General features: G+C 72.9%; 205 protein-coding genes and 2 pseudogenes (2 of these 207 only partly in view). 90 read left to right on the top strand and 117 right to left on the bottom strand.

Annotated features, from left to right (window positions below; all coding sequences use genetic code 11):
* Positions 1–163 carry the start of a Fur family transcriptional regulator gene (locus QP089_RS05540; protein WP_285910357.1) on the bottom strand. 257 nt of this gene lie to the left of the window's left edge, so only the first 163 of its 420 coding nucleotides appear in the window; its start codon is at positions 161–163; the stop codon falls past the left edge of the window.
* Positions 164–355: 192 nt separating this feature from the next.
* Here QP089_RS05540 and QP089_RS05535 point away from each other — a divergent pair, with 192 nt between their 5' ends.
* On the top strand, positions 356–904 hold the full coding sequence (locus tag QP089_RS05535) for a YciI family protein (protein ID WP_285910213.1): 549 nt from the start codon (positions 356–358) through the stop codon (positions 902–904).
* A 34-nt stretch (positions 905–938) separates the two neighbouring features.
* On the opposite strand, the gene QP089_RS05530 is transcribed toward QP089_RS05535, so the two are convergent.
* Positions 939–1,367, bottom strand: coding sequence for an ATP-binding protein (locus QP089_RS05530; RefSeq protein WP_285910212.1), 429 nt, complete (start codon positions 1,365–1,367; stop codon positions 939–941).
* 99 nt (positions 1,368–1,466) lie between these two features.
* Here QP089_RS05530 and QP089_RS05525 point away from each other — a divergent pair, with 99 nt between their 5' ends.
* The gene (locus tag QP089_RS05525) at positions 1,467–2,282 is read left to right on the top strand and encodes a helix-turn-helix domain-containing protein (protein WP_285910211.1); all 816 of its coding nucleotides are present in this window, start codon (positions 1,467–1,469) and stop codon (positions 2,280–2,282) included.
* A complete protein-coding gene (locus QP089_RS05520; RefSeq protein WP_285910210.1) occupies positions 2,279–2,473 on the top strand; it encodes a DUF397 domain-containing protein in 195 nt (64 codons plus the stop codon). Before QP089_RS05525 ends, QP089_RS05520 begins: the two co-directional genes overlap by 4 nt.
* A gap of 57 nt (positions 2,474–2,530) precedes the next feature.
* Here QP089_RS05520 and QP089_RS05515 read toward each other — a convergent pair whose 3' ends face one another.
* Positions 2,531–3,526, bottom strand: coding sequence for a helix-turn-helix domain-containing protein (locus QP089_RS05515; RefSeq protein WP_285910209.1), 996 nt, complete (start codon positions 3,524–3,526; stop codon positions 2,531–2,533).
* A 52-nt stretch (positions 3,527–3,578) separates the two neighbouring features.
* Here QP089_RS05515 and QP089_RS05510 point away from each other — a divergent pair, with 52 nt between their 5' ends.
* The 5 genes from QP089_RS05510 to QP089_RS05490 all read left to right on the top strand — a co-directional run bounded on the left by QP089_RS05510 (position 3,579) and on the right by QP089_RS05490 (position 9,563).
* Complete coding sequence (locus QP089_RS05510; RefSeq protein WP_285910207.1) at positions 3,579–3,968, top strand: cupin domain-containing protein; 390 nt, start codon at positions 3,579–3,581, stop codon at positions 3,966–3,968.
* Positions 3,969–3,999: 31 nt separating this feature from the next.
* A complete protein-coding gene (locus tag QP089_RS05505; protein WP_285910205.1) occupies positions 4,000–4,905 on the top strand; it encodes an alpha/beta fold hydrolase in 906 nt (301 codons plus the stop codon).
* Positions 4,906–5,217: 312 nt separating this feature from the next.
* Positions 5,218–5,757 carry a hypothetical protein gene (locus QP089_RS05500; RefSeq protein WP_285910204.1) on the top strand — a complete coding sequence of 180 codons (540 nt, stop codon included), beginning with the start codon at positions 5,218–5,220 and terminating at the stop codon, positions 5,755–5,757.
* A 166-nt stretch (positions 5,758–5,923) separates the two neighbouring features.
* Complete coding sequence (locus QP089_RS05495; RefSeq protein ID WP_285910202.1) at positions 5,924–8,275, top strand: AAA family ATPase; 2,352 nt, start codon at positions 5,924–5,926, stop codon at positions 8,273–8,275.
* Complete coding sequence (locus tag QP089_RS05490) at positions 8,268–9,563, top strand: protein kinase domain-containing protein (protein WP_285910201.1); 1,296 nt, start codon at positions 8,268–8,270, stop codon at positions 9,561–9,563. The genes QP089_RS05495 and QP089_RS05490 overlap by 8 nt, the downstream gene beginning before the upstream one ends.
* A 4-nt stretch (positions 9,564–9,567) precedes the next feature.
* Here the strand turns inward: QP089_RS05490 and QP089_RS05485 are convergent, their stop codons facing one another.
* Positions 9,568–12,957: a protein kinase domain-containing protein gene (locus QP089_RS05485; protein ID WP_285910200.1), complete on the bottom strand. Its 3,390-nt coding sequence runs from the start codon at positions 12,955–12,957 to the stop codon at positions 9,568–9,570.
* 137 nt (positions 12,958–13,094) lie between these two features.
* Here QP089_RS05485 and QP089_RS05480 point away from each other — a divergent pair, with 137 nt between their 5' ends.
* From QP089_RS05480 to QP089_RS05470, 3 genes are all read left to right on the top strand, one after another.
* Positions 13,095–13,547, top strand: a complete 453-nt coding sequence (locus tag QP089_RS05480; protein WP_285910199.1) for a VOC family protein — start codon at positions 13,095–13,097, stop codon at positions 13,545–13,547.
* A 239-nt stretch (positions 13,548–13,786) separates the two neighbouring features.
* On the top strand, positions 13,787–14,386 hold the full coding sequence (locus tag QP089_RS05475; RefSeq protein ID WP_285910198.1) for a DUF3887 domain-containing protein: 600 nt from the start codon (positions 13,787–13,789) through the stop codon (positions 14,384–14,386).
* Positions 14,383–15,714, top strand: a complete 1,332-nt coding sequence (locus tag QP089_RS05470) for a serine hydrolase (RefSeq protein WP_285910197.1) — start codon at positions 14,383–14,385, stop codon at positions 15,712–15,714. Before QP089_RS05475 ends, QP089_RS05470 begins: the two co-directional genes overlap by 4 nt.
* A gap of 15 nt (positions 15,715–15,729) precedes the next feature.
* Here the strand turns inward: QP089_RS05470 and QP089_RS05465 are convergent, their stop codons facing one another.
* Positions 15,730–18,078: a tetratricopeptide repeat protein gene (locus QP089_RS05465; RefSeq protein ID WP_285910196.1), complete on the bottom strand. Its 2,349-nt coding sequence runs from the start codon at positions 18,076–18,078 to the stop codon at positions 15,730–15,732.
* 62 nt (positions 18,079–18,140) lie between these two features.
* Positions 18,141–18,806 (bottom strand): CHAT domain-containing protein, encoded by a 666-nt coding sequence (locus tag QP089_RS05460; RefSeq protein ID WP_285910195.1) that lies wholly within the window; start codon positions 18,804–18,806, stop codon positions 18,141–18,143.
* A gap of 183 nt (positions 18,807–18,989) precedes the next feature.
* Here QP089_RS05460 and QP089_RS05455 point away from each other — a divergent pair, with 183 nt between their 5' ends.
* Entirely contained in the window at positions 18,990–20,645 is a 1,656-nt protein-coding gene (locus tag QP089_RS05455; RefSeq protein WP_285910194.1) for a hypothetical protein, read from the top strand.
* Here the strand turns inward: QP089_RS05455 and QP089_RS05450 are convergent.
* Positions 20,637–22,802: a tetratricopeptide repeat protein gene (locus QP089_RS05450; protein ID WP_285910193.1), complete on the bottom strand. Its 2,166-nt coding sequence runs from the start codon at positions 22,800–22,802 to the stop codon at positions 20,637–20,639. The genes QP089_RS05455 and QP089_RS05450 overlap by 9 nt on opposite strands.
* 155 nt (positions 22,803–22,957) lie before the next feature.
* Between QP089_RS05450 and QP089_RS05445 the strand changes: the two genes are divergently transcribed.
* Positions 22,958–23,317: a hypothetical protein gene (locus QP089_RS05445; protein ID WP_285910192.1), complete on the top strand. Its 360-nt coding sequence runs from the start codon at positions 22,958–22,960 to the stop codon at positions 23,315–23,317.
* A 17-nt stretch (positions 23,318–23,334) separates the two neighbouring features.
* Here QP089_RS05445 and QP089_RS05440 read toward each other — a convergent pair whose 3' ends face one another.
* From QP089_RS05440 to QP089_RS05415, 6 genes are read right to left on the bottom strand one after another with little or no spacing between them, the layout of a single operon-like run.
* The gene (locus tag QP089_RS05440) at positions 23,335–24,963 is read right to left on the bottom strand and encodes a CocE/NonD family hydrolase (RefSeq protein WP_285910191.1); all 1,629 of its coding nucleotides are present in this window, start codon (positions 24,961–24,963) and stop codon (positions 23,335–23,337) included.
* A 28-nt stretch (positions 24,964–24,991) separates the two neighbouring features.
* Positions 24,992–25,813, bottom strand: a complete 822-nt coding sequence (locus QP089_RS05435; RefSeq protein ID WP_285910190.1) for an ABC transporter ATP-binding protein — start codon at positions 25,811–25,813, stop codon at positions 24,992–24,994.
* Entirely contained in the window at positions 25,810–26,793 is a 984-nt protein-coding gene (locus QP089_RS05430) for an ABC transporter ATP-binding protein (protein WP_285910189.1), read from the bottom strand. The genes QP089_RS05435 and QP089_RS05430 overlap by 4 nt, the downstream gene beginning before the upstream one ends.
* Positions 26,790–27,659 (bottom strand): ABC transporter permease, encoded by an 870-nt coding sequence (locus tag QP089_RS05425; RefSeq protein ID WP_285910188.1) that lies wholly within the window; start codon positions 27,657–27,659, stop codon positions 26,790–26,792. The genes QP089_RS05430 and QP089_RS05425 overlap by 4 nt, the downstream gene beginning before the upstream one ends.
* On the bottom strand, positions 27,656–28,618 hold the full coding sequence (locus tag QP089_RS05420; RefSeq protein WP_285910187.1) for an ABC transporter permease: 963 nt from the start codon (positions 28,616–28,618) through the stop codon (positions 27,656–27,658). Before QP089_RS05420 ends, QP089_RS05425 begins: the two co-directional genes overlap by 4 nt.
* Entirely contained in the window at positions 28,618–30,234 is a 1,617-nt protein-coding gene (locus QP089_RS05415) for an ABC transporter substrate-binding protein (protein WP_285910186.1), read from the bottom strand. Before QP089_RS05415 ends, QP089_RS05420 begins: the two co-directional genes overlap by 1 nt.
* A gap of 304 nt (positions 30,235–30,538) precedes the next feature.
* Between QP089_RS05415 and QP089_RS05410 the strand changes: the two genes are divergently transcribed.
* Entirely contained in the window at positions 30,539–31,159 is a 621-nt protein-coding gene (locus QP089_RS05410) for a TetR/AcrR family transcriptional regulator (protein ID WP_285910185.1), read from the top strand.
* Positions 31,160–31,187: 28 nt separating this feature from the next.
* On the opposite strand, the gene QP089_RS05405 is transcribed toward QP089_RS05410, so the two are convergent.
* Complete coding sequence (locus QP089_RS05405; protein ID WP_285910183.1) at positions 31,188–31,763, bottom strand: TetR/AcrR family transcriptional regulator; 576 nt, start codon at positions 31,761–31,763, stop codon at positions 31,188–31,190.
* 185 nt (positions 31,764–31,948) lie between these two features.
* Between QP089_RS05405 and QP089_RS05400 the strand changes: the two genes are divergently transcribed.
* The 3 genes from QP089_RS05400 (at position 31,949) to QP089_RS05390 (ending at position 35,376) form a co-directional block, all read left to right on the top strand.
* Positions 31,949–33,370 (top strand): amidase, encoded by a 1,422-nt coding sequence (locus QP089_RS05400; protein WP_285910181.1) that lies wholly within the window; start codon positions 31,949–31,951, stop codon positions 33,368–33,370.
* A 45-nt stretch (positions 33,371–33,415) separates the two neighbouring features.
* Positions 33,416–33,886, top strand: a complete 471-nt coding sequence (locus QP089_RS05395; protein ID WP_285910180.1) for an Lrp/AsnC family transcriptional regulator — start codon at positions 33,416–33,418, stop codon at positions 33,884–33,886.
* Positions 33,887–33,963: 77 nt separating this feature from the next.
* Positions 33,964–35,376, top strand: a complete 1,413-nt coding sequence (locus QP089_RS05390) for an NAD(P)/FAD-dependent oxidoreductase (protein ID WP_285910179.1) — start codon at positions 33,964–33,966, stop codon at positions 35,374–35,376.
* A gap of 168 nt (positions 35,377–35,544) precedes the next feature.
* On the opposite strand, the gene QP089_RS05385 is transcribed toward QP089_RS05390, so the two are convergent.
* From QP089_RS05385 to QP089_RS05350, 8 genes are all read right to left on the bottom strand, one after another.
* Entirely contained in the window at positions 35,545–35,814 is a 270-nt protein-coding gene (locus QP089_RS05385; RefSeq protein ID WP_285910178.1) for a hypothetical protein, read from the bottom strand.
* Between the two features lie 954 nt (positions 35,815–36,768).
* Entirely contained in the window at positions 36,769–38,043 is a 1,275-nt protein-coding gene (locus QP089_RS05380; protein ID WP_285910177.1) for an HNH endonuclease signature motif containing protein, read from the bottom strand.
* Positions 38,044–38,510: 467 nt separating this feature from the next.
* A complete protein-coding gene (locus QP089_RS05375) occupies positions 38,511–38,633 on the bottom strand; it encodes a hypothetical protein (RefSeq protein ID WP_285910176.1) in 123 nt (40 codons plus the stop codon).
* Positions 38,634–38,725: 92 nt separating this feature from the next.
* On the bottom strand, positions 38,726–38,926 hold the full coding sequence (locus QP089_RS05370) for a hypothetical protein (RefSeq protein ID WP_285910175.1): 201 nt from the start codon (positions 38,924–38,926) through the stop codon (positions 38,726–38,728).
* A gap of 155 nt (positions 38,927–39,081) precedes the next feature.
* Positions 39,082–40,563 (bottom strand): CoA-acylating methylmalonate-semialdehyde dehydrogenase, encoded by a 1,482-nt coding sequence (locus tag QP089_RS05365; RefSeq protein ID WP_285910174.1) that lies wholly within the window; start codon positions 40,561–40,563, stop codon positions 39,082–39,084.
* 9 nt (positions 40,564–40,572) lie between these two features.
* The gene (gene iolD / locus QP089_RS05360; RefSeq protein ID WP_285910173.1) at positions 40,573–42,423 is read right to left on the bottom strand and encodes a 3D-(3,5/4)-trihydroxycyclohexane-1,2-dione acylhydrolase (decyclizing); all 1,851 of its coding nucleotides are present in this window, start codon (positions 42,421–42,423) and stop codon (positions 40,573–40,575) included.
* 52 nt (positions 42,424–42,475) lie between these two features.
* Complete coding sequence (locus tag QP089_RS05355) at positions 42,476–43,363, bottom strand: Cgl0159 family (beta/alpha)8-fold protein (RefSeq protein WP_285910172.1); 888 nt, start codon at positions 43,361–43,363, stop codon at positions 42,476–42,478.
* Positions 43,360–44,340 carry a TIM barrel protein gene (locus tag QP089_RS05350; protein WP_285910171.1) on the bottom strand — a complete coding sequence of 327 codons (981 nt, stop codon included), beginning with the start codon at positions 44,338–44,340 and terminating at the stop codon, positions 43,360–43,362. The genes QP089_RS05355 and QP089_RS05350 overlap by 4 nt, the downstream gene beginning before the upstream one ends.
* A gap of 234 nt (positions 44,341–44,574) precedes the next feature.
* Here QP089_RS05350 and QP089_RS05345 point away from each other — a divergent pair, with 234 nt between their 5' ends.
* The 3 genes from QP089_RS05345 (at position 44,575) to QP089_RS05335 (ending at position 47,834) form a co-directional block, all read left to right on the top strand.
* On the top strand, positions 44,575–45,297 hold the full coding sequence (locus QP089_RS05345) for a GntR family transcriptional regulator (protein ID WP_285910170.1): 723 nt from the start codon (positions 44,575–44,577) through the stop codon (positions 45,295–45,297).
* A gap of 119 nt (positions 45,298–45,416) precedes the next feature.
* Positions 45,417–46,769, top strand: coding sequence for a phytase (locus QP089_RS05340; RefSeq protein WP_285910169.1), 1,353 nt, complete (start codon positions 45,417–45,419; stop codon positions 46,767–46,769).
* A gap of 126 nt (positions 46,770–46,895) precedes the next feature.
* Positions 46,896–47,834: a LacI family DNA-binding transcriptional regulator gene (locus tag QP089_RS05335; RefSeq protein ID WP_285910168.1), complete on the top strand. Its 939-nt coding sequence runs from the start codon at positions 46,896–46,898 to the stop codon at positions 47,832–47,834.
* Here the strand turns inward: QP089_RS05335 and QP089_RS05330 are convergent.
* The 10 genes from QP089_RS05330 to QP089_RS05285 form a co-directional block, all read right to left on the bottom strand.
* The gene (locus QP089_RS05330) at positions 47,824–48,555 is read right to left on the bottom strand and encodes an MBL fold metallo-hydrolase (RefSeq protein WP_285910167.1); all 732 of its coding nucleotides are present in this window, start codon (positions 48,553–48,555) and stop codon (positions 47,824–47,826) included. The genes QP089_RS05335 and QP089_RS05330 overlap by 11 nt on opposite strands.
* Complete coding sequence (locus tag QP089_RS05325; RefSeq protein WP_285910166.1) at positions 48,552–49,382, bottom strand: Cof-type HAD-IIB family hydrolase; 831 nt, start codon at positions 49,380–49,382, stop codon at positions 48,552–48,554. Before QP089_RS05325 ends, QP089_RS05330 begins: the two co-directional genes overlap by 4 nt.
* Positions 49,379–50,218 carry an inositol monophosphatase family protein gene (locus tag QP089_RS05320; RefSeq protein WP_285910165.1) on the bottom strand — a complete coding sequence of 280 codons (840 nt, stop codon included), beginning with the start codon at positions 50,216–50,218 and terminating at the stop codon, positions 49,379–49,381. Before QP089_RS05320 ends, QP089_RS05325 begins: the two co-directional genes overlap by 4 nt.
* Positions 50,215–50,988 carry an HAD family hydrolase gene (locus QP089_RS05315; RefSeq protein WP_285910164.1) on the bottom strand — a complete coding sequence of 258 codons (774 nt, stop codon included), beginning with the start codon at positions 50,986–50,988 and terminating at the stop codon, positions 50,215–50,217. Before QP089_RS05315 ends, QP089_RS05320 begins: the two co-directional genes overlap by 4 nt.
* Positions 50,989–51,017: 29 nt before the next feature.
* Positions 51,018–52,142, bottom strand: a complete 1,125-nt coding sequence (locus tag QP089_RS05310) for an ABC transporter ATP-binding protein (protein ID WP_285910163.1) — start codon at positions 52,140–52,142, stop codon at positions 51,018–51,020.
* A gap of 3 nt (positions 52,143–52,145) precedes the next feature.
* A complete protein-coding gene (locus tag QP089_RS05305) occupies positions 52,146–53,969 on the bottom strand; it encodes an ABC transporter permease (RefSeq protein WP_285910162.1) in 1,824 nt (607 codons plus the stop codon).
* 68 nt (positions 53,970–54,037) lie between these two features.
* On the bottom strand, positions 54,038–55,234 hold the full coding sequence (locus QP089_RS05300) for an ABC transporter substrate-binding protein (RefSeq protein ID WP_285910161.1): 1,197 nt from the start codon (positions 55,232–55,234) through the stop codon (positions 54,038–54,040).
* 120 nt (positions 55,235–55,354) lie between these two features.
* Positions 55,355–56,014: a DUF47 domain-containing protein gene (locus QP089_RS05295; protein WP_285910160.1), complete on the bottom strand. Its 660-nt coding sequence runs from the start codon at positions 56,012–56,014 to the stop codon at positions 55,355–55,357.
* The gene (locus tag QP089_RS05290) at positions 56,011–56,994 is read right to left on the bottom strand and encodes an inorganic phosphate transporter (RefSeq protein WP_285910159.1); all 984 of its coding nucleotides are present in this window, start codon (positions 56,992–56,994) and stop codon (positions 56,011–56,013) included. Before QP089_RS05290 ends, QP089_RS05295 begins: the two co-directional genes overlap by 4 nt.
* Positions 56,991–57,986, bottom strand: a complete 996-nt coding sequence (locus QP089_RS05285; protein WP_285910158.1) for a Gfo/Idh/MocA family protein — start codon at positions 57,984–57,986, stop codon at positions 56,991–56,993. The genes QP089_RS05290 and QP089_RS05285 overlap by 4 nt, the downstream gene beginning before the upstream one ends.
* Before the next feature lie 314 nt (positions 57,987–58,300).
* Here QP089_RS05285 and QP089_RS05280 point away from each other — a divergent pair, with 314 nt between their 5' ends.
* The 3 genes from QP089_RS05280 to QP089_RS05270 all read left to right on the top strand — a co-directional run bounded on the left by QP089_RS05280 (position 58,301) and on the right by QP089_RS05270 (position 65,872).
* Positions 58,301–61,228 (top strand): AAA family ATPase, encoded by a 2,928-nt coding sequence (locus QP089_RS05280; RefSeq protein WP_285910157.1) that lies wholly within the window; start codon positions 58,301–58,303, stop codon positions 61,226–61,228.
* A 238-nt stretch (positions 61,229–61,466) separates the two neighbouring features.
* Entirely contained in the window at positions 61,467–63,917 is a 2,451-nt protein-coding gene (locus QP089_RS05275; RefSeq protein ID WP_285910156.1) for a M4 family metallopeptidase, read from the top strand.
* 77 nt (positions 63,918–63,994) lie between these two features.
* Positions 63,995–65,872 carry a M1 family aminopeptidase gene (locus tag QP089_RS05270; RefSeq protein WP_285910155.1) on the top strand — a complete coding sequence of 626 codons (1,878 nt, stop codon included), beginning with the start codon at positions 63,995–63,997 and terminating at the stop codon, positions 65,870–65,872.
* Positions 65,873–65,928: 56 nt separating this feature from the next.
* Here QP089_RS05270 and QP089_RS05265 read toward each other — a convergent pair whose 3' ends face one another.
* Positions 65,929–66,510, bottom strand: a complete 582-nt coding sequence (locus QP089_RS05265) for a TetR/AcrR family transcriptional regulator (protein ID WP_285910154.1) — start codon at positions 66,508–66,510, stop codon at positions 65,929–65,931.
* A 182-nt stretch (positions 66,511–66,692) separates the two neighbouring features.
* Here QP089_RS05265 and QP089_RS05260 point away from each other — a divergent pair, with 182 nt between their 5' ends.
* The 4 genes from QP089_RS05260 to QP089_RS05245 are packed head-to-tail and all read left to right on the top strand — an operon-like array spanning position 66,693 to position 69,098.
* Entirely contained in the window at positions 66,693–67,433 is a 741-nt protein-coding gene (locus QP089_RS05260; protein ID WP_285910153.1) for a hypothetical protein, read from the top strand.
* Positions 67,430–68,209: a hypothetical protein gene (locus QP089_RS05255; protein WP_285910152.1), complete on the top strand. Its 780-nt coding sequence runs from the start codon at positions 67,430–67,432 to the stop codon at positions 68,207–68,209. The genes QP089_RS05260 and QP089_RS05255 overlap by 4 nt, the downstream gene beginning before the upstream one ends.
* Positions 68,206–68,796, top strand: a complete 591-nt coding sequence (locus QP089_RS05250) for a cytochrome c oxidase subunit 3 (protein WP_285910151.1) — start codon at positions 68,206–68,208, stop codon at positions 68,794–68,796. The genes QP089_RS05255 and QP089_RS05250 overlap by 4 nt, the downstream gene beginning before the upstream one ends.
* Positions 68,797–68,801: 5 nt before the next feature.
* The gene (locus QP089_RS05245) at positions 68,802–69,098 is read left to right on the top strand and encodes a cytochrome C oxidase subunit IV family protein (RefSeq protein ID WP_285910150.1); all 297 of its coding nucleotides are present in this window, start codon (positions 68,802–68,804) and stop codon (positions 69,096–69,098) included.
* A 5-nt stretch (positions 69,099–69,103) separates the two neighbouring features.
* Here the strand turns inward: QP089_RS05245 and QP089_RS05240 are convergent, their stop codons facing one another.
* From QP089_RS05240 to QP089_RS05225, 4 genes are all read right to left on the bottom strand, one after another.
* The gene (locus tag QP089_RS05240) at positions 69,104–69,907 is read right to left on the bottom strand and encodes an ABC transporter ATP-binding protein (protein WP_446474004.1); all 804 of its coding nucleotides are present in this window, start codon (positions 69,905–69,907) and stop codon (positions 69,104–69,106) included.
* Between the two features lie 90 nt (positions 69,908–69,997).
* Entirely contained in the window at positions 69,998–71,200 is a 1,203-nt protein-coding gene (locus QP089_RS05235) for an MFS transporter (protein WP_285910149.1), read from the bottom strand.
* Positions 71,201–71,277: 77 nt separating this feature from the next.
* Positions 71,278–71,844: a carboxymuconolactone decarboxylase family protein gene (locus QP089_RS05230; RefSeq protein ID WP_285910148.1), complete on the bottom strand. Its 567-nt coding sequence runs from the start codon at positions 71,842–71,844 to the stop codon at positions 71,278–71,280.
* The gene (locus QP089_RS05225; RefSeq protein ID WP_285910147.1) at positions 71,841–72,647 is read right to left on the bottom strand and encodes an IclR family transcriptional regulator; all 807 of its coding nucleotides are present in this window, start codon (positions 72,645–72,647) and stop codon (positions 71,841–71,843) included. Before QP089_RS05225 ends, QP089_RS05230 begins: the two co-directional genes overlap by 4 nt.
* 114 nt (positions 72,648–72,761) lie before the next feature.
* Here QP089_RS05225 and QP089_RS05220 point away from each other — a divergent pair, with 114 nt between their 5' ends.
* The 10 genes from QP089_RS05220 to QP089_RS05175 all read left to right on the top strand — a co-directional run bounded on the left by QP089_RS05220 (position 72,762) and on the right by QP089_RS05175 (position 81,666).
* Complete coding sequence (locus QP089_RS05220; protein WP_285910146.1) at positions 72,762–73,550, top strand: SDR family NAD(P)-dependent oxidoreductase; 789 nt, start codon at positions 72,762–72,764, stop codon at positions 73,548–73,550.
* Between the two features lie 98 nt (positions 73,551–73,648).
* On the top strand, positions 73,649–74,431 hold the full coding sequence (locus QP089_RS05215; protein ID WP_285910145.1) for an SDR family NAD(P)-dependent oxidoreductase: 783 nt from the start codon (positions 73,649–73,651) through the stop codon (positions 74,429–74,431).
* A gap of 85 nt (positions 74,432–74,516) precedes the next feature.
* Positions 74,517–75,272: an ABC transporter ATP-binding protein gene (locus QP089_RS05210; protein WP_285910144.1), complete on the top strand. Its 756-nt coding sequence runs from the start codon at positions 74,517–74,519 to the stop codon at positions 75,270–75,272.
* Positions 75,269–76,027: an ABC transporter permease gene (locus QP089_RS05205; RefSeq protein ID WP_285910142.1), complete on the top strand. Its 759-nt coding sequence runs from the start codon at positions 75,269–75,271 to the stop codon at positions 76,025–76,027. The genes QP089_RS05210 and QP089_RS05205 overlap by 4 nt, the downstream gene beginning before the upstream one ends.
* On the top strand, positions 76,024–77,004 hold the full coding sequence (locus QP089_RS05200; RefSeq protein ID WP_285910140.1) for an ABC transporter substrate-binding protein: 981 nt from the start codon (positions 76,024–76,026) through the stop codon (positions 77,002–77,004). The genes QP089_RS05205 and QP089_RS05200 overlap by 4 nt, the downstream gene beginning before the upstream one ends.
* A gap of 1 nt (position 77,005) precedes the next feature.
* Positions 77,006–77,824 (top strand): ABC transporter permease, encoded by an 819-nt coding sequence (locus QP089_RS05195; RefSeq protein WP_285910138.1) that lies wholly within the window; start codon positions 77,006–77,008, stop codon positions 77,822–77,824.
* Positions 77,825–77,862: 38 nt separating this feature from the next.
* Positions 77,863–78,732, top strand: coding sequence for a fumarylacetoacetate hydrolase family protein (locus tag QP089_RS05190; protein WP_285910137.1), 870 nt, complete (start codon positions 77,863–77,865; stop codon positions 78,730–78,732).
* The gene (locus tag QP089_RS05185; protein WP_285910136.1) at positions 78,729–79,580 is read left to right on the top strand and encodes a fumarylacetoacetate hydrolase family protein; all 852 of its coding nucleotides are present in this window, start codon (positions 78,729–78,731) and stop codon (positions 79,578–79,580) included. Before QP089_RS05190 ends, QP089_RS05185 begins: the two co-directional genes overlap by 4 nt.
* Positions 79,577–80,347, top strand: coding sequence for an alpha/beta hydrolase (locus QP089_RS05180; RefSeq protein ID WP_285910134.1), 771 nt, complete (start codon positions 79,577–79,579; stop codon positions 80,345–80,347). Before QP089_RS05185 ends, QP089_RS05180 begins: the two co-directional genes overlap by 4 nt.
* Positions 80,348–80,418: 71 nt before the next feature.
* Complete coding sequence (locus QP089_RS05175; RefSeq protein ID WP_285910133.1) at positions 80,419–81,666, top strand: amidohydrolase family protein; 1,248 nt, start codon at positions 80,419–80,421, stop codon at positions 81,664–81,666.
* 45 nt (positions 81,667–81,711) lie between these two features.
* Here QP089_RS05175 and QP089_RS05170 read toward each other — a convergent pair whose 3' ends face one another.
* The 3 genes from QP089_RS05170 to QP089_RS05160 form a co-directional block, all read right to left on the bottom strand.
* On the bottom strand, positions 81,712–82,530 hold the full coding sequence (locus QP089_RS05170; RefSeq protein ID WP_285910131.1) for an IclR family transcriptional regulator: 819 nt from the start codon (positions 82,528–82,530) through the stop codon (positions 81,712–81,714).
* 96 nt (positions 82,531–82,626) lie between these two features.
* Positions 82,627–84,069: a multicopper oxidase family protein gene (locus QP089_RS05165; RefSeq protein WP_285910130.1), complete on the bottom strand. Its 1,443-nt coding sequence runs from the start codon at positions 84,067–84,069 to the stop codon at positions 82,627–82,629.
* 128 nt (positions 84,070–84,197) lie between these two features.
* A complete protein-coding gene (locus QP089_RS05160; protein ID WP_285910129.1) occupies positions 84,198–85,382 on the bottom strand; it encodes an FxsB family cyclophane-forming radical SAM/SPASM peptide maturase in 1,185 nt (394 codons plus the stop codon).
* Between the two features lie 139 nt (positions 85,383–85,521).
* Between QP089_RS05160 and QP089_RS05155 the strand changes: the two genes are divergently transcribed.
* From QP089_RS05155 to QP089_RS05140, 4 genes are all read left to right on the top strand, one after another.
* Entirely contained in the window at positions 85,522–85,746 is a 225-nt protein-coding gene (locus tag QP089_RS05155; RefSeq protein ID WP_285910128.1) for an FxSxx-COOH-like cyclophane-containing RiPP peptide, read from the top strand.
* Positions 85,743–89,618 (top strand): FxSxx-COOH system tetratricopeptide repeat protein, encoded by a 3,876-nt coding sequence (gene fxsT / locus QP089_RS05150; protein ID WP_285910127.1) that lies wholly within the window; start codon positions 85,743–85,745, stop codon positions 89,616–89,618. Before QP089_RS05155 ends, fxsT begins: the two co-directional genes overlap by 4 nt.
* 34 nt (positions 89,619–89,652) lie before the next feature.
* A complete protein-coding gene (locus QP089_RS05145; RefSeq protein ID WP_285910126.1) occupies positions 89,653–90,708 on the top strand; it encodes a hypothetical protein in 1,056 nt (351 codons plus the stop codon).
* An 85-nt stretch (positions 90,709–90,793) separates the two neighbouring features.
* Positions 90,794–91,927 (top strand): cation:proton antiporter, encoded by a 1,134-nt coding sequence (locus tag QP089_RS05140; RefSeq protein WP_285910125.1) that lies wholly within the window; start codon positions 90,794–90,796, stop codon positions 91,925–91,927.
* A 9-nt stretch (positions 91,928–91,936) separates the two neighbouring features.
* Here QP089_RS05140 and QP089_RS05135 read toward each other — a convergent pair whose 3' ends face one another.
* From QP089_RS05135 to QP089_RS05095, 9 genes are all read right to left on the bottom strand, one after another.
* Positions 91,937–94,141, bottom strand: a complete 2,205-nt coding sequence (locus tag QP089_RS05135; RefSeq protein ID WP_285910123.1) for a hypothetical protein — start codon at positions 94,139–94,141, stop codon at positions 91,937–91,939.
* A 5-nt stretch (positions 94,142–94,146) separates the two neighbouring features.
* Positions 94,147–95,193 (bottom strand): hypothetical protein, encoded by a 1,047-nt coding sequence (locus QP089_RS05130; RefSeq protein WP_285910121.1) that lies wholly within the window; start codon positions 95,191–95,193, stop codon positions 94,147–94,149.
* Positions 95,190–96,059: a hypothetical protein gene (locus QP089_RS05125; protein ID WP_285910120.1), complete on the bottom strand. Its 870-nt coding sequence runs from the start codon at positions 96,057–96,059 to the stop codon at positions 95,190–95,192. Before QP089_RS05125 ends, QP089_RS05130 begins: the two co-directional genes overlap by 4 nt.
* 375 nt (positions 96,060–96,434) lie before the next feature.
* A complete protein-coding gene (locus QP089_RS05120; protein WP_285910119.1) occupies positions 96,435–97,082 on the bottom strand; it encodes a DUF4232 domain-containing protein in 648 nt (215 codons plus the stop codon).
* A gap of 86 nt (positions 97,083–97,168) precedes the next feature.
* Positions 97,169–99,700 carry an ATP-dependent Clp protease ATP-binding subunit gene (locus QP089_RS05115; RefSeq protein WP_285910117.1) on the bottom strand — a complete coding sequence of 844 codons (2,532 nt, stop codon included), beginning with the start codon at positions 99,698–99,700 and terminating at the stop codon, positions 97,169–97,171.
* 104 nt (positions 99,701–99,804) lie between these two features.
* Positions 99,805–100,605, bottom strand: a complete 801-nt coding sequence (locus QP089_RS05110; protein WP_285910116.1) for an energy-coupling factor ABC transporter ATP-binding protein — start codon at positions 100,603–100,605, stop codon at positions 99,805–99,807.
* Positions 100,595–101,536, bottom strand: coding sequence for a cobalt ECF transporter T component CbiQ (gene cbiQ, locus QP089_RS05105; protein ID WP_285910115.1), 942 nt, complete (start codon positions 101,534–101,536; stop codon positions 100,595–100,597). The genes QP089_RS05110 and cbiQ overlap by 11 nt, the downstream gene beginning before the upstream one ends.
* A gap of 26 nt (positions 101,537–101,562) precedes the next feature.
* Entirely contained in the window at positions 101,563–102,639 is a 1,077-nt protein-coding gene (cbiM, locus tag QP089_RS05100) for a cobalt transporter CbiM (RefSeq protein WP_285910355.1), read from the bottom strand.
* A gap of 143 nt (positions 102,640–102,782) precedes the next feature.
* On the bottom strand, positions 102,783–103,559 hold the full coding sequence (locus QP089_RS05095; RefSeq protein ID WP_285910114.1) for an Fpg/Nei family DNA glycosylase: 777 nt from the start codon (positions 103,557–103,559) through the stop codon (positions 102,783–102,785).
* Positions 103,560–103,719: 160 nt separating this feature from the next.
* On the opposite strand from QP089_RS05095, the gene QP089_RS05090 reads away from it, so the two are divergent.
* Positions 103,720–104,838 carry a serine hydrolase domain-containing protein gene (locus tag QP089_RS05090; protein ID WP_285910113.1) on the top strand — a complete coding sequence of 373 codons (1,119 nt, stop codon included), beginning with the start codon at positions 103,720–103,722 and terminating at the stop codon, positions 104,836–104,838.
* 33 nt (positions 104,839–104,871) lie between these two features.
* On the opposite strand, the gene QP089_RS05085 is transcribed toward QP089_RS05090, so the two are convergent.
* A complete protein-coding gene (locus QP089_RS05085) occupies positions 104,872–105,759 on the bottom strand; it encodes a VOC family protein (protein ID WP_285910112.1) in 888 nt (295 codons plus the stop codon).
* A gap of 115 nt (positions 105,760–105,874) precedes the next feature.
* On the opposite strand from QP089_RS05085, the gene QP089_RS05080 reads away from it, so the two are divergent.
* Positions 105,875–106,033 carry a hypothetical protein gene (locus QP089_RS05080; RefSeq protein WP_285910111.1) on the top strand — a complete coding sequence of 53 codons (159 nt, stop codon included), beginning with the start codon at positions 105,875–105,877 and terminating at the stop codon, positions 106,031–106,033.
* A 758-nt stretch (positions 106,034–106,791) separates the two neighbouring features.
* Here the strand turns inward: QP089_RS05080 and QP089_RS05075 are convergent.
* From QP089_RS05075 to QP089_RS05065, 3 genes are all read right to left on the bottom strand, one after another.
* Entirely contained in the window at positions 106,792–108,063 is a 1,272-nt protein-coding gene (locus tag QP089_RS05075; RefSeq protein WP_285910110.1) for an HNH endonuclease signature motif containing protein, read from the bottom strand.
* Positions 108,064–108,907: 844 nt separating this feature from the next.
* Positions 108,908–109,366 carry a hypothetical protein gene (locus QP089_RS05070; RefSeq protein ID WP_285910109.1) on the bottom strand — a complete coding sequence of 153 codons (459 nt, stop codon included), beginning with the start codon at positions 109,364–109,366 and terminating at the stop codon, positions 108,908–108,910.
* An 82-nt stretch (positions 109,367–109,448) separates the two neighbouring features.
* Entirely contained in the window at positions 109,449–110,027 is a 579-nt protein-coding gene (locus tag QP089_RS05065; protein WP_285910108.1) for a YbhB/YbcL family Raf kinase inhibitor-like protein, read from the bottom strand.
* Positions 110,028–110,129: 102 nt separating this feature from the next.
* On the opposite strand from QP089_RS05065, the gene QP089_RS05060 reads away from it, so the two are divergent.
* Both QP089_RS05060 and QP089_RS05055 read left to right on the top strand, forming a co-directional pair.
* Positions 110,130–110,972 carry a helix-turn-helix transcriptional regulator gene (locus tag QP089_RS05060; RefSeq protein ID WP_285910107.1) on the top strand — a complete coding sequence of 281 codons (843 nt, stop codon included), beginning with the start codon at positions 110,130–110,132 and terminating at the stop codon, positions 110,970–110,972.
* Between the two features lie 122 nt (positions 110,973–111,094).
* Positions 111,095–111,538 carry a hypothetical protein gene (locus tag QP089_RS05055; protein ID WP_285910106.1) on the top strand — a complete coding sequence of 148 codons (444 nt, stop codon included), beginning with the start codon at positions 111,095–111,097 and terminating at the stop codon, positions 111,536–111,538.
* Between the two features lie 61 nt (positions 111,539–111,599).
* On the opposite strand, the gene QP089_RS05050 is transcribed toward QP089_RS05055, so the two are convergent.
* The 12 genes from QP089_RS05050 to QP089_RS04995 all read right to left on the bottom strand — a co-directional run bounded on the left by QP089_RS05050 (position 111,600) and on the right by QP089_RS04995 (position 122,354).
* Positions 111,600–112,994, bottom strand: a complete 1,395-nt coding sequence (locus QP089_RS05050) for a glycosyltransferase family 2 protein (RefSeq protein ID WP_446474003.1) — start codon at positions 112,992–112,994, stop codon at positions 111,600–111,602.
* Entirely contained in the window at positions 112,975–113,133 is a 159-nt protein-coding gene (locus QP089_RS05045; RefSeq protein ID WP_285910103.1) for a hypothetical protein, read from the bottom strand. Before QP089_RS05045 ends, QP089_RS05050 begins: the two co-directional genes overlap by 20 nt.
* Positions 113,134–113,173: 40 nt before the next feature.
* Positions 113,174–113,632 carry a hypothetical protein gene (locus QP089_RS05040; protein ID WP_285910102.1) on the bottom strand — a complete coding sequence of 153 codons (459 nt, stop codon included), beginning with the start codon at positions 113,630–113,632 and terminating at the stop codon, positions 113,174–113,176.
* A gap of 76 nt (positions 113,633–113,708) precedes the next feature.
* Positions 113,709–114,065, bottom strand: coding sequence for a DUF488 domain-containing protein (locus QP089_RS05035; protein WP_285910101.1), 357 nt, complete (start codon positions 114,063–114,065; stop codon positions 113,709–113,711).
* A 28-nt stretch (positions 114,066–114,093) separates the two neighbouring features.
* Positions 114,094–115,428: an SAV_2336 N-terminal domain-related protein gene (locus QP089_RS05030; RefSeq protein ID WP_285910100.1), complete on the bottom strand. Its 1,335-nt coding sequence runs from the start codon at positions 115,426–115,428 to the stop codon at positions 114,094–114,096.
* The gene (locus QP089_RS05025) at positions 115,425–116,459 is read right to left on the bottom strand and encodes an AAA family ATPase (protein WP_285910098.1); all 1,035 of its coding nucleotides are present in this window, start codon (positions 116,457–116,459) and stop codon (positions 115,425–115,427) included. The genes QP089_RS05030 and QP089_RS05025 overlap by 4 nt, the downstream gene beginning before the upstream one ends.
* A 46-nt stretch (positions 116,460–116,505) precedes the next feature.
* Positions 116,506–117,657, bottom strand: coding sequence for a VMAP-C domain-containing protein (locus QP089_RS05020; protein WP_285910097.1), 1,152 nt, complete (start codon positions 117,655–117,657; stop codon positions 116,506–116,508).
* A gap of 1 nt (position 117,658) precedes the next feature.
* The gene (locus tag QP089_RS05015) at positions 117,659–118,906 is read right to left on the bottom strand and encodes a CHAT domain-containing protein (RefSeq protein ID WP_285910096.1); all 1,248 of its coding nucleotides are present in this window, start codon (positions 118,904–118,906) and stop codon (positions 117,659–117,661) included.
* Positions 118,900–120,618 carry a hypothetical protein gene (locus QP089_RS05010; RefSeq protein ID WP_285910094.1) on the bottom strand — a complete coding sequence of 573 codons (1,719 nt, stop codon included), beginning with the start codon at positions 120,616–120,618 and terminating at the stop codon, positions 118,900–118,902. The genes QP089_RS05015 and QP089_RS05010 overlap by 7 nt, the downstream gene beginning before the upstream one ends.
* 2 nt (positions 120,619–120,620) lie before the next feature.
* Positions 120,621–121,568, bottom strand: a complete 948-nt coding sequence (locus tag QP089_RS05005; RefSeq protein ID WP_285910093.1) for an AAA family ATPase — start codon at positions 121,566–121,568, stop codon at positions 120,621–120,623.
* 13 nt (positions 121,569–121,581) lie between these two features.
* A complete protein-coding gene (locus QP089_RS05000) occupies positions 121,582–121,971 on the bottom strand; it encodes a CU044_2847 family protein (protein ID WP_285910092.1) in 390 nt (129 codons plus the stop codon).
* Between the two features lie 164 nt (positions 121,972–122,135).
* Positions 122,136–122,354: a hypothetical protein gene (locus QP089_RS04995; RefSeq protein WP_285910091.1), complete on the bottom strand. Its 219-nt coding sequence runs from the start codon at positions 122,352–122,354 to the stop codon at positions 122,136–122,138.
* 72 nt (positions 122,355–122,426) lie between these two features.
* On the opposite strand from QP089_RS04995, the gene QP089_RS04990 reads away from it, so the two are divergent.
* Positions 122,427–122,615, top strand: coding sequence for a hypothetical protein (locus tag QP089_RS04990; protein WP_285910090.1), 189 nt, complete (start codon positions 122,427–122,429; stop codon positions 122,613–122,615).
* Positions 122,616–122,672: 57 nt separating this feature from the next.
* Here the strand turns inward: QP089_RS04990 and QP089_RS04985 are convergent, their stop codons facing one another.
* The 3 genes from QP089_RS04985 to QP089_RS04975 form a co-directional block, all read right to left on the bottom strand.
* Positions 122,673–123,485 carry a hypothetical protein gene (locus tag QP089_RS04985; RefSeq protein ID WP_285910089.1) on the bottom strand — a complete coding sequence of 271 codons (813 nt, stop codon included), beginning with the start codon at positions 123,483–123,485 and terminating at the stop codon, positions 122,673–122,675.
* A gap of 11 nt (positions 123,486–123,496) precedes the next feature.
* Entirely contained in the window at positions 123,497–123,742 is a 246-nt protein-coding gene (locus QP089_RS04980) for a hypothetical protein (RefSeq protein ID WP_285910087.1), read from the bottom strand.
* Positions 123,743–123,994: 252 nt separating this feature from the next.
* Entirely contained in the window at positions 123,995–125,800 is a 1,806-nt protein-coding gene (locus QP089_RS04975; RefSeq protein WP_285910086.1) for an ABC transporter ATP-binding protein, read from the bottom strand.
* Between the two features lie 87 nt (positions 125,801–125,887).
* Between QP089_RS04975 and QP089_RS04970 the strand changes: the two genes are divergently transcribed.
* A complete protein-coding gene (locus tag QP089_RS04970) occupies positions 125,888–126,340 on the top strand; it encodes a MarR family winged helix-turn-helix transcriptional regulator (RefSeq protein ID WP_285910085.1) in 453 nt (150 codons plus the stop codon).
* A gap of 108 nt (positions 126,341–126,448) precedes the next feature.
* The gene (locus tag QP089_RS04965) at positions 126,449–127,729 is read left to right on the top strand and encodes a PucR family transcriptional regulator (protein ID WP_285910084.1); all 1,281 of its coding nucleotides are present in this window, start codon (positions 126,449–126,451) and stop codon (positions 127,727–127,729) included.
* 55 nt (positions 127,730–127,784) lie between these two features.
* On the opposite strand, the gene QP089_RS04960 is transcribed toward QP089_RS04965, so the two are convergent.
* Positions 127,785–128,696, bottom strand: a complete 912-nt coding sequence (locus tag QP089_RS04960; RefSeq protein WP_285910083.1) for an alpha/beta hydrolase family protein — start codon at positions 128,694–128,696, stop codon at positions 127,785–127,787.
* A 612-nt stretch (positions 128,697–129,308) separates the two neighbouring features.
* Complete coding sequence (locus QP089_RS04955) at positions 129,309–132,512, bottom strand: AfsR/SARP family transcriptional regulator (protein ID WP_285910081.1); 3,204 nt, start codon at positions 132,510–132,512, stop codon at positions 129,309–129,311.
* 205 nt (positions 132,513–132,717) lie between these two features.
* Here QP089_RS04955 and def point away from each other — a divergent pair, with 205 nt between their 5' ends.
* Entirely contained in the window at positions 132,718–133,248 is a 531-nt protein-coding gene (def, locus tag QP089_RS04950) for a peptide deformylase (RefSeq protein ID WP_285910080.1), read from the top strand.
* 1 nt (position 133,249) lies between these two features.
* On the opposite strand, the gene QP089_RS04945 is transcribed toward def, so the two are convergent.
* The 4 genes from QP089_RS04945 to QP089_RS04930 all read right to left on the bottom strand — a co-directional run bounded on the left by QP089_RS04945 (position 133,250) and on the right by QP089_RS04930 (position 138,011).
* Entirely contained in the window at positions 133,250–134,851 is a 1,602-nt protein-coding gene (locus QP089_RS04945) for a CocE/NonD family hydrolase (RefSeq protein ID WP_285910079.1), read from the bottom strand.
* Between the two features lie 48 nt (positions 134,852–134,899).
* On the bottom strand, positions 134,900–136,369 hold the full coding sequence (locus QP089_RS04940) for a hypothetical protein (protein ID WP_285910077.1): 1,470 nt from the start codon (positions 136,367–136,369) through the stop codon (positions 134,900–134,902).
* Between the two features lie 92 nt (positions 136,370–136,461).
* A complete protein-coding gene (locus QP089_RS04935; RefSeq protein ID WP_285910076.1) occupies positions 136,462–137,064 on the bottom strand; it encodes a DJ-1/PfpI family protein in 603 nt (200 codons plus the stop codon).
* Entirely contained in the window at positions 137,061–138,011 is a 951-nt protein-coding gene (locus tag QP089_RS04930; RefSeq protein ID WP_285910075.1) for a GlxA family transcriptional regulator, read from the bottom strand. Before QP089_RS04930 ends, QP089_RS04935 begins: the two co-directional genes overlap by 4 nt.
* Before the next feature lie 321 nt (positions 138,012–138,332).
* On the opposite strand from QP089_RS04930, the gene QP089_RS04925 reads away from it, so the two are divergent.
* Positions 138,333–138,479 (top strand): hypothetical protein, encoded by a 147-nt coding sequence (locus QP089_RS04925; protein ID WP_285910074.1) that lies wholly within the window; start codon positions 138,333–138,335, stop codon positions 138,477–138,479.
* On the opposite strand, the gene QP089_RS04920 is transcribed toward QP089_RS04925, so the two are convergent.
* The 3 genes from QP089_RS04920 to QP089_RS04910 form a co-directional block, all read right to left on the bottom strand.
* Positions 138,463–138,930 (bottom strand): ATP-binding protein, encoded by a 468-nt coding sequence (locus QP089_RS04920; protein ID WP_285910072.1) that lies wholly within the window; start codon positions 138,928–138,930, stop codon positions 138,463–138,465. The genes QP089_RS04925 and QP089_RS04920 overlap by 17 nt on opposite strands.
* A gap of 133 nt (positions 138,931–139,063) precedes the next feature.
* Positions 139,064–139,897, bottom strand: a complete 834-nt coding sequence (locus tag QP089_RS04915) for a phosphoribosylaminoimidazolesuccinocarboxamide synthase (protein WP_285910071.1) — start codon at positions 139,895–139,897, stop codon at positions 139,064–139,066.
* 21 nt (positions 139,898–139,918) lie between these two features.
* Positions 139,919–140,437: an Lrp/AsnC family transcriptional regulator gene (locus tag QP089_RS04910; protein WP_285910070.1), complete on the bottom strand. Its 519-nt coding sequence runs from the start codon at positions 140,435–140,437 to the stop codon at positions 139,919–139,921.
* A gap of 105 nt (positions 140,438–140,542) precedes the next feature.
* Between QP089_RS04910 and QP089_RS04905 the strand changes: the two genes are divergently transcribed.
* Positions 140,543–141,607 carry a Glu/Leu/Phe/Val dehydrogenase family protein gene (locus tag QP089_RS04905; RefSeq protein WP_285910069.1) on the top strand — a complete coding sequence of 355 codons (1,065 nt, stop codon included), beginning with the start codon at positions 140,543–140,545 and terminating at the stop codon, positions 141,605–141,607.
* Between the two features lie 18 nt (positions 141,608–141,625).
* Here QP089_RS04905 and QP089_RS04900 read toward each other — a convergent pair whose 3' ends face one another.
* A complete protein-coding gene (locus QP089_RS04900) occupies positions 141,626–142,006 on the bottom strand; it encodes a tautomerase family protein (RefSeq protein ID WP_285910068.1) in 381 nt (126 codons plus the stop codon).
* A 63-nt stretch (positions 142,007–142,069) separates the two neighbouring features.
* Between QP089_RS04900 and QP089_RS04895 the strand changes: the two genes are divergently transcribed.
* The 3 genes from QP089_RS04895 to QP089_RS04885 all read left to right on the top strand — a co-directional run bounded on the left by QP089_RS04895 (position 142,070) and on the right by QP089_RS04885 (position 144,209).
* Positions 142,070–142,549: a MarR family winged helix-turn-helix transcriptional regulator gene (locus QP089_RS04895; RefSeq protein ID WP_285910067.1), complete on the top strand. Its 480-nt coding sequence runs from the start codon at positions 142,070–142,072 to the stop codon at positions 142,547–142,549.
* Positions 142,550–142,702: 153 nt separating this feature from the next.
* A complete protein-coding gene (locus QP089_RS04890) occupies positions 142,703–143,278 on the top strand; it encodes an RNA polymerase sigma factor (RefSeq protein ID WP_285910066.1) in 576 nt (191 codons plus the stop codon).
* Positions 143,271–144,209, top strand: a complete 939-nt coding sequence (locus tag QP089_RS04885) for a CU044_5270 family protein (protein ID WP_285910065.1) — start codon at positions 143,271–143,273, stop codon at positions 144,207–144,209. The genes QP089_RS04890 and QP089_RS04885 overlap by 8 nt, the downstream gene beginning before the upstream one ends.
* A 51-nt stretch (positions 144,210–144,260) precedes the next feature.
* Here the strand turns inward: QP089_RS04885 and QP089_RS04880 are convergent, their stop codons facing one another.
* Positions 144,261–145,067, bottom strand: a complete 807-nt coding sequence (locus QP089_RS04880) for an alpha/beta fold hydrolase (protein WP_285910064.1) — start codon at positions 145,065–145,067, stop codon at positions 144,261–144,263.
* Positions 145,068–145,140: 73 nt separating this feature from the next.
* Here QP089_RS04880 and QP089_RS04875 point away from each other — a divergent pair, with 73 nt between their 5' ends.
* Positions 145,141–145,974, top strand: a complete 834-nt coding sequence (locus QP089_RS04875) for a helix-turn-helix domain-containing protein (RefSeq protein ID WP_285910063.1) — start codon at positions 145,141–145,143, stop codon at positions 145,972–145,974.
* Positions 145,975–145,982: 8 nt separating this feature from the next.
* Here QP089_RS04875 and QP089_RS04870 read toward each other — a convergent pair whose 3' ends face one another.
* From QP089_RS04870 to QP089_RS04860, 3 genes are all read right to left on the bottom strand, one after another.
* On the bottom strand, positions 145,983–146,780 hold the full coding sequence (locus QP089_RS04870; RefSeq protein ID WP_285910062.1) for a DUF1963 domain-containing protein: 798 nt from the start codon (positions 146,778–146,780) through the stop codon (positions 145,983–145,985).
* 71 nt (positions 146,781–146,851) lie between these two features.
* Positions 146,852–147,346, bottom strand: a complete 495-nt coding sequence (locus QP089_RS04865) for a cupin domain-containing protein (protein WP_285910061.1) — start codon at positions 147,344–147,346, stop codon at positions 146,852–146,854.
* Between the two features lie 32 nt (positions 147,347–147,378).
* Positions 147,379–147,750 (bottom strand): DUF4267 domain-containing protein, encoded by a 372-nt coding sequence (locus QP089_RS04860; RefSeq protein WP_285910060.1) that lies wholly within the window; start codon positions 147,748–147,750, stop codon positions 147,379–147,381.
* Between the two features lie 187 nt (positions 147,751–147,937).
* Between QP089_RS04860 and QP089_RS04855 the strand changes: the two genes are divergently transcribed.
* A complete protein-coding gene (locus QP089_RS04855; protein ID WP_285910059.1) occupies positions 147,938–149,353 on the top strand; it encodes a sensor histidine kinase in 1,416 nt (471 codons plus the stop codon).
* Here QP089_RS04855 and QP089_RS04850 read toward each other — a convergent pair.
* Complete coding sequence (locus QP089_RS04850) at positions 149,310–150,200, bottom strand: NAD(P)-dependent oxidoreductase (RefSeq protein ID WP_285910058.1); 891 nt, start codon at positions 150,198–150,200, stop codon at positions 149,310–149,312. The genes QP089_RS04855 and QP089_RS04850 overlap by 44 nt on opposite strands.
* A 97-nt stretch (positions 150,201–150,297) precedes the next feature.
* Between QP089_RS04850 and QP089_RS04845 the strand changes: the two genes are divergently transcribed.
* The 5 genes from QP089_RS04845 to QP089_RS04825 all read left to right on the top strand — a co-directional run bounded on the left by QP089_RS04845 (position 150,298) and on the right by QP089_RS04825 (position 156,676).
* Positions 150,298–153,450: an AfsR/SARP family transcriptional regulator gene (locus QP089_RS04845; protein ID WP_285910056.1), complete on the top strand. Its 3,153-nt coding sequence runs from the start codon at positions 150,298–150,300 to the stop codon at positions 153,448–153,450.
* Positions 153,447–154,331 carry an arylamine N-acetyltransferase family protein gene (locus QP089_RS04840; protein ID WP_285910055.1) on the top strand — a complete coding sequence of 295 codons (885 nt, stop codon included), beginning with the start codon at positions 153,447–153,449 and terminating at the stop codon, positions 154,329–154,331. Before QP089_RS04845 ends, QP089_RS04840 begins: the two co-directional genes overlap by 4 nt.
* A gap of 10 nt (positions 154,332–154,341) precedes the next feature.
* Positions 154,342–154,824, top strand: a complete 483-nt coding sequence (locus QP089_RS04835) for an RrF2 family transcriptional regulator (RefSeq protein WP_285910054.1) — start codon at positions 154,342–154,344, stop codon at positions 154,822–154,824.
* 75 nt (positions 154,825–154,899) lie between these two features.
* A complete protein-coding gene (locus QP089_RS04830; protein WP_285910053.1) occupies positions 154,900–155,358 on the top strand; it encodes a carboxymuconolactone decarboxylase family protein in 459 nt (152 codons plus the stop codon).
* Positions 155,359–155,470: 112 nt separating this feature from the next.
* Positions 155,471–156,676, top strand: a complete 1,206-nt coding sequence (locus QP089_RS04825; protein WP_285910052.1) for an erythromycin esterase family protein — start codon at positions 155,471–155,473, stop codon at positions 156,674–156,676.
* Here QP089_RS04825 and QP089_RS04820 read toward each other — a convergent pair.
* Positions 156,669–159,383 carry an AAA family ATPase gene (locus tag QP089_RS04820; protein WP_285910051.1) on the bottom strand — a complete coding sequence of 905 codons (2,715 nt, stop codon included), beginning with the start codon at positions 159,381–159,383 and terminating at the stop codon, positions 156,669–156,671. The genes QP089_RS04825 and QP089_RS04820 overlap by 8 nt on opposite strands.
* Before the next feature lie 49 nt (positions 159,384–159,432).
* On the opposite strand from QP089_RS04820, the gene QP089_RS04815 reads away from it, so the two are divergent.
* Positions 159,433–159,618, top strand: coding sequence for a hypothetical protein (locus QP089_RS04815; RefSeq protein WP_285910050.1), 186 nt, complete (start codon positions 159,433–159,435; stop codon positions 159,616–159,618).
* Positions 159,619–159,637: 19 nt separating this feature from the next.
* Here the strand turns inward: QP089_RS04815 and QP089_RS04810 are convergent, their stop codons facing one another.
* The 3 genes from QP089_RS04810 to QP089_RS04800 all read right to left on the bottom strand — a co-directional run bounded on the left by QP089_RS04810 (position 159,638) and on the right by QP089_RS04800 (position 161,081).
* Positions 159,638–160,414: an MgtC/SapB family protein gene (locus tag QP089_RS04810; RefSeq protein WP_285910049.1), complete on the bottom strand. Its 777-nt coding sequence runs from the start codon at positions 160,412–160,414 to the stop codon at positions 159,638–159,640.
* A gap of 105 nt (positions 160,415–160,519) precedes the next feature.
* Positions 160,520–160,711 carry a hypothetical protein gene (locus QP089_RS04805; RefSeq protein WP_285910047.1) on the bottom strand — a complete coding sequence of 64 codons (192 nt, stop codon included), beginning with the start codon at positions 160,709–160,711 and terminating at the stop codon, positions 160,520–160,522.
* 13 nt (positions 160,712–160,724) lie between these two features.
* On the bottom strand, positions 160,725–161,081 hold the full coding sequence (locus QP089_RS04800) for a DUF3140 domain-containing protein (protein ID WP_285910046.1): 357 nt from the start codon (positions 161,079–161,081) through the stop codon (positions 160,725–160,727).
* A gap of 86 nt (positions 161,082–161,167) precedes the next feature.
* On the opposite strand from QP089_RS04800, the gene QP089_RS04795 reads away from it, so the two are divergent.
* On the top strand, positions 161,168–162,631 hold the full coding sequence (locus tag QP089_RS04795; protein ID WP_285910045.1) for an aminotransferase class I/II-fold pyridoxal phosphate-dependent enzyme: 1,464 nt from the start codon (positions 161,168–161,170) through the stop codon (positions 162,629–162,631).
* Here the strand turns inward: QP089_RS04795 and QP089_RS04790 are convergent.
* Entirely contained in the window at positions 162,618–163,463 is an 846-nt protein-coding gene (locus QP089_RS04790; RefSeq protein ID WP_285910044.1) for a polysaccharide deacetylase family protein, read from the bottom strand. The genes QP089_RS04795 and QP089_RS04790 overlap by 14 nt on opposite strands.
* 124 nt (positions 163,464–163,587) lie before the next feature.
* On the opposite strand from QP089_RS04790, the gene QP089_RS04785 reads away from it, so the two are divergent.
* Complete coding sequence (locus QP089_RS04785) at positions 163,588–164,376, top strand: DUF4352 domain-containing protein (RefSeq protein ID WP_285910043.1); 789 nt, start codon at positions 163,588–163,590, stop codon at positions 164,374–164,376.
* A 10-nt stretch (positions 164,377–164,386) separates the two neighbouring features.
* On the opposite strand, the gene QP089_RS04780 is transcribed toward QP089_RS04785, so the two are convergent.
* Genes QP089_RS04780 through QP089_RS04760 form a run of 5 tightly spaced genes read right to left on the bottom strand, consistent with a single transcriptional unit; the run spans position 164,387 to position 169,678 of the window.
* Positions 164,387–165,145 (bottom strand): YqjF family protein, encoded by a 759-nt coding sequence (locus QP089_RS04780; RefSeq protein WP_285910041.1) that lies wholly within the window; start codon positions 165,143–165,145, stop codon positions 164,387–164,389.
* 57 nt (positions 165,146–165,202) lie between these two features.
* Entirely contained in the window at positions 165,203–166,498 is a 1,296-nt protein-coding gene (locus tag QP089_RS04775) for an ABC transporter ATP-binding protein (RefSeq protein WP_285910039.1), read from the bottom strand.
* Positions 166,499–166,518: 20 nt separating this feature from the next.
* The gene (locus QP089_RS04770) at positions 166,519–167,349 is read right to left on the bottom strand and encodes a carbohydrate ABC transporter permease (protein WP_285910038.1); all 831 of its coding nucleotides are present in this window, start codon (positions 167,347–167,349) and stop codon (positions 166,519–166,521) included.
* Positions 167,349–168,302 (bottom strand): carbohydrate ABC transporter permease, encoded by a 954-nt coding sequence (locus QP089_RS04765; protein ID WP_285910037.1) that lies wholly within the window; start codon positions 168,300–168,302, stop codon positions 167,349–167,351. The genes QP089_RS04770 and QP089_RS04765 overlap by 1 nt, the downstream gene beginning before the upstream one ends.
* Before the next feature lie 11 nt (positions 168,303–168,313).
* Positions 168,314–169,678, bottom strand: coding sequence for an extracellular solute-binding protein (locus tag QP089_RS04760; RefSeq protein WP_285910036.1), 1,365 nt, complete (start codon positions 169,676–169,678; stop codon positions 168,314–168,316).
* Positions 169,679–169,913: 235 nt separating this feature from the next.
* On the opposite strand from QP089_RS04760, the gene QP089_RS04755 reads away from it, so the two are divergent.
* The 3 genes from QP089_RS04755 to QP089_RS04745 all read left to right on the top strand — a co-directional run bounded on the left by QP089_RS04755 (position 169,914) and on the right by QP089_RS04745 (position 172,736).
* Positions 169,914–171,230 carry an ammonium transporter gene (locus tag QP089_RS04755; RefSeq protein WP_285910035.1) on the top strand — a complete coding sequence of 439 codons (1,317 nt, stop codon included), beginning with the start codon at positions 169,914–169,916 and terminating at the stop codon, positions 171,228–171,230.
* Positions 171,231–171,398: 168 nt separating this feature from the next.
* The gene (locus tag QP089_RS04750; protein WP_285910034.1) at positions 171,399–172,268 is read left to right on the top strand and encodes a helix-turn-helix domain-containing protein; all 870 of its coding nucleotides are present in this window, start codon (positions 171,399–171,401) and stop codon (positions 172,266–172,268) included.
* Between the two features lie 276 nt (positions 172,269–172,544).
* Complete coding sequence (locus QP089_RS04745) at positions 172,545–172,736, top strand: DUF397 domain-containing protein (RefSeq protein WP_285910033.1); 192 nt, start codon at positions 172,545–172,547, stop codon at positions 172,734–172,736.
* A gap of 54 nt (positions 172,737–172,790) precedes the next feature.
* On the opposite strand, the gene QP089_RS04740 is transcribed toward QP089_RS04745, so the two are convergent.
* Positions 172,791–173,375, bottom strand: a complete 585-nt coding sequence (locus tag QP089_RS04740) for a nucleotidyl cyclase domain-containing protein (RefSeq protein WP_285910032.1) — start codon at positions 173,373–173,375, stop codon at positions 172,791–172,793.
* 510 nt (positions 173,376–173,885) lie between these two features.
* Positions 173,886–174,884: a hypothetical protein gene (locus QP089_RS04735; protein WP_285910030.1), complete on the bottom strand. Its 999-nt coding sequence runs from the start codon at positions 174,882–174,884 to the stop codon at positions 173,886–173,888.
* 114 nt (positions 174,885–174,998) lie between these two features.
* Between QP089_RS04735 and QP089_RS04730 the strand changes: the two genes are divergently transcribed.
* From QP089_RS04730 to QP089_RS04720, 3 genes are all read left to right on the top strand, one after another.
* The gene (locus tag QP089_RS04730; protein WP_285910029.1) at positions 174,999–175,988 is read left to right on the top strand and encodes a hypothetical protein; all 990 of its coding nucleotides are present in this window, start codon (positions 174,999–175,001) and stop codon (positions 175,986–175,988) included.
* Between the two features lie 77 nt (positions 175,989–176,065).
* Entirely contained in the window at positions 176,066–177,136 is a 1,071-nt protein-coding gene (locus QP089_RS04725) for a quinone-dependent dihydroorotate dehydrogenase (protein WP_285910027.1), read from the top strand.
* 66 nt (positions 177,137–177,202) lie between these two features.
* Positions 177,203–178,453 carry a sodium:calcium antiporter gene (locus QP089_RS04720; protein WP_285910025.1) on the top strand — a complete coding sequence of 417 codons (1,251 nt, stop codon included), beginning with the start codon at positions 177,203–177,205 and terminating at the stop codon, positions 178,451–178,453.
* On the opposite strand, the gene QP089_RS04715 is transcribed toward QP089_RS04720, so the two are convergent.
* Positions 178,450–179,907: a DUF7059 domain-containing protein gene (locus QP089_RS04715; RefSeq protein ID WP_285910024.1), complete on the bottom strand. Its 1,458-nt coding sequence runs from the start codon at positions 179,905–179,907 to the stop codon at positions 178,450–178,452. The genes QP089_RS04720 and QP089_RS04715 overlap by 4 nt on opposite strands.
* A 65-nt stretch (positions 179,908–179,972) precedes the next feature.
* Complete coding sequence (locus tag QP089_RS04710; protein WP_285910023.1) at positions 179,973–180,383, bottom strand: ArsR/SmtB family transcription factor; 411 nt, start codon at positions 180,381–180,383, stop codon at positions 179,973–179,975.
* Positions 180,384–180,474: 91 nt separating this feature from the next.
* Between QP089_RS04710 and QP089_RS04705 the strand changes: the two genes are divergently transcribed.
* The gene (locus QP089_RS04705) at positions 180,475–181,701 is read left to right on the top strand and encodes an MFS transporter (RefSeq protein ID WP_285910022.1); all 1,227 of its coding nucleotides are present in this window, start codon (positions 180,475–180,477) and stop codon (positions 181,699–181,701) included.
* A 28-nt stretch (positions 181,702–181,729) separates the two neighbouring features.
* Here the strand turns inward: QP089_RS04705 and QP089_RS04700 are convergent, their stop codons facing one another.
* The 3 genes from QP089_RS04700 to QP089_RS04690 all read right to left on the bottom strand — a co-directional run bounded on the left by QP089_RS04700 (position 181,730) and on the right by QP089_RS04690 (position 184,254).
* A complete protein-coding gene (locus QP089_RS04700; protein ID WP_353070522.1) occupies positions 181,730–182,572 on the bottom strand; it encodes an N-acetylmuramoyl-L-alanine amidase in 843 nt (280 codons plus the stop codon).
* Between the two features lie 212 nt (positions 182,573–182,784).
* Positions 182,785–183,021, bottom strand: coding sequence for a hypothetical protein (locus tag QP089_RS04695; RefSeq protein WP_285910021.1), 237 nt, complete (start codon positions 183,019–183,021; stop codon positions 182,785–182,787).
* Between the two features lie 231 nt (positions 183,022–183,252).
* On the bottom strand, positions 183,253–184,254 hold the full coding sequence (locus QP089_RS04690; RefSeq protein ID WP_285910020.1) for a LacI family DNA-binding transcriptional regulator: 1,002 nt from the start codon (positions 184,252–184,254) through the stop codon (positions 183,253–183,255).
* A 403-nt stretch (positions 184,255–184,657) separates the two neighbouring features.
* Between QP089_RS04690 and QP089_RS04685 the strand changes: the two genes are divergently transcribed.
* The gene (locus QP089_RS04685; protein ID WP_285910019.1) at positions 184,658–185,347 is read left to right on the top strand and encodes a TetR/AcrR family transcriptional regulator; all 690 of its coding nucleotides are present in this window, start codon (positions 184,658–184,660) and stop codon (positions 185,345–185,347) included.
* 393 nt (positions 185,348–185,740) lie between these two features.
* Here QP089_RS04685 and bldC read toward each other — a convergent pair whose 3' ends face one another.
* Both bldC and QP089_RS04675 read right to left on the bottom strand, forming a co-directional pair.
* Positions 185,741–185,944, bottom strand: a complete 204-nt coding sequence (bldC, locus tag QP089_RS04680) for a developmental transcriptional regulator BldC (RefSeq protein WP_012850682.1) — start codon at positions 185,942–185,944, stop codon at positions 185,741–185,743.
* 273 nt (positions 185,945–186,217) lie between these two features.
* Positions 186,218–187,147 (bottom strand): DUF8083 family protein, encoded by a 930-nt coding sequence (locus tag QP089_RS04675; RefSeq protein WP_285910014.1) that lies wholly within the window; start codon positions 187,145–187,147, stop codon positions 186,218–186,220.
* Positions 187,148–187,244: 97 nt separating this feature from the next.
* Between QP089_RS04675 and QP089_RS04670 the strand changes: the two genes are divergently transcribed.
* Positions 187,245–188,327, top strand: a complete 1,083-nt coding sequence (locus QP089_RS04670) for a Leu/Phe/Val dehydrogenase (protein ID WP_285910013.1) — start codon at positions 187,245–187,247, stop codon at positions 188,325–188,327.
* Positions 188,328–188,645: 318 nt separating this feature from the next.
* Complete coding sequence (locus tag QP089_RS04665; protein WP_285910012.1) at positions 188,646–188,849, top strand: DUF3073 domain-containing protein; 204 nt, start codon at positions 188,646–188,648, stop codon at positions 188,847–188,849.
* 277 nt (positions 188,850–189,126) lie between these two features.
* Here the strand turns inward: QP089_RS04665 and purM are convergent, their stop codons facing one another.
* Both purM and purF read right to left on the bottom strand, forming a co-directional pair.
* Positions 189,127–190,152: a phosphoribosylformylglycinamidine cyclo-ligase gene (purM, locus tag QP089_RS04660; protein ID WP_285910011.1), complete on the bottom strand. Its 1,026-nt coding sequence runs from the start codon at positions 190,150–190,152 to the stop codon at positions 189,127–189,129.
* Complete coding sequence (gene purF, locus QP089_RS04655) at positions 190,149–191,600, bottom strand: amidophosphoribosyltransferase (protein WP_285910010.1); 1,452 nt, start codon at positions 191,598–191,600, stop codon at positions 190,149–190,151. The genes purM and purF overlap by 4 nt, the downstream gene beginning before the upstream one ends.
* Before the next feature lie 127 nt (positions 191,601–191,727).
* Between purF and QP089_RS04650 the strand changes: the two genes are divergently transcribed.
* Positions 191,728–192,099, top strand: a complete 372-nt coding sequence (locus QP089_RS04650) for a hypothetical protein (RefSeq protein WP_285910009.1) — start codon at positions 191,728–191,730, stop codon at positions 192,097–192,099.
* 7 nt (positions 192,100–192,106) lie between these two features.
* Here the strand turns inward: QP089_RS04650 and QP089_RS04645 are convergent, their stop codons facing one another.
* Together QP089_RS04645 and QP089_RS04640 are read right to left on the bottom strand one after the other, a co-directional pair.
* Complete coding sequence (locus QP089_RS04645) at positions 192,107–192,748, bottom strand: LamG domain-containing protein (RefSeq protein ID WP_285910008.1); 642 nt, start codon at positions 192,746–192,748, stop codon at positions 192,107–192,109.
* 158 nt (positions 192,749–192,906) lie between these two features.
* On the bottom strand, positions 192,907–193,353 hold the full coding sequence (locus QP089_RS04640; protein WP_285910007.1) for a sterol carrier family protein: 447 nt from the start codon (positions 193,351–193,353) through the stop codon (positions 192,907–192,909).
* 195 nt (positions 193,354–193,548) lie between these two features.
* Here QP089_RS04640 and QP089_RS04635 point away from each other — a divergent pair, with 195 nt between their 5' ends.
* The 3 genes from QP089_RS04635 to QP089_RS04625 all read left to right on the top strand — a co-directional run bounded on the left by QP089_RS04635 (position 193,549) and on the right by QP089_RS04625 (position 198,080).
* Positions 193,549–195,588, top strand: coding sequence for a serine/threonine-protein kinase (locus QP089_RS04635; protein ID WP_285910006.1), 2,040 nt, complete (start codon positions 193,549–193,551; stop codon positions 195,586–195,588).
* Positions 195,589–195,791: 203 nt separating this feature from the next.
* On the top strand, positions 195,792–196,955 hold the full coding sequence (locus tag QP089_RS04630; protein ID WP_285910004.1) for a S8 family peptidase: 1,164 nt from the start codon (positions 195,792–195,794) through the stop codon (positions 196,953–196,955).
* A 168-nt stretch (positions 196,956–197,123) separates the two neighbouring features.
* Positions 197,124–198,080, top strand: a complete 957-nt coding sequence (locus tag QP089_RS04625) for a coiled-coil domain-containing protein (protein ID WP_285910003.1) — start codon at positions 197,124–197,126, stop codon at positions 198,078–198,080.
* A 129-nt stretch (positions 198,081–198,209) separates the two neighbouring features.
* Here the strand turns inward: QP089_RS04625 and QP089_RS04620 are convergent.
* The 4 genes and pseudogenes from QP089_RS04620 to QP089_RS04605 all read right to left on the bottom strand — a co-directional run.
* Positions 198,210–198,857, bottom strand: a pseudogene (locus QP089_RS04620) (tyrosine-type recombinase/integrase); the annotation flags it as partial.
* Between the two features lie 390 nt (positions 198,858–199,247).
* Positions 199,248–199,637: a DUF5958 family protein gene (locus QP089_RS04615; protein WP_285910002.1), complete on the bottom strand. Its 390-nt coding sequence runs from the start codon at positions 199,635–199,637 to the stop codon at positions 199,248–199,250.
* Positions 199,638–200,135: 498 nt separating this feature from the next.
* Positions 200,136–200,408, bottom strand: a complete 273-nt coding sequence (locus tag QP089_RS04610) for a hypothetical protein (protein WP_285910001.1) — start codon at positions 200,406–200,408, stop codon at positions 200,136–200,138.
* 65 nt (positions 200,409–200,473) lie between these two features.
* Complete coding sequence (locus QP089_RS04605) at positions 200,474–200,968, bottom strand: GNAT family N-acetyltransferase (RefSeq protein ID WP_285910000.1); 495 nt, start codon at positions 200,966–200,968, stop codon at positions 200,474–200,476.
* A 260-nt stretch (positions 200,969–201,228) separates the two neighbouring features.
* Between QP089_RS04605 and QP089_RS04600 the strand changes: the two genes are divergently transcribed.
* Positions 201,229–201,753, top strand: coding sequence for a hypothetical protein (locus QP089_RS04600; RefSeq protein WP_285909999.1), 525 nt, complete (start codon positions 201,229–201,231; stop codon positions 201,751–201,753).
* 45 nt (positions 201,754–201,798) lie between these two features.
* On the opposite strand, the gene QP089_RS04595 is transcribed toward QP089_RS04600, so the two are convergent.
* From QP089_RS04595 to purS, 5 genes and pseudogenes are all read right to left on the bottom strand, one after another.
* Positions 201,799–202,305, bottom strand: a complete 507-nt coding sequence (locus QP089_RS04595; RefSeq protein WP_285909998.1) for a GNAT family N-acetyltransferase — start codon at positions 202,303–202,305, stop codon at positions 201,799–201,801.
* Positions 202,306–202,358: 53 nt separating this feature from the next.
* Positions 202,359–204,653, bottom strand: a complete 2,295-nt coding sequence (gene purL, locus QP089_RS04590; protein WP_512699673.1) for a phosphoribosylformylglycinamidine synthase subunit PurL — start codon at positions 204,651–204,653, stop codon at positions 202,359–202,361.
* Between the two features lie 1,046 nt (positions 204,654–205,699).
* On the bottom strand, positions 205,700–206,380 hold the full coding sequence (gene purQ, locus QP089_RS04585) for a phosphoribosylformylglycinamidine synthase subunit PurQ (RefSeq protein WP_285909997.1): 681 nt from the start codon (positions 206,378–206,380) through the stop codon (positions 205,700–205,702).
* A 100-nt stretch (positions 206,381–206,480) separates the two neighbouring features.
* A complete protein-coding gene (locus tag QP089_RS04580; RefSeq protein WP_285910352.1) occupies positions 206,481–206,921 on the bottom strand; it encodes an ATP-binding protein in 441 nt (146 codons plus the stop codon).
* Between the two features lie 317 nt (positions 206,922–207,238).
* A pseudogene (gene purS / locus QP089_RS04575) lies at positions 207,239–207,475 on the bottom strand (phosphoribosylformylglycinamidine synthase subunit PurS); the annotation flags it as partial.
* A 118-nt stretch (positions 207,476–207,593) separates the two neighbouring features.
* Between purS and QP089_RS04570 the strand changes: the two are divergent.
* From QP089_RS04570 to QP089_RS04550, 5 genes are all read left to right on the top strand, one after another.
* Positions 207,594–209,213 (top strand): hypothetical protein, encoded by a 1,620-nt coding sequence (locus QP089_RS04570; protein ID WP_285909996.1) that lies wholly within the window; start codon positions 207,594–207,596, stop codon positions 209,211–209,213.
* 202 nt (positions 209,214–209,415) lie between these two features.
* On the top strand, positions 209,416–210,549 hold the full coding sequence (pdhA, locus tag QP089_RS04565; protein WP_285909995.1) for a pyruvate dehydrogenase (acetyl-transferring) E1 component subunit alpha: 1,134 nt from the start codon (positions 209,416–209,418) through the stop codon (positions 210,547–210,549).
* Positions 210,546–211,529, top strand: a complete 984-nt coding sequence (locus QP089_RS04560; RefSeq protein WP_285909994.1) for an alpha-ketoacid dehydrogenase subunit beta — start codon at positions 210,546–210,548, stop codon at positions 211,527–211,529. Before pdhA ends, QP089_RS04560 begins: the two co-directional genes overlap by 4 nt.
* The gene (locus QP089_RS04555; RefSeq protein WP_446474002.1) at positions 211,526–212,905 is read left to right on the top strand and encodes a dihydrolipoamide acetyltransferase family protein; all 1,380 of its coding nucleotides are present in this window, start codon (positions 211,526–211,528) and stop codon (positions 212,903–212,905) included. The genes QP089_RS04560 and QP089_RS04555 overlap by 4 nt, the downstream gene beginning before the upstream one ends.
* 156 nt (positions 212,906–213,061) lie before the next feature.
* Entirely contained in the window at positions 213,062–214,408 is a 1,347-nt protein-coding gene (locus QP089_RS04550) for a lipase family protein (protein ID WP_285909992.1), read from the top strand.
* Between the two features lie 69 nt (positions 214,409–214,477).
* Here the strand turns inward: QP089_RS04550 and QP089_RS04545 are convergent, their stop codons facing one another.
* Both QP089_RS04545 and QP089_RS04540 read right to left on the bottom strand, forming a co-directional pair.
* Complete coding sequence (locus QP089_RS04545) at positions 214,478–215,953, bottom strand: OmpA family protein (RefSeq protein ID WP_285909991.1); 1,476 nt, start codon at positions 215,951–215,953, stop codon at positions 214,478–214,480.
* Between the two features lie 117 nt (positions 215,954–216,070).
* Complete coding sequence (locus tag QP089_RS04540) at positions 216,071–217,906, bottom strand: acyl-CoA dehydrogenase (protein ID WP_285909989.1); 1,836 nt, start codon at positions 217,904–217,906, stop codon at positions 216,071–216,073.
* Between the two features lie 506 nt (positions 217,907–218,412).
* On the opposite strand from QP089_RS04540, the gene QP089_RS04535 reads away from it, so the two are divergent.
* The 6 genes in view from QP089_RS04535 to QP089_RS04510 are tightly spaced (at most 57 nt apart) and all read left to right on the top strand, a layout consistent with a single transcriptional unit that may run on beyond the window.
* Positions 218,413–219,681 carry a glycosyltransferase family 2 protein gene (locus QP089_RS04535; RefSeq protein WP_285909988.1) on the top strand — a complete coding sequence of 423 codons (1,269 nt, stop codon included), beginning with the start codon at positions 218,413–218,415 and terminating at the stop codon, positions 219,679–219,681.
* Position 219,682: 1 nt separating this feature from the next.
* Positions 219,683–221,908, top strand: coding sequence for a right-handed parallel beta-helix repeat-containing protein (locus tag QP089_RS04530; protein ID WP_285909987.1), 2,226 nt, complete (start codon positions 219,683–219,685; stop codon positions 221,906–221,908).
* A 1-nt stretch (position 221,909) separates the two neighbouring features.
* Positions 221,910–223,922 (top strand): right-handed parallel beta-helix repeat-containing protein, encoded by a 2,013-nt coding sequence (locus QP089_RS04525; protein ID WP_285909986.1) that lies wholly within the window; start codon positions 221,910–221,912, stop codon positions 223,920–223,922.
* A 57-nt stretch (positions 223,923–223,979) separates the two neighbouring features.
* Positions 223,980–225,134 carry a right-handed parallel beta-helix repeat-containing protein gene (locus QP089_RS04520; protein ID WP_285909985.1) on the top strand — a complete coding sequence of 385 codons (1,155 nt, stop codon included), beginning with the start codon at positions 223,980–223,982 and terminating at the stop codon, positions 225,132–225,134.
* 36 nt (positions 225,135–225,170) lie between these two features.
* Positions 225,171–226,343: a NosD domain-containing protein gene (locus QP089_RS04515; protein ID WP_285909984.1), complete on the top strand. Its 1,173-nt coding sequence runs from the start codon at positions 225,171–225,173 to the stop codon at positions 226,341–226,343.
* Between the two features lie 48 nt (positions 226,344–226,391).
* On the top strand, positions 226,392–227,303 hold the 5' portion of the coding sequence (locus tag QP089_RS04510) for a UDP-glucose dehydrogenase family protein (protein WP_285909982.1). The gene runs 420 nt beyond the window's last position; 912 of the gene's 1,332 nt are visible here — the first part of the coding sequence; it begins with the start codon at positions 226,392–226,394; the stop codon falls past the right edge of the window.

Genomic DNA, 227,303 nt, shown 5'->3' with positions numbered 1-227,303 from the left:
TCAGCGCGCGCAGCGAGTCGTAGACGGCCTGGTGGGACACCTTCGGGACGTCCCTGCGCACGGCGTCGATGAGCGAGTCGGTGTCGGCGTGCGGATGCGCGTGCACCGCGCTCAGCACCGCGACCCGTGGCCGGGTCACGCGGAGGGCGGCACCGCGCAGCATCTGCTGGTATTCCACGGTCGTGGCCACGTCCGACAGGCTGCCCCCTTTTCTTGAACGAGTCAAGTGTTTGTAGTCCCCCACTTCTTGACCACCTCAGCCCGCCGGCCCCCACGCCCGCATCAGGATCTACAGGACGGCAGCCCCAAGATCCACAAGTGCCCCCAGCCGGTCACCGTGGTAGGGACTGCGAGCATGGAGTTCTTCTGCTATCACCGTGATCGTCCCGGCTCAGCGGCTCTGCGCGAGGAGCTGAACGAAGAGCACTGGTCCTACATGGACCCGTACGCGGCCAAGATGATCGCCCGCGGCCCGACCTTCGACCGCCACAGCGACACGCTCACCGGCAGCGTGCACATCCTCGACCTGCCCGATCCCGCCGCCGCCCGCGCGTTCGCCTTCGATGAGCCCAACTATCAGGCCGGCGCGTACCGGGACGTGCTGCTGCGCCGATTCCGCAACATGCTGGGGCGCACCATGTGGGATTTCCCCGGTGGCCGGACCGGCGGCAACCGGTACCTGGTGCTCGGCCTCGGCTCGGGGCAGGCCGCCGACCTCACCGTGCCGCCCGCCCAGGACGAGCTGATCGCCTACGGGCCGCTGTTGTCCGACGATGGCTCCGCCTGGCTGGGCACGGCGGTGCTGCTCCGTGCGCCGGACCCGGACACCGCACGCGCCGTTTTGCCCCTGGACCGGTACGCCGACATTGAGGTCCACGATTGGGAGTTCGGCGGACGGCGGTAGTCGCATCCATCAGGCTCCGGCTCCGCGACCCGTTTCACGGGACCATGCGGGCCCATATCCATTTGCCACCGCTCGGGTCCTGCGTGGCACCGCAGTGCGCCGAGAGGGCCTGGACGATGTGCAGGCCCCAGCCGCCGTTGTCGTCGAACGCCTCCTCGGACAGGTCGAGGTCTTCGAGGGTGAGCCGCCGGAGCGGCCGGGGACGCGGGGCGCCGAGGCCGGAGTCCCACACGGCGATGATGATCCCCTGCGCGTCCCGGCTGAGCTGGAAGCGGATCTCCTCCCGCGGGGTCGCGCGGGCGGCGTTCGTGACGAGCTCGGAGACGACCAGAAGTGCATCGTCGAGAATGCGGAAATAGCCCCATTTATGCAGCCACGCTTCTGCAAGGGTCCGCGCAAGCCCCACCGTGGCCGGCGTCCCGAGCAGGGGAATGATCAAATCCCCCGTCGCCGTCATCACCATCGTCCCCGCCCTTGTCGCAGTTTTGTATTTCCTGTGACGAGGGTCACTGACCTGTCTTAACTTTGGGTGTATCAACAGGAACTCAAAACAGGAGGGGCGATGCCCAAGGTCCGCGAACCTCTCGACCCGAAGATCTCAATGGGCCACTTCCTCGCGTACTACCTGCGGTTCGTCCGCGAGCAGGAGGGCCTGTCCCTCACCCAGTGGGGGAAGATCATCGGACTGGCCCGGTCGAGTGTTTCGAACATCGAGGCCGGGCGCGCCCGCCTCCAGGAGGACTACGCCCGGCGTCTGGACGTGAAGTTCGAGACCGGCGGGCTGTTCGAGCTGCTGCTCTGGTACTCCCGCATGGCCCACGACCCGAACTGGTTCAAGCAGTACAGCGAGCACGAGCGGCACGCGGCCGAGATCAAGGTCTTCCACGGGCAGGTGATCCCCCTGCTCCTCCAGACCGACGACTACACGCGGGCCTATGGCCGTCTCAGTACGGCAAAGGACCGCGAGGCCGTGCTTGCCGGGCGGATCGCTCGAAAGCGAGCCGTTCTGGAGCGAGAAGACCCGCCCTACATCTGGGCCCTTCTGGACGAGGCCGTTCTGGCGCGCCGGGTCGGCGGGCCAGAAGTCATGCGACCGCAGCTCGAGCACCTCCTCGAAATGGCCGACCGCTGGAACGTGATCCTCCGAGTCGTCCCCTTCTCAGCCGGCGAACACCTCGGATCCGACGGGTTCTTCCAGCTCATCGGCCTCCCGGACCGCAACATCGCATACGCAGGTGCGAAGGGCGGCGGGCGCTTGATCGAGATGCAAGACGAGGTCAAGGAGTTTGCTGATACGTTCGAACGTATCGGCGCAAAGGCCGACTCTCAGGACGCCTCACGCGAGCTGATCAAGCAGTACTTGGAGAGCTACCCATGATCATCCAGTGGCGCAAGAGTTCGTACAGTGGCTCGGCGAATGATGACGTGTGCGTTGAGCTGGGGCGACTTGCGCCGGGGGTGGGCATCGGCGTGCGGGACTCGAAGGACCCGGACGGTGGGCACCTCGCGCTCACGTCCGATCAGTTCGCCGCCTTGCTGGCCGGGCTCAAGCGCGACCCGTCCTCCTGACCCTCGCTCCGGTTTGCGGCTGGGCGGGGAGGTCGGCGGCCTCGGTGACGTGCGGTGTCATGGCCGTGTGGGGGTCGGGTCCGCTCTCAGGCGTTCGGCGTGGGCGAAGCGGGCGCGGTAGGCGGACGGGGTGAGGCCGGTCCGGCGGCGGACCTGGGTGCGCAGGTTGGCGGTCGTGCCGAGGCCGCTGGCGCGTGCGACGGCCTCCAGCCGCAGTTCGCCGTTCTCGATGAGCCGGCACGCCAGCGCGACCCGCTCGGCGGTCAGCCAGGCCAGCGGGGTGGTGCCGAGTTCGGCCTGGAAACGGCGATGCAGCGTCGCGGCGCTGTTCGCGGCGCGGGCGGCCAGATCGGCGACGGTCAACGGCTGATCGAGCCGCTCCTGGGCCCAGGCCAGGACGGGCGCCAGCGAGGTGTCCGGGATCGCCGGGACGGGACGTTCGACGAACTGCCGCTGGCCGCCGTCGCGGTGCAGTGCGAAGACCAGGCGGCGGCCGACGGCGTTGGCGATCTCCGCGCCGTGATCGCGGCGGACGATGTGCAGCCCCAGGTCGAGCGCGGCGGCGCTGCCCGCGGCCGTCAGCACGTCACCGTCGTCCACGAACAGCACATCGGGTTCGAGTTTCACCGCTGGGAAGCGGGACCGGAAGAGATCGACCCAGCGCCAGTGGGTGGTCGCCGGGCGGTCGTCGAGCACCCCGGCGGCCGCGAGGGTGAACGCGCCGGTGCAGAAGCTCACCAGCCGTGCGCCGCGGGCGGCGGCGTCCCGGATCGCGGCAAGGACCGTCCCGGCGGGCGCGTTCTCGGGGTCGGGACGGTTGGGGACGATCACGGTGTCGGCGCGTTCGACCGCCTCCAGCCCCGGGATCCCCGACATCGCGAACATGCCCGCGTGCATCACCACCGGGCCCGGCGCGCAGAGCGTGAAGTCGTACCACGGGATGCCCAGCTCAGGCCGGCGCAGGCCGAACAGCTCGGTCGCGATGCCCAGTTCGAACGGGTTCGAGCCCTCATCGACGATCATCACGACGCGGTGCGAGGATCCTTGCGGCATATGCGATTCCTAGCACTCGCGCCGCACCGGGGCCACCCGGGACAGTGGACGGGTGAACGAACCGATCGAACTGAACTCCGCGCTGGCCTCCTTCACCGACCTCTGGAGCCCGCGCATCGTCTCCCGGGTGAACGACTACGACGTCCGCGTCGCCAAGGTCGCCGGGGACCATGTCTGGCACGCCCACGACGACACCGACGAGTTCTTCCTGGTGCTCGACGGCGAGTTGACCATCGCGCTCCGCGACGACCAGGGTGAACGCGCCGTGACGCTGCCCAAGGGCGCGGTGTTCGTCGTCCCACGCGGCGTCGAGCACAAGCCGTCCGCCCCCGGCGGGGCGTCGATCCTCCTGTTCGAGCCGACCGGGACGTTGAGCGTCGGCGACCGGCACGAGGACGTGCCGAACCACGTCGACGCGACCGTCGGCCGACCGCTCAACTGAGTCTCCGCGCATCTGACGTACCGGGGCCGCCGTGAATGACGTACCCGCGGGCTACGTTGAGGCCATGTTCGAGGGGTTCGACGAGTTCGACGTCACGACGCCGCAGACGACGATCCACGGTGTGCGCGGCGGGTCCGGGCCGCCGGTCCTGCTGCTGCACGGCATTCCCGAGACGCACCTGATGTGGCACCGCGTCGCGCCGGCGCTGGCCGAGCGGTTCACCGTCGTCGCCACCGACCTGCGCGGCTACGGTGCCAGCGGGAAGCCGCCCAGCGGCCCTGACCACGAGCCCTACCGGATGCGGGCGATCGCCGCCGACCAGGTCCAGGTGATGGCGGCGCTGGGCTTCGACCGGTTCGCGGTGGTCGGCCACGACCGCGGCGCCCGCTGCGCCTACCGGATGGCGCTCGACCATCCGGCGGCGGTCAGCCGCCTGGCGGTGCTGGACGTGGTGCCCACCGCCGAGGCCTACGGCCGCGCCGACGCCGAGTTCAGCCTCGGCTTCTGGGTCTGGTCGTTCCTGGCGGCCCCGGAGCCGGTCCCGGAGAAGATGATCGCGGCGGCACCGCAGGTCCTGGTCGACCACATGCTCGACGCCTGGTCGCAGGTGCCCGGCGTCTTTCCCGACGAGGTGCGGGCCGCCTACGCCGCGGCCTTCACCGATCCGGACACGGTGCACGCCATCTGCGAGCAGTACCGCGCGGCCGCAACCCTGGACGTGGCCGACGACAATGCCGACCGGGGCCACCGGCGCATCGAATGCCCGACGCTGGTGCTGTGGAGCGCCACCGGCCCGCTCGGGCAGTGGTACGACCCGCTCGACATCTGGCGGACCTGGGCCGCCGACGTGCGCGGCGCGCCCGTGCGGGCCGGCCACTTCCTGCCGGAGGAGGCACCCGAGGAGACCCTCCGCCACCTGCTGGAACTGCTCGCATAGGTCCCGTTGGACGGCCCCGCCCCAGGGCGGGGCCTCCTCGTGTCCGGGGGCAATGAATTCATTCGGCCGGTCGAAGTGGAGCGGCAAGTTTTCACTGGAATTCGTCCAAGGACTCCCGTACCCCGCGATGCGTTTACACGGGATTGCACATTGACCCGAAGCGGTCATTCTCGGGGGGTCGCAAGGGCGCCTACCAGGCACGAATACCAATGATCACTCTACCTCTTCTCCTTAACGTGTACCAGGGTCCAGCACGGGTAAGGCAGGCACCCTCTTCGCAAGAGACGCAATTCGAAATGGAGGAACGCGTCCATGAAAAGAGCTGCCTTTCAGCTGTCCGCGATCGCGATCGCGCTGGTGACGGCCCTGGCCCTCGCCATCGCACCCGCCTCGGCGCGCCAGCGGCCCGCGGCGCCGGCCCCGCTCGCCAGCATCCCCGTCAGCGGGACCGCTGAGGACGGGTCGACGTTCACCGGCACGCTGGTCCCGTCGGCCTTCACGGCCGAGGGCCGCCAGATCAACCTCAACGGCACCGTCAGCGGGACGATGCGCAACGCGTCCGGCGTCACCACCGGCACGGTCAACAGCACGCCGGTGTCCGCGCCGCTCGCGCTGCCGGCCGCGACCTGCCCGATCCTGCACCTGACGCTCGGCCCGCTGGACCTCAACCTGCTCGGCCTGAAGGTGCACCTCGACCGGGTCGTCCTGGACATCACGGCCGTCTCCGGTCCGGGCAACCTGCTCGGCAACCTGCTGTGCGCCATCGCCGGCCTGCTCAACGGCGCCGGCAACATCACCGGGCTCCCCGCGCTGATCGCGCAACTGAACGCACTGCTCGGCCTGACCGGCTAGCTCCCGGCCGCCGGCCCGGGCGGGCACGGCCCCTGCGCGGGGTCGTGCCCGCCCGCCGCGTTCGGGCCGAGTTCGCCCAATGCAAATAGACATTATTGTTTGACTGCTATTAGATTTGTGCCATGCCCCGGAGTCCGCAGCTCGGCACGTCCTCCGCGAGGAAGCGGTGAGCCGGTTCGGCGGGGGCGTCCGCGTGGTGCTCCGCCTGGCGCGGTACGAGGCGCGGGCCGGGCGCGCACTCGCGGTGGAGCCCGGGCACCTGCTCATCGGGCTGAGCAGGCTGACGCGTCCCGACCAGGCAGAGGTCTTCGCCGGGGCCGAGTCGACTCCCGTCGACCTGGAGGCCCTGCGCGCGGACGGCCGGCTGCTGCGCCAACGCCTCGCCGCCGCCGGCGTCGACCCGGTGGAGCTGCGGAGCCGGCTGCGCACGCTGCTCGCCTCCACCGTCGCGGGACCGATGCCCGAACGGCCGCCGCACCGCAGCCGCGCGTCGTACCACGCGTTCGGCCGGGCCGCGCAGCTCGCCGAACCGTCCCAGGCGGGGCCGCTGCACCTGCTGCGGGCGATCGCCGAACGACCCGACCGGTGGTCGTCGAAGGCGTTCGCCGATCTGGACGTCGCCGACCCGCTCGCCGCCCTGTTCCCGGAGCTGGGGCGCGGTACCGTCCCGCCCGCAGACCTCGGACGGCCACCGCCGGACCGCGAGCTGGAACTCCTCGGCAAGTACGGCCGGGACCTGACCGCGCTGGCCCGCCGCGGCAAGCTCCCCGAACTGATCGGACGGCGGGACGAGCTGCGCCGCCTGGCCCGCGTGCTGGTGCGGCAGCGCAAGGCGAACGCGGTCCTGGTCGGGCACGCGGGCGTCGGGAAGACGTGCGTCGTGGAAGGGCTGGCGCAGCGGCTCGTCGCGGCGGACGCGCCCGCGGCGCTGGCCGGGTCCCGGCTGATCGAGCTGTCGATGTCGGCGCTGGTCGCGGGCACGAAGTACCGGGGCGAGTTCGAGGAGCGGATCCAGGGCGTCCTCGCGGAGGCGGCCGGCGCGCCCGAGGTGATCCTGTTCGTCGACGAGCTGCACACGGTGCTCGGCGCGGGCGGGCGCGGCGCGTCCGACGCGGCGAACATCCTGAAGCCGGCGCTGGCGCGCGGCGAGCTGCGCTGCGTCGGCGCGACGACGCCGCAGGAGTACCGGCGCCACATCGAGTCGGATCCGGCGCTGGAACGCCGGTTCGAGGCGGTGTGGATCGAGGAGCCGACGCGGTCGGAGGCGGTGACGATCCTGGGCGGGCTGCGGGCGCGGCTCGCCGCGCACCATGGAGTCGGCATCGACCCGGACGTGCCCGCGGCGGCGGTCGACCTGGCCGTCCGGCACCTGCCCGACCTGCGGCTGCCGGACAAGGCCATCGACCTGGTCGACCAGGCGTGCGCGGCCGCGCGGATCCGGACGCTGAGCCCGGAGGACGGGCCGCGCGGGCCCGCCCGGATCGGCCGCGCCGAGGTGGCGGCGGCCGTGGCCGAGCGCGCCCGCCTGCCGCTGGAGCGGGTCGAGGCCGACGAGGCGCACCGCCTGCTCGGCATGGAGGAGCGGCTGCGCCGCCGGGTGGCCGGGCAGGACGAGGCGGTCCGCGCGGTCGCCGAGACGATCCGCGCGTCCCGCGCGGGGCTGGGCGATCCGGACCGCCCCGCCGGGGTGTTCCTGTTCGCGGGCCCGACCGGCACGGGCAAGACGGAGCTGGCCAAGGCGCTCGCGGAGTTCCTGTTCGACGACGAGCGGCGGCTGGTCCGCATCGACATGTCGGAGTACAAGGAGCGGCACGCGGTCTCCCGGCTGCTCGGCGCGCCGCCCGGATACCTCGGCCACGACCGGGAGGGCCAGCTCAGCGGGCCACTGCGGGACCATCCGCACAGCGTCGTGCTGTTCGACGAGATCGAGAAGGCGCATCCGGAGGTCCTGGACCTGTTCCTGCAGATCCTCGACGAGGGGCGGCTGACCGACGCGCGCGGGCGGCGCGTCTCGTTCACCGACGCGGTGATCGTCATGACCTCGAACCTCGGCGCGTCCGGGACCGCGCCCGCGGCGGCGAAGCAGCCCCTGGGTTTCGCGCCCGCGCGCGCCGCAGTGCAGCAGCGGGAGTCCGGGACCGAACGCGTGATGGCCGCGCTCCGCGAGGCCCTGCGCCCGGAGCTGCTCGGCCGTATCGGCCGGATCGTGGTGTTCTCGCCGCTGGACGAGGCCGCGCGGCGGCAGGTCCTCGACAAGGTGCTCGCCCGCGTCCGGGACCGGCTCGCGGACCGTTCGATCACGCTGCGGCTGACCGAGGAGGCCCGCGACCTGCTGCTGCGGCACGGCGACGCCGCGCGGTCCGGCGCGCGGGCGCTGGAACAGGCCGTCGAACGCCTGCTGGTCCAGCCGCTGGGCCGCGAACTGGTGGCGGGCCGGATCGCGGACGGCACGCGGCTTCTCGTCGGCGCCGCCGGCGAGGACCTGGTCTTCGCATCGGACGAGGAGGACCGTGAGTAGCACGAGGCGGATGGCCCCCGCCGTCACGCTGACGCTGGTCAAGGGGCGGCTCGACCGCAAGGAGTTCGTCTTCGACGAGCGGACGACCTGCGTGCTCGGCCGCTCGTCCGACTGCTCGCCGCGCCTGCCGGACGACGAGCACCACCGCAAGGTGTCGCGGCACCACTGCCTCATCGACGTCAACCCGCCGGCCGCCCGCATCCGCGACTTCGGCAGCCTCAACGGCACCTACGTCAACGGCCGCAGGATCGGCAAGCGGGAACGGCACCAGACGCCGGAGGAGGCCGCGCTGCTCCGGTACCCGGAGCACGACCTCGCCGACGGCGACGAGATCCGCATCGGCGACACCGTGTTCCGCGTCGGCATCCACGCCCCCGACACCGGCGACGAACTGTCGGCGCCCTCCCTCGACCCGGCGGACGTCGCCGCGCTCCTCGAGGAGATCGCGCGCGGCGGGAACGCGACGCTGATCCCCGGCTACACCATCCTGCGGGAACTCGGGCGCGGCGGAATGGGCGCCGTCTACCTGGCCCGCGACGACTCCACCGGCGCCGAGGTCGCCCTGAAGCTGATGCTGCCGAGGGTCGCGGTGAACCCCACGGCGCGCGCCCGGTTCCTGCGGGAGGCCGAACTGACCAGGATGCTGCGCCATCCGAACATCGCCGCCCTGCACGACCTCGGCTCGTCCGGCGGCGTCTTCTACTTCACGATCGAGTACTGCACGCGCGGCAGCCTCGACCGGCTGGTGGCCCGGCGGGGCGGGCGGCTCCCGGCCGACGAGGCCGTCCCGCTCTTCCTCCAGGTGCTGGACGGCCTGGAACACGCGCACGACCAGGGCGTGGTGCACCGCGACCTCAGCCCGTCGAACATCCTGCTGCACGAGGACGACCCCGGAACCCTCGTGGCGAAGGTCGCCGACTTCGGGCTGGCGAAGGCGTTCGACCAGGCCGGGCTCAGCGGACTCACCAGGACCGGCGCGACCGCCGGGAAACCGGTGTTCATGGCGCGCCGGCAGGTCATCGACTTCAAGAACGCCGCACCGGCCGTGGACGTCTGGGCCGCGGCGGCCTGCCTCTACAACACGCTTTGCGGCGACGTCCCGCGCGACTTCCCGCCCGGCAAGGACCCGTGGCGGGTCGTCCTGCAAGCACCGCCGGTGCCGCTGCGCGAGCGCGCGCCCCGCGTTCCGAAAGCCCTGGCCGAGGCCGTCGACACCGCGCTGCGCGAGAAGCCGGCGTTCGGGTTCACGACGGCGGCGCAGTTCCGGGACGCCCTTCTCGCCTGCTGAGACGTCAGGTGCCGAGCTCCCAGTCGATCTCCCACACCCGCACCTCGCCGTCCCGGCCGCCGCTCACGACGTAGCGCCCGTCGGGGGTCAGCGCCATCGCCGCGGCCTTCATGCGGTGCCGCGCGAGCACCGCCGAGCGGCGTGCGCGCACGTCCAGGACGCGCAGCGCGGACTCCTCGTCCTCGATCACCGCGAACCGCCCGTCCGCGGTGAACCGCCCCACCGGCGCGGCCCCGCCTCCGCCGGGCAGCGGCTGCCCGCTCCGGACGTCCCAGATGCGCGAGGAAGGGCCGCGCCCGTCCCGGAACGTGGCCAGGGCCAGCCGGTCGTCGGGGCTCAGGCACACCGAACCGGGCGTTCCCCCGTAGTCCTTCAGCCGCCGCAGCAGCCGCCCGTCCGCCAGGTCCCACACGCGGACGGAGCCGTTGCGCCCGGCCGACACCGCCGTCCCGCCGCGGTCGCCGGCCCACAGCGCGACCGCCGCGTCCCCCCCGTGGCCCTCGCACGTCCACAGGCGCTCGCCGGTGTCCAGGTTCCACCAGCCGAGCCGGCAGTCGCCGGCGGCGCCCACCAGCAGGCGCCGCCCGTCCGGGGTGAAGTGCGCCGCGGTGAGGTTGCGCCCCGGCCCGCGGACGGGCACCACCGCCCACTCGGCCAGCGGGTCTTCGGCGCCGAGCGACCAGGAACGGAAATGCCCGTCCTCGCACGCGGTCAGGACGCGGCCGTCGCCGGTCAGCCGCACCGCGACCACGGCGCGGGTGAAGCCGGGCCGGCCCCGGTGCGCCGTGATGGTCCGGGTGCGGCGGCGGGCGGCCAGGTCCCAGATCACCACGGTGCCGTCCCTCATGCCGGACGCGGCGACGGCGCCGTCCGCGCTCACGTCCACCGACGCGACGCCCCCGCCGCCGCCGGCGAGCGCCGCCACGAGCCGCCCGCCGCGCACCCCGGTGTGCTCCAGGTGCCGGCTCAGCTCGTGCCAGGCGTCCATGACCTGCGGCGCCCGCTCGTAACCGGGGACCGTCCGCGCCTGTTCGAGCAGCGCCAGCGCGGCGGAACGGCGGCCCTCCGCCCGCTCCCGTTCCGCCCGCGTCACCAGGTCGCGCACCTGGACGGCGTGCCGGTTCATCTCGTCGGCCCGGCGCGGCGCCGCCACCTGGTAGGGGGCGGGACGCGGCGCCCGCAGGTCCCAGAACCGCAGGTCCTTGGACCGCCCCGCCGCCATCGCGGTCGCGCCGCCCGGCCCGAACTGCACATGGATCACCGGGTCCGCACCGGACTCGGCGGCGAGGAGGGTGCGGCGGCACCGTCCGGTGGCGAGGTCCCACAGCCGGACGGCGCCGTCCGAACCGCCCGACAGCAGCGACCGGGAGTCCGGGGAGAAGTCCAGCGCCCCGACCGGGCCCGCGTGCCCGGTCAGGGTCCGCACGCGGCGTCCCGTCTCCAGATCCCACACGCCGATGTCGCCGTCGCGGGCGGCGGCGACGGTGCGCCCGTCGCCCGCGAGCCGCAGCACCGACGGCGGCGCCCCGAACGCGATCCGCCTCACGGCGCCCGTCTCCAGATCGATGAGCAGGCCCTCGCCGCCGTCGCGGACGAAAGCTTGACGACCGTCCGCGGTGAGCTCGACCGGCCCCCTGGCCCAGGTGCCGGACAGCTCGTACGTCCCGCGGGGCCGCATCGTCCGCTCGTCCCAGACGTGCAGGCGTCCCGAACGCGCCAGAGTGAGGACGCCGGAGCGGGACGGCCCGGCGCCGAGACGGACCGCGACGAACGACGTCCGCTGCCGCCCCTCCGGGCCGTAGGAGTACATGGCCGCGCCGCTGGGCAGGTGCCACGCCCGCACGGCGCCGTCCTCACCCGCCGAGGCGACCAGCGTCCCGTCCGGGGCGACGTCGACCGAACGCACGCGCCCCTCATGCGCCCTGATGCTCATGGCGCTCTCGCCGCGGTGCACGTCCCAGAGCCGCAGGCGGCCCCGGCCCTCCCCGTACAGCAGGTGGCGCCCGCCGGTCAGGAACCGCACCGCGCCCGGCTCCGGGTAGTTGTGGCTCCTGTCCTCGCTCCAGGGCGCCGGTACGCGGGCGACCGGCGGCTCGCCCGGATCCGGCACCGCGTCGAGGACCGCCCTCGCCTCCGCCTCCCCGGGCTCTTCCCGGACGATCTCCCCCAGCAGCTCGCGGCCCCGCCGGACGTTCCCGCGCTCCAGCTCCACCAGCGCGAGCAGGTGACGGGCCTGCCGCGGGCCGCCGTCGAAGGGCCGGAACTCCATGAGCCGCTCGACCACCTCCAGGTCGGTCGCGGCGGCCCGCCGCCAGCGCGCCACCATCCGGTTGTAGGCGGCGGGCAGGTGGCGCGGGTCGGCCGCGAGCGCGGCGGCGAACGCCTCGTCGGCCTCGCCCGCGCGGCCGAGGTCCAGCAGCGACAGCGCCCGGTTGTTGAGCTCGTCGGCGCGCAGCTCGGCGGCGGCCGGCGCCGGACGCGAGTACGGGCGCCCGGTCACCGCCCGGTGCACGGCGACGAGCTCGTCCGCGACCTCGGCCATCGTGCCGGGCCGCCGCTCCGGCTCGTCGCGCAGGCATCGGGTCAGGAGGGCGGCGAGGCCCGCCGGGATCGCGGGGAGCCCGTCGCCGGGGCCCTCGGCCAGGTGCAGTTCGAGGGCTTCGCCGGCGGCGGGGCCGACCATCCAGGTCCGTCCGCCGGTGAACATCTCCAGCACGGACACGGCGAAGCTGTACACGTCGGTGCGGCGCCCCAGCCGCTCGCCCGCGAACTGCTCCGGCGAGGCGTACTGCGGTGTCTGCCCGCGCCGGGTCACGGCCGCGCTGCCGACATCGTCCCCGGCGACCGCCGCGGACCGGGCCCCGGCGAGCCCGAAGTCGGTGACCTTCACCGTCCCGTCCGCGTGGAGCAGGATGTTGGCGGGCTTGACGTCCTGGTGGACCAGGCCCCGGCCGTGCGCGTGCTCCAGCCCCCACGCCGTCTGGACGGCCACGTCCAGGATCCGTTCCAGCGCCCGCGCCGGGCCGCCCTCGTACAGCCGGCCGTCGTCGATCCACTCGTTCAGCGAGCCGCCCGGCACGTACTCGGCGAACACGCGCGGGACCCCGTCGAGCGTGCGGACGTAATGGCAGCCGCACACGTTCGGGTGTAGGCCCAGCGACACCCAGTTCTCCGCCTCGGCGACGAACCGCGCCCGGCCCGCGGCGTCGGCGATCGCCTCCGGCCGGGGGCTCTTCACCGCCAGATCGATGCCCCAGGTCAGGTGCCTGACCCGGTGCACCAGCCCCATGCCGCCGTGCTCGTGGACGCGCGTCACCCGGTACCGCCCGTCGACCACGTCGCCCACCCGCCAGATCCCGGAAGCCTCCGGGCGGTCGGTGCCGTCCAGCCCCATCGAGCAGCCCTCCGATGCCCCGCGCGCCGTTCCCCTGGCTTGGACGGCCGCGCGCCGCCGATCGTTCGGGGCGGGGCCGCCGCCTCTGTGATCATGGTGGCGGCCGGAACCACCACAGAGGGAGCGGCGGGTACGCGATGACCGGTTTCTACCACGTCTGTTTCACCGTTCCGGATCTCGAGGCGGCGATGCGCGACCTCGGCGCCGTCACCGGGACGGGTTGGCGCGAGCCCGTGGACGGGCGGATCGGGGAATGGGACTACCGCATCGTCTTCTCCGACGGGCCGCCGTTCATCGAGCTGATCCAGGCCCCGCCCGGCGGCCCCTGGGGCGACACCGAAAGGCCCGGCTTCCACCACCTCGGGTACTGGACGACCGACCTCGCCACCGGGACGGCGCGCCTCGCCGCCGACGGGCTCACCGAGACGTTCTCGGGCTGCCCCTACGGCCGCCCGTTCGCCTACCACCGCGTCGACTCGATCGGCGCCCACGTCGAGCTGGTCGATCGGAGCGTCCAGGCGTCGTTCCTGGAGACCTGGCATCCGGACGGGCCGTCGATGCCCGCGATCGATGAGGAGGCACGCTCTTAAATCGTGCTATTTTCGTGCCAGAGTGATGGCACGGAAAGGTGGACGGCGCGATGGGCGGCACGTGCGAGTTCTGCGGCAAGCCTCTGCCAAGGCGTGACGGGCCTGGGAGGACGCGGAGGTTCTGCAATGCCACCTGCCGGAGTGCGGCACGCCGGGCACGGGCGGAAAAGCGTGCTGAGGCAGGACAGGACGTAAATACTGACTTGACGCTGCTCGAGGGCGGTGGCAGCGTTGGCCACATGCCCGAGATGGCCGGAACCCTCGCGGAGGCGGCGCGGCGGCTCGCCGCCGCCGCGGCGTCCGGATCGGCGTCCGCGCCGATGGACGCCGTGGCCGCCGCCGTCGAGGTGACCCGCCGGGCCGACGACCTGCTCCGCCGCGCCGTCGACACGGCGCGCGCCGCCGGCCGCACCTGGCAGGAGATCGGCGACGTGCTCGGCACCACCCGGCAGGCCGCGTTCCAGCGTTTCGGGCGCCCGGCCGACCCGAGGACGGGAGTCCCCATGGCCGCCAACGCGCTGCCGGAGGCCGCCGACCTCGCCGTCTCCCTGCTGGCCGACCTGGCCGCGGGCGACTGGGAGGCGGCCCGCCGCGACTTCGACGCCACCATGCGCGACGCCATCGGCACCGACCGGCTCGCGTCGGTGTGGGCGCAGGTCGTCGGCACCGTCGGCGCGTACGAGCGGATGGGCCGGCCCGTCGTCCACCAGGCCGGCGACCACACCGTCGTCGACGTCGTCCTCTTCTTCGAGGCCGGCGAGATGAACGGGAAGGTCGCCTACTCCCGCGACGGCAAGGTCGCGGGCCTGTTCATCACACCCCCCGGAAAGGCCCCATGAACACCGCCACGCGCCTGCTCGCCCTGGCCACCGCGCTGGTCACCGGCGCCACGGCCTGCACCGCCGCCTCCGCCCCCGCCCGGCGCACCGCCGCCCACGAGACGGCGGCCGCCCCCACCGCGGGCGACCAGCTGGACTGGGTCGTCTCCGCGTCCCGGCACCTGCCGATCAGCGACGCCGACGCCAGGGCCCACGTCGCCGCGTCCTCCCTCGCCGCGATGGGCGGCGCCGCCGGGCTGACCAAAGCGCTCGCCCAGAACGGCCCGCTCACGGCGCAGGAGCCCGCCAAGTCGTCCAAGACCCAGGCGGTGGGCTGGTTCACCGGCGCGCGCCGCACCTCGCTCCTGGTCACCGTCGCGACCGACGCGTCCGGCATGATCATCGGCCTGTACCTCGCCAAGCAGCCCGGCACCTGGAAGGACCTGGACGCCGAGCTGCACCGGCTCGCACCCCGCGCGTCCTACGCCACGTTCGAGATCGGGGCCGGCGGGCGCTGCCGCGTCGTCCACGGCCTGCACGCGAGCACCCCGCGCCCGCTCGGCTCGGCGTTCAAGCTCTACGTGCTCGGCGCGCTGTCCGACGCCGTCGCGCGGGGCACGGTCTCGTGGAACACCACCATGCCCGTCAAGGACGCCTGGAAGAGCCTCCCGTCCGGGATCCTCCAGGACAAGCCGGCCGGCACGACGCTGACCCTCGGCCAGTACGCCGACTACATGATCTCGATCAGCGACAACACCGCCGCCGACCACCTCGTCCACCGCCTCGGACGCGCCGCCGTGGAGACCGAGCTGACCCGGCTCGGCAACCGGCACCAGCGCGGCGACCGCCCCTTCCTCACCACCCGCGAGATGTTCGCCCTCAAGGGCGCCGGCTACCCCGCCCGCGCCGACCGCTACCTGGCCCTGCCGCAGAGCCGGCGCGCCGCCGCGCTGCTGGGGCTCGACGCCGTCCCGCTCGCCCAGATCACCCCGTGGCAGCAGCCGCGCGACATCGACTCCATCGAATGGTTCGCCGCCCCGACCGACGTGTGCGCCGCGTTCGACGGCCTGGACGACCGGTCCGCCCGCCCCGGCCAGTCCGGCGTCGGCAAGGCACTGTCGATCAACGACGGCGGCATCGGCCTGGACCGCGCGGCCTACCCGAAGGTCTGGTTCAAGGGCGGCAGCGAACCCGGCGTCCTCACGCTGAACTACCTGGCCCGGACCTCGCGCGGCCGGACGATCGTCACCAGCGTGATGCTGTCCGACCCGAAGACGGCGTTCACCGGCACCGTCGCCCTGGACGCCCTCGCCGTGGCCCGCGCCGGCGTCCAGCTCGCCACCCGCTGACCCGGCCGCTGCGGCTCAGCCGCCGTCCCGCCGCGCGGCCCACTTGGCCCAGTAGGCGAGACGGCGGCGGGCCGTCAACGTGTGGGGGTGTTCGGCGCCCAGGACGCGTTCCCGGACGGGCACCAGCTCCACGTAGTGGTCACGGGCGGCCACGGCATCTCCGGCCCTGCCCGTCCATTGGGCGAGGTTGGCCCACGTGGTCAGCGTGTCGGGATGCTCGGGGCCCAGCACCCGCTCGCGGACGGGCAGCAGCGCGGCATAAAGATCCCTCGCGGCGCCCGCGTCCCCCGCCTCACCCGTCCAATAAGCGAGACCGGCCCGGGCGCTCAACGTGTCGGGATGCTCGGGCCCCAGCACCCGCTCACGGACGGGCAGCAGCCCGGCATAAAGATCCCTCGCGGCGCCCATGTCCCCCGCCCTGCCCGTCCAATGGGCGAGACCGGCTCGGGCCACCAGTGTCTCGGGGTGTTCGGCCCCCAGCACGCGCTCCCGCACCGGGACCAGAGCGGCGAACATGTCCCGCGCCGCCACGGCGTCCCCGGCATCACCGGTCCAACCCGCGAGATTCGCCCGGGCGGTCAGTGTCTCGGGATGCTCGGGTCCCAGCGTCCGCTCGCTGATGGGCAGCAGCGCGGCGAACATGTCCCGGGCGCCCGCGGTGTCACCGGTCGCGCCCGTCCAGAAGGCGAGGTTGGCGCGCGCGGTCACCGTCTGGTGATGCTCCGGCCCGCGCACGCGCTCGCTGACCGGCAGCAATGCCGCGAACATCTCCCGAGCCGCCACCGCGTCGCCGGCCCGGCCCGTCCAGCTGGCGAGGTAAGCGCGGGCGCTCAGCGTGTTGGGGTGCTCCGCGCCCAGCACCCGCTCGCTGATGGGCAGCAGCGCGGCGAACATGTCCCGGGCCGCCGCGGCGTCCCCGGCCTCGCCGGTCCAGCGGGCGAGATTCGCGCGCGTGGACAGCGCACTGGGGTGCTCGGCGCCCGCCATCCGCATTCGGACGGGCAGCAGTGCCGCGTACATGTCGCGGGCGCCCACGGCGTCGCCGGTCGCTCCCGTCCAGTAGCCGAGGTTGGCATGCGAGGCCAGCGTCAACGGGTGCTCGGGGCCGTGAAGGCGTTCCAGGGCGGTCGTGGCCAGCCGCTGGAGCTCGAGACCGGCGCGGTAGTTCCCGCTGGCGGACAGGTATTCCAGGACGGCGGCCATGGCGTCGGACGCGGGATCGAGCGCCGCGCGAACATGGGGCAGGAGTTCGGCCCACCTCGGCCAGGACTCGATCGCCTTGGGGGTGTCCGGGAGGGCCTTCCGGATCAGTTCGGCGGCCATGGTCCGGTCGTGCTCGTGGTCGGCGTCGGTAAGGGCGGCGCGGGTGACGGCCTGGACGAGGCGGTGCACGCTGACATACCGCTGGTCGGCCGACAGCTCGACCATGCTGTAGGACGCCAGCGCCGCCAGCGCCTCCCCCACCTCGACGGGGTCGGTGTCGGGCAGGCCGTAGAGGACGTCGCACGGGAGGCGGTCGGGCGCGAAGCACGCCAGCAGCCGCATCACCTGCCCCGCCAGCGGATGCTCGTCCCGGACCCGGTCCATGGTCACCGACCAGACGGCGGCCACCACCTGCTGGTCGCTGCGCCGCCGGCCGAACCCGTGCGGCGGCCGGGCGCTCACCGCCCAGTGCGCCGACTCCCGCAGCCTGCCGGCATACGTCCGGACGGTCATGCCGGGGACCGCCGCGATGTAGGCGCCCGCCTGCCGCAGCGCCAGCGGCAGCCCGCCCAGTTCCTCCGCCAGGTCGCCGGCGCCACCGGCCGGGCCGGTGAGGGTCTCCAGGAGGTCGACCGCGTCGTCGTGCCGCAGCACCGGCAGCCGCAGCACGGTGCCGATGGCGTCCCAGCCGACGGTGCGGCGGCTGGTCACCAGGACGTGCCCGCTCCGCAGCCGTCCGAGCAGCGGTTCCAGGTCGGCGACGTCCTCGGCGTTGTCGAACACCACGAGCCAGCGGTCGTGGGCGGCCAGCCACGCCAGCGCCCATGCCGCCGCCTCCGGTGCCGGCGCCTGCGCCGCGGCGGCCGACGCGACCGGCGCGCACAGCGCCCGGCACAGGTCCGCGAGCCCGGCCTGGACGGCGTCGGCGTTCTCGGCGAGCACCCACCACACCAGGTCGTAGTCGCCGCGACGGCGGTCGGCGTACTGCAGCGCCAGCTCGCTCTTGCCGATCCCGCCCAGGCCCACCACCGCCTGCGCGATCACGCCCGGCCCGTCCCGCACGGCGCCGCGCAGGCCGCCGAGGGCCTCGTCGCGGCCGACGAACACCGGTGACGGCAGCCGCGGCAGGTTCACCGCCCCGCCCGCCGGCACCCGCGCCACCGGAGGCAGCGCGGGCGGCGCGGGCGGCGCGGGCGGGTGGCCCGGGAGAGCGCCGGACCCGGTCAGGCCGTTACCGGATCCGGCGCCGAAGGGTCCGGGGGCGGCACCACCAGCACGGCCCCGCCCGGATCGACGCCGGGCGCGCACTCCAGCACCGGCAGGTCGGCGTCCGGTAACCCTTGACCGGCCAGCTGCACCTTCGCGAGCCCGAACGCCGCCCGCACCGACTGCCCGTCGGCGAGCGCCGCGTAGAACCGGGACGCGAACGCGATCGCGGCCGGGTCCCCCACGCTGCCGCGCATCCCCACCGCCATCGGCACCACCCGCACGAGCCCTTCCAGGTGCGCGTGGGTCTTGCAGGCGTTCAGCACGACGAGCTGCGGCTTCACGTCGACCGCGGCCAGCGCGTCGGTGATGACCTCGGCCGGGAGCCGGTGCGGGCGGCCACGGCGGTCCGCGCCGGTGTCGAACTCCAGGCCGCCCTCCTCGCCGTGGCCGGAGAAGCTCACCACGTGCGGGACCACGCGGGTCAGGCCGTCCAGGAACCGGCCGAGGGTCGCCGCGGGCTGGTGCTCGATCCGCACCCGGTCGCGGTGCACCGCCGCCCGCACCGCCTCCTGGACGCGGCCGACCTCCTCGTCCACCCGAAGGTCCCCGCGCGCCGACGCCGTCAGATACAGCACCCGCAGCCCTTCCGGACGCGGATCCTCCCGCTCGCCCGCCGCCATCCACCGACCTCCCGCCGAACCAGCCGCCCGCCGACGCACCGCCCAACACCCCACCACAGTCCGGCACCGGCCACCACCCGTCCGGCGGGGCCGCTCCCGCGCGGGGGTATTCGTCCTTGTTGTGGCGGTTTGCCTGGATAGAGTGGCCGGGCCATGGCGCGCGGACGGAGGGAACCACCGACGGTGACCGGACCTGACCCGGACGGGGCGACGGTACGCACGGACCGTTCGGTGCTGGCCGTCGTGCACTCGGTCACGTCGATGACCCGCCTCCTGGACGCGCTCGCCCCGCTGGAGGCCGACCGCCGCGTGCAGGTGCTCTTCACGGGCATCCCCGGCGCCACCGTCCCGGGCGGGGTCGCCGCGTTCTTCGCCGACCTCGAGGTGCGGACGCTGGACTGGGACGAGGCCGTGCGAAGGGAATTCGACCTCGCGATCGCCGCGGCGAGCAGCGGGCCTCTGCATGCCGTTCAGGCGCCTTTGCTGAACGTCCCGCACGGCGCGGGATACAATAAACATTTGACCCGGAACCCGGAACCCGGAACCCGGAACCCGGAACCCGGGAGCCCCGTTTACGGGCTCAGCCGCGAGCAGTTGACGCACGGCGGCGACGTCGTTCCCTCGGTCGTCGTCCTTTCGCACGAGGAGCAGCTGGAACGGCTCGCCGAGCAGTGCCCCGAGGCCGCGGAAAGGGCGCTGGTCGCCGGGGACCCCTGTTTCGACCGGCTGGTGGCGAGCGTCCCGTGGCGGGACCGGTACCGGGCCGCGCTCGGGCTGCGCGCCGGGCAGCGGCTCGTCGTGGCGTCCTCCACCTGGGGCCCGGACTCGCTGCTGGGCCGCCGCCCGGAGCTGCCGGCGCGGCTGCTCGCCGAGCTTCCCGCCGACGAGTACCAGGTCGCGGCGGTGATCCATCCGAACGTCTGGCACCATCACGGGCCGTGGCAGCTGCGGGCGTGGCTGGCCGACTGCCGCCGGGCCGGGCTGCTGGTGATCCCGCCACGCGAGGGATGGCGGGCCGCGCTGGTGGCCGCCGACGCGGTGGTGGGCGACCACGGGTCCGTCACGCTGTACGCGGCGGCGCTCGGCCGTCCGGTGCTCCTCGGCGCCTTTCCTGCGGAGCGCGTGGTTCCCGGTACGGCCATGGCCGCACTCGGCGCCGCGAGCGCACTCCTCGGCGACGAGCCGATTTCCGAGCAGATCGGCTCGGTCATCGGCGGCACAATTCCCGGCGGCGCGAAAAAGGTGGCGGACGCGGCTTTCGCCGTCCAGGGCCATTCCGCCGAAGTGCTCCGATCGGCCATGTACCGGTTGCTGGAACTCGCGCCGCCCGCGACGCCGGTGCGGGTGCCGCCCGTGCCGCCGCCCCGTCCGGAACCGCGGCGCTGGGAGGACGCCGAGCGGCCCGCCCTGCTCGCCGGGGTCGTGATCGAGCAGGAGCCGGGCCGCGCCGTCTTCACCGTCGAACGGACGCCCGCCGAAACCGCGGACCTGCGGACGGTCCCGCTGCGCGGCCACCGGCACCTCGTGGTGGACGGCACCGAGACCGACCACCGCCTCCGCGGGCTCGCCGGCCTCCTGGTCAACCGGCACGGCACCGCCTCCGGGGAGGCGGACACCGCTGTCGCGGAGACCGGCGCGGACGGCTCCTGCCTGCTCCGCCTGCCGGACGGGCGGGTCCTCGCACTGCGCACGGCGGCCGACGTGGACCCGGCCGTCCTCGCGTCGGCGGTGCTGGCCTGGCTGGCCGGCGGAAGCGAGCCGGACGCGCTGCCGCCCCGCCTCGCCCTCCGCATCGGGAGCGCCCTCGTCCCGTTCGCGTGCGAGACCGTGTCAGCGTGACCGGTCGCGCAGTTCCTCGCCCTTGAGGCTGCCGACCTCGTCATAAGCGGCGATGGCCGCCTCCCTCAACCGCGCCGCGCCCGCCGCGTCGCCGGTCGTCTCGGCGACCTTCGACAGCAACTCGGTGATCTCCGCGATCTGGAAGGTCCGGCCTTCCGCGCGCATCGTCTCCAGCGCCGCCTCCAGGGCCGCGGCCGCCTCCTCGACGCGGCCCGCCTCCAGGTGGAACGCGCCGAGCGTCATCCGCACCCGGGCCTCGTTGTAGGCGTCGGGAACGTCCGCGAAGAGGGCCCGCGCGCGTTCCAGGCAGCGCAGCGCCTCGCCTTCGTCGCCCAACGCGTGGTGGGCGCGGCCGATGTGGTGCAGTTTGATGGCCGCGCCCCGCGGCCGGTCATGCCGTTCTTCCAGGTCCCTGGACCGGACGAGGTAGCCGAGGGCGCGTTCGGCGTCGCCGGCGTCCTGGTGCGCCCGGCCGATGAACTCCAGGACGGTCGCGCGGTCGAGCGGGTCGGAGGTGATCGCGAGGGTCCGCTCCAGCACCGCGTGCGCCTCGCCGAACCGCCGCGTCTCGTACAGCGCCCGGCCGAGCTGGACGCCCACCCGGAAACGGGCCGCCGGATCACCGAGCTCCTCGGCGGCCCGCAAGCCGATCCGGTGCGTCTCGATCCACTGGTCGTAGTGCTTCAGCGAGAAGTAGAAGCCCCACAGCGCCTCGCACAACTGCCAGGCGAGATCGTGCCAGCCCCGGTCACCGGCGTAGTAGACGACGGCGCAGAGATTGCGGTGCTCGGCGTTCAACCAGGCCAGCGCCGCGTTCACCGCCGCGCGGTCCGTCCCGTAGGGGGACGGCGCGCCGCGCAGCTCCCGGTAGACGGGCCCGCTCGTCGGACGGTGCGCGTTGACCGCGAGGTCCGCCTGGACGGCCGCCCGCAGATACCAGTCCGCCACGCGCCGGACGGCCTCGTCCCGCGCCTGCTCCTCCTCCTGCTCCGCCAGCGCCCGCGCATGGGAGCGGATGAGGTCGGGGAACAGGTAGCGCCCGGCGTCCTCGTCGAGGACGTGCCGGTCGACGAGCGCGTCCAGGAGCAGGGCCGCCTCCGGTTCGGGACGGCCCAGCAGCGCCGCGGCCGCGCCCTGCCCGAACCGCAGCGCGGGCCCCCGCTCCCCGTGCGGGACGGGCGTCGGCCGGTCGCCGCCGCGCGGATGCAGGCTCAGCAGCCGGTACGCCCGGCGCAGCTCGTCCGGCATCTCGGCGTAGACCTCGTCGCCGAGCACGTGCACGGTCCATTCGCCGCGCGGGACGGGACGCGGCCCGGGCGGCGCAGCCGCGAGCCTGGCGGCGAGGTCGCCCAGGCGCGTGCCCCGGCGGACCTTCAGCCGCCCGGCCGCCAGCCGGATCGCCAGCGGCCAGCCGCCGCAGACCCGCAGCAGGGCCCGGGCGCCCTCGGCGTCCCCGTCGACGGTCTCGCCGCCGACCAGACCGCGCAGCAGTTCCAGGCCGTCCCGCTCGGACAGCTCGCGCAGCAGGATCACCTCGGCGTCGTGCCGCCCGGCGAGGTCGCCGACGTCCGACAGCGAGCCGTCGGTGGTCACGAACACGACGCTGTCCCGGGAGGGCGGCAGCAGCCGGTCCACCTCGCCGGGCAGCCGCGCGTTGTCCAGCAGCAGGAACACCTTCCGGCGGGCGAGGCGCGTCCGCAGCAGCGCCAGCCGCCCCTGGTCCGAGCGCGGCAGGTGCTCGCCGGACACCCCGAGCTGCTCCAGCAGGGTCGTGGCCGTCTCGCCCAGGCCGCCGCCGAGGCCGCGGCGCGACAGCCCGCCGCCGAGGTCGGCGTACAGCAGCCCGTCGGGGAACCGGTCGCGCTCCAGGGCGGCCCAGTGCACGGCCATCGCCGTCTTCCCGACCCCGCGCAGCCCCGCCACGATGATCAGGGCGGGCTCGCCTCCGGGACGCTCCGCGGCGGCCGCCTCGCTGGCCAGCCGCAGCAGCGGCGCCCGGTTCTGGAAGCGGGCCGGCGCGGGCGGCAGCGCGTACGGCGGCTCCTCCGGTTCCGAGCGCCCGCCGTAGACGTTCATCACCTCGACGCGCCCGGCCTGGACGACATTGCGGGCACGCCCCTCGAAGCGGTTGCCGTCTGCGTGCTCGTCGTCGGCCACTGCGGCACCGTCCGCGGGATCGAGGGCGTCGTCTTCTCTTGGGCACGGCGCCGTTCCGCCGCCGCAGGGCGAGTCTGCCAGCAGCGCGCCGCGATTTTCCAGCGGCCCTGTGCGGCGGCGGGACGGCGTGGTGCACTGGGGTGGTGAGCGATCCGATGACCGTTGCCATCGCCACGGCGATGGCGGGCAAAGCCGTCGAAGTCGCCGGGGAGCCGGTGCGCGCCGCGGTCGCCGAGCTGTCCCGGCGCGTCCGCGCGCGGTTCCGGGGGCGGGCGGCGGACGAGGACGCCCTGGCCAGGGCCACCGAGGACGCCGGCGAGATCCCCGCGCTCGAGGGCGCCGTCCGGCGCCTGCTGGACGAGGATCCCGCGCTGCGCGCCGAGCTGGAGGCGGTCTGGAACCACGCCCAGACCCGCGCCGAGGCGTCCGACGACGGCGTGGTCAACGTCTTCAACGGCCGCGCTGAGAAGGTCGTCCAGCTCCGCGACGTCAACGGCGACCTGAACATCAACTGACCCGCCCCGGGTCGCGCCTACCGGTCGCCGAGCGGGCCGGCGCCGATGCGCAGGCGGGACGGCCGGGAGCCGCCCAGCGTGATCCGCCGGGTCACCGGGGCGCCGGGGCGGGACGTCCACGGGTCGGCGCCCGCCGGGCATTCCGCGACGTACTCCGGGAAGTCGCTGCTCATGACGTCGAGGGCGAGCCGGTGGCCCGCGCGGAGCCGGTAGCCGACCTCCTGGAGGTCGAGGACGGCCGCGTCGTGCGGCGCGTCGAAACGCACCTGGCCTTTGGCGATGAGGAATGCGGCGCCGTCCGGCGCCACGTCGAGCAGGCGGGCGTGAATGTGCGCACCGGCCGGTGCCGACAGGTGCAGCAGCACGGTGACGGCGCCGATGAGGTCGGTGTCCTCGGTGGAGGCGGGGCCGGTGAAGCGCAGGACGTCGTCGCGCCGTCCGATGGCGCTCAGGTCCGACCGGTCGAAGAGGACGGCGAAAGGGTTCGTGGACGCCGACGGAACCAGATCGGACGGGTCGTGCGTCCATTGCGCGGCGCTCTCCCGCTCCAGCGGTTCGGTGGAAAGGCCGTCGGGAGTCAGGAAGTACTCGATTGCGTTGGCCTGGCGGGGCGGCCAGACGTCGTCCTCCCGCCATTCGCCGTGGCATATCTCGTAGCGAACGTGCGGCAGCCTTTCCACGGAACCGCCGAGGACGGCGTCGAAGAACTCGATCGCCGGGTCGAGGTAGCCGGGCAGCATGCGCTCAAGGGCCGCCGGGTCGGCGGCGTGGTCGTCGGACGGGCCGACCGGGGCGTCGCGCAGCCGGTAGTTCTCGTGGTCGATGGCCTCCATCCGCAGGTACAGGTGCTCTGACCAGCCAGGATCGCGGGACAGGGCGCGGACGTCGTGCCAGGACCAGATGGCGCAGTTGTCGAACCATCCGATCGTGTACAACGTCGGCACGGGACGGCTTTCGAGCAGCGCCTTCAGCGGCGGCGGCACGAACCGGGACTCGCCCGAGAACTCGGCGTCGAAGCAGGGGGACCTTTTCCCGAGCTGCCCGAAGAATTCGTCGAACGTCGCGCGGAGCGGGCGGCTCGCCCAGTCGGGCTCCCATTCGTAGCGGTCGGCGTCCACGTAGTGGGTGGCGAAGTACATTTTGCGGCTCGTCTGCTCGACGTCGCGCGTGCCGTTTCCGTATTCCAGCACGGTGGACAACTGCGAGCCGGTGACGCGCGGCGAGATCGCCTTGAGAGCGGGATGGCCGCTGATCGCGGCGGCGATGGTGGTGTACCCGTAGTAGGAGTCACCCCACATGACGACGTCGCCGTTGCACCACGGCTGTTCGGCGACCCATTGAACGGTGTCGTACCCGTCGTCGGCCTCGTGGACGCCGAACTCGGTGGCGCCCTCGGAGCGGTACTTGCCCCGGACGTCCTGGATGACGGCGGTGTAGCCGCGCGCCGCGAAGTAGCGGCCGATCTGCGGCATGAAGCAGTAGGCGCCGTCCTTGTCGTAGGGCAGCCGGACCAGGACGGCGGGCCCCGGGGACGAGCCGGCGCGGTAGAGGTCGGCGGCCAGCCGGACGCCATCCCGCATGGGGATCATGACCTGGTCGGCGTCGGCGGGCACGGCGGCGGGGCCGACCCGCTCGATGTTCAGCACGGGTTCTCCGGAGGGGTTGGGGGGTGCCTCAGTGGGACGGGTCGAGGGCGCGGCGGTCGCGCGCCACCCGCTCGAGGTCCCAGCCGGGCACGGGGATGGAGTCGAGCAGCAGCCGCGTGTAGGGGTGCTGCGGGTCGCGCAGGATCCGTTCGGTGTCGCCGCGCTCGACGATGCGGCCGTGCCGCATCACCACGGCGGTGTCGGTGATGTGGCGGACGACGGCGAGGTCGTGGGAGACGAAGACGTAGGCGATGCCGGTGTCGCGGCGCAGCTCGTCCAGCAGGGTGAGGATCTGGGCCTGGATGGACACGTCGAGCGCGGCGACCGCCTCGTCCAGGACGAGCACGCGCGGCCGGATGCCGAGCGCGCGGGCGATCGCGGCGCGCTGCCGCTGCCCGCCGGACAGCTCGCGGGGCGGCGACTCCCCCGCGCGCTCGCTGAGGCCGACCTGGTCCAGCAGGTCGGCGACGCGGGCGCGCCGCTCCTTGGCGGACAGGTCCGGCGCGTGCAGCCGCAGCGGTTCGGCGATGGACTCGGCGATCGTCTGCCGCGGGTCGAACGACCCGTACGGATCCTGGAAGATCATCTGCAGGAGGCGGGCGCGCCGGAGCCGGGCGCGGCGCGAGCGGTTCAGCACGGGTTCGCCGGCGAGCGTGACGGTCCCGGACGTCGGTTCCTCGAGGCCGGCGAGGATCCGGGCCGTCGTCGTCTTGCCGGAGCCGGACTCCCCGACGATCCCGAGCGACGCGCCGGGCATCAGATCGAAGGAGACGTCCTCCACGGCGGTGACGTCGCCGAACCGCTTGACCAGCGATGACACGCTCAGCACCGGCTCGTCGGCGGTGGTCATCGCGTCACCTCCTCGGGACGGAGGCACGCGACGGCCGACGCCGCGTGCGGGCGGACGGCGGGCACCGACTCGGCGCAGTCGTCGTCCGCGAGCGGGCAGCGGTCGCGGAACGCGCAGCCGGACGGGGCCTCGGCCAGCGAGCGGGGACGTCCCCTGATCGCCTTGATCTCGGCCCTCTCGCCGTGCACGGACGGGCTCGCCTCCAGCAGCGCCCGCGTGTACGGGTGCGCGGGCGAGGAGAACAGCGCGGCGCCGGCGGCCTCCTCGACGATCCGCCCGGCGTACATGACGTAGACGCGGTCGCAGATGGCGGCGGCCAGGTCGAGGTCGTGGGTGACGAACAGCATCCCGGTGCCGCGGGTGCGCTGCATGTCCTTCAGCAGCGCGATGACCTCGGCCTGCGTGGTGACGTCGAGCGCGGTCGTGGGCTCGTCGGCGAGCAGCAGCTCCGGTTCGGTGGCGAGGGCCCCGGCGATGACGACGCGCTGCAGCATGCCGCCGGAGAACTCGTGCGGGTAGCGGCGCAGCGCGCCGCGCGGGTCCCGGATGCCGACCTGGTCCAGCAGCCGCACGGCGGTGGCGGCGGCCTCGCGGGACGGCACGCCGCGCGCCCGCAGCCCCTCGGAGACGTAGTCGCCGACGCGCCGCACCGGGTTGATCGCGGCCCGCGGGTCCTGGAAGATCATCGACGCGCGGGTGCGGCGCAGGTCGCGCAGCGCGGCGCGCCCGGCGGCGAGCACGTCGACGCCGCCGACCGCGACCGACCCGGTGGCCGTCGCGCCGCGCGGGAACATCCCGAGCGCGGAGCGGGCCGTCAGCGACTTGCCCGACCCCGACTCGCCGACCAGCCCGACCGTCTCGCCGCGCCCGACCCGGACGGTGACCCCGTCGAGCAGCGGCAGCGCGCCGATCCGCAGGCCGAGTCCGGTGACGCCGAGGGCGTCCCGGCGCGCCGTCTCCTCTTTCGCGAGCACCGTCACGCCCCCTCACTCCTCTTCCTGGAGATGGATCCGCCGATGTGCTCGCCGAGCACGTTGACGCTGATGACGGTGAGCAGCACGGCGATGCCGGGGATGAGCCCGCTCCACGGCGAGCCCTGCAGGATCGCGCTCTGCGCCTGGCTGATCATCGAGCCCCAGTCGGCGGCGGGCGGGCGGACGCCGAGCCCGAGGTAGGACAGCGACGCCAGGTCGACCATCGCGTAGCCGAACGACAGGGCGCTCTGCGCGAGCAGCACCGGCAGCATGTTCGGCAGCAGGTGCCGGACGGTCGTCCACAGCTCGCCGAAGCCCATCGCCCGGTAGCTCTCCATGTACGGGCGGGCGCCCTCCTGGAGCGCGACGCTGCGCACGACCCGTCCGAGGAACGGCGTGTAGCTGACGGCGAGCGCGCAGATCGGGGCGGTGAGCCCGGGCCCGAACACCGCGACGACCAGCATCGCCAGCAGCAGGCTCGGGAACGAGAACACGATGTCCATCACGCGCGACAGCACGGCGTCGACCCAGCCGCCGGCGCGGGCGGCCAGCAGCCCGACCGCCGTCCCGAGCACGCCGGACAGCAGCACCACGCCGAGCGGCGCGAGCAGCGACAGCCGCGCCCCGTGCATCAGCCGGGACAGCACGTCGCGTCCGGTGGAGTCGGTGCCGAGCAGGTGCCCGGACGTGCCGGGCGGCGCCAGCGAGTCCAGCAGGCTCGTGGCGTTCGGCGGGTGCGGCGCGAGCAGCGGGGCGAGCGCGCCGGTGACGGCGGCGGCCACCAGGAACGCGATCGCGAGCGAGACGCCGAGCGGGCGGCGGCGGCGCTGTTTCGCGCCGCGCGCCCGCAGCGCGGGGATCGTCAGGGTCATCGGCGCGGCCCTCCCACCGTCACGCGCGGGTCGATGAACGGCAGCGCCAGGTCCACCAGCGTGTTCACCACGACGAACAGCAGCACCCCGAGCAGCGCGATGCCCTGCACGACCGGGAAGTCCCGCCGGGACACGGAGGTGACCAGCAGCGACCCGACGCCGTCGAGGCCGAACGCGGTCTCGATGACGGCGGTGCCGACGAACAGGCTCGCCACCAGCACCCCGATGACGGTGAGCATCGGCCCGAGCGCGTTGCGGACGACGTGCCGGCGGATCAGCGCGGCGCCGTCCACGCCCCGGCTGCGCGCGGCCTGCACGTGCTCGCGGCCCAGCTCGTCGGCGAACGCCGCGTTGCCGACCCGGGCCAGCACGCCGAACGCGGCGATCGCCATCGCGACGGCGGGCAGCGTCAGGTGCCACAGCCGGTCGGGCATGCCGGTGCCCGCCCCCGTCGAGGGGAACCAGCCGAGCCCGACCGCGAACGCCGACAGCAGCACGATGGCGACGACGAACGGCGGCGTCGCGGTGGTGAGGGACGCGGCGATCGTCGCGATCCGGTCGACCAGGCCGCCCTTCACCGCCGACACCAGCGCGACCGCCGACCCGAGGACGACGGCGAGGACCGCCGAGTACGCGATCAGCAGGCCGGACACGCCGAGCCGGCTCCCGATCAGCGACGACACGCTCGTCTGGTACGTCAGCGACCGGCCGAGGTCCAGGCGGAGCGCGTCGCCGATCCAGGCGGCGTAGCCCTGCGCGAACCCCCGGTCGAGCCCGTAGGCGTGCCGCAGCGCGTCGATCTGGCCGGGGGTGAGGCGCCGCCCGGACGTCACCGCCAGCACCGGATCGCCGGGGACGAGCCGCAGCGCCCCGTAGATCAGGACCGACGCGACCAGGACGGTCAGCACCGCGCCCAGCGCCCGTTTCCCGATCCAGGGCGCGAGTGCCCGGGCCGTCATCACTTGCCGCCGAGGGTGGTCGCCCACGGCGTGTACAGGTAGTTCTGCCGCGGGACGAGCCCGGTCAGGCCCGACTTGTAGAAGACGTTGACGTACTGCGTCGCGATCGGGACGTTGACCAGGTCGCGCGCCATGATGGTCTGCGCCTTGGTGACCTCGCGCGCGCGGGCGGACGGGTCGGCGGTGGCGATCGCGGCCTGGATGGCGGCGTCGTACTCCTTGTTGCTGTACGCCGGGAAGTTGTAGAAGTTCCCGGTCGTGAAGAACTGGTAGTAGGTGAGCGGCTCGGGGAAGTCGAGGTACCCGGTCGACAGGAACAGGTCGACGCCGGCGCGGGCCTGCGGCGAGGAGAACATCGCGCCGTACTGCTCGGCGGTGAGCGGCTTCAGCTGGATGTGCATGCCGGCCTGCGTGGCGGCGTCGGCGATCGCCGTCGCGATCCGCGACTCCTCCTCGATCGCCGTCGTGTACGCCAGCACGACCTTGCCCTTGGCCTTGGGCGCCTTCGCGATGAGCGACTTGGCCTTCTCCAGGTCCTGGGCCGGCACCGGCAGCTGGTCGTACGCCTGCTGGTAGACGTCCTTGCCGTAGCCCCACGCCGCCGGCGGGACCAGCGCCCGCAGCGGCTGCGCCGCGCCCTGGTAGACCGACTTGATGATGCCCTTGTAGTCGATGAGCGCCTGGAGCGCCTGCCGCGCCGCCGGGTCCGACAGCGTGCCGTTCTGGTTCAGCACCGAGATGAACGTCGGCGAGAGGCTCTGCCCGAACAGCAGGTGCCCCTTGTCCTTGAGGCGGACGTGCGCGGCGCGCGGGACGTTGAACTGGCCGTCCACGTCGCCGCTGTCCAGCGCCGCCGTCTGCGCGGACGGGTCGGTGATGAAGGTGAACCTGACGTTCTTCACCTTCGGCTTCACCTTGGTGTTCCACCAGGCGTCGTTGCGGGTGAGGACGAGGTTCTGGCCCTGCGTCCAGCTCGCGAGCTTGTAGGGGCCGGTGCACATCACGCCGCGCCCGGCCGCGCCGAAGCTCTTGCCGGCCGACTCCGCGAACGCCTTCTCCACGACGTCGAACGCGGGCGTGGAGAAGAAGTTCGGGACCAGGACGTCCGGCTTCTTCATCTTGATGGTGATCTCGTGGGCGCCGGTGGCCTCGATGCTCCGCATCCGCTCCGCCCAGCCGATCCAGGACGAGCCGAGCTTCGGATCGAGGAGGCGCTTGACGCTGTAGACGACGTCGTCCGGGGTGACGGGCTTGCCGTCCCAGAACTTCACGCCCTCGCGCAGGTGGATCACGTAGGTGAGGTCGTCGGGGTGGTCGAACGAGGTGGCGAGGGCCGGTTCGCGCTCGTAGTTCGGGCCGAAGCTGAACAGCCCCTCGCACATGTTCGCCAGCGGCGTGCTGACGGACTCGATCGCCGACTGCGCCGGGTCGAGCGTGGGCGGCTCGCCGGGCGGCAGGTTCCAGGTGACGGTGTCGACGTCGCCGGTCGGGGCCGGCATGGACGTGGTGACGGTGGGGGCGGCCGCCGCGGTGCCGCCGCCGCCGTCCGCGCACGCGGCGAGCGTGCAGGAGCCGGCGAGGATCGCGGTGATCGCGGCCAGACGTGAACGTGTCATGGGGTGGACCCTTCGGGTGGTGGACGGGCCGTGCGCGACGGGCGGGCGGCCCGGAGAGAACCGGAGAGGATCGGAGGTGACCGGGGGGGTGGCCCGAGGTGATCGGGGTTACCGGGTGACCGGTGCGATGCGAGGGGAATCGCAGCGTGGTTCGTTCGGAGTTGATTGTCAATACCGCTAAACAAAATGGCGGTGCGTCAGGCCGGGGGCATCCTCGTTCTCCTTCCGAAGGATCACGGCGCTATCCTGAAGCGCGCGTTGAACTTCCGTTCTGCAGAACTATCGGGGCGAAAAAGGGGGACCGTTGGGACGGCCGAGCCTCGCCGCGGAGCGGCGCGAGCAGATCCTGCGGGCCGCCGCCCGGTCAGTCGCCCGGCACGGCCTGGCGGGCAGCACGCAGGAGCGGATCGCCGCGGCGGCCGGGATGAGCCGCTCGCACGTCCGGCACTACGTCGGCAACCGCGACGCGCTCGTCGACGCGCTGTGGGACCACGTCATCACCCCGTACTTCGCCTCGATGCGGGAGGCGCTGAACGACCGGGAACCGGCCGCGCGGCTGCCCGCGCTGGTGGACTACCTGTTCGGCCCGCAGATGGCGCGCAACGAGGACGATCTCGTCATCGAGGCGCTCATCAGCGGCGCGATGCACGACGTGCGGCTGCGCGGTCGGATCTACGACAGCTACAGCCGGCTCGAACGCGAGATCGCCGAGACGATCCGCGCCGCCGTCCCCGGCTGCGGTTCGGCGGAGAGCCTGCAACTCGCCTACGCCCTGATCTGCATGGCGTTCGGGCATTCCACCCTCGCGCCGCTGCCCTTCCCCGCGACGCGGCAGGCCGGTATGAAGGCGCTCGCCGCGCAGATGCTCGCCGCGCTCGAGGCCGCGCACGCCGCCCCGCCGTCCGGGGCCGGGGTGTCGCGGTAGCCGGTTCGGGTCCATCCGTGCCTCCTTGCTACGGGCCGGTGGTCAGCAGCCGGACGAGCCGGTCGATGAGGGGGGTCATGCGCTCGCTGTTCCAGCGCTCCGGGTCTTCCAGGCCGGCGACGTAGAAGCCGCGGAACACCAGGTGCAGGACGTCGGCGGCGAACGCGGGGTCGGCGGCGCCCGCGTCGCGCGCGGCGGCGGCCAGCATCTCGTGGTTCTGCCGGCCGTCCTCGTTGAGGGCCTTGAGCGAGTCAGAGCCGGGGCCGCCGCGGCCGAGGATCTCCATGAACAGCCGGCGCAGCACCTCGTCGTTGCCGGTGGTGGAGCACGCCCAGCGGGCCATCGCGAGCAGCCGGTCCGGGGCGGCGGCGACCTCGACGGCCTGGTCCATCTCGGCGGCCCAGCCGTGCATCGCGTGCTCTATGGCGTTGCGCAGCAGGGCCTCCCGGGTGGGCAGGTAGTTGGTGACGAGGGTCGTCGAGCCGCCGATCCGCTTGGCGACGGCCCGGATGGACACGCCGTCGAGGCCGTCCGCCGCCACGATCTCCAGGGTGGCGTCGGCGATGGTCGCGAGGCGCTGGTCGATATCGATCTCCACCGGCATGACGGCAGCGTAACGCCGGGAAACGCGTCATACAACACCGTTGTACATCAGCGTTACATGACGTACGCTCCACGCCATCGCCGGTGCTCGGCGCACCGCACGCGCACCACCCCGCCCGCGCACCACCCGCCCGCGCACCACGAGCCGCGCACCGCGTGCGCCACGAGACGTCCCTAGGAGCAGGCATGGAACTCTGGCAGTTGCCCGTCACCGAGGTCGCCGCGCTGATCCGCGACCGGAAGGTCTCGGCGGTCGAGGCGGCCGAGTCCTGCCTGGGCCGGGTCGAGGCCGTGAACCCGGAGCTGAACGCGCTCGCCGACGTCCGCCCGGAGGAGACCCTGGCCGACGCGCACCGCGCGGACGCGGCGGCCGCCGCCGGCGCCGAGCTCGGCCCGCTGCACGGCGTCCCGACCACCACCAAGATCAACACCCCGCAGCGCGGCGCCCTGATGACGCACGGCGTCGCCGCCATGGCGGGGATGAGGGCCGCGCAGGACGACGCGTCCATCGCGGCGCTCCGCTCCGCGGGCGCGGTGTTCCTCGGCCGCAGCAACGTCCCCGCGTTCTCGGTGCGCTGGTTCTCCACGAACGAGCCGCACGGCCGGACCCTCAACCCGTGGAGCGCCGCGCACACCCCCGGCGGCTCCAGCGGCGGCGCCGCCAGCGCGCTCGCCGCCGGAATGGCGCCGCTGGCGCAGGGCAACGACATCGGCGGCTCGATCCGGTTCCCCGCCGGCTGCTGCGGCGTCGTCGGCGTCCGCCCGACGGTCGGGCTGATCTCCAACTGGACCGCTCCCGAGGACATGGGGCCCGAGCCGTCCCTCACCGTCCAGGCGTGGGCCGTGCAGGGGCCGATGGCCCGGACGGTCGCCGACGCGCGCCTGGGCCTGCACGCGATGGCGGGCGCCGACCTGCGCGACCCGTTCGGCGTGCCCGCGCTTCCGGCGGCGCCGGCGCGCGACGGGCGGCCGATCCGCGTCGGGGTCGTGCGGGACGTCGGCATCGTCAAGTCGCACCCCGCCGTCGACGCGGCCGTGGACGACGCCGCGCGGTGGCTCGCGGACGCGGGCTACGAGGTCGAGGAGATCGAGCTTCCGCTGCTGGCCGAGGCGGCGCGGCTGTGGTCGCTGCTGCTGTTCGAGGAGATGCGTCCGGGACTGCCCGCCATGCTGGACATGGCCGACGAGGGGCTGCGCGTCCACATGCGGTACGCCTACGAGTACGCCGCCGGGCTCTGGGGCGAGAAGCCCGACCTCGCGACGTACGTCCAGGGCTGGGCCCGCCGCGCGACGCTGATCACCCGGCTCCAGGAGCTGCTCGGCACCGGGATGATCCTGCTGACGCCCGTCTCGGCCGAGCCGCCCTTCGAGCAGGACGCCGACATCCTCGACCCCGAGCGCGGGCGGAACCTCGTCGCGGCGCAGTGGCCGATGACGTCGCTGCCCGTCCTCGGCTTCCCCGGCGTCTCGGTACCGGCGGCGCTGGCGGACGGCCTGCCGATCGGCGTCCAGCTCATCGGCGGCCGGTTCGCCGAGGACCTCGTCCTCGACGCCGCCCAGACCGTCGAGGACCGCGCCCCCGCCTTCACCGCGCCGCTGCTCGGCTGACCCGTCCGCCCGCCGCCCGCGCGGAGGCCCTGCGATGATCGGGCGATGAGCAGGAAGAGCACGGCCGGGCCGGACCTCGACGCCATCTCCTGGCAGATCATCGAGCAGCTGCAGGAGGACGGCCGGCGCTCCTACGGGGCGATCGCGAAGGCGGTCGGCCTGTCGGAGGCGGCCGTCCGGCAGCGGGTGCAGCGGATGACCGAGGCCGGCGTGATGCAGATCGTCGCGGTCACCGACCCGCTGGTGGTCGGCGGGCACCGGCAGGCGATGGTCGGGGTGAAGGTGGCGGGCGCCCTCGAACCCGTCGCGTCCGCGCTGTCGGACATGCCGGAGACGATCTACGTCGTGCTGTGCGCGGGCGGCTTCGACATCCTCTGCGAGATCGTCTGCGACGACGACGCGCACCTGGCGGAGGTGCTGGCGAGCCGCATCCGGTCGATCCCCGGGGTGCGGGGCACCGAGACGTTCGTCTACCTCCAGCTCCGCAAGGAGAGCTACCGATGGGGCACGCACTGACCACTGAATCAGTAGCTAGCCCACCTTGTTGCAACTGGATTAGTGAAATCGACCGCTTGAGCCGCTAAATTAGTGGCATGTCACCGCTCAACGCCGCTGATCCCGCACGCGCGCTCGTGCACGCCGAACCCGTCCCCTTCTGGCTGGACGACCCGGCGCGCCCGGCGGCCTCCCCCGCCCTCGCCGGCGAGGAGCGCTGCGACCTCGTGGTCGTCGGCGGCGGCTACTGCGGACTGTGGACGGCACTGCTCGCCAAGGAACGCGACCCCGGCCGCGACGTCGTCCTCGTCGAAGCGCGCGAGGTCGGCTGGGCGGCGTCCGGACGCAACGGCGGGTTCTGCTCGTCCAGCCTCACGCACGGCTTCGGCAACGGCCTCGCCCGCTGGCCCGGCGAGCTGGCCGAGCTGGAACGGCTCGGGACGCGGAACCTGGACGAGATCGAGGACGCGATCCGCCGGTACGGCATCGAGTGCGACTGGGAACGCACCGGCGAGCTGAACGTCGCCACCCGCCCCCACCAGGTGCGCGAGCTGCGCGAGGAGGCCGAGACCGCGCGCCGCCACGGCCTGTCCCCCGAGTTCCTCGACGCCGAGCAGGTCCGGGCCGAGGTCGCGTCGCCGACCTACCTCGCCGGGCTGCTCGACCGGGACGGCACCGCGCTGGTCAACCCGGCGCGGCTCGCCTGGGGACTGCGGGACGCGTGCGTCCGGCTCGGCGTCCGCATCTACGAACGCACCCCCGCCACGTCGTTGAAGACGCGCGGACCGTCGATGATCGTCACCACCGCCTACGGCCGCGTCGTGGCGCGCCGCGTCGCCCTCGCCACCAACGCGTTCCCGTCGCTCGTCCACCGGGTGCGCCCGTACGTCGTCCCGGTGTACGACTACGCGATGGTGACCGAGCCGCTCACGGACGCCCGGCTCGGCTCCATCGGCTGGCGGAACCGGTACGGCATGTCCGACAGCGGCAGCCAGTTCCACTACTACCGGCTGACCGCCGACAACCGGATCCTGTGGGGCGGCTACGACGCCGTCTACCACTACGGCTCGCGCCTCTCGGGCGACCTCGACCAGCGCCCGGCCACCTTCCGCCTGCTGGCCGCGAACTTCTTCCGCACGTTCCCGCAGCTCGAAGGCGTCCGGTTCACCCACACCTGGGGCGGCGTCATCGACACCTGCACCCGCTTCTCCGCCTTCTTCGGCACCGCCGCGCAGGGCCGGGCCGCCTACGCGCTCGGCTTCACCGGCCTCGGCGTCGGCGCCACCCGCTTCGCGGCCCAGGTCATGCTCGACCGGCTCGACGGCCTGGACACCCCGCGCACCCGGCTCACGATGGTGCGCACCAAGCCCGTCCCGTTCCCGCCCGAACCGCTGCGCTGGCTCGGCATCGAACTGACCCGCCGCTCCATGGCCGCCGCCGACCGCAACGGCGGCCGCCGCAACCTGTGGCTGCGAACCATGGACACCCTCGGCCTGGGCTTCGACAGCTAACCCTGGACGAACAAACCACTCGCAGCCACCCACGCCCACACCGTCCGGACCCGGCACGAGACCACCGCCGGTACCTCCAACCCCGAAACAACGCGGCACCCGCGTCCCGGACGGCAACCGCAGCGAGCTCGGCGCATTCCTGCTCCCGGAGCTCCGCACTAGAGGCGCTCACGGCCCGGCGGCAGCCCGATCGATCTGTTCGACAAGGAAAGCACCGACCCGGACGAGCGCCACCAGGACCACCGCCACCGGCGCCCACGACGAAAAGGCCTTCGCCAATTGCGCCACGCAACCGTTCCGAGCCCAACCGCAGTGCCCAAAGCCACAGCCGCGCACGCAGCGCGGCAAGCGGCCCGACGCAGAGCCCGGCGAACGGTCAGCACGGAGTTCGGCGAGCAGCCCGGCACGACGCATGACCAGCAGCCCGACGAGGAGCATGGCGAGCGGTCGGCGCGGAGCGTGAGAAGGGGTAGGTCGGGAGGACCGAAGGCGACCGGCGTGAAGCGTTGAGGAGAGTAGCGGCGGTGGGTGGTGTTCTGTCGCGGGGAGCGAGGTGGCCGGCGGAGAGGTCTTCGGGGCAGAGGCGGAGGGGTTGGCCGTGCGGTGGGGTGGCGCTGGCGTACGGGGCCGCCCCTCCAAAGTCAAGGGCGCCTTCGGCGTCGCTTCGCGATGGACTTCGTCCACCCTTGACTTTGGAGCCTCTGCGGCCCCTGAGGCAGCGCCAAGGGGCAGGCTCCGCCTGCCCCGCCCGGGTCGCGCCACCCCACCGCCCCCGAACCAGAGGACCAAGAGGCGAGTCGGCAGAGCACCCCTCCGTGCGGCGGGTACCAGTCTCACGCCGATGCTCCAGTGCGAGTTGGGGAGTACTCGCCTCACTCTCCACGATCAGGAGAGACCAAGGCACCTGAGGGGCACTCTGCTCCTACGGCCTGCGCCGTATGGGAGCGCATCAACGTGGCCCCGTGTCGGGTTGGGGCGTCCTCACAGCCGCCCGACCAGGTCTATGCCGACCATATCCGTGTCGGCACGGCCTACGGCTCCCGCCCCAACCGCGCTTACCTGTGTAGACGCTGGATCGGCTGCTCCATCGCAGTCAAGGCCGCCCAGGCACGTGACCGCGAGAAGCAGGGCAGCCGCGGTGAACGCCCGCCGGTGTAGTGCGCCGTCGGGTGCGGCATCAATGGGCTGATACGAGCCTGGGGGTGCAGCGGGGTGGGATGTGGTCGCCTCGCGCGCCGCGACGAGGGATCGGCGAGGGGCCGGGGTAAGAGGGCCCGGCTGGTCATAGTCGCTGTTGATGCAGCAGGGAAGGGTGGGGGTGATGTGGGCATGCCGGTTCGCCCGAGATCCCGGATGGATTCGGGCGAACCGGTGATGTGAGCGTGGGGTGGGTTATGCGGCCCAGGTGATGGCGGGATCGGGTGGGCCAAGTGTGTCTGGCGGGCCGTTCCCGAGTTTGGTTCTTGACCTGGCGTCGGGTGGCGGCAGGAGCCGATACACATACCGCCCGTCGGGATCTTTGCTGATGCCGATCTGGCGTGGGCTGGTGTGTTTGAAGCGGTTGTGCCATCCACAGGTGAGCGTGAGCTGATCGATGTCGGTCGGACTGTTTCCCAGGGCCCAGCCGTGGACGTGGTCGACTTCGCACAGCGTCCCGGGGATCTCGCACTCCCGCACCGCACACGTCGGGTAGAGGGTTTCCAGGACCCGGCGTTGGGCGGGGCTGGCGAACCGTTCCCGGTAGCCGAGGTAGAGGGGGGTGTGACCACGCCCGAGGATCAGGGGTGAGACTCCGGCCGCCAGGGCGATGCGGCGCACCTGTTCGGCCGGGATCGGGGTGCCGTCGGTGAGGCGACCTGGGGCGTTGCCGCCGGTGAGGGTTTCCAGGTCGCAGATGACGGTGACCTTGGTGGCCTTGTGTCCACCGGACAGCACGCTCGACAGCGCTGCGGCGGTGCGTTCGGCGACGTCGCGGTGGTCCTCGGGCCCGGCCGGCTTGGCCAGCGGAGCCAGGGTGCCGTCCCAGATCGCGGCGTCTTCGGCGTTCAGCCAGCCTTTGATGTAGCGGCCGCCGTCCAGCGAGCCGGTGCTGGTGATCCAGGACTTGGCGTAGCCGCGCTTGGCGTCCTCGGGTTCGTGCTCGGTGTCGTCGCGTTCGGCGATGACGTCGCGGATCCGATGGCCGAACACCGCGATCTTCCCCGGTGAGAAGCCCTGGCCGACCATTTCCAGCAGCTTGTTCTCTGCCTTGGCGCAGTCGGTGTCGTCCAGCCGCGCCACCGAGTCGGCGACCGTGGCGGCGTAGCCGTAGGACAGCTCTCCGGCCGCCAGTTGCTCGGTCACCTGCGGCAGGCGGTGCCGTTGCCGCGCCAGTGTGAGGCGTTCTTTGGCGCGGTTCTCGCGCATGCCCAGGCGGGATCGCAGCCACGCCCGGGTAGAGGGGTATCCCCACCTCTGCTGTTCTCCGGTGGCATCAACGCGGCCGATGAAACCGGCCAGGGCGCTTTCCTGTATATCGCAGGCGGCGGCCAGGTCTTCGGTGAGTTCCAGGCACGCGGCCGCCGATTCAGGGGCTTGTCGCTGGGCGAGTTCGGTGGCGATCGTTGAGAGTGCGTTCACCAATTCCATGGTGGACGCGCCCGCAAGGTCGACCGTCACTGACTGCATACCTAAAGTGTACCCCAAGTGACCGACAATTGCGCACTGAGAAGAGGGCTTCTTCTTTGCTGATCAGTGGAAAAATATTGCTCAGTGCGCCCCGGCTTCCTCTGCCTTTACCTGGTCGGCGAATTGTTCCTTTGGGGCGCTTTGTCGAGCACGCGTACGGATGGGGGCGGTGGGGTGGCGCGACCCGGGCGGGGCAGGCGGAGCCTGCCCCTTGGCGCTGCCTCAGGGGCCGCAGAGGCTCCAAAGTCAAGGGTGGACGAAGTCCATCGCGAAGCGACGCCGAAGGCGCCCTTGACTTTGGAGGGGCGGCCCCGTACGCCAGCGCCACCCCACCGCACGGCCAACCCAACACACCAATAGCGAACCCGCCCGGCCTCATACCGAACGCTCTTCTTCTCCGGCGACTAGGGAAAAGCAGAAGAGACCCATTGACACAAGGACAGTGAACATCCACGCCCACACAAAAACTATTCGTCGCCTTGGTCGGAAACGGTGGTCACCGACTTGATGTCGGGGAGTTCGCTCAGGACAGCGGTCAGGACAGCGGTCAGGTCGGGGACCGAGCCCGGGTCCTCCAGCGCCAGCGTCACCACCACGTTCCATGGACCGCGACGACCGTCCGGGAGGTGTTCGCGTTCGATGTTGGCTTCGAGGAAGGCGAAGCCGCGGTGGGTGCATTCCGCTAGGACGCGCCGCGGTCGTCGCCGTCGACCAGGCGGACGTGGGTGCTGTCGGGGGCGGGAGGGGGCGGGTGAGGGTGGTCAGGCCCGCGGATGGCGTCGTGGTGGACGAAGATCAGCCCGCCGTCGATGAAGCCGACGGCGGGACAGGTCGAATGCGACGGCGCCGGGGGCGCGTTGGAAGGCGTGCCTGCTGACTGCATGAACAGCGTCGGCGAAGGTGTGCGTGCTGGCCCCGTTCCAGGCCGATGCGTGCGGAGAGCGCCAGGGCCAGCGGGAGTTCGCCGAGTTGCGGGAGTCCCTGGCCTGCCACCGTGCCGGCCGCCCCCAGGGAAGCGCCAGGGGGCGGCCGCGAGGGTCAGTGGGCGGTGGGGAAGGCCATTTCGCCGGCGGTGGACGCCGTCTGCGGCTCCGGCCAGCGGGACGTGATCGCCTTGGCGCGGGTGTAGAAGCGGACGCCCTCGGGTCCGTGGACGTGGGTGTCGCCGAACAGGGACGCCTTCCAGCCGCCGAAGGAGTAGAACGCCATCGGCACCGGGATGGGAACGTTGACGCCGACCATGCCGACGTGGACGGCGCGCTGGTAGCGGCGGGCGGCCTCGCCGGACGAGGTGAAGATCGCGGTGCCGTTGCCGTGCGGGTTGGCGTTGACGAGGGCGATGGCGTCGTCGAGGGTGTCCGCGCGCAGGACGATCAGGACGGGCCCGAAGATCTCCTCCTGGTAGGCGGGCAGGTCGGTGGCGACGTGGTCGAGCAGGCAGGGGCCGACGAAGTGGCCGGGGCCGGGCAGGCCGCGGCCGTCGACGACGACCGTGGCGCCGGCGGCCTGCGCGGCGTCGACGTGGCCGGTGACGCGGGCGAGGGCGTCCGCGCTGATCACCGGGCCCATCTCGGTGCCGGGGTCGGTGCCGGGGCCGACCTTGATGGCGCGGGCGCGGTCGGCGAGCCTGGCGACGAGGGGGTCCGCGGCCTCGCCGACGGCGACCGCCACGGAGATCGCCATGCAGCGCTGGCCTGCGGAGCCGTAGGCGGCGGCGGTGATCTGGTCGGCGGCGAGGTCGAGGTCGGCGTCGGGCAGGACGACGGCGTGGTTCTTGGCGCCGCCGAGGGCCTGGACGCGCTTGCCTGCGGCGGTCGCGGTCTCGTGGACGTGCCGCGCGACGGGCGTGGAGCCGACGAACGACACCGCCGCGACGTCCGGGTGCCGGATCAGCGCGTCGGCGGTCTCGCGGTCGCCGTTCAGCACGTTGAACACGCCGTCCGGCAGGCCCGCCTCGGCGTACAGGTCGGCGATCAGGGCGGACGCCGACGGGACGCGTTCGCTCGGCTTCAACACGAACGTGTTCCCGCAGGCGATCGCGATCGGATGCATCCACAGCGGGACCATGACCGGGAAGTTGAACGGGACGATCCCCGCGCACACGCCGAGCGGCTGCCGGAACGAGTACGCGTCGACGCCGGACGACACCTGGTCGGAGTACTCGCCCTTGAGCGCCGACGGGATGCCGCACGCGAACTCGACGACCTCGCGGCCGCGGACGATCTCGCCGCGCGCGTCGTCCAGGACCTTGCCGTGCTCGGCGGTGACCAGCCGGGCCAGCTCGTCCTCGTGCCGTTCGAGCAGGTCGCGGAAGGCGAACATGATGCGGGCGCGGCGCGCCTGCGACACGTCCTGCCAGGTGTCGAAGGCGCGGGCGGCGGCGTTGACGGCCGCGTCGACCTCGGGTCCGCGGCCGAGGACGACCTCGGCGACCGGCATGCCGGCGGCCGGGTCGTGGACGGGCGCGGTGAGGCTCCCGCCGACCCGGACACCGCCGATCCGGTGCTGAATCAGGCTCATGGCTTCCTTTCAGAGGTGGCGGCGCTGGGCCTGCTTGGCCTCGGCGTAGCGGGCGCGGGCGTCGCGGGTCTCCGGGCGTCCGGAGACCTCGGCGACGGGGACGTCCCACCAGGCGTCGCTGCCGGGCGCGGGGGCGAGCGGGTCGGTCTCGACGTGGACGACGGTGGTGCGGGGCGAGGCGACCGCCTTGCGGAGCGCGGCGCGCAGCTCCTCGGCACCGGACGCGCGCAGCACGTCCGCGCCGAGGCTGGCGGCGTTGGCGGCGAGGTCGACGGGGATGGGGTCGCCGTCGAGGCCGGTGCCGGTGCGGACGCGGTGCCGGGTGCCGAACCGGGCGGCGCCGACCGACTCCGACAGGTTGCCGATCGAGGCGTAGCCGTGGTTCTGGACGAGGACGACGACGAGCTTGATCCCTTCGGCGACGGCCGTGGTCAGCTCCTGCGCCATCATCAGGTACGAGCCGTCGCCGACGAGGACGAACACCTCGCGGGACGGATCGGCCATCTTCACGCCGAGCCCGCCGGCGATCTCGTAGCCCATGCACGAGTAGCCGTACTCGACGTGGTAGCCCTTGCGGTCGCGGGTGCGCCAGAGGCGGTGCAGGTCGCCGGGCATCGACCCGGCGGCGCACACCACGACGTCCCGCGGCCCGGACTCCTCGTTGACGATGCCGATGACCTGCGACTGCGCGGGCACGGCGCCGTTGTCGAACCGGAACACGTCGTCGACGACGGCGTTCCAGCGCGCGGTCAGCGAGCGCGCGTTCTCGCGGTGGCCGGACGGGACCGTCCAGCCGGCGAGCGCCCCGTGCAGGGCCGCGAGCGCTTCGCGGGCGTCGGCGACGACGGTCGTCCCGCCGAGTTTGAACGCGTCGGACCGCGCGACGTTGATGTTGACGAACCGGACGCCAGGATTCTGGAAAAGGCTGTGGGACGCGGTGGTGAAGTCGCTGTAGCGGGTGCCGATCCCGACCACGACGTCGGCGTCACGGGCGAGCGCGTTGGCGGCGGTGGAGCCGGTGGCGCCGATCGCACCGACGGCGGACGGGTGGTCCCAGGGCAGCGAGCCCTTGCCGGCCTGCGTCTCCGCGACCGGGACGCCGGTGCTCTCGGCGAACGCGGCCAGTTCGTCGGTCGCGCCGGAGTAGATGACTCCCCCGCCCGCGACGATCAGCGGACGTTCCGCCGCCCGCAGCGCCGCGCACGCGTCCTCAAGGTCGCGCGCTTCCGGCAGCGGACGCGGGATCCGCCACACGCGGCGCGCGAACAGTTCCTCCGGCCAGTCGTACGCCTCGGCCTGCACGTCCTGCGGGAGCGACAGCGTGACCGCGCCCGTCTCCACCGGATCGGTGAGGACTCGCATCGCCGCCAGCAACGCGCTGGGAAGCTGCTCGGGACGGTTGATGCGATCCCAGTACTTCGACACGGGCTTGAAGCAGTCGTTGACCGAAATGTCCTGCGAGCGCGGGTCTTCGAGCTCTTGCAAGACGGGGTTGGCGACGCGCCCAGCGAAGATGTCACCCGGCAGCAGCAGAACCGGCAGCCGGTTGATGGTCGCCAGCGCCGCACCCGTGACCATGTTCGTCGCACCCGGTCCGATGGACGTCGTACACGCGAATGTCGACAACCGGTCGCTCATCCGCGCGAACCCCGACGCCGTGTGCACCATGGCCTGCTCGTTACGCGCCATGTAGTACGGCATCTCCTCGCCGTACTCCAGCAACGCCTGCCCAATGCCCGCGACGTTCCCGTGCCCGAAGATGCCGAAGCACCCCGGGAAGAAGCGCCGCTCCTCACCGTCCCGCTCCGACCACTGCGCCGCCAGGAAACGCACCAGCGCCTGCCCGACCGTCAACCTCATCGTCTTCTCCTTCACAGCGCCCCCTCACCGTTCACAGCGCCCCCTTCACCGTTCACAGGGCGTCCACCGCCGCGTCGACCGCGCCCGCGACGTCGCCGTCCTTCGGGTACAGCAGCGACCGGCCGACGACCAGCCCGCGCACGGTCGGCAGCCGCAGCGCCCGCCGCCACCCGTCCAGCGCGGCGCGCGGATCGTCGGCGACCTCGCCGCCGAGCAGCAGCGCGGGCAGCGACGAGGCCGCCATCACCCGCTCCATGTCCGGGACGACCGGGACCTTCAGCCAGGTCCGCGCCGACGTCGTGCCGAGCGCGGACGCGATCGAGATCGCGCGGATCATCGCCTCCGTCGTCAGCACGTTGCGGACGCGGCCGTCGACGCGGTGCGAGACGAACGGCTCGACCATCGCCATCAGCCCGCGCCCGGCGAGCGCGGACACCGCCCGCGCGCACCCCTCGAGGGTGTCGGCGGTGGCGGGGTCGGCGTCGTCGACGCGCAGCAGTACCTTGCCGCCGTCCAGCCGGGAGGCAGCGATCGCGTCCGCGTCGTAGGCGGTGAACCGGTCGTCGATCTCGAACGACGCGCCGGCCAGCCCGCCGCGGTTCATCGAGCCGATCACGACCTTGCCGTCCAGGGCGCCGAGGAGCAGCAGGTCCTCGACGACGTCGGGCGCGGCCAGCACGCCGTCCACGCCGGGGCGGTCCAGCGCGGTGCAGAGCCGGTCGAGCAGCTCGCCGCGGTCGGCCATGGCGAGCGGGTCGCCGCCGGCGCCCAGCGCGCCGCGCGCCGGATGGTCGGCGGCCACCAGCATCAGCCGCCCGGTCGCGCCGAGCAGCGCCGGACGCCGGACGCGGCGGGCCGCGGCCTCCGCGATGGCGCCCGGCCACTGCACCCGGGTCTCGGTCAGCGCCGCGATCCGGGAGCGCGTCGGTGCGGCGGTCATGCCGGGATCCCGGCGAGGAAGTCCAGGCACGCGCGCACGTCCGCGACCGGCCCGGCGCCGTCGTCCGGCTCGCGGTCGAGGATGGTGTCCTGTTCGAGGACGTACCAGCCGTCGTAGCCGGCGCCCTCCAGGGAGCCGACGATGCCGGCGATGTCGATGTCGCCGCCGCCGAGGGGCCGGTAGATGCCCTTGCGGACGGCGTCGGTGTAGGCGATCCGGCCGGCCTGGACGTCGCCGGCGAGCCCCGCGTCCACGTCCTTCAGATGGACGTGCGCGATCCGCTCCGGGACGCGCGCCGCCAGCTCGCCGGGGTCGACGCCGCCGATGAGCAGGTGCCCGGTGTCCAGGCAGAGCGGGACGCCGGAGCCGTCCAGCACCCGCTGGACTTCGTCGGACCGTTCCACCATCGTGCCCGCATGGGGATGCAGCACGGCCCGGACGCCCGCCCCGGCGGCGAGCGCGGCGATCCGGTCGAGGTTGGCCAGCAGCGCCGCCCACCCGGCCGCGCCGAGCGCGGGCCGCTCGTCGTACCCGTCGAGCCCGTGCACGGCGGCGAGCACCAGCGTCAACCCGTCACCCGGAACGCCGCCACCCCCCGAAGAGGCCGCGTCGGTCGAAGAGATCGCACCACCCGAAGGAACCGCGCCGCCCGAAGGAGCCGCGTCGGCATCCATGTTGGAACGTTCCACTCCGAAGGCGGCCAGCGTCCGGCGGATCTCGGGGAGCGGGTCGCGGTCCGGGTCGTGCAGGACGACCGGGGCGAAGCCGCCGAGCGGGCGCAGCCCGTGCGCGGCCAGCAGGTCCGCGCGCTCGGCCGCGCCCGCGGGCAGGAAGCCGTCCGGGCCGAACTCGGTGGCGGCCAGCCCGAGCGCGCCCATCTCCGCCAGCACCCGCGCGGGCGCCATCTGGTGCCCCCAGCCGGGGACCTCGCACACCCCCCAGGAGATCGGCGCTCCCGCGACGCGGTCTTCGATCATCGGCCCTCCATCCCGATCGGCACTCCATCCCCGGTGCGGCGCGCCGTCCGGCAGGGCGGCGCCGGCGCCGGCGCCGCGGCCGGCGTCGCCGAGTCTGCTGAAGCCGGCCGCGGCATGTCAAGAGTTTGTCCTGACATTATGAGGTAAGGAGGTACGGCCAAGCACGGAGTATCATCCGTTCCGGGAGCCCGCGAACGACCGGGACCGGAGGGAGCCGGGGTGTACCGACCGCACGTGACCGTGGACCGCAGCAGCCCCGTCCCGCTCTACTACCAGCTCGCGCGGCAGCTGGAGTCGGCGATCCAGTCCGGCGAGCTGGCGCCGGGCACCCGGCTGGAGAACGAGCTGGAGATCGCCGGGCGCTGCGGGCTCTCGCGGCCGACCGTCCGGCAGGCGATCCAGCACCTGGTCGACCGGGGCCTGCTGGTGCGCAAGCGGGGCGTCGGCACGCAGGTCGTGCTCTCGGAGATCCGCCGTCCCGTCGAGCTGACCAGCCTGCACGACGACCTTGCGGCGGCCGGGCAGGAGCCGCGCACCGAGGTGCTGGAGTTCGGCCCGGTGCCCGCCGACGACCGGGTGGCCAAGCAGCTGGGCGTGGCGGCCGGCGGCACGGTGCTGCGGATGCGCCGCATCCGGCACGCCGGCGGCGAGCCGCTCGCGCTGCTCACCAACTACCTGCCCGACGGCCTGCTCGCCGTCACCGCCGACGACCTCGCCCGGCACGGCCTGTACGAGCTGCTGCGCGCGAGCGGCGTCAACCTGCGGATCGCCAACCAGTCCATCGGGGCGCGGCGCGCGACGGCGGAGGAGGCGCGGCTGCTGGACGAGCGGCGCGGCGTCCCGATGCTCACCATGACCCGGACCGCCTACGACGACAAGGGCACCGCGATCGAGTACGGCCGCCACGTCTACCGGGCGAGCCGCTACTCCTACGCGCTGACGCTCGTCGAGCACTGACCGCCGCCGCCCGGGGCGCGCGGAAGTTCTTGATCCATTAGAGCGCTCTATTGAGTTGGAGCGCTCTAACCCCTACCGTGCAGGGCAGTCCCCCCACGAGCGCATCAGGAGGAGACCCGATGCCCTTCGCACCGTTCCGCCCCCGCAGGCCCCGCCTCGCCGCCGCCGCGGTGACCGCGGCGCTGGCCGCCGCCGCGCTGTCGGCCGCCCCGGCGTCCGCCGACGGCGACGAGCTCGCCCAGGTCAACGCCCGCCTGGAGACCCCGGCGGTCTTCGACGACGACGCCGGCGGCAACGCCAACGCCGACGACCCCGCGATCTGGAACCACCCGAGCGACCACGACGGCGACCTCGTCATCGCCACCCTCAAGCAGGCCGGCCTGGCGGTGTACGACGCGTCCGGGCACCAGATCCAGCGGATCGCCGCGCCCGCGCCGCCCCGCGACGGCGACGAGCCGGGCCGGTTCAACAACGTCGACCTGGTCTACGGCTTCCGGCTCGGCGACCGGAAGGTCGACCTCGCCGTCGTGTCCGACCGGGGACGCGACACCGTCCGCACCTACGCCATCGACCCGCGCGCCGCCCTCCGGCACGGCGCGCCGCTCACCGACGTCACCGACGCCGCCGCCCCGTTCGTGTTCTCCTCGTCCCTCGACCAGGTCAACGACCAGGCGACCGCGTACGGGATCGCGTCCTGGAAGGACGGCCACGGCACCACCTACGCCGCGCTGAGCCGCCGGCACACGCCGCGCGTCGGGATCGTCCGGCTGGAGGCGACGGGGGCCGGCAAGGTCACCTACCGGCACGTCCGGGACGTCGACCTGCCCGCCTCGTTCGCGCTGCCGGGCGGCGGCAGCTGGACGCCGTGCGAGGACCCGGGCGAGGGCCCGCAGGTCGAGGGCATGGTCGCCGACGAGGAGCACGGCGTGCTGTACGCCGCGCAGGAGGACGTCGGCATCTGGCGCATCCCGCTGGACGGCGGTGCGCCCCGGCTCGTCGACAAGGTGAAGAACTTCGGCGTCCCGGCCACCTACAACCCCGACACCGAGGAGTGCGAGGTCAGCGGCCCCGACCCGGGCGTGGGCGGCAAGCACATCACGGCCGACGCCGAGGGCCTCACCATCTACCGCAAGGACGACGGCGAGGGCTACCTGCTGGCCTCCAGCCAGGGCGACAACACCTTCGTCGTCTACGACCGCGAGGACAACGGCTACCTCGGCCACTTCCGCGTCGCTCCCGCCGGCGCGGTCGACGGCTCCGAGGAGTGCGACGGCGCGATGGTGACCAGCGCCCGCGTCGGCGGCTTCCGCAGCGGCCTGCTCGTCGTCCACGACGGCTTCAACGCGCCTGACGAGACGGGCCCGGACGGCGAGGTCCGCACCAACACCAACTTCAAGTTCGTCGACTGGAAGCTCGTCGCCGACCCCCTCGACCTGGACGTGACCCCGGGCGACTGGAACCCGCGCGACTGACCCGCTTCGTTGGGTCGCGGCGAGTCGTCGTTATGAGCCCCCTCATAACGACGACTCGCCGCAAGTGAACGTGAACGGCGGGGTGCTGGTTGGATCGGAGCAGCCCGACCGTCTGGAGAACCGCCGATGTCCCATCCGACCCTGGAAGACGTCGCCGCCCGTGCCGGGGTGTCCCGCGCGCTGGTGTCGCTGGTGATGCGCGGCTCGCCCAAGGTCGGCAAGGAGCGCCGCGAGGCCGTGCTGAAGGCGGCGGACGAGCTGGGCTACCGCCCCAACGCCATGGCGCGCGGCCTGGCCGCCGGACGCACCGGGATGGCCGGGGTGCTGGCCGCCGACCTGCACGATCCGCGGTTCGCGGCGGTGCACGACGGGCTGGCGGAGGAGGCCGCGCGGCGCGGCGTCCGGCTGCTGCTGGTGAGCGGCGGCGGGCGTCCGGCGCGCGAGCGGGCCGCGCTGGGCGAGCTGCTCGACCTGCGGCTGGACGGCCTGCTCCTCGCCGCCCCGAAGATCGCGGCGGCGGAGATCGAGCAGGCCGCGGCGGGGTGTCCGGTCGCAGTGGCGGGACGGTCGCTGCGCTCGGCCCGCGTCGACTGCGTGACCGGCGACGACGCGGCGGCGGTGAAGCTCGCCGTGGACCATCTCGCGGGGCTCGGGCACCGCCGCGTCACCTGCATGGACCTCGGTCGCTCACGCCTGGCGAAGGCGTTCGAGGCCGCCGTCGACGAGGCGGGCCTCACCTTCGTGCAGGACGTCCCGTGGCGGACGCCCGGAGCGCCGACGGCCGTGCTCGCGATCGGGGATGGGACCGGGACGGCCGCGCTCACCACGCTTTACCGCGCCGGGCTGGACGTGCCGGGTGACGTGTCGCTGGTCGTCCACGGCGACGCACCGGGCGCGGCGGAAGCGGGCGTGACCACGGTCGCGGCTCCGGCCACCGAACTCGGCCGGCTGACCATGAGCGCTCTGCTCGACCGGATCGGCGGCACCGGGACCAGTGACGGACGGCGCATCACCGTCCCTCCCGTCCTGACCGAACGCGCCACGACCAGGGCGTTCACACCATGACGCGCAGCCCCGGCACGGCGAGCGAGATCGGCCCGGCGTAGACCTTCCGGGCTTCGCGCAGGGCGGCGAGCGGGTCGGCCCACGGCCGCAGGTGCGTGAGGATCAGGTGCCCCGCGCCCGCCTCCCGCGCCAGCCCGGCCGCTTGGGCGGGCGTCAGATGCGACTCCGCGGCGCCGGGCGTGGACACCGACGCCGCAGCCTCGCACAGCAGCACGTCCGTACCCCGCGCGAGGTCGAGCAGCTCGCCGCATTCGCCGGAGTCGCCCGAATAGGTGAGGCTCGCGCCGTCCGCCGACACCCGCACCGCCACGCCCGGCACCGAATGGACGACCGGCGCCGTCATGACGGTGAGCGGCCCGAACGGGCGCGGCTCGGCGGGAGGGGTACGCCAGTCGAGCGCGTCCGCGTACGCGGGCGGCGCCGCCGGGTTCACCACGTGCGCGGACGTCCCGGCGGGCGCGGTGACGGGCAGCCGCTTCGACGCGCCGCGCCGGTCCCGCAGGTAGGCGAGCGGGATCAGGTCCGCGTAGTGGTCGCGGTGCGGATGGCTGATCACGACGGCGTCGATCGCGCACGGGTCGGCGTGGCGCTGCAGCGGCCCGAGCGCGCCGGTGCCGAGGTCGAGCAGCAGCCGGAACCCCGCGTGCTCCAGCAGGTAGCAGGAGCACGCGGCGTCCGGCCCCGGGACGGTGCCCGCGCAGCCGACGACGGTCAGGATCACGCCATGACCCGGGCGACCAGGTCGGCGACGGCGCCCGCCGCGCAGTCGGCGACCACGACGTCGGCGGCCGCGCGCACGCCCGGGTCCCCGTCGCCCACGGCCGCGCCGAGCCCGGCGGCCTGGATCATGTCCAGGTCGTTGGGGTTGTCGCCGATGGCCGCGATCCGGTCCATCGGCACGCCGCGCAGCGCTGCGAGCTCGCGCAGCGCGGTGCCCTTGGTCGCGCCCGCCGGCAGCACCTCCAGGTACGTCGCCTCGGAGCGGACGAGCGTGACGCCGGTCCCGGCGTCGGAGGCGAACCCGGCGAGGACCGTCCCGGCCGCGTCGACCAGGTCGGGGCGGTCGCAGATCAGCATCACCTTGATGATCTCGTCGAAGGGCAGCTCGCCCCACGACCCGGTCCGCGCCAGGCCGATGCGGTCGCGGCGCGCGTACTCGGCCAGCGCCGCGGATTCCGACCGGGTGTGCGCGCGGCCGCCGCTGAACGCGACCGGCCACACCCCGTCCGGCATCTCGTCGAACAGCAGCGTCAGCCGCGCCCACGCCGCCGCGCTCAGGCACCGCCGGTACAGCACCGCGCCCGTGCTCAGGTCCACGATGCGGGCGCCGTTGTAGAGGATCGCCGGGGTCGTGAGGCCGAGTTCGCGGTAGTACGGCAGCGCCGACTCCTCGCTGCGTCCCGTCGCGACGACCACGCTGCCGCCCGCGCCGGTGAAGCGGCGCAGCGCGGCCAGGTTCGCGTCCACGATCCGCAGGTCGCGGCCGACGAGCGTGCCGTCCAGGTCGGTGACGATCCACTCGGCCGTCCGGACGCCGGTGGCGCTCACCGGCCGCCCGCCGGGGCGAGCCCGGCGACCTCCGACAGCACCGACCCGGCCAGGTCGAACCCGCCGACGCACGCGACGTAGCCGGGCGCGTCCCAGTCGTCCCCGCCCGGCTCCCCGCCGAGCGGCAGGTAGGTGCCGCCCGCCTGCCTGACCAGCAGCAACCCGGCCGAGACGTCCCACGCGTTGACGGACGTGCCGTACGCCGCGTCCGACCAGCCCGCCGCGACGTGCGCCAGGCACAGCGCCGCGCTGCCCGGACGCCGCACCGTCGCGAACGACTCGACGAGCCTGGCGTAGTTGCGCAGCGCCGCGTCGCCCGACCGCTTCAGCTCCCGCGCGTTGGGGTAGCCGGTGACGATCACGCCGGTCCGGTCCTGCGTCGCGCCGGCCGAGCGGATCGGCTCGCCGTTGCAGGCCGCACCGTCGAGCGAGGCCGTGAACAGGTCGTCGCGGACCGGGTCGTACACCACGCCCGCCACCACCTCGCCGCCCGCGACGGCCGCGATCGACGTGCAGAAGAACGGCAGCCCGGCGGCGAAGTTCGCGGTCCCGTCGATCGGGTCGACGTACCAGCGGACGTCCCCCTCCCCGTCCTGGACGCCGCCCTCCTCGCCGACCACGGCGCTGCCGGGCGCGTGCTCGGCGAGCACCGCGCGGATCGTCTCCTCGGCGGCGCGGTCGTGCTCGGTCACCGGGTCGTGGAAGTCGCGCTTGACCGCGACCTCCGGACGCGACCGGAACGCTCCGCGCAGCCGGTCGCCGGTCGCGCGCGCCGCGATCTCGGCGATCCGCGCCAGCTCCCGCGACTCGGGCGCACCGATGCCCTTGCTGTTCATTCGTCTCCTTCGACGGCGTTGGTGAGCAGGTCCAGCAGCCCGTGCCCGTCGTCCACGACGGCGTCGGGCCGGTAGCGGACCTCGTACGGGACGTCGTAGGTGCCCTTGGCGACCATCAGCACGTTGCCGCCGACACCGGCGCGGTGCCCGCACACCACGTCCCGGTCGAAGTTGTCGCCGACGTACCAGGCGTCCTCGGGCTCGACGCCGAGCGCGCGGGTGGCGATCCAGATCATCTCCGGGTTGGGCTTCCGGACGCCGGCCTCGTCGCTGTAGACCTCGATCGCCAGCTTCCCGGCCAGGCCCGTCGCCTCGGTGTAGTCGCGGTGCACCGCCCCCGACAGCGCGTTGCTGACGATCCCGCAGGGGATGCCGAGCGCGGCGGCGCCGTCCAGCAGCTCGGGGATGCCGGGACGCGTGCGCCGGTCCTGCCGCAGCTCCCCCATCCGCTTGCACAGCGGGGTGGCGTGCGCGACGACGAGCTGCCGCGCGGGCGCGGGCCAGTCCGCGGCGACGTAGTCGCCCCAGAACCCGGTGTGCGTCATCTCCGGCGGCGCGTAGGGACGCGACATCGCGTCCTTCCAGCACTTGTCGGCGGCGGCGCCCGCCTTGATGTCGGTCTCGACGGCGGCGGCGTCGAGGCCGTGGCAGCCGGCGCGGGACAGCAGCGCGTGCACCTCCTTGGCGAGCGCCGCCGACCAGCCGGGCCTGCGGGACGTCTCGACCAGCACGCCGCCGAAGTCCAGCAGCAGCGCCCGCGGCCTGCGCATCGCCCGATCGGACAGGCGGTCCGTCCCGCTCACGAGGCGGCCCCGCGAACCGGCGCGGCGGCCTCGTCCCACGCCGCCATCCGGACGCCGTCCTCGCCGAACAGGTGCAGGTGCTCGGGACGCGCCCAGCAGCGCAGCGCGTCGCCCGGCCCCGCGCCCGGGTCCTCGTGCGTGATCGCGAACAGCCGGGTGTCGTGGGCGCGCAGCCCGACCGTCCAGCTCGGGCCGGTCGGCAGGACGGTCTCGACGACGGCGTCCTCCGACCAGGCGGCGTCCGGGACGGCCTCGCCCGGCGAGGCCAGCCGCAGCGCCTCGGGACGGACGCCGAAGCATCCGACCGCGCCGAAGTCGCCGCGCTTCTCGGTGAACCGCTGCAGCGACGAGGCGAGCCCCGCCTGCTCGCCCGGCACCATGTTCATCGGCGGGCTGCCGACGAACTCGGCGACGAACCGGTTCGCGGGCCGCTCGTACATCTCCATCGGCGACGCGACCTGCTGGAGCTCCCCGTCGCACATGACCGCGATGTGGGTGGCCATCGTCATGGCCTCCATCTGGTCGTGGGTGACGAACACGACGGTCGCGCCGGTCTCGTCGTGGATGCGCTTCAGCTCGGTGCGCATCTCCAGCCGCAGCCGCGCGTCCAGGTTCGACAGCGGCTCGTCCAGCAGCAGGACGTCGGGGTCGACGGCGAGCATGCGGGCGAGCGCGACGCGCTGCTGCTGCCCGCCGGACAGCTGCGACGGGTAGCGGTCCATGCAGTCGGCCACCCGGACCTTCTCCAGCGCCTCCTTCGCGCGGGCCTTGCGCTTCTCCGCCGGGACCTTGCGCATCCGCAGCCCGAACTCGGTGTTGCCGCGCACGGTCAGGTGCGGCCAGAGCGCGTAGTTCTGGAACACCAGCCCCATGTCGCGCTTCTCCGGCGGCACGTAGACGCCCCGCTCCACCGAGTCGAGCACCCGGTCCCCCACGGTGATCTCACCGCGCGTCGGCTGCTCCAGCCCGGCGATCATCCGCAGCGTCGTCGTCTTCCCGCAGCCGGACGGCCCGAGCAGGCAGGTGAACGACCCGTCGGGGATGGTGAGGTCGAGGTCCTTCACCGCCGCGTGCCCGCTGACGTAGTTCTTGACCACTCCGCTGAGCGTGATGGTCGGCATTGATCAACCTCCGATGCCCGAGCCCAGGCTGCTCCTGGTGAGCCGCTGGGCCAGGTAGGTCATGGTGAACGAGACCAGCGCGATGACGAGCACGACGCCGTTGGCGAGCTGGGTGTAGCCGTAGTCGACCAGCCCGATCGACAGCGTGGTCAGCAGCTGGGTGCCCGAGGTGGTCAGCATGATCACGATGCTGAGCTCCTTGAGGCCGGAGATGAACGGCAGCACCACGCCGGTGACGAGGGCGCCGCGCTGGATCGGGACGATGATCCGCAGCATCCGGGTCGGCCACCGCGCGCCGCTGATCTGCGCCGCCTCCTCCGGCTCCCGGCCGAGCTGCATCATCGCCGCGATCCCCGACCGGGACGAGTACGGCAGATGCGTGATCACCAGCACGAGGACGAGCAGCGTGATCGTCCCGTACAGCGCCGGGACGGGGCCGCGCCGCACCGCGAACAGCGACAGGCATGCCGCCGCGAACGCGATGCCGGGCACGAGGTACGGCAGGAACGACACCTGCCGCAGGAACGTGGAGACCCGGCTGCCGTCCGAGCGCACCACCACGTACCCGATCAGCAGGCCGAGCAGCCCGCAGACCAGGGACGCCAGGCCGACGATGCGCAGGCTGTTCCAGGCGGCCTCCCACAGCTCGGTGCCGCGCAGCACCCCGTGCGGGAACCCGACCGCGCCCGGGATGTCGCTGCCGAACCAGTACTTGAGCGTGAAGTTGCCGGCGCTGAACACGCCGGGCGTCTTGGTGATCGTGGAGAGCAGCAGCGTCAGCACCGGCACGACGACGCTCGCCGCGAACACCGCCATCCCGATCGCGAACGCCGGCCAGCGCCAGCCGCGCAGGTCGCCGCGCCGGTCCATCGCGCCCTTGCCGCCGACCGTGACGAACCGGCGCTGCTCGCGGACGAGCCGGGTGTCGATGAGCACCACCATCACGCCGACCAGCACGATCACCCCGGCGAGCGTCGAGGCGACGCCGGTGCTGCGGTCGCGGATCGCGTGGTAGAGGCTGGTCGACAAGACGTTGTAGTCGCTGGGCAGCCCGAGGATGTACGGGGTTCCGAACGTGCCGAGGACGCGCCCGAGCACCAGCAGCACCGCCGACGACAGCGCCGGCATCATCAGCGGCAGCGTGATGCGGCGCATGACCGTCTTACCGCCGGCGCCGAGGATCCGCGCCGAGTCCTCCAGCTGCGAGTCGATGCGGCGCAGCGCGTTGCCGAACAGCAGCAGCACGAACGGGTAGTAGTGCAGGCCCAGCGTCACGATGATCGGCAGCGGCCCGTACGCGAGCCAGTCGGGGGTGTGGATACCGGCGCCCTGCAGGTACCCGACCTGCCCGCCGGACCCGCCGTTCTTGAACAGCGTCAGCCACGCCAGCGCGAACGTCCACGACGGCAGCATGTACGGCACGACGAGCGCGGCGGCCAGGAACTTGCGGCCCGGCACGTTCGTGCGGGTCACCAGCCACGCCATGGAGCCGCCGACGACCAGCGCGAACACGATGACGCCGACCGCGACGAACAGCGTGTGCCACAGCGGCTCCCAGAACAGCAGCTTGCTCACGGGCGAGCGGAACACCCGCCACAGGTAGTAGCTCGTCCACGAGCCCGGGGCCTGGCCCGAGCGGGCCGCGTCCCCGTACTGGACGCGGCCCGCGTCCGAGATCACCGACACCAGCGGCGCGATGACCAGATACAGCAGGACGAGGCTCATCAGGATGCCGAGCATCACGGTGGGATCGCGCAGCAGCACGCGGGCCCGGTACAGCACGCGCCGGCCACGTGACGCCGGCCGTGCGGGGGCGGCGACCGCCATGGAGGTTCCTCCGGGGTGAGGGGACCCGGCGGGCCGCCGCTCGCGGCCCGCCGGACGAGGGGGGGGAATCAGTGGTGGTTGAGGCGCCAGAAGTCCTTGATGTCCTGGCGGGCCCGGAAGTCGGCGATCAGCCGGCTCGCCGAGAACTGGTAGAGCTGCGTGTTCCAGTCGCCCAGCCCGGGCGGGTTGTTCTTGCTGACGCCGACCGCGTCGTTACCGGACACCCCGCCGGCGTGGGCCTCCAGGTCGAAGCCCTCCTTCTCCATCGCGAAGTGCACGAAGAGCTTGGCGGCGTTCGGGTGCTTGGAGCCGGTGGCGATCGTCGCGAACTTGGGGTAGGAGAAGCCGACCCACGGGTTCAGGCCCTCGCAGACCTTCATCTGGTAGCCCTTGTCCTCCACGTCGCGGAACTTGGCGATGGAGAGCAGGCCGATGCGCTGCTGGGTCTGGTTGGGCGCGGCGACCCCGGCGGCGACGTCCTCGTCCTCGGTGGTCAGCACCGGCCCGTTCTGCGCGAACCGCTTCACCCACTCGTGCGCCGGGTCGTCCTCGGACAGCTTGAGCTTGCCCTTGCCGAGCTGCTCGTAGGCGGCGGTCAGCTTGTCGCCGCCCTGCTGGGACATCTGCGTGAACCACTGGGTGAAGACCTCCTTGCCCAGCGGGTCCTGGAGCATCACCTTGCCCTTCCATCTGGCGTCGGTGAGGTCCCAGATGTTCTTCACCGGGCAGCCCTGCGGGCTCAGCTTCGGGTTGTAGGCGAACACGTAAGCCTTGGAGATCATCATCAGCGGGTTGCGGTTGGCCTCGCTGATGTGCGGCGCGAGGTCCGGCGGGATCCACGTCTTGACGATCTGCTGCGGGAGGAGCTGCCCGACGAGCATCGGACCGTCCTCGAACAGGCTGACGTCGATCGTGACGTTCTTGGCCTGCGCCTCCCGGGTCATCTTCTCGGCGGTGTCGGCGGCCTTGGACTTCATGCCCTCGGCCTTGATGCCGTACTTCTCGGTGAACGCCTCCGCCATGTCCTTGACGTCGCCGCTGCCGTCGTAGGCGAGCACGCTGCCCTCCTTCTTGGCGGCGGCGACGAGGTCGTCCAGCTTGAACGACGCCGCGTCCTCCACGGTCGCCGACGGCAGCGGCGTCCCCTCCTCACCCGCCTGCCCGCTGGTGGACGGCGCGCAGGCGCTGAGCAGCGCGGCGGCCACGGCGGCGGCCGCCGCGGCACCGGCCCGGGCACGGCGCCCGGTGGGAATGGTGCGGATCATGTGAGTTCTCTCCTCGGTGTGCATCCGCGGGCCCCCGACCTGCGGCTCATGCGGTGACAGCGGGGTCAGTGCCGTTCGGGGGGGACGACCCCCCACGCCCCCCGATCGACTGCGTCGACATCAGTGACTTCTCTTGAGCATCGCGTCGGACAGGGCGTCGGCCGCCTCGCCGAGGCGCCGGCCGACCGCGTCCAGCCGGGCGAGCAGCTCCCGCCCGCGCAGGACGTCGATGCCGAGCGGGCCGGCGAACAGGCGGGCCAGCTCGGCCTGCCGGGTCTCCCGGACCCGGTTGCGGGCCTTGCGCGCGCCCAGCGCCGCGAGGGTGACGGCGGCGGGCTCGGCGAGGACCTTCCGGACGGCGCCGTCGAGGGCGGTCAGCCCGTCGAGCACCGCGTCCAGCGGAGCGAGGGTGAAGTCGAGTTCCGGCGGGCCGAACAGGTCGGCCTCCCGGACGAAGTCGCGCAGGTTGTCGAGGATGTCGTCGACGGACCGGGAGAGCCGGAACAGGTCCTCGCGGTCGATGGGGGTGGCCAGCACGTCGCGGAGCATCGCGGCGAGCGCGGCGCGCTCGGCGTCGCCGGCGTGCTCGATCCCGGCCATCCGGGCGCGGGCGTCGGCCGGGACGACGCGTCCGGCGGCCATCTCCCGGGCCAGCTCGGCGCCGTCGCGGACGGCCCCGATCTGCCGGCCGACCTGGTCGATCACCCGGTTCCCGGACCGGCCGCGCAGGTCGTCCCAGACGAGCCGGAGGCGGCGCGCGGGCCGCACCGCGGCGCTCACAGCGCCCTCGCCGCAAGGCCGCCGGCCGCGCCGGCGGCGAACGCCAGCGGCAGCGTGAACACCCAGGCCGCGCCGATCCCGAGGACGTTCTGCCAGCGCACCCGGGACGCGCCCTCGCTGGCGGCGACGCCGACCACGCCGGCGGTCACCGACTGGGTCATGCTGACCGGCGCGCCGGCGAGCGAGCTGGCCGTCACCGACGCCGCTGCCGCCGCCTCCGTGGACACCACGTGCAGCGGGCGGGCGAGGACCAGGCCGCGTCCGAGCCGCTCGCCGACGCGGTGCACCGCGCTGAGCGCGCCCGCGCAGAACACCACCGCGATCAGCAGCAGCATGAGCGGCGCCGGGTCGACGGGCCCGACGGCGCCGAGCCGCCGCGTCGTCACGACCTGCCGGGCGACGCTGACGACGGCGAGCATCTTCTGCCCGTCGTTGGCGGCGTAGGCGGCGCACTGGGCGCCGTAGGCGAGGACGTGGGCGGTGCGCACGGCGGCCGGCATCCCGGCGAACGAGGGGACGCGCCGCGAGGCGAGCCCGAGCCCGTAGCCGACGGCCGTCCCGACGAGCGGGGCCGCCGCGCCGATGAGCAGGACGGTGCCGAGGGCCCGCCACGACACGTGCAGGCCCATGCCGAGGCAGGCGCCGCCGATGCCGCCGAGGATCGCCAGCGTCAGGCTGGTCGGCAGCCCCTTGCGGGACAGCAGCCCGACCACGGCGAGCGCCACGGTGATGCCGAGCAGGAACGCGACCGCCCCGGCCGGGTCGCCGAGGTCGGCGAGCCGCTCGGTGAAGGTGCGCGCGACGGCCGTCCCGACGAGCTGCGGGACCAGGACGAGCGGCACCAGCACGAGCAGCGCCATGACCGGCGCGGACGAGCGGGGGTAGCGGCCGCTCAGCCCGAGCAGCGCGGCGCCGTCGTTGACCCCGGTGACCCAGACGAAGGCGAGCGCGACGGCGGCGAACGCGACGGCCCAGATCATCGCAGCTCCGCGGGCCGGACGCGGCGTTCCTCGTGCAGCGACAGCGTGGCGGCCTCGGCGATGAGCAGCGCCTCCAGGGCCTCGTCCACGGTGCACGGGCTGTCCGCGTGCCCGCGCGCCACGTCTAGGAACGTTCCAATCTCGGCCGCGTAGGCGGGCTCGAACCGGTCCCAGAAGTTGCCCCACGCGTCCCCGGACGGCCAGTCGACGCCCGGCTCGGCCGACCGCAGCGCGGCCCGCTCGTCCAGCCCGACCACCCACGTGCCGGCGGTGCCGGACAGCTCCATCCGTACGTCGTAGCCCGCGCCGTTGTAGCGCGAGCCCTGCATCGTCGCGACGGTGCCGTCGTCCATCACCATGACGGCCGCGCTGGTGTCGACGTCGTGCGCCGCCGCGAAGTAGCCGTCGCCCCGGTTGGCGCCGACCGCCGTGACCGACTCGACCTCGCGGCCGGTGACCCAGCGCAGGATGTCGAAGTCGTGGATGTGGCAGTCCCGGAAGATCCCGCCGGACGAGCGGACGTACTCGGCGGGCGGCGGCACCGGGTCGGCGGTGACCAGGTGCACCCGGTGCAGGTCGCCGAGCCGGCCCTCCAGCACCGCCCGGCGGGCGGCGGCGTACCCGGCGTCGAAGCGGCGCTGGAAGCCGATGTGCACCGGCACCCCGGTCTTGGCGACGCGGTCGCGGACCTCCAGCGTCGTGCGCAGGTCGGGCGCGACGGGCTTCTCGCAGAAGGCCGGCACGCCCGCCTCGCAGGCCCGGGCGAGCAGGTCGGCGTGGGTCGAGGTCGGCGTCGCGATGAGCACCGCGTCCAGGCCGGCGGCGAGCACCGCGTCCGGACCGGCGGCGCGGGCGCCGAGCGGGCCGGCGAGGGCCTCGGCCCGGCGCGCGTCGGCGTCCCCGACGACCAGCTCCGCCACCAGCGGATGGCCGCTCAGGAACCGGGCGTGCCAGGCCCCGATCCGTCCCGCGCCCAACAGTCCGACCCGCATGGTGAGCCTCCAATGGCCTGGTCGAGGGGACGACGGATTCACTCGGCGTTCAGCGGTCGTTCACCCGCCGTTCACCTGCTCGTCATCCGTGTGTGGCTTGGGGCACATTTGTATCCGCACCGCGGAGGCCCGTCAATACTTTGTTCTTACATATGGACGTACTGACTTGAGGTCATGGCCGCCGTCCGGGCGCCCGCCGGAGGGCGCCGGGGCGCCCCGGCGGGGCCGCCACCGGGATCTTGACTCCGGTTGCGGAGAGGGTTACCGTCCGCGACGGGTTCACACGCCGACCCAGGCGGTGCGGAGGCCACGCGATGGAGCATGCGATCCGGCCGACCGGCGGAAACGCGGCGGGCATCGTCCCGCCGGCGCCTCCTCCGGCAACAGACGGGGAAAGGCTCCGGCGCGTCCGCGGCACCGCGGCGCCGAGCCGGGCGGGCGTGCTGGACCAGGTGCGCGGCCATCTGGCCGGGGGCGGCGGCGCGCTGCTGGTCGGCCCGACCGGGATCGGCAAGTCCACGCTCGTGTCGGCGCTCGCCGACGAGTACGCCGCGGCCGGGCACCGGGTGTTCGCCTGCTGCCCCGCCGAGACCGAGCGGCACCTGCCGTTCCTCGGGCTCATCGACCTGGTCGCGCAGGGCGCCGACGAGGTCGTCGACCGGCTGCCCGAGCCCGAGCGCCGCGCCCTGCGCTCCGCGCTGCTGCTGCACGACGTCCCGATCGGCGAGCGCGACCTGCTGTGCCTGCGGCTCGGCGTGCTGCACACGCTGCGGCTGCTGTGCGCGGACCGGCCCGGCCTCGTCCTGGTCGACGACGCGCAGTGGCTGGACCAGCCGACCGGGGAGCTGCTCGCGTTCGTCGCCCGGCGGGCCGGGCGGCTCGTGCCGCCGCTGCGGATGGTCGCCTCCGTCCGGGCGTCGTTCGGCGACCCGCGCGGGACCGGCGGGCAGTGGCGGGACGCGGCCGGGCTGTGCCCGAAGCCGGTGCTGACGGTGAAGGTGCCGCCGATGTCGGCGGCCGAGCTCGCGGCCCTGCTCGCCGACCGGTTCGGCCGGTCCTGGCCACGCGCGCAGCTCGCCCGGATCCACCGGGTGTCGGGCGGCAACCCGTTCTTCGCCGTGGAGCTCGCGCGCAGCGTCGTGGAGAGCGGCGCGCTGGAGGGCGGTGGGGCGCCGGGCGGCGCGCTGCCGATCCCGCAGAGCCTGTCGGTGCTGATCCAGAAGCGGGTGAGCGCGCTGCCCCGCGGCACCCGCGAGGCGCTGCTGATGGCGAGCGCGGCGAGCCGGCCGTCGGTGGAGCTGCTGCGCCGGGCCGGCGGCGCCGACCTCGCCGAGGCCGAGCGGCAGGGCATCGTGGACGTGGCCGCGGACGGCCAGATCCGGTTCACCCATCCCCTGCTGTCGGCCGTCATCTACGCCGAGGCGGAGGCCGTCGAGCGGAAGGCGGCGCACGCGGCGCTGTCGCATGCAGTCCGCGACCCGGTGGAGCGGGCGCTGCACCTGGCGAAGCTGACGTCCGGGCGGGACCGGCGGATCGCCGGGACGCTGGAGGACGCCGCCGCCGTCGCGCGCCGCCGCGGCGGGATGTCCACCGCGGCGCACCTCGGCGAGCTGGCCGCCGAGCACACCCCGGAGTCGGAGCGGGACGCCGAGGTCGGCCGGCGGCTGCGCGCCGCCGAGGACGCCGTCGCGGCGGGCGACTACGCGCTGGCCCGGCGGCTGGCCCATCTCGTCCTGGAGACCACCGCTCGGCCGGCGGACCGGGTGCACGCGTGGATGGTCGTGATGGACTCCTCCGGCCAGGCGCTCGCCGAGGTGGAGGAGGTCTTCCCCCGGGCGATGGAGGACGCGCAAGGCGAGCCGGCGCTGCTCGCGCCGCTGCACTACCGGCTGAGCTGGCGGGCGTGGATGGTGCTGGGCTCGGCGGAGGCCGCGCTGGAGCACGCCCGCCGCTCCGCCGAGCTGGCCGCCGTCGCCGGCGACCGGGTGACCGAGCTGCTCGCGCTGACCAAGCAGGCGAACATCGAGTTCTTCCTCGGCCGCCCCGAGGCGGAGCGGACGCTGCGCCGCGCGCTGGCCGACCCGCAGGAGCCGCAGGTGATGTGGCACCACAACGGGCCCATCTACCTCAAGCACCGGCACCACCTGCTGCACGACCGGCTGGAGGAGGCGCGCGCCGAGCTGCGCACGCTGATCTACGGCGTCCGCCAGCGCGGCGTGGTGGAGAGCCTGTGCCTCAGCCAGTTCTGCATGAGCCAGGTGGAGATCCACCGGGGCCGCTGCCGGCAGGCGCTCAACCTGGCCCGGCAGAGCCTGGACCTCGCCGAGGACTGCGGGCTGAGCCAGGGCCCGTCCTGGTACGCGCTGGCGCTGGCCGAGGCCGCCGGCGGCGACCTCGACCGGGCGCTGGCCGCGGCGGAGCAGGCGCTCCAGCACAGCGAGGGCGACGGCGACCTGCTGTTCCTGCCGCGCGCGCTGCACGCCGAGGCGCAGGTGCGGCTGCGGTTCGGCGACGCCGCCGCGGCGGTGCGGATCCTGGAGCGGGTCCGGCGGATGGAGACCGGGCAGGGGCTGGGCGATCCGGCGGTGCGCCGCTGGCACGCCGACCTCGCCGACGCCCTCGCCCGCGTCGGCCGCACGCGGGAGGCGGCGGACGTGCTGGCCGAGGCGCGGGCGCAGGCGTCCCGGCTGGGCCGGCGCAGCGTGCTGGCGGTGCTGGAGCGCTCGTCCGCGCTGGTCCGCGCGGCCGAGGGCGACCACGGCGCGGCGCTGGACGGGCTCGTCCGCGCGGCCGGGCAGTTGCAGGCGCTGCCGTACCGGCTGGAGGAGGGCCGCGCCTGGCTGGAGCTCGGGGTGCTGCGCGCCCGCATGGGCGGGGCGGGCGAGGCGCGCGCCGACCTGCTGCGCGCCCGCACGATCTTCGCGCGGGCGGAGGCCCGGCCCTGGCTGAGCCGGGTCCAGGACGAGCTGCGCGCGCTCGACGAGCCGCGCCGCCACGACCCGGGCGGCCCCGGCCGCGGCGAGTCCGTGCGGCGGCCCGCCGGCGCCGACCCGCTGGCCGTCCTCACCGACATCGAGCGCAAGGTGGCCGTCCTGGTCGCCGAGGGCGCGACCAACCGGGAGATCGCGTCCCGGCTCTTCCTCAGCGTGAAGACCGTCGAGGCCGCCCTCACCCGGACGTTCCGCAAGCTGGGCGTCCGCTCCCGGGTGGACGTCGCGCGGGTCGCGGTGTCCGGCCGCTGACCTGCGGCCTCCCCGTCCGTTGCGGGTCCGCTCCGGCACCGTGCGCCGCGCATAGGGATATCCCTATGCATTCGCCGTGAGGCTTCTGCAAACCCTCACTTGTCCACAGACTCGCGCTTGTCCGCGATGCCCGGCTTAACGGAAATCGCACGAAAGGGAGCATGGGCCGGCGGCGTCCGGACGTCCACCCCCGTCACCACGGGATACCCGCTTCAGTGGTGAAAGGACGACCACCCCCATGTCCCAACGGACCATCGCGATCGCCTCATCGGCGGCCGCGCTGATCGCCCTCACCGGCGTCGCGATCGCACCGCAGGCCGCGGCGACCCCGCAGGCCGCGCCCAAGCCGAAGGCCCAGCCCGCCGGCCCCGACGCCTTCTCCAAGGCCGACTTCACGCTGAACCCCGCACCGCCCACCCGCGACAAGGCCGTCAAGAACGCCGAGAAGGCCCTGGACGCCCACGGCAAGCGCGCGCACCGCGCCAGCGGGCAGAAGTTCAAGGTCCGGACGGTCGCCGTCAGCCGCGACGGCGCGGCCGACGTCCGCTTCGACCGGACCTACAAGGGCCTCCCCGTCTACGGCGGGGACCTCATCGTCCACCTCAAGCCGAACGGCTCCTACGAGGCGCTGGAGACCGCGTCCCAGACCTCCGGCGCGATCCGCACCACGCCCGCCGTCGGCTCCCGTGACGCGGCCGCGCTCGCCCGCAAGCAGCTCAAGGGCACGGTGTCGGCCGTCTCGGCGCCCAAGCTCGCGATCAGGATGGAGGGCCGGTCGGCCACGCTGGTCTGGGAGACCGTCGTGTCCGGCGTGAAGGCCGACCAGACGCCCAGCAAGCTGCACGTCATGGTCGACGCCCGCAAGGGCCGGGTCGTCCAGAGCAGCGACGAGATCGACACCATCGCCCCCGCCGGCGCCCGGGCCGCCGCACCGGCCGCGCCGAAGGCCGCGCTCACGACCGGCACCGGCCACGGCATCTACGTCGGGACGGTCAACATCGACCTGACGCAGTCCGGCAGCACGTGGCAGATGAAGGACCCGTCGCACGGCAACGGGTACACCACCAACCTCAACCACGCCACGTCCGGCACCGGCACCATCTTCAGCAACTCCACCGGAACGTTCGGCAACGGCTCCAACAGCGACCCCGCCTCCGCCGGCGTCGACGCCCACTACGGCGCCGCGATGACCTACGACTACTACAAGAACGTCCAGGGCCGCAGCGGCATCTTCGGCGACGGGCGCGGCGTCCCGTCCCGCACCCACTACGGCAACGCCTACGTCAACGCGTTCTGGGACGGCACCCAGATGACCTACGGCGACGGCCAGAACAACGCCCGCCCGCTGGTCGAGCTCGACGTCGCCGGCCACGAGATGAGCCACGGCGTCAGCGGCGCCCTCGTCGGCTGGGAGGAGAACGGCGAGACCGGCGGCATGAACGAGGGCACCAGCGACATCTTCGGGACGCTGGTGGAGTTCTACGCCAACAACCCGAACGACAAGCCCGACTACACCATGGGCGAGCTGATCAACATCAACGGCGACAACCAGCCGCTGCGCTGGATGTACCACCCGTCGCTCGACGGCAACTCGCCCGACTGCTACAGCAGCAGCAACGGCAGCCTCGACCCGCACTACTCGCTCGGCCCGCTCGCGCACTGGTTCTTCCTCGCCGCCGTCGGCAGCGGCGACCACGGCTACGGCAACAGCCCGACCTGCAACAGCTCCACGGTGACGGGCATCGGCAACGACAAGGCCGGCAAGATCTGGTACAAGGCCCTGGCGTCCTACGCCAACAGCAACGAGAACTACGCGCAGGCGCGCACCGACTCGCTGAAGGCCGCGGCCGACCTGTACGGCACGCACTGCACCGAGTACAACACGATCAACGCCGCGTGGGCGGCGGTCAGCGTCACCGGCTCCGACCCCGTCCCGGGCACCTGCCCCGGCCAGGGCAACGGGCCCTCGGTCACCAGCCCCGGTGACCAGACCAGCACCGTCGGCCAGCCGGTGAGCCTGCAGATCAGGGCCACCGACCCCAACGGGCAGACGCTGTCCTACAGCGCGACCGGGCTGCCGGCCGGGCTGTCGATCAACGCGAGCAGCGGCCTGATCTCCGGCACCCCGACCACCGCGGGCACCAGCACCGTCACGGTCACCGCCAAGAACACCTCCGGCCAGACCGGCACGGCCACCTTCAACTGGACGGTCAACCCGCCCGGTGGCGGCGGCTGCTCCGCGCCCGGCGACAAGGTGGGCAACGGCGGGTTCGAGAACGGCACCACGCCCTGGACCACCACGTCCGGCGTCGTGTCCGCCAACGGCAACGGTGAAAGCGCCCACTCCGGGACGCACTTCGCCTGGCTCAACGGCTACGGGCAGTCGCACACCGACTCGGCCACCCAGTCGGTGACGATCCCGGCCAACTGCAAGGCGACGCTGACGTTCTACCTGCACATCGACACCGACGAGTCGCCCGGCACCGCCTACGACACGCTCACCGTCAAGGCGGGCAGCGCCACCGTCGCCACCTACTCCAACCTCAACGCCAACTCCGGTTACGCGCAGAAGAGCATCGACCTGTCCGCCTACGCGGGCAAGACCATCACGCTCTCCTTCTCCGGCACGGAGGACCAGTACCTCCAGACCAGCTTCGTCATCGACGACGTGGCCCTGAACGCCGGCTGACGCGCTAACCCCTACCCCCGCTCTGTCGCCGGTCCCCACCGCTGGGGGACCGGCGACAGCCATGAGCAAGGAGCACCATGACCAGCAGACTCCTGGCCGCCGCCACCGCCGTGGCGGCCGCGGCGGCCGGCCTCGCCGCGGCCGTCGCGCCCGCGCAGGCCACCACCGCGCCCGCGCAGGCCACCACCATGCCCGCGCAGGCCACCACCACGACCGACTGCCCTTCGGCCCAGGTCGTCTCGAACGGCGGGTTCGAGAGCGGCACGTCGCCCTGGACGACCACGTCCGGCGTCGTGTCCGCCAACGGCAACGGCGAGAGCGCCCACTCCGGCACGCATTTCGCCTGGCTGGACGGCTACGGCTCGTCCCACACCGACACCGCGTCCCAGTCGGTGACGCTGCCCGCCGGCTGCAAGGCGACCCTGTCGTTCTACCTGCACGTCGACACCGACGAGTCGCCCGGCACCGCCTACGACAAGCTCACCGTGAAGATGGGCGGCGACACCGTCGCCACCTACTCCAACCTCGACGCCGGCTCCGGCTACGTGAAGAAGAGCTTCGACGCGTCCGCGTACGCGGGCAAGACCGTCGCGCTCTCCTTCTCCGGGACGGAGGACTCCGGCGCCCAGACCAGCTTCGTCCTGGACGACGTCGCCCTCGACGTCTCCGGCGGCGGCACGCCGCCGCCCACCGGCGACGGCACCCGCACGCCCGACTCGCAGTCCTACACCGTCAACCTGACCAGCGACTCGTCCGGTGCCAACTGGCAGGGCCGCGAATCGGTCGCCTTCACCAACACCGACTCGGCTCCGCTGTCGGAGGTCTACCTGCGGCTGTGGGACAACGCCCACGGCAGCTGCCCGTCCACCCCGATCACCGTCAGCAACGTGACCGGCGGCTCCGCCTCGTCCCTCACGGTCGACTGCACCGCGATGAAGGTGACGCTGCCGAGCCCGCTGCCGCAGGGGCAGAGCGCGACCATCGCGTTCGACCTGGGCATCGCGGTGCCGTCCGGCGCCGACCGGTTCGGGCACGACGGGCCGTACAACTTCCTCGGCAACGCGCTGCCGGTCCTGGCCGTCCACGACGGCGACGGCTGGCACCTCGACCCGTACACCAACAACGGCGAGTCGTTCTACGGGCTGGCGGGCGACTACAAGGTGACGCTCGACCACCCCAGCTCGCTGTCGGTGCCGGCGACCGGCACCTCGGTCGACACCCCCGGCTCGTCCGGCCGGACGGTCACCACCGCGACCGCGACCCACGTCCGCGAGTTCGCCTGGGGCGCCGGCCCGTTCTCCAAGATCTCCGCCACCTCGCCGAAGGGCGTCAAGGTGAACATGTACTGGGTGAGCGGCATCAGCCAGTCCAGCGCCCAGCAGATGCTGTCGCTGGCCACCGACGCGATCGACGCCCACTCCGGCCGCTTCGGCGACTACCCGTACGGCGAGGTCGACGCGATCCTCGACAACAACTTCTGGTTCGGCGGCATGGAGTACCCCGGTTTCGTGCTCGACCTGGTCAGCGACGTGGCGCTGCCGCACGAGCTGGCGCACCAGTGGTGGTACGGGATCGTCGGCGACGACGAGTACAACCACCCCTGGCTGGACGAGGCGTTCGCCGACTACGCCACCGACCTGTACCGGGGCGTCAGCGGCGCGGGCTGCTGGAACAGCGTCTCCTGGGCCTCGTCCGAAGAGAAGATCACCAACTCGATGGCGTACTGGGACGCGCACTCGTCGCGCTACTCCACCGTCGTCTACAACTACGGCAAGTGCGCCCTGCACGACCTGCAACGCCTGATCGGTGACTCCGCCATGGCGAACCTCCTCAAGACGTACGCCAAGAGCCACTGGTACGGCATCTCCACCACCGCCGAGTTCAAGAAGGCCGCGCAGGCGGCCACGTCGACCGACCTCACCTCCTTCTGGTCCCAGCACCGCATCGAGGGCTGACCCCTGCCAGGCGATCCAGGCGCGGGGTATCGCGCCTGGATCGCCAGCGGGAGGAGTCAGCGGCCGTTGAGCAGGGTGCTGATCTCTCGGGCGAGCGGCCCGGCCAGGGGGTGGGCGGTGAAGCCGGCGGCGGCCCAGTCCCTGATGCCGTCGGCGACGAGCAGCTGGGCGATGCGCGCGGTCCGCGCGACGTCCGCGTCCGCCGGGAGCTTGCCGTCGCGGTGCGCCTGCCGGAAGGGCTCGAGGAAGAGGAAGGCGAGGTCGGCGTCGGTGGCGCCGCCGGCCAGGGCGCGCCGCTCGGTGCGGTAGGTCTCGATGACGGTCTCGAAGACCAGCTCAGGCGGGTAGCGGCGCATGTTGCGCTCCAGCACCTCGATGACGGCTTCGATCAGGTCGGCGAGCGTGTAGGGGCGGGACGCGACGGCCCGGGCGGCGAGGTGCGCGTCGCGCATGGTGAACACCTCGATCTCCGTGAGCACGTCTTCCTTGCGGGCGAAGTACACGTAGAACAGCGCCTTGGAGACGCCGGCGGCCTTGCAGATGTCGGTGACGGTCGTCCCGGCGAAGCCCTTGGTGCGCCACAGGGCCAGCGCCCCCTGGACGATCGCGTCCCGGCTGGCATGGGAACGCGCGCGCACCGGAACGGCCCTTCCCTGACCGTGGTCATCTTTCGGGTCGGGGGGAACGTGCGCCATGGCAGGGGACCTTACCGCATCGAGATTATTGACTACCGTCAGGAAGGGGGGCATGCTCCAGCTACGGCAGGCCGTCTTCCGCATGAGGAGAACCTGCTTTCCAGCTGAAGAGGGAGAGGAAGCGTATGCAGGTCCTCACCGCGAAAGAGGAGTCGGCCTTCTCGGCTCTGCGGGCCCAGCAGGTGATCCTGTGGTCCGCGCCCGTGCTCGCGCTCGTCCTGCTGGTGCTGTTCGCCGCCTTCCCGGGCTTCTTCCCGCCCATGTCGCCGGACATGAGCGCCGCCGAGGTCGGGGCGTTCTACCGGGACCACACCGCGCTGATCCAGCTCAGCATGGTCGGCTTCAACCTGTTCGGCATCCTGATCGTCCCGTTCTTCGTTCTGATCATGGTGCAGATGCAGCGGATGCGCAGCGAGAGCCACATCTACGCCTTCTCCTACCTCACCGCCGTCGTGGCCGGGGCGACCCTGTTCGCGCTGTCGGACGTCCTCTTCGCCGTGGCCGCCTTCCGGCCCGACCGGGGCGATGACCTGATCCAGGTGCTCAACGACCTGGCCTGGATCTTCTTCATCGCGCCGATCGGCATGCTGGTGGCCCAGTTCGTGCTGCTGGCCCTGGCCGTCTACGCCGACGACCGCCGGAGCCCGGTCTTCCCGCGCTGGGTGGGGCACTACGCGCTGCTGACCGCGCTGGCCATGGCGCCCTCGGCGGGGGCGGCGGTGTACCGCGACGGTCCCCTGGCCTGGGACGGGCTGGTGTCGTTCTGGCTGCGCAACGGCGCCTTCGCGCTCTTCGCCGTGGTGATGTTCTTCGTCCTGCGCGCCGCCCTGCGGCACCAGGCCGAGCAGGACGGGCTTCCGTCATGACGGACACCGACGCCGCCCCCACCGAAGAGGGGGCCGGTGAGTCCGCGAAGCCGAAGCGGGCGGGCAAGCGGGAGGTCTGGCTCGTCTACTGGGCGTTCACCGTCTTCTACACCGCCCTGTCGGTCGGGATATGCCTGCTGGGGCGGGCCACCCCGCCGCCCCGTCCCGACGTCACCGGCCTGCTGGCCGCGGCCTGGTTCGACAAGCACCACCTGGGCATCCAGATCGGCTTCGTGTTCCTCCTGGTGATCGCCGGAGGCGCCGCGATCTCCAACGGCATCATCGGCTACTTCATGAAGCGGATGTCGTCCGGCAGGATGCTCGCCTACGCCTACATCGCCACCATGGGGGTGGGCGCCGTCCCGGGATTCCAGGTGCTGCTGGTCTGTTGGCTCACCGCGACGTTCCGGCCCGACCGCTCTCCCGACACCCTGTACCTGCTCTACGACCTCGGCATGCTGTCGTACAACGGGTCTCTCGGCTGTTTCACGGCCGCCTACACCGTTCTGGCCATCGCCGTCTTCTACGACCGCAACCGCATCTTCCCCAAGTGGTTCGCCTACGTCACCGTCTGGCAGATCGTCACCGAGATCCTGGCCAGCCAGATGTGGCTCCACCATTCCGGCGCCTTCGCCTGGAACGGCGTGATCACCCTCTACATCGCCATCGTCATCTTCGGCCTGTGGATCGCCTGCTTGCTGGTCCTCCTCCGCAAGGCCGCCGGACGCGAGACCGTGCGCACCCCCGCCCTCTACGAGGCGGAGGGCACCCGATGACCGCTCCCGGCACCACGACGCGAACCCGCCCTCCGGCCCGTGGACGGCGCCTGCCCGGCGATGTCGACATGTGGGTGATGGTCCTGGGCGATCTGTTCTTCTTCGGCTGCTACTTCGTCACCTACATGGTCTTCCGCGCCATGTCGACCGACGAGTTCACCGCCTCCCAGCGGCACCTGAACGTCGACATCGGCGTCATCAACACCGTCGTCCTGCTCACCAGTTCCCTGTTCGCCGCCCTCGCCGTGCTCGCCGTCCGGGAAGGGGCGCTGCGGCACGCCCAGCGGCTGCTCCTGGCCACTGGCGCGTGCGGCGTGGTCTTCGCCCTGATCAAGGTCTACGAGTGGCACGTCGAGATCAGCCACGGCCGCACGATCCATGACGAGTTCTTCAGCTTCTACTTCGTCCTCACGGGCGTCCACCTCGTCCACCTGGCGCTCGGCCTGCTCGTCCTGGGCGTCGCGGTCCGCGAGCTGCGCGACCCCCGCAGGCGACGGCCGACGATCGTCGAGCAGAGCGTCCTGTTCTGGCACATGGTCGACCTGCTGTGGGTCGTCATCTTCGCCCTCCTCTACCTGATGAGGTGACCCGCGTGACCGCACCCGCCGACCGGCTCCTGAGGAAGGACAAGCGGACCGTCTTCGTCGCCTGGGCCGCCCTGACGGCCGCGACCGTCCTCGCCTGGCTTCTCACCCCCGGCGAATCCCAGACCGCGACGACGCTGGGCAACGAGCTCGTCGCCGCCATCGTCGTGCTCGGCCTCGTCAAATGCCGGCTGATCATCCGTTACTTCATGGAGGTCCGCAACGCGCCCCGTTGGCTCCGGGCCGCGACGGACGGGTGGCTCGCCGTCCTCTGGCTGACCCTGCTGGTCGTCTACCTGGTCTGAGCAGGTCAGTCGTGCTCGTCGCGGTAGGCGGCGATGACGTCCGGGGCGGGGCCGTCCATGCGGACGCGGCCGTGGTCGAGCCAGATCGCCCGGTCGCAGGTCTCCTCGACGGTGCCGAGGCTGTGGCTGACCAGGACGACCGTGGCGGCCTGGTCGCGCAGCTGCTTCAGCCGGTCCTCGCTGCGCCGCCGGAACCGGGCGTCGCCGGTGGCGAGCGCCTCGTCGATCATCAGGATCTCGCTGGTCTGCGCGGTGGCGATGGCGAACCGGAGCCGCTGCGCCATGCCGGTCGAGTACGTCTTCATCGGCATGTCGACGAACTTGCCGAGCCCGGAGAACTCCACGACGTCGTCGTACTTCTCGCGGACCTCGCGCAGCGGCATGCCCATCGCCAGGCAGCCGAGGACGATGTTGCGCTCGCCGGTGAGGTCGTTCATCAGCGCGGCGTTCACGCCGAGCAGGACGGGCTGCCCGCAGGTGAACACCTGGCCGCGGTCGCTCGGCAGCAGCCCGGCGATGCTGCGCAGCAGGGTCGTCTTGCCGGAGCCGTTGGAGCCGACCACGCCGACCGACTCGCCCCGGCGCAGGACGAACGAGACGCCGCGGAGGGCGTGCACCTCGCGCGGCCGCGGCCGGCTACGCCGCAGCAGCCGCGCGGCGCGGGAGGATCCGGCGCCGGCCTCGGCGCCGAGCACCCGGTAGGTGACGTGCAGCCGGTCGACGACGACCATGGGATCGGTGCCGGGCCCCGCCGGGTGCTCGCCCGTCCCGGGGTCGTCCCGGGGCGGCGGGTCGGGATCTGACGGCATGGCAGGTCCTTTCCGCTCGGCGCGACCGTCAGCGGCGGCCCCCGGCCGGGGCTCGCTCGCGCAGGTCCTTCCCGCAGGCGGGAGGGGTACTCATCGCCGCGCGGCCCGCCCGCGCAGGACGGCGAGCAGGACGAGCGCGGCCACCTGGATCGCGGCGACCACGGCGACCAGCGCGGTGACCGACCGGTCGTAGAGGGCGCCGGTGAGCGCGCCGCCCGCCAGCGCCGCGACCCCGAGGACGCCGGCGAAGATCCCGTAGGCGGTGGCCCGGCGCCGCGACGGGACCAGGTCGGCAACGACCGCGCGCAACGTGGACTCCTGGATCCCGACGGCCGCGCCCCAGACCAGGGCGCCCACGACGGCCGGCGCCACCGAGTCGGTGAACGCCAGGGCGGGGACGATCGCGGAGAGCACGGGCAGGGCGGCGAGCGCGCGCGGGCCGACGCGGTCGTAGAGCCAGCCGGTGGCGAGCGCGGAGACGGCGTCGGCGGCCATCGCCCCGGCGTACAGCACCGGCACGAGCTCGGCGGGCATGAGGTGCCGGTGGACGAGGTGGAACGACAGCACCCCGAACGTCGCGAACCCGGTCATGGTGACGGCCGTGAACGCCGCGTACACGAAGAAGGCGCGCGGCAGCGCAGGCCCGGCTTCCTCGCCGCGCGGCACGGCTTCCTCGTCCCGTGGCGCGGGCTCGTACTCCGCCGGATCCGGCACCCGCGCGCGGAGCCAGAACAGCAGGGCCAGGGCGGCGGCGCCGGGGACGGCCAGCACGCCCAGCGCGGGGCCGTAGCCGGCGGTGACCGCGAGCACACCCGCCACCGTCAGCGGGCCGACCAGCGCGCCGATCTGGTCCATCGCCTCGTGCACGGCGAACCCGCGGCCCCGTCCGGTGGTGGCGGTGGCGTGCGAGAGCAGGGTGTCCTTAGCCGGGGACCGGACGGCCTTGCCGACCCGCTCGGCGATCACCAGCGCGCACGCGACCCACAGCACGCCGGTCAGGCCGAGCACGGGCACGGACACGGCCGTCAGGGCGTACCCGGCGATGGTCAGCGTCCAGAACCGGCGGGTGCGGTCGGCGAGCGGGCCGGACACCAGCCGCAGGCCGAGCGCGGCGGCCTCGCCCGCCCCGGTGACGAGGCCGACCACCGTCGCCGACGCGCCGAGCGAGGCCAGCAGCGGCCCGGTGATCGACCGCGCCCCCTCGTACACGAAGTCCATGAGCAGGGAGACGACGCCGAACACGACGATGAACCGCCACGGCGACAGCGCGGCGCCGCGGTCCCGGGTGGTCATCGGCGCCCGCCGGCTGCTCGCATCGGTGTCCTTCCGTCGCGCCCGCGTGGAGGTCCAGTGTGCGCGACGGCCCGATCTCAGACGCGGAAGACGCGCATCTGGAGGGCGAGGGTCGCGTAGTAGCCGACGAGGGTGGTGAGCTCGAAGACGGTCTCCCGGTCCAGCGGCGGGACACAGGCGGCCCAGGTCTCGTCGTCCACGTCGCCGGCGACGAGGGCCCGGGAAAGGCGCAGGACGGCCGCCTCGACGGGGTCGCCGAGGTCCAGCGGGTTCCCGGCGGCGATCGCGGACAGCTCCGCCTCGGTGAGCCCGGCGGCCCGTCCGACGGCTTCGTGAGCGGTGCGCTCGAACGCGCTGTCCCAGTGGGCGGCGACGACGAGGATCGCCATCTCGCGGGACCGGCCGCTGAGCGCGCCCTGGTACCGGACGGCCGCGCCGACCCGTTGCAGGGCGTCGCCGAGCGCGGGGCGGAGCAGAAACTCGTTGAACGGCCCCTGCAAGACGCCCTCGTCCGAGACCAGGTCGAACAGGCGCGGGCCCTTGGCGCGCGGGCCCTCGGTGATGGAGCGGTACAGCGCGAGGCGCTCGCCGTCGAGTTCGCCGGGCGTGAAGGCGTACTGGCGGGTCGTCGGGTCGGTCGTCATCGGGTCCTCAATCTGGTGGTGATGTCGGCGGCCGTGGCGCGGAGCCGGTCGAGGATGTCCCCGCGCAGGTCGTCCAACGGACGGCGCAGCGCGGACACGGCGACGTTCACCGCGGCCACGGGGACGGCGCCGGAGCCGAACACCGGGACCGACACCGACCGCAGGCCCTGGGCGAGCTCCTGGTCCTGGACGGCGTACCCGTCGCGGCGGATCTCCTCCAGCTGCGCGCGGAGTCCGTCCATGCCGGTGACGGCGTTCGGTCCGGCGCCGGGCGCGAACGAGGCGCCGGTGATGCGGCGGTCCAGCTCGTCCGGCGGGAGGTGGGCGAGCAGGAGCTTGCCCATGGACGTGTAGGGCGCGGGCAGCGTCGAGCCGACGTGGACGTTCGCGGTGACCAGGTCGGCGTTGCGCAGCCGCGCGAGGTACAGGACGCGGTCCTCGACCAGGACGCCGAGGTTGACGGTCTCGCCGGTGGCGTCGGCGAGCAGCCGCAGCGGGCGGTCGCTGAGCTGCACCAGGCCGGAGCCGCGCATCGCCGCCGAGCCGAGGGTGAGCACCTTGACGCCGGGCTGGACCGTGCCGTCGTGCCGCCGCTCCAGGTAGCCGAGGTCTTCGAGGGTGCAGACGATCCGGAACGCGGTGGGCATCGGGATGCCGGTCAGCGCGGAGATCTCGCTGGTGCGCAGGGACAGCGTCGCGCCGTCGAACAGGCCCAGCACCTGCAGCCCCTTGGCGAGCGCGGCGATGTGGTAGCGCGAGCGGTCGGGCTCGGTACCCGCGGCCCCGGGGGCCTCGGGGGTCACGGCCCGCCGCCGGGGGCCCGCCTTGACGCCATGACCGGCGTCACACCATACTCGTGCTTAGTGAAAGTAGCTTTCATACAGTGAAAGCTAGCTGGGGAAGGCGAGGAACCGCAAGTGGCAGACGGGACGACTCAACCGGCGCCGGGCACCGGCACCGCGTGGCTGGGCCTGCACGGCGCCCGGGTGCTGGTGCTCGGCGCGGGCGGGATCGGCGCCGAGTGCGCCCGCGGCTACCTCGACGCCGGCGCGGTCGTCACCGCGGTCGACCGGGACGCCGGCCGGCTCGCCGCGCTGGAGCCGGGCCCCGACGGGACCAAGCCGCACACCATCGCCGCCGACCTCACCGAGAAGGGCGCGGGCGGCGCGGTCGTCGAGCAGGCCGTCCAGACGATGGGCGGCCTCGACGTCCTGCTGCACTGCGTCGGGATCAACGACCGGCGCCCGGTGCTGGAGTTCACCGAGGACGACTGGGACCGGATCCTGCGCACCAACCTGTCCTCCGCGTTCGGCGCCGCGCAGGCCGCCGGGCGGCACATGGTGGAGGCGGGCCACGGGCGGATCGTCTTCCTGTCCTCGGTGTCGGGGCACCTGGCGCACCAGAAGCACGGGCCGTACGCCGCGTCCAAGGGCGGGATGAACCAGATGATGCGGGTCATGGCCGCCGAGTGGGCCCGGCACGGCGTGACCGTGAACGCGGTCGCGCCCGGCTACGTCGAGACGCCGCTGACCGCCGCCTACCTGGAGCAGCCGGGCGTCCGCGAGGGCCTGGTGCGGCTCGTCCCGGCGGGCCGGCTCGGCACGCCCGCGGAGGTCGTGGGCCCCATCCTGTTCCTGTCCTCACCGCACGCGGCGTTCATGACGGGTCATGTCATGTACGTCGACGGCGGACGCACGCTCGTCTAAATGCATTTGCCGGGGGTGTGGGGGTCGTCCCCCACAAACGACAGTTGCCGGGGGTGTGGGGGTCGTCCCCCACAAATGACATGACAAGGGAGAACGACATGGCTCAGAAGATCTTCCCGCGGTTCGAGGGGAAGACGGTGCTGGTGACCGGGGCCGGCACCGGGTTCGGCGCCGAGATCGCCGTGCGCGCCGCTCAGGAGGGCGCCCGCGTCGGGGTGCACTACAACTCCTCCAAGCAGGGCGCCGAGCGCACCGCGGAGCGGGTCCGCGAGGCGGGCGCCGAGGCGTTCGTCGTGCAGGCCGACATCGGCTCGTGGGACGCGATCCGCGCCCTGGCCGACGAGGTGTTCCAGCTCGCCGGCGAGCTCGACGTGCTGGTCAACAACGTCGGCGACGTCGCGACCGAGCAGATGTCGTGGCGCGAGCTGACGCAGGAGTCCCTGGACCGCGTCATCGACGTGGACGTCAAGGGCACGCTGCTGATGACGCACGAGTTCGGCTCCCGGATGCTGGAGCAGGGCCACGGCTCGATCGTGAACATCGGCTCCACCGTGGTGGTGCGCGGCAGCGCCCGCGCCCCGCAGTACGCCGCCGCCAAGTACGGGCTGCTCGGCATCACCAAGTCGTACGCGGCGGCGTTCGCGCCGGCCGTCCGCGTCAACACGTTCGCGCCCGGCTTCATGGAGACCGGCGCGACGCTGGAGCGCGAGGACTGGAAGTCGGGCCGCCGCGAGAAGCTGATCGCGCAGACCCCGCTGGGCCAGATCCCGCCGCCCGAGGTCGTCGCGGGCACCGCGCTGTTCCTGGCGACGGAGGACGCCTCGCACATCACGGGCGCCTACATGCTCGCCGACGGCGGGTTCAACATGGTCGGGGCGTAGGGCCGTGGCGGGGCAGCGCGAGGAGAGCGCCGTGGCCGGGAACGTCCGGGAAGCTGCGGCGGTTCGGGAGACGGAGCGGCCGAGGGTGGCCGCCCGGGACCTCACCCTCGCCTACGGCGACACGACGGCGGCGACGGAGCTGACGTTCGACGTGCGGCCGGGCGAGTTCGTCAGCCTGATCGGGCCGTCCGGGTGCGGGAAGAGCTCGGCGCTGCGCGCGGTGGGCGGCCTGCTCGTGCCGGTGTCCGGGGAGCTGCTGGTGGACGGGACGCCGGTCGACGGCCCCCGCCCGCGCGACGTGGCGTTCGTCTTCCAGGACCTCGCGCTGTACCCGTGGCGCAGCGCCGTCCGCAACGTGGAGGTCGCGCTGCAGTTCGCCGGGGTCGGCCGCGCCGAGCGGCGGGCGCGGGCGATGGACGCGCTGCGCGCGGTCGGGCTCGGCGACGTCCCGCACCGGTTCCCGCACCAGCTGTCGGGCGGGATGCGGCAGCGGGTCGCGATCGCGCGGGCGCTGGTGTCGGACGCGTCGATCCTGCTGCTGGACGAGCCGTTCGCCGCACTGGACGAGCTGTCCCGGCTGAAGATCGGCGAGCAGCTCGTCACGCTGCTGGAGGAGCACGGCAAGACGGTGCTGTTCGTGACGCACAGCCTGTCGGAGGCGGCGTACCTGTCGGACCGGATCATCGTGATGACGCCGCGCCCGGCGACCATCAAGGAGGTCATCGAGGTCCCGCTGCCGCGGCCGCGCGAGCCGCAGGTGCTGCGCACGCCGGAGTTCCACGCGCTCACCGACCGGCTGTCGGCGCTGCTGCTGGAGGACGACCCCGGAGACGTGCGGTGATCGCGCCGCGCCGCGTGCTCGTCTACGCGGGGACGGTCGCGTTCGTCCTGGCGCTGTGGGCGCTGCTCGCCGGGACCGGGGCGGTCGAGCCGCTGCTGCTGCCGCCGATCGGCGACGTGTGGCGGGCGCTCTCCGACCTGGCCGCGGAGCCGTCGAAGCTGCTGGAGCCGGTCGGCACCACGCTGGAGGAGACGGCGATCGCGTTCGGGATCGCGGCCGTGGTCGCGCTGCCGGTCGGCGTGCTCGTCGGCTCGTCGCGGCTGCTGCGCCGCGCGTACGAGCCCGTCCTGACCGGCCTGAACGCGCTGCCGCTGGTGATCCTGTACCCGGTGCTGGCGGCGACGCTCGGGGTCGGCTCGCACTCCAAGATCGCGCTCGGCACGCTCTACGCGTTTTTCCCCATCGCGATCGCGGCGGCCCGCGCCACCGCGACCGTCGACGGGCGGCTCATCACCGCCGCGCAGACCATGGGCGCCACCCGCGCGCAGTGGCTGACCGGCGTCGTCCTGCCCGCCGTGCTCGGCCCGGTGCTCGCCGCGATGCGGGTGTCGCTGGGCCTGGCGCTCGTCACCGTGATCGCGTCGGAGTTCATCGCGGGCGCCGCCGGGATCGGCTACCAGCTCGGCACCGCCAGCCAGAGCCTCGACAGCCCGGGCCTGTTCGCCTGGATCGTCATCGCCTGCCTGGTCACGGTCGCCGTCAACCTCCTGTTCTCCCTCACCACCCACATGCTGCAGAAAGGCGTCACCCGATGATGGTCACCGCAAGGATCGCCGCGGTCGCGGCGCTGTGCGCCGCCGCGCTCACCGCGTGCGGCGGTGGCGGCTCGTCCGGTCCGTCCACCTCGATCAAGCTGGGGCTCGTCCAGGCGCAGGACTTCGTGCACGCGATGCCCGCGCGGGTCGCCGTCCAGCAGGGGTTCTTCAAGGACGCCGGGCTGGACGTCAAGGTCGTCGACTTCAGCGCCGGGTCCGACCTCACCAAGGCGATGACCGGCGGGTCGATCGACGTCGGCGCCGCGACCGGGCTGGACGCGGTGTCGGGCGCCGCGAAGAAGCTCGACACCCAGGCGTTCTACGGGGTGATGGGGCAGAGCCCGATGGCGCTGATCGTCCCGGAGAAGTCCGGCATCACCGGCTTCTCCGGGATCGCGGGCAAGAAGCTCGGCATCTCCAAGGCCGGCTCGCTCACCGACTACATCACCCGCGCGACCGCCGAGGCCTCCAAGGTGGACTTCGAGAAGGTCAAGGAGGTCCCGCTCGGCGACCCGGCGGCGACGATGTCGGCGATGAAGCGCGGCGACGTCGACGGGTTCGTCCTGCCGGTCAACTTCGGGTTCCTGCTCCAGGCCAAGCACGAGGGCAAGATCGCGCAGAAGGCGTCGGATGTGCTCGGCCCGAACTCGCAGTTCGCCGTGCTGATGGCCAAGAAGTCCACCATCTCGGGCAACAAGGCGAACCTGAAGAAGCTCGCCGGCGCCTACACCAAGGCGCTCACCTGGATGAAGGCCAACAAGCAGCCGACCGTCGACCTCGCCGTCGCCAAGCTCGGCATGCCGAAGCCGATCGCCGAGCAGACCTACGACGCGCTGGTCGGCGGCTTCACCCCGGACGGCGCCGTCAGCGCCGCGGGCATGGCCGGGTACGCCAAGGCGCTGCCGAAGCTCGGCATCGCGACGTCGTCGCCGGCGCAGGACGCCTACCTCAGCACCGAGATCGTCTCGGCGAAGTGACATGACGGCCATCACCGGATCCGCCCCCGCGGCCGCGCGGCGCACGGCGCGGCCGCGGGAGGCGGCGGCGGTCCAGCTCGTCCGCTGGGGCACGGTGGCCGCGCTGGTCGCGGTCTGGGAGGCGCTGACCCGCCTGTCGGACGCGGGCGGCGACTACCTCACCTCGCCCAGCCGGATCGTCGCCGACGGCCTGCCGAAGGTGCTGGAGGGCGACTCGCTGACCCTCGTCGGGTACACCACGTACCGGTTCCTGATCGCGTTCGCGATCACCGCGGTGGCGGGCCCCGCGATCGGGCTGCTGCTCGGACGCCTCAACAAGCACGTCTACCTCGGCGGACGCGACGTCGTGTCGGTGCTGTACGCGCTGCCGATGGCGCCGCTGTACCCGCTGTTCGTGCTCTGGCTCGGCCTCGGCGACGGCTCGGAGATCGCGTTCGGCGTCATCCACGGGATCATCCCGGTGATCCTCATGACGATGACGGCGGGCGCGGCGGTCGAGCCCGCCGTGCTGGACTCCGGCCGCGCCATGGGCGCCGGGCGGCTGCGCCGGCTGCTGTTCCTGGTGGTGCCCGCCTGCCTGCCCGACATCATCGGCGCGCTGAAGATCGGCGCGGCGCTGTCGCTGCTCGGCGTGCTGCTGGCGGAGCTGATGATCTCGGTGGACGGCGTCGGCACGTTCATCTCCACCCAGATCACCAACCACGGCGCCGCCGCGCTGGACGCCATGGTCCTGGTCGTCTGCGTCGGTGCCCTCGCCGTCAACGCGGCGCTCTCGGCGATCGAGAAGCGCGCCTCGCGCGGCCGCCCGGATCGCCCCTGACCTGCTGATTCCCCCATTCACCGAGGAAACTGGAACCCATGAAACTGATCACCTTTGACGAGGGCCGGGTCGGGCGGCTCGACGGCGACGACGTCATCGAGCTGGACGTCCCGTCGACCCGCGCGTACTTCGAGCGGGACGGGAAGGTCGGCGAGACCGGCGAGCGGCTGAAGCTGGCGGACGTGCGGCTGCGCGCGCCGATCCGGCCGAAGAAGTTCTTCCACACCGCCGGCAACTTCGCCGACCACCACGAGGAGCTCCAGGCCGTCAACTGGTCGCACCCGGTGCACAAGGGCATCGTGTTCTTCCAGAACGTCGACGCGATCATCGGCCCGGACGACCCGATCGTCTACCCCGAGCACCTCACCAAGGAGCTGGACTACGAGCTGGAGCTGGCCGTCATCATCGGCAAGCCCGGCAAGTTCTTCGGCCCGGACGAGGCGGTCGAGCACATCGCCGGGTTCACGGTCTTCAACGACATCACCGCGCGCGACATCCAGCGCCGCGAGATGGAGTCGGGCGTGTTCTCGTTCAGCAAGGCGATCGACACGTTCTGCCCGATCGGCCCGTACATCGTCACGGCCGACGAGATCGACGACATGCAGAACCTGGCGATGCAGCTGCGGGTGAACGGCGACGTGCGGCAGACCGGGCACACCAAGCAGATGCGCGTGTCGATCCCGCACCTGGTGGCGTACCACTCGCCGCAGATCTTCAGCGCCGGCGACATCATCACCACCGGCACCGTCTCGGGCGTCGCGGCCGTCCAGCCGAACCCGTTCGACTTCTACCTGCGCCCCGGCGACGTCGTCGAGGCCGAGATCGAGGGCGTCGGGACGCTGCGCAACCACGTCGTGTCCTGGCAGGACGCGCACGGCGAGCCCGCTCCGGAGAAGGTCGACTGGTGAGGATCGCCAACCTCAAGGGCCGCCTCGTCGTGGTGATCGGCGAGGTGGCCGTGGACGTCGCGGAGGCGAGCGGCGGGCGGTTCGCCGCCGACCCGCAGGCCGTCTTCGCCGAGTGGGACGCCTTCCGCGACTGGGCCGCGGGTCTCGACGCCGCGCAGGGGACGCCGTTCGCGGTCGAGGACCTCGGGGCGCCCGTCCCGCGCCCGGCGCAGGTGTTCGCGATCGGGATCAACTACGCCGAGCACGCCGCCGAAGCGGGATACCCGCCGGACTCGGCGCCGGTGACGTTCACGAAGTTCCCGAGCTGCCTCGCCGGGCCCGTCTGCGACGTCGAGCTGCCGTCCGACACCGTGGACTGGGAGGTCGAGGCCGTCGTCGCGATCTCCCGGGAGACCTACCGGATCGGCCGCGACGGCGCCTGGGACCACGTCGCCGGCATCACCCTCGGCCAGGACCTGTCCGAGCGGACCGCGCAGCTCGCGGGCGCGAAGCCGCAGTTCAGCCTGGCCAAGTCGCACGCGAACTTCGGGCCGACCGGCCCCTGGCTGGTCACCCCGGACGCGTTCGGCGACCCGTCCGACCTGGCGATCTCGTGCAGCCTCGCGGGCGAGACGGTGCAGAGCGCGCGCACCTCCTCGATGATCTACGACGTCCCGGAGCTGCTCGTCCGGCTGTCGCGGGTCTGCCGGCTGTTCCCCGGCGACCTGGTCTTCACCGGGACGCCGCCGGGCGTCGGCAACGCCCGCACCCCGAAGCGGTTCGTCCGGCCGGGCGAGGTCCTGGTCAGCGAGCTGGAGGGGGTCGGGCGCATCACGCAGCGGTTCGTCGCCGCCGGGAGCGCCCCGTGAGCGTCCGGGTCCTGGAGGGCGTCGAGTACGCGGCGGAGGTCGGGTACCGGCCGCTGCTCCTCGACCTCTACCTGCCTCCCGTGGACGGCGCGCCGGTCGTGCTGTTCCTGCACGGCGGCGGCTGGCAGCGCGGGACCCGCCGCGACTTCGGGCGCGAGTTCGCCGATTGGCGGCCGTCCCCGTTCGAGCGAATCGCCGAGGCGGGGCTCGCGGTCGCGTCCGTGGACTACCGGCTGTCGGGCGAGGCGCGGTATCCCGCGCAGCTCCAGGACGTGCGGGCGGCGGTCGGCTGGCTGCGCGAGCACGGCGGCGAGCACGGGTTCGACGGGACGCGGGTCGTGGCGTGGGGCGAGTCGGCCGGGGCGCACCTGGGCGCGCTCGCCGCGCTCACCGGCCCCGGGATCGCGGCCGTGGTCGGCTGGTACGGGGTCTACGACCTGTCCGCGATGCCCGAGCCCGGCGATCCGTCGTCGCGGGAGTCGCGGCTGCTCGGGTCGGCGGTCGGCGGCGTGCCCGCGCTCGCCGCCGAGGCCAGCCCGGTCGCGCACGTCCACGCGGGCGCGCCGCCGTTCCAGCTCTGGCACGGGACCGCCGACCGCGCGGTGCCGATGGCGCAGAGCGAGCGGATGGCGGAGGCGCTGCGCGCGGCGGGCGTCCCGGTCGAGTTCCGGCGGGTCGAGGGCGCGGGCCACATCTGGCGGGACGCGCCGGACGTCGGCGCCGTCTTCCGGGATTCGCTGGAGTTCGCCCGTGGCGTCCGGGCGTGACCTGGATTACGCTGGCGTTACCACACTAAGAAAGTCGCTTTCATTCACTAAAAGTCGAGGGGAGGCCCGCGATGGGCGAGATCGTGTTCACCGGCGGATCGGTGTTCGACGGGTCCGGCCGGGACCCGTTCCCCGGCGAGGTCGTCGTGCGCGGCGACCGGATCGCCGCCGTCCGTCCGGGCCACTCCCCCGCGCCCGAGGGCGCGACCGTGATCGACTGCGCGGGCGCGACCGTCATGCCGGGCCTGGTCGAGGGGCACGCGCACCTGACGTTCCCCTCGGCCGTCGGCCATCTGGAGCCCCGCTTCAACCCGCCGGTCGACGTGTCGTTCTTCGGCGCCCCGCCCACGGCCGAGGAGCACCTCGCGCTCGCCGAGCGCAACGCCCGGATCCTCCTCGACGCGGGCTTCACCAGCGCGTACTCGGCCGGCTCCCTCACCCCCGGCAACGTCGAGGTCCAGCTCCGCGACCGGATCGCGGCCGGCGAGGTGCCGGGGCCGCGGCTGCGCGCCGCCAGCTTCGAGCGCGACAACAACCCCGTCCGGCACGGCGCCGAGGCCACCACCCCGACCGGCCTGGCCCGCTTCATCGCCGAGCAGGCCGCGCTCGGGTTCGACTCGGTGAAGCTGCTGCTCAGCAACGACGACGTGTTCGTCGCCGGCGGCTCGATGCAGACCCAGTACACCGCCGAGGAGGCCGCGGCGGCGGGCGCCGCCGCGCGGGAGGCGGGCGTGTGGCTGAACTGCCACGCGCAGAACCCCGAGTCGATCAAGCTGGCGGTCCGCAACGGGTTCCGGTCGGTGTACCACTGCTCGTACGCCGACGAGGAGGCCCTCGACCTGCTCGAGGAGCACAAGGACGAGCTGTTCACCGCCCCCGCCGTCGGGATCATGTGGGCGAACGTCCACGAGGCCGAGGAGTTCGGCATCGACCGGGCCATGGCCGAGCGCATGGGATCGGTCGCGCAGCTGGAGGCGCAGACCGCGCTCTACCCGGAGATGCGGCGGCGCGGCATCCGCGTCCTGCCCGGCGGCGACTACGGCTTCCCGCAGACCCCCATCGGCCGCAACGCCCGCGACCTGCAGCTCTTCGTGGACCTGTTCGGCTACACCCCCGCCGAGGCGCTCGTCGCCGCGACGAAGTGGGGCGGCGAGGTCATGGACATGGCCGGCGAGCTGGGCCTGCTCGCGCCGGACTACCTGGCCGACCTGCTCGTCGTGCAGGGCGACCCGGCGCGCGACGTCTCCGTCCTCCAGGACCCGGCCAACCTCGACGTGATCATGCAGGGCGGCCGCTTCCACAAGGGCGGCCCCGCATGATCGCCCGTTTCGCCGCGCTCGTCGCGCTCGCCGAGGAGATCGGGCTCAGCGGCCGCCGAGCAGCATCGTGATCTCCGCGCACGTGCGCTGCACGAGCGGCCGGATCTCCTCCAGCAGCCGCTCCGTGGAGACCTCGGTCGCGGGCACCGCCACGTTCACCGCGGCGACCACCTTCCCGGACGCGTCCCGGACGGGCGCCGCCACCGACCGCAGCCCGTAGGCGAGCTCCTCGTCCTGCACCGCCCAGCCGCGCTCCCGGGCCTGCGCCAGCGCGGGACGCAGCTCGTCCGGCGACGCCACCGCGTTCGGGCCGGCGGGACCGGTGAACGACGCGCCGGTCAGCGCCCGCTCCAGCTCCTCGCCGTCCAGGTGGGCGAGGAGCAGCTTGCCCATCGACGTCCGGACGGCCGGCAGCCGCGACCCGACCTGGATGTTGGCCGTCACCAGGTCGTTGTTGCGCAGCCTGACCAGGTACAGCACCTGGTCGCCCGACAGCACTCCGAGGTTCACCGTCTGCCCGGTCGCCTCCACGAGCCGGCGCAGCGGACCGTCCGCGAGCTGCACCAGGTCGAGGCTGCGCAGCGCGGAGAACCCGAGCGTGAGCACCTTCGGCGCGGGCCGGTACGCGCCGTCCGGCAACTGCTCCAGGAACCCCTCGCCCGCCAGCGTGGACGCCATCCGGAACGCCGTCGGCATCGGCAGGCCGGTCTCGGCGACGATGTCGGTCAGCTTCATCGCCGGGCGCTGCTCGGAGAACAGCCCGAGGATGCGCAGCCCCTTCGCGAGCGCCTCCACGTGGTAGGCGCCCTTCGGACGGGCCGCGCCGCCCGCCTGGCCGGACGTCCTCTGGTTACGCGGCGGCACTCGGACTCGCTTCCTGCGCACTGACACTGGCCGCCTCATGGTAGTCAGCCCGGCGCAGACGGCGCGCCCCTCAACCCCGCCCCGGCGGCACGCGCCTCAACCCCGCCCGGCGATCCGGAACTGCCCCATCATTCCCATCGCCGAATGGTCGACGATGTGGCAGTGGTAGATGTAGTCGCCGGTGTACGCGGGGTGGAACGCCACCCGGACGCCGACCGACTCCCCCGGCCGCACCATCACGGTGTCCTTCAACCCGTCCTCGGTCGGCATCGGCGGCCCGCCATTGCGGTCCAGCACCCGGAAATCGGCCAGATGGACATGGAAATTGTGCTGGATCACCTGGTTCTCGTTGACGATCCGCCACGTCTCTACGGCGCCGCGCTCCACGGTGAAATCGATCCGGCCGGAATCGTAGGCCCTGCCATTGATGAACCCCATGCCGGTCTTCTTGTCCATGGAAAGCCGGAATTCGCGATCCGCCGTGGCCGGGCGCAGCGCGGGCAGGATCGCGAGGCGCTCCGGGACGCGGCTACAGTCCCGGACGCGTCCGCACACGTCGAAGCGGAGAATGCCGTCCGTGGACGGCCGCGTCGAGAACCCGTCACGCAGCACGACGCGCTGGCCAGGCGCATACCTGGAGAAGTCCACGACGATGTCGGCGCGCTCGCCCGGTGACAACGGAACCGAGGTCGTGGTCAGCGGCGCCCGCATAAGGCCGCGATCGGTAGCGATCTGCAGGAAGTGGTCGCCCGTCGACAACTCGACCTTGAAGAAACGCATGTTCGCGGCGTTCAACACCCGGAACCGGTACTTGCGCGCCGCCACGCGGAAATACGGCTGAGGCCGTCCGTTGACGAGAATCGTATTGCGTCCACGGAAATCCTCGGGAATGTAGACGAGGGAGCCGTCATCACCGAAACGGGCGTCCCTGAGCACGATCGGCACGTCGAAGCGCCCGCTCGGCAGCCCAAGCCCCACCTCGCATTCGTCATGCAGCAGATAAGCCCCGGCCAGCCCCCGGTACACGTGCTCGGATTCCAGATGGTGCGCGTGGTCGTGATACCAGAGCGTCGCCGCGCGCTGCCCGTTCGCATAGTGGTACCGCCTGCCCCTCCCGGGCTCCACGAGGTCCATCGGCCCGCCGTCGTCCTCCGGCGAGACCTCGCCGCCGTGCAGGTGCACCGTCGTCGGTTCGCCCAGGTGGTTCACATGCTCGACCACCACGCGCCGTCCGGCCCGCGCCCGGATGGTGGGGCCGGGGAACGCCCCGTTGTAGGCCAGCACCGGCGTCCGCACTCCGGGCAGGATCTCCGCCACCGCCGGTGCCGCGACGAGCCGGTAATGATCGGCGTCCCGCGTCGACCGCACCGGCCGCGCCTCGACCGGCACGGCCATCGGCACGGAGAACGGCGGCGGAACGCGAGCCCTCCCAGCGCCCGACGCGCCCGACGCCGCCCCGCCGACGACCCGCCCGGCAAGCCCGCCCGCGACCAACCCGAGCACCGCCCGCCGCCCCAGAATCCCCACAATCCCCGCCAAACCCCCACCGCACCCCCACCCCACCCCCTGCCTCCCCGAGCCGGCCCGGACAAAACAATGGGCGGCCGCACCGGCGGAATCGTGAATGGGACTATGCCGAACCCTTGATCGAAAAATCATTTCCGTCATCAGTGGACGGGGGCGCCGCCTAATTCGGACAGGCGCCCGACGAGCGCCGACCTAATGTGGCCGTACAACGCGTCGAGATCCGCGCAGTAGACCGAGCGGTGGTCGAAACCGCCGTCCGCGCCGTAACGGTGCGGGTAAAGGCCGCCGCCGCAGACCTGCGCCCATCGGCACGGCGCGCATTCGCCGGGAACGCCCGCCGCGCCGAGCTGCCGCACGAGCGTGGCGGGATGCCGCAGTGCCGCGTCGAATTCGTCGTGGAAGACGTCCAGGCCGAGGTCGGCCGCGGCCTCGTAGGCGACGCCGAGGGTGTCGGACTGCTCGATGTGCCCGTCGGTCTGCACCACGATGATCCCGGCGGGCGTCGTCCCCACCCCCTCCACCGCGGACGCGCCGCCGAGCAGCACGTTGATCATCTCCTCGAAGAGCCGTATCCGGACCGGCCGCACGTCCGCGCCGAACCACCGGTCGAAGACCGGGACGAGCCACCGCGCGTACGCGCCGGGCGGCCCGGCCGGCGCGTCGACCCAGGTGGCGTGCGGGAACAGCAGGTCGATGCCGGGCGGCGCGTGCGCCAGCAGCGCCTCGTAGGCGGCGACCGGGTCCTGCTCCAGGTCGATCACGCACAGCAGCCCGCCGAACAGGTGCCGGAAGGACGGCCCGGTCAGCGCCGCCAGCCCCCGCAGGACCCGGGCGTGGCTGCCGCCGTGCGCGGTGCGGCGGGCGCGGTCGTGCGCGGCGGCCCCGCCGTCGAGGCTGACGCCGATGCGCACGCCCAGGTCGTCGAACAGCTCGAGGAACTCGCGGGTCAGCAGCGTGCCGTTGGTCTGCAGCGAGAACCGCGTGCTCGTCGCACCGCCGGTGGCGTCCCGCACCGCCGCGCGCACCGACTCCACCGCGTACCGCAGCCGGGCCCGCCCCGCCAGCAGCGGCTCCCCGCCGTGCAGGATCACCGCGACATGGTCGAGCGCGTGCGCGCGGGCGTGCTCGGCGATCCGCGCGGCCGTCGCGTCCACCGCCTCGCGGGAGATCACCGGCGGGCGGTGCCGCCACCGCTGGTCGGCCATCGTGTACACGTAGCAGTACCGGCAGGACAGATTGCAGCGGCTGTGCACCTTCAGTATGAACTGCCGAAAGGGCGTCGCACCGAGTTCCGGCCGTTTCCGGTCAATATTCCGGTCGCTCATCCAATCCAGTCTCTTCGCGCCGCGCGCCCGCGTCCGTGTCACATGACGCGACTCCCCCGATATTTCCCCGTTAAGATCTTTCTGTAAAGTCCGCCCATGCCTACGATGGTGGGCCAGTCCGGACACAGGCGGTGAGGACATGACGGAAGCCGGGCGGCAGGCTCTGGTGGACCTCTCCGGAATCGACCCGGCGTCTTTGCGGTCGCCCGCGGGATCGGTGCTGGATCACGCGCTGGCGCGCGCATTGCGGGAACAACGTGAAGGGGGCTGCGGCTACGGCAGCTTCACCGACGAAGGCGTGTTCCCCGGTTTCACCGAGGAAGGCGCGTTCACCGACCCGCCGGAACGAGACGAGGACGCATGAACCCACCCCGCGCGGTGGCGGGAGGCCGCCGCGTCGACTGCACCGTCTTCACGGCCCCCGGCTCGCGGCTCGGCCGCACCGCCGCCGTGGCCAACACCGCGCTGATCCTGGCGGCCGGCGGATCCCGCGTCCTGATCGTCGACTGGAGCGGGGAGAGCCCCGCGGCATGGGACTACCTCAGCCGCTTCGAGTTCGGCCCGTCCGCCGAGACCGTCGGGCTCGGCCGGCTGCTGGACGGGCTGACCGAGGGCACCGGCGCGTGGCGGGCGCACCGCTGCCTGCCGCCCGGCACCGAGCCGATCGACCTGGTGCGGCCCGCGCCGCACGGCGACCTCCGGACGCCCTCCCTGCCCTGGGACGAGCCGCGCGGCCGCCTCATCCGGCGGCTGCGCGAGGCCATCGACGCCTCCGACTACGACCATGTGCTGGTGGACGCCCCGACCGGGCACGACCCCGACATCCTCGATGTGATCGCGCGCGGCGCCGACCGGACGGTGGTGCTGTACGAGCCGACGCGGCAGTCGGTGGACGGCGCCTTCGACATCGCCGACGACGTCGCCACCCTGGCGGTCACCCGCATGCACGTCCTGCCCGTCGAGGTGGAACCGCGCGGCGAGGACGCCTCGACGCGGCGGCTGCCGCCCGAGCGGGTCGCCGAGCGGCTCGCCGGCTTCACGGCCGGCGACGCCGCGTCCACCCCGGCCGGATCGCCGGTGCGGATCCCGTTCGTCCCCCGCTACGCCGACCGGAGGGTCCTCGCGGTCCTGGCGGAGGAGGCCGGTTCCGCGTTGGTGCGCGCGTACGCCGCGCTGGCCGAGGCGCTGACCGGCGGGCGGATCGCCGACCCGCCGGCGCTGTCCGCGCACCTGCGCGACAACTACCGCACCGCGCTCGGCCCGTCCGCGGTGCAGGAGCCGGACGAGCCGCGCCCGGCGCCGTTCACGATCGTGCACACCTGGCCGCACCGCGCGCTCGCCGACTGGGTGCGCGAGCAGTTGCGGAGCATCGGCGAGGACGCCGTCCTCGCCGGCCCCGGCGAGGAGACCGGCGGGCGCACCGTCTGGATCGCCGCGCCGGAGGAGGCCGCGTCGCCCGACCCGCCGTCCGGCCGCGCGCAGGACGAGGACCGGTTCCTCCTCCTGCTGCCGCCCGGCGCCGATCCCGCGCGGGTCCCGGACGGCGTCCGGCCGCTCGTCCTGCGCAGGGGCGGCGACGAGGGGGAGGTGCGGCTGCAGCTGTTCAGCAGGCTGGGCCTGGTGCAGGGGGTGCCCGCTCCCGCCCCGGAGGGCCGCGGCCCGGCCCCGGCGTTCCCGCTCGGCGGGCGGCGCGGGCAGATCACCAACTTCGCCGCGCCGGTGCGCGTGCCGTTCCGCGGCCGCGAGCGGGAGCTCGGCGAGCTGCGCGACCGGCTGCTGGCGCAGGCCGCCGACGGGTGCGAGCCGCAGGTGCTGGGCGGGCCGCCCGGCATCGGCAAGACCGGCATGGCGCTGGAGTACCTGCGGATGTTCGGCGGCGACTACGGCATCGTCTGGTGGATCTCGGCGCGCACCACCGACCTGGTCCGGCTCGGGCTCTCGGAGCTGGCCGACACGCTGGCCGGCGAGGAGCCGCCGCCCGGCGGGGGACGGTTCCAGCCGGTCGGCGACCGGGTCGCGGCCGTCGTGCGGCACCTGCGGGCCAAGCGGGGCGGCTGGCTGCTCGTCTACGACGACGCGCCCGATCTCGACGCGCTGGGCGACCTGGTCCCCGACGGCGGCCCCGGGCACGTGATCGTCACCTGCCGGTCGGCCCGGCCCGCGGACACCGGCTCCGCCGCCGCGCCCGCGCAGGTCGTCGCGGACACGACCAGCCTCGAGCCGATCGGCGCCGACGCGGGGGCCGAGGTGCTGCGCGTCCGGGTCGCCGGGCTGGCCGCCGAGGACGCGCGCGCCCTCGCCGCGACGCTGGACGGGCTGCCGCTGGCCGTCCAGCTCGCCGCCGCCTGGATCGGGGAGGAGGCCGCCCGCGACGCCGGCCGCTCGTCCACCACCGACGAGGCGGCGCAGCGGGCCGCGGAGCAGTACACCGGGCGGCTCGGGCCGCTGCTGGCGGAGCAGCGGACGGTACCGGAGGCGTGCCTGGAGGTGACGCTGCGCACCCTCGGGCGCGACGACGGCGGGCACGGCGGGCCGCTGGAGCGGATAGCGGTGCGGCTGCTGGAGATGTGCGCCTGGCTGGCCCCGGAGGGCGTCGGTCACGGACTGCTGTCGTCCCGCCCCTTCCTGGCGAAGCTCGCCGAGGCCGCCGGGGAGCACGACGGGGAGATCCTCCGCGACGACAGCATGATCCTCGACCAGGTGCTGCGGATCTGCGCCCGCTACGGGCTGGCGCAGATCGTCCGCAAGCGGCAGCCGATCCTGCGCATCCACCGGACCGTGCAGGAGCTCCTCCGAGCCCGCCTGAGCGCCGCCGGGCAGGACGAGGACCGCCGCGTACAGGTGCTGGAGGCGCTCGCCCAGACGGTGCCGCCCGCCGTCAGCGGATCGATCCGCCGGCACGTCGACCTGCTCACCGAGCTGCACCGGCACCTCGGACCGTCCGGCGCCACGGACCGCCCGGAGACGTGGGTCCGCCGCTGGGTCGTGGAGCAGGCGCGGTTCAACAAGACGGTCGACAGCCCGCCCGCGCTGCGCGGCCAGCTCGCCGAACTGGAGCCGCTGTTCGAGCGGTGGCCGGACGACCTGCTCAAGGGCAGGCTGCTGCGCGAGGCGGCGAGCATCCATTTCGCGCTGGGCCGGTACGGGAGCGCCCACGAGCTGGGCGGCCGGGCCCTGGCCGTCCTGCGCGACCAGGGGCCGGCCGGCGTGTACTGGACGCTGGTGCAGCGCCGCGGCCTGACCGGCGCCCTGTGCGGGCTGGGCCGCTTCGACCAGGCGCTGGCCGAGATCCAGGGCGTCTACACCGAGTCGCTCCGCCTGTTCGGCGACGCGCACCGCGAGACCGTCCTCAACCGCGTCAACCTCGCCGAGGTGTTCCACCTCATGGGCCAGTACCCGCAGGCCCTCCGGCATGCCCGGGCGGCGTGGGCGCAGCGCAAGGACGAGTTCGGGGAGAAGGACTGGCTCGCGCTGCGGATCAGCCGCCTCATCGGCGACTACCTCGGCGCCACCGGCGACTGGGAGCGGGCGTACTGGCACCTGGAGGAGCTCCGGCGCACCATGCGCGACCTGCCCGAGCCGGACCGGGCCGCGCTGATGGGGGCCCAGCGCAGCTACGCCATCGCCGTCCGGAACCACCACGAGGTCCTCGCACCGCCGGTGGAGGACGCGCGCCAGGGGCACGCCTACGCCGCGCTGCGCGAGCTGCGGGCGCTGCTGGGCGGCGGCCACCCCGCGACGCTCGCCGCCGCGCTCACCTACGCGGTCGAGAAGGGCCTCGCCGGCGACCTGGACGACGCCGTCCACCGCGCCGACCGGTGCCGGGACGGGTTCGCCACCGCCTACGCCGCCGACCACCCGTTCGTCCAGGCGTGCCGGGTGGACCGCGCCGCGCTGCTGTTGGCGGGCGCGGGTCCGGTCGGCGCGGGTCCGGCCGAGGAGGCGCTGGACGAGGCGCGGCAGGCGGGCGAGGCGCTCGCCGACCTTCTCGGAGAGCAGCACCCGTGGACGATGGTCGCCACCCTGCTGCGGTCGCGGGCGCTGACCGCGGCCGGCCGGTTCGAGGAGGCGCGGCGACCAGCGGAGCAGACCGCGGAGGCCGCGTTCGACCTGCTCGGCCGGAAGCACCCCTACACCCTGGCGGCCGTGGAGACGGCGCAGGCCGCGCGCAAGGAGCGGCCGGACGGCGCCGGACCGTGGCCCGCCGCGCTCTATCTGGACGTGCCGTTCATTTGACGGGGGATGACAGGAGATGACCGAAGGAGAGGGCATGGAGGAGACCCGCACGCTCCCCGAGAGCGTGCACATGTGGTCCGACCATCTCGCGGCCGAACCGCCCAGGGCCGACGAGATGCGCCGGTGGATGTGCCGCGCGGGGGCGCCGCACCACCTGGCCAAGTGCAACCGGGAGGTCTACGAGTTCGAGGTGGACGTGCTCGACCTTCCGGAGGTGGCCGAGGCGCTGCCGGGGGCCGCGCCGCGGCGCCGCCCGCGCTACCAGGCGGCCGAGCAGCAGTTCGCCTTCATGATGACCGACCTGGACGGCGAGCTGAGCCACGCCGAGACCGGACGGCTGATACGGATGGTGCTGCACGCCCAGCAGGGCGCGATGCTCGGCGTGGCGGTCACGCCGCACAACTACGTCGTGGGGATCGTCTTCGGCGCCGCGGCGGCGGCGGAGGAGGAACCGCCGCGGTCGCTGCCGTCCGTCCCGCTGGTCCGCGACGCCGACCGGTTCACCTGCGAGCTGGCGACGGCGCTGCGCGGCTGGCTGGGCCTGCCGTCGCAGAACCCGGGCGGCTGGCAGCCGGGCCAAGACCAGGTGCGGGGCGCACCGCCGATCGTGTCCGCGCAGCGGCTTGAGCAGGTGGAGGAGGCCGCACCGCGCCGCCGCGAGTGGTCCCTGCCGGGCGAGCCGCCCGCCACCTGGCTCGGCGACGCCCTGCATCCGGAGGAGCTGGCCTATCTCGCGCACGGCCGGGACGGGCAGGTCGTCGCCGAGGCCGACATGTTCGAGAGCCACTGGATCAGCGCGGGACGTCCGCCCGGCGAGCCCGCCGACGCCACCCGCGCGTACTACCGCGGCCTGGCGGAGAGGTTCGAGCTGCAGGCGCGGCAGCTCGGGCAGGTGGCGCGGCAGGCGGTGCGCGGACGGCTGCTGCGGATCGTGCTGGACGTCGAGCAGGGCGCCGTCTACTACTACCGGTTCAAGCGGAACGAGTACCTGGTCGGCGTCACCATGAACCAGAGCCGGGTCAGCCAGGCCGACGAGCGCCTGGGCGACCTGGTGGCCGAACTCCTGCGCGAGGATTCCCGTACCGAATAGCGATTGCCGTTGGCACGGTGCCCGGCCTACCGTCGAGTTGGGACGACGATGTCCGCGCCGTGCACTCCCACCGAGGGGCCCGACGATGGCCAAGCGCTTCGCTCTCATGCTCGCGATGGTGGCCGTCGGTGCCCTCGCCGGCCAGCTGTCCGGCCATGTGACGGCCGTGCTCGACGGCCCCGTCTACGCCCCGCTGGTGACCGCGCTGCTGGCCGTCGGCCTGTACGGCAGCACCCACGGCATCGACCTGTCGCAGCTGCGCACCGACCTGAAGACGGTGGTCCTGGCCGTCACCGTCGGCGTCCTGTGCAAGGCCGCCCTGATCACCGCGGTGATGGTCGCGGCGTTCCAGAACCCCGCCTACCTCGTGCTCGGCGTCGCCGTCGCGCAGATCGACCCGCTGTCGGTGAGCGCGCTGGGCGAGTCGTCCCGGCTGTCGCCCCGGGGCCGCAGCCTGCTGCTGGCGTGGGCGTCGTTCGACGACCCGGTCACCACGCTGATCACCATCTACGTCGCCGCGCTGGCGCTGCCGCTGCGGCACGGCGGGACGGGCGGGCACCTGGACCTCGGCGGCGCCGCGGCGTTCACCGCCGACCTGGCGGGCAACCTGGCGGTCGCGGCCGTCGCGGTCGGGCTGTTCCTCCTGGTCCGCAGGTTCGCGCCGCGCTGGGAGTTCGGGGCCGGGTGCGTGCTGCTCGCCGGCGTCCTCGCGGTCGGGGTGTGGCAGCTGTGGGTGCTGGCCGTGGCGCTCGCCGGGCTGGTCGTCCGGCCCGTGCTGCCGGGACGGCCGGACGCCGTGCAGCGGCTGCTGGACCGCTGCGTCAACGGGGCGTTCCTGGTGGCGTCCGCGCTGCTCGGCGCGGTGCTGTCGCTGGGGGTGTCGCCGCTGCCGGGGCTCGTGCTGGGCGTCACCGCGTTCGCCGCGCACGCGCTGGTGAGCCTGCCGCTGACCCGCGCGCAGTCCGGCGACCGGGGCGCGCTGGCCCTCGCGCAGCAGAACGGCATCACCGCGATCATCCTGGCGCTGCTGCTGGAACCGGCGTTCGGCGGGACGGTCGCGGTCGTCGCCCCCGCCATCCTCGTGATCAACCTGCTGTACCTGGGCGGCAACGCGATGCTCGGGCTGCGCTCCCGGTGGCCCGCCCCGGACCCGGCGCGCGCCGACAGGCCCCTGCTGACGGCGGCCGACGGGCGGCCCGCCGAGTCGCACGGCGGGTGAGGCGGCCGGCTACCCGGCCGGCAGCAGGGCCCGCCGCACCTGGAACCCCAGATCGGCGAGCAGGCGGTAGGTGTCGGTCCCGGTCCGTCCGGGCAGCCCCGCCTCCCGTCCGGACGGGCCTGCGGCGAGCTGCGTCAGCGCGCTGAGCTGCTGGATCGGCAGGTACTGCATGACGGTCTCGTAGTTGCGGCACAGGGCGGCCAGCCGGCGGGACCGCTCTCCGCCGGGCGGCTCCCCGGCCTCGCGGCCCCAGTCGCGCACCGCGTCCCGGAACGCCGTCACCACCGTCCGCGCGACCGCGGCGACACCGAGCGCCCGGACGACGTCGCCGCGCTGCAGCCGCAGCAGGTCCGCCTCCGCCGCCGGGGCGTGCTCGCCGAAGGCCGCGGCCAGCGTTCCCTCCAGCCCGCCCAGCCGCTCCAGGTCCTCCAGGACCTCGCCGAACAGCCGCTCGGCCGCGTCCGGCAGCGGCGACCGCGCCTCGGCGGGCTCGCCGCCGCGCAGTTCGCGGGCCAGCTCGGCGAGCTGCCGCTCGACCGACGTCTGCATCGCGGTCAGCTCGTAGCCGATCATCTTCACGTGGTCGCGGGTGCTGTCCTGCGCGGCGGCCAGCCGCCGCAGCGTGCCGCGCACCGCCCGCAGGTCGCCCTCGGCCGCCTCCACCTGGTCGAGCATGGTGCGCAGCAGGCGCGCGAACTCCGCCCGGAACGTCTCCGCCCGGTACGGCAGCACCGGCTCGGTGAAGTGGTCGCGGACGGCGTCGCGGGCCGCCCTGGACGCGAAGTCGTTGACGATCAGGGCGGTGCGGCATCCGGGCGCGGCGGCGCGCACCCGGTCGGCCCGCTCGACCAGGCCGGCGGCCTCTTCCGGACGCAGCAGCGACTCGGTCAGGAACAGCGCGCACCCGGTGCCGACCGACGGGATCCAGTAGTCCGCGCGCGGCCCGTCGGCGCGGCCCACCGGATGGGCCGTCTCGAAGCGCAGGTCCTGCTCGCCGAGCTCGGCGGCGATCGCCTCCCGCACCTCGGCCTGGCGGGGCCGGGCCTTGCCGCGCGCCGCCTCCACCACCATGGCCTGCGTGACCTGGCCGCTCTCCAGCGAATCCCGGTAGCACTCGTGGCAGATCTCCACCACGCGGCGGATGCTCCCCTCGGCGACCCGGGCGATGTAGTCGCAGATCTCCGGGGAGAAGGGCCGGTACCCGGTGCCGTAGCGGGTGGTCTCGACGCATCGCCGGACGTACTCGCGGACCTGCTCGGGCGTCAGCCCGCCGGTCTCGATCACCGAGGTGAGGTGGTGCTCCTTCCCCTGGGTGCCGAGGGCGGTCAGCAGCGGCGGCTGCCCCGACAGGACGAGGAACACCCCTTGGCGGACCATCAGGTCCATCAGCGCGTACAGCGCCGCCACCGTGTCGTCCTTCGGCCGGCTCGCGCTGGGCAGCACCTTCTCGATCTGGTCGAGGGCCAGCACGAACGGGCGGCGTTCCGCACCGCGGCACAGCAGCGTCAGCACGCCCATGGCCTCCAGCGCGCCGGCCTCGGAGTCGATGGGGGTGTCGATGCCGCGATCGGCCAGCAGCGGGCTCGGGTGCTCGCCGCGCAGCCAGTCCCACACCTCCGTCTCCATGTCGCTGCGCAGGAGGAGCATGAGCGCGGTGCCGTACTGCTCGTTGTCCGTCACCTCGGAAAGGCTCTCGTTCAACGCCGCCAGGAAGGTGCTCTGCTCGAGGTTGAACCGCGCGACGAACCGCTCCGGGTCGATCTTCCCGGTGCGCAGCCGGTCGCGGATGTCGGCGGGGAACCCGGTGCCGTCCAGCCAATCGGCCACGATCCGCGCGTAGTGCTCGCGAATCCACCGGAGAATGTCCGCGCGATCGAAACGGGGGAGGAAACTGTGTTTGTAGAGATCGAGGAATCCGCCGCCCTGGCCCTCGACATAGATCGGGTGCGCATCGGCGACCCGCTCATGCACCGTGCGCAGCAATTCGAACAGCAGATGGGTCTTGCCGGTGCCGTTCTGCCCGCACACGGCCACCGCCATTCCCTGGCCGCCGCCCGATGCGAGGTGGGCGTCCAGCAACCCGAGGGCCTTGGCGATCTGCGGCGTCCCGACCGTGACGACCGGTTCACCGAGATCCTGCTTCTCGGCCGCCGGGCGGAACGGAAAGGGATTGTCATCGATCGGCGGCACGGAGCCGCCCTGTGCAGCGGTCATTCCGATCACCCCTCGCCGCCCTCCGCGAGCCGGCGGACATAACTCAGGATGTCCGCCCCTGTGATGATGGTGTCAGCACCCCGACCCTTCTGCAAATAATAAGCGTAAACGCCATACAATAATTTCTGGATTGCACCTATCTGTACCATTGGCGTCTCTCCGTAGAGTGCGGTGAGTGTCTCCAGTGCGTCCTGGTGAAGTCTGGGATGGTTCCGTCCGTCCCCGGGAGGCGCGTCCCCCTGGACGAAGGCGCCCGCCCGGGCCACGACGAACTTCTCGATGTCGCCCCTGCGCAGCCCTCCCATGTCCAGGTAGCAGGAGCGGGCGCCTCCGGCCGGCGTCCACTTCTTCCGCCATCGGTCCTCCAGCTGCCGGTCCGTGCTCTCGACCAGCCAGATGGCCTTCCGGCAGGTGGCGTCCCAGTAGGGATCGAGGACCCGGACGTCGTCGGCGGGCGGGGCGAGAAGGATGAGGACGGTGCCCCTGGCCATCGTGTTGGTGAGGTGCACCATGAGATCGTCCAGGTCGGGCGGCTGGTCCCCGCCGAGCGGAGACGCCGGCCTGTACTCTGTGACGTCGCTGCGCAGCAACCCCGAAGCCTGCGCGTTCACCTCCAGGACGATGCGCGTGGCGACCTTGGCGGTGAGGTCCTCCGCCCCCTGGCGCCCCCCTGCGTGCGTGAGGTTGACGATCACCGCCCGGACCGGAGCGTCGTCGAAACACATGCCCCCCAGCTCCCGCTTCGCCCACGCCGCGCACCGGTTGACCAGCGAGGTCTTGCCGCATTTGCTCGGGCCGCCGACCGCGACGAGCAGGCCGCTTTCCTGCAGCGCGCCGAGGTCCCGCACGGCCTCCTGGAACGCCGTGAAACATTCGCGGAACCGACCGACCTCGACATGGCAGCCCAACGGGCAGGGCTCGGCATGCGCGCAGTTCAACGGCGGCGCCCCGTCGGAGAACTTGTGATCTGGGAGCAGGAACGGGTTTCGGGGGGCGGGCGCCTCGCCTTCGGGGGCGGGCCGCGCGTTTCCGGGGAGGGGCGGCGCGTTCATGCCTTGCGCATCCTCCACCAGCCGCGCAGCGGCCGTTCGAGCGCCGCCGCCACCCGCAGCGCCCGGTCATGCAGGACCTCGAGCCTGTCCTGGAACGCCCGCGCCCGCCGGCCGCGCTCGTTCGGCTCGGTCCAGTCCGCGCTCCCGATCTCGGCGCCCAATTCCTCGAGTGCGTCGGCGACGGCGCCCGGCTGCCTCCAGGTCCACTGGCGGCGCCCGGCCTGCCGCAGTTCGGCCGCGAGATTCCGCAGCGCCGCCTCCATCTTCCCCTGCGCCTCGCGTCCGGACCCCTCGCGCCAGGCGTCCAGGCACGCCCGTGCCGCGGGGGTGAAGGCGGTGACGGCCCCGTTCAAGGCCTCGGCGGCGCGGCGGCGGTCGTTCCGGCCGGACGTCATCATGCCGCCGACGATGGGGATCAGCGCGCCGATGACGACCGGCACCGAGCCGCCGAGAGGGGTGGACAGCCAGGACGGGATGCCGATGACCTCCCACCAGTGGCGGGACTTCCCGGCGGGGATCTTCGGCAGTTTCCGCTCGGCGATGAGGGCGCCGCACGCCCGGCTGAACGAGGCCCAGTCGGCGCCGCGCCAGGCGTCAATGGTGACGTCGCGGCCGTCCGCGCCGATCAGATGCCCCTTCCGTGATCCCTTCTTGAGGTGCGCCGGGTCGAGCTTGACGGCGGCGTCCACGAGCGCCTCGGCATTGGCGGGGTCCAGGCAGTAGAGCATCTGCGCGTCGACCGAGGGATTCGGTGTCGGGGCGGGCGCGGCGGACGGTCCGTCCGCGCGGGCGACGGCCGCGAAAGATCCCAGGACTGCCGGCCCCAACGCCAAGGCGAGCGCCAGACGGGCGGGCTGCCACCGCATGCAGGCTCCTCCTGCTTGACCCCGATACCCTCACGATAATCGCGCGAACCAGCAGGATAACCGTCTGGATATGCCTTTTTACGACCACTTCTGGTCTTCCTTGATGTTCACGACGGAAGATGCACGCCTCCGCCGCGACCCGTTATCGGTACCGCGTGGGGAAACCGCTGGCCATACGCGCGCACCCGGCCGCTCGCGGTCCCGCGCCCGGATTTCCGAATACGCCCGCGGCGTATTTCACCCAGGTGACCGGCCGGAGCCGGAACGTGATCATGTCCGGACGAAGGAGGCGCAGTTGCGTCTCGTGACACTGATGATCGCGCGGACGGCACCGGCATGCGGCTCGGAAATCCATTGCGTCCGGCGGTCTTCGGGTCAGCCGGGGGCCGGGCCGGGTTGCAGCGGGGTGGTGGAGATGTGGCCGTTGTTGCAGACCACGCCCTGGTTCCAGTTGACGGCGAGGTGCGAGCGCTCGTCCGGCGGGGTGATCCAGGCCAGGCCCGGGGTGGGGGCGCAGGCTCCGTGCGCCGGTTCGCGGGCGCCGGGCACGACGGTCCATTGCAGCCGCGCGTGGGCGCTCTCGCCGGGCTGGAGCCGGACGGTCTGCGGCGCGGGCGGGGAGAGGCGCTCGACGCGGGTGGGGATCGGATGGTCGGACGCGCTGAGCAGCAGCATCCCGACGTAGCCGTGGACGAAGCAGGTCGCGCCGGAGGTGTTCGTGAGGGTGAGGAAGGCGTAGCGCTGCCCCGCCGCGGGGCCTGCGGTGCTGATGCGGGCCTTCAGGTCGCCGGTGTGGCAGCGGCCGGAGGCCTGCGAGGGAGCGGAGGGGGCGGACGCCGTCGGAGTCGGGGCGAAGTCCTGCGTCATCGTCGGGGACGGCGTGCTGGGGGCGGCGGTCGTCCCGGTCGGGGTGGGCGAGGCGTCCGGACCACCGCCGTCGCCGTCGCCGTCGCCGCACGCGCACAGCAGCGCGGCCGCGGCGGCGAGCGCGATGGCGAACGGCGGCCTGGTGATCGATCCCACGCGCCCCTCCTCACGCCGGCACGAGCCGTATATGCCCGATGCCGGGCTGCTCATGGGGCCCGGCGGCGGCCATATGAGGACTGGGGCTACCGCGAGGTGACGGGCGCGTCCGCCGGGCTCGCCGTCGTGGTGACGTCGAACTGGAGGCCGCCCGGCGCCGCCGACACCTCCACGTGCCGGCCGTGCTCCAGGTCGCCGGACAGCAGCAGGTCCGACAGCTGGTCGTCCACCTCGCGCTGGATGGTGCGGCGCAGCGGGCGGGCGCCGAACTCCGGCTGGTGGCCGCGCTCGGCGATCCAGTCGACCGCCTCCGGCGTGAACGACACGGTGACGTCCTGGGCGCGCAGCCGGCGGCGCGTCTCGTCCAGCAGCAGGTCGGTGATCTGCCGCAGCTGGCCCGCCTCCAGCCGCCGGAACACGATGATCTCGTCGATCCGGTTGAGGAACTCGGGACGGAACGACTCGCGCAGCCGCCGCATGATCCGGTCGCGCAGCGCGGTGTCCTCGCCCTCCCGGCCGCCGAACCCGATCTCGGTCCGCCCGGTGATCAGGTCGGAGCCGAGGTTGCTCGTCATGATCACCACGGTGTTGCGGAAGTCGACGGTGCGGCCCTGCGCGTCGGTGAGCCGGCCGTCGTCCAGCAGCTGGAGCAGGACGTTGAACACGTCCTGGTGCGCCTTCTCGATCTCGTCCAGCAGGATCACCGAGTACGGCTGGCGGCGGACGGCGTCGGTGAGCTGCCCGGCCTCCTCGTAGCCGACGTACCCGGGCGGCGCGCCCATCAGCCGGCTGACGGTGTGCCGCTCCTGGAACTCGCTCATGTCGAACCGGATCATCCGGTCCCGGCTGCCGAACAGCGCCTCCGCGAGCGCCTTGGCCAGCTCGGTCTTGCCGACGCCGGTCGGGCCGAGGAACAGGAACCCGCCGATCGGGCGGTCCGGGTCGCCCATCCCCGCGCGGGACCGCCGGACGGCCCGCGCGACCGCCGCGACCGCGTCCTCCTGGCCGATGACGCGCTGGTGCAGGTGCTCCTCCAGCCGCGACAGCCGCTCCCGCTCGGCCTGCGTCAGCTGCGTCACCGGGACGCCGGAGATGCGCGACACGACCTCGGCGATGTCCTCGGCGGTCACCTCGGGGACGCCGACCGGCTCGTGGTCGTCGCGCATCCCGGCGAGGTCCTCCTGCAGCCGGTTGATCTCGTCGCGCAGCTCCTTGGCCTTCTCGTAGTCCTCGTCGGCAACGGCCTGGTCCTTCTCGCGGCGCCGCCGGTCGAGCCGGTCCTCCAGCTCGCGGCGCCCGCCGTCGCGCGTCCCGGACCGCAGCCGCACCCGCGCGCCCGCCTGGTCGATCAGGTCGATCGCCTTGTCCGGCAGGAACCGGTCGGTGAGGTAGCGGGTGGACAGGTCGACGGCCGCGACCAGCGACTCGTCGGTGTAGCGGACCTGGTGGTGCGCCTCGTACCGGTCGCGCAGCCCGCGCAGGATCTCGATGCTGTCGTCGGCGGACGGCTCCGGCACCATGATCGGCTGGAAGCGGCGCTCCAGCGCGGCGTCCTTCTCGATGTTGCGGCGGTACTCGTCGACGGTCGTCGCGCCGACCACGTGCAGCTCGCCGCGCGCCAGCGCCGGCTTCAGCATGTTCCCGGCGGTCATCGCGCCCTCGGCGCCGCCCGCCCCGACGAGGGTGTGGATCTCGTCGATGAACACCACCAGCTCGTCGGCGTGCGCGCGGATCTCGTCGACGACCTTCTTCAGCCGCTCCTCGAAGTCGCCCCGGTACCGGGTGCCCGCGACGACGCCGGACAGGTCCAGCTGGACGATCCGCTTGCCGCGCAGCGTCTCGGGGATGTCGTCGTCCACGATCCGCTGCGCGAGGCCCTCGGCGATCGCGGTCTTGCCGACGCCGGGGTCGCCGATCAGAACCGGGTTGTTCTTGGTGCGCCGCGACAGGACCTCGACGGTCTCCTCGATCTCCTCGTCCCGGCCGATCACCGGGTCGATCCGGCCCTCCCGGGCCAGCGCCGTCAGGTCGCGGCCGAACTCGTCCAGCGTCGGGGTCTCGGAGTGGCCGTTCCCGTTGCCCTTCGGCGGCTGCCCGCCGCCCGCCGCCGCCGCTGCCGACTGCAGCGTGTCGGGCGTGACGTGCGCGGCGTCCAGGATGCGCCCCGCGCTGGAACCGCGGTCCAGCGCCAGCGCGAACAGCAGGTGCTCGGGACCGATGTAGGACGACCCGAGCGCGCGCGACACCTGGTGCGAGTCCAGCAGCGCGCGCTTGGCGGCCGGGGTCAGCTCCGGCTGCACCTCGCGCGGGTCCCCCCGGTAGGCGTGGTTCTCGATCTCCTGCCGGATCGCGTCGGGGTCGGCGCCGGCGCGCTCCAGCCAGTGCCGGGTGCCCTGCTGCCGCGTCGCCGCCCACAGCAGGTGGTCGGCGTCCAGGTCGCGGCTGCCCCACTGCGCCGCCTGCGTCGCCGCGTCGCGGACGAGTTCGCGCGCGGGCTCGCTCATCAGCCGGGCGAGGTTGATCCGCTCGGTCGGCCGCCGGTGCGCCCGCGTCCCGAAGAACCGGGCGAGCATCTCCTCGAACGGGTCCATCCCGCCGGATCCGTACCACGCCGTCATTGCGAACCCCCCGTCCCGTGCTTCGGTCCCACGATGGCAACGGTGTGGACCGTGCCCACGCCGGTGCGCCGGAAACCCCAGGTGAGCGCCCGTGCGGGCGGTGATCAGCGGCGGCTGCCGGGATGGATCAGGTTGACCGACAGCAGCAGGTCGCGGTCGGCCAGGACCTCCTCCGGACCGCCCTCCGCGACGATCCGGTGCTCCTCGGAGAAGACCACGCAGCGGTCGGCGATGCGGGACAGCACGTCCAGGTCGTGCGTGGCGTGCACGATCGTCTTGCCGGCGGCGCCGAGCTGCTCGATCAGGTCGGTCAGCCAGTACTGCGAGCGCGGGTCGAGCGCCGCCGTCGGCTCGTCGAACAGCAGCACCTCGGGGTTGGTGACCAGCACGGACGCGATCGCGACCCGCTTCTTCTGGCCGCCCGACAGCTGGAACGGCGCCCGGTCGGCGAGCGCCTCGATGCCGAGCATCGCGATCACCTCGTCGACCCGGGCGGACGCCTCGTCCGCGCCCAGGCCGAGCTGCAGCGGCCCGAACGCGATCTCCTCGCGGACGTTCGGCGAGAAGACCTGCGCGTCGGAGTTCTGGAACACGAACCCGACCCGGGACCGGAACGCCTGCGAGAACTGCTCGTCCTCCAGGGTGTCCTCGGTGACGGGCTGGCCGAACGCGGTGAACGCGCCCGAGCTCGGGAAGACCAGCCCGTCCAGCAGCTTGAGCAGGGTCGACTTGCCGCAGCCGTTCGCGCCGAGCAGCGCGACCCGCTCCCCCGGGCGGACCGTCAGCGACACCCCGTCCAGCGCGGGATAGCGGTCGAGATAGGAGTAGCTGACCTCGCGGCACTCGAACGTGACGCCGGCGGTGCTCGCGGTGGCGGGCTCGGCCGTCTTCGGATCAGTTGCCAAGAAAGTGGTCCCCGATGAGTATCGCCGCGGCCAGCGCGGCGCAGCAGAGGGCGGCGGCGGTGTCGGCGCCGGTGAGCCGGAACGACTCCAGCGTCTTCGCGTCGCCGCGATAGCCGCGCGCCGTCATCGCCTGGTGCACCTCTTCCGACAGCTGGTTGGCCTTGCCGAACAGCGCGCCGCCGCTGGCGCCGAGGAAGGCGCGGGCGCCGCCGTCGTGCTTGGCCGCCCCGATCGTACGGGACGTGCGCGCCTGGTACATGTCGGTGACGGTGTTGAGCAGCAGGAAGATGTACCGGTACGCCATCCCGATGATCAGGATGAAGATCCGCGGGACGCCGACCGAGCGCAGCGCCGCCAGCAGCCGCACCCACGGCGTGGTCAGCGTCAGCAGCACCACCAGCGAGATCGACACCGCGACCCGGCTGACGACCAGGCCCGCGGACGTCAGGCCCTGGCTGGTGAACCCCTCGGCGCGGCCGTGCCAGTGCCACAGGGTCAGCACCACATCCCCGTGCGTGACCACGGACAGCGTCGCGGGCAGCACGACGATCCCCGTGAAGATCGGCACGAACAGCCACACCCGCTTGATGAAGAACCCGACCGGCAGCCTGGACGCGGCGGCCAGCGCCAGCGTCACCGCGTACACGGCGACGAGCGTCGGGATGTTGCGGGCCAGCCCGGCGGCGACCAGCAGCACGATCAGCGACAGGAACTTCACCCGCGGGTCGATCCGCTGCAGCAGGCCGCGCTGCCGCGCCGTGTCGTCGCTGAACATGACCTGGCGCAGCAGCCCCGCGCCGCCGTTCAGCGTCTTGCGCAGGTAGCTGCCCTTCTTCCGCTTGCCGATGCAGCCGCACGGGCACATCGCCAGCTCGTTCCGCAGCAACCACTGCGGCACCTGAACCCGCTCACCAACGGCCTGCTCGCTCACGACCGCACCCTCCGTGGACACCGCGCTCATGACTGCTGGGCCGTCTCGTGGCGGCGGGACGCGCCGCGCCGGGCCGCCCAGCGGACCACCGCGGTGATCAGGAAGATCGCGGCGCCCACGATCGCGATGCCGACGACCGCGGAGACGATGTAGCCGGCCGTCGGGTGCGCGTCGGAGGTGAAGTCGTAGCCGTCGAACAGCGCGTGGTGCCAGAAGCCGTTGTACTTGTTCAGCCCGCTCGGCACCGCCGACAGGCCGTACTTGTGCAGGTCGAGGTCCTCGGGGGCGTCCTCGCCGAACGCGCCGCCGGGCGCGAGCAGGCCGAGCGGCGTCAGCACGACCATCACCGCCACCGCGCCGAGCGCGATGTGCAGCGGCCGGACCCGGCGCGGCGCGTTCTCCTTCCCGCCGTCCGCCGCGGCGCCCGCGTGGTTGACGCGCAGCAGCGGCAGGTTGGCGCGCTGCAGGTAGGCCACGACGCCGCCGGTCAGGATGCCCTCGGCGAAGCCCGCGATGGTCAGGTGCGCCAGCATCATCGCCGGGATCGTCTGGCTCAGGTGGTACGGCGCGTACAGCGGCGCGCCCGCGGCGTTGTGGAACAGGTCGGGCTGGACGCCGAACTCGATCGCGGCCGCGAACGCCGCCGCGTTGATCCCCGCATACCCGCCGGCGGCCGCGGCGAGCGCCCGGCGCGGGGCGGTCAGCTCTGACCGTCCGGCGATCAGCTTGTACACCCCGTACCCGACGAACGGGGCGAGGACGGCCATGTTCGCGCAGTTGAAGCCGAACGCCAGCACGCCGCCGTCCCCGAACAGCAGGGCTTGGAAGCCCAGCGCCACGCTGACCGCGAGCACCGCCGCCCACGGCCCCAGCAGGATCGCGATGATCGTCGCGCCGATCGCGTGCGCGGTGGTGCCGTCCGGGATCGGGATGTTGAACATCATCACCAGGAAGCTGACGGCGGCCAGCACGGCCAGCGTCGGCACGTGCCGGTTGCGGACCACGCGCTGCACGCGGCGGACCGCGACCGCCCAGGCCGGCACGGTGATGGCGTACCCCACCGCGCAGGTCTGCGGGCTCAGGTACCCGTCGGGAATGTGCATGCCCACCCACTCACGCTCAACGACGCACAGTTGCCGCAGTTGCGACCTTCTTGCAATAAGTTAGTCGAACTCGGCACACCCGACCACAGCCGCCCCGCCAGGTAAGGCCACTGCACCCCTCCGGCCACGCACGGCCCCGGCCCTCACGCGGGCTGGCAGTGCCCGCACCACACCGTCATCCGCCCGGAGACCCGGCGGCGGGACAGCCGCGTGCCGCAGCGCGGGCAGGTGCCGTCCGGGTCGTCGCGCGCCCCGGTCAGCCAGGTGCGGCGCGGCGGCACCCGCTCGGCCTCGACCGACCGGCGGAGCACGTCCTGCATCGACCTGTGCAGGGCCTTCACCTCGCCGGTGTCCAGGTCCCGGGACTGGCGAAGCGGGTCGATGCGGGCCCGCCAGCAGATCTCGTCGGCCAGCAGGTTGCCGAGCCCGGCGATCACCGACTGGTCGGTCAGCGCGCTCTTGAGCCGGCCCCGGCGGCTTCCCAGCCGCTCGGCGAGGGCGTCCCGCGACAAGCCGAGCGCATCGGGTCCGAGGTCGGCGAGCCGCCGCTCCGCCTCGCCGCCGTCCTCGGCGAGCCGGACGCCCTGGAGCTTGCGCATGTCGCGAAAGCGCAGTTCGCCCTCACCGAGGCACCAGATGATCCTGTCGTGCGGGTGCACCTGGTCGCCGGCGGGATGCCACGACAGCGATCCGGTCATTCCGAAATGCAGCATCAGTACCGGCCCCTGCGCCGGTGCGAGCAGCCATTTGCCGTGCCTGCGCGGCTCCTCGAACCGGTGCCCGCGCAGCGCGCGGTCCAGCCGCCCGGCGCTCACCCCGCGCAGGACGCCGGCGTCGCGCACCTCGACCGACCGGATGCGGTCGCCGGTGTGCGCGGCGAGCACCCCGCGGAAACCCTCGACGTCGGGCAGCTCCGGCATGCCCTTCCCCTACCCGCTGTGCGCTTTCCGCGCCCCGGTTTGTCACCGTTGGCCATGGTGCGGGCGCGGCCCGTGGAGTTACCGTCCGGTAGACCGAATCGGAAACGCTCGCTATTCGATTCGGCGTCGCATGCCCGACCACCCCTCCCCGGGAGCCCCCATGCGCCGCAGACCCGCCGCGCTCGCCCTGGCCACCGCCCTCACCCTCGCCCTCACCGCCGCCCCCGCCTCCGCGTCCCCCGCCCCGCCGGGCCCGCCCGGCGGGCAGGTCGCGCCGGCCACCGCGTCGGCCCTCGCGGCGGCGCAGCTGCCGAACTTCGACCCGCTCACCCCGTCCGCCGACCCGGTGGCCCTCACCAGCGACCCGCACGACCTCGGCAAGGTCACCTACACCTACAACGGGCAGACGCACACTGTCCGGGACTACCTGAACCGCGCCGCGCAGGGCTTCGTCGTCCTGGACGGCAGCACGATCGTCGACGAGTGGTACGCGGCCGGCTACTCCAAGGACTCGCTGTTCCAGTCCTGGTCGATGGCCAAGTCCTACACCGCCGACGCGATCGGCGTCGCCCTCGCCGAGGGGAAGATCCGCTCCATCGACGACACGGCCGGCGCCTACGTCCCCGAACTGGCGAACACCGCCTACGGGGCCGTGACGATCCGGAACCTCCTCCGCATGGCGTCCGGAATCGGGTGGAACGAGACCGTCGACGACGTCCCGCTGCACGTCGGCGTCAGCCTCGGCCTCTACAGCACCCTGCAGTTCGCGGCCACGCGCACCAAGGCCGTCGAGCAGGGCACGCAGTTCAACTACACGAGCCTCAACACCGCCGTCCTCGCGCTCGTCCTGCAGAAGGCCACCGGCATGCCGTTCTACCGGTACCTCCAGGAGAAGATCTGGGGCCCCGGCGGCATGGCCGCCACCGCCTACGTCGGCAACGACTCCCACGGCGACGGCCTCGGCTACTGCTGCATCTACGCCACCGACCGCGACTTCGCCCGCATGGGCAAGCTCATGCTGGACGGCGGACGCGGCGTCGTCCCGGCCTCCTGGGTCGCCCAGGTCGGCACGCCGTCCGGCGTCAGCCCGTCCTACGGCCTCGGCTGGTGGATCGACGGCACCGACGGCTACTACGCCAGCGGACTCGGCGGGCAGCTCATCTACGTCTCGACGAAGTACCACGTCGTGATCGTCAAGAGCACGTTCCTCAACCCGGACGAGGGCGAGACGCTCCCGGCCTTCCGCGCCATCGCCGCGGAGGTCGCCCGCACCCGCTGACCTGCCGGAGTGACCCGCGCCTACGCGCGCGGGTCACTCCTCCATGTGCGGATTGACGAACACGTTCTTGATCTCCTCGGCCGTCAGATCGCCGCGTCCCGTCAGGTCGTTGCGGGGATCGGTGAACCGGAACCGGTAGCCGCCGGGCGGCAGATGTCCGATCTCCCACCAGTTCCCGTCGAGGTCCTTGAGGTAGAACGAGTACACGCCGTGCTGCCGCACCGGCTTGTTCAGCTCCTTGACGCCGTACTCGTCCCGGACCTCGTTGATGGCCCGGTACGCCTCGTCCACTTCCTCGTCGCTGCCCACGTCCAGGCCATTGTGATAGAGCAGCGGCATATCCGGCCGATCCGGTTTCGATTCCACGCAGACGTACGTGTGGTCGCCACCGAGACGAATGTAGAGCGCCGCCTTCATCGGCTGGACGACCTCCAGCCCGAGGACCTCCTCGTAGAACCGTCGGCTGGCCGCGACATCGGTGATCTTGAGCGTCCCGTGGGACAGGAACCGCGTCTTCACCACGGGTTCCTTGGTCGACCGCTGCGTGATCCCCGGCATGGCGCTTCCCTTCACCTCGACGGCGATCGCCACCATTCCATAGGCCCCTTTTGTCCACAATGCCGGAAGGGTGAGTATTCGTATGGGCGTCGCGCCAATACCCTCCGCATTGCCGGCCACGGACATCAGCCGCCGTCGTCGGCGTGCCGCACCATTCGCCCCGAACCCGCGCGACCTGCTTGAGCGCAGCCTTGACCTCGTCTCTCCGGCCGCCGGCGATGGCGCCACTCGATGCCGGCCAGGATCGCGCGCGCCTTGGCGATCCCGTCCCGCCTGGCCGGCGTCGCCCATGACAAGCTTGGCGCGCCGGTCACTGGGATCGGGCACGCGCTCTACATAGCTCAGCCCCTCCAGCTCGTCCACGATGCTGCTTGTTCTGCCCGGACAGCCACGACCGGCTCCGTCGCGCGCACCCCCCGACTCCCCGAGCACGGCCAGCACCGTCCCGTACCGCGCCCTCACCCGCGGATGCCCCTCCTTGGCCAGGCGCGCAAACAACTCGTCCTGCAACGCACGCCCGAGCCGCCCGGCCCAGTACGGCCGCTGGGCCAACGCCGAGGACGTCGCCCTGGACGTCCGCCCCGGCGGCTCCTGGAGCTCGTTCACGGTCACCTCCACCGGTGACCGCGTCCCCTGACCGGCGTCTACACCGAGGTCGTCGAGCGCGAACCGCTCGTGATGGGCATGCACGGTTTCCGGCCGCGGGGCCTTCAGAGCCTTGTATAAGGGTGATGACTGTTCGGGCTCGTAGGCGTAGACGGGACCCTGGAATGGCCGGAAGGGTGTTCGTGTCATAGGCGGAGGGGTTGGCCGTGCGGTGGGGTGGCGCTGGCGTACGGGGCCGGCTCCGCCTGCCCCGCCCGGGTCGCGCCACCCCACCGCCCCCGAACCAGAGGACCAAGAGGCAAGTCGGGGGCGTGCTCGCCTCACTCCCGCGATCGGGAGAGACGATCACCTGATGGGCGCGCCGCTTCAACGGCCCCTGCCGTCCTAGAGCGCATCAGCGTGTTCCCCTGTGTCGGGCTGGGGCGTCCTTGCAGCCGGTCAGAGCGCCCAGACCCCTAACCGCAAGAGGCAGGGCAGCCGCGGTGAACGCCGCCGGTGTAGTACGCCACCTGCCGCGGCCACCCTCTGTGAGGCCGTCAACCACCTCGCCGTCATCAACGCTGGCTGACCTGCCTTCGAGACACGCTCTAGTGGGACTGTTCCAGGGCCAGTGTCTGTGCCGCTGGTGAAGGGCGAGGGAATGGCGAGAGGCCGGGGCGAGGGGCCAGGTTCGGGTGGCCGCAGCCGCTACTGACGAAGCAGTGAAAGGCGGGGCGGCGTGGGCATGCCGGTTCGCCCGAGATCCCAAGGCGGATTCGGGCGAACCGGTCACGGAGGGGGTAGGGCTGGTTATGCGGCCCAGTTGATGGCGGGATCGGGTGGGCCGAGTGTGCCCGGCGGCCCGTTCCCGGTCCAGGTTCTTCGGGCGTCGGGTGGTGGCAGCAGCCGGTACACATACCGCCCGTCGGGATCTTTAGTGATTCCGATCTGGCGTGGGCTGGTGTGTTTGAAGCGGTTGTGCCATCCGCAGGTGAGCGTGAGCTGATCGATGTCGGTGGGGCTGTTTCCCAGGGCCCAGCCGTGGACGTGGTCGACCTCGCACAACGTCCCCGGAATCTCACACTCCCGCACCGCACACGTCGGGTAGAGGGTTTCCAGGACCCGGCGTTGGGCGGGGCTGGCGAACCGTTCCCGATATCCCAGGTACAGGGGGTTGTGGCCGCGTCCCAGGATCAGGGGTGAGACTCCGGCTGACAGGGCGATGCGGCGTACCTGTTCGGCCGGGATCGGGGTGCCGTCGGTGAGGTGGCCTGGTGCGTTGCCACCGGTGAGGGTTTCCAGGTCGCAGATGACGGTGATCTTGGTGGCCTTGTGTCCGCCCGACAGCACACTGGCCAGGGCTGCGGCGGTGCGTTCGGCGACGTCGCGGTGGTCCTCGGGCCCGGCCGGCTTCGCCAGCGGGGCGAGTGTGCCGTCCCAGATGGCGGCGTCTTCGGCGTTCAGCCAGCCCTTGATGTAGCGGCCGCCGTCCAGGGAGCCGGTGCTGGTGATCCAGGACTTGGCGTAGCCGCGCTTGGCTTCCTCGGGTTCGCGGTCGGTGCCGTTGTTCTCGGCGATGACGTCGCGGATGCGGTTGCCGAACACTCCGACCTTGCCCGGCGAGAAGCCCTGGTCGACGAAACCCAGCAGGGTTCGTTCGGCCTCGGCGCATTCATCGTCGTCCAGGCGGGCGACCGAGTCGCTGATCGTGGTGGCGTACCCGTAGGACAACTCCCCGGAGATGAGCCGCTCGGTCACCTGCGGCAGGCGATGCCGCTGCCGCGCCAACACGAGGCGTTCCTTGGCGCGGTTCTCGCGCATCCCCAGACGGGACCGCAGCCACGCCCGGGTGGAGGGAAATCCCCACCTCTGCTGCTCTCCGGTGGCGTCGACGCGGCCGATGAATCCAGCTAGGGCGCTTTCCTGCATGTCGCAGGCGGCGGCCAGGTCTTCGGTGAGTTCAAGGCACGCGGCCGCCGATTCGGGGGCTTCTCGCTGGGCGAGTTCAGTGGCGATCACCGAGAGCGCGTTCACCAATTCCATGGTGGACGCGCCCTCAAGGTCGACCGTCACTGACTGCATACCTAAAGTGTACCCTAGGTGACCGACAATTGCACATCGAAAGAGGCCCTATCTTGGTCGCTCTGCGGCTTTGTGAATCGGCTTGTTGGCCTCTTGGATGAACACGCGTACGGAAGACGGTGGTGGGGTGGCGCGACCCGGGCGGGGCAGGCGGAGCCTGCCCCTTTGGCGCTGCCTCAGGGGCCGCAGAGGCTCCAAAGTCAAGGGTGGACGAAGTCCATCGCGAAGCGACGCCGAAGGCGCCCTTGACTTTGGAGGGGCGGCCCCGTACGCCAGCGCCACCCCACCACCCGAACACCCTTCTTGCCTCTAATGCGAACACCCCTCACCCCGTCCCTATCCCCACTAAAATGCCACCTTCGACTCTCAGGAGACTTCACCAGTACCAAGGAAGCGCCGGATCCAATCCCTGGAAGCAATGTCCTCGTACCACGCGCCGTCGGAGCGGCCGATCCCCCCGATGCGGGACGGCATTACAGTCGCATAGTCATCAGCGTCCGACGCCCATTCAGATCGGCGAGGGCCATGCGACCGGACAAGCCTCAGCGGCCGATCGCAGTCGAGGCTTCACCGCTGCCCGCGCCGACGACTCCCGATTCCGAGTGATGCGGTCGAGGAGAACACGGCCGAACTTTATCCTCCGAGGAGTTCGGCGCATCGGTACTGTTGGCGAGGTAGTTCATGTAATGGCCACCGCGTTTCTCGGCAAGGCGACGGCCGGAAGGTCCTGGCCCCGGTTGGTGGAACGGGGTCGTCGAGCAGGTGCAGCGTCACACCATCGGAGAGCGAAGGGAACGGGTGCGGGCGGCACACCGGGCCTCGGCCTCGAGGGCCTCCAGCGCGTTCACCGGTTGGCGCGGGCTCGGATCGATGCGACGCTGACGCCGCCGTCCGGGTGGCGGGTCAGTTTGCCGCGGTTGACCAGGTCTTGGACGCCCTGGCGGGTGATGCCGAGCATGGCGCCGGCGACCGAGCGGCTGACCGACTCACGGGCGGGGTGTCCGATCAGCCGCAGGACGACGCGTCCGAACGGCGTTCCCCACCAGTCCGGCGGCGGGTCGAAGGGCCGCACCACCGCCAGGACCTGCGCGGCGGCGGACCTGGCCTGGGCCTCGTCCGGGCCGAGCATCCGGGTCGCCCACATCTGCGCGTCCGCGTCCAGCCGGCGGCGGAGGACGGCCAGCGGCTCGGTCCCGTCCAGCAGCGCGTCCAGCGGCGCGAGGAACCGCGCCTCGATTTCGGCGACGAGTTGCCGGTGCAGCGCCGCGTGAGTTTCGGTGGAGACCGCCGGTGTCCCGTCCAAGAGATCCTCCCCCTGCCAGTCCGCCCAGTCTCAGCTGCTTGCGGTCGGGCGTCAAGCAGCCGAGACCGGCGGACGGGGCGGATCAAGAGGCGGCGGTGGCGGTGATGCGGGCGGCGGCGATCACGTGCGAGCCCATGGCGAACGACGCCATGGCCGGGCTCGCGGCGGCGGGGACGCCCGCGTCCGGGACGTCCAAGGCCAGCACCGTGATCTCGTAGCGGTGCGGTCCGTCGCCGGCGGGCGGGCAGGGGCCCAGGTAGGAGGCCGTGCCGGCGTCGTTGACGCCCGCGGCCGCGTCCGCCGGGACGCTGCGGGCCGTGGCCGGCAGGTTCCGCACCGACCAGTGCCAGAACCCGCTGCCGGTGGGGGCGTCGCGGTCGAACATGGTGACCGCGAAGCTCCTGGTGGCGGCGGGAGCGCCGGACCAGGTCAGCCGCGGCGGGACGTTGCCGCCCGTGCAACCGAAGGAGTCGGAGTAGGACGCGGCGGGGAACCGGCCGCGGGCCAGGTCGGGGCTGGTCACGCTGAAGCGGGCGACGTGCTCCGGAACGCCCGCGCGTACCTTGTGGTAGCCGAACTCGGGTCCGGTCTGCGCAGCAGCGGTGGACACGGACGCGGCGGTGACGGCGATGGACAGTGCGATGACGGCTCGTTTCCTCATGGCTCCAACGATCACGCCGTCTCGCGGACTGGTACAGGCCGTCCGCATCCTGGTACGCGGAGTGCCACCCTCGCCGCCCCCAGGATGGGCGATGCTAGGACCATGACGCCACGACGCGACGAGCTGGCGGCCTTCCTGCGGGCCGCGCGGGAACGGGTCCGCCCGGAGGACGTGGGGCTCGCCGGCGTGGCCCGCCGCCGCACGCCCGGCCTGCGCCGGCAGGAGGTGGCCGAGCTCGCGGCCGTCAGCGTCGACTGGTACGTCCGGCTGGAGCAGGGACGGGTCGGCACGCCGGGGTCGGCGGTCCTGGACGGCATCGCCGCCGCGCTGCTGCTGTCGCCCGCCGAGCGCGTCCACCTGCATCTGATCGCGCGCGGTGAGGCACCGCCGCCGGAGCACGTCCCGGCGCCGCTGGGCGGGAGCCTGCGTGCGGTCCTCAACGGGATGCCGCTGCTGCCCGCCTACGTGGTGGACTTCCGGTTCGACGTCCTGGCCTGCAACGCGGCGGCGTCCGCGCTGTTCGGCCCGGACTTCGGCCACGGCCGCCTGAACAACACGGCCCGCATGCTGTTCCTGGAGCCGGAGATCCGCGAGACCAACCTCGACTGGGTGCAGTTCTCCGGCGAGATGGTCGGCAACCTGCGCGTCAACCAGGCCCGCCATCCCGACGACCCGCGGCTGGCCGAGCTGATCGCCGAGCTGCGGGCGGCCAGCCGCGATTTCGCCGCATGGTGGGACGACCAGCACGTCCACGAGCGGTCGCGGGGAACGAAGCGGATCAGGCACGCGACGGCCGGCACGATGACCGTCGCCTACGACATGCTCGCCGCGCTCGACGGCTCCGACCAGCGGCTCTTCGTTCTCACCCCGGCCGACGAGGCGAGCGAGCGCGCGTTGCGCACCCTGGTGACGGCGCACGCCACCGCCCTGGCCACCGCCGGCTAGCCCGGGACCCGGGGGTAGGACATTTGTCCTGGCCGAACCTGCGAGGAACGGCTCTGCCGCCGTCCCCGCTCCGGACGGCACGATCAAGGGGTCAGCAGGACACGGCACCCCAAGGAGCGGACATGAACGCCACCCTCACCCGCCAGCAGGCCACCGCCGCCCCGGCCCGGCCGGACGGGCTGGACGCGATCAAGCCGCTCCCGACCTGGTTCTTCGCCTTCGAGGGCGTGCTCGGCGCGGCGTACGACATCTGCCACGTCTGGCATTTCGCCTGGATCGTCCTCGTGGGGATCGGGGCGGTGAACGCGGTCGTCGGCCTGACCGTGCTGCGCCGCCGGATCAAGCTGGTCAAGGCGATGCTGAAGAACGGCCGCACCCGCAAGATCGCGTTCGGGCTGATCGCGCTGCGCGTCGGCCTGCACGTCGTGCTCGGCGCGATCGGCGCGGACGTGACCGGCACCGCCGCGCACCTCGCCCTCGCCGCCGGCATGGCCGCCGTGACCGTGGGGCTGCTCTGGTTCGACCAGCGCGTCACCTTCCGCGCCCTCGGCCTCCCCACCGCCTGACGCACCGCCCCGCCCCGCTCCGCCCCGCCCCGCCCCGCCCCGCCCCCAAAGAGACCCTCCCTCATCGGCTCTCCGCCAGCGAGACCTCGACGGCCTTGCGCGTCCCCCAGTCGCCGACCCGCCGGCACGTGCACATCGCGTACAGGTACAGCGGCCGCAGGACGAACAGCCGCCACAGCGCGATCAACGGCGTGCACGCGAACAGGACGGCGCGCGCCCACACCGGCTCGTCGCTGCGCCGGACGGTGAAGATGCGCAGGGCCGACAGGTAGCTCAGGACGATCCCCGCCTGCACTCCCGACGACGCCACCGCACCGAAATGCGCCCGGTAGGCAGGGTCCACCAGCAGCACCGACGGCAGTAGCAGCGCCAGCACCAGGTGCAGGTACTCGCTCACCGTCATCCAGAACACGGCACCGGTCACCGGCATGTACCGCAGCCACCACAGGTGCCGGACGGTGGTGCCGCGCATCCAGCGCAACTGCTGCTTCAGGTAGTGGTCCAGCCGTTCGGGGACCAGCGTGAACGCCATCGAACTCGGCTGGTGGACGGTGTCGCCCGCCAGCAGCGCGTAGAACGTGAGCATCGAGTCGTCGTTCATCTGCATCGGGCGGCCGGCGAACCGCTCGTGCTCGTACACGCCGGCGGCGCGCCGCACCACCTCGCCCCGGTAGAACGCCAGCGTGCCGGAGTTGATCGTCACGCGCCGCAGCACCGACTGGGCGCTGCGCACGCCGCGGGTGAACGGCAGGTACAGCACGCACGTCATGCGGGTGAGCAGGCTCGCCGTCCGGTTGAGGACGAGGACGTGCCCGCCCACCGACTGCACGCGCGGGTCCGCGAACGGCAGCAGCCCCTCGCGGACGGCGTGCCGGTCGAGGACGGAGTCGCTGTCGAGGGTGACGAAGACGTCGGCGTCGTCGCCGGCGAGGGCGTGCATCTGCGCGAACCGCTTCCCCCGGTTCGGGGTGCGCCGCCAGGTGGTCTCGATGCCGAGCGCGCGTGCGGCGTCCTCGAACCCGCGGCGCACCGCGTCGAAGGCGACCGGGTTCCCGTCGGCGTCCGCGGACCCGTCGTCGACCACGTGGACGCGGTCGACGCGGCGGCTCTGGTCCAGCACCGACCGCAGGCACGCCCGCAACGCCGCCGGGTCCTCGTTGTAGACGGGCACCTGGACGGCCACGGTCAGCGCGTCCAGGGCGGCGCGCCGCTCGCCGGACGCGCGGAACGGCCGTTCCAGCCAGGACACCGGGATCCACCACAGCGCCAGGAGCGACACCGTCCAGGCGACGCAGGTCGCTCCGAACGGGGTGCGGAAGGTGGTGACGACCGCGACGAGATGGGTCATGGCCCAGGCCGCGAACCCGGCCAGCGGCAGGGCCGCCAGCATGATGCGGGTCCGCGGCGGTGCGTACCGCGCGGTCGGCGCCCGGAACTCAGCGCTCAAGCGGCTCACGCCCGCGCCGGAACCCGAACCTGACGAGCACGGTGCCGAGCAGCACCAGGCCGAGGCCGGCGGCGGCGAGCCAGATGTGGCCCATCGCGAGTCCGGTGTAGGCGAGCGTTCCGCCGGTGGCGGCCGATCCGTAGGGCATGGCGTCTCCTCGAGGCAGGTCGGTCCGTACCTCCTGCCGCCTACCCGGCCGCCTTCAAATGATCTTCCGCGGGCGGCAAAGCGTTCGCCGGGCGGCCCGGGAAGTGGGGGGCGGCGAAGGGGGAGGCCATGGTGGCGATGACGAAAGTGGTGGTCAGGATGGAGACCAGGCCGAGGGTGGCGACGGCGGGAGACGGGTAGTTGACGAACGGGCCGGTCACCAGCAGGAGGAACACCTCATAGCCCGCGGTCCAGCCGCGGAGACCGGGACGGCGCTCGCGGAACGCGGCGGCGAGCGCGACGGCCGCGGCGGACAGCGCGAACGGGTAGACGGCCAGGACCATCATCGCCGTGCCGACGCGGGCCTCGGCGCCGGTCGCCGCCTCGCCGAAGGCGACCATCGCCGCCCCGGCGCAGACGAGCAGCGCCGCCTGCGCCCACAGGACGGCGCGCGCCGCGGGGACCAGGCGGCGGCCGAGGGCGGTGGTCCGATCGTTCATGCCGGACACGGTGCCGCACCGGGCCGTCCCGGCGCATGGGCGCGGATACTCAGTTACCGCCGAGTAGCAAGTCGCGTCAGGAGCTCAGGATGGCCGCGAGCACGGCGGCCTGGCTGTGGTCCACGTCCTTGGTGGCGGTGAGGAGCGTGAGCGGCCCCGGATCGGCGTCGTCGCGCAGGCGGTCCAGCGCCGCCGCGCGGTCGGGGTCCTTCAGCTCGGCGTCGTAGCGGCGCCGGAACTCCTCGAACCTGTCCACATCGTGCCCGTACCACTTGCGCAGCTCGGTGGACGGCGCGACGTCCTTCTCCCAGCGGTCCAGCCGGGCCTCGTCCTTGGACAGCCCGCGCGGCCACACCCGGTCGACCAGGATCCGCTCGCCGTCCCCGTCCGCGGCGTCGTCGTAGACGCGGCGCACCCTCACATCACGTCCCATGCGGCCCTTCCTACCCCCGCCGGGCCCGTCATGCGCGGTCGGTGCGGGCCCGCAGGTGCTCGGCCGCCCGGCGTTCGAGCCGCCGCGCCTCCTCGGCGCCCAGGTGGGAGCGCAGTTCGGCGCGGACCCCGGCGGCGAAGTCGTACGTCGCGCCCGGGGCGGGCACGCGGTGCAGGAGCCCGCCGAGCAGCACCTCCGCGAGCTGCTGCTCGCCGGCGCCGCCGGTGCCGGCCTGGACCATCCGCATGATGTCCAGGGTCAGCGGCACGGCGGACAGCCGGACGGCGAGCCGGAACGCCGGCGGTGACGCCGCCGCCCGGAACCGCCCGACCCGGTCGCGCGGCGAGCCCGGCCCCGGTTCCTGCGGCGAGCCCGGCCCCGGTTCCTGCGGCGAGCCCGGCCCCGGTTCCTGCGGCGAGCCCGGCACCGGCTCCTGCGGCGAGCCCGGCACCGGCTCCTGCGGCGGGACGCGGCGCAGCGGCGCCCCGGTGAACAGGGCGACGCCCTCGCGCGCGGCGCCCGTGCGTCCGGTCACCAGCCGGACCCACCAGGTGATCCAGTCGGGCTGGAGCCGGATGACGGGAACGGGGACGCCCGGCGGCACCGGCTCCCCCGACGAGGTCGCGACGCGGAGCCGGTCGTTGGCGGTCGCGATGTGGGACGCCCGCGCCGAGAACCGCACCCGGACCAGCTCCGGTCCGCAGCGGTGCCACAGGCGCTCGGTCAGCGGCTGCACGACCGCGACCGGGCCGCCGCTCCCCCAGCGCTCCAGCAGCTCCGCCATCGTCCCGTCGTGCCAGGCCCGGCCCACGCAGTCGCTCAATACGAGCACGACCCCGCGGCCGGGCGCGTCCAACGGGTTCCCGGTGCCGATCCGCATCCCGGTCCCGGTGCCGCGCAGCACCAGGTCGCCGTCGGTGTCGAGCAGCCGGACGCGCACGTCGCGGAAGCTGCCCGAGCGCCGCAGCAGCCCGGTGACGTCAGCGATCCACGTGTGCCAGACGACCATCGAAGCGCCATCGTCCACGACCAGGGCGGCGTCGAGCCCGTGGCCCGGCGCCGGGCGCAGCACGGGCGAGAACGCGTGCGCCTGGGCCAAGGCGCGTGCCGTCGCCTCCTCGTCCAGGACGAAGTCCCTGCGGGAGGTGCCCTCGCGGGCGAGCGGCCGCAGGGCCTTGACCAGGGCCGACGCGCTGACGTCCAGCCCCGGGGCGCGCGGTGGCGGGCCCTCGGACGGCCCCTTGGCGGCCTCCAGCGGACGCGCCGGCAGGTGCCCGGCGAGCCAGACGACGTCCGCGACCGCCTGCGCGTCGAGGGAGTCGCCCGTCTCCTCCAGCAGGGCGAGCAGCCGGTCCAGGGTCACGGGCGGCCGTCCCGCGCGTCCCGCAGGAGCAGGTCGACCAGCCGGGCGCGCTGCTGCGTCTCGCGGACCCCGTGTGAGGTCAGGTAGATGGCGTTGAGCAGCTGGTCGACGGCCACGTCGCCGTGCTCGCCGCGCTCCAGGAACCGCTGGACGACGTCCTCGGCGCCGGCCGCCGCGTCCGCCCCGAGATGGGCCGCGACGATCGAGGACAGCCGCGCCCGGTCCGGCTTGGCGATCTCCAGCCGCACGCAGCGCCGGACGAAGTCGGGCGGGAAGTCGCGGTCCCCGTTGCTGGTGATCACCACGATGGGGAACTCGCGGCAGCGGACGAGACCGCCGCGCAGCACCGCGAGGCCGCCCGGGTCGTCGGTCATGACCTGCACCGACGGCAGCGACGAGGCGACCCGCGCCAGCTCGGGGATCGCGAACGCGCCGTCCTCCATGAGCGGCAGCAGGTCGCCCGGCAGGTCGAGGTCGCCCTTGTCGAGCCCGTCGATCAGCAGCACCCGCGGCATCGGGCCGGGCAGCAGCGCGGTGCCGACCGGGCCGAGCCGGATGTAGCCGCCGATGTCGTTGGCCGGGGCGTCCGGCGCGCCCACCACCGCCGGGCCCTCGGGCGGCAGGTTGGCCTCCTGCGCGCGGCCCAGCGCGTCGTACTCGTACAGCGCCCGCGCGAGCGTCGAGCGGCTGTTGACGGGCCAGTACAGGACGCGGCCGAGCCGCAGCTCGTAGGCGATCGCGTACGCGAGCGTCGACTTGCCGGTGCCGGGCGCGCCCGTGACCAGCAGCGGCCGGCGCAGCAGCAGCGCCGCGTTGATGATCTCCACGGCCTCGGCGGGCGTCCGGTACGACTGCGGGTTCCCGAACCGCCGCGAGGCCTCGTGCACCTCGGACCCGCGCGGGGGCTGGGAGTAGTCGGGGCCGCGCCCGCCGAACGCGCGCCAGGGAGGCGGCGGCGGGAGGCGCCTGATGCCGCCGTGCGGCACGCCCGTCCCCTGGTAGATCAGCCAGCCGTCGTCCGGTTCCGTCATGGCCACCTCGTCTCCGGGGATGCGGCGTCGGCCGCAGCCGTGTCGCTCACAACGGTGCCCGAAGGGCCGGGAACCCGCCAGGGAACCGCCCGGGATCGTCCCACAGCAGCCCGTACCCGGGCGCCTGCCCGGCGGACGCCCGCCACCGGTGGAGGATCTGGGGCAGCAGGGGCACGTCGGTGATCTGGAGAAGAGGCGGATCCGCGTTCCCCGGCCGGAAGGGATCGGGCTCCCGGCGCCAAAGCACGGCGGCAACCCCCTCGGCCACCATGGGGTCGAACGACGGCGGCGTGAAGTCGAGCATCAGCAGGTCGGGGGCGTCGGCCATCAGTTCTCTCCACCCCTGCTGCGTCGCCGCGTTCGACACCGACGGACCGGAATGCAGGCCCTCCCAGTGGCGCCGCCACCGGTCGTGGAGCGCCGCGTCGGAGGAGTGGATCCGTTCGTAGCTGCGCACGACCACCGGCGCCACATGACCCAGCGGGGCCGAGCCGACCCTCCAGTCCTCCACGGGAAGGTCCAGGAGCCGGTTGGGCAGGATGAACTCGATCGTCATCTCGGCCGCGTCCACCCGGCCGAGGAACTCGTCGAACGGCTCCGCGAGGGAGTCGGGGATGTGGCGGAGCCGGGTGGCGTGGTCGTCCATGCGCAGCGGTACGGGGTGGTCGCCCTGCTCCTGCGCCCAGACCGTGACGAGGTATTCGTCGTCCTGGAGTCCGCTGGGCTGGAGCTGCACGGTCAGGAAATGCGCCGCGCCGTGCCGCGCCGGCGTCCGGTCCGGGACCCGGCGTGTCAGGTCGGGCAGGTCGGTGGTCTGCTCGGGCTCGTCGTCGGCGCCGGGCGGCGCCACGGTGACCTTCAGCTCGTCGGTGCGGGCGATGACGCCGCGCGGGGTGAGCAGGCTGAGCCACAGGGAGCCGGGGCCGGCGCGCTCGTCGGCGACGGCGGCGAAGCGGACCGGGCCGTAGGTCCCGCCGAACCGGTGCAGCACCAGGGTGGACTCTCCGATGCCGTCCACGGTGATCCGGGGCCCGCCGTCCAGCAGGAACGTGAACGCGAACTCCTCCTCCTCGTACGGCCAGCCGCCGTCGCCGGCGAGCCGCAGGTCGGCCTCGACGAGGTAGGTGGTGCCGGGCGTCATCCGCCGCGGCCAGCGGACGACCGGCTCCACCTCCAGTCCGAGGGCCGTCGCCGCCATGTCACCCGCCTCCGCCGTACAAGGCGATGGTCGTGTCCGGGCCGCCGAAGTACAAGTACATGAAGGCGCTCACGAACGGCAGCAGCTCCTTGCCGCGCGGGCGGTCGGCCACCGGCGGCAGGTCCGTCACGGCGACGGCCCGGCGGTAGTCGCGCAGCGCGGCCGCGACGCCGACGCCGGACGGCGCGCCCATGCCGGCGAGCAGGTGCGCGGCGACCCGGTGCGCCTCGTCCTCCAGGACGGCGCCCGCCGTGCCCAGGAACCCGGCCGCGCCGGACCGCAGGAACACCTCGGCGAACCCGCGCGTGGTGGCGTCGTTGTACTCGGGGTCGTCGATGAGCCGGCCCGAATGGCAGGCGTTGACGAACACCAGCCCGCCGCCGTCCGCGACGCGCGGGAAGGTCCGCCAGTCGACCTCCCCGACGGACAGGCCGTCGAGCGTGACGTCGAACCCGGTGCTCCCGTACTCGCCGTGGCAGGCGATGTAGACCAGGGCCGGTCCGGGTCCCGGCGTCTCCAGGTGGGAGATCAGCTCCCAGAGGCTCGGCGACAGGGGATGCGCGGCGAGCAGGTCGCGGTCGCGGCGCATCGCGTCGGCGACGTAGCCCGCGGCGCCGCCCCGGCGGTCGGCGGACGCGTACGGGAGCGGGCCGCCGGGCGCGTGCACGGTCGTCCAGCGGGTGACGACGGCCAGCGCCCCCAGCCAGCCGCCGGGCAGGCCGGACGCCGGCTCGGCGGGGACCCACAGCAGCTCCCACGGGATCTCGAACCCGCTGTCGTCCCAGATGATCAGCCGGAGGTCGTCGCCGTGCCGGGCGCGGATCCGGCCGATCCAGCCGAGCAGCTCGTACTTGGTCCGGGACCAGCTGCGCATCCGGTTGAGGCTGCGGGCCGGCGACTCGCCGCCGGGCCGTCCGGAGATGAGCGTGCCGAGCGCGATGCGCGGCGGGCGGCCGTGCCGCTCGTTGCGGGCCGGCGGCAGGTCCTCGCCGCAGCAGCAGAAGCCGGACAGCTCGAAGACCGGGTCGCCGGCGCCGTCGAGCCGGGCGCGCTGGACGGTCAGCTCGGCGGTCGCCTCCGGCAGGGACGCGTGCACGTCCACCGGGGCGGCGCCGAGGCCGCGCGGCTCCCCGCTCGGCAGGTCGGGTCCGGTGGACGCCGGTTCCGGGGACGGCGGGGCGATGCGGGGCGGCGGGGCGCCGGGCGGGCTCCCCAGGAGCTTCGGCAGCCACCGGGAGCGGTTCACCATTCCGGCTCCCCGGCCGGGTGCAGTTCGGCGCCGAGCGCCTCGGCGAGCCGGGCGGTCAGGAACCGCTGGGGCCGGGGGCCGGGGTCGACGACGACGCTGCGCGCGACCGCCAGCTTCCGGATGCGTTCGGCGACGGCCAGCGCGTCGTCCACGCCCTGCGTGGAGACGGGCGGGACGATCCGTCCGGCGTGGCTCGCGGACAGGGGGACGTTGCCGCGGCCGTCCGTCGCGACGAGCAGCACCGCGTCGGCGGCGGGCAGCTCCCTGCGCAGCAGCCGCTCGGCGAGGAGGAGGCCGTGCGCCAGCGGGGTCGCGCGCCCCGGCGGGCGCTCCAGCGCGGCGGCGACCCGCGGGTCGAGCAGGTTGCGGGTGGTGAGCAGGCGGGCGCGCAGCTCGTCGTCGCCCGTCCCGACCTCGATCAGGCCGACCGTCGCCCGCGCGGTGTACATCCAGTGCAGGTAGGGGGCGAGGACGCCGGGCCAGTCCGCGCCGGCGGTGTGGTCGAGCAGCAGCACGACCATGAGCGGCGGGCGGGCGGCGCGGCGGTGCGCGCGCAGGTCGGCCGGCGCGAGGTGCAACGGATGCGGCGGGCGCGCGTCGTGGTGGCCCGGGCAGCGGACGGCCTGGAAGCGGGCGGCGGTGAGCAGCGTCGGGACGACGGCGAGGTCGTGCAGGTCCGTCGCATGGACGGTGCCGACGGACGGGCCGCGGGTGTCGCGGCGGCCCCGGCCGGGCGCGAGCGGGGCGCGCAGCGGCAGCCGCTCGCCGTCGCCGAGCGGGTCGTCCGGGCGGGCCCGGGCGGCGCCGCCGGACGGCCCGGAGGGCGCGCCGCCGCCCGCGGGTTCGGCGACGGCCGGATCGAGCGCCTCGGCCGTCACCGGGACCACCGCGCCGACCGGCTCGGTGACCAGGCGCGGCGGGCCGTCGCCCGCGGCGTCCGGCGTCCCGGCCGAGTCGACGGGGTCCGCCGGGGCGGGGCGGCCGGACGCGGCGCCGGGGCCCGGTGCGGCGAGCAGCCCGAGCAGCCGCGCCGCCTCGTCGACGTCGGCCGTGGTGGCGGCGCCGGCGCCGTGGAGCGCGGCGATCGCGCGCGCGATACGGGCGAGGGCGAGGTCGGTGCGCGGGCCCGCGTCCGGCCCGGCGAGCTCGACGGCCCGCGCGGCCGCCTCCTCCGCCAGTTCCGGGACGGGGAGGCCGGCGGGCGGCCGGCGGATCGGCACGCCGCGCGCCCCGTCGGCGAGCCCCGCCGCGTCGATCCGGAGCGGGAACCGGTCGAGCAGGTGCGGCGGCAGCCGGGCCGCGTCCGCCCGCGCGCACGCGGCGAGCCAGCGGGCCCGCGGACGCCACGCCAGGCTCAGCCCGTGCCGTTCCACGTGCGCGACGTCGGCGCCGAGCGCGCTCACCGCCGCCCGCCGGCCCGCGAGGCTGAGGCGGGCGAGGTCCGGTACGGCCGCGACGGCGGGACGGTCTCCGGCGAGCCGGCCGGGGACGATCCGCAGCCCGTCGCGCGCGGCGTCCACGGCGGTCCACAGCCCGTCGTCGGCGGTGCCCGCGCCGAGCACGACGAGCGGGCCGAACCCGTCGGCGAACCGGCGGGCGAGCTCCACGAGCGTCCGGGGCGGCATGCCGAGGAACAGCACCCCCGACAGCCGGTCGTCGGCGGCCGCGCAGGACAGCGCCGTCCCGACCCGGTCCGCCGCCGACCCGGCCACGGTCAGGCCCGCGCGACGAGCGCGGCCAGCCGCCGCGCGTCCTCGCCGGTCCAGCCGATGCCGTCCCCGTGGGAGGCGTCGGGCCTGCGGTGCGGCAGCGCGTACGGCGCGGCCTCCGCCACGTCGGCGGCGGTGGCCTCGCGGCGGCCGTCGAGGGCGGCGAGGGCCATCGCGGCGCGGGCCGTCACCGCCTCGGCGCGGTGGCCGACCGCGCCGAAAGCCTCGGCGATCCGCGCGCACAGCGCGGCCATCGCGGGCGGGAGCTCGACGCCGGGCCAGGCGTCGTGCGCGGCTGCCAGCCGCTCCAGCAGCCGCCGGTCGCGGGCGCGGCCCTCCTCCAGCCACGGCGAGGCGGCGCCCGCCGCCGCCCGCGCGCACTCGCGCTCGAACCTGAGCACGGTCAGCAGGATCTCCTGCCGCTCCGCCGCGCCGCGCGCCGCCGTCACCGGGACGACCATCCCGAACCGGTCGAGCAGCTGCGGCCGCAGCCCGCCCTCCTCGGGGTTCATCGTGCCGACCAGGGTGAACGACACCGGGACGTCCGGCAGGTCCAGCCCCTCGCGCTGGACGACCAGGACGCCGGTCGACGCGACGTCCAGGATGAGGTCGACGACGTGGTCGTCCAGCAGGTTCACCTCGTCGACGTAGAGCAGCCCGCGGTGGGCCTGCTCGAGCAGGCCCGGCCGCCGCTCCGGCGCGCCGCGCATCAGCGCGTCGACGTCCCAGCCGCCGAGCACCCGGTCGTCGGTGGCGTTGATCGGCAGCGTCACCGGCAGCGCGCCGCCGTGCACCATCCGGGAGAACGCGCGGACCGTCGTGGACTTGGCGGTGCCGCGCTCCCCGGTGATGAGCAGTCCGCCGATCGACGGCGCGACGTAGCACAGCTCCAGCGCGCGCAGCAGCGGCCGCTGCCCGACGATGCGGCTGTAGGGGAGGATCTCGATGGTCATCGGGTGCCCGCGGTCATCCGGGGTCCGCATCGCCGGTGCGCAGGCCGGTCCAGCGCATGACGACCTGGAGCTGCGCGCCGCCCGCAAGTTCGACGATCTTCGCGCCGGCCTTGGTGTCGAGCTTCACCGCGAGCTGCATCTCCAGCTCGTCCGGCTTGGCGTCGGTCATCGCCTCCAGCCGCGCGTGCATCGCCTCGGCGCACGACTCGACGAGGTCGAGCGCCTCGCTGAACAGCGGCCGGCTCAGCCTGATCACCTTTTCGGCGAGCCCGCCGCGGGTGGCCTCCCCATAGATGTCCGCCAGGTCGGCCTCGGCCGCCTCGGCCGCCTCGCCGTCGGACTCGTCCACCTCGATGAGGATGCGCGCCCCGCCCGCGCCGTTGTCCACCGATACGACGGCCATCCGGCCCCCTCCCGCCGCGCGCCGACGCCCCCGGCGACGCGCGCGCGGGAGCGAATCGGCTCCATGGTCGCGAACGCGGACGCCGCGGCGCAACGCGAGCGGGCGAAGTGCCCGGCACCGGTCAGCCGGGGCCGGGGCCCGGTGACAGTCGAAGGGGCCTGGGGTCAGTCGAAATGGAAGGCGTGGTGCTCGGCGGCGGTGCGGCGGGCGAACTCCCCGGCGAGCGCGCGGCCGAGGACGTCGTCGTCGGGTCGGTGCCGCTCCAGGTACTGCAGGGCCTCGGCCAGCTCCCCGGTGGTGAGGCGGCGGAGCGGTTTGCCGGTCCAGCGCGGGTGCGGGACGTTCGGCGGGCCGGGGTGCGGGGCGGGCGGCCGGGTGCTCATGCAATTGCGTCCTTTCGGGTGCGACCGCGCGGCGGCCGGTGCGGAAATGGCCGGTTCGAATAGGATCGGCGCGTGCATTGGTGGAGCCAGCAAGCGTGCGACGCGGCGGCGGAGGCGCAGGCCGCGGACCCGTCGCCGGCGAATCTCATGGCGGCCGCCCAGGTGCAGGCGATGATCTCGATGGCGGAGGCGCTGCACCGCATCGCCGCGGTTCTGGAAGAGCGCGGCGAAACGGCGCCGATGGCCGTCCGGCCGAAATGACCCGGAGAATGAAATACCGGTGTGCCCCGGGCGGGGCACACCGGTTCTCACGGCGCGTCAGACATCGCTGAACGACTTGCGTTCGCTCCGCCCGTTCGCGTGCGGGGCGAGCCGGGAGGTCTTGCCGAGCGGCGGCCGCGGCGGCGGCACCGGCGCGGGCTCGGCCGGGTGGTCGGGCTCGGCCGCGACCGGGGCGAGCCGCTCGTCGTCGGCGGGCACGGCGCGGGCCTCCTCGTGCGGGCGGTCGCGCAGCCGGCGGGCCGCCTGCCGCAGCGCCCGCTCGCCGACCAGCCGGGTCAGCTCCAGCCCCCAGCAGTCCAGCTTGTCGGCGTCGGTGAGGTCGTCGCGGGCGCTCAGCTCCGCGGCGAGCCCGCCGAGCCGCTGCGCCTCGGCCAGGTCGAACTCGCGCATGAGGTGGCAGCACAGCTCGGCGAGCGCGGCGTGGTCGCGCTCGAACGACAGCTCGGCGAGGTCGTTGTGGGAGAGCCGGCTGAGGGCGCGCTTGCGCTCCAGCTCGCCGTCGGCGATCCGCAGGATCCCGTTGAGCAGCGCGACCGGCCCGGTGCCGGTCGCAGTCGTCTGCGCCGGGGCGAACGACATGCGCAGGACGGCGGCCGAGCCGAGCCCGGCGGCGATGACCCGCACGACCAGCAGCGCGGTCGGCGGCATGGTGTAGGGCAGCCCGAACCGCCAGCCGGCCGCGGTGACCGCGATCAGCGCGACCACGGACGCGCCGGTGTTGACCAGGGCGAACAGCAGCCCGCCCGGGGACAGCAGCGCCGCGACGGGCTTGTCGCGGTAGCGGGCGACGAGTTCGGCGACTCCGATCGCGCCGCCGATCAGGGCGGCGAGGAACATCTCGATGATCATGACCTTCGTCTCTATGCGCTGCGGGCGTTCATGCGGCCGAACGGGTACTCCTCGGGGCGGCCCCGGCGGGACAGCAGGGCGGGCCGCTGCCGGGCGGCCAGTTCCGTCCGCTCGACCTCGAGGAAGACCAGCAGCCATTCCGCGGGACCCGCCGCGAGGCCGCTGTGCGAGCGCATCGCCTGCTCGCGCGCGCCGAGAAAGGTGAGCAGCCAGCCGGTGGGGCCGGCGGCCGTGGAGGTTCGAATTCGGGAATCCATGCGGGGAACCATTCCGCAGCGTGCCGCGGAAGTCGACCTCCGACGCGTCAAGTTTTCCGATCCGCGCCTGGGAAAAGGGTCATCGCGACCAGTCCGCCGGAACCGTCACATCGGCCGCACCGATCTTCTCAGCATTGGAAGGCCGTCCGATTCCATTTGACCGATGATGTGGATTCCTTTGCCAAGGATTCCGGTTCGGAGGGCGCAGGGAGATCGCCCTTTCAGTACGCCGCCGCCCGGGCCTCCGCGAAATCAGGCGGCGGGGGTCAGGTCCTCGTCGCGGGAGACCAGGGCGGCGTAGCGGCCGCCGGCGGCGACCAGCTCGGCGTGGGTGCCGCGCTCGGCGACGCGGCCGTGGTCGAGGACGGCGATCTGGTCGGCGTCGCGGACGGTCGACAGCCGGTGCGCGATGGTGATGGTGGTGCGCCCCTCGGCGAGCGCGTCGACGGCCCGCTGGACGGCGTGCTCGGTCTGGGTGTCGAGCGCGCTGGTCGCCTCGTCCAGGACGAGGATCGGCGGGTTGCGCAGGATCGTCCGGGCGATGGCGAGGCGCTGCTTCTCGCCGCCGGAGAACCGGTAGCCGCGCTCGCCGACGACGGTGTCGTAGCCGTCCGGCAGCCCGGCGATGTGGTCGTGGATCTGCGCGGCGCGGGCGGCGGCGTGCAGCTCGGCGTCGGTCGCGTCGGGCTTGGCGAACCGCAGGTTGTCGGCGACGGACGCGTGGAACAGGTAGGTCTCCTGGGAGACGACGCCGACGGCGGCGGCCAGGTCGGCGAACGACAGGTCGCGCACGTCCACGCCGTCGATGGTGACGCGGCCGGACGTGGCGTCGTACAGGCGCGGCACCAGGTAGCTGAGGGTGGTCTTGCCGGATCCGGTCTCGCCGACGACGGCGAGCGACGACCCGGCGGGGACGTCCAGGTCGATGCCGGTGAGCGCCTTCGCGCCGGGCTCGTAGGAGAAGCCGACGCGCTCGAAGCGGACGTGGCCGCGGGGGCGGGGCAGCGGGCGGGGCTCGGCGGGCTCCTCCAGGCCGGGTTCGAGGTCGAGGTACTCGAAGATCCGCCCGAACAGCGACATCGAGCTCTGCACGTCCACCGAGGTCTGGAGCAGCTGGACGGTCGGCCGGAACAGGCTGGTCTGCAGGGTCGTGAACGCGACGAGCGTGCCGATCGACACCAGCGGGTGGCCCTGCGAGACGGTCAGGCCGGCGGCCCAGTAGGTCAGGGCGGGCATCGCCGACATGACGATCTGGATGGTGGACTGCCGCCACCGGCCCGCCATGCTCGCGCGGATCGCCAGGTCGGCGAGGTCGCGGGACTCGCCGGCGAACCGGTCGGTGAGCGCGGGCGAGCGGCCCATCGTGCGGCCGAGCAGGATGCCGCTGACCGACAGCGACTCCTCCACGATCGCCGACATCGCGGCCAGCTGCCGCTGCCGCCGCGAGGTGATCTTCCGGCGCTCGTCGCCGACGCGGCGGCTGATCCACACGAAGAACGGCAGCGTGACCATCGTGACGAGGGTGAGCCGCCAGTCGAGGGCGAGCATCGCGATGCCGGTCGCGGTGACGGAGGTGAAGTTGGAGACCAGCGAGGTCACCGTGGTGGTGACGGTGGACTGCATGCCGCCGATGTCGTTGGCGATCCGCGACTGGACCTCGCCGGTGCGGGTCCGGGTGAAGAACGCCAGCGGCATCCGCTGCAGGTGCGCGTACACGGCGGTGCGCAGGTCGTGCATGACGCGCTGGCCGACGCCGGTGGAGATGTAGGTCTGCAGGACCGAGAACACGCTGGTCGCGACGGAGATGGCGATCATGCCGAGGGCGAGCGCGGACAGCAGCCCGGTGCGGCCCTGCGGGAGCGCGACGTCCAGGATGTGCCGCAGCATGAACGGCGAGGCCAGCGAGACGAGCGCGGACAGGCCGACGAGCAGCGCCACGACGGCGAGCCGGGCGCGGTAGGGGGCGAACAGGCGCACGATGCGCCGGCGGTCGAAGTCCTTGGTGGTGGATTGGGCGGCGGGCTGGGCGGCGGGGTTCGCGGTGGGGTCCTGCGCCATGGGCGGCTCCTTCGTTCCGGGGTTCCTCAGGCTAACTGAGCTTAGCTCATAATTATTTCCGCACAACTATGAGCTAAGCTCGGCGGCATGGAGAACGATCTGGCCGACCTGTTCCTCCGGGCGGCCAAGCGGATCCGCCGGCACCAGGTCGAGCGGCTCGCCCCGCTCGGCCTCACCCCCGCCCAGTCGCGCGCCCTGCGCGTGATCGTCGGCGCCGACGGCCCGCTGCGGATGACCGACCTCGCCCGGCGCCTCGACATCGTCCCCCGCTCGGCGACGACGCTGGTGGACGCCCTGGAGGCCGACGGGCTCGTCACCCGCGAGCCCGATCCGGCCAACCGCCGCTCGCTGCTCGTCCGGCCGACGGGCAAGGGCCGCGACGTCCGCGCGACGATCACGGGCACCCGGCGGGAGGCGGCGCGGGAGGTGCTCTCCCCGCTGTCGGACGAGCAGCGCGAAACGCTCCGCGACCTGCTCACCGTCATCGACAACGCCGCCGGCGCCGAGCCCGGGAGGCCGCGGCGGCTGTCAGGGAGCTGACAATCGGGGCGGGCGGAAACATCCCGTCCCTGCCTAGCGCCGGGCCGCCGCGGGGCGGACCCTGGAAGGCCCCAGTGGCTTCGGGGTCGCGAGTTCCAGGAGGGTGCCTTGAGCCGGTCCGCCCGTTCCGCCGCCTCGCCCGGGTCCGCGTCGTCGTCCTCGCCCGCGTCCGGATCCTCGTCCCGGTCCGGCGCTTCGGAGTTCCCGCTGTCCGGCGTGCCCGCCGGGCTCGCCGATCCGCTGCGGCCGCACCTGGAGGCGGCGGCGGCCGAGATGGTCGGCGAGATCCAGGGCCTCGTCCCCGAGTACGCGCGGCCGCCGGACAGCCGCTACGGCCGCCGGATGCGGTGGGCCGTCGAGCAGAGCGTCCGGCAGTTCGTGGACGCCATCGGCCGGCCCGACATCGACTGGGGCACGGTCACCGGGATCTTCGAGGGGATCGGCGCGTACGAGGCGCGCAAGGGCCGCAGCCTGGACGGCCTGCAGACCGCGATCCGGGTCAGCGGGCAGGTCGCCTGCCGCCGGTTCATCAAGGACGCGCGGCGGCTCGGCTGGTCGCTGGACACCCTCGGCAAGATCACCGAGTCGCTGTTCGTGTTCCTGGAGCGGATCGCGGGCGCGGCCGCGCAGGGGTACGCGCGGGCGCAGGGCGAGCTGGCGGGCGAGCGCGAGCGGTTCCGCCGCCGGCTGCGCGACCTGCTGGTCATGGACCCGCCGGCCAGCGACGAGGCGATCGGGGAGCTGGCGCGGGCGGCGGGCTGGCAGGTGCCGCGGACGCTCGCGGTGGTCGCGTTCCGCCTCGATCCCGGGCAGGCCGTCCCGGTGCTACCGCCGGCGTTCCTGGCCGACTGGGACGCCGCCGACCCGTACGTCATCTGCCCCGATCCGGACGGCCCCGGCCAGGACCGGCTGCCGGCGGCGATCACGGGGACGCGCGCGGCGGCGATCGGGCCGACCGTCCCGCCGGCGCGGGCCGCGCTGTCGCTGCGCTGGGCGCGGCGGGCGCTCGCGCTGATCGAGCGCGGCGTGCTGCCCGGCAAGGAGCCGCTGCGCTGCCTGGACCATCTGCCGAGCCTGGTCGCGGCGCAGAGCGAGGAGCTGCTGGACGTGGCGCTGGCCGCCCGGCTCGGGCCGCTGATGGACCTCGCGCCGCACCGCCGGGACGCGCTGTCGCGGACGCTGCTGACCTACATGGAGTGCCGCGACAACGCGGTGGCGGCGGCGGAGCGGCTGCTGGTGCACGAGCAGACCGTCCGGTACCGGATACGGCGGCTGGAGGAGAGCCTCGGCGGCGTCATGCTGGACCCGGACCGCCGGATCGAGCTGCTGCTCCTGCTGCACCACCTGGTCCGCCTCGACTCCGGCGACCGGCGCCTGTCACCCGCCTGACCGCGCAGACGGGACGGCGGCGGCGCCGGGGCACCGCCGCCGTCCCGGGGCGGGGTCAGCCGTTCGGGCAGGTGTCGAGGTATTTCGCGATGCCGGCGTCCGGCTTCGGCGCCGGGCAGAGGAACTGGTCGTAGCGGGTGTCATTGTCGACGAACCGCTTCATCCACGCGATGGAGTACTTCGCGATGGTCGTGTTCGGCGAGACGAAGGTCATGTGCCCGGCGTTCTTCAGCAGCAGGTACGCCTTTTCCGGCGCCGTCTTGATGTTGTTGTAGTACGACTCGGCCATCGACGAGGCGGGCGCGATGAAGTCGTTGTCCGCGCCCATGATCAGGGTCGGGGTCGCGATGTTCGGGAAGGTGTAGTTCGTGTCCCACGGCGCGAGCGGGATGTCGGCCTTGAGCGACGGCCGCTTGTTGGCGGCCTCGAGCGTCCCGCCGCCGCCCATGGAATGGCCCATGACGGCGGTGCGGCTCGCGTCGATGCGGTTCTTGACGGTGCTCTTGCCGGTCAGCCAGTCGAGCGCGGCGAGCAGCTGTTCGCCGCGGGCGGCGGGGACGTCGACGAGGCTGTTGGTCTCCAGCGTCATGACGACGAAGCCCTGCGAGGCCAGGCGCGGCCCGTACCAGGAGATCCACGCCTCCGGGGAGACGAATCCGGGCGAGACGACGATCGCCCCGAAGGTGCCCTGGCTCGTGTCGGTCGGGGCGTAGATGGTGCCCTTGTTGAAGCCGGTCCCGCTGCCCGCCGGAACGGGAATCGTGTCGATGGCGAAGGGGCCCTTCTCCGCGGTGATGCTCGCCTCGGTCGGCGCGGGACCGCGCTGATACGGATTGTCGGCGAGCCTTATGGCGCTCGCCGGTTTCGCCGGCGCGGCGGCGCTCGCGGCCGGCGCCATGGCGGCGCCGGCGGCGAGGGCGGCGGCCACGGGGAGGAGCCGGAGCGAATTGGCGAGATTCCTGTTCATCGGGACGTGCCCTTCACTAGCGGGAGCCGCGAGCGGGTGGGTCTGCGCGGGTGCCAGAATTGTGGGCCGTCCGGCCGCCCGGCGCTGCTTATGCGGCGACGTCTTGGAGCCGGCGCTCTTATAGCGAAGTTACAAAGCGGCGAAAAACGCTAAGCGGGGGATAACTACGGAGAGGGGCCACTCCCCCCAGAGTGACCCCTCTCCCCCCGTTCCGCGGGCCGGCCCGGAACGCGCACTGGGGACGGCCGCTCCCCCCGAAGCGGCTTCGGCGCGGGGCGCCCGGCGGATGAGAAGAAGGTAGCGACCCCCTCACCGGCCGATCGAGGCTTCAACCGCACGCGTCGACGAACGGTGCACTGTGTGCGACGAACGGAACACGCTCCGCAGCGCCGCACCTCCTTCCGCGCGCACGGACGGCCGATGCGGGCGATCGGTTCGGATGCGGAGGCAGGTGTAAACGGAGGCAGGTGTAAGCGCGGCGGCAGGTGTAAGCGAGGTGTAATCCGGTCGGCCTAGCGTTGCCGCCGTGGAGATCGACCGCACCGCGGCGGCGCGTCCGCCCGGGGCCCGGGACGGACCGCACGGGGGTCGGTCCGTCGCCCGCCGCGGCGGTCACCACAGCAGGTGCGCGACCGAGCCGGCCTCGGTGGGGACGCCGAGCGCCTCGAAGATCTCCAGCGCCTCGCGGCGCGGGTCGGCGGGGGCGCCGCCGCCCTCGCCGGGGCCGCCTTCACCCGGGCCGCCCTCGCCGGGGCCGGCCACGTCGAGGAGGGCACCGAGCAGGAACAGGCACTTGGCCCGCCACAGCGGCACCGACACCTCGGTGGCCAGCTTCAGGGCGCGTTCCAGCAGCCGCCGCGCCGCCGGGAGGTCGCCGCGGTCCCAGTGCAGGTCCGCCAGGACGTACAGGATGCGCGCGCGCATCAGCGGGTCCGCGCGCTCCTCGGCGAGGCCCAGCGCCAGCCGCAGCGACCGCTCGGCCTCCTCGGTGCGGCCGAGCGCGAAGCTCGTGCAGCCGAGACCGTGCGCGGCGTACATCCCGACGAGCCGGCTGCCCGCCGCGGTGCCCTCCTCGCGGATGTGCTCGAACAGCGGCCGGGCCTCGCCGGGCCGGCCGAGGGCCAGCAGCGCCTGCCCGATCCAGTACACCGCCTGCAGCTCGACGCTGGTGTAGCGGGCGCGGCGGGCCAGGTCGCGGGCCGCGGTGAGGACGCCGACCGCGTCCTCGGCGGCGCCGCGCTCGTACTGGGCGCAGCCGATCACCAGCACGGCGTGGGACTCGCCCGCGACGTCGCCCGCCCGCCGGAACAGCTCGCGGGCACGCCGGCCGCCTGCCTCGGCGTCGCCGAACCGCCCGAGCATCCGGTGCACGGTGGCGAGCTGGCGGAGCGCGAGCGCGGTGCCGTGCGGGTCGCCGGTCTCCTCGAACAGCCGCAGCGCGTCCCGGACGGAGCGCAGCGCCCGGTCGTAGTCGCGGCGCGCGCACGCCAGCTCGGTGGTGCGCTCCAGCAGCGCCGCCTCGCCGCGCAGGTCGCGGGCCGCCCGGACGACCGGGAGCGCGTCGGCGATGACCTGCTGCCACTGGTCGGTGTGGTGCACCGGCTGCAGCAGGACGCCCGCGCGGACCGCGAGCTCCCAGGACGGCTCGGACTCGCCGAGCCGCGCGGCCTGCCGGACGGCGGCGGTGAGCGCGAGCCGCTCGGCCTCCATCCACGCCGCCGGGTGGCGCAGGGACCAGCCGATCGTCGCGTCGTCCAGCGGGTGGCGGGCCGCGCCGCCCGCGCCGGGGACGTCGCCGCCGCCGGTGACCATCTCCACCATCCGGTCGGCCAGGTACAGCCAGCCGCCGGCGACGCGGCGCAGCGCCGCGGCGCGCTCGTCCGGGCCGTCCTCGTCGTGGCACAGCTCGCGGGCGTGGTCGCGGACGAGGTCGTGGAACCGGTAGCGGACGACCCCGGGCACCTCGGCGTCGGCGGGCCCGGCCCCGGCGGCGGGCGGCCGCGCTCCGGGGACCGCGGGCGGGCCGGTCGCGTCCAGCAGCTGCGCGTCGACGAGCGTCTCCAGCAGCTCGCCGACCTCGGCGGGCGGGAGACCGAGCAGCGCCGCCGCGGTCCAGCAGGCGAAGTCGGGCGCGTCGAGCAGGCCGAGCAGCCGGTACAGCCGCCGCGTGCCGGGGTCGAGGCCCTGGTAGCTGAGGTGCAGGGTGGTGCGGACGCTGAGGCCGCGCTGCGTCAGCTCGTCCAGCCGGCCCTGCTCGCGCATCCGGCGGACGAACCCGGCGATGCTCCAGTGCGTCTTGGCGGCGAGCCGGGCGCCGGCGACCCGCAGCGCCAGCGGCAGGTGACCGCACATCCGGGCGAGCGTCGCGGCGGCCTCCGGCTCGGCGGCGACACGGTCCGGGCCGACGATGTGGACGAGCAGGTCGATCGCCTGCGCGGGGGTCAGCACGTCCAGCTCGATGAGCCGCGCGCCGGGCAGCGCGGTGAGCCGGGTCCGGCTGGTGATGAGCGCGCGGGACAGCCGGCCGCCGGGCAGCAGCGGCTCGACCTGCGTCTCGTCGGCGGCGTTGTCGAGCACGACGAGGATGCGCCGGTCGGCGAGGACGCTGCGGTACAGCGCGGCGCGCTCGCCGGGGCTCTCCGGGACGGCGGCGGCGTCCACGCCGAGGGCGCGCAGGAACCGGCCGAGCACCTCGGCCGGGTCGGCGGGGTCGCGTTCGGCTCCGCGCAGGTCCACGAAGAGCTGGCCGTCGGGGAAGGCGTCGCGAAGGCGGTGCGCGATGTGCACGGCGAGGGTCGTCTTGCCGATGCCGCCCATCCCGGCGACGGCCGACACCGAGACGGGCGCGTCGCCGTCGCCGGCCGACAGCAGCGCGAGCATGCCGTCGATCTGGTCGCCGCGTCCGGTGAAGTCGGGCACGGCGGGCGGGAGCTGGCTCGGCCGTTCAGGACGGACCCGCCCGGTGCCGGCACGCCGGTCGGCGCGCTGGTCGGCGCGCTGCGGGGGGCGGTCGCCGCCGCGCTCACCGGCGGGGCCGGTCTCCTGCCGCAGCACGCGCAGGTGGACGTCCCGCAGTTCGGGCCCGGGGTCGACGCCGAGCTGGTCGTGCAGCCGGGCCCGCGCCTCCGCGAAGGCTTCGAGGGCCTCGGCCTGCCGCCCGCACGACGCGAGCACCTCGATCCACACGGCGAGCAGCTGCTCGTCCAGCGGATCGGCGCGCACCAGCGGGGCCAGGTGGGGCAGGGCCCGCTCGGGGGCGCCCGCGGCGAGCACCGTGCGGGCGTGCTCCATCGCGGCCTCGACCCGCTCGCGCTCCAGCCGGTCGACGGCGGCCCGGTCGACCGCGTCGGGCGAGACGTCCTCCAGCGCCCGGCCGCGCCACAGCCCGAGCGCCCGCTCCAGCGCGCCGGCGCGCCGGTCGGCGGGCAGCATCGCCGCGTCGGCGACCGCGCGGCGGAACACCGCCGCGTCGATCTCGGCGCCGGGCAGTTCCAGCGCGTACCCGTTGGTGGTGCGGACGACCTCGACGCCCGTCCCGGCGGCCTCGGCCAGCCAGCGGCGCAGCCGGAACACCGCGACGGCGAGCGTCGAGTCGGAGACGACGGTCTCGCGGGTGCCCCACAGCAGCGACTTGAGCGTGTCGTCGCCGACGCCGGACAGCCCCGCGAGGCCGGCGAGGACGAGCGTGCCGAGCAGCGCGCGGGCGATCCCGGAGGCGGGCAGCGCGCGCCGGCCGGCGCGCTCCACGCCGACCCGCCCGAGCACGACGATCCGGACGTGCTCGCGCCGCTGTTCAGACCCGCGCTCGGCCGTCACCGCCGACGCCGCCTCCCGTGCGAAGTGGACCCCACCATTCGATCAAACCGCGGCCGGTCCGGAGAGTGCATTTTTGCACGGTCGTGCGAAAACGCGCCGCGCGCCGCCATGGCCCGCCCGGGGACGCCGTTCCTCTCCGCCGTCCCGGCGGCGCGGCGCCCCGCGGGGATGGGCCAGGATGGAGGGGAGCGCGAAAGGAGATCGGATGGCGGGACAGGTGCGGCCGATCACGCTGGTCGGGACGCCGGTCCTGCACCGGGCGTGCCGGCCGGTGCAGGAGTTCGACGCGGCGCTGGCGGAGCTCGCCGACGACATGTTCGCCAGCATGTACGCGGCGGAGGGCGTCGGCCTGGCCGCCAACCAGATCGGCGTCGACCTGCGGATCTTCGTCTACGACTGCCCCGACGAGGACGGCGAGCGGCACAGCGGGACGGTCGTCAACCCGGTGCTGGAGCTGCCCGCCCTCGCGGACCGGCGGCTCGACGACGGCGAGGAGGGGTGCCTGTCGGTGCCGGGCCCGCACGCCCGCGTCGCCCGCCCCGACCGCGCGGCCGTCCGCGGGTTCGACGTCAAGGGCGACCCGGTGACGGTCGAGGGGACGGGCCTGCTCGCGCGCTGCCTCCAGCACGAGACCGACCACCTCGAAGGCAAGGTCTACATCGACCGCCTCTCGGCCCGCGCGCGCAAGAAGGTCCTCAAGGAGTACGAGGAGCTGCGCGCCGCCAGGGCCGAATAGGTCAGGGCGCCCAGACGGGCAGGTGCAGCGCCGACGGGTGTCCGGCGCCGCGCAGCACCTCGATGCGGACGCGGCGCGACGCGACGGCCCGTCCGGCGGGTTCGCCGCGCCCGTGGTTGCGGGCGAAGCGCGGGAACGCGCCGCCCGCGAGCATGACGCGCAGCCGGTGCCCGCGCCGGAACCGGTAGCCGGTCGGGTGCATCTCGATCTCGGCCCGGACGGTCTCGCCCAGGGCGGCGCCGATGCGGAGCATGCCGTCGGTGACGTTGCGGGAGACGCCGTCCGGGCCGACGTCGCAGAGCCGGACGAACAGGTCGGCGTGCCCGGTGCCGGTCCGGACGTGGAGCGTCGCCGACACCGGGCCGATCAGGTCGAGGTCGCGTTCGAGGCGGGGACCGGTCAGGACGGCGACGTCGCCGCGCGCCTCGATCCGGCCGTTGTCGCGCTGCCCGCCCCGGCCGGGCGCGAGCAGCGGCCCGCCCACGGACGGCGTCGGGTCGAGCGGGTCGTAGGTGAACGCGGCGGGATCCAGGGACTGCGCCGGTTCGTCCCAGGTGAGGCCGTGGGAGAGGTACAGCGGGGTCGGGGTGGTCTCCGGCGGCGGCCACTGCTGGAAGTCGAGCCAGCGGTCGGCCTTCTGCAGGTAGAGCCGGACGGGCGCGCGCCGCAGCTCCGCCGCGTCCCTGTTGAGATGCGCGTTCAGCCACGACACCTGGTCGATGAGGACGGCGCGCAGTGCCTTGGCGTCGTGCCCCCACGGGCCGATGGTGATGCGGACCTGGCGTCCGGCGTCGTGCAGGGCCGTGAAGTCGCGGAGCTGGCCGCGCAGGAACAGGTCCCACCAGCCCGCCACCATGCTCGCGGGCGATGTTGTCGCGGCCACGCGCGCGCTGTGATCGGTCTCCCGCCAGAACTCGGGGCTTTCGACGTTGCCGGTGACCTCGCGTAGGAACGGCTCGGCTCGTCCTATCGCGGCCATGTCGGCCTCGCCGACCGGAAGGTGCCGCATAGCGGCCCTTACGCGGCGGTTGTGGAGCGGGTGTTTCCTTTCGTCGCGCGTTCCCATGAGGGACGACCACACCAGCGTGTTGTGCAGGGCGAGCGCACCGCCCGGATAGAACGAGCTGACGAATTCGGACGCGGTGACGCCGAGACCCATCGCCTCCAGGGGCGGGTCCGCGTACGGCGCGATCGCCCATTGCGTGTAGCCGAGATAGCTGGCGCCGACCATCGCGACACGTCCGTCGCACCAGGGCTGGGCGCGGACCCATTTCAGCGTCGCGAGCCCGTCTTCGCGCTCGTCATGGAAGGCGTGGAACTCGCCGCCCGACCCGTGTATGCCACGTACATTCTGTATGACGACCTGGAAGCCGCGCCTGGCGAGCACCCCGGCGAACAGCCGCAGGAGGCCCTGCCGCTTGCCGTACGGGGTGCGGACGAGCACGGCGGGCAGCGGGCCTGCGCCGCGCGGCCGGTACAGGTCCGCGACCAGCGTCGTGCCGTCCGGCATGGGGATCCGCAGGTCACGGGCCATGCCGGTGTCCGTGGTGGTGGCGTCGGGGAGCCCGAGGAGCCGGTCGATCAGCCGTCCCGCCATGGCCATGCGCAACCTCCGCGTAGGTGGAATACCACCGTCCCACGCCCTGACGGATCAGAGCGCGGCGAGCCGCTCGTACTCCTCCAGGACGCGTGCGAACTCGCCGGTCGGCATCTCGCAGGCGTGGCCGTCCAGCCAGAGATGCTCGAGCCGGACGGTCCGGATGTCCAGCTTCAGATGGCAGGCGTTCCCGGTGTGCTCCCACCCGGGACGCGCCGCGCGGACGACCTCGAGGTGGTGCCGGTGGCACTGCACGTCGTGCAGCAGGAACGCCGTCAGGACGTGCGGCGCACCGCTCACCGCACGGGCGGTCCCGGCCGCGCGCGAGGCGGCCGCCTCCAGGTCGGCGCCGGACTCGGCCAGCTCCGGGAAGAACACCCGGACGTGCTGCGCCACCCGCTCGACCTGCACCGGTTCGCACGGCAGCCGCCGCACCGCCTCAGGGTCGACGTAGCCGTGCACGGGGACGCCCGCGACGAACGACGCCCACGCGCCGGGGACGGACGGCAGCAGACGGGCGCGGACCAGGGCGTCCCGAAGGTCCGACGCCAGCCGGTCCGCGTCGATGCCGCGCGGCATGAACGTCTTGGTGCCGCCGCGCAGCCGCCCGCCCGCCTCGTCCAGCACGGCGAGATCGGCCCAGCACGCGCCGGACCCGGTGCCGAGGACGCCGTGCGGGAGGCACGCGTCGGGATGCGGGGTGAGGCCGGCGACGTCCTCCAGCGTCGCGCGGGGCGTGCGGATGAGCGTCCAGCCGCGCGTCCGGCGGGACGAGCCGCCGAGCGCGAGCGCCGCCGCCACCGGTTCGCGGCGCTCCTGCCGCGAGGGCTGCAGGCTGTCGGTGTGCGCCTGCCGGAACGCGGCCACGACCTGCCGGAACGTCTCGGCGTCCAGGCACAGGTAGGCGCCGCCCTCGCCCTCGATGGTCGCGACGCCGTCGGCGACGTCGACCCGGAACACCCGTCCCGGCCACGTCACGGCCGCGCCCGGGCGGCCCAGCTCGGCCAGCGTCCAGTCCAGGCCGAGGACGAACTCGGCGTCGCCGAGCAGCCCGGCCAGCGGCTCGTTCCCCGGCGCCGGAAGGCACGCGACGCGGCCCGGGCCGTCCACCCGGAACGCGACCGGGAGCTCCCGGTCGGGGACGAAGCGCGCCGCGCCCGCCTGGAGCACGCCCTCCAGCATCTGCCGGTGCCGCACCGCGCCGACCTGCTCCAGGTACTCCTCCAGGCAGCGCAGCAGCACGGCGGGGTCGAGGTCGCAGGACGACCAGCCGCCGACGTCGCGCAGGTGCACGACCGCCCCGTCGAAGTCGAGCCGGTGGAAGCGGTACAGCTCCTGCCAGGGCCGGTGCCCGTCGCGTTCGGCCAGCCCGGCGCTCAGCCGGCCCTTGGCGCGGATGATCGCGGCGACGTCCTCGCCCAGGTCGTTGAGCAGGAAGTCGCGCAGCGGGGCGTGCGCGGGGTCGGTCTCGACCGCCACGCGCACGCCGTCGCCGCGGATCCGCACCGGAAGCGCCATCGCCATTCGCGTGATTATGCCGATAAGCGAAGATCATCACCGGTATGGCGGAATGTTCGATCCCGATTCGGGACCATGCCGTGTCCGGAGCGGCCCGCCTAGAGGGGCTCGTCCGCCATGTACGGCGGGGACGGTTCGTACTGGATGTAGCGGCGCACCGCTCGCGCGTGGTCGCGCCCATGGAGGCGCCCCACCAGCCATAGCGCCATGTCGATTCCGGCCGACACCCCCTGGCTCGTGACGAGGTTCCCGTCGACGACGTACCGGGCGTCCCGCACGACGGTCACGTCACCGCGCGCTTCGAGGTCGTCCTCGGACGCCCAGTGCGTCGCCACACGGCGTCCCTTGGCCGGGCCCGCCGCGTGCAGCAGGATCGAGCCGGTGCACACGCTCGCCACCCAGTCGGCCCGTTCGGCGGTCTTCGCTATCCAGCCCGTCACGGCCGCATTGTGAATCTGCGTCACGCGTGCACCGCGCCCACCCGGCACTAGCAGGACGTCGAGGTCGGGATGGTCGTCCAAGGTGTGGTCGGGGACGACCCTCATGCCCTTGGCGCAGCGCACGGGTTCAGGACGCTCCGCTATCAGGACCGCCTTGTCGCCTTGCTCGCGCAGCATGGCTGAGGCTGTGAACACCTCCCACGGCCCCACGAAGTCCAGTTCCTCGGCCTCCTCGAACACCAGCAGCCCGTAGGTCGTCATGCGTACTCCCTCGTTCCTCTGAATCGGTCCCGGTAGTCCGACGGCGCGACGCCCACGTGCCGGTGGAACGCCCGCCGCAGCGTCTCCCCCGTCCCGAACCCGAGCCGTCGCGCCAGCGTCTCGACCGGTTCGTCCCCCTCGGCCAGCGCCCGCCGCGCCGCCTCGATCCGCACCCGCTCCACGTACGCCGACGGCGGCATCCCCATCTCGGCGGCGAACCGGCGCTGCAGGTGCCGCGGGCTCAGCCCCGAGCAGCCGGCCAGGTCGGCGATGCTGTGCCGGGCGCCCGGATCGGTCTGGACGGCCGTCACCGCCACCCGGATCGGGTCCGACGCCGGCTGCGCCGACCACAGCGGCACGCTGAACTGCGACTGGCTGCCCGGCCGCCGCAGGAACATCACCAGCTCCCGCGCCACCGCGTGCGCGACCTCGCGGCCGTGGTCGTCCTCGACCAGCGCGAGCGCGAGGTCCATGCCCGCGGTGACGCCCGCGGACGTCCAGACGCGCCCGTCCCGGATGAAGATCGGGTCGCAGTCGACGCGCAGCGCCGGATACTCGGCCCTGAGCTGCGCCTCGCGGCCCCAGTGGCTGGTGACGCGGCGGCCGTCGAGCAGCCCGGCCTCGGCGAGCAGGATCACCCCGCTGCACACCGCCGCCACCCGCCGCGCGTCCCGCGCCGCCGCCCCGATCCACCGGACCAGCGCCGGGTCCTCCCGCGCCCGGTCGACGCCGGTGCCCCCGACGACCAGCACCGTGTCGAACCCGTCCGGCGGAAGGGCGCCGATGCCGTGGGAGGCGACCACGGGCAGCCCGCTGCTGGACGCCACCGGGCCCGCCTCCGGCCCCACGACCAGGCATTCGTACCGCCCGGTCGTCTGGAGGACCTCGTACGGCCCGGTCAGGTCCAGCCCCTGGAACCCCTCGTAGATCACGAACGCGACGTGCATGTCTCCAGGCTGGCTCCCGCCGCGTCATGGCGTCAACGACACGTACCCCACAGAACGCGCCATCGGAATACGGGCGAAAAAAAGGGGGTTGACACGCGGACCGCGTCCGCCAATACTCCTGATCATGGAGCTTTGATACTTCGCGGTCGAGCCGCCCGCCTGATGCCGGGCCCGCTCCCCATCCCTCCACGCCGAAGGCGCCTTTCCGAGAACATTTCCACTGGTGCACGCCTACCCGCGTGACCAGCGTTTTCGCCATGCCTCCGGCCTCTTCTCACCCTTTCACGGCTGCACTGCACCCATGCCCGGAGGTGGTTTTCCTTGCGTACGAACGACCATGCTCGAAACCCGAAGCAGGACCCGAAGAAGGGCAAGAACAAACAGCCCGACTTCAGGTCGGCGGCGATCGCGAACAACCGCCGCAACGCCCGCCGGCTGCCCACCCGCCAGTTCAACCGGGGCCGCTGACGTCCCCCCGGCCCCGGACCCACGCGTCCGGGGCCGGGAACTCCGCCCACACCACCGTCCGCGTCCCGTCCGTCCGGTAGCCCCACCGCGCCGCGAGGCCCTGCACGATCCGCATGCCCCGCCCGCTCTCCGCGCCGGAGTCCTCCTTCACGTACGGGCGCGCCCCGGACGCCCCGTCGTCGGCGACCTCCAGCCGCACCGTCCCCGGCGCGGCCGCCACGGCCACCGCCACCCGGCCGCCCTCCAGCCCCGACGCCGTGTGCGTCACCGCGTTCGCGACCGTCTCGCTGACCGCCAGCACCACGTCGTCCAGGTTCGGCAGGCCCGCCAGCAGGCCGCGGACGAAGCCGCGCGCCAGGCCGACCGACCTGCTCGCCCCCGGCAGCGCGACCGCGCCGAGCACGGTCAGCCCCTCCCGGTCCACGCCACCGAGCACGTCCTCGACGCCCACGCAGACGGCCCCCTCCGCTCCGGAAAGTCGCCCGTCACCTCGCAGTACGTCCCGCGCCCCGGCCTGCGTTCACCGTCCGCGCCGCGACGTCACCGACCGTCAGCGGCCGGCGGGCTCCGACGGCGGCCGCCGGTCAGGACTCCCAGCGGCGGCCGGTGAGGCGCTCGTAGACCTCGATGTAGCGGGCGCGGGTGGCGTCCACGACGTCCTGCGGGATCGCCGGGCCGGGCGGGGTGCGGTCCCAGTCGAGGGTGCTGCTCCAGTCGCGGACGTACTGCTTGTCATAGGAGCGCTGCGGACGGCCGGGCTCCCACTCGTCGGCGGGCCAGAACCGGGACGAGTCGGACGTCAGCACCTCGTCGGCCAGCACCAGCGTGCCGTCGGCGGCGCGGCCGAACTCCAGCTTGGTGTCGGCGATGATGATGCCGCGCTCGGCCGCGATCGCGGCGCCGCGCCGATAGACCTCCAGCGTGACGTCCTTGAGGTGCGCCGCCGTGTCCGCGCCGATCTCGGCGACGACGTCGTCGTAGGTGATGAACTCGTCGTGCCCCTCGGTCGCCTTCGTCGTCGGCGTGAAGATCGGCTCGGGCAGCCTCGACGCCTCGACCAGGCCGTCCGGCAGCGCGATCCCGGAGACGGTGCCGCCCTTCTCGTACTCCTTGAGCCCGAGCCCGGCGAGGTAGCCGCGGGCGATCCACTCGACGGGCAGCATCGTCAGCCGCTTGCAGCGGACGGCCCGGCCGGCCCATTCGTCCGGCACGTCGGTCCCGGAGATCACGTGGTTCGGCACGACGTCGGCGAGCTGCTCGAACCACCACAGCGACAGCTGGGTGAGGATCTTGCCCTTGTCCGGGACCAGCGTCGGCAGGACGACGTCGTACACGCTCACCCGGTCGGACGCGACGAGGACCAGGTCGTCCCCGTCCGCGTAGACGTCCCGGACCTTCCCCGAGTGCAGCAGCTCCACGCCGTCCCCCTCAACTCCCGCTCACCTGCGACCAGTGCTCCCGTCAATGATCCCAGCCGCCGCGCGCCCGCCCGCCTCCCGGGGGGACGGCAGCCGGACGGGGGCGCGGTCGGCGACCTGCTCGAAGATCACCGACGAGCGGAAGCCGGTGATCTCGCGCCGGCCGGCGAGCCGGTCGACGAGGAAGGCGTGCAGGTGGTCGAGGTCCTGGACGGCGACGTGCAGCAGGAAGTCGTCGTCGCCGGACAGCACGAAGACCCGCAGCACCTCGGGCAGCCCGCCCGCGAACTCCTTGAACGCGTCGATCGCGGTGCGGCTCAGCGGGCGCACCTGGATCGACACCAGCGCCTGGACGCGGCGGTTCAGGGCGGCGGGGTCGATGTCGGCGTGGTAGCCGCGGATCACGCCCCGGCGGGTGAGCGCGCGGACCCGCTCCAGGCACGTCGAGGGCGCGATGCCGAGCCTGCGGGCGAGCTCCCGGTTGGACTGCCGCGCATCCGTCTGGAGAAGCCGCACGATCCCCGAATCAAGTTCGTCCATGGCCGGGAAGGTAACACCGATTTCAGCCAAACGTTCGGTCCACCTGGAAATCCGCGGTCATACGTCCGATTCTCGATACGAACTGCGTGCGAACGAGGGGGAACGATGTTCGAGCACGAACAGGTGGTCGTCCGGACCGGGCCGCGCTCGGGGCTGCCGATCGTCGTCGCCGTCCATTCGACGGCGCTCGGCCCGGCCGCCGGCGGCGTGCGGATGTGGCGGTACCCCGGCTGGCGGGACGGCCTCGCCGACGCCCTGCGGCTGTCGGCCGCCATGACCGCGAAGTTCGCGGCGGCCGGGCTGGCCAACGGCGGCGGGAAGACCGTGGTCGCGCTCCCCGAGGGGACGGTGCTCGACGGGCCCCGGCGGCGCGACGCGCTGCACGACGTCGGCGACGCGATCGCCGCGCTGGACGGGGCGTACTCGGCCGGACCCGACGTCGGGACCGCGCCCGCCGACATGGCGGTGATCGGCGAGATCACGCCGCACGTGTTCTGCCGGCCCGCCGGGGACGGCGGCAGCGGCGACCCGTCCCCGCACACCGCGCTGGGGACGCTCGCCGCACTGCGCGCCGCCGCCCGCCGCCTGGACGGCACCCGGAGCCTGGCCGGCCGCCGCTTCGCCCTGATCGGCCTCGGGCACGTGGGCGAGCACCTGGCGGGGCTGCTCGCGGCGGAGGGCGCGGACCTGACGGTCACCGACATCGACCCCGGCAAACGGCCGAAGGCCGAGGCGCTCGGCGCCGCCTGGACCGACCCCGACCGGATCCTGGACGCGGACGCCGACTTCCTCGTCCCCGCCGCCCTCGGCGGCGTCCTGACCGAGCCGGTCGTGCCGCGGCTGCGCTGCCGGGCCGTCGTCGGGCCCGCGAACAACCAGCTCGCCTCGCCCGGCGTGGCCGACCTGCTGCACCGGCGCGGGATCCTCTGGGTGCCCGACCACGTCGCCAGCGCGGGCGGGGTGATCCACGCGGTCACGACGGAGCTCCACCGGCTCGGCCCCGACGAGGCGCGGGCCCGCGTCGCCGCCATCGAGGACACGGTCACCGGCCTGTTCGACACCGCCGACCGGCTCGGTGAGACCCCCGCCCGGGCCGCCGACGACCTCGCCCGCCGCCGCGTCCGGGCGGCGAGGACCGGGGCGACGAGGACCGGGGCGGCCCGCCCCTAGCCGGCCCTCGCCGCGCGGTCAGGCGGCGGGGGCGCCGCCGACGAAGGTCCGTTCCTGCGGGGACGCGACGAGTTCCACCATGGTGCCGGCGCGGAACTCCTCGCCGAGGACGCCGGTGACCGCGTCGGTGAGGGCGGCGCCGAGGCGGGCGGTGATCTCGGCGGCGTCGGGGCGGTCGAAGGCGGCGGCGCGGACGCCCAGGGCCAGCGAGGCGCCGGTGTCCACGGCCTTGCCGCCCTGCGCGAAGCGGCCCGCGGGGACGCCCGCCAGCCGGACGCCCACCAGGTCGCGGGCCCATTCGCCGTATACGCCGACGATCGCCTCGGTCAGGGCCGCGATCAGCCCGGCCTCGTTGCCCGCCAGCCTGTCCTCTGGAATGTGGGCGGTCAGATGCGGCACAGTGGTCCCCGTTCTCTTTGACTGCAAAGGCTTTGATTTCAAAGGTACTTGAGGAGGGGCCCGATGTCCACGGGACCGGGCGGTCCGGCCGTCGACGAGGCCGTCCGCACCCTGCTGCTGCTCATGCCGCGGCTCGTCGGCCGCGCCAAGCGCCTGCCCGTCCCGCCGGCCCTCCAGGGCCTGGACCTGGCGCCGCGCCACCTCGCGCTGCTGGCCCACCTGGAGTACGACGGCCCGGCGAGCGTCAACGAGCTCGCCGCGCGGCTGGAGGTCGCCCCGACGACCGTCAGCCTGATGGTGAGCGAACTCGCGCGGCCCGGCGTCCTGGAGCGCACCGCCGACCCCGCCGACCGCCGCCGCCGCATCGTCGCCATCGCCCCCGCCTACACCGGGCCGATCACCGAATGGCTCTCCGGCAGCGCCTCCGCCTGGGAGCGCGTCATGCGCGACCTCGCCCCCGCCGAACGCGCCACGGTCATCACCGCGCTGCGCGCCTACGAGGCCGCCCTGGAACAGAGCGCCGACCGGCGTCGAACGCGCTGACGCCGAGCGCGGCACCCTCATGGCGCTCCGGCGCCGGGTCCGCGCCACGGACGGGCGGGCCGGATCGTCGCGAAGACGGAACCGGTGTTCGGCGAAGTATGGGGGAACGTTGGCCGAACACTCGAAAGGGTCCGCAATGACCAGGACAGGTACGTGACCGCCGAGGTGGGCGAGTCGCCGACCGACCTCGACATCGCCACCGGCTTCCGGCGGGATCCGGAACGGTTCACCGATGTCCACGACCGGTACTTCCGGGACGTCTACCGCTACGTCGCCGGCCGCCTGGACGGCCAGGTGGCGGAGGACATCGCCGCCGAGACGTTCTGCGTGGCGTTCGGCAAGCGCGACCGGTTCGATCCCGAGCGGGGCAGCCTGCGCGCCTGGCTGCTCGGGATCGCCACCAACCTCGTCGGGCAGCACCGGCGCAAGGAGGCGCGCCGCTACCGGGCCCTGGCGCGGGCCAAGGGCGACGCCCCCGCGGCCGGCAGCCACGAGGACCGCGTCGTCACCGAGGTGGCGGCCCGGCGCATGCGGCCCCAGCTGGCCAGGGCCCTCGCCGCGCTCTCCCCCGAGGAGCGCGACGTGGTGCTCCTCGTCGCCCTGGGCGATCTGTCGTACGACGAGGTCGCCGAAGCGCTCGGCATCCCGCCGGGCACGGTGGGCTCCCGCCTCTCCCGAGCCCGCAGGAAACTGCACGACGCGATCCGCCCGGAGGCCTTCCGTGGATGAACTGAAGATGCTCGGCACGGCGCTGGCCGGGCCGGACCCGTCCCCCGACACCGTCGACCGCAGCCGGCACCGGCTCCAGAACACGATGCGGGGCGGCCCCGCCAGGCCCAGGTCCGGGCGCAGGACGCGCTGGATCGCGGCCGGGGTCGGGCTCGCGGCCGCGGGGGCGGCGGCGGCCGTCGTCGTCTCCGACCTGTCCGCGCCGGACTCCCACAAGAAGGAGCCGGTCCTGTCCGGCCGCCAGGTCATGCTGGCGGCCGCGACCACCGCGGAGTCCAAGCCCGCGGCCTCGGGCACCTACTGGCACACGAAGACCGTCCAGCAGCTGGGCAAGGTCACCACCGTCAGCGAGACGTGGACGCGGCGCGACGGCAGCACGTGGCTCAGCGTCGCGCCGGGCCTGGTCAGCCGCGTCGGGCAGCGGCCGCTGATCAGGGGCAGCGACCTCGACTACACCCGCGTCCAGCGGCTGCCGACCGACCCCGGCCGGCTCAGGACCGCGCTGCTCAAGAGCACCACGGTTCCGGCCGCCCGGCAGCAGCCGCGGCTCTCCACCATCAACCTGCTCCAGGCGGTGCTCGTCGAGGTGCCCGCCCCGCCGAAGGTCCGCGCCGCGGCCTACCGCGCGTTGGCGGCGATGCCCCACATCGACAACCTCGGCCGGACGGCGGGCGGCTACCGGCTCAGGATCTCGTACATGGACGACGCCGGCACGCGCGTCGAGGGCACCGAGACGATCGTCGTGGACCCGAAGAGCACGCAGCTGCGCGTCGAGGGATGGGCGGGCTTCGGAGGCGGCGACAATCCCGTCGGACCCTCGCGGACGGCGTCCGGCTGGACGGACGGGCTGCCGGGCCGGATCGTCCCCTGGAAAGCCCAGGAGCCCTACATCGAGAAGCTGAACGAGCAGCTCAAGAAGCAGGGTCACTGACGCGGCGGCGGCACGCGGGAGCCGTCGCGTGCCGCCGGAGCCGCGGGTGCGTCAGGTGCGGGCGGGGGCCAGGGCGGCGGCGAAGCGGTCGATCTCGGTTGCGAGACGGGCCGGCGCCTCCAGCGGCGACAGGTGGCCCGTGCCCTCGATGACCGTCATGCGCGCGCCCGGGACGACGGGCAGGAGGTCGGCCTCCAGCGACGCGGGCGGGTCGACCCGGTCGTGCTCCCCGGCCAGGATGTGCACCGGGACGTCGATGGCGGCCGCGGCGGCGGCGATGTCCTCGGTGATGCCGTGCAGCGGCCAGGCGAGCCGGGCGTCGTCGTCCGCGGCGAGGCTGTCGGCCAGCACCTGTTCCCGCAGGTCGGCGGGCAGGGGACGGTGGGTCAGCACGTGCTGGAGCGCGTCGCCGACCGTCGCGCGGCTGTCGTAGGCGTGCGACAGCGCGTCCGCCGCCTGCGCGTCCACGGCCGGACGAGGCGGGGCCGGCGCGACGAGGACGAGCCCGGCCAGGCCGTCGGGCCGCCGCGACGCGACCAGCTGGGCGACCTTCCCGCCCATCGAGTGCCCGACGAGGACGTACCGGCCGAGGCCGAGCTCGCGGACGACGTCCAGCACGTCGTCCGCGAGCCGCCCGATCCCGTACGGACCTGGCAGTCCGCGGGCCGCTCCCCAGCCCCGGTGGTCGTAGGACACGACGGTGCGTCCGGCGTCGAGGCGGTCGATCACCGGGGCGAAGGTGCGGTGCGAGCCGCCCCAGTAGTGGAGGAACACCAGCGCGGTCGGCTCGCCGTCCCGCACCCACACCGGCAGCGGCCCGCCCGGAACGTTCACCTGACGCATGTCCATCTGGTTCATCGGAAGTCCCCTTTCATCTCCTTCGACGCTAGGGACCGGACACGGCGCCGACCAGGTAAGCTCCGGCCTGTCTATGGTGAAAAACGGACAGCGGACCGCCATCCGCACGCTGCACTACCAGGACGGCGGCGGGCCGGACGGCGGCGTGGAGGTGTCCACGTTCGCGCGGCTGCGGGCCATGCCCGCAGGCAGCGAGCGTCCTCCGGTGCAGCGGGCGGATTTCCACGTGCTCGCGATCGTCAACTCGGGGCACGGGGTCGTGACGGTGGATTTCGTCCGCCACCGCCTTGAGCCGGGCACGATCGTGTGGATCCGTCCGGGCCGCGTGCACCGCTGGGACGACATCGCCGGGGTGGACGGAACGCTCGTGCTGTTCCGCCCCGAGTCCGTGCCGAACGGCTCCCCCGGGGCCGATCCGCTGGGGCCGGTCGCCTGGCGGCCGACCGGACGTCCGGCGCTGGTCCGCCTCGCCGCCGACCACCTGCGCCGCGAGTACGACGCGGCCCCCGGCGGCACCGCGATACTGCGCGCGCTGCTGGAAGTCCTGCTGCTCCGCGCCAGTGACAGCGCGCCCCCGCCGCCCGCCGGACGGCAGGCATTCACCGCGTACGCCGCCGCCGTCGAGGCGCATTTCGCGACCTCCCGCGAGGTCGCCTGGTACGCCCGCCGGCTGGGCTACTCCCCGCGCACTCTCAGCCGCGCGACGCACGAAGCGACCGGCCGCAGCGCCAAGCAGTTCATCGACGACCGGGTGGTCCTCGAAGCCAAGAGGCTGCTCGCCCACACCCGCATCACGGTCGCCGAATGCGCCCACCGGACGGGATTCGACGACCCGGCGAACTTCTCGAAATTCTTCCGCGCCCGCACCGGCCTCACTCCGGGCGCATTCGCGGCCCGAGCGCGCTGACCCCCAGATCAGGCGCAGATTCCCTGGGCCTCCGCCTGACCGAAGTCACCTTCGGCGAACGCCTTCGCCGGGATCGTGAAGTACAGCGTTCCGGCGTCGCCCCAGCCCCATTCGAGTTCCGCGTCCTCCGCGAGTTGCAGCAGGTGGACGTCGGGACGCCCCGCGTCGTCACGCCCGGTCACCGGAACCGTGTACGAGGTGTCGGGCCACCCGAACGCGCAGTGCATGCCCATGGTGTTGGAGTCGAACTCTTCCATTCGTGCCATGAGAAAGGAGTTCGCCCCCCAGTGCTCGTCCTTGTCGTACTCGATGTCGCCGTCCTCGACGTCCCAGATGTCCGGGAGCATGACCACCTCGGCGGCGCGGACGGGCGTCGGCGGAAACGTCCTGGCCGGCGCGGGCGCCGCCATCTCGACCGCGCGTGCCGGATCGGCGGCGATCACGAGCCCCGTCCCATGCGCGAAATCCAGCTTCGAGTACTCCTCGTACGGCACGTCAGGATCGAAATAGAAGAAGTTGAGCAGGCCCGGCCGGACCGGCAATTCGGCGCCCAGCCAAGGGGCGAGGGCGTCGGTGTCGAGCACCGCGAACAACGAGTACGGATAGCCACCCGCCCGGGGCCACGAAGTACCCGGATCGAGCAGCGCAGCCCCGCCGAGCCGACACCCACCGGTGGCCTGAGAACCACCGGCCGCCCGCTCAAGGCAGAACCCGCGCCGCGCCATACCCGCGAACTGCCGCCCCGCCCTCTCCCCAAGCCGCTCAACACAGACCCGAACCATGGCCTCGAAGTCATCGAATCTCACGCTCGAAATCCTCCCACCACCCGCAAACACCTTGCAGATGAGCACACGCGGAAAGGGCCGTTGCGGAACGGTCAGGGGCGGGCGGTTTCCCAGGCGGGGCTTTTGCGGAAGTAGGTGTCGTAGAGCTCCTGGACGTCCAGCAGGGACTCCGGGGGCTGCTTGCCGTAGGCGATGCGCTCCAGGTGGCGGAAGTACTCGAACCGCTCGACGCCCGGAGTGATGACGATGAGGATGTCGGCGTCGTGGCCGGGCGCGGCGGCGAAGGCGTGCGCGAGCCCCGGCGGGACGATCACGAGGTCGCCGCGCTCGGCCGTCACGACCTGCTCCCCGGACAGCAGCTGGGCGGTGCCGGCGAGCATGTAGAACAGCTCGGCCGAGCCGGCGTGGTGGTGCGGCCTGGCGCCGTCGGCGCCGTCGGCGAGGGTGACGCGCTGCGTGGACAGGGCGCCGCCGGTCGAGCCGGCGTCGGCCAGCAGCCGGACGGTGGTGGGCGCGCGCCCGACGACCTCGGCGTCGGCGGAGCGGACGATCACGGAATCGGTGAAGCCGGGGACGGCGAGCGACATGGCGGGCTCCTTGCGGGTCGGGGTTCGGCGGGTCAGACGGCGAACAGCAGGGCGGCGCTGATGAGGACGACGACGGCGGTGGCGAAGTGGATGCCGAACGCGACCGCCTTCGTGCCGCCGTGGCGCAGCACGACGACAGTGTCCCCGATCGGGGCGAGGGCGACGAGCAGCATGAACCACGCTTCGGCGTGCGCGCCGGCGAAGGCCAGCAGGGCGAGGCCGACCAGGCCGTACGTCCCGTCGCGGATGCCCTTGATCGTCAGGTAGGCGGGGTCGCCGTCGGCCTTGGCGGGGACGCCGTACCCGGCGGCCGCGGTACGGGGCGTGAGCAGGAAGCGGGCTCCGATGAAAAGGATCATCAGGTCGAGCAGGACGGCGAGGCCGTAGGCGAGGGGGGCGAGCATCGGGCACTCCTTGGCTAGCACTGCTAGGAACAAGGACGACGCTAACATAGCGTCGCTTTCAAAGCTAGCGCCGCTAGAAATTCGATCGCCCGGTCTGTGGACGCCGAGAGCATCCCTGTATCCACCGTCGCCTACGCTTGGTAGCGAGACATGCGCTGTTCGTGACGATCCGGCTCGGGGGACGGCTGTGACGCAGGAGTGGGGCGAGCGCGTCCGCTACTGGCGCAACCGGCTGCTGGTGTCCGTGCGGGGGCGCGCGACGGTCCTCACCGTCGGCGTCACGGCCGTGTTCCTGACGGTGATCTTCGTGCTCGGCATGCTCCTCGTCCGCGACTGGCTGGAGAACCGGGTCGCGCGCGACACCGAGACCACCGCCGAGCACATCACCTTCGACTTCCTGCGGGACGGCGGCGAGGGCATGCTCGCGACCGGCTTCGTCCCGACCCGGCCGGGCGACGCGCCGCTGGCGCAGATCGTGAGCACCGACCGCCGCACCGTCCTGGCGGCCAGCGACTCCGCGCGGGGCATGCCGCCGCTCGGCTACATCCGCCGCACGTCCGGCAAGCTCGTCATCGACGAGAAGGGCTGCCCGGACTTCGTCCCCGGCTGCGCCTGGGTGTTCGGCATGCGGGCGCGGACCGCGCCGGGCGGCCAGGACGTGATCATCATCGCGGCGACCCCGCTGCCCGGCCTGCTGAACGTGTGGGCGCTGCCGCTGACGCTGGTCCTGGTCCTGCTCGGGCTGCTGGCGCTCGTCGCGTGGTGGACGTGGCACACGATCGGGCGGGCGTTCACCCCGATCGACCGGATCCGCCGGCAGCTGGCCGACCTCGACGCCCGGGACCTCGACCAGCGCGTGTTCGTCCCGCAGACGCACGGGGAGATCCAGGCGCTGGGCGAGACGGTCAACCGGACGCTGGAGCGGCTGGAGGAGGCGACGGACCGCGAGCGCCGGTTCATCTCCGACGCCTCCCACGACCTGCGCAACCCGATCGCCGGGCTGCAGATGCAGCTGGAGATGGCGCTGGAGGAGGTGGACGGCGAGGCGCGGCCGATGATCCGCTCGGCGCTGCGCGACGCCGAGCGGCTCAACGACATCGTCATCGACCTGCTGGAGCTGTCCCGGCTGGACGCGCGGGCGCCGCAGCCGGTGGAGCCGGTCGACCTCGCCGAGCTGGCCCGCCGGGAGACCGAGCGCCGCACCGACGGGGTCCCGATCACCACCCGGCTGGAGCCCGGCGTCGTCGTCCGGGCCAACCCGGTGCGGATGGCGCGGGTGCTGGGCAACCTGCTGAGCAACGCCAAGCGGCACGCCGAGTCGAGCATCGAGGTGACCGTCCGGCGGGACGGCGGCATGGCGCTGCTCCAGGTCCAGGACGACGGCCACGGCATCCCGCCCGACCAGCGGGAACGGGTCTTCGAGCGGTTCGCGCGGCTGACCGAGTCGCGCGAACGCGACCCGCAGGGGACGGGGCTCGGGCTGCCCATCGCCCGCGAGATCGCCGAGATCTACGGGGGCTCGCTGTCCATCGCCGACAGCGCCAGGGGCGCGTGCTTCGTCATGCGCCTCCCTCTCGCCGGGGACGGCGGATCGCCTCGATGACGCCGGCCAGGCCGTCGCCGCCGTGGCCGGCGTCCACCGCACGCCAGAACAGGTCCCGCAGGGCGAGCGGCCCGGCGGTGTCGACCCCCGCCTCGCGGCTCGCCTCGACGACGTGGTCGGCCCCCACGGCCTGCATGCGGAGGCTGTTCGCACCGCCCGGGAAGACGCCGGTCTCGATCTCCTCGGCGAGGATGCGCAGGAAGCCCATCGGGCCGTCGCCGGTGAGGCTCTCCAGCAGCGACGACGCCAGCGGGCGGAACTGCCGCGCGGACACACCGGCGCTGCCGAGCAGCGCGATCCCGTGCATGTACGCGGTGAGCGTGGACCAGAACAGGTACAGCTGCGTCTGGTAGTAGAGCATCGACAGGCCCGGGTCCGAGCCGACGAACGTGGTGTCGCCCAGTTCGGCGAGGGTTTCGCGGTGGCGGTCCAGCACGGCCTCCGGGCCGCTGTAGAAGACGTACGCGCCGGGCCGCCCGATGCCGGGCGGCGGGACCATGATCCCGCCGGTCAGCAGGTCGGCCCCTCGCTCGCCGGCCCAGGCGGCGGCGCGGCGCAGCTCGTCCGGGCTGCCGGAGCTGAGGTTGGCCAGGACGCGGCCCTTGATGTCGGCGTCGCCGATCGAGTCGTACATGGCGGTGTAGTCGGTCTGGCTGATGACGACCAGTTCCGCTGCGGCGAGCGCGTCGGAGATGGTGGCGGCGAGCACCGCGCCCTGCTCGACCAATGCGGCGGCCTTGGACGGCGTGCGGTTCCACACTGTGGTCGGGTGCCCGTTGGCGAGGAACGTCCGCGCCATGGTCGCGCCCATGGGTCCTAGGCCGATGACGGTGACCGGGGATTTCATGTGCTCCTCCTAGAGGCGTGTTGTTCGGCCTCCACGGTGGCTGCGCGCGCTACGGAACGGCTGCGGGTCTGTCCGTAGCGGTGGTTACGCTTGCGCGATGCGCTACGGGGTGTTGGGACCGCTCGCGGTATGGACATCCGGCGGGACGCCGGTACGGGTGCCCGAGGTCAAGGTCAGGACGCTGCTGGCCGCGCTGCTCACCGAGCCGGGACGGGCCGTCCCGGTGGACCGGCTGGTCGACGCGCTGTGGGGCGACCGTCCGCCCCGCAATCCGGTGGGAACGCTCCAGGCCCGGGTCTCGCAGCTGCGCAGGGTGCTGGAGGAGGCCGAGCCCGGCGGGCGGGCCCTGGTCGTCTCCCGTGCGCCCGGGTACGCGCTCGACGAGCCCGAGGACGCCGTGGACGCGGGCGAGTTCACGGCCCTCCTGGCACAGGCCGGGGAGGCCGCCGACCCGGTCGCCAAGGCGCACCTCCTCGGCTCGGCGCTCGCGCTGTGGCGGGGGCCCGCGTTCGAGGGCTTCTCCGGCGCCCCGTTCGCCGAGGCGGTGGCCGCGGGCCTGGAGGAGCGCCGGCTGGCCGCGCTCGAGGAGCACGCCGAGACGCGGCTCGACCTCGGCGAGCACGCGGCGGTCGCCGCCGAACTGGCCGCGCCGGTGGCGCTGCACCCGCTCAGGGAGCGGCTGCGCGCGGCGCACCTGCGCGCCCTCTACCGGTCCGGGCGGCAGGGCGAGGCGCTGGCCGGCTACCACGACCTGCGCGAACGCCTCGCCGACGAGCTCGGCGTCGACCCCGGCCCGGAGCTGACCGCGCTGTACCAGTCGATGCTCGAACAGGACCCGGCCGAGGGCGAGCGCCCGCGCACCGCGCCGCGGCTGCCCGCCGCGCTCGGCGAGCTGATCGGGCGCGAGCGCGACGTCGAGCGGGCCCGCGCGCTGCTGGCCGCGCACCGCCTGGTGACCCTGACCGGGACCGGAGGCGTCGGGAAGACGCGGCTGGCGCTGGAGGCCGCGGCCCGCTCGGCCGCCGTCCATCCCGACGGCGTCTGGTTCGTGGAGCTGGCGGCGGGCCGTCCGGCGACGGCGGCCGAGGCGGCGCGGCAGGTCGGGCACGTCCTCGGCCTGCGGGACGAGGCCGCGCCGGACGTGGCGGGCACGGCCGGGCGGCGGGCCGCCGACCCGGTGGAGCGGGTCGGCGAGGCGCTGCGCGGGCGGCGGACGCTGCTGGTCGTCGACAACTGCGAGCACGTGGTCGAGCAGATCGCCGAGCTCGCCGAGCGGCTGCTCGCCGCGGCGCCGGGCCTGCGGATCCTCGCGACCTCGCGCGAGCCGCTGGGCCTGCCCGACGAGCGGCTGCTGGTCGTCCCGCCACTCGACCTGCCCGGACCGTCCACGGCGCCGGACGCGATGGCGGAGTCCGGCGCGGTCCGGCTGTTCGCGGTGCGGGCCGCGGCGGCGGATCCGGGGTTCGTGCTGGACGAGGCGTCCGCGCCGTGGGTCGCGTCGATCTGCCGGCGGCTGGACGGCGTCCCGCTCGCGCTGGAGCTGGCGGCGACGCGCGTGCGGGCGCTCGGGGTGCGGGAGCTGGCGGCGCGGCTGGACGACCGGTTCCGCGTGCTGGCGGGCGGGCGGCGCGGCGGCCCGGAGCGGCAGCGGACGCTGCGCGCGGTGATCGACTGGAGCTGGGAGCCGCTCGGCGCGGACGAGCGGGCCGTGCTGCGGCGCCTCGCCGTCCACGCGGGCGGCTGCACGCTCGCCGCCGCCGAGGAGGTGTGCGGCGCCGACGCCGAGGTCCTGGCGCGGCTCGTCGACCGGTCGCTGGTCGTGCGGACGCGCGACGACCGCTACCGCCTGCTGGAGTCGGTCGCCGCCTACGGGCTGGAGCGGCTGCGCGAGGCCGGTGAGGAGGCCGATCTGCGGCGGCGGCACGTCCGGTACTACACCGGCCTTGCGCGGGAGGCGGCCGACCTGCTGCGCGGGCCGGCGCAGCACGAGTGGCTGGAGCGCCTCGATCAGGAGGGCGCCAACCTGACCGCCGCTCTCGCCGAGGGCGGCGGGCTGCCGCTGGTGAACGCGCTGGGCTGGTACTGGTACCTGCGCGGCCGGTTCGGCGAGGCGCGGTGCGCCTTCGAGGAAGCGCTGGCGGCTTCCCCTGCGACGGCGTCCGGACGCGTAGAGGCCGAGACGTGGCTCGCGGGTTTCACCATGTTGTCCGGCGAGGCCACCGATTCCGAGCGCCTGCGCATAGCCGCCCTGGAGCGATACGAGGATCAGGGCTCCTTCGCCTATGCGCGGGCCGAGTGGTTCCTCAGCCACGTCCACTGGGCCTATGGCGATATCGCCGCGAACCAGGCGCGCGTGGAGCACGCCCTCACCGTGTTCCGCCTGCACGCCGATTACTGGTACACGGCGGCCGCGCTGGCGACCCGCGCCAAGTTCGCGATCGTGCACGGCGGCCTGGAGTCCATGCGGCGCGACGGCACCGAGAGCATGGACCTGTTCACCGCGCTGGACGACGCGTGGGGACGGCTGGAGGCCACCGACGCGCTCAGCCGCCACGCCGAGATCACCGGCGACTACGCGACCGCCGCCGGCCACCACCGCGCCGGCCTCCGGATCGCCGAGGACCTCGGGATGTGGCCCGAGGTGGCGTTCCGCACCGCCGGGCTCGGCCGCCTCGCGCTGCTGACCGGTGCCCTCGACGAGGCCCGCGACCTGCACGAACGGGCGCTGCACATCGCCTCCCGGCAGGCCGCGCGGTCCGCCGAGGAGTTCGCCGAGGCCGGGCTCGGCCTGGTGGCGCGGGCGCGCGGCGACCTCGACGCCGCCGAACGGCACCTGCGCGCCTCGCTCGGCTGGCTGCACGGGATCGGCGGGACGGCCGGGATCGCGTTCCTGCACGTCCAGCTCGGCTACATCGCGGAGCTGCGCGGGGACGCCGAATCCGCGCGCGCCCTGCACCTCGACGCGCTCGCCGGCGCCCGCGCCACCGGCGACCCGCGCGCCGTCGCGCTCGCGCTCGAAGGGCTGGCGGGGGCGCGGTCGCTCGCGGGCGAGCACGCCGCGGCGGCGGGGCTGCTCGGCGAGGCGTCCGCGCTGCGCGCGGCGGCCGGGGCGCCGCTGCCCGCGGCCGAGCGCGGTGACGTCGACCGCGCCGCCGGGAGGATCGCGGCGGCGATCGGTGTTGCCCTGTTCGAGAGCGAGTTCGAGCGCGGCCGCGCACGCGGGGCCGGGCGTACGGAGGGGACACCATGAGCGAGGATCTCGGGTTCGGCTGGCAGGGCGATCGGCTCGACCTGCCCGCCTACCTGGCGCGGATCGGCTACGACGGCGACCCGCGGCCGGACGCGGCGACGCTGCGCGCGCTGCACCGCGCGCACGTCACCGCCATCCCGTTCGAGAATCTGGAGATCATCCTCGGGCGGCCGATCGAGCTGGACCTGGCGGCCGTGCAGGGCAAGCTCGTCGACCGGCCGCGCGGCGGGTACTGCTTCGAGCACAACCGGCTGTTCGCGGCGGTGCTGGAGCGGATCGGCTTCGAGGTCGTCGCGCTGACCGGCCGGGTGTCGATGGGCGCGGAGAAGATGCTCCCGGCGACGCACGCGCTGCTGCACGTCCGCACGCCCGGTCAGCCGGCGGACGAGCCCGCGCTGCTGTGCGACGTCGGGTTCGGCGCCGGGCCGCTGGAGCCGCTGGAGATCCCCGGCGACCGGGAGGTCGATCAGGACGGCTGGGGGTTCCGGCTGCGGCCCGGCCGGGTCACCGCCGCGTGGCGGCCGAGCACGCACCTGTGGGAGTTGCACCAGCGCGGCCCGGACGGCTGGATCCGGCGGCACTCCTTCGCCCTGGACGAGGCGTTCCGCATCGACTTCGACGTGCTGAACCACTACGTGTCCACGAGCCCGCGCTCGCCGTTCACGGCCCGTCCCTTCGCCCAGCGGTTCTCCCCGGAGGCGCTGCACGTGCTGGACGGGACGACGCTGACCGTGACGCGGCCGTCCGGCGAGTCGCGCAAGCAGGCGCTGGCCGCCGCGGAGGTACCCGGCACGCTGGCCGAGGTGTTCGGGATCGTCCTGGACGGCGACGACCCGGCGCGGCTGGTGAAGGCGCTGGACGGATCTAATCTAGACGTGTAATGTCCAGGTTATGCGGATCAGCGAGGGGGTCGAGTGGGCGGCGCACTGCCTGCTGCAGCTCGACTGGATGGACGAGGACCGGCCCGTGCCGACGGCACGGCTCGCGGCCGGCTTCGACCTCCCCCCGCCCTACCTGAACAAGCAGCTCCAGGCCCTGGTCAGGGCGGGCCTGGCGACCTCGACGCCGGGCGCGCGGGGCGGCTTCCGGCTCGCCCGCCCGCTGGAGAAGATCACGATGATGGACGTCGTGGCGGCGATCGAGGGCCCCGAGGACGCCTTCCAGTGCACCGAGATCCGCCGCCGCGGGGCGGGCGCCGGCACGCCCGAGTCCGCGCTGCGGCGGCCCTGCGCCGTCAGCACCGCCATGCGCCGGGCCGAGCTGGCCTGGCGCCGGGCGCTGGCCGACCAGACGCTCGCCGACGTGCGCGCGGCGGCCGAGCGCAGCGCGCCGCGGCTCGGTGAGAGCATCCGCGCCTGGTACGCGCGCAACTGACCGTCCGGCCCCGGACCCCGTCCGGGCGCCGGCCGGCCCGAAATCTGGATATCCCCCATCTAGGAAAGGGAAACGATGAAGCCGAGGATCGAGAACATCAGCACCGTCGCCGCCGACGCCTACAAGGCGCTGCTGAACCTGGAGGCCGTGCTGCACCGCAGCGGCGTCCCGCAGACCACGCTCGAACTGGTCAAACTGCGCGCCAGCCAGATCAACGGCTGCGGCTTCTGCGCCGACATGCACGCCTACGACGCCAAGAAGGCCGGCGAGACCGACGAGCGCCTCTGGTCGGTCGCCACCTGGCGCGAGGCGCCCTACTTCACCGACGAGGAGCGCGCCGCGCTCGCCCTCACCGAGGCCGCCACCCGCATCGCCGACAACCCGGCGGGCGTCCCCGACGACGTCTGGGACGACGCCGCCGACCACTACGACGAGCAGGCCCTGGCGTACCTCGTCATCGCCATCGGCGCGATCAACTCCTGGAACCGCATCAACGTCACGACCCGCCAGATCGCCGGCTCGCTGCGCGCCTAACGGGCACCTGGTCGTCCCCACAGGGACACTGATGCGGCCGGGGACCGGTCGGGTGACGGATGCCCGGCCGGTGACCGGTCTCCTAGCGTCGGTTGCGACGAGAGGAGACCCCATGAACAGGGAAGACGCGGTCACGAGCTGGATCGGCCGGGCCGCGCGGCCGGTCGCCGCCGCTTCGGCGGACGGGCCGCTCGGCGACCTGGAACCGCTGCGGGACGCGGCGCGCGATGCGCGGGTGGCGGGTCTCGGGGCCGCGACGCGCGGCGCCCGCGAGCTGTTCGTGCTGCAGCACCGCGTCCTGCGGTTCCTGGTCGAGGAACTCGGGTTCCGGACGCTCGCCCTGGAGGAGGACTGGACGAACGGCCTGCGCCTCGACGCGTACGCGCGGACGGGCGCGGGCGATCCGCGGGCCCTGCTGTCGGACGCGTGGCTGCCGTGGCGGACCGAGGAGGTCCTGGACGCGCTGCTCTGGATCCGGGCGTTCAACGAGCGCCATCCGGACGATCCGGTCCGGGTGTTCGGCCTCAACTTCACCACCGTGCGGGCGGCCGCCTACGACCTGGTCATCGATCACGTCCGGCGGGCCGCGCCCGGGCGGCTCGCCGAGATCGAGCGGCTCTACGCACCGCTGCGACCGGACGGCGACATCGACGAGCACGTCGGACGGTTCCGCCGCGAGCCCCGCAAGCAGCCGTCCATCGACCGCGCCGAGCAGGCGTACGCGCTGGTCGGCGAGCTGAGCGGCGGCGACGGCGACGGCGAGGCGCTGCACGCGGCCCGCGCGATCGTGGACTTCCACCGGTTCCACGCCCTGCCGCCCGAGGAGATCATCCCGTTCAGCGAGCTGCGCATGGCCGCGAACCTGCTCTGGTGGCACGACCGGACGCGGTCCAGGGTCGTCTACTGGGGCGGCATCGCGCACGCGGCGAGCGGCGAGGGCGTGACCAGCGGGCCGTCCGCGCGCACCAACACCGGCGGCCATCTGCGCAAGCACCTCGGCGACGGCTACCTCGCGGTGGGCCTGACGTTCGACCACGGCGCGGTGCACGGCGGCGTCCGGGTCCCGCCGCCGCCCGCCGCGTTCGGCGACGCCGTCCTCGGCCAGGCCGGGCCGCCGCACTACCTGCTCGACCTGCGCGGACCGCACCCGGCGGCGGTCGCGGACTGGCTCGCCACCCCGGCGCCCGTCCGGGTCATCGGCCCCGGCTACCGGCCCGAGGACGACGCCGACCACAGGATGCCCGGCTCCTCCCCCGGCGCCCTGCTCGACTTCGTGCTCCACTCGCAGGAGGTCACGCCGGCCCGCATGCTCAGGTGAGGTCGAGCCGGGGCAGCTCGCCCCGCGCGGCCACGCCGAGCTTCGGATACGCCTTGTAGAGGTGGTAGCCGACGGTGCGGGGGCTGAGGAACAGCTGCGCGCCGATCTCCCGGTTGCTGAGCCCGGCGGCGGCGAGCCGGACGACCTGGAGCTCCTGCGGGGTGAGGCGGGCGGCGAGGTCGTCGCGGTCCGCGTCCCCGTCCGCGCCGCCGGCCAGGCTCTCCCCCGCCGCGCGCAGCTCGGTGCGGACGCGGTCGGCCCACGGCGCCGCGCCGAGCCGCTCGAACGCCTCCAGCGCCGAGTGGAGCTGGACGCGGGCGTCGTTGCGCCGCCGCGCGCGCCGCAGCCACTCTCCGTAGAGCAGCTCGGTGCGGGCCCGCTCGAACGGGGTGCCGCCCTTGCGGTGCAGCTCGACGGCCTGCGCGAACGCCGCGTCCGCCGCGTCGCCGGGGTCGAGGAGCGCGGTGCAGCGCAGCGCGATCGCCTCCGCCCACGGCCGTCCGATCTGCCGGGCCCAGCCGGCGTACCAGTCGGCGGCTTCGCGGCCGAGCTCCGGGCGGCCTGCGCGGACGGCGGCCTCGACCAGGTCGGGCAGGCTCGCGATCGCGCCCTGACGGGACGGCCCGGCGACCACGTCCGACAGCCGCGACAGCGCGGCCTCGTGGCGGCCGAGCCCGAGGTCGAGGAGGCTGCGCGCCGCCGCCGCGTGGACATTGCTCGGCGGGACGCCGCGGGCCAGCGCCTCCTCGGTCAGCTCCGCGCAGCGCGCCTCGTCGCCCGCGATGGCGGCGAGCAGCGCCAGGACGGTCGCGAGGTAGACGCGGATGCGGTGCTGCCCGGTGTCGGCGGCGATCCGCATGCCCTCGTCGGCGGCGGTGCGCGCGTCCCGGTGCCGGCCGAGCAGCAGCAGCGCCCGCGAGCGGATCATCAGCACCTGCGCCAGCAGCCCGATCGCGCCCTGCGCGCGGTACCGGCGCTCCAGCTCGGCGGCGGTCTCGGCGGCGCCCTCGATGTCGCCGAGCAGGATGTGCCACATCCCGAGGCGGATCCGGTCGCGCGGGCCGTAGCAGGCGTTCATGGCGGCCGTCAGCTCGCGCAGCGCCGCGACGCCCGCGGTCATGTCGCCGGACGCGGCGAGCGGGTTCTGCCCGGCGAACACCCGCGCCAGGGCGCGCAGGTGCGAGGCGTTCGGCAGGTCCAGCTCGGCGCCGCGCGCGGCGATGGCCTCCACGGACGCGAAGTCGCCGGCGTTGGCGGCGGCGCCCGCCGCCTGGAAGAACAGGTACCCGGACGTGTGCGGGTCGAGCTCGGCGACGGACGCGGCGGTCTCGGCGAACATCCGGTACGCCTCCTTCGTCCGGTCCTGGTCGTCGGCGAGGGACGCGCGGATCAGCGTCAGGCCGGCGCGGGCGATCGGGTCGGGCAGGTCGGGTTCGGCGCGGGCGGCCAGCTCGACGGCGCGGTCGGCGAGGCCCGCGAACGCGTAGGCGCGGGCGGCGGCCGCCAGCCGCCGTCCGCGCGCGGACGGGTCGGGGCTGAGCGCGGCGGCGGACTCGTACATCGCGGCGGCGGACGCGTCGCCGCCGGTGTCCCGCTCGGCGTCGGCGGTCGACTCCAGGACGGCGGCGGCCTCCTCGTCCGGCCCGACCGCCGACTTCGCCAGGTGCCAGGCGTGGTGGCAGTGGTCGCCGCGCTCGCGGTAGGCGGCGGCGAGCGCGCGGTGCGCGGCGAGGCGCAGGGTCAGGGGCGCCTCGCCGTAGGCGGCGGTGCGGACGAGGGGGTGCCGCACCTCCAGCCGGCCGTCCGCGGTGGAGCGCAGCAGGCCGCGGCGTTCGGCGGGCTCCAGGTCGGCGACGGACGCGCCGAGCCGTCCCGCCGCCTCCACGACCACGCCGGTCGCGCCGAGGTCGTCCGCCGCGACGAGCAGGACCAGCGTCCGGGACGGCTCCGGCAGCGCGGCGATCTTCTCGGCGAACGCGCGGTGGATCCGCTCGTAGGCCGAGGACGTGTCGTACGCGTGCGTCCGCAGGCCGGGCAGTTCGAGGAGGGCGAGCGGGTTGCCCATCGCCGCGGCGAGGACCTCGTGGTGGACGTGCCGGGGCAGCTCGGCGGCGTGCCGGGCGAGCAGTTCGGTGGCCGCGTCCTTGCCGAGGCCGCGCAACCGCAGCTCCGGCAGGCCCGGCGCGGGGAACTCCGGCGCGTCCATGTCGCGGGCCGCGAACAGCATGGCGATGGGTTCGGCCTCCAGGCGGCGCGCGGCGAACAGCAGCGCTTCCACGGACGGGCCGTCGAGCCATTGCGCGTCGTCCACCACGCACAGCAGCGGCTTCTCTTCGGCAAGGTCCGCCAAGAGCGTCAGGACGGCCAGACCCACGAGGAACCTGTCTCCGCCGTCGGTGTCCTGGCGGGTGCCCATGTTGAGGGCGGCGCGCAATGCGCGGGCCTGCGCCTCGGGTAGCGAGTCGATGCGATCCAGGTGCCCGCCCAAGAGCATGTGGAGACCGGCATACGGCATCCCGCTCTCGTACTCGACACCCGTACTGCGCAGCATCCGCATGTCCGATGCTTTCGCAACGGCGTGGTCGAGCAGCGCGGTCTTGCCTATGCCGGCTTCACCGCGCAGGACAAGCGTCCTACCGCGCCCCTCACGGACCTGGCCGAGAAGCCGGTCGATCGCGGCCAGTTCCTCGTCACGCCCGTACAACATGCCTTCACCCTAGGCGTTTATTCGCGGCGCCCCGGAGTAGAGGAAGCACATGACCGAGAAACGGGACGAGGACAAGCCGCTCGCCGACCGGCGCGCCGACGCCGGCGCGCCGCAGGAGACCGACGCCGACTTCGCCGAGGAGCACACCCCCAGCAAGACCGACCCCCCGAACGCCGAGGCGGAGGCGCCGGGCGGCGAGGACGAGGGCTACCGCCCGCACACCCAGGCCCCCTAGCCGATCGGCCGCCGTTGGATCAGTCCTTGTCGTCACCGTGGTCGGACCCCACGGTGACGCCGGCCACGTCGGGCAGCTCGCTCAGGATCGCGGTGAGGTCGGGGACCGAGCCCGGCCCCTCCAGTACCAGCGTCACGACCGCGTTCCACGGGGCGCGCCGCGCCGACGTCTCGTCCCGGTCGCGGCGCTCGTCACGGCCGCGGTCGGAGTCGTCCGGCAGGTACTCGCGCTCGACGTTGACCTCCAGGACGGCGAACCCGCGCTGCGTGCACTCCACCAGCACCCGCCGCAGCACGCCGCGCCCGTCCCGGTAGACGAGCCGGAGCCGGGCCGGCCCGGCGGGCCGGAACCGCTCCAGCGGCAGCCGCCGCGTCAGCGCGCTCAGCCCGTACACGACCACGAAATGCCCGCCGGTCACCACGACCGCCAGCAGCCACAGCCCGCCGCCCGCCGCCATCCCGACCGCCGCGGTCACCCACACCACCGCCGCGGTCGTCAGCCCGCGCACCGCGTCCCGCCGGACGAAGATCAGCCCGCCGCCGATGAAGCCGATGCCGGAGACGATCTGCGCGGCCACCCGGGACGGATCGAACGACACGTGCCCCGGCGCGTGCTGGAACCCGTACTTGCTGACCAGCATGAACAGCGCCGCGCCGACGCCGACGAGGGTGTGCGTGCGCAGGCCCGCGCTCTTGTTGCGCAGCCCGCGCTCCAGGCCGATGCAGGCCGACAGCACCAGGGCGAGCAGCAGCTCGCCGATCTGCACGATCCCCTGACCCGGGGAGATCTCCCACACGCTCCGCCCCTACCCTCGCCGTCCCGCCGAACCGCCGCGCCTACCGGAGAGCTGCGCGCCGAGGCCGCCCCGGGTCGCGCCCGGGGCGGCCTCGGCGTCCGTCGGCTATTCGGGGTGCGGGGGCTTCTGGTCCGGCGGTGTCCCGCCGCCCTTGCCGCCGCCCCTGTTGCCCTTGTCGGTGCCGTGCGCGTGGCCCTTGGCCCCCGTCGACCTGGGGTCGGTGGCCTCCGGCGCCGGCTCCTCGGTCACGGCGGTCCGCCCGGAGCGCCTCATCTCGGGCTGCTGCGGGTTCGGCATGGTTCCTCCCCTCCTAGGCGCTTGACGGCTCGGGCCGCAGCGGATCGTGGCCCACCGTCATCAGCTCGTGCCGCCAGCGCTCGTTGGCCGCGCCGTCCGGGGGCGGGGCGTCCAGATGCTCCTCGACGTAGTCCACGACCTGGCGCATCACGTCGGCGTCGCCGTCGGTGAGGTCGACCTTGCGCTTGCGCAGCAGGTCCACCACACGGGCGCCGAGCTCGGAGACGCCGGTTTCCGGTTCGGCCGGGAACGCCTCCTCGCCCGAGGCGTCCGTGAGCAGCCAGGTGCGCAGCTCGTCGGACGTCATGTTGACGAGCCGGTGGAAGTCCTCCCAGGCCAGCTCCGCCTCGGCCGGTATGCGATCGTTCATGACGGTCGCCCTACCCTGTGCCGCCCGTCCCATTCGTCCCACCGGCCCCTCCGTTAGAGCGCCCGGTGGCGGGGAACACGCAGCCCATGGACCACTCCCATGCCCCCGTTCTGGAAGCCCTGGCCGCCTACCACCGGGAGGGCCAGGTCCCGTTCACCCCGCCCGGCCACAAGCAGGGCCGCGGCGCCGACCCGCGGGCCCGCGAGGTGCTCGGCGACGCGGTCTACCGGTCGGACCTGCTGGCGATCTCCGGCCTCGACGACCGGATGTCGAGCAACGGGGTGCTGGAGCGCGCGCAGGAGCTGATGGCGGACGCGGTGCACGCCGACCAGACGTTCTTCTCCACCTGCGGAAGCTCGCTCTCGGTCAAGAGCGCGATGCTCTCGGTCGCCGGCCCGCACGAGAAGCTGCTGGTCGGGCGGGACGCGCACAAGTCCGTGGTGTCCGGGCTCATCCTGGCCGGCATCCGCCCGATCTGGGTGGAGCCGCAGTGGGACGCCGAGCGCCGCCTGGCCCACCCGCCGTCCCCCGAGGCGTTCGCCGCCCGGTTCGACGAGCATCCCGACGCGCGCGGCGCCCTCGTCACCAGCCCCACCCCGTACGGGACGTGCGCGCACCTCTCGGCCATCGCGGAGGAATGCCACAAGCGGGGCAAGCCGCTGATCGTCGACGAGGCGTGGGGCGCGCACCTGCCGTTCCACCCCGACCTGCCGACGTGGGCGATGGACTCCGGCGCCGACGTGTGCGTGACCAGCGTCCACAAGATGGGCGCCGGTCTCGAACAGGGTTCGGTGTTCCACCTCCAGGGCTCGCTCGTCGACCCCGACGTGCTCAAGGCGCGCGAGGACCTGCTCGGCACCACCAGCCCGTCCGTCCTGCTGTACGCGGGCCTGGACGGATGGCGCCGCCAGATGGTCGAGCACGGCCACGAGCTGCTCGGCAACGCGCTGGACCTCGCCGCGCGGGCCCGGTCCGAGCTCGCGGAGATGGGCTACGACGTGCAGGGCCGCGAGCAGTTCACCGGCCCGGGGCTCGCGCGGGACCTCGACCCGCTGCCGATCGTCATCGACCTCGCGGACCTCGGCACCAGCGGCTACCGCGCCGCCGACTGGCTGCGCGAGCACCACCGCGTGAACATGCACCTGGCCGACCACCGCCGGATCAGCGCCCAGCTTACCTTCGCCGACGACAAGGAGACCGTCGGGCACCTCCTCGCCGCGCTCCGCGACCTGAGCGACAACATCGATTCGCTGCGCGGCGTCCCCGAGGTGCGGGTGCCGACGCCGTCCGAGCTGCGGCTCGAACTTGTGGTGCTGCCGCGCGACGCGTTCTTCGGCCCGGCCGAGCAGGTCTCCGCCGACGACGCCGTGGGCCGCGTCTCCGCGGAGATGATCACGCCGTACTCGCCCGGCATCCCGGCCGTCCTGCCCGGCGAGCGGATCACCGCCCCGGTCATCGACTACCTGCGGACGGGCGTCGACGCCGGAATGGTCATTCCCGACGCCGCCGACTCCTCCGTGAAGAGCGTCCGCGTGTTCATTGAACGCTGATGTAGTCCTCCAGCCGGCCGACGCTGAACCCGCGCTTCTGGATCTGCTTGAGCAGGTGCGCGAACATCTGCGTCATCGACTCGCCCCTGAGCTGCTCCCGTCCCCGGAAATGGGCGAGCAGGATGTCGCCCGGATGCAGTTCCTTGTTCGGGTCGTCGTACTGGAAGTCGTGGATCTGCATGGAGGCCACCCACATCACGATGCCGCTGATCCCGCATTCGCGCGCGGCCTCCTGCGTCAGCGAGTTCCATCGTCCGAACGGCGGCCTGAGCAGGGTCGGCGCCGTCCCGTACTGCTGGACGAGGGCGTCGCGGTCGCCGCAGATCTCGTGCTTCTGCCCTTCGGGGCCGAGGCCGGGCAGCACGGGATGGGTGATCGTGTGGTCCTGGATCCGGTTGCCGAGCGCCTGCAGCGGCTTGAAGTACCCGTAGTCGTCCTGGACGTCGTCCTTGGTGAGGAACATCGTGACGGGCACCTTGAGGTCGTTCATCATCTCGACGAACTTCGGGTCCTTCTCCTGCCCGTCGTCGAGCGTGACGAAGACGACCTTGTCCGTGGTCGGGACGTTCTGGAAGACCTTCGCCGGGCCTTTCTTCGGCAGCTTGAGCGGCTTGTCGGCGGGCGGTGCCGGGGCCGGCGCCATCGGTTCCAGGCCCCATTTCCGCCATACCGCCGCCGTGTCCGGCTGCCGCTGCCGGACGGCGGGCGCGGCCACCTGCCGCTTCTCCTTCGCCGGCTTCTCCGAGGCCGCCTTCTGGCAGCCGGCGAGCAGCAGGGCGAGGACCGCGGCCCCCGCGACGACACGGACAGACCGCCCCCACAAGTCCCCCATGTCGCAGAACTTACATCGCGCCCCATCGGTCCATTGCGCGGGCCCCGTTCCGGCGCGCGGCCTCCGCCTGGCCGCTTCAGGCCAAAGACGATCTTGTAATGGGCGGGACCCTACGGTGGTGCCGGTGTCCGACCCGCAGACCACCCGCCCGGACCCGCCCGGCCCCGTCGACTGGCCGTCCGCCGACCCCCGGCCGCCGGGACGGGGCGAACCGGTGCGGGCCGTGCGCCGGGTGTTCCAGGCGTTCGGCGCCGTCCTCGGCGTGCAGGCGATCGCCGCGTTCGCCGTCCTGCTCATCCTGAACAGCTACCGGCGGGGCGCCGCCGGATGGCTGCTGCCGCTCGTCGCGGTCGCCGACCTCGCCGTCACCCTGCAGATCGGCTGGCTCGCGATCCGCGACATCCGGCTCGCGGGCGGCCGCGCCACCGGCCCGCGCCGGCTCCTCACCGCGCTCGTGCTGCTGCTGGTCGCCGGGGCGGCGGGCGGCGGTTACCTGTACCAGCGGCACGCCACCGCGCCCGTGCGGGGCGTCCTCGGCACTCCCGTCCGGGACGGCGACCTGTCCTTCACCGCGTCCGGCCCCCGCTGCGGCGTCAGGATCAAGGGGATCAGCGCGCACGGTGCCCTCTGCCGCGTCCGGCTGACCGCCGCCAACACCGGATCCACCACGCTCCGCCTGGACGCGGCGGCGCAGCGCCTGCACGGCGACGGCGGCGCGCATCCCGGCTCGTTCGTCGTCCGGAGGTCCAGGAAGAAGACGTACACGAGGTCGGCGTCCCGGACGATGCCCGCCGGATCGTCCTTCGCCACGTACCTGCTCTTCGACGTCCCGACCGGGTTCGCGGCGCGCGCGCTCGAACTGCACGCCACCGGCGAGAGCCGGGGCGTCCGCATCGAGATCCCGGGCGCCTGACCGGCTCGTCCTACGAGACGCGCACCGGTCCGGACGGCACGCCGAAGCGGACCGGGACGCCGGCCGAGTGCAGCACGCTCACCGGGTCGCCCAGCGGCCCGGGCAGCCCGGCGGCGGCCACCAGGTTCTGCTCGCATTCGAGCAGTTCGGCGCGGTGCAGCGGCCAGCGCGGATGCGTGTTCCGCAGGTACATCGACCGCCCCAGAAAGACGTTGTGCAGCCCCCACCGCGCGGTCAGGAAGTGCTCCAGGGCGGTCGGTTCCTCGATCCGTTCCAGCGTGCGCACCACCATCCGGTAACGCGCGCCGCGAGGACCGGGCCAGCGCCTCGAACCCGTGTAGGCGACGATGTCGCGGCTTCGCCGGACCGACATCCGCGACCACAGGTAGGGCAGCCCGAAACCGGCCCTGCCCATGAGGACGGGGACCAGGCGCGAGGCGTCCATGGAGCGGAAGACGACGCCGCGCCTACCGTGACCGTCCACCGAATAAAGGCGGACGTTCGTCTCCGGGAAATCGCCAAGATAGGGGACGCCCGGCAGCCGGAGCCAGCCGACGCGGTGCATCCGGAACGCGAACAGGCCCACGTAGGCGACCCCGTCGAAGGTGTCCGGGCGGACGCCCGCCGGAAGCAGCTCCGCCACGTCGCCCGGGTCGACGGCCCAGTGCACCATCGCCACGTCCAGCCACGACTGGGTGAGCAGCGGGCGGTCGATCGAGCCCGGCGGATCCGGCGTGACCGGTTCGACCGGCGCGGAAACGGGCGGCATCGCGCCAGCATAGGCGCCGGGGCCCGGCCGGCCGGGCCCCGGACGTCCCGCGACCGATCACGTGGTGACCGGCGCGTCCTCACCTCCCGCCGGGTCCGCCGCGGCGCCCGCGCCCTCGCCCGGCCGCTGCGCGCGGCGCTGCGCGTCGCCGGCGCGCTCGGCGACGCGGGCCAGCTCGGCGACCCGCTCCTCGTCGCGGGTGAGGTTCTCGCCGGTCGCCGGGTCGAACAGGTGGATCTTCGCGGTGTCGATCCACAGCTCCGCCTCGTCGCCCGCCGTGATCTGGCTCGCCGCGTCCAGCGCCACGACGGCCTGGGTGCGCAGCTGGTCGCTGTCCAGCTCGCGGGACAGGTCGCGCAGCTGCGCGGTGAGGTCGGCCGGGGCCTCGTAGGGGACGTAGGCGTACAGCTCGTTGCCGAGCCACTCGGTCACGTCGACGCGCGCCCGCACCACGCTGCCGCGCGCCCTCTTGTCCGGGCCGACCAGCGCCGCGTCCTCGAAGTGCTCGGGCCGGATCCCGACCAGCACGACCTCGCGGTCGCCGATCGCGGCGGCCTTGCGGGCGTCGCCGGCCTCGAAGCGGCCGAGCGGGGTGTCGAGGGACGTGCCGTCGACGGACGCGGGCAGGAAGTTCATCGACGGCGAGCCGATGAACCCGGCGACGAACAGGTTGACCGGCTCCTCGTACAGCTCGCGCGGGCTGCCGACCTGCTGCAGGACGCCCTTGCGCAGCACCGCGACGCGGTCGCCGAGCGTCATCGCCTCCGTCTGGTCGTGCGTGACGTACACGGTCGTGACGCCGAGCCGGCGCTGGAGCCGGGAGATCTCGGTGCGCATCTGGCCGCGCAGCTTGGCGTCCAGGTTCGACAGCGGCTCGTCGAACAGGAACGCGTTCGCCTGCCGGATGATCGCGCGGCCCATCGCGACGCGCTGCCGCTGCCCGCCCGACAGGTTGGCGGGCTTGCGCTGCAGGTGCTCGGTCAGCTCCAGCAGCTCGGCCGTCTCGCGGACGCGCCGGTCGACCTCGTCGCCGGACACCTTCGCCAGCCGGAGCGGGAACGCGATGTTCTCGTACACCGTGAGGTGCGGGTAGAGCGCGTAGTTCTGGAACACCATCGACAGGTTCCGCTGCCGCGGCGCGATCTTGTTGACGACCTCCTCGCCGATCCGCATCTCCCCGGCGGTGATGTCCTCGAGCCCGACGATCATCCGCAGCAGGGTGGACTTGCCGCAGCCGGACGGCCCGACCAGGATCATGAACTCGCCGTCCCGCACGTCCAGGGACACCTCGTTCACGGCCGGGAACCCGTCGCCGTACCGCTTGACGATGTTCTTCATGGTGATGGCGGCCATGCTTCAACCCCCTCGGGCCCTCAGCCCTTGACTGCGCCGGACGTCAGCCCGGCCACGATGCGGCGCTGGAACGCCAGGACGATGACGACGATCGGGACGGTCACCACGACCGCCGCCGCGCAGATGGCCGTCGTCGGCTGCTGGAACTCCGACGCGCCGGTGAAGAACGCCAGCGCGGCCGGGACGACCCGGGCGCGGTCCGACGAGGTCAGCGAGATCCCGAACACGAAGTCGTTCCAGCAGAAGAAGAACGTGAGGATCGCGGCGGTGAACACGCCGGGCGCGGCCAGCGGGACGATCACCTTGCGGAACGCCTGCCAGGTCGTCGCGCCGTCCACCTGCGCGGCCTGCTCCATCTCCCACGGGATCTCGCGGAAGAACGCCGACAGCGTCCAGATCGCCAGCGGCAGCGCGAACGAGATGTAGGGGATGATCAGGCCGGGCCAGGTGTCGTACAGGCCGACGTCGCGCCACAGGTCGAACAGCGGCCCGACCAGCGACACGACCGGGAACATGGCGATGGCCAGCGCGAACGACAGGATCGCCTTCTTGCCGGGGAACTCCAGCCGGGCGATCGCGTACGCGACGAGCGTGGCGAACACCACGCCGATCACGGTGGCGATCACCGAGATGCCGATCGAGTTGACCAGCGCGGAGGTGAACAGGTCGGTCTTGAAGACCGTCCGGTAGTTGTCCCAGGTCCAGTGGTGCGGCAGGAAGCCCTTCTGGTTGCCGATCTCGCCGGGCTGCTTGAACGACAGCATCACGATCCACAGGATCGGGAACACCGTCCAGACCAGGATCAGCAGGGACGCGACGGCCCACAGCCATTTCGAACGGGCGGTCTCCATCACTTGCCGCCTCCCCCGCGCTCGCCGCGCGCCTGCGCCAGATCGACCCGGAACCCCTTGATGAACACGACCGCGATGAGGACCACCGACAGGAACAGCAGCACCCCGACCGCGTCGCCGAGCCCGATCGCGGTCCGGGTGATCGTCTGCCGGTAGGTGAGGAACGACAGCGTCTCGGTCTTCTGCTGGCCGGAGGTCATGACGAAGACGTTGTCGAAGATCCGCCACGCGTCCAGCGAGCGGAACAGCACCGCGACCAGGATCGCGGCCTTCATGTTGGGGATCGTCACCCGGCGCAGCCGCTGCCACGCCGTGGCGCCGTCCACCGTCGCCGCCTCGCCGAGGTCGCCCGGCACCTGCGCCAGGCCGGCGAGCAGCAGCAGCGACACGAACGGGGTCGTCTTCCAGATCTCCGACAGGATGATCACGAACATCGACGACCAGCGGCCGGAGAACCAGGCGTAGTCGCCGAGCCCGAACCAGGAGTTCACGAACCCCGACTGCAGGTCGAAGGCGTACTTCCAGGCGAACGCCGAGATCACCGTGACGATCCCGTACGGCAGCAGGATCGCGGTCCGGACGGTGCGCCGCGCGAAGATCGCCCGGTGCATCACCATCGCGAGCGCGAAGCCGATGACCAGCTCCACGGCGACGGTGACGAACGTGATGACGAACGTGGTGAGGACGTCCTGCCAGAACAGCGGGTCGGACAGCGCCGTCCCGTAGTTGGCGAGGCCGACGAAGCGGCGGTCCTCCGGCGCGGTGATCCGGTAGCTGAACAGCGACAGGTACACCGCGTTGACCAGCGGGTACGCGGTCACCACCAGCATGACGATCACGGCCGGGGCGGACAGCAGCAGGCCGAGCCGGCGTTCGGCGCGGCCGCGGTCGGAGATCTCCGCCCGCCCGGCCGCGGACCTGCCGGCCGCCGGGGCGGTTTGCACTGCGGTCATCGTCGGTCCCTTCAGAGCAGGCGCTGGTCGCGCAGGACCTGGTGGACGAACTTCGCGGACTCGCGCGGCGTCGAGTTCGGGTTCACCGACGCCGGCGGGTGCCAGCGGCTCTGGATCGCGCCGGACACGTCGGTGTAGTACGGCGTGATCGGGCGCGGCACCGCCGCGTTGATCGAGTCGCGGATCAGCCCCGCCATCGGGAACTGCTTCTGGATCTCCGGGTCGTCGTAGACCGCGGGACGCGCCGCCGGGTTGCCCTCGCCGAGCATGTACTCCTTCTGGTGCTCGGTGGAGGTGATGCAGGTGACCGCGTCCACCGCGAAGGTGCCCTTGTACTTGCCGTACGCGCCGATCGCGACCTCGATGCCGCCGAACGGGGGCTTGCTGTCCTGGCCCGGCGCGATCTTCGGGTACCTCGCCCAGCCGATGTCGGACGGGACCGTCCTGCCGATCACGCCCGCCTTGGCGTCGCTGGCGTCGGCGGCCCAGATGTAGGGCCAGTTGACCATGAACCCGCCGCGCGCCCCGTTGAACAGGGCGCGGGCCTGCTCCTCGATGTCGGTGGACAGCGTCGGGCTCGCCGCCCGCGACGTCGCCAGCCGGTGGACGACGGTCGCCGCGGCGCGCCCGGCCGGCGAGTCGATCTCGATCTTCGCGTCGTCGCCCTTGCCGGCCTCGCTGACGATGCGGCCGCCGGCGGACGCGACGAGGGCGTTGATCCACACCATGTAGCCCTCGTACTTGTTGGCCTGCACGCCGACCGTGCTGCCGGTGCGCAGCGCCGCGTCGATCATCTTGTCCCAGGTGAAGTCGGGCGCGTTCGGATCGACGCCGGCCTTCTTCACCACCGACTTGCGGTACCAGAGCAGCTGCGTGTTCGCCCAGAACGGCGCGGCGTACAGCTTCCCGTCCCAGGTGGAGCTCTGCACCGCCGCCGGGAACACCCCCTGCGTGAACTGCGCCGCCTGCCCGGCCGGGAACGCGCGCAGGAACCCGGCGTTGGCGGCCTCCGCGACGAACACCGGGTCGAGGCTCATCAGGTCGAGCCCGTCGTCCTTGGCGGCCAGGCGCCGGACGAGCTGCTCGCGCTGCTGCGTGGCGTCGTCCGGCATCAGCGAGGTCTTGATCCGGTACTCGCCGCCGGACGCCTTGGAGCAGGCCTCGGCGAGCTTGACCTGTCCGCCGTTGTCGGGGTTGATGTACCAGTTCAGGGTGGGGGTCCCGCCGCCTCCGCAGGCCGCCAGGCCGCTCCCCGCCAGTGCCAGCGCGACCCCCGCGCGCAGTGCCGCCCTCTTCCGCTCTGCCGGCCTGGTCCTCCGGTGCCCCCGTGGACCGTTCGGTTCGGTTCGTTCCGCTCGTCCGACTCCCTCGACCATCAGGCCTCCCGAAGCCACCCACCACGTGCGGGCGCTTCGCCGGAACGCATCCATGGCGGGTCCGATCTCATGAGAACACCGGAATGCGTAACTGTCGAGACGCGAAGAGTGAGCGGTGAGCAGAAGGCAACGCAACGGCAACATGAAACACAGCCGAAACAAAGCGGCATAAGACATGAAACGGACACGGGTGATTCTCGATGCCGGACACCGGACCCGCGAAGGGGGAGACGCCGTGCCCAAGGGAATCGACGCGGGCGACACCGCGTGGCTGCTCGCCAGCACCGCGCTCGTCCTGCTGATGACGCCGGGACTCGCGCTGTTCTACGGCGGGATGGTGCGCGCCAAGAGCACGCTCAACATGATCATGATGAGCCTGGTCTCGGTCGCGCTGGTCACCGTCGCCTGGCTCGCCGCCGGCTACAGCCTCGCGTTCGGCCCCGACCTCGGCGGGCTCGGCCTGCTCGGCGGACTGCAGCACGCGGGTCTCAAGGGCATCACCCCGGCGACACCCCATGGTCACGTCCCGGCGCTGCTGTTCGTCACCTTCCAGCTGACCTTCGCGATCCTCACCACCGCGCTCATCAGCGGCGCCATCGCCGACCGCGCCAAGTTCTCGGCCTGGATGGTGTTCGTCCCGGTGTGGGCGCTGGTCGTCTACGCGCCGATCGCGCACTGGGTGTGGGGCGGCGGCTGGATCGCCGACCTCGGCGCGCTGGACTACGCGGGCGGCCTCGTCGTCGAGATCGCCTCAGGCGCGTCCGGCCTGGCGATGGCGCTCGTCCTCGGCCCCCGCATCGGGTTCCGCAAGGAGGCGATGCGGCCGCACAACCTGCCGATGGTGCTGCTCGGCGTCGGGCTGCTGTGGTTCGGCTGGTTCGGCTTCAACGCCGGCTCCGCGCTCGCCGCGAACGGGACCGCCGCCGCCGTCTTCCTCAACACCCTCGCCGCCGGCTGCACCGGCCTGCTCGGCTGGCTGCTGGTCGAGCAGCGCCGCGACGGCCGGCCCACCACGTTCGGCGCCGCGTCCGGCGTGGTCGCCGGGCTCGTCGCGATCACCCCGTCCTGCGGGTCGGTCAACGTCCTCGGCGCGCTCGCCGTCGGACTCGTCGCGGGCGTCGTCTGCTCCTACGCGGTCGGCTGGAAGCACAAGCTCGGCTACGACGACTCCCTCGACGTCGTCGGCGTCCACCTGGTCGGCGGCATCATCGGCACACTGCTCATCGGACTGCTCGCCGTCCGCTCGATGACAGGCGGCGCGTCCGGACTGCTCACCGGCGGCGGCGCCGTCCAGCTCGGCAAGCAGGCCGTCGCCGTCCCGGTCGTCGGCCTGTTCGCCTTCACCGTCACGTTCGCGGTCGGCAAGCTGATCGACAAGCTGATGGGCTTCCGCGTGTCCGCCGAGGAGGAGACCAACGGCGTCGACCTCGCCCTGCACGCCGAGACGGCCTACGAGCACGGCGTCCACGGCCACGCCAACCCCCTGGCCAAGCTCGCCGGCAACTCGGGCGTCCCATATGTCCCGCCCACGACGGCCAGTGCGGAGACGTGACTTTTCTGCCGGTCCCATTGAGAAACATTGACCTGCTCCTGCCACGGGAAACAGACGCTGCGTCTCGGGGTCTGAGGTAGGCTGAAAGCCACGTTGCAATCTGCGGGCTGGCGCATGGCCGGATGTCAAGTTGCCGCCCCGCTCTGACCGCGATCAAAGGGGTTGCCGGTGCCCGCGGCCAACAGTCCCACGGTGCGCCAGCGACGCCTGCGCGCTGAAATGCGCAGGTCGCGCGCCGAGGCCGGCCTCACCCAGGAGCAGGTCGCCGAGAACCTTGACTGGTCTCTGTCGAAAGTGATCAGAATTGAGTCAGGGTCGGTCAACATCTCCACTACCGACCTCAAGGCTCTGCTAGCCCTCTACCGCGTGGCCGACGACCGCGTGGCCGAGTTGGTGGAGCTCGCCCGATCGGCCCGCGAGCGCGCCTGGTGGAGCGGTTATCGGAAGATCCTTTCACCGCAGTACTACGAGCTGATCGGATACGAATCGGCCGCCAGTATTGTTCGACAGTACGAGAACTTGATCCTCCCCGGCCTCCTGCAGACCCAGGAGTATGCACAGGAGTACATCGGTGGAGATCTCCCGCCAGAGCAGGCCGGGGACGTGGAACCGCTCGTGGAAGTCCGAATGCGCCGCCAGGAGATTCTGGAACGCGAGAATCCGCCCTTGCTGCTCTTTATCCTGGACGAAGCCACTGTCCGGCGCCAGATCGGGGGCCCCCGGGTCATGCGCAACCAGTTGCGCCACCTTGTCGATCTGGCCAGCCGACCGCACATCACCATCGAGGTCGTTCCGTTCAGCGCCGGCGTCTACCCTGGTCTACGCGGCTCCTTTACTATTCTGGAATTCCCGGCCGCCGAAGACGACGACGTCCTGCATTTGGAAAGCCCTGGATTTATGCGAGTGACGCGCGATCTCCAAGAGGCGATCACATCGTACAGGGAGCGCTTCGAGGAGTTGCGCAAGATATCGCTCAGACCAGAAGGTACTGCGGTGCTGCTCAACCAGCTCGCCAACGAGATGGACGCCGCTCTCTAGCGTAGCCCCGAAAAGGGAAATCCCGCGTCGCACTGCGGTCAACCGCTCACTCAGCGCTCATGGTCTCGCCTGAAACGGCGGCTTACACTGTGATCTGACAAGCCAGAGCAAGATCTCGTGTCTTGTGCTGTCGGACACCGAAACGGCACGCCTCCACCAAGGGTGTTGGAGCGTCCCTCGAAGACCTTGGTGCGCTTGTGGCATCGAGACTGCTTCAGCTCGTGCGGTTCGGCGTGCCCAGCGGTGGCTTGAGCAGCACTCGAAGGGAGACCGGACTTGCCGCGCCCGATACCCGCAGACCTCCAGTGGCATACGAGCACCTATACCGGCTCGGGCGGCAATTGCATCGAGATCGCATGCCGCGATGAGGCGGTTTACGTGCGCGACTCCAAGAACCGATCGGGCCCCGTCCTCGTCATCACTCGAGCTGACTGGTGGTATCTACTTCACGCGATTCGTTGCCGATGACAGGCTTCCGCGTTCGTACCCGTGCGAGGAAACCCCCTTCCGTCACCAGATCCCCTATCTCCTCACTCCCGCATCACCGAGCTGGTCAGGATCGTAGACGAAACCCTGATACGGCAGTCCTTTGACCGTGGTCCGGACGGACTGGAACTCCTCCGGCAGTAGCGCACAGAAGCCACTGCAGACGACCTGATCATAGATGCTGTCGGAGATGATCAGCGCGACATTGCGATCCGGGTGAACGGCCAGGTAACGCCGCACTGGGCGGGCGTCGAGCAGCCGGCTCACCACGACTGGCGCGTCGCCCGCCGGACCGAACGAGGCCGACCGCCCCATGACCAATGCCCCATAGTGGAGGGCCAGTCGTACCCGGAGCCTACGGGCGGAATCGCCGGTGGCGCTCATCTCACGGAGAGCGCGTTCCAGCGCCATGGTGAAGACCCCGACGACGGTCACGATGTCCGCGTCCGGCGGCAGTACTGCGAGTTCTCCGTCCCCGCTGACCTGCTGCAGCCATTGGCCACGATCCAATCTCGCCTCCGCCGCCGCCTGCTCGAGCGCCCCCAGCAAGTCAGATTGGGCCTGCAACTGCATGCGAGGAGAGCGCGCGCTGTAGCCCTGGATGTCGACGGCGAGCAGCAATCTGAACAACAAACGTGCAGAAGATGCGCCCTGCTCACTATAGGGACGCCCTCCGTCTCGTTGCGTAGACGGCGTTGCTGGGATTGTCGACATGACGCCCTCGCCCCGATGGGGGCTCGTATCTGTACGAGACCCGGTGGCCACCTCTAGGATCGCACCTTAGGCTGATATTTGGAAGCTACCTGGTCGACAGCGTAGGGCAGAGCGACATATGTCAACATGCCATGGTGCAGTCCGGGGCACGGCACGCTGCGAGCACACCACTCTTCGAGCAGGCAGGAGTGCTGGTCACACCTGCTCAGTGAGCAGTTACCTAGCTGTCTGCCATATGGCATCCCGACACTTGCTGACAGCTAGGTTCCAGATTTTTCCGCCCAGCGGATTCTTTCAGGGAGACGCACCAGCGCTCGAGGGTGTGGAGACGCGTGAGGAAGGCGCGGGAGGCTCGCGGGCCCCGACCGACCCGCGTTCCTCCCGCGCCTTCGCCTGTGGGGGACGGCGCTCTGCGGCTCAGTAGCCGCCGCCCGTCCCGTAACCAGAGCCGGAGCCCGAACCGGAGCCGCCGCCGGAGCCGCCGCCTGTGCCGGTCATGACCCTGGCGCCGCTCGGCCTGGTCAGCCACCAGACGCCGCCGACGCCCTGCCCCTTGGTGTCACCCGGCCGGGTGTCCTTCTCGTAGTAGTACATGGGCCAGCCGTTGATGGTGAGCTGGCACTTGCCGTCGTCCTTGCGCTCGATGAAGTTGACGACCTTCTTGCTGACGCCCTCGAGCTTGAGGTGCTTCCAGCCGTTGAACACCGCCGGCGGCCACGCCTTCTTGCAGGCGCCGAAGCAGGTGGAGTTCGGCGGCTTGCTGGTGTCCTTGTCGTAGCGGTAGAGGGTCCGGCCGCCGCCGTCGGTGAGGATCATGCCGAACTTCGGGTCGTTCTTGGCCTTGACGACCGTCCAGCCCTTCCACCGGTTCGTCTTCTTCGCCGGGGCGAGCGCCAGCGCCTTCTTGCCGGTCGGCGCCGCCGCGTACCACTTCTTGCCGACGCCCTGCCCGTTGACGTCGCCGGGGCTCTGGTCCTTGGCGTAGCGGTACAGCGGCCAGCCGTTCAGCGTGACCTGCCACTTGCCGTCCGGCCGCCGTACCTTGCCGACGAGCGACTGCTCGACGCCCTCGACCCGGGTGGCGGTCGTGGTCGCCCAGACCGGCGGCCACGCCTTCGCGCAGGCGCCCGCGCACGTCGACGCGGACGGCTTCGCGGTGTCGTTGTCGAAGCGGTACAGGGTCCTGCCCTGGCCGTCGGTGACGACCTTGCCGAGCTTGGTGACGCTGGCGACCTCCAGGGTCGTCGGCGCGGCGGCCGGCGACGGCGAGGCGGGTTTCGAGGGATCCGCGGCGACCTTGCTCCCCGAGGCCGCGTTCCCTCGCTTGCTCCCGTTCTCCTGGCCGCAGGCCGACAGCACCATCCCGGACGCGATGAGGGCGGCCGCAGAGGGGATCGCCCAACGTGGGAAACGCATCTCGTGCCTCCATGAGTGTCCTGATCGAGGAGCAGTACGGTGAACGGCGCGGAACGGGTTCAACCTCGGGCGCGTCCCAGGAAAAGCCCACGAACAGCTCGATCGAGGTACGGAGTGACCATCCCCGACCGTTTCGGCCAGCCCTCCCCCGACTCTCCCGGCCTCTTCGCCAAGGTGCCGCCGCCCGAGCCCGAGCGCCCGGAGCCGGCCGGTCCCGCGTGGCTGGTCGTCCCGGCGCGGGTCATCGCGCTGATCGTCGTGGTGCCGTTCCGGCTCCTGTACGACCTGCTCAGGGCGGTCGGACGGGGCGTCGCGGCGTGCGCGCGGCTCCTCGGCCGGATCCCGGCGGCGCTCGCCGTCGCGCTGTACCGGTGGGTGCTGCGGCCGCTCGGCCTCGCCCTGTGGTGGCCGCTGCGGATGCTCGGCCTCGGCATCGCGATCACCGCCCGGTGGCTCTACCGGTACGTGCTGACACCGATCGGGCGCTTCCTCGATCTCGTCCTGCTCCGGCCACTTCGCGCCCTCGGCCGGGGGCTCGCCTGGCTCGGGACGTGGATCGGGCGCGGGCTCGCCTGGCTGCTGCGCGGCATCGGCGGGGTCCTCTCGGTCGTCCTCGTGCTGCCGCTCACCCTGCTCTGGCGGTACGTCCTGTGGCCGCCGATGCTCGGGCTCGCCTGGCTGGCCCGCTGGATCGGGCGCGGCATCGCCGCAGGGTGGCGGGCGTTCGCGGCGGGCGTCGCGTGGTCGTGGCGGCAGACCGGGCGCCTCCTCGGCTGGCTGCTGCGCGTCTTCGTCGTCGCCCCGGTGCGCGCTCTGTGGCGGTACGTCCTGACGCCGATCGGCGCGGGCATCACCGGGACGTGGCGGCGCGCCGCCCGCGTCCTGTCCTGGCTGTGGCGCCATCTGATCGTCGCGCCCGTCCGCGTGCTGGTGGTGATCCCGCTCCGCTGGTTCGGGACGAACGTCCTGGTCCCGATCGGACGCGGCGTCGGCGCGGCCTGGCGGGTCACCGTCCGCGACCCGCTGCGCGCCGTCCGCCGGACGATGCGCGAGACGAGCCGCGAGGTCCGCCGGACCCTGCGCCGCACCTTCCTCGGCCGCTGAGCCCTGGACGGGCGCACGCGCCGGCCTTGCCCGGGCGACGTGTTTTCGGGCGGACCGGTGCTGAGATACTGGCGGCGATGTATCGACTCCTGTTCTCACTGGTCATCGCCCGGATCTCCGCGGAGACCGTGCATCACCTGACGATGCGGGCGCTGCGCGCGATCCAGGCGGTGCCCGGCGCGGCGCCGCTGCTGCGGCGGCTCCTCGCCCCGCGCGACCCGGCGCTCGCCGTGCACGCGCTCGGCCTGGACTTCCCGAGCCCGCTCGGGCTCGCCGCCGGGTTCGACAAGGACGCCGTCGCCTACGCGGCGCTCGGCGCGTTCGGGTTCGGCCACGTGGAGATCGGCACGGTGACCGGACGGCCGCAGCCCGGCAACCCGCGCCCCCGGCTGTTCCGGCTCCCCCGCGACCGGGCGGTCATCAACCGGATGGGGTTCAACAACGCCGGCTCCGAGGCCGCCGCGGCGCGGCTGCGCGACCGCCGTCCCGGCACGATCGTCGGGGTCAACATCGGCAAGACCAAGGCCGTCCCGGAGGCCGAGGCCGCCGCCGACTACGTCGCGAGCACCGAGCGGCTCGCCCCGTACGCCGACTACCTGGTGGTGAACGTCAGCTCGCCGAACACGCCGGGGCTGCGGAACCTGCAGGCGGTCGAGCACCTGCGGCCGCTGCTGAGCGCCGTCCGGGAGGCCGCCGACCGGTCCGCGCCGCGCCGCGTCCCGCTGCTGGTCAAGATCGCGCCTGACCTCGCCGACGACGACGTCGACGCGGTCGCCGACCTCGCGCTCGACCTCGGCCTCGACGGCATCATCGCCACCAACACCACGATCGAGCGGTCCGGCCTGCGCAGCGACCCCGCGCTCGCCAAGGAGACCGGCGGGCTGTCCGGCGCGCCGCTGAAGGACCGGTCGCTGGACGTGCTGCGCCGGTTGCGCGCCCGGGTCGGCGACCGGCTCGTCCTGGTCTCCGTCGGCGGTGTCGAGAACGCCGACGACGTGTGGGAACGCGTCCGCGCCGGCGCCACCCTCGTCCAGGGCTACACCGGGATGATCTACGGGGGGCCGCTGTGGGCGCACCGCGTCCAGCGCGACCTGTCCCGCCGCCTGAAGGGCAGCGCGTTCCCCGGCATCGCCGCCGCCCGCCGCTGACCAACGAAGATCGGCGCTTTGCCGCGGGCTGGGCATCGGCGGTGGCCCGCCGGGCACGGTGCAGGTATGCCCGGTGACCTGGTGCCCCGCGAGACGCTGCTCGCCCGCGTCGGCGCCGCGCTGGTCATCGCGCTGCCGGCGGTGGTGATGCGGGTCGCCGGGCTGCACCCGCCCGCCGTGGCCGCCGCGGTGGTGTACGGCGCCGGGGTGCTCGCGGCGGCCGTCCTGCTGATGTGGGCGACCGAGACGGCGCGCGCCGACATGTCCGGGGCGCTCGCGCTGGCGCTGCTCGCCCTGATCGCGGTGCTGCCCGAGTACGCGGTCGACGTGTACTACGCGTACGCGGCGGGCTCGAAACCGCACTACGCCGGCTATGCCGCGGCCAACATGACGGGCGCGAACCGGCTCCTGGTCGGGGTCGGCTGGGCGCTGGTCGTGCTGGCGTTCGCGCTCGGGGCGCGGCGGGTGGCGCGGCGCCGCGGACGGCACGGCCGACGGCGGGCACGGCCGGCCGACGGAGAGCGGCGGGACGTGCGGCTGGCCCCGCACCACCGGACGGAACTGGGCTTCCTCGCGCTCGCGACCGTGCTCGGCTTCACCCCGGCGCTGACCGCCGAGATCGGGTGGTACATCGCGATCGTCCTGATCGCCGTGTACGCCGTCTACCTCGCCCGGATCGCGCGGGGCGGCGGCGAGGACGTGGAGAACCTCGCCGGGGTGCCCGCCTGGCTGGTCACGCTGCCGCGCCGGCTGCGCCGGACCGCGAGCTGGGGCGGGTTCGCGGTCGGCGCGGTCCTGGTGTTCATCTCCGCCGAGCCGTTCGCGAACTCGCTGGTGGACGCCGGGTCCGCGCTCGGCGTCGACGAGTTCCTGCTGGTGCAGTGGCTCGCGCCGCTGGCGTCCGAGGCGCCGGAGCTGATCGTCGCGGTGGTGTTCGCGTGGCGGCTGCGGGACGCCGACGCGATCGGCGCGCTGCTGTCCAGCAAGGTCAACCAGTGGACGCTGCTGATCGGCAGCCTGCCGCTGGCCTACCGGGCGGGCGGCGGCGGCTGGTCGCTGCCGCTGGACTCGCGGCAACTGGAAGAGGTGCTGCTGACCGCCGCGCAGACCGTCCTCGGCCTCGGCCTGCTCATCGACCTGGTGCTGCGGCGCTGGGAGGCCGCGCTGCTGTTCGTCCTGTTCGCGGTCCAGTTCGCGCTGCCGGCCGAGCAGGCGCGGCTGGTGCTGTCGGGGGTGTACCTGGCGGTCGGCTTCACCGTCCTGATCAACCGGTACCGCGACCTCGGGCGCGCGATGGAGGCCGTCGTCCGGCGCTAGGGCACCTCGAAGAAGCCGTCGGCGACCAGCTCGGGCAGGACGGCGCCGGCGTGCGCCCGGACCTGGTCCGCGTCCCGGCCGGTGAGCTGGGCGATCGCGTCGAGCAGCCGGTCCAGCGGGAGGCTGCCGTCGCAGACGCCGGCTAGGGCGGCCTCGACCGTCCCGACGCCGGCGGCGCGGTGCAGCCTTCCGGTCTGCCGCAGCACGATCCGCTCGGGGTCCTCGGCCCCCGGCGCGCCGAGCTGTTCCTGGACGAGACCGGACGCGGCCCGGAGCATCTGTCCACAGCCTGTGGAAAACTTTTCGGCGTTCCCGAACCCGTCCAGAACGCTTTCCACATAGGCGCCGACGGGCTGCTCGACCGGCTGCCGCAGCTCCTCGATCCGGACGGCCGGACGCCCGCTGCGCCGCAACGTGATCCACCCGAACCCGATCCCGGTGACGCCCTGGCGCTCGAAGTGCTCCAGCCACGCGTCGTAGCGCGCCCGGTATTCGGGTGTGCCCGCCTCGCACGAATCGCGCAGCCACAACTCGGCGTACTCGGCCGGATCCTGGACGTCCCGCTGCACGATCCACGCGTCGCAGCCCTCCACCCACGCGCCGACGCGCTCCTCCCACGGCACGCTGTCCACGTGCAGCCAATTGGCCAGGAGCTGGCAGTATCCGCCGTCCTCGAGCAGCTCCGGCGCCGCGCCGACCAGCCGGCGACAGAAGTCGTCGCCCGGCATCCCGGACTCGCGGTAGGTGAACCGGCGGTCACCGGACGGCGCCACCACGAACGGCGGATTCGACACGACGAGGTCGAAGCGCCGCCCCCGCACCGGCTCCAGGAGCGAGCCCTCCAGCAGCTCGGCACCGTCCATTCCGGACAGCTCGAAACTCATCGCGGCCAGCTCCAGTGCGCGCGGATTCACGTCCGTCGCGGTGATCCTCGCCGGGTGCAGCCGATCGTGCAGATGCACCGCCTGGACCCCACATCCAGTGCCGAGGTCGAGCACGTTATCCACAGGCTTGTGGACGACCAGCCGGACGAGATTCCCCGACGCGCCGCCCGCCCCCACGACGTGGTCGTCCGCCGGGACCGTGCCGGAACCGGGCCGCACCTTGAGGTCCGACACCACGTATCCGGCGTGCCCGTCACCGCTCACCGACTCCAGCGGCTCGACGTGCAGCAGCGCCCGCACCTCCCCGCCGGACCGCTCGACGAGCCCGGCCGCGAGCAGGCCGGAGGCGTCGATGGCCGACGCGTCCACCGGCACCTGCAACCAGAACAACCTGGTCAGGACCTCCAGCGGCGACCCGCCCCGCGTCGCGCGCAAGGCCGGGACGATCTCGTCCCGCGCCAGCGCGCCCCCGGCGACCGGCCCGAGCAGCCCCCGCACCCCGTCGACGGTGTAGCCCGCCTCGCCGAACAGGGCCCGGACCCGGCGCAGCGACTCCCGAAGATCACCCATCCGCCCATCCTGCCCGCCCCGGCGGCGCGCCGGGCCCGACTCGCGGCGGCGAGTCGGGCCGGGCTTCAGGACGGGTCGGGCGTCCAGTCCAGGACGAGGTCGAGGAGGCCGGGGAAGCGGGCGTTCAGGTCGTCGATGCGCACCTCGCTGCGGCGCTCCAGGCCGTACTGGCGCTGGCGCAGGACGCCGGCCTCGCGCAGTGCCTTGAAGTGGTGGGTGAGCGAGGACTTCGGCCGGTCGAAGCCGAACCAGCCGCAGGGGTGGTCGAACTCCTCGCGCTCCAGCAGGAGCTTGCGGACGATGGTCAGCCGGAGCGGGCCGCTCAGCGCGCCGAACACCGTCTCCAGCCGGAGGTCCTCGACGGCCGGCTCCGGCAGCGGCGCGGGCAGGCCGGGCGGCTCCGGCAGCACCCGGATCTCCGGCCGCCCAGCCGATGCGGTCGATGCAGCGGACGCCGTCGATGCCGTGGATGCCATGGTCAGGTCCCCTCTCCCCGCTTGTACGAGTTTCATCGTACTGCATGCTATGTTCGAAAAAAGTCGTACTGCTCCGCTCGGAGGGACCCCCATGCCGCACGCCCGAACGATCCGCGCCCGGGAGGGGGCGGCCCAGCACGCAGGCGTCCCCGCCTACTGGGCCTGGCTCGCCGCCTGGCCCGTCACCGCCGTCTTCGTCCTGTCCAACGCGGCCACGCCGCTCTACGTGCTCTGGCAGCGCGACATCGGCTTCTCCAAGGGCACGCTGACGGTGGTCTTCGCGTTCTACATCGTCGGGCTGCTCGGCTCGCTGCTGGTCTCCGGCGTGCTGTCCGACCGGCTCGGCCGCCGCCCCGTGCTGCTGCCCGCGCTCGCCCTCGCCCTCGTCGCCTGCGGCGTCTTCGCGACCGCGACCACGGTGGCCGCGCTCATCGTCGCGCGGCTGCTGACGGGCATCGCGGTCGGCGCGGTCGTGTCCGCCGGCATGGCCGCCGTCACCGACGTCGCCGGGCCGCACCGCCGCCGCCTGGCGGCCCTGCTCGCCTCGTCCGCGATGGTCTTCGGCGCCGGGCTCGGCCCGTTTCTCGCCGGCCTGCTGTCGGAGACGCTTCCCGCGCCGACCGCCACCGTGTTCGCCGTCGAGGCCGCGCTTCTGGTCACCGCCGTCCTGGTCGTGCTGCGGATGCCGGTGCCGCGCCCCTCCGGCCCCGCGTCGAGGACCTGGATCCGGGTGCCCGGCGTGCCGCGCGAGAGCGCCGTGCGGCTCGTGCTGGGGATCGCGGTGTTCGCGCCCGGCATCACCGCGACGTCGTTCGTGCTGTCGCTCGGCCCGTCCCTGCTGTCGGGGCTGCTGGGCACCGGCAACCGGATCGTCGCCGGGAGCATGGCGTTCGTGATGTTCGCCGCCGCGACCGGCGTGCAGTTCGCCGTCCAGGGGCTGCGGCGGCGCGTGATCCTCGTGGCCGGCGCCGTCAGCACGACCGCCGCCATGGCCGCGCTCGTCGTCGCCGTCCACGGCGCGTCGGTCGGTGCGCTCGCCGCGGCCGCCGTCCTCGCGGGCGCCGGCCAGGGGATGGGCCAGCTCGGCGGCCTGTCACTGCTGAACGCGGCCGTCCCGCCGCGCCGCCTCGCCGAGGCCAACGCCGCCTTCAACATCGGCGGCTACGTCCCCGCCGGCCTCCTGCCGGTCACCGCCGGCTACCTCAGCGACGCCGTCGGCCTGACGGCGGGCGCCACCCTCTTCGCCGCGGTCCTCGCCACGCTCGCCGTCGCCGGCGGCCTCACCGTCCTGACCGGCCGCCACGACCTCGCGCCCTGACGTGGTTTCCGCGGGGCGCGCAACGCCGTCACTTCAGGTAGTTCTGGAAGCCCTTCGCGAGGGATTCGGCCATGCGCTGGCGGAAGGAGGCGCTGGTCATCTTGGCCGCGTCGCCCTTGTTGCGCATGTTGCCGCACTCGATGAAGACCTTCGGGACGGTCGACATGTTCAGCCCGCCGAGGTCGCTGCGCCGGTCGATGGCCTTCGTCCCCAGGTACGTGGAGTAGGCGATGCCGGTGCCGGAGTGGTACGCGTCGCGCAGCGCCGTGCCCAGCTTGGCGGACGGCGCGACGATCTTGGCGTTCTTGCCGACCGCCAGCGGCTCGATGATGTGGAACCCGTGCCCGGACGCGGCGGCGCCGTCGCCGTGGATGGAGATCGCGGCGTCGGCGTGCGCCTCGTTGCCGACCGCCGCCCGCTGGTTCACGCACGGCCCCACGCCGGTGTCGTTCTTGCGGGTCAGCGTCACCTTGGCGCCCTGCGACCGCAGGATCTTCGCCAGCCGGTTCGACACGTCCCAGGTGAAGGCGTGCTCGGAGTAGCCGGAGGCGGTGTCGGTGCCGGTGGTGTCGCACTCCTTGGTCCCGTTGCCGACGTAGACCTGCTTGGCGATCTCGCGCGGGTGGGAGGCGTTGCCGCCGTTGTGGCCGGGGTCGATCACGATGACCTTGCCCGCCAGCGAGCGTCCGCCGGACGATTCCGGCGAGACGGGACCGCCCGCCGAGGTGCCGGTCGTGGCGCCCGCGGTCGGCGGGGCCGCGGTGTCACCGGCCGGCGACGCCTTGCCGCCGGACGACCCGCCGCACGCGGCCAGGGCGCCGAGACACAGCGCGAGACCGGCGGCCGCGGGGCCGCCTCGTTGGATGCGCACAGGCCGTCCCCCCGTGATGACTTCGTTACCGACCCTGACAGTCTGCACACCCGAGGGAGTTCGTCAAACGAAGTCGGCGAAACGGGTCCGGCGAGTTCCGGCCGTACCCGGCCAACCGGGACGACCCTGCGGCGCCGTCCCCCGGAAGACCGGTGCGACCCCCCGTCACGGCGCGGGCCAGCCGGTCAGCGGGGCAGCGGGTCAGGGGCGGGTCAGACGAGCGGGTCCTCCTTGCCCAGCAGCGCGGCGAGGGCGCGCGCCTCGTCGGCGTCCAGGCCGAGGACCACGCGGGGCCGCCCCCAGGGGTGGTCGATCGAATGGGCGACGTAGCTGGCGACCGACTCCGAGACCTGCTCGGCCAGGCCGCGCGCGTGCCGCCACTGCGACCACGCCTGCTCCAGTTCGCTCGCCGCGCGCTGCGCGCACGACACCAGTTCCGGATCACGCACGAGCTGAACCCCCTTGGGTGGACACGACCCTTACCTGTCCGCCCGGCGGGACGGGCGGCCCTATACCGGAGCCGCCCGTCCGCCACGCCGGGCGGTGAGTCCATTAACGCGCCGCAAAGGGCGCGCGGGCCGCCGAATACGGCAGGCTTGGCCAGCCCCTTACCCGCGCCACACCACTTCGAGGAACGCGCCGCCGTTTAGGGGCCGCCGCGGCGATCCGGGGGCGCCGCGCTAGACGGCGGGAGCGGGGCCGGTCGTCGAACGGATCACCAGGTGCGGGACGACGAGGTTCTGCTTGGCGGCGCGGGACGGGTCGCCGATCCGCGCGGTCAGCAGCTCGGCGGCCACCCGGCCCATGTCCCGGCGCGGCTGGTCGACGCTGGTCAGCGAGATGTGCCGGATCGCGGCGAGATGGGTGTTGTCGTAGCCGACGATCGACAGCTGCTCCGGCACCGCCATGTCCAGCTCGTCGGCCGCCGACAGCGCGCCGGTGGCGACCAGGTCGTTCGGCGCGAAGATCGCGGTCGGCCGGTGCTCGCGGCGCAGCAGCTCGCGGGCCGCGCGGTAGCCGCCGTCCTCGGTGAAGTCGCCGGGCTCGACCACGATCTCCTCGCTGAGCCCGTGCCGGTGCATCGCCTTCTCGTACCCCGCCCGGCGGTACCGCGCGGTCGTCGAGCGCGCCCCCTCGATGTGCGCGATCCGCCGGTGCCCCAGGCCGACCAGGTGGTCGACGGCGAGGCTCGCGCCCAGCTCGTCGTCGTCCACCACGATGTCGACCCCGACGACGTCGCGCTCGCCGACGACCACCACCGGGACGCTCGCCGCGGCCTCCTTGAGCGACTCGGGGACGACGCTGAGCAGCACCAGCCCGTCCACCCGCATCTCCAGGAACGCCTCGACGGCCTCCGCCTCGAACAGCGGGTCCCAGCGGCCGCTGCCGACCAGCATCCGCAGCCCGGCGCCGTGCAGGCTCTCCTGCAGGCCGTCCAGGAACTCGGCGAAGAACGGGTTGTGCAGGTCGGCGACGATCGCGCCGATCAGCCGGGTGCGGCCCTCCACCAGGCTGCGGGCCACCGCGTTCGGCCGGTAGCCGAGCTCGCGGGCCGCCTGCAGCACCGCCTGCCGGCGCCGCTCGCTCACGTGCGGTGACCCCCGCATCACCAGCGAGACGAGCGACTTGGAGACGCCGGCGCGCTCGGCGACGTTGCGGATGGTCGGTTTCGGCGCGGGCACCGGCCTCCCCTCGTCGCCGCGCGCCGCGGGAGCGGGGCCGCGCGGCGGGGGCACCGCGCCCCGTCCCGCGACCGGCGTCTCGTGCGGGGGGCTTGCTTCACCAGCTGACATGGCACTCCGTCCAGGGGGGCCTAGGCATGCCTCAAAGGGTCTTGGCGGGTCCCGCCGCGGCGGCGCGCCGCGGGGGGCCGGCACGCCTCCTGCGCCGCGGAGGAGATGCCATGATGCCCCTCCTTCGCCCCGAATCGTCGCAACAGTGAGTAACGGGCATACGACAATGGCAGTTGCGGCCTGTGGTGTTCCGGATCACAGCGGCGCCGAGCGTGATCACGACCCGGTGAAAAGCCCGTGCGGGCGCGTGCGGCGGCGGCCCGTCCCCGCCGCCCTCGGATACGCTGCCCAGGTGGCAGAACGTGCGGTGGCCGGCGGTAAGGCGCGGAGCCGGCAGGGCGGCGGGCAAGGACGCCGCAGGCTCAGCGTGGACGAACGGCGAGAGGAACTGATCGAGGCGGCGCTGCAGCTGTTCAGCACCCGCTCGCCGGAGGACATCTCGATCGACGACGTCGCGGCCGCCGCGGGCGCCTCGCGGGCGCTGGTCTACCACTACTTCGGCGGCAAGTACGAGCTGTACCTCGCGGCGCTCGGCAGCGCCGCCAAGCAGCTGTCGGTGCTGCTGGAGCCGCCCACCGAGGGCAAGCCGCTGGAACGGCTGCGGATCTCGCTGGAGCGCTACTTCGACTTCGTGGAGAGCCACGCGGCCGGTTACACGGCGCTGCTGCGCGGCGGCCCGGCGGACCGGTCGGGGGAGGTCGGGGAGATCGTCGACGGCATCCGGCAGCTGCTGCTGGACCGGATCCTGCACTCGCTGGACATGGAGGCGCCGCCGCCGATCCTGCGCATCACGCTGCGCTCGTGGATGGCGGCCGTCGAGACCGCGGGCCTGGACTGGCTGGACAACCGCGACGTGTCCCGTCCCGAGCTGGAGGGGCTCGTGGTGGACCAGCTCGTGGTGATGCTGCACGTGGCGGGCAAGCACGACCCGTCGACCGGCGCGCTGTTCGACCGTCTCGCCCAAGAAGAGATGAGTGTCTGACCGCGGGCCGTTTCTTCCCTTTCGGGAGGAACCGGTGGCCTCATCCGGTCACACGAGGCACAGGGTCATCTGAGGTCCACGGCGTCACCTGAGACTCCTGCGGAGTCAGGTCGTGGTCACCCTGGGTCACCTTGGCTCACCGGGGTCGTCCGTGCGCACAGGATGTCCCGCCCGCGTGGGTTGCGAGCGGGACATCCAGGCCGGACGGTGATCGGCCCGGGACCGCGATTCTCGGATGACCGTGGTCCCGGCCCGTTCGTCCAGGAGGCCGCCGCACCGTCCCCGCGCGAAACGCGACGCGCGAGGTCGTCCAGAGGCCTCCTGACCGCCCCCCCAGTTGTTCGGCCGGGTGCTTGCGGCAGGGCTCGGCTCGAGCCCGGCCGGCCGGAGCGGCTACTCCGACCGCTGCTGCGGGATGCCCGCCAGCAGCGCGCGCACCTCCGCCTCGCGGTAGCGCCGGTGCCCGCCGAGCGTGCGGATGGACGTGAGCTTTCCCGCCTTCGCCCACCGTGTGACGGTCTTTGGGTCGACGCGGAACATCGTCGCCACCTCCGCCGGCGTCAGCAGGGGCTCGGCCTCTGGCGTACGTGCTGACATGTTTGCGGCCTCTCCTCCGTGGACCGATGACAGCGATCCTGCGATTGATCCTCGCGCGGTCACTGATGTCCCCTATGGCCCGAAAGAGCCACTATGACATCACAACGTGTAACCTTGCCACCACTCAGCGCAACAAGCAAGTTCCTGGCGGTAGTTGCGTGCAAACATCCCCGCCGGGGCCGGGAGCTGCGCGTGTCCTGTGGTGCCTGGGTCACGCTGCGTGATTCTAGCGACACGTATAGTCGTATCGCGCGCGGATTCGGGAAATTTGTTTTAGTTCGCCGATTCGAGGGCCCGCACGGGCCTCCAGCGCGCCAGGAGACGCTTGTACATCGCGACGGTCAGCTCGACCTCACCGCGCTCCATCCCGGTGAGCGCGACGGCCATCTCCGCCACCGACTCGTCCGCCTGCAGCGTCCGGTCGTCCAGCAGATGGACGAGGCCGCCGTAGTCCAGCTCCACCAGCGCCCGGGGATGGAACTCCCCGAGCCACCGGGCGAGCGTCTCCAGCCGGCCCGCGGACAGCAGGTACACCTCCCCCGACCCGTCGCCGAGGTTCTCGCGCACCACCGGCAACGCGGCGGCGACCCGGCGGCGCGCCTCCCCCATCGAGGTGACGTAGATGAGGGTACGCGCCGGAGCCGCCGTCGCAGGGCCATGACCTGCATGTTCCTGCGACGCGTCCCGCGCGGGGTCCTCCGGCGCGCCGTATCCGGTGCCCGGCGCGCCCAGCATCAGGCACCGCTCCCCGCGCGCGAACGGCACGAACCAGTCCAGCGGGACGTGCCAGGTACTGGTCAGGATGTGCGGCCGCAGCGAGCGGCCGGTCCGCTTCCACCGGTCGAAGTCGCGGGCGACGCGCTCGGCCAGCGGCGGCGCGACGAACGCGGCCGCGACCCCCGCCGCGTGCTCGCCGCGGAACCGCTCGAACGCCAGCCAGGACCGCAGCCGCGTCTCCCACGGGCAGACGAAGATCGCCTCGTCCACGCGCCGGACGTAGGCGTCCCGGCTCTCCCGGTCCGGCGCGACCTCCGGCGGCGCGCCGACGAGGCGGCGCGCGGCGTCGCGGTGCTCGGCGCCGAGCGCGTGGATCCGCCGGGGCCGCCGCCGGGAGTCGGCGTAGGCCGTCCACAGGGTCCGCGCGGGTTCCGGGAAGGCGGTCACCGGTTCATATACCCGTAGGTACGCCGCGTACGGAAACACCACCGCATCGTGGCACGGGACCGGACGGAAAGATGCCGCGAACACGCCATACCGGCGACCCTTAGTCTGATCTACAGACAGAGAGGAGGGCACTACCGTGCCTAATGTCTTCGGGTCGCCCCACAAGGGCACAGAGCCCCGACACGAGCAGGTCGTCTTCTGCCAGGACGAGGCGAGCGGCCTGCGCGCGATCATCGCGATCTACTCCACCGCGCTCGGCCCCTCGCTGGGCGGCACCCGCTTCTACCCGTACGGGTCGGAGGAGGAGGCGCTCACCGACGTGCTGAACCTGTCCCGGGGCATGGCGTACAAGAACGCCATGGCGGGGCTGGACCTCGGCGGCGGCAAGGCCGTCATCATCGGCGACCCCGCCCGGGACAAGTCCGAGGCGCTCCTGCGCGCGTACGGACGGTTCGTCCAGTCGCTGAACGGCCGCTATTACACGGCGTGCGACGTCGGTACGTACAGCGAGGACATGGACGTGGTGGCACGGGAGTCCCGTTTCGTCACCGGACGGACGGTCGCGCACGGCGGCGCGGGCGACTCGTCCATCCTCACCGCGTTCGGCGTGTTCCAGGGCATGCGCGCCGCGGCGGAGACGGTGTGGGGCACGCCGTCCCTGCGCGGCAAGAGGGTCGGGGTGGAAGGCGTCGGCAAGGTCGGCCACAGGCTGGTGGAGCACCTGCGCGAGGACGGCGCGGACGTGGTCATCTGCGACGTCAGCGAGGCGGCCGTCGAACGCGTCCAGGCCCTGCACCCGGAGGTCGACGTCGTCGCGGACAAGGACGAGATGCTCCGCACCGAGCTGGACGTGTACGCGCCGTGCGCGCTCGGCGGCTCCCTCAACGACGACACGGTGCCGGTGCTGTCGGCGAAGGTCGTCTGCGGCGCGGCCAACAACCAGCTCGCCCACTCGGGCATCGAGAAGCGCCTCGCCGACCGCGACGTGCTGTACGCGCCCGACTACGTGGTCAACTCCGGCGGCGTGATCCAGGTCGCGGACGAGATCGAGGGCTTCAACTTCGACCGCGCCAAGGCGCGCGCCGCGGGGATCTACGACACGACCCGGAAGATCTTCGCGCTCGCCGCCGACGAGGGCGTCCCGCCGGCGGTGGCGGCCGACCGGCTCGCCGAGCGGCGGATGTCGGAGATCGGCCGGTTGCGCGGCATCCTCCTCTGAGCGAACGCTCACCAGGCCGCCGCGGGGTCCCCTAATCGGTCTCGCGGCGGTCTGTTGCGTATTCCGATCGTCACGCCGCGTCGCCTCCGCCCCCGGCGCGTCCTTCACCGAGGGCGCTGCGGCGAACTCCTGACCACCGGATACACTGACTTCTCCGCAACAAGAGCGCCGCCACGTACCGTCGATGTACCGAGCCGGGCGCAAAACGGGTACGGTTGTATCCGTGACTGACGCATGGCTCATCAGGCACCGCTTCGTGTGGTACACGCGCGCGTTGATGGGCCCACGAAAGCCCTGACCATCGAGGGGGTCGAGCCAATGGGTCGCGGCCGAGCCAAGGCCAAGCAGGTGAAGGTTGCCCGCCAGCTCAAGTACAACAGCGGCAACACGGACCTCGACCGCCTGAAGCACGAACTCGGAGTCAACGACTCCGGCGACGACTATGACGAGCTCGTCGAGAAGTACGCGGACTTCGCCGATGACTACGGGGCCGAGGAGCGCAAGGACGGCACCTCCGGTTGACCGGCTGACGTGACGCCACTGCCCGCTCGCGCGGGCAGTGGCGTTCGTTCGGTCGGCGTCCGTTCACCACCGGATTTCACCTCTCGGCGCCTCTGAGGCGCCCTGAGCGTTCGTTCGGCGTCCCAGGCGCATCAGTGGACCCGTCGGTCCCCTGGACGCGCCAGCGCCGCGCTCAGCGTCTTCCCGCCGGGCACCACCGACCGTCCTCCAGGTTTCCGGGACCGGCCGGCGGGCGCGGCGATCGGGCGCTGTTTTTTTGATCAGGGCTAGCGGCAGGTCAGGCGAGCACGGCCTGGCCGGTGCCCTCGGTGATCTCGCCGAGGTGCCAGCCGGGCACGCCGCGCGACGCCAGCAGCCGCAGCGCCTCGTCGGCGGCCTCCGGGGCGACGATGGCGGCCATGCCCACGCCCAGGTTGAACGTCTTGTCCATCTCCGCCTGCGGCACGTCGCCGTGCCCCTGGAGGACCTGGAAGACCGCGGGGACTTCCCACGACGACCGGCGCAGCGCCGCGTCCACGGTCGGCGGAAGGGAACGCGCCAGGTTCGCCGCGAGCCCGCCGCCGGTGATGTGGGCGAACGCCCGGACGCCCCCTGCCCGCGTCAGGGCCAGGCAGTCCTGCGCGTAGATGCGGGTCGGGGTGAGGAGCTCCTCACCGAGCGGGCGGCCCAGCTCCGAAGGCTCCGACTCCAGCGCGAGGTCGCTCGTGGCCAGGATGTGGCGGACGAGCGAGTACCCGTTGGAGTGGATGCCGGACGACGCCATGGCGATGACCGCGTCCCCGGCCCGGACCCGCTCGGGCCCGAGCAGCGCGTCGGCCTCCACCACGCCCGTCCCGGCGCCGGCGATGTCGAACTCGTCGGCCTCCAGCAGACCCGGATGCTCGGCGGTCTCGCCGCCCACCAGGGCGCAGCCCGCCAGCGCGCAGCCGTCCGCGATACCGCCGACGATGTCGGCGATGCGTTCCGGCACGACCTTGCCGCAGGCGATGTAGTCCGTCATGAACAGCGGTTCGGCCCCGCATACGGCGAGGTCGTCGATGACCATGCCGACGAGGTCGTGCCCCACCGTGTCGTAGACGCCGAGACGCCGCGCCAGGTCGACCTTGGTGCCGACGCCGTCCGTGGACGTCGCCAGCAGCGGCCGCTTGTAGCGCAGGAAGGCGGAGGCGTCGAAGAGGCCCGCGAAGCCGCTGGCGTCGTCCACGACCTCGGGACGCCGCGAGCGCGCCACGCGGGACTTCATCAACTCCACGGCGCGCTCGCCCGCCGCTATGTCGACACCGGCGGCCTCGTAGGAGGTCATCGGGTGACCTCCAGCAGGTGCTTGCCGCGGGCGGCGTCGTCCACCGGGATGGGGTAGACGCCGTCGAAGCAGGCCCGGCACAGGTTGTCCTTGGGGATGCGCGACGCGGAGATCAGCTCGTCCAGGGAGATGTAGCCGAGCGTGTCGGCGCCGATGGAGTCGCGGATCTCCTCCACCGACAGGTGCCCGGCGATCAACTCGGCGCGGGTGGCGAAGTCGATGCCGTAGAAGCACGGCCACGACACGGGCGGGCTGGAGATGCGCACGTGCACCTCCTTGGCGCCCGCGTCCCGCAGCATCGACACGATCGCCCGCTGGGTGTTGCCGCGGACGATGGAGTCGTCCACCACCACCAGCCGCTTGCCCTCGATCGCCTCGCGCAGCGGGTTCAGCTTCAGCCGGATGCCGAGCTGGCGGATGGTCTGCGACGGCTGGATGAACGTCCGGCCGACGTAGGAGTTCTTCACCAGGCCCTGGCCGTAGGGGATGCCGGACGCCTCCGCGTAGCCGATCGCGGCGGGGGTGCCCGACTCCGGCGTCGGGATGACCATGTCGGCCTCGACCGGGTGCTCGCGGGCCAGCCGGCGGCCGACCTCGACCCGCGTCGCCTGCACGCTGCGGCCGGCGATCGTGGTGTCGGGCCTGGCCAGGTACACGTACTCGAACAGGCAGCCCTTCGGCCGCTGCTCGGCGAACCGCTCGGAGCGGACGCCGCCGCCGTCGATCGCGATCAGCTCGCCGGGCTCGATCTCCCGGACGAACCGGGCGCCGACGATGTCCAGGCCGGCGGTCTCGGAGGCGACGACCCAGCCGCCGTCCTCCAGCGAGCCCAGCACCAGCGGCCGGATGCCCTCGGGGTCGCGGGCCGCGTAGAGCACGCCCTCGTCCATGAAGACCAGGGAGTACGCGCCGCGGGTGGCCGGGAGGATCTCCCGCGCCGCCGCGAGCGGGCCGCCCTCGCGGGTGGCCAGCAGCGCGGTCAGGACCTCGGTGTCGGTGGTGGCGGTCAGGACGCCCGGCTCCAGCCGGGCGGCCAGGTCCGGGGTGTTGATCAGATTGCCGTTGTGCACGAGGGCCAGCCCGCCCGCCTCGGTGGAGCGGAACGTGGGCTGCGCGTTCTCCCACGTCGGCGAGCCGGTCGTGGAGTAGCGGCAGTGGCCCACGGCGATGTGGCCGCGCAGCGTGTTCAGCACCGACTCGTCGAAGACCTGGGCGACCAGGCCCATGTCCTTGTAGACGACGATGCGGGAGCCGTCGCTTACCGCGATGCCCGCCGACTCCTGCCCGCGGTGCTGGAGCGCGTACAGGCCGTAGTAGGTGAGCTTGCTCACTTCTGCCCGGGGCGCCTGGTCCGGAGGGACCCAGACGCCGAAAACACCGCAGGCGTCCTGCGGGGGGCGGTCGGAGGGATCGATGTCGTGGCTCAGACGTCCGTCACGGAGAGGCACATGCGCCAGTCTAGATGCCCCCTTCACCTGCTCGGATCGGTGGATCTCCTTAACCGACCTTTACTCCCCGCGAGCACGGCCTTCAGGCTCCGCGCGCAAATCTGGTGGCCGACACGTGGAGGAACGCATGACGCTGCCTGGGTACCAGACCTACTCGCCTCCCGCTCCGCCCCGGCGGAGCGGGCTGGCACGGGCCTCCGTGGTGCTCGGCATCGTCGGGCTCCTGGGGCTGGCGCTGTGCCTTCTCGGGCTCGTACCGGCGCTCGTGGGGCTCGTCCTGGGGACGGTCGCGCTCGTCCGCGGCGAGTCCGAGCGGCGGCCCGCCGTGGTGGGGGTCGTCTGCTGCGGCATCGCCGTGGTGCTGGGCGCCCTGGCGCTGTACTGGCTGCTGAGCAAGGCGGCCATGTGCGGGGACACGTCCCGCTATCCGAACGACGATGCGCGCAGAGGGTGCGTCGAGCACGAGTTCCCGTTCGCCCGCGAGACGACGGGCGCCTGACCGGCCTCTAGCCCGGCTCCTCCTGGCCGGCCAGTGCGACCACGGCCTCGGCGTTGAGCGCGGACGCGTACACGCGGAAATCGTCCATCAGGCCGCCGAAGCCAGGCTTGGTGGGTTCGCTGCCCAGGTAGATGGGGCCGGCGGGCGTCACGACGGCGTGCTCCAGCGACAGGCCGGCGTCGAGACGGCCGTTGATGTAGAGGAACATCCCCTCGGGATCCACGACGAACGCGACATGGGTCCATTCCCCCAGGGTCAGCCTTGCGTGGCTGTCCACGTACTCCGGGCCCTTGACGGTGAACAGCTGGACGCGCATGCGCATCGCGTCGGGATACAGCCACATGCCAAGCGCGCGCGCGTCGTGCTCCCCCACCGGCTTGTAGAGCAGGCTGCGCCACTCCCCGGTGGGCCCCTCCACCACCTGGACGAAGAACGCCACGCTGAACCCGAACACCTGGCTCAGCACGAGCTGCGGCATCGCGGGGATCAGCGCCCGGCCGCGCCCGTCCAGGCTCAGCGCCTCGCCGTCCCGTCCCGGGACGATCTGGGCGGTGTCGTTGAGTTCGGCGACCGGCCCGCCTCCGGCGGCGTCCGCCACCCGGCGGCCGTCCACGGTCTCGACGTCGAACGTCCAATGCGCAACGAGCACGGGTCCACCCTCCTGCACGGCGTCACGCCCATGCGGTGCCCCGATGGTCGGCACCCACGCTCGCAGCGCCCGGCGTCCGAGGCAAGTCCCGCATCGGACCTGATGCGCCTCGGATTGGACTCGGTGCCCAATACCGCAGCTCAGCGACCGAATTCGGATCAATCAAGTGGGATCGGGAGGTAGGCGGAAATATCCGCCCGGGAGCCGCTCGCCCGCACCCGCCCGCCGGCGAGCGCGTCGGCCCAGCTCAGCCGGCCGGTCGCCAGCGCGATCCAGGTCTCGGCGTCCATCTCCACCACATTCGGCGGGGTTCCCCGGGTATGGTGCGGGCCGTCGATGCACTGCACCGCGGCGTGCGGGGGGACGCGCACCTCCACCGACCGGCCGGGCGCCAGCTCCGCGAGCCGGTCGAGCAGGAACCGGACGGCGCCCCGGACGACCGGGCGGGACACGCTCCCGTCCCCGCCCGCGTCGCGGGCCGCCAGGAGGGTCTGCAGGGCCGCCCGGCGCAGCGCGGCGGGCTCGTCCGGGCCGGTGTGGGGCGGCAGGCCCACGGCGGCGCGCTGCTCGTTCAGCACGGCGGTGGAGAGCGGTGTTCGCGGCATCGCCCCAGACGCTACCCGGTGGCGGCCGGCGGGAGCGCGGCCGGCGGCCGGGCCCCGGTCCGGCGGGGGCGCTCGGCCGCCGATGACGCCCGAACGCCGCACAGGCGGTAAAAATGGACCCCGAAGCCAGGCCGGGGAGTGAAGGGAACGGGGAGGCCGGGGACGCGGTCCCCGGAGGACACGGAGGTTCGTCAGATGCCCGAGGCGCTGCCCCTGCAGCCCGGTGACCCGCGACGGCTCGGCTCGTACGAGGTCACGGGCCGGCTGGGCGTCGGCGAGCAGGGCGCCGTCTTCCTCGGCAGGGACCCGGCCGGCGGCCTCGTCGCGGTGAAGCTGCTGCACGTCCGGCTGAGCGGCGAGCCCGTGGCCCGTTCCCGGTTCGCCGGCGCCTTCGCGTCCGCGCAGAAGGTGTCCGGCTTCTGCACGGCGGCGATCCTGACCGCCGACGTGGAGGGCGACCGCCCGTACGTGGTGAGCGAATGGGTGGACGGCCCGTCCCTGCAGCAGCTCGTGGACGACGAGGGAAAACGCGGCGGCGCCGTGGTGGAGCGTCTGGCCGTCGGTACGGCCGTCGCGCTCGGCGCGGTGCATCGGGCGGGCGCCGTCCACCATGGCCTGAAGCCCGGGAACGTCCTGCTGGGCAAGGCTGGGCCCCGGATGGCCGACTTCGGGATAGCGCGGGCCCTGGAGGCCGTTAACGCCGCGCCCACCGGACGTATCACCGAGGACCCCGCCTACAAGGCGCCGGAGCAGCTCAGCGGCAGCGGCATCGGCCCTGCCGCGGACGTGTTCGCCTGGGCCGCCACCATGCTCTTCGCGGCAACGGGCAAAGCACCCTTCGGGGACGGCTCTCCCTCCGAGGTGATGCAGCGCATCATCTACGAGGACCCGGACCTGTCTGAAATGCCCGCATCCCTGCGCGAGGTGATGCGGGACGCGCTCGCCAAGGACCCCGCCGCACGGCCGACCGCCAAGCAGTTGCTCGAAAGGCTCCTGGGCGAGGGCAATCCACTGGCGAGCCGTATGCCCACCTCCATGGTGGACGAAGGCCGTGCACTCGCCGCCAGCACCGCGCCCGCCGCGCCCGCCACGCCCGCCGCGCCCGCCGCGCCCGCCGCGCCGCCTCGTGCTGCTTTCCCGCCGCCTCCTCAGCCGCCCATGGGTCAGCCTGGGCCGCCTCCGGTGCAGGGGCCCGTTCCGCCGCAAGGGCCGCCTCCGGGTGTTCCCTCTACACCGCCGCCATCGGGGATGGGCGGGCCTATGGGGCCGCCTATGGGGCCGCCCGTAGGCGGGCCGCCGCCTCCGCCGCCGCAGCAGCCGCCGTTCGTGCCGCCGCCTCCCGGCAACGCGCCGCACATGCCGCCTCCGTCCGGACCGGCCCGGCACGCGTTCCATCCGCCGCCGTCGCGTCCCTTCCGGAAGCTCTCGCGGTTCCTGCCCTCCTCTCCCCTGGGCAAGGAGAAGCAGGACCCGGAACCTGGCGGCCCGGCATCGCCGGCGCCGGAGTTCGATCCGTCCGCCTTCGAGGCGACCACCACCTTCAACGTGCTCGCGCCATCGGCGGACGCGACCGCCATCCTGAGCGCCGTCCCCGAGCCGCCCGGCCCTGCGGACCCCGCGCCGACCGCCACGTTCGACGCCCTCGACATGCCGGAGCGATCGGGTGAGACCACGGCGTCGCACTTCATCCCCGGGCTGCGGGCGGAGCACGATGCCGGCGGCGCGCGGAGGGGGTCGGCGCTCCCGGGCTTCGGCAGGCTGCGCCGTCCCAGCAACCACGTGCTGGGCGTCGGGCTGTCCCTGGTCATCGGCGTCGGCGTCGGCATCGCGATCATCGTGCTGGTGCTGTGGCCGCAGCTGAAGGACGACGACGGCGGCCCGCCCACGAACCAGAACAACGCGTCCGACCAGCCGGTGAGCACGGTCCCGGGGCCGTTCGCGGGGACGTGGAAGGGCACGGCGGTGAACGCGGCGCAGCACGCGTCCTTCCCCATCGAGGTCACGTTCCAGACCGGCGCCACCACCGCCCGCGCGGTGTACCCGCGGGAGAAGTGCACCGGAACGCTCACGCTCAAGCAGGGCACGCAGAGCACCCTGACCATGGACCTGGCCATCCCGGCGCCCTGCACGGCGGGGACGGTCCAGATCAAGCGGCAGCCGGACGGGACGCTCCAGTATTCGTGGAGCAAGCCGGGCACGAACCTCGCCTACTCCGGGAAGCTGTCGCGCGGCTGAGCCGGAAGGCGCGACGGTATCGGAAGCGTCTCCCGAAGGCTCCTTCCGGTTGACGGCCGACTCCGGCCGCTTTCCAGCACGTCCGACACGTCCGCTTTAACGGTCTATATCGGCATAGTTCCGCTATGGTTTCCCCTCGATCGAATTCCTCGATCTTCTGACGGGCCGCCGAGAGCGGCCCCCCGGCATAAAGGAGCCAAGCCTTGCGGGCTGTCCACCGGAGGCTGTTGCTGGCAGGCGTCGTCGCGGCGAGCGTCGGCGGCGCGGCCGCCCTCCCCGTCCTCGCGGACTCCTCCTCCCCCTCACTCGTCAAGGTGACCGCCGCCGAAGGCACCCCGGTGCCCGGCCAGTACATCGTCACCATGAAGACCGGCGCGTCCGCCGACGCCGCCGTCAAGAAGGTCAAGGCCGCCGGCGCGCAGCGCTTCGACGGCGCCCTCAACGGCTTCGCCGCGCGGCTGACCGGCGACCAGCTGAACAAGCTGCGCCACGACGGCCGCGTCGCCGCCATCGAGCAGGACCAGATCGTCAAGGCCCAGAGCACGCAGGGCTCCGCCCCCTGGGGGCTGGACCGCATCGACCAGCGCAAGCGTCCGCTGTCGAAGAGCTACCACTACAGCTCGCTCGCCAAGAACGTCACCGCGTACGTCATCGACACCGGCCTCGCCGTCAACAACACCGAGTTCGGCGGCCGCGCCGCCGTCTCGTGGTACGCGTCCCGCTACAGCAGCGGCGCCGACTGCAACGGCCACGGCACGCACGTCGCCGGCATCATCGGCTCCAAGACCTACGGCGTCGCCAAGGGCGTCAAGCTGCGGGCCCTGCGCGTCCTCGACTGCGACGGCTCGGGCTACGTGTCCGACATCGTCGCCGCCGTGAACTGGCTGCGCACCCACGCCGCCAAGCCGTCCGTCGCGAACCTGTCGCTCGGCGGCCCGAAGTCCGCGGCGCTCAACACCGCCGTCCAGAACCTGTCGAAGTCCGGCGTCTTCGTCTCCGTCGCCGCGGGCAACGACAACAAGGACGCCTGCAACTACTCCCCGTCCTCTGCGGGCTGGGTCATGGCCGTCGGCGCCACCACGTCCTACGACAACCGCGCCACCTTCTCCAACTGGGGCAAGTGCGTGGACATCAACGCCCCCGGCTACGACATCCGGTCGACGCTGCCCGGCAACAAGACGGGGCTGGAGAGCGGCACGTCCATGGCGTCCCCGTTCGTCGCCGGCACCGCCGCCCTCTACCTGCAGACGCACCCCAAGGCCTCGTTCCCGACGGTGCAGACGTGGCTGAACGACAACTCCACCAAGAACGTCCTGGGCCGCATGCGCAGCCAGGCCAACCGCCTGCTGTACAAGAGCAACCTGTGACCCTCCTCCCGTAAGATGGCCCGGCCCCCGATGGGGGCCGGGCTTTCTCCGGTGTTGAACCGCCACACCGGTCACAGCCGTTTACCCTTTGGCGAGGACACGGACGGCCCTTTGCCGTCCCTTGGCGTTCGGCCGGGCGCCCCCGGGTCCGGTCGGAGAGGAGCAGACGTGGAGTCCCCCACCTCCACCGTCCGGAGACGAGCCCGCCGCGCGGCCGTGGCGGTCCTGGCCGTCGCCCTGCCGCTGACCGGCGCCACCGTCCCCTCCGCCGCCGCACAGCCCGCTGTCCCCGCCCTGCCGTCCGACCCCGGCGACAGCGGCAAGTTCTCCAAGCTGAACGCCCAGATCGCCAAGCTCGACAAGGCCTACGGCGGCGACCTCGCCAAGCTGAAGGACGCCCAGTACGCCGCCAAGAAGGCGCTGCAGAAGTCCGAGAGCCTCCAGGGCGGCCTCAACGACGCCCGCTCCCTCGTCGCCCAGATGGCCGCCACCCAGTACATGACGGACGGCCAGGGCCCCGCCATCTCCATGCTGGCCAGCAGCGACCCGTCCGACATGCTGAGCGGCTACACGCTGATCGAGCACCTCTCGCAGAACAAGACCGCGAAGGTCGCGCAGATCGGCAAGCTCGTCGACGAGCAGGCCCAGGCCCGCGACCAGGCCCAGCAGAAGATCACCGAACTGCAGAAGGAGATCAAGGACCTCGCCTCCCAGAAGAAGCGCATCGAGGCCCTGGTCAAGAAGTACAAGCCGCAGTCACCGAGCGTCGGCATGGGCGGCGTCACCCCGCGGATGGCGCACGTCAAGACCGTCATCGACCAGGAGGAGGGCCCCTTCCCCACGATCGGCTGCGTCCGCCACACCGGCGATCCGCAGGACCACGGCACCGGCCACGCCTGCGACTTCATGGTCACCACCGGCGGCGTCATGGCCACCGGCTCCGCCCAGTCCCACGGCGACGCCACCGCCGCCTACGCCATCGCCCACGCGAGCGAACTCGGCATCAAGTACATCATCTGGCGCCAGCGCATCTACGACCTCCGCAGCCCCGGCTGGCGCATGATGGAGAACCGCGGCGGCGTAACCGCCAACCACTTCGACCACGTCCACATCTCGGTCTTCTAGACGTATCGCGCTCTGACCAGGGCCGCAGCTCACGAGATCTCCCAGGGCACTCGCCCCCGGAATCGTTCCCCACGTGTCGTCGATCGCCTTGCGCATCCGGTCCCGGCTGGACGGCATCAGATGCGTGTACGTCCGGAGCGTGAAGCCGGGGTCAGCGTGCCCGAGGAACTCGGCCAAGGCCCGGATGTCCACACCGCGCTCCAGGAGCACACTCGCAAAGTGATGCCGGAGCGCGTGGAAGCCGTTCTCCCGAGTTGCCGGAACATCGGCACGCAAGAGAGCGGGCTTCCAGACGAACCGGTTCCACTCCGTGCGGTTGATCGGAGTGCCCTGCCGGGTCGTGAAGATGAGCCGAGCCGTGACCGGCTCACCGTCCGGCGTCTTCCACGGCAGGGTCACGGGCACGGGCGGGAAGTTGCCCGGCTGCATATGCTCGGCCAGGAGCAGCCGGAGCGACTCAGGTAGCGGGATGTCGCGTTCCTTGCCGCCCTTGGGCAGCGCGAACACCTTCCGCCGGCCCTTGAAGACTTTGATCTGCCGCCGGATGTGCACGACTCCCCGGAGGAAGTCCACGTCTTCCTCTGCGAGGCCGAACGCCTCACCTTGCCGAAGCCCGAGCCGAGCCCCCACAGCGACCATCACGGCGTATCGCTCAGTAATCGTCTTGCCGACCGCCGCCACCCGTTCGACCGACCACGGCTCGAACTTCCGCGCGTCCCGCTTGGGCGCCCGCACCCGACGAGGCCCGGCACGGGTTCTTGACGATGACGCCGTCATCGATGGCCGCATCATGGGGAGGCGGCGCTCAGGCCGCTGCGCGGCCCCGCGCCAGGCCGCGCATCGCGACGCGTCCGCCGGCCCGCCCCGACCGGCCACCACTGGGGCCGCGCCGCCGCCGGGCACGGTGGCACAAGTGCAGAGACAAGCCATCCCCGGTACAGAAACGTTGCAAGTCGAGGTGGAATTGCGCGGGGCTCCCCCGACCCCGATCTGTCGAGGATGGCGACGGCCAGAACCCATCAAGGGCGCCTACGGCGTCACTACGTGATGGCCTACGGCCACCCTTGACGGAACCTGCCCGCCGCTAAGCAAAGGTCTCGTCGGGGCCGGGGGGAGGAAAGTGGGGGAAGAACAGCGGCTACGCCGCTGCCCAAGCCACTTGCGAGATCAGGTCCGGAGGTGGTGCCAAGCATGGCCGCACCCATCAATGCAACAGCGCTCACGCCGTCGCTCGTCGGCAACGCCAAGGAGCGCGACCAGCAGACGGAACGCCTTAACCCGCTCGTCCTGCCGCAAGTTGATGATCTTTGCCAGTTGCTCCCGGATACGCCCGCGCGTGATCAGCACTGCCGGAGTGTGGGTGGGGCGGATTCCGGCCCGGCGGATGCTCTCCGGCCCGTCCTCGACGGTGGCGCGCGCCTGAAGGCAGAAGGCCACGAGATCGCGCAAGGCGTCGAACTGCTCAGTGTCGTTCAGACCGTCGAACCACTCGACACCCTGAGCAATCGGGGCCATCCCTTGCGCCAACTCGTTCAAGATGACCGCACGCTCATTCATCCCGCCCACCTCACCACATACACCCAATCCCGCACGGTCATCGTGCCAGATCGCAAAGCACGGAACAATCGCGGAACGGACGGCCCCGTTCGTACGCGGTGAGGCCACCCGTTCGCTGGTCAGGTAGGGGTGACTGCTCGTTTTGGTCACTCCACCCTGCCGAGTGCTTGCCGGACAGCGGTGACAGCAACTCTGACAGCAACAGGAGCGAACGCCGCCGAACATGATCAGCCCTCACCCGCAGGCCAATACGGCGAAGTAGGCCCGCCACCTTGGCCATGATCGAACTTATGAGGAGGAGGCACGGTAGCCGGGTCCGAGGCCCCGAGTGCGTCAGGGCACATCGGGGGCACATGGAGTCGCGATCATGTACGAGACGTCGAGAGTCACCGAGGGCATGATGTCCAGGTCAGCGCGAAGGTGCGGGACGTCGCCGCAGGTGGCGATCTTGGGCAGCTCAGAACTCCGTCTTCTGACCCCATCCCCTCAGCGGTCCCCTTACTCCGTGTCCGGCGCCGGGTCGCACCGGCGGAGGACGACGGTGGAGCGGCGGGCGCCGAGATTCCAGGCCACCGGTTCCCATCCCTTCGGCTCCAAGCGCTCGACCGCCGAGCAGAACTGCGGAATCTCTCGCCCGAGTCCCCACCATGCTTTATGCGTGATGACCACGTACTTGTGCGGGTAGCCGTCGAGGGCGTTGGGGGCACTTTCGAGGTCGCGAAGACGGACGGTTCTTGTTCGCGAGATGGAGTTGGACAACAGGAGCACCATGGGCTGCAAGTATCGCAAGCCCTGGCCAGGTGCAGAAGCGGTCTTTGCGGGGGGTTCGGTTTCGGTCAGGTGCGTTCTTGGTGTTCTGTTTTGTAGGTGCGGAAGCCTCGGCGGTGGTAGTTGCGCAGGGCGTTGGGGTGGTCGAACGACGAGGTGTGCAGCCACACTCTGCGGGCCGTGGCGGACAACTCCCAGGCGCGTTGGATTCCCAGCGTTAGGGCGTAGCCGCCGAGGCCCTTGCCGACAAAATCGGGCAGGAGGCCGAAGCTTTTTATTTCGACCTCGTCGTCCTTGGGGTCGTAGGTGACGATGCCGGCGGGTTCGCCTTGGAAGGTGATGAGGGTGAACGCCCGGCGGGGGTTCTCGGCGAACCAGGCCTGCCATTCGTCGGGGGTGCGGCGGGCGCTTTTCCAGCCGTAGGGGGTGCCGACCCGAGCGAGGATGTCGGGGACCAGGGGCGAGGTGCGGTCGAGGGGTTCGAGGGCCAGGTCTGGGACTGGGGCGGCGGCGATCAGTTGGTCGCGGCCGGTCATTTCCACATAGGTCACGGTCTCCTGCACGCGTTCAGGCTACGGCGAGGCGTGCGCTTACCGTGTTCCGTCTTCCATTCCTGCTGGAAGATTCTTCGCCTGTACCACAGGTCGAAGAGCACGCCGTAGAGGACGGCGAATGCCAGGCCGGTGAGCCCCGCCGCCGTCCACGAGGTCTCCGGCTTCGGCACCTCAGTGTCGTGCTCAAAAGCCCGGTGGTGGCTGGCGGTCGCTCTCGCGAGTACGGGGTACTGGGCGCGGGTTGGGCTGCGATAACGGTCCTTTTCGTCGTGACCGTGTCGGCCTGGCCTTCGGACGACGTGAACCGCGAGAAGCCTCCTTTCCAGGGCACCGGCGTGGGGTGGGGCGCGGGGACGCTGGCCGTGGTGGCCGTCATCGGGCTGATGACGGCCGTGACGGTCAAGGACATGCGTGCCGTCCGGCGCGACGGCATGGCTCTGCCGATTCGGAATCCCCGCCTCGACGTGGCGTTGGGCGCGTGTGCCTGGTTCCTCGGCGGCCTGTTCTCTCTCCTCGCCTTCTTCTTCACCCAGGCGGACGCCTGCGGCGGAGAGGGCGGGGAATGGATGTTCGGATGCCAGAACCGGCCGGGCGCGCTGCTCAACACGCTCGGCCTGCTGTTCGCCGCGTCGGCGACCCCCGCCCTGATCGTCCTGACCATGCCGGCCAACCGCAGCCAGCTCTCCCGATGGTCGTCACCGGTTCTCATCCTCGGCCTTTACGTGCTGGCGCTCCGGATGTGGATGCCTCACGTGGGTTTCGGGGTTCCATCACGCGAAGGACTGGCGCCGTGAGCACGCCGCAAGAAGCCGGGCCAGGGCCGGCCGTCCCGACGTAGGTCACACTCGCAGGCTGCGGGGCGGGCCCAATTCGCGGTGGTAGCGGAGTTCGTCGACGGCGGTGCCGCGCACGTTCCGGTGGCGGGTCTCGCCGCTGAAGACCCATCCGGCGGCCTCGTAGAAGGCGCAGGCGCGCTGGTTGCCGTCGAGGACCCAGAGGGTGGCGCTTCGAAAGCCCCGGTCGGAAAGGGCGGTGAGGGCGTGGGAGTGGAGCGCGCCGCCGATTCCTTGCCGCCAATGCGACTCGGCGACGTGCAGGGCCAGCAGTTCACCCAGGTCGGGTGCGACGCCGGACGGGCCTATTTCAGCGAAGGCCACCAGCTCGGGGGCGGTGACGAAGGTCGTGCGGGTCGGGTCGCGGAGGCTTTCGCGCCACCGGTGCTCGCGTTCGGCCGGGTCGTAGGCGAAGAAGTCGTCCGGGAGGAGGCCCCGGTAGGCGGCGCGATATGAGGCCAGGTGCAGGCGGGCGATCGCGGGGGCGTCGGCCTCGGTGGCGGTTCGGATCATGCGTCCATTAGAGGGCGTCCCCCACCGAAGGGAGGGCGCCCTCTAATGGACGGTCAGCTGGCGTAGCTGGGGAGCATGCGCTCGTGGGCCTCGCGGAGTTCGGCCAGCGGGACGGTGAAGAGTTCCTGCTGGTCGCCCTCGGGGCCGCGGCCGGAGACGTTGAGGGAGTCGCCGCCGGCGACGCCGATCTGGGTGACCGGGACGCCCGCCGACTCGCACAGGGCCGCCAGGCGGGCCTCGCCGCCGGGACGGACCGCCACCATCGCGCGCGCCACCGACTCGCTGAACAGCGAGACGAACGGGTCGCCCGGCAGGGTGATCCGGGCGCCCAGCCCGCCGCGCAGGCAGGACTCCACCAGCGTCTGGGAGAGGCCGCCGTCCGACAGGTCGTGGACGGCCGTCAGCAGGCCCTCGCGGAGCGCCGCGACCATGACCGAGGCCAGGGCCGCCTCCGCCTTCAGGTCCACCAGCGGCGGCAGGCCGCCCAGGTGGCCGTAGACGACGTGCGCCCATTCGGAGCCGCCGAACTCCTCGCGGGTCTCGCCGAGCAGCGCGATCGTGGCGCCGTCGGAGGTGAGCGCCATGTTCACGCGGCGGCGGACGTCGTCGTGGACGCCGAGGACGCCGATGACCGGAGTCGGGTTGATCGGCGTGGTGCCGGTCTGGTTGTAGAAGCTGACGTTGCCGCCGGTCACCGGGATGCCGAGGTACTGGCAGGCGTCCGCGAGGCCCTCGACGGCGCGGGCGAACTGCCACATGACGCCTGGGTCCTCCGGGGAGCCGAAGTTCAGGCAGTTCGTCACGGCGAGGGGACGGGCGCCGGTGCAGGCCACGTTGCGGTACGCCTCGGACAGCGCGAGCTGCGCGCCCGCGTACGGGTCGAGCCGCGTGTAGCGCCCGTTGCCGTCCAGCGAGAGCGAGATGCCGAGGCCGGACTCGTCGTCGATGCGGACGAGGCCCGCGTTCTCCGGCATCGCCAAGACGGTGTTGCCCAGTACGTACCGGTCGTACTGCGAGGTCACCCACGTCTTGCTCGCCAGGTTCGGCGAGCCCGCGAGCCACAGGACGGTGCGGCGCAGCTCGTCGCCGTTGGACGGGCGGGTCAGCCGCCCCGGCGTATCGGACTGCAGGGAACCGAGGTCCGCCGGGGGCGCGAAGGGACGCTCGTAGACCGGGCCCTCGTCGGCGGCGGTGACCGGCGGGATGTCGACGATCGTCTCGCCGCGCCACGTCATGACGAGCCGGCGGGTGTCGGTGACCTGGCCGATCACGGTGGCGGGGATCTCCCAGCGGCGGCAGATCTCCATGAAGCGGTCGACCTTGTCGGGCGACACGACCGCCATCATGCGCTCCTGCGACTCGCTCATGAGGATCTCCTCGGGGCGCAGCGTCGCGTCGCGCAGCGGGACGGCGTCGAGGTCGACGTGCATGCCGCCGGTGCCGGCCGCGGCCAGCTCCGTCGTCGCGCACGAGACGCCGGCCGCGCCGAGGTCCTGGATGCCGACCACGAGATCCTCGCGGAACAGCTCCAGGCAGCACTCGATGAGCAGCTTCTCCATGAACGGGTCGCCGACCTGGACCGAGGGCCGCTTGGCGTGCGACTCCTCGTCGAAGGTCGCCGAGGCGAGGACGGACGCGCCGCCGATGCCGTCCGGACCGGTGAGGGCGCCGAAGAGGATCACCTTGTTGCCGGGGCCGGGGGCCACGGCGCGCTTGATGTCCTCGTGCTTCATCACGCCCACGCACAGGGCGTTGACCAGCGGGTTCCCCTCGTAGCAGGCGTCGAAGACGGTCTCGCCGCCGATGTTGGGCAGCCCGAGGGAGTTGCCGTAGCCGCCGACGCCGGCGACGACGCCGGGCAGCACGCGCTGGGTGTCGGGGGCGTCCGCCGGGCCGAACCGCAGCGAGTCCATGACGGCGATCGGCCGGGCGCCCATCGACATGATGTCGCGGACGATCCCGCCGACGCCGGTCGCGGCGCCCTGGTACGGCTCCACGTAGGACGGGTGGTTGTGCGACTCGACCTTGAAGGTGACCGCCCAGCCCTGGCCGATGTCGACCACGCCGGCGTTCTCCCCCATCCCGACCAGCAGCTTGTCGGTCTTGGGGGCCTTCTCGCCGAACTGCCGCAGATGGACCTTGGAGCTCTTGTAGGAGCAGTGCTCGCTCCACATCACCGAGTAGATCGCCAGCTCGGCGGAGGTGGGGCGGCGGCCGAGGATGTGCCGGACGCGCCCGTACTCCTCGTCGTTCATGCCGAGCTCGACGTACGGCTGCGGGCGGTCCGGGGTCGCGGCGGCGACGGCCACGGTGTCGGTGCCGGTGTCGGCCTTGGCGGACGACTCGATCGCGAGCCGCGCGCCGCCGCCGACGGCGGGCTGCGGGCCCGTCCCGGACCCGATGGCGTGCTGCGGGCCGGTGTTCGGGCCACCGACGGCGGGCTGCGGACCGGTGCCGGACCCGATGGCCGGCTGCGGCCCCGTGCCGTGACCGATCGCCGGCTGCGGACCCGTGTTGGGGCCGATCGCAGGCTGCGGACCCGTGCCGCGGCCCACGGCAGGCTGCGGGCCGGTGCCGGGACCGACCGGAGGCTGCGGGCCCGTGGTGGGGCCGAGGGCCGGGAACGGGCCGGTGGCGGACGGGCCGACGCGCGGCAGCGGGCCGGTGTTCGGGTCGACGGCGCGCTGCGGGCCCGTCCCCGAGCCGATCGCGGGCAGCGGGCCCGTGCCGACGGGTGGGAGCGGGCCGGTGTTCGGGTCGACGGCGGGCAGCGGGCCCGTCCCGGAGCCGGGTACGGGCTGCGGGCTCGCGCCGGGGCTCGACCAGGCGCCGGACGGCCCCTGCGGGCCGACGGCGGGCTGCGGACCGGTGCCGGACCCGATGGCGGGCTGCGGGCCGGTCCCCGAGCCGGCGACGCGCTGCGGCCCCGAGGTGTTCGACGGCGGCGGGAACGCGGCGTACTCGCCCAGGTCGGGGGTGGTGAGCGTGGGGTCGGCGTACGGCGAGGCGCCGGACGCGGCGGCCCGCTCCTCGGCGAGCGCCCGCGCGAAGTCGTCGGAGGTGACGGCGGGGTCGGCGGCGGGAGCGCCGGCGGACTGCCCGTCGTCCAGCACCGGCAGCGGCCCGGTGAACGGGCCCGGCGACGCCTGCGGAGCGGGCAGGGCAGGAGGTGCGGGAGGCGCCGGAGGTGCGGGGGCCGGGGCGGGCTCGGCGCCCGGCGCGGCGGAGCGCCCCTCCTCCAGGATCTTCTCGAAGGCCTGGGTGACCGCCGGGTCGACCGGTGCCAGCTCGGGGTCGTCGGCGTCGGACTTCAGCTCGTCCAGCCAGTCCAGCGACGGCTCGTCGTGCGCGGCGTCGCGCGCCGCGCGGCCGGAGGCGTTGGGCCGTTGCTCGCTCATGCGTTGACCAGTCTCTTGACGATCGAGGTGAAGAAGCCGAGCCCGTCGGTGGACGGGCCGGTCAGCGACTCCGCGGCGTGCTCGGGATGCGGCATGAGCCCGACCACGTTGCCGGCCTCGTTGCAGATCCCGGCGATGTCGTCGAGGGAGCCGTTGGGGTTCAGGTCCAGGTAGCGGGCCACGATGCGGCCGGAGTCGGCCAGTTCGGCCAGCGTCTCGCGGTCGGCGGTGTAGCGGCCGTCCCGGTTCTTGACCGGGATCACCAGCTCCTGCCCCTCGGTGTACTCCGAGGTCCAGGCGGTGCCGGCGTTCTCGACGCGCAATCGCTGGTCGCGGCAGACGAAGTGCAGCCCGGCGTTGGGCAGCAGCGCCCCCGGGAGCAGGTGCGACTCGCAGAGCACCTGGAAGCCGTTGCAGATGCCGAGGACGGGCAGGCCTGCCTTGGCGGCGGCGACCAGCTCGGACATCAGCGGCGCGAACCTGGCGATCGCGCCCGCCCGCAGGTAGTCCCCGTAGGAGAACCCGCCGGGCAGCACGACGGCGTCGACTCCCTGGAGGTCGTGGTCGGCGTGCCAGAGGGCGACCGGCTCGGCGCCGGCCAGCCGCACGGCACGCGCGGCGTCCTTGTCGTCCAGGGAACCAGGGAAGGTGATGACCCCCACCCGGGCAGCGTCCATCTGTTCTGTTCCTCCGAAATGAGGTGCGGCCGGGACGGTCGGGTCTCATCCGCCGATCACCGCTGCGCGCGTCGTACATACCCCCCGCGCGCGTACCAATCTACCCGGCCGTGTGCATGAGCCGGCGGTCGAGGCGGCCGACCAGTGCCCCGTCCCGCCAGGTCAGGCGCTTCCGCAGGTGAACGATGGTGCCCCGGTCGGGGGTGCGGTCGATGTCCAGATCGTCCACGAGCGCCCGCATGATTTTAAGCCCGCGCCCGGATTCGCTCAAAACCCCCGGTTCCCGCGGGACGGGACGGGGCCCGTGGCCGCCGTCCTCGATCTCCAGCAGGCAGGTGCCGTCGTCGACGCGGCCGGCGACCCGGTAGTCGCCGGTGGCGCGGGCGTGCTGGACGGCGTTGGTGCACGCCTCGGAGGCGGCGACCAGGATGTCGGCGACGCAGTCCTCGGCGACGCCCAGCCCCCGCAGCGCGTCCCCCACCACCCGGCGTACGACCGGGATGCTCGGCGCCTCCCGTGGCAGCGCGAGCGCGAACTCCATATCCACCCCGGTCACCTCTTGTGCCCCGGGCTTCCCGGCAGGGCCCCCGGTCCCGGAGCGTGCTCGACGACTCGACGCAGCTAACACTTCCCCGTCGAAATCTTCCGTAACCGCTATACTGTCGGGTCTTTCACTTCGCCGGAGAGGCCGTCGGACGGCGCGCCCGGCCCTTCGGCCTGCGGTGTCCCGGCCTGCGGGGCGTCCGCCGGGAGCCCTTCCGCCTGCGGCGACTCGGACTCGACGCCCTCGGGTTGGAAGCCCTCCGGCTGGAGACCTTCCGGCTGGAAGCCCTCCGGCTGGAGGCCCTCGGGCTGGAGCACCCGCACCTCGAAGTTCTCGATCACCGGGTTGGCGAGCAGCGTCTCGGCGATCCGGCGCACCCGCTCCAGCGCCGCCTCGTCGGCCGGGCCCTCGAGCTCGACCTCGAACCGCTTGCCCTGCCGCACGGCCACGACGCCGTCGAAGCCCATCTGCGGCAGCTTCCGGGCGATCGCCTGGCCCTGCGGGTCGAGGATCTCCGGCTTGAGCATGACGTCCACGACGACACGCGCCACGGTCGCCCCCTCACTGATCTGCGCTTTTCCTTACGATCCTGAAGCGTACGGCACCATTGGCCCACACGACCCACTCGCACCCCGTCCGCACCCCGCCCGCATCCCCCGGAGCCGTCCGATGAACATCGAGGACCTCACCCCTTCGGAGCGCCGCCTGTGGGAGGCGTTCCCGAGCGGCGAATCCGTGGACCTGTCGTCCGCGGATCCGGCCCGCGACGATCCCGGGTACGCCTCGCACTGGGGACATGACCGGATGGTCAGGGCCGAGGTCCTGGTCGCGCTGCTGGTCGGGGCGGTGGAGGCCGAGCCCGGCCGGGTCGCCGCGGTCCGGCTCAGCGGCGCCCGGATCACCGGCTCGCTGAACCTCGGGCACGCCGAGGTGCGCGTCCCGCTGGCGCTGACGTCCTGCTCGTTCGACGAGGCGCCGCACCTGTACTGGGCCAGCATGACCAGCGTCCACCTGATGGGCTGCCGGCTGCCCGGGCTGGTCGCGTCCGGCACCCGGGTGGACGGCCACCTGTGGCTGGAGGGCAGCCGGATCACCGGCGGGCTCTGGCTGGACGGGGCGAACATCACCGGCATCCTGAACATGTCGGGCGTCCAGCTGTCCAATCCGGGCGGGGACGCGCTGCTCGCCGACCGGCTGACAGTCGAGGCGAACGTCTACTGCGACCAGGGCTTCGCCGCGAACGGGGAGGTCCGGCTGCCCGGCGCCCGCGTCGGCGGCCAGCTGATCTTCCGGAAGGCGCGGCTGCACAACCCGTCCGGCGCCGCGCTGTACGCCAGCCGGCTGGACGTGGCCGCGAACGTGTTCTGCGACGGCGGGTTCGTCGCGGAGGGCGAGGTCCGGCTGCGCGGCGCCCGCGTCGGCGGGTACCTGTCGTTCGTCGGCGCGCAGCTGTCGGCGCCCGAGCGCACCGCGCTCAACGCCGACGACCTCACCGTGGAGACCGACGTCTACTGCTCCGACGGCTTCTCCGCCAACGGCGCCGTCAGCTTCTCCGGCGCGCACATCACCGGCCAGCTCAGCCTGCGCGGCGCGCACCTGCGGCACGAGCAGGGGACGGCGCTGAGCCTCCAGCGCGTCCAGGCGGAGGAGGTGCTGCTGCGCCCGGCGGACAAGGTGGCCGGGACCACGGACCTGTCGTACGCGCGGATCAACCTGCTGCGCGACGAGGCGGCGACCTGGCCGGACCGGCTCCAGCTGGACGGCCTCCAGTACGAGACGCTCGAACCGCCGCTGAGCGCGCGCGAGCGCCTGGCCTGGCTGCGCCGCGACACCGACGGCTACGCTCCGCAGCCGTACGAGCGGCTCGCCGCCACCTACCGCTCCCTCGGCCTGGACGCCGACGGGCGCTCGGTCCTGCTCGCCAAGGCCCGCGACCGGCGACGCACGCAGGGCATCCCGCTGAAGATCGTCGGCTTCATGCAGGACGGCCTGGTCGGCTACGGGTACCGGCCGTTCCGGGCGGCGAGCTGGCTGATCGGGCTGCTGGCGTTCGGGACGATCGTCTTCTCCGTCCACAAGCCCGACGTCCTGGACACCGGGCACAAGCCGCACTTCAACGCCTTCTTCTACACGCTGGACCTGCTGCTGCCGATCGGCAGCCTCGGCCAGGAGGTCGAGTTCGCGCCGAACGGCGTCTACCAGTGGGTGGCGAACTTCATCGTGGCGGCCGGGTTGGTCCTCGGCCTGACCGTGGCCGCCGGAGCGACCCGCGCGCTCTCCCGCGAGTGAGGCCCGGCGCGGGGTGGCGTGCGTCACAGCGGATCGGCGCGGCGGAGCGGGGTAAGGGATAGGCGGCGGCCCTTGCATCTCCGGGTGTGACGTCTGCCACGATGTCTTTGGTGGCTTTTGTCCCTTACCGGGGGCACGGCCGCTGACATCGGCCGGCTGTGCGGCGATCCCGCGTACCGGCCCCGAACGAGGAGTGCCATCAATGACGATCGACTCCGTGCGCGGCGCACCCGACCCCGCCGAGCTCGCCGGACCCGAGCTCGTCAGGCTGCTCACCCCCGAGGGGGAGCGCGTCGAGCATCCGGACTACCCGCTGGACCTGAGCGCCGAGGAGGTCCGCGGGCTGTACCGCGACCTCGTGATCGTCCGCCGGATCGACCGGGAGGCGGTCGCGCTGACCCGGCAGGGCGAGCTCGGCCTCTGGGCGTCGCTGCTCGGCCAGGAGGCCGCCCAGGTCGGCTCGGGACGGGCGCTGTCCGAGCACGACATGGTCTTCCCGACCTACCGCGAGCACGGCGTGGCGTGGTGCCGCGACGTGGAGCCGCTGCGGCTGCTCGGGCTGTTCCGCGGCGTCAGCCACGGCGGCTGGGACCCCGCCGAGCACGGCTTCCACCTCTACACCGTCGTGATCGGCAGCCAGACGCTGCACGCGACCGGCTACGCGATGGGCGTCCAGCGCGACGGGGTGCTGGGCACGCCGTCCGCCGGCGCGACGATCGCCTACTTCGGCGACGGCGCGACGTCGCAGGGCGACGTCAACGAGGCGTTCGTGTTCGCGTCGGTCTTCAACGCGCCGGTCGTGTTCTTCTGCCAGAACAACCAGTGGGCCATCTCCGAGCCGCTGGAGAAGCAGTCGCGCATCCCGCTGTACAAGCGCGCGCAGGGCTACGGGTTCCCCGGGCTGCGGGTGGACGGAAACGACGTGTTCGCCTGCCTGGCCGTCACCCGGAAGGCGCTGGAGAACGCGCGGACGGGGCAGGGCCCCACGCTGATCGAGGCGTACACGTACCGGATGGGCGCCCACACCACCACCGACGACCCCACGCGCTACCGGCTGAAGGCCGAAGAGGAGGCGTGGAAGCTCAAGGACCCGATCGAGCGGGTCAAGGCGTACCTGCTGCGCAACGACCTCGCCGACGCCGCGTTCATCGACGAGGTCGAGGCCGAGGCCAAGCAGATCGCCAAGGACCTGCGCGAAGGGTGCCTGGCGATGCCGGACCCCGGGCCGATGGCGATGTTCGAGCACGTGTACGCCGAAGGGCATCCGCTGATGACCGAGGAGCAGGAGCGGTTCGCCGCCTACCTGGCCTCGTTCGAGGAAGAGGTGGCGTCGTGACCGCGCAGACCCTCACGCTCGGCAAGGCGCTGAACGCCGGCCTGCGCAAGGCCATGGAGGACGATCCGAAGGTCCTGGTCATGGGCGAGGACGTCGGCAAGCTCGGCGGCGTCTTCCGGATCACCGACGGGCTGCAGAAGGACTTCGGCGAGGAGCGGGTGATCGACACCCCGCTGGCCGAGTCCGGCATCGTCGGCACCGCGATCGGGCTCGCGCTGCGCGGGTACCGGCCGGTCGTGGAGATCCAGTTCGACGGGTTCGTGTTCCCGGCCGCCGACCAGATCATCACCCAGCTCGCCAAGATGGGCATGCGCTCGCTCGGCCGGCTGTCGCTGCCGGTCGTCGTCCGCATCCCGTGCGGCGGCGGGATCGGCGCGGTCGAGCACCACTCGGAGTCGCCGGAGGCGTACTTCACCCACACCGCGGGCCTGCGCGTCGTCGCCTGCTCCAACCCGGCCGACGCGTACTCGATGATCCAGCAGTCGATCGCCTCCCCCGACCCGGTGATCTTCTTCGAGCCGAAGCGCCGGTACTGGGACAAGGCGGACGTCGACGTCGACTCCACCGACTGGGCGCCGCTGCACGAGGCGAAGGTCGTCCGGCCCGGCGAGCACGCCACGCTGCTGGCCTACGGGCCGCAGGTGAAGACGTGCCTGGAGGCCGCCGCGGCCGCCGCCGAGGAGGGGCGGTCGCTGGAGGTCATCGACCTGCGCTCGCTGAACCCGCTCGACACCTCCGCGGTCACCGACTCGGTGAACCGCACCGGACGCTGCGTCGTCGTGCACGAGGCCCCGGTGTTCAGCGGGTTCGGCGCCGAGCTCGCCGCGCGGCTCACCGAGGCGTGCTTCTACCGGCTGGAGGCGCCGGTGCTGCGCGTCGGCGGGTTCTCCACCCCCTACCCGCCGTCCCGCCTCGAGGACCATTACCTGCCCGACCTGGACCGCATCCTGGACGCGGTCGACCGGACCTTCGCGTGGTGACGCCTGTGAGCCCGAAACTGTTCAAGCTGCCGGACGTCGGCGAGGGGCTGACCGAGGCGGAGATCGTCAGGTGGCACGTCCAGCCGGGCGACACCGTCGAGATCAACCAGACGATCGTGGAGATCGAGACGGCGAAGGCGATCGTCGAGCTGCCCTGCCCGTTCGAGGGCGTGGTGGCCGAGCTGCTGGTCACCGAGGGCCAGACCGTGGACGTCGGCGTCCCGATCATCGCGGTGGACACCGGGGCCGAGGGCGATGTCGCCACCCCCGTCTCCGAGCCGCCGGCCCAGGCCGCGGCGCTGCGCGAGGAGGGCGTCCCGTCCGCCGCCGAACCCGGCATGACCTCCCCCGACAAGCCGAAACGCCAGCCCGTCCTGGTCGGTTACGGGGTCAAGGAGGGGACCACCAAGCGCCGCCCGCGCAAGGCGTCCAACGGCGTGCCGCCGGTGCCGCCGCCCTCCCCCGTGCCGCCGCAGGCGCCCGCTCGTCCACAGCCTGTGGAAAACGGGCTGCCGCTGGCGAAGCCGCCCGTCCGCAAGCTGGCCAAGGACCTCGGCGTCGACCTGACGACGATCACCGGCACGGGCCCGAACGGCTCGATCACCCGCGACGACGTCCGCGCCGCGCAGGCCGGCCCGGCGACCGCTCCCGCGCCCCGCGTAACCACCGGACGCGAGGAGCGGATCCCGGTCAAGGGCGTCCGCAAGGCGACCGCCGCCGCGATGTCGGACTCGGCGTTCACCGCGCCGCACGTCACCGAGTTCCTCCAGGTCGACGTGACCCGCACGATGGAGGCGGTGAAGCGGCTCCGCGAACTCCCCGACTTCACCGGCGCCAAGGTGTCGCCGCTCCTGCTCGTCGCGCGCGCCCTGCTGACCGCCGTCGCGCGCCACCCGATGGTGAACTCCACCTGGGCGGACGGCCCGTCCGGCGCGGAGATCGTCGTCAAGCCGTACGTCAACCTCGGCATCGCCGCCGCCACCGACCGGGGGCTGATCGTCCCGAAGGTCAAGGGCGCGCAGGACCTGTCCCTGCCCGGCCTGGCGCGCGCGCTGACCGAGCTGACGGAGAAGGCCCGCGCGGGCAAGGCGTCCCCCGCGGACCTGTCCGACGGCACCATCACCATCACCAACGTCGGCGTGTTCGGCGTGGACACCGGGACCCCGATCCTCACCCCCGGCGAGGCCGCGATCCTGGCGTTCGGCCAGATCCGCGACATGCCGTGGGTGCACGAGGGCGAGCTGGCGATCCGCAAGGTCACCACGCTCGCGCTGTCGTTCGACCACCGCATCGTCGACGGCGAGCTCGGCTCCCGCGTCCTGCGCAACGTCGGCGACATGCTCGAGGACCCCCTGCGCATGCTCGCCTGGAGCTGATCCCGGCCCGAAGGCGCGCGCCCGGCCGGGGCGCGCGCCTTCGGCATGTCATCCGGAGGTGGATTGGAGCGCTCCGAATGCTCGCCCCGCTTATAGGACCGGGTGTCAACAGGTGGCAGAGTAAGTGCGTTCTTATCAGCCCTACCTGGAGCGAGCATGAGGAGAACCGGATCCCTGGTGCGCAGGACGCTGGCCGTGTCGGCGGCCGGCGTCCTGGCGTCGACCGTCCAGGCCGGACCGGGCCTGGCGGCCACTCCGGGCGCGGAGCCCGTGGTGTCCCGGGGAGTGACGATCCCGGTCTTCTACAACCCGCCCGCCACGCTGCCCCCGGCCAACGGCGCCCTCGTCCGGACCGGGCCGCTGCCGCTCGGGCTGAGCCTGCCGGGCCTGGACGGCCGCCCGCTGCCCGGCAAGGCGACGCGCCTGATGTACAAGTCCACCGACTCCAACGGCAAGCCCGTCGCGGTGACGGGCGCCTACATCGAGCCCTCCGCGGCCTGGAAGGGCACCGGGCCCCGGCCGCTCGTCGCGCTGGCCTCCGGGACGATGGGCCAGGGCGACCAGTGCGCCCCCTCGTTCGCCCTGCAGAACCCGCTGACGCTCACCGGCGACACCATGTCCGTGGCCTACGAGGACCTGGCGATCTACCAGGTGCTGGCCACCGGCGCGGCGGTGGTCGTCACCGACTACGTCGGTCTCGGCGCCACCGACCGGCTCCACACCTACGTCAACCGCCTCGACGAGGGACACGCCCTGCTGGACGCCGCCCGCGCCGCGCACGCCGTCCCGGGGGCGTCCATCACGGCGAAGTCGAAGGTCGGGCTGTACGGCTACAGCCAGGGCGGCGGCGCCAGCGCCGCGGCGGCCGAACTCCAGCGGACCTACGCGCCCGACGTCCCCGTGGTCGGCACCTACGCCGGCGCGCCGCCCGCCGACCTGACCGCCGTCATGAAGGGCATCGACGGCAGCGCGCTCGTCGGCGCGCTCGGCTGGTCGATCAACGGTTTCGCCCAGTCCGACCCCGCGCTGCGCCGCCTCGTCGACGCCAACCTCAACGCGGCGGGCAAGGCCGCGCTCAAGGACATGTCGACCATGTGCGTGGGCGACGTGCTCTTCAAGTACGGCTTCACCTCGAGCACCAAGTGGAGCGTCAACGGCAAGCCCATCGGCGACATCATCCCCACCATCCCGGAGGCGCAGGCCGTCCTGGACAAGCAGCGCATCGGCACCCTCAAGCCCACCGGCCCCGTCCGGCTGACGACCGGGGTCAGGGACGACATCGTCCCCCACGCCCAGGCCCGCCGGCTCGCCGTCGACTGGTGCCGCAAGGGCGGCAACGTCAGCTACGTCCCCGTCGACCTGCCGAACCTCGGCGACAAGACCCTCCTGAACCACTTCGCCCCGCTCCTCCTCGACCAGGGCGACGCCGTCACCTGGCTGACCGCCCGCCTCAACGGCAAGCCCAGCCCGTCCACCTGCAAGACCCTCCCCACCCAGCCCTGACCCCGCCGACCACCAGGGCGCGCGCCAACCCCGGCGCGCGCCCTCGTCATGCTCACGAGCCGAGCGGGGTTACTGGACGGGGACGTTGAGGACCTTGCCGAAGGGGCCGCCGTCGAAGACGACCGAGGTGATGTTGCCGGGCGGGGCCGGGACGTAGACGAAGCCGCGCTGCGGCTGGTTCACGGCGGTGAGGAAGGTGGCGCGGCCCGGGTCGACGTAGACGGCGGGCTTGCCGGGGTCGCCGGGGCCGACGCGGACGGCCCGGTAGACGTCCTTGCCGCCCTGCGCGAGGACGGAGAACGAGGTGAACGCGCCGCCCGGGTAGTCCTTGTGCGCGTAGTTCGCGTTGGGCGGGGTGGTTCCGGGGCCCTCGTCGGTGATGGTGAAGACGCAGACGAGGTAGGCGCCGTCCCGGTAGAAGGGCTTGACGTCGAGGCGGCGCTTGTCGGCGCCGAAGCGGCCGTAGCGGCTGGCGACGGTGGTGCCGTCCTGGCCGTGGAAGGCGGCGGGCGCGACGGTGCCGCCGCGTCCGTCCGCGGCGGCGGTGGACGAGCCGGTGGTGCCGGCGGTCTGCTGCCGGACGACGTAGGAGATCTCGACGCGGCGGTTGCGGGCGCGGGCCTGCGCGTCGTCCTTGCCGCCCTCCTTCGCGACCGGCTCGGACTCGCCCTTGCCGTGCGCGGAGTACTTGAACGCGTTGCCGAGCCGCTTCTTCAGCTCGTTCATGACGGCATCGGCGCGCTGGCGGGACAGCTTGAGGTTGTAGGCGTCGCCGCCCTTGCTGTCGGTGTGGCCGTCGAAGGTCAGCGGCCGCTTGTCCGGGTCGGCCTTGGCCTTGATCTCCTGCGCGGCCTCGTCCAGGACGGACTTGGCGCGGCCGGAGAGCTTGGCGGAGTTGAACGCGAACAGCACGTCGGTGCGCAGGTTCATCGTGACGTCGGTGCCGCTGGACGTGACGTCCTTGATCTCGCCCTCGGTGATGTCGTACAGCTCGACCGGGTTCCCGCCGGACGCGCCCGCCGCGGGCGCGTCTCCCGTTCCCGTCACGGGGATGCCGGTGTACTCGCCCGCGGTGCCTGGGGTGATCGCGGTGAGCTTCTGGACGGTCTGCGGGATGGCCGGGTACTCGGCCTGCATCTGCCGGGCGGCGTTCGGCGCGAGCTGCGCGGCGCTGGTGGTCGCGGTCGGCTTGTACAGCTTCCCGGCGACGGGGTCGAGCAGGGCGATCTCGACCGGGACCGACTTCGGCGCCTGGTCGAGCGAGGTGAGGCTGTACTTCAGGACGGACTTGGCGCCCTGCCGCTCGACGCCGGTGATCTGCAGCCGGGCGTGCAGGCCGTCCGGGCCGCCGAACCAGCCCTCCTTGGTGAACCCGGCCGCCGCCGTGGCGGTCGCCGCGGGCGTGGTGGAGCCGCCCGCCTTGGCGGTCGGCGGGTCGCTCTCGGCCGCCTTGCCGGAGTCCGAGCAGCCGGCGGCGACGAGCATCCCGGCGAGGGATGCGGCCAGGGGAACGCTCAGGGAAAGACGCTGTCGGCCTGCCGGCATCGGCTTCTCCGGTTCGGTGGGGGGAAGGCGGAGGGACGCGCCCAGAGTAGTGACCGGGGCCCCGGAACGGCAGCGGCCCCCGCCACAGCAGGTGGCGGGGGCCGGCTTCGTCGGGTGTCAGAACGCCTCTTCGGGCAGCTCCATCACGTCCAGGGTGGTGGCCTCGGTGACGGCGCGGTCGGACGCCAGGCGCGGCAGCACGGTCTGGCAGAAGAACTGCGCGGCGGCGACCTTGCCGGTGTAGAAGTCCTTGTCGGAGGCGGAGACGTCGCCGCCGCCGAGGGCGGTGAGGGCGACCTCGGCCTGCCGGCACAGCAGCCACGCGACGATCAGGTCGCCGAGGGCCAGCAGCAGCCGGGAGGTGTTGAGCCCGACCTTGTACAGCTCCTTCGGGTTCTCCATCGAGCCGAGCGCCCACCCGATCATCGGGTCGAGCATGCCCTGCACGTCGTCGAGGGCCCGGCCGAGCAGCGCCCGCTCGTTCTTCAGCCGGCCGTTGCCCGCCTCGGACTCGGCGAACGCCCTGATCTCGCCGGCGAGCACCTTCAGCGCCTCGCCGTTGTCCCGCAGGATCTTGCGGAAGAACAGGTCCTGGCCCTGGATCGCGGTGGTGCCCTCGTACAGGGTGTCGATCTTGGAGTCGCGGATGTACTGCTCGACCGGGTACTCCTGCAGGAAGCCCGAGCCGCCGAAGGTCTGCAGCGACTCGGCGCCGAGCAGCGCGTACGCCCGCTCGGAGCCGAAGCCCTTGACGATCGGCAGCAGCAGGTCGTTGATCTTCTCGGCCTGCTCGTCCCGGCGGCCCTCGTGCTCGGCGACCTGCACGGCGTCCTGGTAGGACGCGGTGAGCAGCACCAGCGCCCGCATGCCCTCGGCGTAGGCCTTCTGGGTCATCAGGCTGCGGCGGACGTCGGGGTGGTGGGTGATCGTGACGCGCGGGGCCGTCTTGTCGGCCATCTGCGTCATGTCGGCGCCCTGGACGCGCTCCTTGGCGTACTCCAGCGCGTTCAGGTAGCCGGTCGACAGGGTGGCGATGGCCTTGGTGCCGACCATCATCCGGGCGTACTCGATGACCAGGAACATCTGCTTGATGCCCTGGTGGACGTCGCCGACGAGGTAGCCGACGGCGGGGTGCTTCTCGCCGAGGGTGAGCTCGCAGGTCGTGGAGACCTTGAGGCCCATCTTCTTCTCGACGTTGGTGACGTAGGCGCCGTTGCGCTCGCCGAGCTCACCGGTCTCCACGTCCACCAGGTACTTGGGGACGAGGAACATCGACAGGCCCTTGGTGCCGGGGCCGGCGCCCTCGGGGCGGGCGAGCACCAGGTGGAAGATGTTCTCGGCCATGTCGTGCTCGGCCGAGGTGATGAAGCGCTTGACGCCCTCGATGTGCCAGGTGCCGTCGGGCTGCTGGACGGCCTTGGTGCGGCCGGCGCCGACGTCGGAGCCGGCGTCCGGCTCGGTCAGCACCATGGTGGCGCCCCACTGCCGCTCGAGCGCGAGTTCGGCGAACTTCTTCTGCTCGGGCGTGCCGATGTGCCAGAGGATCTGGGCGAAGCCGGGGCCCGAGGCGAACATGTAGACGGCCGGGTTGGCGCCCAGCACCTGCTCGGCGACGGCCCAGGTCAGCGAGCGGGGAGCGCCGCTGCCGCCGAACTCGGGGGCGAGGTCGAGGCGGTACCACTCGGCGTCCATCCACGCCTTGAACGACTTCTTGAAGCTCTCCGGCATCGCGACGGAGCCGGTGGCGGGGTCGAACCTGGGGGGGTTGCGGTCCGCGTCCTCGAAGCTGGCGGCCAGCGGGCCCTCGGCGAGCCGGTTCACCTCGTCGAGGATGCTGCGCACCGTGTCCTCGTCCAGGTCGGCGTACGGCCCGCTGCCGAGGAGGTCCTGGCGCTTGAACACCTCGAAGAGGTTGAACTCCAGGTCCCGGAGGTTGCTCTTGTAGTGCCCCATTCGAGACTCCGTCTGGTCCGGCGGCGCCAGGACGGCCCCGCACACGTCTACTGGTCAGTAACTCGACCTCATGCTACCCGCTGGTAACCAGTGCCGACCACCCCGAAAGCGGCCCGTTCGCGGGACCCAGGCCACAGGAATGCCACCGTCGCGCACTAAACGTGATGCGAATCACACGGTGGTTACTGGTGCGTAGAGAAAACCGGACAAACAGCCATCTTTCAGACTTTTAGCCCTATACACGACAGATAACTCTCGGTTGGGTGTTTCCGAAGCGCGACGGCCGCGCGTCCGGGACGTTGCCGCCACATCGGTTGGCGAACGATTCCCGGCCGCCCCTTGACGACATTCCCGGCAAACCGATAAAGGCCACCGCCAAACCGACATCTGTGGCCGCATCTGGCAAAGATGAACCATTTGCTGGTCTGCTCACTCTTACTTGAGGTGGCACGGGGTCGCAAGAGCCGGCAGAGGCTCCCGATGCCACGGGAGAGAGAGGACCTGTTTTGTCGTCTGTCACGGGGTGGCTGAGTGACGCCTGGAGTTCGGTCGCGGGGGCGACGGCCGGGGGCGACTGGCGGAAGTTCGTTCCGCTGGGCTTCGCCGGGCTGCTCGTCTGGGGGCTGTGGCTCTACCGGGTGATCCTGTCGCGCATGGACAAGCCGGTGGTCAACAACTTCCGGACGACCGTCTCGGTCGTGGTCCCCTCCTACCGCGAGGACCCCGAGATCCTCGTCCGCTGCCTGGAGAGCTGGCTCGCCCAGAACCCCAGCGAGGTCATCATCGTGATCGACGTCGGCGACACCGAGGGGCACCGGCGCCTCGCCCAGGTCACCGACCCGCGGCTGCACGTGCTCGTCTACGAGCACTCCGGCAAGCGCTCCGCGCTCGGCGTCGGCATCCGCGCCGCCCGCGGCGAGGTCATCGTGTTCGCCGACTCCGACACGTGGTGGCAGCCCGGCCTGCTCGACGCGGTGCAGATGCCGTTCGAGGACCCGCAGGTAGGCGGCGTCGGCACCCAGCAGAACGTCTACCAGCGCACCACCAGCGTCTGGCGCCGCGTCGCCGACTGGCTGGTCAACCTGCGCTACTACGACTACGTCCCGGCGATGGGCTCCAAGGGCGGCGTCGCCTGCCTGTCCGGCCGCACCGCCGCCTACCGCCGCTCGGTGATCCTGCCGGTGGTGGAGAACCTGGAGAACGAGTTCTTCCTCGGCCGCCGCTGCATCGCCGGCGACGACGGCCGGCTCACCTGGCTCACCCTGTCGCAGGGCTACAAGACCGTGCACCAGTCGTCGGCGCGCGCGATCTCGATGTTCCCCGACTCCTTCCGGGCCTTCTTCAAGCAGCGCATCCGGTGGAGCCGCAACTCCTACCGCTGCTACCTCACCGCCCTGTGGAAGGGCTGGCTGTGGAAGACGCCGTTCGTCACCAAGGTCACCGTGCTGCAGATCCTGCTGACCCCGGTCACGATGGCGGTCACCCTCGGCTACCTGATCTTCAGCCGGATCGCCGACAACCTCAACCCGGTCGGCATCACGCTCGCGCTCGGCTGGGTGCTGCTCGGCCGCGGCGTCCGCGGCTGGTCGCACCTCAAGCGGCACCCCGGCGAGATCCTGCTGCTGCCGCTGACCGTGCTGGTGGTCATCGGCATCTCGCTGCCGATCAAGCTGTACGCGTTCGTCACGATGAACAAGCAGGGCTGGCTGACCCGCACCTCCGACCAGGTCGGCGGCGCCGGGCAGAGCGCGAGCTCGCTCCAGGGAGTGGGCTGAGGTGAGGCGACGCACCCTCCGCCCGCCGAGCGCGGCCGGGCGGCGTACCGCGCTGGCCGCGGCGGCCGCGGCCCTGGGGCTCGTCCCGCTCGGGCTGCTGCCCGGGACGCCCGCGCCGCGCGCGCACGCCGACCCCGCCGCCGACGCCGACCGGCAGGCCGCGCTGGTCGACCAGGAGGACCAGCGGATCATGCAGACGCGGTCCGTGCTCGCGGCGATCCTGCAGATCGGCGGGGCCGCGACCGCGCAGTGGAAGCGTCCGCAGGTCTTCGGCTCCGCGCAGGGCAAGACGCTCGTCCTGCCGGCGACGGGCAACGGCCGCCCCTACACCGTCGCCGACCTCGCCAAGTACGGCGGTCAGTACTTCCGGCGCCAGGGGGACGGCTCGTACCTGCTCGGCATCCACGTGTTCGTGGCCGACGGGGCGAAGCTGCTGCTGGCCAGCGGGACGGGCCCGCTGGTGCTGCGGATGGGCAGCCTGCCCGGGGCGTTCAGCTCCATCGTCAGCTTCGGCGGCACCATCCAGATCAAGGGCACCCAGCGCAACCCGGTGCAGATCACCAGCTGGAACCCGCGCCTGAACGCCCCGGACCGGCAGGTCGCCGACGGCCGCGCCTACATCCGGGCGGTCGGCGGCGAGTTCAAGATGGACTACACCAAGGTCGGCGACCTCGGGTTCTGGAGCGGCCGGACCGGCGGCATCGCGCTGACCGGCACCGACCGCCCGTCCAGCGCCACCAAGCACCTGAACAAGGAGCAGCGGCACGCCGCCAAGAAGAAGCGGCAGGAGCAGCAGCAGAACGGCGGCAACACCGGCGGCGGTCCCGGCGACATCGAGACCGAGAAGCCGGGCGGCACCGCGACGCACGTCCCGGCGGCCGACCTGGTCACCGGCTCGATCAGCAACTCCACGATCACCGGGGACGCGTTCGGGCTGTTCGTGTCGGGCTCCAACCAGACGCAGATCAGCGGCAACGCGATCCTGAACAGCCTGGTGAACGGGCTGGTCATGCACCGGTTCGCCAAGAACGCCACGATCGCCAACACGACGGTGCGGGGCAGCCGGGGCGACGGGTTCGTGCTGTCGCGGGCCACCGAGAAGATCCGCGTCACCAACTGCACCGCGGAGAAGAACGGCCACGACGGCTTCACCCTGAACGGCAGGGCGCTCGCCGACGGCCCCTCGGCGTCCGGCGAGTCGCTGGAGAGCTTCGGCGACAGCTCCATCAACAACAGCCTCGCCAAGAACAACGGCCACTACGGCATCGAGCTGCTCGGCGGCGACAAGCTGTCGGTGCAGAACAGCAAGGTCATCGGCGGCGACATGGGCATCGTCGTGCGGGACGCCGCGACCAACGTGCAGATCTCCGGCAACCAGCTGACCGGGCAGGTCCGTCAGGGGATCTCGCTGCGCGACGGGGTGAAGGACGCGAACCTGGCGGGCAACACCGTCGACGGCGCCCGCACCGGCATCTACATGCGCGGCTCCTCGGCGACCCTGCTCGGCAACACCATCAAGGGCTCGACCGCGCACGGCATCTCGCTGGTCGGCGCGGCGGGCGGCTCGGAGATCCGCGACAACACCCTCAGCGGCTCGGGCACCAGCGCGGTCAGCACGTCCCGCTCACACGGGAAGGTGACCAAGGAGGACAACAACGACGACGGCTGGCACGACACCGCGTCGCTGTGGATGAAGATCCAGCGGTACCTGACGCCGCTGAACGTCATCTGGACGTGCGTGTTCGCGGTCGTCATCTTCTCGATGATCCGGGCCCGCAACGACCGGCAGCGCATCGGCCGGCTCGGGTTGCACCCGTACACGCTCCAGCAGCCGCTGGAGAAGCGGCAGGTGTGGAGCCTGCCGCGCCGCTCGGCGCAGCCGCAGCCGCGGCCGATGCCGGCGCGCCCCGGGCCGATGCCCGGCCCGATGCCGGGCGCGCCCGCGATGGCGGGCGCCGGCGCGGGCCTCGGCGGGACCCCGCTCGGCGCGCCGGTGCCGGGGCAGCCGGTCGCCGGCCGGCACGTGGCGCCGCCGCCCGGCGGGCCGTCGGCGTCGCCGACGGTGCCCGGGAACGTGCGCCGCCCCTCGGTGCCGCAGCACGGGCCGCAGCCGGTCGCGCCGCACTCGTCGCAGACGACCGGCCCGCGCCCGGTGCCGCCGCCGGCGACGCCGCCGCATCCGACGCCGCGCGGCGGCGTCCAGCAGCCGCAACGGAAGGGGGTCTGACATGAGCGGGCCGCATCCGAACCAGACTCCGAATCCGGGTCCCGCCCCGGCTCCGGCCGAGCCGTCCGGGCCGTCCGGGCCGCGGCACGGCGCCGCACCGGCGAAGCGCAAGGGCGGTGCCGGCAAGGTCGTCACGACGCTGCTCGTGCTCGGCCTCGCGGGCGGCGGCACCTACGCCTGGCGCGTCCACGCCCAGAACGACGGCGGGCTGCCGGCCGTCAACGACGTGTCGACGAGCGCGGCGCGGCAGCAGTCGACGCTGGTCGACCAGGAGGACCTGCGGGTCATGCAGATCCGCGCCAAGCAGGAGTCCGACCTGGCGGGCGGCGGCGCGGCCGCGGCCGCGGCCCGCATCCCGCGGGTGCTGGCCTCCGCCAACGGCCGCACGCTGATGCTCCCGCAGCGCCGCGAGCCCTACTACGTCTCCGAGCTGCAGAAGCTGGCCGGGCAGGACTTCCAGAAGCAGAGCGACGGCTCCTACCTGCTCAGCGTCAACATCATGGTCGCGGCGGGCGGCAAGCTGATCCTGCAGAGCTCGACGGGGCCGCTGACGATCCGGATGCGCAGCGTGCCCGGCTCGTTCGCCTCGATTGTCAGCGCGGGCGGCACCGTCCGGTTCAACGGGTCGGCGCAGAACCCGGTGCGGTTCACCAGCTGGAACGACGACACCAACAAGCCCGACACGCAGGTCGCCGACGGCCGCGCCTACATCCGCGCGATCGGCGGCACCTTCGAGATGAAGTACACGCAGGTGTCCGACCTCGGGTTCTGGAGCGGCCGGACCGGCGGCGTCGCGCTGACCGGCTCGGACCGCCCCGACTCCGCCGCCGAGCTGTCGCAGGGCGGCCCGCCGCACGCGGTGGTGCTGCCCGACGGCAAGCGCGAGGCGACGCAGGGCGACCGGCAGCGGGTGCAGGTCACCCCGGCGGGCGGCGCGGGCAAGGGCGGCACGTTCGAGGTGCCGACGGCGAGCCTGGTCAGCGGGACGATCGACCACTCCAGCGTGGACGGCGACGCCTACGGGGTGTTCGTCACCGCGTCGAACCAGGTGCAGATCACCAACACCGACATCCGCGACAGCCTGGTGGACGGGGTGCTGCTGCACCGGTTCGCCAAGAACGCCACGATCGAGAACACCACGGTCACCGCCAGCCGCGGGGACGGCTTCGTGCTGTCGCGCGGGACCGAGGGCGTCCGGGTCACCAACTGCGCGTCCAACCGCAACGGCGGCAACGGGTTCACGCTGAACGGCGAGCCGCTCGCCGAGGGCCCGTCGGCGTCCGGCGAGGCGATCACCAGCTTCGGCAACAACCTGGTGAGCAGCAGCACCGCCAGGAACAACCGGCGGTACGGGGTCGAACTGCTCGGCGGCACCGGCGTCGCCGTGCAGAACAGCCAGATCACCGGCGGCGACATGGGGATCGTGGCGCGCGAGAAGGGCACCCGGATCCAGATCGCCGGGAACCAGATCAAGGGCTTCGCCCGGCAGGGCATCGTCGTGCGCGACGGCATGGCGGCCGCGACGGTGTCCGGCAACGTGGTCAGCGGCGGCGAGACGGCGCTGTACCTCCGGGACGCCAACGGCACCTTCAACGGCAACACGGTGCAGTCGGCGCACCGGCACGGGATGACGTTGCGCGGCAACGTCACCGGCACCGTCATCACCGGCAACACGCTGAGCGGCGCCGGGACGAGCGTCATGGACCTCGACCGGGCGACCGGCAAGTACCAGAACGCGAACAACAACATCAAGGGATGGCACAAGACCGCGGGCTTCACGACCTGGCTCAAGCGGATCTTCAAGCCGCTGAACGTCATCTGGGGCGGCGTGTTCCTGCTGGTGGCCATCTCGATGTTCCGGTCCCGGGGCACCCGGCTGCGCATCGGCAGCCTCGGCGCCCACCCGTACTCGGCGCAGGACAAGCTCGAGGAACGGCCCGTGCGGCTGCTCCGCCGCGCCGATACCGTCCCCTCCGAGGACGGTCGGCGGGTCGGTGCGCGCGCCGGGCGGTAGCCCGGTGCCCCCGGCGGCACGACGCACCAGAGCGGTCTTCCAAGGAGTAGTTCGGCAATGACGATCAAGATCGATGTCAAGTTCATCATCGGCCTGCTGGTCGGCGCGCTGGTCGCGGCGGGGGTGGTGCTGATCTTCACCACGGGCGGCGGGGACGGCGACTCGAAGAAGACCTCCTCCGACGGCAAGATCAGCCCCGTCCCGCAGGGCGGCGGCGACCAGGGCGGCGACCAGGGCGACTCCGGCGACGGGGACGGCGGGTCCGGCGGCGGCGCGCAGGCCGGCGCGCCGCTGACGCTGCCCGTCCCGGACGGCGCCGGGAAGGTGGACTGCCCGAAGCCGACCAAGACCGTCGGCGACGCGAACTCCCTCCAGCAGGCGCTGAAGGGCGCGCAGGCCGGCGACGTCATCAAGATGAACCCCGGCAAGTACGGCGGCAAGTTCGTCGCGACGGCGTCCGGCACGCAGCAGCAGCCGATCTTCCTGTGCGGGGAGCAGGGGTCGATCATCGACGGCGGCGGCGTGAAGAAGGGCTACGGCTTCCACCTGGACAAGGCGAACTACTGGCGGCTGGTCGGCTTCACGATCCAGAACAGCCAGAAGGGCGTCGTCGGCGACACCACCAACGGGTCGATCATCCAGGGCCTGACCGTGCACGACATCGGCGACGAGGCCATCCACGTGCGGGCCTTCTCCACCGGCAACACGATCCAGTACAACAAGATCTTCAACACCGGGCTGCGGCGCGAGAAGTTCGGCGAGGGCGTGTACCTCGGCACCGCGCAGTCCAACTTCAAGTCGGTCTCCGGCGGCAAGATCGACAACAGCGACAACAACGTGGTGCGCGGCAACGTGATCCGGGCGACCGCCGAGGCGATCGACATCAAGGAGGGCACGAAGGGCGGCAAGATCCTCAACAACGTGTTCGACGGGTCGAAGACCGGCGGCGACAAGCACAACGACTCGTGGGTGGACGTCAAGGGGAACGGCTACCTGATCGAGGGCAACAAGGGCACCGGCACCCCCGCGGACGGCTTCCAGGTCCACCAGATCATCAAGGGCTGGGGCACCGGCAACACCTTCCGCAACAACACGATCAACCTCGGCGGCGGCAAGGGCGTCGGGATCAACGACACCGTCGGCGGCAACACGATCGCCTGCAACAACAAGGTCGACGGCGGCCAGCTCACCAAGAAGGGCAAGTGCTCCTGACGCGCGGGGGCGCGTGAACGGGGACGGGGGTGACCGGTGAAGATCGATGTGAAGTTCGCGGGAGTGCTGGTCGTGGGGGCCGTCGCGACGAGCGCGGTGGTCGTGCTGGCCACCCAGGGCGGCGGCAAGTCGGAGAACACCGCCGGCGACGACCCGTTCCCCGGCACCGGGCGGCCCGCGCCCGCCGGCGCGGGGACCGGCGCCGGCACGGGCGCGGGGGCCGGGGCGGGCGCCGGAGCGGGGTCCGGATCCGGCACCGGGACGGGCGCGGGGATCGGGCAGCCGGCGCCGGCGATGCCGCTGCCGTCCTCGTACCGGCGGGTCGCGTGCCCGCAGGCGACGGCGACCGTGCACGGTGCCGTCCAGTTGCAGGAGAAGCTGAACACGGCGGCGCCGGGCGACGTCATCCGGCTCGCGCCCGGCCGGTACGCGGGCCAGTACTCCAGCCAGAAGTCCGGCACCCAGGCCAAGCCGATCTTCGTGTGCGGGACGCCGCAGTCGGTGCTGGACGGCGGCGACGTCTCCAAGGGCTACGGCTTCCACCTGGAGAACGCCGCCCACTGGCGGCTGATCGGCTTCACCGTCACGCGCAGCCAGAAGGGCGTCATGCTCGACGGCACCAGCGGGACGGTCGTGCAGGGGCTGAACGTCCACGACGTGGGCGACGAGGCGATCCACCTGCGCGACTTCAGCACCGGCAACGCGGTGCAGTACAACACCATCACCCGCACGGGCCGCCACAACCCGCGCTTCGGCGAGGGCGTGTACCTGGGCTCGTCGCACAACAACTGGGGCCAGCTCACCCAGGGCAAGCCGGACACCAGCGACGCCAACCTCGTCGCCGGGAACCGGATCACCGCCACCGCCGAGGCGGTGGACATCAAGGAGGGCACCTCCGGCGGGCGGCTCGTCGGGAACGTCTTCGACGGCTCGCAGCTGTCCGGGGGCGGCGTGAACGACTCGTGGGTCGACGCCAAGGGCAACGGCTACGTCATCGAGGGCAACCGCGGGACCGGGACCGTCAAGGACGGGTTCCAGACCCACGAGGAGTACAAGGGCTGGGGAACCGGCAACGTCTTCCGCCGCAACGTCATCGACCTCGGCGGGGCCAAGGGCGTCGGGATCTTCCTCGGCTCGGACGGCAACACGGTCGCCTGCGACAACAGGGTCAGCGGCGGCGAACTCACCAACAAGGGCAAGTGCTCCTAGAGCCACGGGAGTCGTCTCTTCCGTCAGCAGTGAACAAGGAGAAGTGGAATGAACCCGACGGAGTCCCCGCGGCTCACCGTCATCGGCACCGGTTACCTCGGCGCCACGCACGCGATCTGCATGGCCGTGCTGGGCTTCGAGGTCCTCGGCGTGGACGTCGACCAGCGGAAGGTCGACAAACTCGCCTCCGGTGAGGTGCCGTTCTTCGAGCCGGGCCTGCCGGAGCTGCTGAGCAAGGCGCTGGAGTCCGGCCGGCTGCGCTTCACCACGTCCTTCCAGGAGGCCGGCGAGTTCGGCGACGTGCACTTCCTGTGCGTGGGCACGCCGCAGCAGCCGGGCTCGGACGCCGCCGACCTCACCTACGTCGACGCGGCGGTACGGGCGCTCGCGCCGACGCTGACCCGGCGCGCCCTCGTCGTCGGCAAGTCGACGGTGCCGGTCGGCACCGCCAGGCGCCTCACCGACCTCATCCACGAGCTCGCGCCCGCCGGCGAGGAGGTCGAGCTGGCCTGGAACCCCGAGTTCCTGCGCGAGGGCTTCGCCGTCGACGACACGATGCGCCCGGACCGGCTGGTGTTCGGCGTCGAATCGGAGTGGGCCGAGGAGCGGCTGCGCGCCGCGTTCAAGCCGATCCTCGAGCAGCAGGGCACCCCGGTGGTGCGCACCGACCTCGCCACCGCCGAGCTGGTGAAGGTCGCCGCGAACTCCTTCCTCGCCACGAAGATCTCCTACATCAACGCGATGGCGGAGGTCTGCGAGGCGGTCGGCGCCGACATCAAGCACCTCGCCGACTCGCTCGCGCTGGACGACCGGATCGGCGGCAAGTTCCTCAAGCCGGGCCTCGGCTTCGGCGGCGGCTGCCTGCCGAAGGACATCCGGGCGTTCGCGCACCGCGCCGAGGAGCTCGGCGTCGGGCAGGCGGTGTCGTTCCTGCGCGAGGTCGACGACATCAACCGGCGG

It is taken from the genome of Actinomadura opuntiae, from assembly GCF_030283205.1.
Classification (GTDB): domain Bacteria; phylum Actinomycetota; class Actinomycetes; order Streptosporangiales; family Streptosporangiaceae; genus Spirillospora.
The sequence above is the reverse complement of the archived record's forward strand: the minus strand, read 5'-3'. Positions and strand labels throughout refer to the sequence as shown.

What these genes read in the sequence shown, in the direction of transcription:
- QP089_RS05370 (WP_285910175.1), bottom strand. Translation starts at nt 38,926, where the DNA reads ATGCAGTCAGCAGGCACGCCTTCCAACGCGCCCCCGGCGCCGTCGCAT.
- QP089_RS04820 (WP_285910051.1), bottom strand. Translation starts at nt 159,383, where the DNA reads ATGTTGTACGGGCGTGACGAGGAACTGGCCGCGATCGACCGGCTTCTC.
- QP089_RS04710 (WP_285910023.1), bottom strand. Translation starts at nt 180,383, where the DNA reads ATGGCATCCACGGCATCGACGGCGTCCGCTGCATCGACCGCATCGGCT.
- QP089_RS04595 (WP_285909998.1), bottom strand. Translation starts at nt 202,305, where the DNA reads ATGATCCGAACCGCCACCGAGGCCGACGCCCCCGCGATCGCCCGCCTG.
- QP089_RS05240 (WP_446474004.1), bottom strand. Translation starts at nt 69,907, where the DNA reads ATGCCGTCAGATCCCGACCCGCCGCCCCGGGACGACCCCGGGACGGGC.
- def (WP_285910080.1), top strand. Translation starts at nt 132,718, where the DNA reads ATGGCGGGACAGGTGCGGCCGATCACGCTGGTCGGGACGCCGGTCCTG.
- QP089_RS05040 (WP_285910102.1), bottom strand. Translation starts at nt 113,632, where the DNA reads ATGAACGATCGGACCACCGCCCTCGGCCGCCGCCTGGTCCCCGCGGCG.
- QP089_RS04735 (WP_285910030.1), bottom strand. Translation starts at nt 174,884, where the DNA reads ATGCGTTTCCCACGTTGGGCGATCCCCTCTGCGGCCGCCCTCATCGCG.
- QP089_RS05445 (WP_285910192.1), top strand. Translation starts at nt 22,958, where the DNA reads ATGACCGTTGCCATCGCCACGGCGATGGCGGGCAAAGCCGTCGAAGTC.
- QP089_RS05275 (WP_285910156.1), top strand. Translation starts at nt 61,467, where the DNA reads ATGTCCCAACGGACCATCGCGATCGCCTCATCGGCGGCCGCGCTGATC.
- QP089_RS05460 (WP_285910195.1), bottom strand. Translation starts at nt 18,806, where the DNA reads ATGGCGGCGGGCGAGCGGGAGGATCCGCGTCCGGAAGGGCTGCGGGTG.
- iolD (WP_285910173.1), bottom strand. Translation starts at nt 42,423, where the DNA reads ATGAGGTTGACGGTCGGGCAGGCGCTGGTGCGTTTCCTGGCGGCGCAG.
- QP089_RS04770 (WP_285910038.1), bottom strand. Translation starts at nt 167,349, where the DNA reads ATGGAGACCGCCCGTTCGAAATGGCTGTGGGCCGTCGCGTCCCTGCTG.
- QP089_RS04865 (WP_285910061.1), bottom strand. Translation starts at nt 147,346, where the DNA reads ATGTCGCTCGCCGTCCCCGGCTTCACCGATTCCGTGATCGTCCGCTCC.
- QP089_RS04970 (WP_285910085.1), top strand. Translation starts at nt 125,888, where the DNA reads ATGGAGAACGATCTGGCCGACCTGTTCCTCCGGGCGGCCAAGCGGATC.
- bldC (WP_012850682.1), bottom strand. Translation starts at nt 185,944, where the DNA reads ATGTCAGCACGTACGCCAGAGGCCGAGCCCCTGCTGACGCCGGCGGAG.
- QP089_RS05530 (WP_285910212.1), bottom strand. Translation starts at nt 1,367, where the DNA reads ATGGTGATGACGGCGACGGGGGATTTGATCATTCCCCTGCTCGGGACG.
- QP089_RS05355 (WP_285910172.1), bottom strand. Translation starts at nt 43,363, where the DNA reads ATGACCGCCGCACCGACGCGCTCCCGGATCGCGGCGCTGACCGAGACC.
- QP089_RS04815 (WP_285910050.1), top strand. Translation starts at nt 159,433, where the DNA reads ATGACCGAGAAACGGGACGAGGACAAGCCGCTCGCCGACCGGCGCGCC.
- QP089_RS04805 (WP_285910047.1), bottom strand. Translation starts at nt 160,711, where the DNA reads ATGCCGAACCCGCAGCAGCCCGAGATGAGGCGCTCCGGGCGGACCGCC.
- QP089_RS04940 (WP_285910077.1), bottom strand. Translation starts at nt 136,369, where the DNA reads ATGGCGATGGCGCTTCCGGTGCGGATCCGCGGCGACGGCGTGCGCGTG.
- QP089_RS04615 (WP_285910002.1), bottom strand. Translation starts at nt 199,637, where the DNA reads ATGAATGAGCGTGCGGTCATCTTGAACGAGTTGGCGCAAGGGATGGCC.
- QP089_RS04945 (WP_285910079.1), bottom strand. Translation starts at nt 134,851, where the DNA reads ATGGCCATGGCGGGACGGCTGATCGACCGGCTCCTCGGGCTCCCCGAC.
- QP089_RS05480 (WP_285910199.1), top strand. Translation starts at nt 13,095, where the DNA reads ATGACCGGTTTCTACCACGTCTGTTTCACCGTTCCGGATCTCGAGGCG.
- QP089_RS05025 (WP_285910098.1), bottom strand. Translation starts at nt 116,459, where the DNA reads ATGACGGAACCGGACGACGGCTGGCTGATCTACCAGGGGACGGGCGTG.
- QP089_RS05130 (WP_285910121.1), bottom strand. Translation starts at nt 95,193, where the DNA reads ATGAACGCGCCGCCCCTCCCCGGAAACGCGCGGCCCGCCCCCGAAGGC.
- QP089_RS04580 (WP_285910352.1), bottom strand. Translation starts at nt 206,921, where the DNA reads ATGGAGTTCGCGCTCGCGCTGCCACGGGAGGCGCCGAGCATCCCGGTC.
- QP089_RS05060 (WP_285910107.1), top strand. Translation starts at nt 110,130, where the DNA reads ATGACGCCACGACGCGACGAGCTGGCGGCCTTCCTGCGGGCCGCGCGG.
- QP089_RS04795 (WP_285910045.1), top strand. Translation starts at nt 161,168, where the DNA reads ATGGACCACTCCCATGCCCCCGTTCTGGAAGCCCTGGCCGCCTACCAC.
- QP089_RS05475 (WP_285910198.1), top strand. Translation starts at nt 13,787, where the DNA reads ATGCCCGAGATGGCCGGAACCCTCGCGGAGGCGGCGCGGCGGCTCGCC.
- QP089_RS05435 (WP_285910190.1), bottom strand. Translation starts at nt 25,813, where the DNA reads ATGACCACCGCCGACGAGCCGGTGCTGAGCGTGTCATCGCTGGTCAAG.
- QP089_RS04850 (WP_285910058.1), bottom strand. Translation starts at nt 150,200, where the DNA reads ATGAAATCCCCGGTCACCGTCATCGGCCTAGGACCCATGGGCGCGACC.
- QP089_RS05250 (WP_285910151.1), top strand. Translation starts at nt 68,206, where the DNA reads ATGACCGCTCCCGGCACCACGACGCGAACCCGCCCTCCGGCCCGTGGA.
- QP089_RS04790 (WP_285910044.1), bottom strand. Translation starts at nt 163,463, where the DNA reads ATGGGGGACTTGTGGGGGCGGTCTGTCCGTGTCGTCGCGGGGGCCGCG.
- QP089_RS05290 (WP_285910159.1), bottom strand. Translation starts at nt 56,994, where the DNA reads ATGATCTGGGCCGTCGCGTTCGCCGCCGTCGCGCTCGCCTTCGTCTGG.
- QP089_RS04985 (WP_285910089.1), bottom strand. Translation starts at nt 123,485, where the DNA reads ATGATCATCGAGATGTTCCTCGCCGCCCTGATCGGCGGCGCGATCGGA.
- QP089_RS04650 (WP_285910009.1), top strand. Translation starts at nt 191,728, where the DNA reads ATGACGCTGCCTGGGTACCAGACCTACTCGCCTCCCGCTCCGCCCCGG.
- QP089_RS05145 (WP_285910126.1), top strand. Translation starts at nt 89,653, where the DNA reads ATGGAGGAGACCCGCACGCTCCCCGAGAGCGTGCACATGTGGTCCGAC.
- QP089_RS04540 (WP_285909989.1), bottom strand. Translation starts at nt 217,906, where the DNA reads ATGGGGCACTACAAGAGCAACCTCCGGGACCTGGAGTTCAACCTCTTC.
- QP089_RS05125 (WP_285910120.1), bottom strand. Translation starts at nt 96,059, where the DNA reads ATGCGGTGGCAGCCCGCCCGTCTGGCGCTCGCCTTGGCGTTGGGGCCG.
- QP089_RS04880 (WP_285910064.1), bottom strand. Translation starts at nt 145,067, where the DNA reads ATGAACCAGATGGACATGCGTCAGGTGAACGTTCCGGGCGGGCCGCTG.
- QP089_RS05195 (WP_285910138.1), top strand. Translation starts at nt 77,006, where the DNA reads ATGACGGCCATCACCGGATCCGCCCCCGCGGCCGCGCGGCGCACGGCG.
- QP089_RS05015 (WP_285910096.1), bottom strand. Translation starts at nt 118,906, where the DNA reads ATGGTGAACCGCTCCCGGTGGCTGCCGAAGCTCCTGGGGAGCCCGCCC.
- QP089_RS05390 (WP_285910179.1), top strand. Translation starts at nt 33,964, where the DNA reads ATGTCACCGCTCAACGCCGCTGATCCCGCACGCGCGCTCGTGCACGCC.
- QP089_RS04840 (WP_285910055.1), top strand. Translation starts at nt 153,447, where the DNA reads ATGAGCGAGGATCTCGGGTTCGGCTGGCAGGGCGATCGGCTCGACCTG.
- QP089_RS05365 (WP_285910174.1), bottom strand. Translation starts at nt 40,563, where the DNA reads ATGAGCCTGATTCAGCACCGGATCGGCGGTGTCCGGGTCGGCGGGAGC.
- QP089_RS05075 (WP_285910110.1), bottom strand. Translation starts at nt 108,063, where the DNA reads ATGCAGTCAGTGACGGTCGACCTTGAGGGCGCGTCCACCATGGAATTG.
- QP089_RS05485 (WP_285910200.1), bottom strand. Translation starts at nt 12,957, where the DNA reads ATGGGGCTGGACGGCACCGACCGCCCGGAGGCTTCCGGGATCTGGCGG.
- QP089_RS05515 (WP_285910209.1), bottom strand. Translation starts at nt 3,526, where the DNA reads ATGCCGCAAGGATCCTCGCACCGCGTCGTGATGATCGTCGATGAGGGC.
- QP089_RS04635 (WP_285910006.1), top strand. Translation starts at nt 193,549, where the DNA reads ATGCCCGAGGCGCTGCCCCTGCAGCCCGGTGACCCGCGACGGCTCGGC.
- QP089_RS05090 (WP_285910113.1), top strand. Translation starts at nt 103,720, where the DNA reads ATGCGCCGCAGACCCGCCGCGCTCGCCCTGGCCACCGCCCTCACCCTC.
- QP089_RS04975 (WP_285910086.1), bottom strand. Translation starts at nt 125,800, where the DNA reads ATGGCGCAGGACCCCACCGCGAACCCCGCCGCCCAGCCCGCCGCCCAA.
- QP089_RS04980 (WP_285910087.1), bottom strand. Translation starts at nt 123,742, where the DNA reads ATGGATTCCCGAATTCGAACCTCCACGGCCGCCGGCCCCACCGGCTGG.
- QP089_RS05470 (WP_285910197.1), top strand. Translation starts at nt 14,383, where the DNA reads ATGAACACCGCCACGCGCCTGCTCGCCCTGGCCACCGCGCTGGTCACC.
- QP089_RS04525 (WP_285909986.1), top strand. Translation starts at nt 221,910, where the DNA reads ATGAGCGGGCCGCATCCGAACCAGACTCCGAATCCGGGTCCCGCCCCG.
- QP089_RS05065 (WP_285910108.1), bottom strand. Translation starts at nt 110,027, where the DNA reads ATGAGGAAACGAGCCGTCATCGCACTGTCCATCGCCGTCACCGCCGCG.
- QP089_RS04640 (WP_285910007.1), bottom strand. Translation starts at nt 193,353, where the DNA reads ATGCCGCGAACACCGCTCTCCACCGCCGTGCTGAACGAGCAGCGCGCC.
- QP089_RS05380 (WP_285910177.1), bottom strand. Translation starts at nt 38,043, where the DNA reads ATGCAGTCAGTGACGGTCGACCTTGCGGGCGCGTCCACCATGGAATTG.
- QP089_RS05115 (WP_285910117.1), bottom strand. Translation starts at nt 99,700, where the DNA reads ATGACGGCGTGGTACGGATCCGGCGGGATGGACCCGTTCGAGGAGATG.
- QP089_RS04935 (WP_285910076.1), bottom strand. Translation starts at nt 137,064, where the DNA reads ATGACGACCTACGGGCTGCTGGTGTTCGAGGAGGCCGAGGAACTGGAC.
- QP089_RS04860 (WP_285910060.1), bottom strand. Translation starts at nt 147,750, where the DNA reads ATGCTCGCCCCCCTCGCCTACGGCCTCGCCGTCCTGCTCGACCTGATG.
- QP089_RS05350 (WP_285910171.1), bottom strand. Translation starts at nt 44,340, where the DNA reads ATGATCGAAGACCGCGTCGCGGGAGCGCCGATCTCCTGGGGGGTGTGC.
- purQ (WP_285909997.1), bottom strand. Translation starts at nt 206,380, where the DNA reads ATGGACGCTGCCCGGGTGGGGGTCATCACCTTCCCTGGTTCCCTGGAC.
- QP089_RS05520 (WP_285910210.1), top strand. Translation starts at nt 2,279, where the DNA reads ATGATCATCCAGTGGCGCAAGAGTTCGTACAGTGGCTCGGCGAATGAT.
- QP089_RS04545 (WP_285909991.1), bottom strand. Translation starts at nt 215,953, where the DNA reads ATGCCGGCAGGCCGACAGCGTCTTTCCCTGAGCGTTCCCCTGGCCGCA.
- QP089_RS05135 (WP_285910123.1), bottom strand. Translation starts at nt 94,141, where the DNA reads ATGACCGCTGCACAGGGCGGCTCCGTGCCGCCGATCGATGACAATCCC.
- QP089_RS04905 (WP_285910069.1), top strand. Translation starts at nt 140,543, where the DNA reads ATGTTCGAGCACGAACAGGTGGTCGTCCGGACCGGGCCGCGCTCGGGG.
- QP089_RS04705 (WP_285910022.1), top strand. Translation starts at nt 180,475, where the DNA reads ATGCCGCACGCCCGAACGATCCGCGCCCGGGAGGGGGCGGCCCAGCAC.
- QP089_RS04570 (WP_285909996.1), top strand. Translation starts at nt 207,594, where the DNA reads ATGAACATCGAGGACCTCACCCCTTCGGAGCGCCGCCTGTGGGAGGCG.
- QP089_RS05340 (WP_285910169.1), top strand. Translation starts at nt 45,417, where the DNA reads ATGCCCTTCGCACCGTTCCGCCCCCGCAGGCCCCGCCTCGCCGCCGCC.
- QP089_RS05310 (WP_285910163.1), bottom strand. Translation starts at nt 52,142, where the DNA reads ATGCCGACCATCACGCTCAGCGGAGTGGTCAAGAACTACGTCAGCGGG.
- QP089_RS04520 (WP_285909985.1), top strand. Translation starts at nt 223,980, where the DNA reads ATGACGATCAAGATCGATGTCAAGTTCATCATCGGCCTGCTGGTCGGC.
- QP089_RS04550 (WP_285909992.1), top strand. Translation starts at nt 213,062, where the DNA reads ATGAGGAGAACCGGATCCCTGGTGCGCAGGACGCTGGCCGTGTCGGCG.
- QP089_RS05305 (WP_285910162.1), bottom strand. Translation starts at nt 53,969, where the DNA reads ATGGCGGTCGCCGCCCCCGCACGGCCGGCGTCACGTGGCCGGCGCGTG.
- QP089_RS05400 (WP_285910181.1), top strand. Translation starts at nt 31,949, where the DNA reads ATGGAACTCTGGCAGTTGCCCGTCACCGAGGTCGCCGCGCTGATCCGC.
- QP089_RS05425 (WP_285910188.1), bottom strand. Translation starts at nt 27,659, where the DNA reads ATGACCCTGACGATCCCCGCGCTGCGGGCGCGCGGCGCGAAACAGCGC.
- QP089_RS05230 (WP_285910148.1), bottom strand. Translation starts at nt 71,844, where the DNA reads ATGACGACCGACCCGACGACCCGCCAGTACGCCTTCACGCCCGGCGAA.
- pdhA (WP_285909995.1), top strand. Translation starts at nt 209,416, where the DNA reads ATGACGATCGACTCCGTGCGCGGCGCACCCGACCCCGCCGAGCTCGCC.
- QP089_RS04825 (WP_285910052.1), top strand. Translation starts at nt 155,471, where the DNA reads ATGAACAGGGAAGACGCGGTCACGAGCTGGATCGGCCGGGCCGCGCGG.
- QP089_RS04760 (WP_285910036.1), bottom strand. Translation starts at nt 169,678, where the DNA reads ATGGTCGAGGGAGTCGGACGAGCGGAACGAACCGAACCGAACGGTCCA.
- QP089_RS04715 (WP_285910024.1), bottom strand. Translation starts at nt 179,907, where the DNA reads ATGGGTGATCTTCGGGAGTCGCTGCGCCGGGTCCGGGCCCTGTTCGGC.
- QP089_RS05045 (WP_285910103.1), bottom strand. Translation starts at nt 113,133, where the DNA reads ATGCCCTACGGATCGGCCGCCACCGGCGGAACGCTCGCCTACACCGGA.
- QP089_RS04665 (WP_285910012.1), top strand. Translation starts at nt 188,646, where the DNA reads ATGGGTCGCGGCCGAGCCAAGGCCAAGCAGGTGAAGGTTGCCCGCCAG.
- cbiM (WP_285910355.1), bottom strand. Translation starts at nt 102,639, where the DNA reads ATGCACATTCCCGACGGGTACCTGAGCCCGCAGACCTGCGCGGTGGGG.
- QP089_RS05315 (WP_285910164.1), bottom strand. Translation starts at nt 50,988, where the DNA reads ATGCGCAGGCCGCGGGCGCTGCTGCTGGACTTCGGCGGCGTGCTGGTC.
- QP089_RS05415 (WP_285910186.1), bottom strand. Translation starts at nt 30,234, where the DNA reads ATGACACGTTCACGTCTGGCCGCGATCACCGCGATCCTCGCCGGCTCC.
- QP089_RS05005 (WP_285910093.1), bottom strand. Translation starts at nt 121,568, where the DNA reads ATGACCATCGAGATCCTCCCCTACAGCCGCATCGTCGGGCAGCGGCCG.
- QP089_RS05200 (WP_285910140.1), top strand. Translation starts at nt 76,024, where the DNA reads ATGATGGTCACCGCAAGGATCGCCGCGGTCGCGGCGCTGTGCGCCGCC.
- QP089_RS05335 (WP_285910168.1), top strand. Translation starts at nt 46,896, where the DNA reads ATGTCCCATCCGACCCTGGAAGACGTCGCCGCCCGTGCCGGGGTGTCC.
- QP089_RS05395 (WP_285910180.1), top strand. Translation starts at nt 33,416, where the DNA reads ATGAGCAGGAAGAGCACGGCCGGGCCGGACCTCGACGCCATCTCCTGG.
- QP089_RS05525 (WP_285910211.1), top strand. Translation starts at nt 1,467, where the DNA reads ATGCCCAAGGTCCGCGAACCTCTCGACCCGAAGATCTCAATGGGCCAC.
- purM (WP_285910011.1), bottom strand. Translation starts at nt 190,152, where the DNA reads ATGACCTCCTACGAGGCCGCCGGTGTCGACATAGCGGCGGGCGAGCGC.
- QP089_RS04610 (WP_285910001.1), bottom strand. Translation starts at nt 200,408, where the DNA reads ATGGTGCTCCTGTTGTCCAACTCCATCTCGCGAACAAGAACCGTCCGT.
- QP089_RS05270 (WP_285910155.1), top strand. Translation starts at nt 63,995, where the DNA reads ATGACCAGCAGACTCCTGGCCGCCGCCACCGCCGTGGCGGCCGCGGCG.
- QP089_RS04910 (WP_285910070.1), bottom strand. Translation starts at nt 140,437, where the DNA reads ATGGACGAACTTGATTCGGGGATCGTGCGGCTTCTCCAGACGGATGCG.
- QP089_RS05255 (WP_285910152.1), top strand. Translation starts at nt 67,430, where the DNA reads ATGACGGACACCGACGCCGCCCCCACCGAAGAGGGGGCCGGTGAGTCC.
- QP089_RS05035 (WP_285910101.1), bottom strand. Translation starts at nt 114,065, where the DNA reads ATGGGACGTGATGTGAGGGTGCGCCGCGTCTACGACGACGCCGCGGAC.
- QP089_RS05300 (WP_285910161.1), bottom strand. Translation starts at nt 55,234, where the DNA reads ATGATCCGCACCATTCCCACCGGGCGCCGTGCCCGGGCCGGTGCCGCG.
- QP089_RS05285 (WP_285910158.1), bottom strand. Translation starts at nt 57,986, where the DNA reads ATGCGGGTCGGACTGTTGGGCGCGGGACGGATCGGGGCCTGGCACGCC.
- QP089_RS04835 (WP_285910054.1), top strand. Translation starts at nt 154,342, where the DNA reads ATGCGGATCAGCGAGGGGGTCGAGTGGGCGGCGCACTGCCTGCTGCAG.
- QP089_RS05420 (WP_285910187.1), bottom strand. Translation starts at nt 28,618, where the DNA reads ATGACGGCCCGGGCACTCGCGCCCTGGATCGGGAAACGGGCGCTGGGC.
- QP089_RS04845 (WP_285910056.1), top strand. Translation starts at nt 150,298, where the DNA reads ATGCGCTACGGGGTGTTGGGACCGCTCGCGGTATGGACATCCGGCGGG.
- QP089_RS04725 (WP_285910027.1), top strand. Translation starts at nt 176,066, where the DNA reads ATGTATCGACTCCTGTTCTCACTGGTCATCGCCCGGATCTCCGCGGAG.
- QP089_RS04830 (WP_285910053.1), top strand. Translation starts at nt 154,900, where the DNA reads ATGAAGCCGAGGATCGAGAACATCAGCACCGTCGCCGCCGACGCCTAC.
- QP089_RS04720 (WP_285910025.1), top strand. Translation starts at nt 177,203, where the DNA reads ATGCCCGGTGACCTGGTGCCCCGCGAGACGCTGCTCGCCCGCGTCGGC.
- QP089_RS05500 (WP_285910204.1), top strand. Translation starts at nt 5,218, where the DNA reads ATGAAAAGAGCTGCCTTTCAGCTGTCCGCGATCGCGATCGCGCTGGTG.
- QP089_RS05320 (WP_285910165.1), bottom strand. Translation starts at nt 50,218, where the DNA reads ATGAACAGCAAGGGCATCGGTGCGCCCGAGTCGCGGGAGCTGGCGCGG.
- QP089_RS04775 (WP_285910039.1), bottom strand. Translation starts at nt 166,498, where the DNA reads ATGGCCGCCATCACCATGAAGAACATCGTCAAGCGGTACGGCGACGGG.
- QP089_RS05280 (WP_285910157.1), top strand. Translation starts at nt 58,301, where the DNA reads ATGGAGCATGCGATCCGGCCGACCGGCGGAAACGCGGCGGGCATCGTC.
- QP089_RS05095 (WP_285910114.1), bottom strand. Translation starts at nt 103,559, where the DNA reads ATGCCGGAGCTGCCCGACGTCGAGGGTTTCCGCGGGGTGCTCGCCGCG.
- QP089_RS04780 (WP_285910041.1), bottom strand. Translation starts at nt 165,145, where the DNA reads ATGCCGCCCGTTTCCGCGCCGGTCGAACCGGTCACGCCGGATCCGCCG.
- QP089_RS04995 (WP_285910091.1), bottom strand. Translation starts at nt 122,354, where the DNA reads ATGAGCACCCGGCCGCCCGCCCCGCACCCCGGCCCGCCGAACGTCCCG.
- QP089_RS05155 (WP_285910128.1), top strand. Translation starts at nt 85,522, where the DNA reads ATGACGGAAGCCGGGCGGCAGGCTCTGGTGGACCTCTCCGGAATCGAC.
- QP089_RS04800 (WP_285910046.1), bottom strand. Translation starts at nt 161,081, where the DNA reads ATGAACGATCGCATACCGGCCGAGGCGGAGCTGGCCTGGGAGGACTTC.
- QP089_RS04895 (WP_285910067.1), top strand. Translation starts at nt 142,070, where the DNA reads ATGTCCACGGGACCGGGCGGTCCGGCCGTCGACGAGGCCGTCCGCACC.
- QP089_RS05405 (WP_285910183.1), bottom strand. Translation starts at nt 31,763, where the DNA reads ATGCCGGTGGAGATCGATATCGACCAGCGCCTCGCGACCATCGCCGAC.
- QP089_RS05000 (WP_285910092.1), bottom strand. Translation starts at nt 121,971, where the DNA reads ATGGCCGTCGTATCGGTGGACAACGGCGCGGGCGGGGCGCGCATCCTC.
- QP089_RS04765 (WP_285910037.1), bottom strand. Translation starts at nt 168,302, where the DNA reads ATGACCGCAGTGCAAACCGCCCCGGCGGCCGGCAGGTCCGCGGCCGGG.
- QP089_RS04960 (WP_285910083.1), bottom strand. Translation starts at nt 128,696, where the DNA reads ATGAACAGGAATCTCGCCAATTCGCTCCGGCTCCTCCCCGTGGCCGCC.
- QP089_RS05175 (WP_285910133.1), top strand. Translation starts at nt 80,419, where the DNA reads ATGGGCGAGATCGTGTTCACCGGCGGATCGGTGTTCGACGGGTCCGGC.
- QP089_RS05140 (WP_285910125.1), top strand. Translation starts at nt 90,794, where the DNA reads ATGGCCAAGCGCTTCGCTCTCATGCTCGCGATGGTGGCCGTCGGTGCC.
- QP089_RS04930 (WP_285910075.1), bottom strand. Translation starts at nt 138,011, where the DNA reads ATGCACGTCGCGTTCGTGATCTACGAGGGGTTCCAGGGGCTGGACCTG.
- QP089_RS05235 (WP_285910149.1), bottom strand. Translation starts at nt 71,200, where the DNA reads ATGACCACCCGGGACCGCGGCGCCGCGCTGTCGCCGTGGCGGTTCATC.
- QP089_RS04875 (WP_285910063.1), top strand. Translation starts at nt 145,141, where the DNA reads ATGGTGAAAAACGGACAGCGGACCGCCATCCGCACGCTGCACTACCAG.
- QP089_RS05215 (WP_285910145.1), top strand. Translation starts at nt 73,649, where the DNA reads ATGGCTCAGAAGATCTTCCCGCGGTTCGAGGGGAAGACGGTGCTGGTG.
- QP089_RS05190 (WP_285910137.1), top strand. Translation starts at nt 77,863, where the DNA reads ATGAAACTGATCACCTTTGACGAGGGCCGGGTCGGGCGGCTCGACGGC.
- QP089_RS05055 (WP_285910106.1), top strand. Translation starts at nt 111,095, where the DNA reads ATGAACGCCACCCTCACCCGCCAGCAGGCCACCGCCGCCCCGGCCCGG.
- QP089_RS05020 (WP_285910097.1), bottom strand. Translation starts at nt 117,657, where the DNA reads ATGGCGGCGACGGCCCTCGGACTGGAGGTGGAGCCGGTCGTCCGCTGG.
- QP089_RS05160 (WP_285910129.1), bottom strand. Translation starts at nt 85,382, where the DNA reads ATGAGCGACCGGAATATTGACCGGAAACGGCCGGAACTCGGTGCGACG.
- fxsT (WP_285910127.1), top strand. Translation starts at nt 85,743, where the DNA reads ATGAACCCACCCCGCGCGGTGGCGGGAGGCCGCCGCGTCGACTGCACC.
- QP089_RS05385 (WP_285910178.1), bottom strand. Translation starts at nt 35,814, where the DNA reads ATGCTCCTCGTCGGGCTGCTGGTCATGCGTCGTGCCGGGCTGCTCGCC.
- QP089_RS05535 (WP_285910213.1), top strand. Translation starts at nt 356, where the DNA reads ATGGAGTTCTTCTGCTATCACCGTGATCGTCCCGGCTCAGCGGCTCTG.
- QP089_RS05260 (WP_285910153.1), top strand. Translation starts at nt 66,693, where the DNA reads ATGCAGGTCCTCACCGCGAAAGAGGAGTCGGCCTTCTCGGCTCTGCGG.